Annotated in this window: 205 protein-coding genes (2 of these 205 cut by a window edge); 110 read left to right on the top strand and 95 right to left on the bottom strand. The window is 67.3% G+C overall.

The window, feature by feature from the left end; genetic code table 11:
* The 6 genes from M5E06_RS03155 to M5E06_RS03130 all read right to left on the bottom strand — a co-directional run.
* Positions 1-760, bottom strand: the 5' portion of a protein-coding gene (locus M5E06_RS03155) for an IS4 family transposase (RefSeq protein ID WP_353654323.1). Its footprint begins 392 nt before the window's first position; the window shows 760 of its 1,152 coding nt (coding positions 1-760); it begins with the start codon at positions 758-760; its stop codon lies beyond the left edge, outside the window.
* 272 nt (positions 761-1,032) lie between these two features.
* Complete coding sequence (gene recJ / locus M5E06_RS03150; RefSeq protein ID WP_252137128.1) at positions 1,033-2,829, bottom strand: single-stranded-DNA-specific exonuclease RecJ; 1,797 nt, start codon at positions 2,827-2,829, stop codon at positions 1,033-1,035.
* Between the two features lie 242 nt (positions 2,830-3,071).
* Positions 3,072-5,123 carry a molybdopterin-containing oxidoreductase family protein gene (locus M5E06_RS03145; protein ID WP_252137127.1) on the bottom strand — a complete coding sequence of 684 codons (2,052 nt, stop codon included), beginning with the start codon at positions 5,121-5,123 and terminating at the stop codon, positions 3,072-3,074.
* A gap of 187 nt (positions 5,124-5,310) precedes the next feature.
* Positions 5,311-6,609 carry a TRAP transporter large permease gene (locus M5E06_RS03140; protein WP_252137126.1) on the bottom strand — a complete coding sequence of 433 codons (1,299 nt, stop codon included), beginning with the start codon at positions 6,607-6,609 and terminating at the stop codon, positions 5,311-5,313.
* Complete coding sequence (locus M5E06_RS03135) at positions 6,606-7,175, bottom strand: TRAP transporter small permease (RefSeq protein WP_199230955.1); 570 nt, start codon at positions 7,173-7,175, stop codon at positions 6,606-6,608. Before M5E06_RS03135 ends, M5E06_RS03140 begins: the two co-directional genes overlap by 4 nt.
* 238 nt (positions 7,176-7,413) lie before the next feature.
* Positions 7,414-8,436 carry a TRAP transporter substrate-binding protein gene (locus M5E06_RS03130; protein WP_252137125.1) on the bottom strand — a complete coding sequence of 341 codons (1,023 nt, stop codon included), beginning with the start codon at positions 8,434-8,436 and terminating at the stop codon, positions 7,414-7,416.
* Between the two features lie 177 nt (positions 8,437-8,613).
* Between M5E06_RS03130 and M5E06_RS03125 the strand changes: the two genes are divergently transcribed.
* The 3 genes from M5E06_RS03125 (at position 8,614) to M5E06_RS03115 (ending at position 13,275) form a co-directional block, all read left to right on the top strand.
* Complete coding sequence (locus M5E06_RS03125; protein WP_252137124.1) at positions 8,614-10,812, top strand: two-component system sensor histidine kinase NtrB; 2,199 nt, start codon at positions 8,614-8,616, stop codon at positions 10,810-10,812.
* The gene (locus M5E06_RS03120) at positions 10,809-11,405 is read left to right on the top strand and encodes a response regulator transcription factor (protein WP_109153252.1); all 597 of its coding nucleotides are present in this window, start codon (positions 10,809-10,811) and stop codon (positions 11,403-11,405) included. The genes M5E06_RS03125 and M5E06_RS03120 overlap by 4 nt, the downstream gene beginning before the upstream one ends.
* 151 nt (positions 11,406-11,556) lie before the next feature.
* Positions 11,557-13,275 carry a sensor histidine kinase gene (locus M5E06_RS03115; protein WP_252137123.1) on the top strand — a complete coding sequence of 573 codons (1,719 nt, stop codon included), beginning with the start codon at positions 11,557-11,559 and terminating at the stop codon, positions 13,273-13,275.
* A gap of 26 nt (positions 13,276-13,301) precedes the next feature.
* Here the strand turns inward: M5E06_RS03115 and M5E06_RS03110 are convergent, their stop codons facing one another.
* A complete protein-coding gene (locus M5E06_RS03110) occupies positions 13,302-14,606 on the bottom strand; it encodes a pentapeptide repeat-containing protein (protein WP_252137122.1) in 1,305 nt (434 codons plus the stop codon).
* Between the two features lie 560 nt (positions 14,607-15,166).
* Here M5E06_RS03110 and mepK point away from each other — a divergent pair.
* Positions 15,167-15,817, top strand: coding sequence for a peptidoglycan L,D-endopeptidase MepK (gene mepK / locus M5E06_RS03105; RefSeq protein WP_252137121.1), 651 nt, complete (start codon positions 15,167-15,169; stop codon positions 15,815-15,817).
* 42 nt (positions 15,818-15,859) lie between these two features.
* Here the strand turns inward: mepK and M5E06_RS03100 are convergent, their stop codons facing one another.
* From M5E06_RS03100 to M5E06_RS03080, 5 genes are all read right to left on the bottom strand, one after another.
* Positions 15,860-18,295: a hypothetical protein gene (locus M5E06_RS03100; protein WP_252137120.1), complete on the bottom strand. Its 2,436-nt coding sequence runs from the start codon at positions 18,293-18,295 to the stop codon at positions 15,860-15,862.
* Between the two features lie 290 nt (positions 18,296-18,585).
* Entirely contained in the window at positions 18,586-19,086 is a 501-nt protein-coding gene (locus tag M5E06_RS03095) for a DUF934 domain-containing protein (RefSeq protein ID WP_109153256.1), read from the bottom strand.
* Complete coding sequence (locus M5E06_RS03090; RefSeq protein WP_252137119.1) at positions 19,073-20,764, bottom strand: nitrite/sulfite reductase; 1,692 nt, start codon at positions 20,762-20,764, stop codon at positions 19,073-19,075. The genes M5E06_RS03095 and M5E06_RS03090 overlap by 14 nt, the downstream gene beginning before the upstream one ends.
* Before the next feature lie 45 nt (positions 20,765-20,809).
* Positions 20,810-21,097: a DUF2849 domain-containing protein gene (locus M5E06_RS03085; RefSeq protein WP_252137118.1), complete on the bottom strand. Its 288-nt coding sequence runs from the start codon at positions 21,095-21,097 to the stop codon at positions 20,810-20,812.
* Between the two features lie 129 nt (positions 21,098-21,226).
* A complete protein-coding gene (locus M5E06_RS03080) occupies positions 21,227-21,784 on the bottom strand; it encodes a precorrin-2 dehydrogenase/sirohydrochlorin ferrochelatase family protein (protein ID WP_252137117.1) in 558 nt (185 codons plus the stop codon).
* Between the two features lie 272 nt (positions 21,785-22,056).
* On the opposite strand from M5E06_RS03080, the gene M5E06_RS03075 reads away from it, so the two are divergent.
* From M5E06_RS03075 to cysC, 3 genes are read left to right on the top strand one after another with little or no spacing between them, the layout of a single operon-like run.
* On the top strand, positions 22,057-22,767 hold the full coding sequence (locus tag M5E06_RS03075) for a phosphoadenylyl-sulfate reductase (RefSeq protein ID WP_502801956.1): 711 nt from the start codon (positions 22,057-22,059) through the stop codon (positions 22,765-22,767).
* Positions 22,764-23,561, top strand: a complete 798-nt coding sequence (cysD, locus tag M5E06_RS03070) for a sulfate adenylyltransferase subunit CysD (protein WP_109153259.1) — start codon at positions 22,764-22,766, stop codon at positions 23,559-23,561. The genes M5E06_RS03075 and cysD overlap by 4 nt, the downstream gene beginning before the upstream one ends.
* Position 23,562: 1 nt before the next feature.
* Positions 23,563-25,431: an adenylyl-sulfate kinase gene (cysC, locus tag M5E06_RS03065; RefSeq protein ID WP_252137116.1), complete on the top strand. Its 1,869-nt coding sequence runs from the start codon at positions 23,563-23,565 to the stop codon at positions 25,429-25,431.
* A gap of 59 nt (positions 25,432-25,490) precedes the next feature.
* Here cysC and M5E06_RS03060 read toward each other — a convergent pair whose 3' ends face one another.
* Positions 25,491-26,720: an MFS transporter gene (locus tag M5E06_RS03060; RefSeq protein WP_252137115.1), complete on the bottom strand. Its 1,230-nt coding sequence runs from the start codon at positions 26,718-26,720 to the stop codon at positions 25,491-25,493.
* A 119-nt stretch (positions 26,721-26,839) separates the two neighbouring features.
* Between M5E06_RS03060 and M5E06_RS03055 the strand changes: the two genes are divergently transcribed.
* Complete coding sequence (locus M5E06_RS03055) at positions 26,840-27,727, top strand: LysR family transcriptional regulator (RefSeq protein WP_252137114.1); 888 nt, start codon at positions 26,840-26,842, stop codon at positions 27,725-27,727.
* 103 nt (positions 27,728-27,830) lie between these two features.
* A complete protein-coding gene (locus M5E06_RS03050) occupies positions 27,831-29,453 on the top strand; it encodes an ABC-F family ATP-binding cassette domain-containing protein (protein WP_252137113.1) in 1,623 nt (540 codons plus the stop codon).
* A 76-nt stretch (positions 29,454-29,529) separates the two neighbouring features.
* Here M5E06_RS03050 and M5E06_RS03045 read toward each other — a convergent pair whose 3' ends face one another.
* A complete protein-coding gene (locus M5E06_RS03045) occupies positions 29,530-30,474 on the bottom strand; it encodes a DMT family transporter (protein ID WP_252137112.1) in 945 nt (314 codons plus the stop codon).
* A gap of 119 nt (positions 30,475-30,593) precedes the next feature.
* On the opposite strand from M5E06_RS03045, the gene gcvA reads away from it, so the two are divergent.
* Positions 30,594-31,502: a transcriptional regulator GcvA gene (gene gcvA / locus M5E06_RS03040; protein WP_252137111.1), complete on the top strand. Its 909-nt coding sequence runs from the start codon at positions 30,594-30,596 to the stop codon at positions 31,500-31,502.
* A 116-nt stretch (positions 31,503-31,618) separates the two neighbouring features.
* Positions 31,619-32,710, top strand: a complete 1,092-nt coding sequence (locus M5E06_RS03035) for an NAD(P)H-dependent flavin oxidoreductase (protein ID WP_252137110.1) — start codon at positions 31,619-31,621, stop codon at positions 32,708-32,710.
* A gap of 37 nt (positions 32,711-32,747) precedes the next feature.
* Here the strand turns inward: M5E06_RS03035 and M5E06_RS03030 are convergent, their stop codons facing one another.
* From M5E06_RS03030 to M5E06_RS02985, 10 genes are all read right to left on the bottom strand, one after another.
* Complete coding sequence (locus tag M5E06_RS03030; protein ID WP_252137109.1) at positions 32,748-33,776, bottom strand: GGDEF domain-containing protein; 1,029 nt, start codon at positions 33,774-33,776, stop codon at positions 32,748-32,750.
* 120 nt (positions 33,777-33,896) lie between these two features.
* Positions 33,897-34,433: a pentapeptide repeat-containing protein gene (locus M5E06_RS03025; RefSeq protein ID WP_109155504.1), complete on the bottom strand. Its 537-nt coding sequence runs from the start codon at positions 34,431-34,433 to the stop codon at positions 33,897-33,899.
* 46 nt (positions 34,434-34,479) lie between these two features.
* A complete protein-coding gene (locus M5E06_RS03020) occupies positions 34,480-34,977 on the bottom strand; it encodes a thioesterase family protein (protein ID WP_252137108.1) in 498 nt (165 codons plus the stop codon).
* Positions 34,974-35,378, bottom strand: a complete 405-nt coding sequence (locus M5E06_RS03015) for a HEPN domain-containing protein (RefSeq protein WP_286208607.1) — start codon at positions 35,376-35,378, stop codon at positions 34,974-34,976. Before M5E06_RS03015 ends, M5E06_RS03020 begins: the two co-directional genes overlap by 4 nt.
* Positions 35,368-35,700, bottom strand: coding sequence for a nucleotidyltransferase domain-containing protein (locus M5E06_RS03010; protein WP_252137106.1), 333 nt, complete (start codon positions 35,698-35,700; stop codon positions 35,368-35,370). The genes M5E06_RS03015 and M5E06_RS03010 overlap by 11 nt, the downstream gene beginning before the upstream one ends.
* A 66-nt stretch (positions 35,701-35,766) precedes the next feature.
* Complete coding sequence (gene metH, locus M5E06_RS03005; RefSeq protein WP_252137105.1) at positions 35,767-39,258, bottom strand: methionine synthase; 3,492 nt, start codon at positions 39,256-39,258, stop codon at positions 35,767-35,769.
* 51 nt (positions 39,259-39,309) lie between these two features.
* Complete coding sequence (locus M5E06_RS03000; RefSeq protein WP_252137104.1) at positions 39,310-39,783, bottom strand: DUF29 domain-containing protein; 474 nt, start codon at positions 39,781-39,783, stop codon at positions 39,310-39,312.
* A 4-nt stretch (positions 39,784-39,787) separates the two neighbouring features.
* Positions 39,788-40,261 (bottom strand): DUF29 domain-containing protein, encoded by a 474-nt coding sequence (locus M5E06_RS02995; protein WP_252137103.1) that lies wholly within the window; start codon positions 40,259-40,261, stop codon positions 39,788-39,790.
* Positions 40,262-40,336: 75 nt separating this feature from the next.
* Entirely contained in the window at positions 40,337-41,242 is a 906-nt protein-coding gene (gene metF, locus M5E06_RS02990; RefSeq protein WP_252137102.1) for a methylenetetrahydrofolate reductase [NAD(P)H], read from the bottom strand.
* Positions 41,239-42,234, bottom strand: coding sequence for an ArsR/SmtB family transcription factor (locus tag M5E06_RS02985; RefSeq protein ID WP_252137101.1), 996 nt, complete (start codon positions 42,232-42,234; stop codon positions 41,239-41,241). The genes metF and M5E06_RS02985 overlap by 4 nt, the downstream gene beginning before the upstream one ends.
* A 468-nt stretch (positions 42,235-42,702) precedes the next feature.
* Here M5E06_RS02985 and M5E06_RS02980 point away from each other — a divergent pair, with 468 nt between their 5' ends.
* The 6 genes from M5E06_RS02980 to M5E06_RS02950 all read left to right on the top strand — a co-directional run bounded on the left by M5E06_RS02980 (position 42,703) and on the right by M5E06_RS02950 (position 47,924).
* Positions 42,703-43,488, top strand: coding sequence for an MlaA family lipoprotein (locus M5E06_RS02980; RefSeq protein WP_109153273.1), 786 nt, complete (start codon positions 42,703-42,705; stop codon positions 43,486-43,488).
* 162 nt (positions 43,489-43,650) lie between these two features.
* Complete coding sequence (locus M5E06_RS02975; protein ID WP_247882708.1) at positions 43,651-44,325, top strand: MlaC/ttg2D family ABC transporter substrate-binding protein; 675 nt, start codon at positions 43,651-43,653, stop codon at positions 44,323-44,325.
* A 193-nt stretch (positions 44,326-44,518) separates the two neighbouring features.
* Positions 44,519-46,015: a pentapeptide repeat-containing protein gene (locus M5E06_RS02965; protein WP_286208606.1), complete on the top strand. Its 1,497-nt coding sequence runs from the start codon at positions 44,519-44,521 to the stop codon at positions 46,013-46,015.
* A 157-nt stretch (positions 46,016-46,172) separates the two neighbouring features.
* On the top strand, positions 46,173-46,313 hold the full coding sequence (locus M5E06_RS02960; protein ID WP_158282065.1) for a hypothetical protein: 141 nt from the start codon (positions 46,173-46,175) through the stop codon (positions 46,311-46,313).
* A 19-nt stretch (positions 46,314-46,332) separates the two neighbouring features.
* A complete protein-coding gene (locus M5E06_RS02955; RefSeq protein WP_109153274.1) occupies positions 46,333-46,797 on the top strand; it encodes a YsnF/AvaK domain-containing protein in 465 nt (154 codons plus the stop codon).
* A gap of 5 nt (positions 46,798-46,802) precedes the next feature.
* Complete coding sequence (locus M5E06_RS02950) at positions 46,803-47,924, top strand: YsnF/AvaK domain-containing protein (protein ID WP_252137100.1); 1,122 nt, start codon at positions 46,803-46,805, stop codon at positions 47,922-47,924.
* A 79-nt stretch (positions 47,925-48,003) separates the two neighbouring features.
* On the opposite strand, the gene ettA is transcribed toward M5E06_RS02950, so the two are convergent.
* Positions 48,004-49,680 carry an energy-dependent translational throttle protein EttA gene (gene ettA, locus M5E06_RS02945; protein WP_252137099.1) on the bottom strand — a complete coding sequence of 559 codons (1,677 nt, stop codon included), beginning with the start codon at positions 49,678-49,680 and terminating at the stop codon, positions 48,004-48,006.
* Positions 49,681-49,816: 136 nt separating this feature from the next.
* On the opposite strand from ettA, the gene M5E06_RS02940 reads away from it, so the two are divergent.
* On the top strand, positions 49,817-50,284 hold the full coding sequence (locus M5E06_RS02940; protein WP_109153277.1) for a YaiI/YqxD family protein: 468 nt from the start codon (positions 49,817-49,819) through the stop codon (positions 50,282-50,284).
* 127 nt (positions 50,285-50,411) lie between these two features.
* Here M5E06_RS02940 and M5E06_RS02935 read toward each other — a convergent pair whose 3' ends face one another.
* On the bottom strand, positions 50,412-51,815 hold the full coding sequence (locus tag M5E06_RS02935) for an FAD-binding oxidoreductase (RefSeq protein ID WP_252137098.1): 1,404 nt from the start codon (positions 51,813-51,815) through the stop codon (positions 50,412-50,414).
* 205 nt (positions 51,816-52,020) lie between these two features.
* Here M5E06_RS02935 and M5E06_RS02930 point away from each other — a divergent pair, with 205 nt between their 5' ends.
* The 11 genes from M5E06_RS02930 to bioB all read left to right on the top strand — a co-directional run bounded on the left by M5E06_RS02930 (position 52,021) and on the right by bioB (position 62,401).
* Entirely contained in the window at positions 52,021-52,323 is a 303-nt protein-coding gene (locus M5E06_RS02930; protein WP_252137097.1) for a hypothetical protein, read from the top strand.
* Positions 52,324-52,515: 192 nt separating this feature from the next.
* A complete protein-coding gene (locus M5E06_RS02925; protein ID WP_252137096.1) occupies positions 52,516-53,580 on the top strand; it encodes an ATP-NAD kinase family protein in 1,065 nt (354 codons plus the stop codon).
* 30 nt (positions 53,581-53,610) lie between these two features.
* On the top strand, positions 53,611-54,594 hold the full coding sequence (locus M5E06_RS02920) for a thiamine pyrophosphate-dependent dehydrogenase E1 component subunit alpha (protein WP_109075236.1): 984 nt from the start codon (positions 53,611-53,613) through the stop codon (positions 54,592-54,594).
* Between the two features lie 37 nt (positions 54,595-54,631).
* Positions 54,632-55,663, top strand: coding sequence for an alpha-ketoacid dehydrogenase subunit beta (locus M5E06_RS02915; protein ID WP_252137095.1), 1,032 nt, complete (start codon positions 54,632-54,634; stop codon positions 55,661-55,663).
* 161 nt (positions 55,664-55,824) lie between these two features.
* Positions 55,825-56,949 (top strand): acetoin dehydrogenase dihydrolipoyllysine-residue acetyltransferase subunit, encoded by a 1,125-nt coding sequence (locus tag M5E06_RS02910; protein WP_252137094.1) that lies wholly within the window; start codon positions 55,825-55,827, stop codon positions 56,947-56,949.
* 89 nt (positions 56,950-57,038) lie between these two features.
* Positions 57,039-57,824 (top strand): glucose 1-dehydrogenase, encoded by a 786-nt coding sequence (locus M5E06_RS02905; protein WP_252137093.1) that lies wholly within the window; start codon positions 57,039-57,041, stop codon positions 57,822-57,824.
* Positions 57,825-57,876: 52 nt separating this feature from the next.
* Positions 57,877-58,992 (top strand): 2,3-butanediol dehydrogenase, encoded by a 1,116-nt coding sequence (locus M5E06_RS02900; protein ID WP_252137092.1) that lies wholly within the window; start codon positions 57,877-57,879, stop codon positions 58,990-58,992.
* Positions 58,992-59,948: a lipoyl synthase gene (gene lipA, locus M5E06_RS02895; protein ID WP_252137091.1), complete on the top strand. Its 957-nt coding sequence runs from the start codon at positions 58,992-58,994 to the stop codon at positions 59,946-59,948. The genes M5E06_RS02900 and lipA overlap by 1 nt, the downstream gene beginning before the upstream one ends.
* A gap of 59 nt (positions 59,949-60,007) precedes the next feature.
* Entirely contained in the window at positions 60,008-60,652 is a 645-nt protein-coding gene (locus M5E06_RS35445; protein ID WP_286208605.1) for a GntR family transcriptional regulator, read from the top strand.
* A 91-nt stretch (positions 60,653-60,743) separates the two neighbouring features.
* A complete protein-coding gene (locus tag M5E06_RS02880; RefSeq protein ID WP_252137090.1) occupies positions 60,744-61,340 on the top strand; it encodes a biotin transporter BioY in 597 nt (198 codons plus the stop codon).
* Positions 61,337-62,401 carry a biotin synthase BioB gene (gene bioB / locus M5E06_RS02875; RefSeq protein ID WP_252137089.1) on the top strand — a complete coding sequence of 355 codons (1,065 nt, stop codon included), beginning with the start codon at positions 61,337-61,339 and terminating at the stop codon, positions 62,399-62,401. The genes M5E06_RS02880 and bioB overlap by 4 nt, the downstream gene beginning before the upstream one ends.
* Here bioB and zapE read toward each other — a convergent pair.
* Complete coding sequence (zapE, locus tag M5E06_RS02870) at positions 62,343-63,527, bottom strand: cell division protein ZapE (RefSeq protein WP_252137088.1); 1,185 nt, start codon at positions 63,525-63,527, stop codon at positions 62,343-62,345. The two genes, bioB and zapE, sit on opposite strands and share 59 nt — an antisense overlap.
* Before the next feature lie 265 nt (positions 63,528-63,792).
* Between zapE and M5E06_RS02865 the strand changes: the two genes are divergently transcribed.
* Positions 63,793-65,982 (top strand): ATP-binding protein, encoded by a 2,190-nt coding sequence (locus M5E06_RS02865; protein WP_252137087.1) that lies wholly within the window; start codon positions 63,793-63,795, stop codon positions 65,980-65,982.
* 7 nt (positions 65,983-65,989) lie between these two features.
* Here M5E06_RS02865 and pdxY read toward each other — a convergent pair whose 3' ends face one another.
* The gene (gene pdxY / locus M5E06_RS02860) at positions 65,990-66,850 is read right to left on the bottom strand and encodes a pyridoxal kinase PdxY (protein ID WP_252137086.1); all 861 of its coding nucleotides are present in this window, start codon (positions 66,848-66,850) and stop codon (positions 65,990-65,992) included.
* A gap of 185 nt (positions 66,851-67,035) precedes the next feature.
* Between pdxY and M5E06_RS02855 the strand changes: the two genes are divergently transcribed.
* On the top strand, positions 67,036-67,917 hold the full coding sequence (locus M5E06_RS02855) for an HpcH/HpaI aldolase/citrate lyase family protein (RefSeq protein WP_252137085.1): 882 nt from the start codon (positions 67,036-67,038) through the stop codon (positions 67,915-67,917).
* Positions 67,918-68,082: 165 nt separating this feature from the next.
* Entirely contained in the window at positions 68,083-68,373 is a 291-nt protein-coding gene (locus M5E06_RS02850; RefSeq protein ID WP_085088553.1) for a con-10 family general stress protein, read from the top strand.
* Positions 68,374-68,478: 105 nt separating this feature from the next.
* On the opposite strand, the gene leuB is transcribed toward M5E06_RS02850, so the two are convergent.
* A complete protein-coding gene (gene leuB, locus M5E06_RS02845) occupies positions 68,479-69,594 on the bottom strand; it encodes a 3-isopropylmalate dehydrogenase (RefSeq protein WP_109153287.1) in 1,116 nt (371 codons plus the stop codon).
* Positions 69,595-69,665: 71 nt separating this feature from the next.
* Entirely contained in the window at positions 69,666-70,277 is a 612-nt protein-coding gene (gene leuD, locus M5E06_RS02840) for a 3-isopropylmalate dehydratase small subunit (RefSeq protein ID WP_109075248.1), read from the bottom strand.
* 295 nt (positions 70,278-70,572) lie between these two features.
* Between leuD and M5E06_RS02835 the strand changes: the two genes are divergently transcribed.
* The 7 genes from M5E06_RS02835 (at position 70,573) to M5E06_RS02805 (ending at position 78,967) form a co-directional block, all read left to right on the top strand.
* Positions 70,573-72,243 (top strand): hypothetical protein, encoded by a 1,671-nt coding sequence (locus tag M5E06_RS02835; RefSeq protein WP_252137084.1) that lies wholly within the window; start codon positions 70,573-70,575, stop codon positions 72,241-72,243.
* Between the two features lie 70 nt (positions 72,244-72,313).
* A complete protein-coding gene (locus M5E06_RS02830; protein WP_252137083.1) occupies positions 72,314-73,372 on the top strand; it encodes a glycosyltransferase family 2 protein in 1,059 nt (352 codons plus the stop codon).
* Positions 73,372-73,800, top strand: a complete 429-nt coding sequence (locus tag M5E06_RS02825) for a GtrA family protein (protein WP_109153290.1) — start codon at positions 73,372-73,374, stop codon at positions 73,798-73,800. The genes M5E06_RS02830 and M5E06_RS02825 overlap by 1 nt, the downstream gene beginning before the upstream one ends.
* Positions 73,801-73,879: 79 nt before the next feature.
* Positions 73,880-74,716: a diaminopimelate epimerase gene (dapF, locus tag M5E06_RS02820; protein WP_252137082.1), complete on the top strand. Its 837-nt coding sequence runs from the start codon at positions 73,880-73,882 to the stop codon at positions 74,714-74,716.
* Complete coding sequence (gene mtaB, locus M5E06_RS02815; protein WP_252137081.1) at positions 74,713-75,984, top strand: tRNA (N(6)-L-threonylcarbamoyladenosine(37)-C(2))-methylthiotransferase MtaB; 1,272 nt, start codon at positions 74,713-74,715, stop codon at positions 75,982-75,984. Before dapF ends, mtaB begins: the two co-directional genes overlap by 4 nt.
* A gap of 22 nt (positions 75,985-76,006) precedes the next feature.
* On the top strand, positions 76,007-77,362 hold the full coding sequence (ftsY, locus tag M5E06_RS02810) for a signal recognition particle-docking protein FtsY (protein ID WP_252137080.1): 1,356 nt from the start codon (positions 76,007-76,009) through the stop codon (positions 77,360-77,362).
* 96 nt (positions 77,363-77,458) lie between these two features.
* The gene (locus M5E06_RS02805) at positions 77,459-78,967 is read left to right on the top strand and encodes an AMP nucleosidase (RefSeq protein ID WP_252137079.1); all 1,509 of its coding nucleotides are present in this window, start codon (positions 77,459-77,461) and stop codon (positions 78,965-78,967) included.
* Positions 78,968-79,133: 166 nt separating this feature from the next.
* Here the strand turns inward: M5E06_RS02805 and M5E06_RS02800 are convergent, their stop codons facing one another.
* From M5E06_RS02800 to M5E06_RS02785, 4 genes are all read right to left on the bottom strand, one after another.
* Positions 79,134-79,757, bottom strand: coding sequence for an FMN-dependent NADH-azoreductase (locus tag M5E06_RS02800; protein ID WP_252137078.1), 624 nt, complete (start codon positions 79,755-79,757; stop codon positions 79,134-79,136).
* Between the two features lie 159 nt (positions 79,758-79,916).
* Entirely contained in the window at positions 79,917-80,687 is a 771-nt protein-coding gene (locus tag M5E06_RS02795) for a class II glutamine amidotransferase (protein WP_252137077.1), read from the bottom strand.
* 126 nt (positions 80,688-80,813) lie between these two features.
* Positions 80,814-81,722 carry an ADP-ribosyl-[dinitrogen reductase] hydrolase gene (gene draG / locus M5E06_RS02790; protein ID WP_252137076.1) on the bottom strand — a complete coding sequence of 303 codons (909 nt, stop codon included), beginning with the start codon at positions 81,720-81,722 and terminating at the stop codon, positions 80,814-80,816.
* A 77-nt stretch (positions 81,723-81,799) separates the two neighbouring features.
* A complete protein-coding gene (locus M5E06_RS02785; protein WP_252137075.1) occupies positions 81,800-82,672 on the bottom strand; it encodes an NAD(+)--dinitrogen-reductase ADP-D-ribosyltransferase in 873 nt (290 codons plus the stop codon).
* 203 nt (positions 82,673-82,875) lie between these two features.
* Here M5E06_RS02785 and M5E06_RS02780 point away from each other — a divergent pair, with 203 nt between their 5' ends.
* From M5E06_RS02780 to M5E06_RS02760, 5 genes are all read left to right on the top strand, one after another.
* A complete protein-coding gene (locus tag M5E06_RS02780; RefSeq protein ID WP_252137074.1) occupies positions 82,876-84,186 on the top strand; it encodes a hypothetical protein in 1,311 nt (436 codons plus the stop codon).
* A 394-nt stretch (positions 84,187-84,580) separates the two neighbouring features.
* Positions 84,581-85,477, top strand: coding sequence for a nitrogenase iron protein (gene nifH / locus M5E06_RS02775; RefSeq protein WP_109154042.1), 897 nt, complete (start codon positions 84,581-84,583; stop codon positions 85,475-85,477).
* A gap of 204 nt (positions 85,478-85,681) precedes the next feature.
* Complete coding sequence (gene nifD / locus M5E06_RS02770) at positions 85,682-87,133, top strand: nitrogenase molybdenum-iron protein alpha chain (protein WP_252137073.1); 1,452 nt, start codon at positions 85,682-85,684, stop codon at positions 87,131-87,133.
* Between the two features lie 31 nt (positions 87,134-87,164).
* Positions 87,165-88,724, top strand: coding sequence for a nitrogenase molybdenum-iron protein subunit beta (gene nifK, locus M5E06_RS02765; protein ID WP_252137072.1), 1,560 nt, complete (start codon positions 87,165-87,167; stop codon positions 88,722-88,724).
* Between the two features lie 482 nt (positions 88,725-89,206).
* On the top strand, positions 89,207-90,697 hold the full coding sequence (locus M5E06_RS02760) for a methyl-accepting chemotaxis protein (RefSeq protein WP_252137071.1): 1,491 nt from the start codon (positions 89,207-89,209) through the stop codon (positions 90,695-90,697).
* A gap of 45 nt (positions 90,698-90,742) precedes the next feature.
* Here M5E06_RS02760 and M5E06_RS02755 read toward each other — a convergent pair whose 3' ends face one another.
* Positions 90,743-91,282 (bottom strand): hypothetical protein, encoded by a 540-nt coding sequence (locus M5E06_RS02755; protein WP_252137070.1) that lies wholly within the window; start codon positions 91,280-91,282, stop codon positions 90,743-90,745.
* 223 nt (positions 91,283-91,505) lie between these two features.
* Here M5E06_RS02755 and nifE point away from each other — a divergent pair, with 223 nt between their 5' ends.
* Genes nifE through fdxB form a run of 6 tightly spaced genes read left to right on the top strand, consistent with a single transcriptional unit; the run spans position 91,506 to position 95,790 of the window.
* Positions 91,506-92,912, top strand: a complete 1,407-nt coding sequence (nifE, locus tag M5E06_RS02750) for a nitrogenase iron-molybdenum cofactor biosynthesis protein NifE (protein ID WP_252137069.1) — start codon at positions 91,506-91,508, stop codon at positions 92,910-92,912.
* A gap of 5 nt (positions 92,913-92,917) precedes the next feature.
* On the top strand, positions 92,918-94,288 hold the full coding sequence (gene nifN, locus M5E06_RS02745; RefSeq protein ID WP_252137068.1) for a nitrogenase iron-molybdenum cofactor biosynthesis protein NifN: 1,371 nt from the start codon (positions 92,918-92,920) through the stop codon (positions 94,286-94,288).
* Between the two features lie 50 nt (positions 94,289-94,338).
* Entirely contained in the window at positions 94,339-94,737 is a 399-nt protein-coding gene (gene nifX / locus M5E06_RS02740; RefSeq protein ID WP_252137067.1) for a nitrogen fixation protein NifX, read from the top strand.
* Between the two features lie 2 nt (positions 94,738-94,739).
* Positions 94,740-95,207: a NifX-associated nitrogen fixation protein gene (locus tag M5E06_RS02735; RefSeq protein WP_252137066.1), complete on the top strand. Its 468-nt coding sequence runs from the start codon at positions 94,740-94,742 to the stop codon at positions 95,205-95,207.
* Positions 95,208-95,239: 32 nt separating this feature from the next.
* Positions 95,240-95,440, top strand: coding sequence for a CCE_0567 family metalloprotein (locus tag M5E06_RS02730; protein WP_252137065.1), 201 nt, complete (start codon positions 95,240-95,242; stop codon positions 95,438-95,440).
* A 56-nt stretch (positions 95,441-95,496) separates the two neighbouring features.
* Positions 95,497-95,790: a ferredoxin III, nif-specific gene (fdxB, locus tag M5E06_RS02725; RefSeq protein ID WP_252137064.1), complete on the top strand. Its 294-nt coding sequence runs from the start codon at positions 95,497-95,499 to the stop codon at positions 95,788-95,790.
* A 166-nt stretch (positions 95,791-95,956) separates the two neighbouring features.
* Here the strand turns inward: fdxB and M5E06_RS02720 are convergent, their stop codons facing one another.
* From M5E06_RS02720 to M5E06_RS02705, 4 genes are all read right to left on the bottom strand, one after another.
* The gene (locus M5E06_RS02720; protein ID WP_252137063.1) at positions 95,957-97,321 is read right to left on the bottom strand and encodes a glutamate--cysteine ligase; all 1,365 of its coding nucleotides are present in this window, start codon (positions 97,319-97,321) and stop codon (positions 95,957-95,959) included.
* 48 nt (positions 97,322-97,369) lie between these two features.
* Entirely contained in the window at positions 97,370-98,149 is a 780-nt protein-coding gene (locus M5E06_RS02715; RefSeq protein WP_252137062.1) for a 16S rRNA (uracil(1498)-N(3))-methyltransferase, read from the bottom strand.
* A 94-nt stretch (positions 98,150-98,243) separates the two neighbouring features.
* Entirely contained in the window at positions 98,244-98,627 is a 384-nt protein-coding gene (locus M5E06_RS02710) for a response regulator (RefSeq protein ID WP_247870947.1), read from the bottom strand.
* Positions 98,624-98,872: a hypothetical protein gene (locus M5E06_RS02705; protein ID WP_146203830.1), complete on the bottom strand. Its 249-nt coding sequence runs from the start codon at positions 98,870-98,872 to the stop codon at positions 98,624-98,626. Before M5E06_RS02705 ends, M5E06_RS02710 begins: the two co-directional genes overlap by 4 nt.
* On the opposite strand from M5E06_RS02705, the gene ubiA reads away from it, so the two are divergent.
* Positions 98,871-99,818, top strand: a complete 948-nt coding sequence (gene ubiA, locus M5E06_RS02700) for a 4-hydroxybenzoate octaprenyltransferase (RefSeq protein WP_252137061.1) — start codon at positions 98,871-98,873, stop codon at positions 99,816-99,818. The two genes, M5E06_RS02705 and ubiA, sit on opposite strands and share 2 nt — an antisense overlap.
* 93 nt (positions 99,819-99,911) lie before the next feature.
* On the opposite strand, the gene M5E06_RS02695 is transcribed toward ubiA, so the two are convergent.
* Positions 99,912-100,754: a CHAP domain-containing protein gene (locus tag M5E06_RS02695; RefSeq protein WP_252137060.1), complete on the bottom strand. Its 843-nt coding sequence runs from the start codon at positions 100,752-100,754 to the stop codon at positions 99,912-99,914.
* Positions 100,755-100,896: 142 nt separating this feature from the next.
* Here M5E06_RS02695 and M5E06_RS02690 point away from each other — a divergent pair, with 142 nt between their 5' ends.
* Positions 100,897-101,556 (top strand): class I SAM-dependent methyltransferase, encoded by a 660-nt coding sequence (locus M5E06_RS02690; RefSeq protein WP_252137059.1) that lies wholly within the window; start codon positions 100,897-100,899, stop codon positions 101,554-101,556.
* On the opposite strand, the gene M5E06_RS02685 is transcribed toward M5E06_RS02690, so the two are convergent.
* The gene (locus M5E06_RS02685) at positions 101,546-102,151 is read right to left on the bottom strand and encodes a uracil-DNA glycosylase (protein WP_252137058.1); all 606 of its coding nucleotides are present in this window, start codon (positions 102,149-102,151) and stop codon (positions 101,546-101,548) included. The two genes, M5E06_RS02690 and M5E06_RS02685, sit on opposite strands and share 11 nt — an antisense overlap.
* A gap of 136 nt (positions 102,152-102,287) precedes the next feature.
* Here M5E06_RS02685 and M5E06_RS02680 point away from each other — a divergent pair, with 136 nt between their 5' ends.
* Positions 102,288-102,698, top strand: a complete 411-nt coding sequence (locus tag M5E06_RS02680) for a 4a-hydroxytetrahydrobiopterin dehydratase (protein ID WP_109154059.1) — start codon at positions 102,288-102,290, stop codon at positions 102,696-102,698.
* A 157-nt stretch (positions 102,699-102,855) separates the two neighbouring features.
* Here the strand turns inward: M5E06_RS02680 and dgcA are convergent, their stop codons facing one another.
* From dgcA to minC, 8 genes are all read right to left on the bottom strand, one after another.
* Positions 102,856-103,848 carry an N-acetyl-D-Glu racemase DgcA gene (dgcA, locus tag M5E06_RS02675; RefSeq protein WP_252137057.1) on the bottom strand — a complete coding sequence of 331 codons (993 nt, stop codon included), beginning with the start codon at positions 103,846-103,848 and terminating at the stop codon, positions 102,856-102,858.
* Positions 103,849-103,927: 79 nt separating this feature from the next.
* Positions 103,928-104,974: a methyl-accepting chemotaxis protein gene (locus M5E06_RS02670; protein ID WP_252137056.1), complete on the bottom strand. Its 1,047-nt coding sequence runs from the start codon at positions 104,972-104,974 to the stop codon at positions 103,928-103,930.
* Positions 104,975-105,365: 391 nt separating this feature from the next.
* On the bottom strand, positions 105,366-106,670 hold the full coding sequence (locus M5E06_RS35440; protein WP_286208604.1) for a methyl-accepting chemotaxis protein: 1,305 nt from the start codon (positions 106,668-106,670) through the stop codon (positions 105,366-105,368).
* Positions 106,671-106,698: 28 nt separating this feature from the next.
* Positions 106,699-107,223: a PAS domain-containing protein gene (locus M5E06_RS02660; RefSeq protein WP_252137055.1), complete on the bottom strand. Its 525-nt coding sequence runs from the start codon at positions 107,221-107,223 to the stop codon at positions 106,699-106,701.
* A 242-nt stretch (positions 107,224-107,465) separates the two neighbouring features.
* The gene (locus M5E06_RS02655) at positions 107,466-108,851 is read right to left on the bottom strand and encodes a CRTAC1 family protein (RefSeq protein ID WP_252137054.1); all 1,386 of its coding nucleotides are present in this window, start codon (positions 108,849-108,851) and stop codon (positions 107,466-107,468) included.
* A 282-nt stretch (positions 108,852-109,133) separates the two neighbouring features.
* Positions 109,134-109,493 (bottom strand): cell division topological specificity factor MinE, encoded by a 360-nt coding sequence (minE, locus tag M5E06_RS02650; protein ID WP_252137053.1) that lies wholly within the window; start codon positions 109,491-109,493, stop codon positions 109,134-109,136.
* Positions 109,490-110,305, bottom strand: a complete 816-nt coding sequence (minD, locus tag M5E06_RS02645; protein ID WP_085088446.1) for a septum site-determining protein MinD — start codon at positions 110,303-110,305, stop codon at positions 109,490-109,492. The genes minE and minD overlap by 4 nt, the downstream gene beginning before the upstream one ends.
* A gap of 94 nt (positions 110,306-110,399) precedes the next feature.
* Positions 110,400-111,167, bottom strand: a complete 768-nt coding sequence (minC, locus tag M5E06_RS02640) for a septum site-determining protein MinC (RefSeq protein WP_252137052.1) — start codon at positions 111,165-111,167, stop codon at positions 110,400-110,402.
* Between the two features lie 765 nt (positions 111,168-111,932).
* Between minC and M5E06_RS02635 the strand changes: the two genes are divergently transcribed.
* The 10 genes from M5E06_RS02635 (at position 111,933) to M5E06_RS02590 (ending at position 121,884) form a co-directional block, all read left to right on the top strand.
* Positions 111,933-112,688: a PhoH family protein gene (locus M5E06_RS02635; protein WP_109154068.1), complete on the top strand. Its 756-nt coding sequence runs from the start codon at positions 111,933-111,935 to the stop codon at positions 112,686-112,688.
* Between the two features lie 228 nt (positions 112,689-112,916).
* Complete coding sequence (locus M5E06_RS02630) at positions 112,917-115,106, top strand: bacteriohemerythrin (RefSeq protein WP_252137051.1); 2,190 nt, start codon at positions 112,917-112,919, stop codon at positions 115,104-115,106.
* Between the two features lie 73 nt (positions 115,107-115,179).
* A complete protein-coding gene (locus M5E06_RS02625) occupies positions 115,180-115,794 on the top strand; it encodes an SCO family protein (protein WP_252137050.1) in 615 nt (204 codons plus the stop codon).
* Between the two features lie 263 nt (positions 115,795-116,057).
* Positions 116,058-116,426, top strand: coding sequence for an AtpZ/AtpI family protein (locus tag M5E06_RS02620; RefSeq protein ID WP_109154071.1), 369 nt, complete (start codon positions 116,058-116,060; stop codon positions 116,424-116,426).
* 12 nt (positions 116,427-116,438) lie between these two features.
* Positions 116,439-117,182 carry a F0F1 ATP synthase subunit A gene (locus M5E06_RS02615; RefSeq protein WP_109154072.1) on the top strand — a complete coding sequence of 248 codons (744 nt, stop codon included), beginning with the start codon at positions 116,439-116,441 and terminating at the stop codon, positions 117,180-117,182.
* Between the two features lie 80 nt (positions 117,183-117,262).
* Positions 117,263-117,487, top strand: a complete 225-nt coding sequence (locus tag M5E06_RS02610) for an ATP synthase subunit C family protein (RefSeq protein WP_012973363.1) — start codon at positions 117,263-117,265, stop codon at positions 117,485-117,487.
* A 94-nt stretch (positions 117,488-117,581) separates the two neighbouring features.
* Positions 117,582-118,232 (top strand): F0F1 ATP synthase subunit B family protein, encoded by a 651-nt coding sequence (locus tag M5E06_RS02605; RefSeq protein WP_252137049.1) that lies wholly within the window; start codon positions 117,582-117,584, stop codon positions 118,230-118,232.
* Positions 118,229-118,708: a F0F1 ATP synthase subunit B family protein gene (locus M5E06_RS02600; protein WP_109156035.1), complete on the top strand. Its 480-nt coding sequence runs from the start codon at positions 118,229-118,231 to the stop codon at positions 118,706-118,708. The genes M5E06_RS02605 and M5E06_RS02600 overlap by 4 nt, the downstream gene beginning before the upstream one ends.
* A 169-nt stretch (positions 118,709-118,877) precedes the next feature.
* Positions 118,878-119,681, top strand: coding sequence for a DODA-type extradiol aromatic ring-opening family dioxygenase (locus tag M5E06_RS02595; protein WP_252137048.1), 804 nt, complete (start codon positions 118,878-118,880; stop codon positions 119,679-119,681).
* Between the two features lie 199 nt (positions 119,682-119,880).
* Positions 119,881-121,884: a sensor histidine kinase gene (locus tag M5E06_RS02590; protein WP_252137047.1), complete on the top strand. Its 2,004-nt coding sequence runs from the start codon at positions 119,881-119,883 to the stop codon at positions 121,882-121,884.
* Between the two features lie 13 nt (positions 121,885-121,897).
* Here the strand turns inward: M5E06_RS02590 and M5E06_RS02585 are convergent, their stop codons facing one another.
* The 11 genes from M5E06_RS02585 to fdhD all read right to left on the bottom strand — a co-directional run bounded on the left by M5E06_RS02585 (position 121,898) and on the right by fdhD (position 131,519).
* A complete protein-coding gene (locus M5E06_RS02585) occupies positions 121,898-122,587 on the bottom strand; it encodes a class II aldolase/adducin family protein (RefSeq protein WP_252137046.1) in 690 nt (229 codons plus the stop codon).
* A gap of 93 nt (positions 122,588-122,680) precedes the next feature.
* Positions 122,681-123,721 carry a formate dehydrogenase subunit gamma gene (locus M5E06_RS02580; protein WP_252137045.1) on the bottom strand — a complete coding sequence of 347 codons (1,041 nt, stop codon included), beginning with the start codon at positions 123,719-123,721 and terminating at the stop codon, positions 122,681-122,683.
* Between the two features lie 25 nt (positions 123,722-123,746).
* Positions 123,747-123,929, bottom strand: coding sequence for a hypothetical protein (locus M5E06_RS02575; protein WP_252137044.1), 183 nt, complete (start codon positions 123,927-123,929; stop codon positions 123,747-123,749).
* 2 nt (positions 123,930-123,931) lie between these two features.
* Entirely contained in the window at positions 123,932-124,609 is a 678-nt protein-coding gene (gene fdh3B, locus M5E06_RS02570; RefSeq protein ID WP_109154080.1) for a formate dehydrogenase FDH3 subunit beta, read from the bottom strand.
* Positions 124,610-124,627: 18 nt separating this feature from the next.
* Positions 124,628-127,528, bottom strand: coding sequence for a formate dehydrogenase subunit alpha (locus tag M5E06_RS02565; protein ID WP_252137043.1), 2,901 nt, complete (start codon positions 127,526-127,528; stop codon positions 124,628-124,630).
* A 13-nt stretch (positions 127,529-127,541) separates the two neighbouring features.
* Positions 127,542-127,793 (bottom strand): formate dehydrogenase, encoded by a 252-nt coding sequence (locus M5E06_RS02560; RefSeq protein ID WP_252137042.1) that lies wholly within the window; start codon positions 127,791-127,793, stop codon positions 127,542-127,544.
* Positions 127,794-127,810: 17 nt separating this feature from the next.
* Positions 127,811-128,440: a TorD/DmsD family molecular chaperone gene (locus M5E06_RS02555; RefSeq protein WP_252137041.1), complete on the bottom strand. Its 630-nt coding sequence runs from the start codon at positions 128,438-128,440 to the stop codon at positions 127,811-127,813.
* 509 nt (positions 128,441-128,949) lie between these two features.
* Positions 128,950-129,486 carry a DUF3306 domain-containing protein gene (locus M5E06_RS02550; protein WP_252137040.1) on the bottom strand — a complete coding sequence of 179 codons (537 nt, stop codon included), beginning with the start codon at positions 129,484-129,486 and terminating at the stop codon, positions 128,950-128,952.
* Complete coding sequence (locus tag M5E06_RS02545) at positions 129,483-130,004, bottom strand: DUF3305 domain-containing protein (RefSeq protein ID WP_252137039.1); 522 nt, start codon at positions 130,002-130,004, stop codon at positions 129,483-129,485. Before M5E06_RS02545 ends, M5E06_RS02550 begins: the two co-directional genes overlap by 4 nt.
* Positions 130,001-130,648 (bottom strand): molybdenum cofactor guanylyltransferase MobA, encoded by a 648-nt coding sequence (gene mobA, locus M5E06_RS02540; protein WP_252137038.1) that lies wholly within the window; start codon positions 130,646-130,648, stop codon positions 130,001-130,003. Before mobA ends, M5E06_RS02545 begins: the two co-directional genes overlap by 4 nt.
* Entirely contained in the window at positions 130,638-131,519 is an 882-nt protein-coding gene (gene fdhD / locus M5E06_RS02535) for a formate dehydrogenase accessory sulfurtransferase FdhD (protein ID WP_252137037.1), read from the bottom strand. The genes mobA and fdhD overlap by 11 nt, the downstream gene beginning before the upstream one ends.
* An 86-nt stretch (positions 131,520-131,605) precedes the next feature.
* Between fdhD and M5E06_RS02530 the strand changes: the two genes are divergently transcribed.
* From M5E06_RS02530 to M5E06_RS02510, 5 genes are all read left to right on the top strand, one after another.
* Positions 131,606-132,307 carry an ABC transporter permease gene (locus M5E06_RS02530; RefSeq protein WP_252137036.1) on the top strand — a complete coding sequence of 234 codons (702 nt, stop codon included), beginning with the start codon at positions 131,606-131,608 and terminating at the stop codon, positions 132,305-132,307.
* A 118-nt stretch (positions 132,308-132,425) separates the two neighbouring features.
* The gene (locus M5E06_RS02525) at positions 132,426-133,277 is read left to right on the top strand and encodes an ABC transporter substrate-binding protein (RefSeq protein ID WP_252137035.1); all 852 of its coding nucleotides are present in this window, start codon (positions 132,426-132,428) and stop codon (positions 133,275-133,277) included.
* 171 nt (positions 133,278-133,448) lie between these two features.
* Positions 133,449-135,503: a 4Fe-4S dicluster domain-containing protein gene (locus tag M5E06_RS02520; RefSeq protein WP_252137034.1), complete on the top strand. Its 2,055-nt coding sequence runs from the start codon at positions 133,449-133,451 to the stop codon at positions 135,501-135,503.
* Between the two features lie 148 nt (positions 135,504-135,651).
* Positions 135,652-136,692, top strand: a complete 1,041-nt coding sequence (gene moaA / locus M5E06_RS02515) for a GTP 3',8-cyclase MoaA (protein ID WP_252137033.1) — start codon at positions 135,652-135,654, stop codon at positions 136,690-136,692.
* 194 nt (positions 136,693-136,886) lie between these two features.
* Positions 136,887-137,999 (top strand): CaiB/BaiF CoA transferase family protein, encoded by a 1,113-nt coding sequence (locus M5E06_RS02510; RefSeq protein WP_252137032.1) that lies wholly within the window; start codon positions 136,887-136,889, stop codon positions 137,997-137,999.
* A gap of 3 nt (positions 138,000-138,002) precedes the next feature.
* Here M5E06_RS02510 and M5E06_RS02505 read toward each other — a convergent pair whose 3' ends face one another.
* Both M5E06_RS02505 and M5E06_RS02500 read right to left on the bottom strand, forming a co-directional pair.
* A complete protein-coding gene (locus M5E06_RS02505) occupies positions 138,003-139,166 on the bottom strand; it encodes a GNAT family N-acetyltransferase (RefSeq protein ID WP_252137031.1) in 1,164 nt (387 codons plus the stop codon).
* 87 nt (positions 139,167-139,253) lie between these two features.
* Positions 139,254-139,721 (bottom strand): RidA family protein, encoded by a 468-nt coding sequence (locus tag M5E06_RS02500; protein ID WP_085088381.1) that lies wholly within the window; start codon positions 139,719-139,721, stop codon positions 139,254-139,256.
* Between the two features lie 366 nt (positions 139,722-140,087).
* Between M5E06_RS02500 and M5E06_RS02495 the strand changes: the two genes are divergently transcribed.
* Complete coding sequence (locus tag M5E06_RS02495; RefSeq protein ID WP_252137030.1) at positions 140,088-141,950, top strand: flagellin N-terminal helical domain-containing protein; 1,863 nt, start codon at positions 140,088-140,090, stop codon at positions 141,948-141,950.
* 105 nt (positions 141,951-142,055) lie between these two features.
* Here M5E06_RS02495 and M5E06_RS02490 read toward each other — a convergent pair whose 3' ends face one another.
* Positions 142,056-143,720, bottom strand: coding sequence for a S10 family peptidase (locus M5E06_RS02490; protein ID WP_252137029.1), 1,665 nt, complete (start codon positions 143,718-143,720; stop codon positions 142,056-142,058).
* Positions 143,721-143,966: 246 nt separating this feature from the next.
* On the opposite strand from M5E06_RS02490, the gene M5E06_RS02485 reads away from it, so the two are divergent.
* The 3 genes from M5E06_RS02485 (at position 143,967) to M5E06_RS02475 (ending at position 147,142) form a co-directional block, all read left to right on the top strand.
* Positions 143,967-145,673: a methyl-accepting chemotaxis protein gene (locus M5E06_RS02485; RefSeq protein WP_109153870.1), complete on the top strand. Its 1,707-nt coding sequence runs from the start codon at positions 143,967-143,969 to the stop codon at positions 145,671-145,673.
* A 140-nt stretch (positions 145,674-145,813) separates the two neighbouring features.
* On the top strand, positions 145,814-146,347 hold the full coding sequence (locus M5E06_RS02480) for a bacteriohemerythrin (RefSeq protein ID WP_252137028.1): 534 nt from the start codon (positions 145,814-145,816) through the stop codon (positions 146,345-146,347).
* 111 nt (positions 146,348-146,458) lie between these two features.
* Positions 146,459-147,142, top strand: a complete 684-nt coding sequence (locus M5E06_RS02475; RefSeq protein ID WP_014247028.1) for an orotate phosphoribosyltransferase — start codon at positions 146,459-146,461, stop codon at positions 147,140-147,142.
* Between the two features lie 64 nt (positions 147,143-147,206).
* On the opposite strand, the gene M5E06_RS02470 is transcribed toward M5E06_RS02475, so the two are convergent.
* The 4 genes from M5E06_RS02470 to M5E06_RS02455 are packed head-to-tail and all read right to left on the bottom strand — an operon-like array spanning position 147,207 to position 152,402.
* The gene (locus M5E06_RS02470; protein WP_252137027.1) at positions 147,207-148,019 is read right to left on the bottom strand and encodes a galactosyltransferase-related protein; all 813 of its coding nucleotides are present in this window, start codon (positions 148,017-148,019) and stop codon (positions 147,207-147,209) included.
* Between the two features lies 1 nt (position 148,020).
* Positions 148,021-150,675, bottom strand: a complete 2,655-nt coding sequence (locus tag M5E06_RS02465; protein ID WP_252137026.1) for a tetratricopeptide repeat protein — start codon at positions 150,673-150,675, stop codon at positions 148,021-148,023.
* Between the two features lie 8 nt (positions 150,676-150,683).
* Positions 150,684-151,406 carry a hypothetical protein gene (locus M5E06_RS02460; protein WP_252137025.1) on the bottom strand — a complete coding sequence of 241 codons (723 nt, stop codon included), beginning with the start codon at positions 151,404-151,406 and terminating at the stop codon, positions 150,684-150,686.
* An 18-nt stretch (positions 151,407-151,424) separates the two neighbouring features.
* The gene (locus tag M5E06_RS02455; RefSeq protein ID WP_252137024.1) at positions 151,425-152,402 is read right to left on the bottom strand and encodes a glycosyltransferase family 10 domain-containing protein; all 978 of its coding nucleotides are present in this window, start codon (positions 152,400-152,402) and stop codon (positions 151,425-151,427) included.
* A 375-nt stretch (positions 152,403-152,777) separates the two neighbouring features.
* On the opposite strand from M5E06_RS02455, the gene ileS reads away from it, so the two are divergent.
* The 5 genes from ileS to M5E06_RS02430 all read left to right on the top strand — a co-directional run bounded on the left by ileS (position 152,778) and on the right by M5E06_RS02430 (position 159,999).
* Complete coding sequence (ileS, locus tag M5E06_RS02450) at positions 152,778-155,609, top strand: isoleucine--tRNA ligase (protein WP_252137023.1); 2,832 nt, start codon at positions 152,778-152,780, stop codon at positions 155,607-155,609.
* A gap of 148 nt (positions 155,610-155,757) precedes the next feature.
* Entirely contained in the window at positions 155,758-156,261 is a 504-nt protein-coding gene (gene lspA, locus M5E06_RS02445; RefSeq protein ID WP_252137022.1) for a signal peptidase II, read from the top strand.
* A 106-nt stretch (positions 156,262-156,367) separates the two neighbouring features.
* Positions 156,368-156,958: a DUF3035 domain-containing protein gene (locus tag M5E06_RS02440; RefSeq protein ID WP_252137021.1), complete on the top strand. Its 591-nt coding sequence runs from the start codon at positions 156,368-156,370 to the stop codon at positions 156,956-156,958.
* 123 nt (positions 156,959-157,081) lie between these two features.
* Positions 157,082-158,479, top strand: coding sequence for a M16 family metallopeptidase (locus M5E06_RS02435; protein WP_252137020.1), 1,398 nt, complete (start codon positions 157,082-157,084; stop codon positions 158,477-158,479).
* 248 nt (positions 158,480-158,727) lie between these two features.
* Positions 158,728-159,999: a M16 family metallopeptidase gene (locus tag M5E06_RS02430; protein ID WP_252138502.1), complete on the top strand. Its 1,272-nt coding sequence runs from the start codon at positions 158,728-158,730 to the stop codon at positions 159,997-159,999.
* Positions 160,000-160,153: 154 nt separating this feature from the next.
* On the opposite strand, the gene M5E06_RS02425 is transcribed toward M5E06_RS02430, so the two are convergent.
* Entirely contained in the window at positions 160,154-160,321 is a 168-nt protein-coding gene (locus M5E06_RS02425; protein ID WP_252137019.1) for a hypothetical protein, read from the bottom strand.
* A 205-nt stretch (positions 160,322-160,526) separates the two neighbouring features.
* Here M5E06_RS02425 and pgi point away from each other — a divergent pair, with 205 nt between their 5' ends.
* The 3 genes from pgi (at position 160,527) to M5E06_RS02410 (ending at position 163,665) form a co-directional block, all read left to right on the top strand.
* Positions 160,527-162,191, top strand: coding sequence for a glucose-6-phosphate isomerase (gene pgi, locus M5E06_RS02420; RefSeq protein ID WP_252137018.1), 1,665 nt, complete (start codon positions 160,527-160,529; stop codon positions 162,189-162,191).
* A 151-nt stretch (positions 162,192-162,342) separates the two neighbouring features.
* Entirely contained in the window at positions 162,343-162,594 is a 252-nt protein-coding gene (locus tag M5E06_RS02415; RefSeq protein ID WP_109442745.1) for a hypothetical protein, read from the top strand.
* 252 nt (positions 162,595-162,846) lie between these two features.
* Complete coding sequence (locus M5E06_RS02410) at positions 162,847-163,665, top strand: hypothetical protein (RefSeq protein ID WP_252137017.1); 819 nt, start codon at positions 162,847-162,849, stop codon at positions 163,663-163,665.
* 60 nt (positions 163,666-163,725) lie between these two features.
* Here M5E06_RS02410 and M5E06_RS02405 read toward each other — a convergent pair whose 3' ends face one another.
* The 5 genes from M5E06_RS02405 to M5E06_RS02385 form a co-directional block, all read right to left on the bottom strand.
* Positions 163,726-164,616 carry a LysR substrate-binding domain-containing protein gene (locus M5E06_RS02405; RefSeq protein ID WP_252137016.1) on the bottom strand — a complete coding sequence of 297 codons (891 nt, stop codon included), beginning with the start codon at positions 164,614-164,616 and terminating at the stop codon, positions 163,726-163,728.
* A gap of 106 nt (positions 164,617-164,722) precedes the next feature.
* A complete protein-coding gene (locus M5E06_RS02400; RefSeq protein WP_252137015.1) occupies positions 164,723-165,907 on the bottom strand; it encodes an acetate/propionate family kinase in 1,185 nt (394 codons plus the stop codon).
* Between the two features lie 14 nt (positions 165,908-165,921).
* Complete coding sequence (locus M5E06_RS02395; protein ID WP_109153733.1) at positions 165,922-167,310, bottom strand: bifunctional enoyl-CoA hydratase/phosphate acetyltransferase; 1,389 nt, start codon at positions 167,308-167,310, stop codon at positions 165,922-165,924.
* A 588-nt stretch (positions 167,311-167,898) separates the two neighbouring features.
* On the bottom strand, positions 167,899-170,175 hold the full coding sequence (locus M5E06_RS02390) for an ATP-binding protein (protein ID WP_252137014.1): 2,277 nt from the start codon (positions 170,173-170,175) through the stop codon (positions 167,899-167,901).
* Between the two features lie 301 nt (positions 170,176-170,476).
* The gene (locus tag M5E06_RS02385) at positions 170,477-171,919 is read right to left on the bottom strand and encodes a hybrid sensor histidine kinase/response regulator (protein ID WP_252137013.1); all 1,443 of its coding nucleotides are present in this window, start codon (positions 171,917-171,919) and stop codon (positions 170,477-170,479) included.
* A 260-nt stretch (positions 171,920-172,179) separates the two neighbouring features.
* Between M5E06_RS02385 and M5E06_RS02380 the strand changes: the two genes are divergently transcribed.
* The 3 genes from M5E06_RS02380 (at position 172,180) to M5E06_RS02370 (ending at position 175,255) form a co-directional block, all read left to right on the top strand.
* Complete coding sequence (locus M5E06_RS02380; RefSeq protein WP_252137012.1) at positions 172,180-173,790, top strand: PAS domain-containing sensor histidine kinase; 1,611 nt, start codon at positions 172,180-172,182, stop codon at positions 173,788-173,790.
* A 129-nt stretch (positions 173,791-173,919) separates the two neighbouring features.
* Entirely contained in the window at positions 173,920-174,411 is a 492-nt protein-coding gene (locus tag M5E06_RS02375; protein ID WP_252137011.1) for an MmcB family DNA repair protein, read from the top strand.
* A gap of 52 nt (positions 174,412-174,463) precedes the next feature.
* Positions 174,464-175,255 carry a response regulator gene (locus M5E06_RS02370; protein ID WP_252137010.1) on the top strand — a complete coding sequence of 264 codons (792 nt, stop codon included), beginning with the start codon at positions 174,464-174,466 and terminating at the stop codon, positions 175,253-175,255.
* Between the two features lie 35 nt (positions 175,256-175,290).
* On the opposite strand, the gene M5E06_RS02365 is transcribed toward M5E06_RS02370, so the two are convergent.
* Positions 175,291-176,541 (bottom strand): D-alanyl-D-alanine carboxypeptidase family protein, encoded by a 1,251-nt coding sequence (locus tag M5E06_RS02365; protein WP_109153723.1) that lies wholly within the window; start codon positions 176,539-176,541, stop codon positions 175,291-175,293.
* 478 nt (positions 176,542-177,019) lie between these two features.
* Between M5E06_RS02365 and M5E06_RS02360 the strand changes: the two genes are divergently transcribed.
* Positions 177,020-177,742: a hypothetical protein gene (locus M5E06_RS02360; protein WP_252137009.1), complete on the top strand. Its 723-nt coding sequence runs from the start codon at positions 177,020-177,022 to the stop codon at positions 177,740-177,742.
* Positions 177,743-177,764: 22 nt separating this feature from the next.
* Here M5E06_RS02360 and M5E06_RS02355 read toward each other — a convergent pair whose 3' ends face one another.
* The gene (locus tag M5E06_RS02355) at positions 177,765-178,526 is read right to left on the bottom strand and encodes a proteasome-type protease (protein ID WP_252137008.1); all 762 of its coding nucleotides are present in this window, start codon (positions 178,524-178,526) and stop codon (positions 177,765-177,767) included.
* A gap of 493 nt (positions 178,527-179,019) precedes the next feature.
* Here M5E06_RS02355 and M5E06_RS02350 point away from each other — a divergent pair, with 493 nt between their 5' ends.
* The 5 genes from M5E06_RS02350 to M5E06_RS02330 all read left to right on the top strand — a co-directional run bounded on the left by M5E06_RS02350 (position 179,020) and on the right by M5E06_RS02330 (position 184,350).
* On the top strand, positions 179,020-179,532 hold the full coding sequence (locus M5E06_RS02350) for a phasin family protein (protein WP_252137007.1): 513 nt from the start codon (positions 179,020-179,022) through the stop codon (positions 179,530-179,532).
* A 318-nt stretch (positions 179,533-179,850) separates the two neighbouring features.
* Complete coding sequence (locus M5E06_RS02345; RefSeq protein ID WP_252137006.1) at positions 179,851-180,330, top strand: phasin family protein; 480 nt, start codon at positions 179,851-179,853, stop codon at positions 180,328-180,330.
* Between the two features lie 359 nt (positions 180,331-180,689).
* Positions 180,690-181,016 (top strand): ATP-dependent Clp protease adapter ClpS, encoded by a 327-nt coding sequence (clpS, locus tag M5E06_RS02340; protein ID WP_063633957.1) that lies wholly within the window; start codon positions 180,690-180,692, stop codon positions 181,014-181,016.
* Positions 181,017-181,024: 8 nt separating this feature from the next.
* Positions 181,025-183,340: an ATP-dependent Clp protease ATP-binding subunit ClpA gene (gene clpA / locus M5E06_RS02335; protein WP_109075459.1), complete on the top strand. Its 2,316-nt coding sequence runs from the start codon at positions 181,025-181,027 to the stop codon at positions 183,338-183,340.
* 221 nt (positions 183,341-183,561) lie between these two features.
* Complete coding sequence (locus M5E06_RS02330; protein ID WP_109153729.1) at positions 183,562-184,350, top strand: NAD kinase; 789 nt, start codon at positions 183,562-183,564, stop codon at positions 184,348-184,350.
* 7 nt (positions 184,351-184,357) lie between these two features.
* On the opposite strand, the gene M5E06_RS02325 is transcribed toward M5E06_RS02330, so the two are convergent.
* The 3 genes from M5E06_RS02325 to M5E06_RS02315 form a co-directional block, all read right to left on the bottom strand.
* Positions 184,358-185,545: a PP2C family protein-serine/threonine phosphatase gene (locus M5E06_RS02325; protein ID WP_252137005.1), complete on the bottom strand. Its 1,188-nt coding sequence runs from the start codon at positions 185,543-185,545 to the stop codon at positions 184,358-184,360.
* A 10-nt stretch (positions 185,546-185,555) separates the two neighbouring features.
* Positions 185,556-186,395 (bottom strand): ATP-binding protein, encoded by an 840-nt coding sequence (locus M5E06_RS02320; protein WP_252137004.1) that lies wholly within the window; start codon positions 186,393-186,395, stop codon positions 185,556-185,558.
* Positions 186,396-186,473: 78 nt separating this feature from the next.
* Entirely contained in the window at positions 186,474-186,779 is a 306-nt protein-coding gene (locus tag M5E06_RS02315; RefSeq protein ID WP_252137003.1) for an STAS domain-containing protein, read from the bottom strand.
* Between the two features lie 355 nt (positions 186,780-187,134).
* Here M5E06_RS02315 and M5E06_RS02310 point away from each other — a divergent pair, with 355 nt between their 5' ends.
* Genes M5E06_RS02310 through M5E06_RS02300 form a run of 3 tightly spaced genes read left to right on the top strand, consistent with a single transcriptional unit; the run spans position 187,135 to position 193,638 of the window.
* Entirely contained in the window at positions 187,135-189,537 is a 2,403-nt protein-coding gene (locus M5E06_RS02310) for a PAS domain-containing sensor histidine kinase (protein WP_252137002.1), read from the top strand.
* Complete coding sequence (locus M5E06_RS02305; protein ID WP_252137001.1) at positions 189,534-192,233, top strand: response regulator; 2,700 nt, start codon at positions 189,534-189,536, stop codon at positions 192,231-192,233. The genes M5E06_RS02310 and M5E06_RS02305 overlap by 4 nt, the downstream gene beginning before the upstream one ends.
* A 10-nt stretch (positions 192,234-192,243) precedes the next feature.
* Entirely contained in the window at positions 192,244-193,638 is a 1,395-nt protein-coding gene (locus M5E06_RS02300) for a DUF1329 domain-containing protein (RefSeq protein ID WP_252137000.1), read from the top strand.
* 16 nt (positions 193,639-193,654) lie between these two features.
* Here the strand turns inward: M5E06_RS02300 and M5E06_RS02295 are convergent, their stop codons facing one another.
* Both M5E06_RS02295 and M5E06_RS02290 read right to left on the bottom strand, forming a co-directional pair.
* The gene (locus tag M5E06_RS02295; RefSeq protein ID WP_109153712.1) at positions 193,655-194,287 is read right to left on the bottom strand and encodes a general stress protein; all 633 of its coding nucleotides are present in this window, start codon (positions 194,285-194,287) and stop codon (positions 193,655-193,657) included.
* Positions 194,288-194,359: 72 nt separating this feature from the next.
* Positions 194,360-194,506 (bottom strand): hypothetical protein, encoded by a 147-nt coding sequence (locus M5E06_RS02290; protein WP_252136999.1) that lies wholly within the window; start codon positions 194,504-194,506, stop codon positions 194,360-194,362.
* Between the two features lie 110 nt (positions 194,507-194,616).
* On the opposite strand from M5E06_RS02290, the gene M5E06_RS02285 reads away from it, so the two are divergent.
* The 3 genes from M5E06_RS02285 (at position 194,617) to M5E06_RS02275 (ending at position 197,261) form a co-directional block, all read left to right on the top strand.
* The gene (locus tag M5E06_RS02285; RefSeq protein ID WP_109153711.1) at positions 194,617-195,180 is read left to right on the top strand and encodes an ankyrin repeat domain-containing protein; all 564 of its coding nucleotides are present in this window, start codon (positions 194,617-194,619) and stop codon (positions 195,178-195,180) included.
* 28 nt (positions 195,181-195,208) lie between these two features.
* A complete protein-coding gene (locus tag M5E06_RS02280; RefSeq protein ID WP_252136998.1) occupies positions 195,209-196,192 on the top strand; it encodes a CobD/CbiB family cobalamin biosynthesis protein in 984 nt (327 codons plus the stop codon).
* A gap of 106 nt (positions 196,193-196,298) precedes the next feature.
* Positions 196,299-197,261, top strand: coding sequence for a DMT family transporter (locus tag M5E06_RS02275; RefSeq protein WP_252136997.1), 963 nt, complete (start codon positions 196,299-196,301; stop codon positions 197,259-197,261).
* Positions 197,262-197,265: 4 nt separating this feature from the next.
* Here the strand turns inward: M5E06_RS02275 and M5E06_RS02270 are convergent, their stop codons facing one another.
* The 3 genes from M5E06_RS02270 to htpX form a co-directional block, all read right to left on the bottom strand.
* Complete coding sequence (locus M5E06_RS02270; protein ID WP_252136996.1) at positions 197,266-197,985, bottom strand: hypothetical protein; 720 nt, start codon at positions 197,983-197,985, stop codon at positions 197,266-197,268.
* A gap of 40 nt (positions 197,986-198,025) precedes the next feature.
* On the bottom strand, positions 198,026-198,958 hold the full coding sequence (locus tag M5E06_RS02265; RefSeq protein WP_109075471.1) for a DHH family phosphoesterase: 933 nt from the start codon (positions 198,956-198,958) through the stop codon (positions 198,026-198,028).
* A gap of 111 nt (positions 198,959-199,069) precedes the next feature.
* Positions 199,070-200,104: a zinc metalloprotease HtpX gene (htpX, locus tag M5E06_RS02260; RefSeq protein WP_252136995.1), complete on the bottom strand. Its 1,035-nt coding sequence runs from the start codon at positions 200,102-200,104 to the stop codon at positions 199,070-199,072.
* Between the two features lie 93 nt (positions 200,105-200,197).
* Here htpX and M5E06_RS02255 point away from each other — a divergent pair, with 93 nt between their 5' ends.
* Positions 200,198-200,386, top strand: a complete 189-nt coding sequence (locus tag M5E06_RS02255) for a DUF1674 domain-containing protein (RefSeq protein WP_109075484.1) — start codon at positions 200,198-200,200, stop codon at positions 200,384-200,386.
* Between the two features lie 21 nt (positions 200,387-200,407).
* Here the strand turns inward: M5E06_RS02255 and M5E06_RS02250 are convergent, their stop codons facing one another.
* The 5 genes from M5E06_RS02250 to M5E06_RS02230 all read right to left on the bottom strand — a co-directional run bounded on the left by M5E06_RS02250 (position 200,408) and on the right by M5E06_RS02230 (position 206,528).
* Positions 200,408-201,472, bottom strand: a complete 1,065-nt coding sequence (locus M5E06_RS02250; protein WP_252136994.1) for a sn-glycerol-3-phosphate import ATP-binding protein UgpC — start codon at positions 201,470-201,472, stop codon at positions 200,408-200,410.
* A gap of 25 nt (positions 201,473-201,497) precedes the next feature.
* On the bottom strand, positions 201,498-202,346 hold the full coding sequence (ugpE, locus tag M5E06_RS02245) for a sn-glycerol-3-phosphate ABC transporter permease UgpE (protein ID WP_149197499.1): 849 nt from the start codon (positions 202,344-202,346) through the stop codon (positions 201,498-201,500).
* On the bottom strand, positions 202,343-203,227 hold the full coding sequence (gene ugpA, locus M5E06_RS02240) for a sn-glycerol-3-phosphate ABC transporter permease UgpA (RefSeq protein ID WP_109075475.1): 885 nt from the start codon (positions 203,225-203,227) through the stop codon (positions 202,343-202,345). Before ugpA ends, ugpE begins: the two co-directional genes overlap by 4 nt.
* A gap of 104 nt (positions 203,228-203,331) precedes the next feature.
* Positions 203,332-204,687 (bottom strand): sn-glycerol-3-phosphate ABC transporter substrate-binding protein UgpB, encoded by a 1,356-nt coding sequence (gene ugpB / locus M5E06_RS02235; protein ID WP_252136993.1) that lies wholly within the window; start codon positions 204,685-204,687, stop codon positions 203,332-203,334.
* Between the two features lie 284 nt (positions 204,688-204,971).
* Positions 204,972-206,528 carry a hybrid sensor histidine kinase/response regulator gene (locus tag M5E06_RS02230; protein WP_252136992.1) on the bottom strand — a complete coding sequence of 519 codons (1,557 nt, stop codon included), beginning with the start codon at positions 206,526-206,528 and terminating at the stop codon, positions 204,972-204,974.
* A gap of 291 nt (positions 206,529-206,819) precedes the next feature.
* Between M5E06_RS02230 and M5E06_RS02225 the strand changes: the two genes are divergently transcribed.
* Positions 206,820-207,578, top strand: a complete 759-nt coding sequence (locus tag M5E06_RS02225; RefSeq protein ID WP_252136991.1) for a M48 family metallopeptidase — start codon at positions 206,820-206,822, stop codon at positions 207,576-207,578.
* Positions 207,579-207,599: 21 nt separating this feature from the next.
* Here M5E06_RS02225 and M5E06_RS02220 read toward each other — a convergent pair whose 3' ends face one another.
* The gene (locus tag M5E06_RS02220) at positions 207,600-210,872 is read right to left on the bottom strand and encodes a bifunctional diguanylate cyclase/phosphodiesterase (protein WP_252136990.1); all 3,273 of its coding nucleotides are present in this window, start codon (positions 210,870-210,872) and stop codon (positions 207,600-207,602) included.
* A gap of 449 nt (positions 210,873-211,321) precedes the next feature.
* Here M5E06_RS02220 and purB point away from each other — a divergent pair, with 449 nt between their 5' ends.
* The 3 genes from purB (at position 211,322) to grxD (ending at position 213,432) form a co-directional block, all read left to right on the top strand.
* On the top strand, positions 211,322-212,617 hold the full coding sequence (purB, locus tag M5E06_RS02215; RefSeq protein ID WP_109076368.1) for an adenylosuccinate lyase: 1,296 nt from the start codon (positions 211,322-211,324) through the stop codon (positions 212,615-212,617).
* 146 nt (positions 212,618-212,763) lie between these two features.
* A complete protein-coding gene (locus M5E06_RS02210) occupies positions 212,764-213,003 on the top strand; it encodes a BolA/IbaG family iron-sulfur metabolism protein (RefSeq protein WP_109076367.1) in 240 nt (79 codons plus the stop codon).
* 87 nt (positions 213,004-213,090) lie between these two features.
* Entirely contained in the window at positions 213,091-213,432 is a 342-nt protein-coding gene (gene grxD / locus M5E06_RS02205; protein WP_109154349.1) for a Grx4 family monothiol glutaredoxin, read from the top strand.
* A gap of 66 nt (positions 213,433-213,498) precedes the next feature.
* On the opposite strand, the gene M5E06_RS02200 is transcribed toward grxD, so the two are convergent.
* Positions 213,499-213,834: an NHLP leader peptide family RiPP precursor gene (locus M5E06_RS02200; protein WP_252136989.1), complete on the bottom strand. Its 336-nt coding sequence runs from the start codon at positions 213,832-213,834 to the stop codon at positions 213,499-213,501.
* 169 nt (positions 213,835-214,003) lie between these two features.
* On the opposite strand from M5E06_RS02200, the gene M5E06_RS02195 reads away from it, so the two are divergent.
* Together M5E06_RS02195 and rarD are read left to right on the top strand one after the other, a co-directional pair.
* Complete coding sequence (locus M5E06_RS02195; protein ID WP_252136988.1) at positions 214,004-214,942, top strand: hypothetical protein; 939 nt, start codon at positions 214,004-214,006, stop codon at positions 214,940-214,942.
* 103 nt (positions 214,943-215,045) lie between these two features.
* On the top strand, positions 215,046-215,972 hold the full coding sequence (rarD, locus tag M5E06_RS02190) for an EamA family transporter RarD (RefSeq protein ID WP_252136987.1): 927 nt from the start codon (positions 215,046-215,048) through the stop codon (positions 215,970-215,972).
* Positions 215,973-215,990: 18 nt separating this feature from the next.
* Here the strand turns inward: rarD and M5E06_RS02185 are convergent, their stop codons facing one another.
* Positions 215,991-216,653, bottom strand: a complete 663-nt coding sequence (locus M5E06_RS02185) for a TetR/AcrR family transcriptional regulator (RefSeq protein WP_252136986.1) — start codon at positions 216,651-216,653, stop codon at positions 215,991-215,993.
* A gap of 146 nt (positions 216,654-216,799) precedes the next feature.
* On the opposite strand from M5E06_RS02185, the gene M5E06_RS02180 reads away from it, so the two are divergent.
* Positions 216,800-217,915, top strand: a complete 1,116-nt coding sequence (locus M5E06_RS02180; RefSeq protein ID WP_252136985.1) for an alkene reductase — start codon at positions 216,800-216,802, stop codon at positions 217,913-217,915.
* Between the two features lie 141 nt (positions 217,916-218,056).
* Here the strand turns inward: M5E06_RS02180 and M5E06_RS02175 are convergent, their stop codons facing one another.
* Complete coding sequence (locus M5E06_RS02175) at positions 218,057-218,569, bottom strand: hypothetical protein (RefSeq protein WP_252136984.1); 513 nt, start codon at positions 218,567-218,569, stop codon at positions 218,057-218,059.
* Positions 218,570-218,880: 311 nt separating this feature from the next.
* Here M5E06_RS02175 and M5E06_RS02170 point away from each other — a divergent pair, with 311 nt between their 5' ends.
* The 6 genes from M5E06_RS02170 (at position 218,881) to nifW (ending at position 223,892) form a co-directional block, all read left to right on the top strand.
* Complete coding sequence (locus M5E06_RS02170; protein WP_109154355.1) at positions 218,881-219,276, top strand: HesB/IscA family protein; 396 nt, start codon at positions 218,881-218,883, stop codon at positions 219,274-219,276.
* A gap of 56 nt (positions 219,277-219,332) precedes the next feature.
* Entirely contained in the window at positions 219,333-220,253 is a 921-nt protein-coding gene (gene nifU / locus M5E06_RS02165; protein ID WP_252136983.1) for a Fe-S cluster assembly protein NifU, read from the top strand.
* Between the two features lie 4 nt (positions 220,254-220,257).
* Entirely contained in the window at positions 220,258-221,463 is a 1,206-nt protein-coding gene (nifS, locus tag M5E06_RS02160; RefSeq protein ID WP_252136982.1) for a cysteine desulfurase NifS, read from the top strand.
* Positions 221,464-221,597: 134 nt separating this feature from the next.
* A complete protein-coding gene (gene nifV / locus M5E06_RS02155; protein ID WP_252136981.1) occupies positions 221,598-222,719 on the top strand; it encodes a homocitrate synthase in 1,122 nt (373 codons plus the stop codon).
* Positions 222,716-223,543, top strand: coding sequence for a serine O-acetyltransferase (cysE, locus tag M5E06_RS02150; protein WP_252136980.1), 828 nt, complete (start codon positions 222,716-222,718; stop codon positions 223,541-223,543). Before nifV ends, cysE begins: the two co-directional genes overlap by 4 nt.
* A 13-nt stretch (positions 223,544-223,556) precedes the next feature.
* The gene (nifW, locus tag M5E06_RS02145) at positions 223,557-223,892 is read left to right on the top strand and encodes a nitrogenase-stabilizing/protective protein NifW (protein WP_252136979.1); all 336 of its coding nucleotides are present in this window, start codon (positions 223,557-223,559) and stop codon (positions 223,890-223,892) included.
* Between the two features lie 55 nt (positions 223,893-223,947).
* Here the strand turns inward: nifW and M5E06_RS02140 are convergent, their stop codons facing one another.
* On the bottom strand, positions 223,948-224,250 hold the full coding sequence (locus M5E06_RS02140; protein WP_109154361.1) for a hypothetical protein: 303 nt from the start codon (positions 224,248-224,250) through the stop codon (positions 223,948-223,950).
* Positions 224,251-224,523: 273 nt separating this feature from the next.
* Here M5E06_RS02140 and M5E06_RS02135 point away from each other — a divergent pair, with 273 nt between their 5' ends.
* Positions 224,524-224,979, top strand: a complete 456-nt coding sequence (locus tag M5E06_RS02135) for a response regulator (protein WP_252136978.1) — start codon at positions 224,524-224,526, stop codon at positions 224,977-224,979.
* 161 nt (positions 224,980-225,140) lie between these two features.
* Here M5E06_RS02135 and M5E06_RS02130 read toward each other — a convergent pair whose 3' ends face one another.
* On the bottom strand, positions 225,141-225,434 hold the full coding sequence (locus M5E06_RS02130) for a ferredoxin family protein (RefSeq protein ID WP_109154362.1): 294 nt from the start codon (positions 225,432-225,434) through the stop codon (positions 225,141-225,143).
* Positions 225,431-226,423, bottom strand: the 3' portion of a protein-coding gene (locus tag M5E06_RS02125; protein ID WP_252136977.1) for an FAD-dependent monooxygenase. It continues 309 nt past the right edge of the window; the window shows 993 of its 1,302 coding nt (coding positions 310-1,302); the start codon falls outside the window, past its right edge; its stop codon occupies positions 225,431-225,433. Before M5E06_RS02125 ends, M5E06_RS02130 begins: the two co-directional genes overlap by 4 nt.

The following is a 226,423-nucleotide window of genomic DNA, read 5'->3' as shown; positions in this document are numbered from 1 at the left end:
CCACCACTTCACGAAGTTCGGTGTCGTAGAGCGGGTTGGTCGCGCCGCCGCGCGGCTTCCTATGGCCGATCTTCACCCGGCGGTCCGCTGCGATGGTGTCGCCAACCGCCTCGATGGTTCGCTCCACCCGGCGGCGGGCATTGCTCTTCAGCCGGGTCACGAACAACGCCCCTGCAATGGTGATCTCATGCCACCAACCGTAATCCGTGTATCCCTTGTCGAAGACGTAGGTGGCGCCGGCAACGAACGGCAGGCGCCGCGCCACCTTGATTTCGCTGAGCTTGGGCGTTTCCACGGCAAAATGGACCGGTGTCGCCGCCCGCGGATCGTAGGCCAGATGCAGCTTCAGGCCACGGCAACGAGAATCGGCTTCGGCCCAGTCGAAGCGGCGGTCCCGCAACATGATCGCAGAGCCGTCGATCAGCCGCACCAACTCCCGGCTTTCCTGACGCGCCGATCGGGCCAAGCCGCCCATGACCTGTTCGGCAATCTCCCGGAACACCGCCGCAGGCCGGGCCGCCGAGGCATCGCTGAGCGTGCTCTTGCTAACCGGCCGCAGCCCGGTGTGGTAAAGCCCTGCCGGTTGGGCCGCCAACCCCTCTGCAATCTCGCGAAGGCTCGTCAGCCCGGCGAACTGGGCGAAAAGCATCGCCTTGAGGTGCCGCTGGCACGTCCAGCCCTTGTCCCCCGTCCCAACCCCATGATTGCCCCGGTGCCGCGCCACAATCCCGTTCACCACACGACGGTCCAGAGGTTCCACAAGGCGCAAAAATCCGCTAGCTTGGAACGGCACGGCAGACCTCAAAATCTATGTTTGGCGACTGCGATTTTGGGCCAGAACTCTGGCTTTGTCTGCCGTGCAGCTTCAATCCATCCAAAAATCCCGGACAGCAGTGCGCGAAGGCGGGAATCCAGACTTCGTAAGCATTTGCGCTGGAGAGCCTGAATCCCCGCCTCCGCGGGGATGACGGGAAGTGCAGGAAATTCCAATGACTTAACCATGCGGAGAGGCGGACGGTCGCCGCCCCCGTCCTACGCCGACCGCGCAGGCGCGGCGTCGTCGATCAGCAACTGCACACCCTCCGACCCGTTCCAACGGTCGATGCGCAGCACGCCGGCAAGGTGAAAGGGGGTGCCGCGGCCGGTCAGCAGGGCTTGGCCCATGTCGCTGTCCAGCGCGCGGAAGGCGATGGCCTTCAGCCGGGCGCCGTCGTTGCCTTGCAGGATGCAGCGGACATGGTTGGCGCCCACCACGTCGGCGCGCACGACGCGGGCGTCGGCGATGGCGAAGCGCGGTTCGGAGTTGCCGGTGCCGTAGGGGCCGAGCTTGTCGAGCATGGTCACCAGACCGACGCTGGCGCCGCCGACCGACAGGGCGCCGTCCAGTTCCAGCGTCGGCACCAGCGGGGCGGCGGCGACCTGTTCGGAGATCCGGCTGTGCAGGAAGTCGCGCAGAGCGTCGATCTTGTCGCCGGCCACGGTGAAGCCGGCCGCCATGCGGTGGCCGCCGCCGGCCAGCAGCAGTCCCTCCTGCCGGGCGGCGATCACCGCGGAGCCCAGATCGACACCACGGACCGAGCGGCCGGACGCCTTGCCGATGACGGTGCCGTCGGCGGTTTCCTCCAGGGCGACGACACAGGCGGGGCGGCTGTAACGCTCCTTCAGGCGGGCGGCAACGATGCCGATGACACCGGGATGCCAGCCGGCGCCGGTGACGAAGACCAGATCGGTCTCGCGTCCCGCCTCGGCGGCGACGCGCTCCAGCGCCTCGTCCAGCACCGCTTGCTCGATGGTGCGGCGTTCGGCGTTGTGGCCTTCCAGACGCTGGGCGAGTTCCATCGCCTCGATGGGGTCGTCGGTGGAGAGCAGGCGGGCGCCGAGGTCGGACGCGCCCACCCGGCCGCCCGCATTCACGCGGGGGCCGAGGACATAGCCGGCATGGTAGGCGTCGGGCTTCTCCTTCACGCCGGCCACATCGGACAGGGCGGCGAGGCCGGGATTGGCGCGGCGGGCCATCACCTTCAGCCCCTGCGCCACCAGCGCGCGGTTGAGACCGGTCAGCGGAACCACATCGCACACCGTGCCGAGAGCGACGAGGTCGAGCCATTCCATCAGGTTGGGCTCGGCCCGGTCGCGGTAGAAGCCGGACTGGCGCAGCGCACGGTTGACGGCGACGATGGTGATGAAGGTGACGCCGGCGGCGCAGAGCGTGCGATAGGCGCCGTCCTCGTCCAGCCGGTTGGGGTTGACCAGAGCGACGGCGGGCGGCAGGCGCGGTTCGGCGGCGTGATGGTCGAGGACGACCACCTCCAGCCCGGCGTCGGCCGCCGCCTCCAGGGCGGCGAAGGCGGAGATGCCGCAATCGACGGTCACCACCAACCGCACCCCCTCCCCTTTCAGCCGCAGCAGCGCCGCGGCGTTCGGGCCGTACCCTTCGGTGATGCGGTCGGGGACATAGACGCGGATGTCGGCGCCGAGCGAGCGGAAGAAACGGCGCAGCAGCGCGGCGGAGGTGGCGCCGTCGACGTCGTAGTCACCGAAGACTGCCACCGGCTCCCCATCGCGAATGGCGCGGGCGATGCGCTCGGCCGCCGGATCCATGTCGCGGAAGCGCGAAGGGTCGGGCAGCAGCGCCTTGAGCGTCGGGTTCAGAAAGGTTTCACAGGTGTCGTCGGTGACACCACGGGCGGCCAGCACCCGGCCGACGATCTCCGGCAAACCACGGCCCTGGGTGAGCGCCTGCGCCTGCCGCTCGTCGCAGGGCCGCGCCTGCCAGCGCTTGCCGGACAGGGAGTTGGCGACGTTGAGAAAGGCGGCGGCTTCGGTCATGGCGGTGCTGCACGGTCGCTGGGATGGGTCCACAGCCATAGCAGACATAGGCGTGCGGCGCACGGGTGGGTGTGGGCAGGGGTGGGATGTCGTCGGCTTCGGAGCCCCCTCCCCATCCCTCCCCCGCTTCGCGGGAGAGGGGGCAGGACGCTTGGCGGCGTTGCTTTAATGGCGAAGCGGCGGCAGTCCCCTCTCCCGCCAAAGGCGGGGGAGGGTTAGGGAGGGGGCATCCATGGCCGAACTTACGCCGCCCGCATCCACACCGCCGTGTCGTGGAACGCAGCACCTCCGGCCGGCGGGATCGGTTCCGGTGAGGTCAGGCTGTTGATGCCGATGCCCTCGACGAAGGCGCTGTTGGGCCAGATGCCTTCGACGATCACCACGCCGCGCGGCACGCCGTCGAAGGGCTTGGCATGCACCAGCACGCTGCCCTGCGGGTTGCCCAACCGAACCGCGTCGCCGTCCGCCAGACCCAACCCGGTCGCGTCATCCGGGTGGATCAGCGCGGTGGGGCGGCCTTCGCGACGCTGGGCAGTCAGCGTCTCGGTGAAGGAGGTGTTGAGGAATTGGCGGGCCGGGGCGGTGACCAGACGGAACGGGTGCTCCGCGTCGGCATCGCGGCCGGGGGGCATGTGGTCGGGCAGTTCCGGCATGCCGCCATAGGGGCCGAGCGCCGCCCAATCGGGGGCGAAGCGGAACTTGTCATCCGGGTGGGCGAAGCCGTTGAGGAAGTGCGAGGTCTCGAAATCCGGCTGGGCGTCGATCCAGCGGTTCTCGCTCAACGTCGCGGCGTCACCAAGGTCGGAGGCCTTCAGCATGGCGTCGATGATCTCCAGCGCGGTCATGCCGAAGCCGGGATGCTCGGCACCGACGCGGCGGGCGACTTCGGAGATGACCCAGTGGTTCTCGCGCGCCTCGAATTGCGGCTCGATCACCTTGCGGCCGATCAGAATGTGCATCTGGCCGCCGCCGCGGTAGATGTCGTCATGCTCCAGAAAGGTGGTGGCGGGGATCACCAGATCGGCCAGCTTGGCCGTGTCGGTCATGAACTGCTCGTGGACCGCGACGAACAGATCCTCGCGCAGGAAGCCCTGGCGGACACGGGCCGAGTCCGGGCAGATCGTCGCCGGGTTGGTGTTCTGGATCAGCATCGCCGTCACCGGCGGGCCGCTGGTCAGGTCGCGCGGGTCGCCGGTCAGCACCGCACCGATGCGCGACTGGTCGAAGCTGCGGACGCTGGTGTCGAGGCGGTCCAGCCCCTCCGACAGGGTCTTGTCCAGCTTGTAGATGCCGGACGAGCAGTAGAGCGCGCCGCCGCCCTTGTGCTGCCAGGACCCGGTGACGACCGGCAGGCAGGACACGGCATGGACCTGGGCGGCGCCGTTGTGAGCGCGTGACAGGCCGTAGCCGATGCGCAGGTAGGACCGCTTGGTGGTGCCGTAGAGGCGGGCGAACGCCTCGATCTCCGCCACGGTCAGTCCGGTTATGGACGCCGCCCATTCGGGGGTGCGGATGGCGAGATGCGCCTCCAGCCGGTCGGTGCCGGCGGCGAGACGGTCCAGATACGCGCGGTCGGCGTAGCCGTCGCGGAACAGCACATGCATCACCGCGCAGGCCAGCGCCCCGTCGGTGCCCGGCCGCAGCATCAGGTGCAGGTCGGAAACTTCGGCGGTGCCGGTGCGGTAGGGGTCGATGGTGACCAGCTTGGCGCCGCGGCCTTTGCGGGCACGGCTGACATGGGTCATCACGTTGACCTGGGTCGCCACCGGGTTGCCGCCCCAGTTGACGATCAGGTCGCTCTCCGCCATCTCGCGCGGGTCGGCGCCACGAATGTCGCCATAGCCGGCGAGCCAGCCCATGTTGGCCGGCGTGTCGCACACCGTGCTAGTCTGGCGCGAATAGCCCTTGGCATGGCGCAGGCGCTGGATGGCGCCGCGCTGCACCAGACCCATGGTGCCGGCGTAGAAATAGGGCCAGACCGCTTCGGGGCCGTGGGTGCGCTCGGCGGTCAGGAACGAATCCGCGATGCGGTCCAGCGCCTCGTCCCAGCCGATCTCCTTCCACTGGCCGGAGCCCTTGGGGCCGCTGCGCAGCAGGGGCGTCTTCAGCCGGTCTGGGGAATGCACCCGCTCGGCGTAGCGGCTGACCTTCGCGCAGATGACGCCGGCGGTGTAGCTGTTCTCCGCCGCGCCGCGCACCTTGCCGATGCGGTCGGGGGCGAGGCGTTCCACCTCCAGCGCGCAGGTGCTGGGGCAGTCGTGCGGACAGGCGGTGGGGAGGAACTGGGCCGGCAAGGCTAACCTCTGGTCTGGCTGGCGGCGGGAGAAGACCGCAAGTTTAGGCCCGGCCGCGCGTCCGCTTCAATGCACAACAATGTATGGGTACAATAACGAAGGGCCGCGAAGCCCAATTCCGGACTTCGCGGCCCCTGCCGTTTCGACGAGAAAATCCCCTGACGACTTGTGGTCTACCCTTATCGGTTCACATGGCCCCGATCAGGCGCGGGAACCACAGCGAAATCGCGGGCACATAGGTGACGAGGCCGAGGAAGATCAGCATCGTCAGCAGCCACGGCCACACCGCCACCGTCAGTTCGGTGATGCCCATCTTGGTGATGCCCGACGCGACGTAGAGGTTCAGGCCCACCGGCGGGTGGCACATGCCGACCTCCATGTTCACGATGATCAGGATGCCGAAATGGACCGGGTCGATGCCCAGCGACATCGCCACCGGGAACAGGATCGGCGCCATGATGAGGACGATGGACGACGGCTCCATGAAGTTGCCGGCGGCCAGCAGCACGATGTTCACCACCAGCAGGAAGACCCACACACCCAGATGCTGGCTCTGGATCCAGGCGGCCATTGCCTGCGGGATCTGCTCCGACGTCATGACGAAGGAGAAGAGGACGGCGTTGGTGATGATGTAGAGCAGCATCGCCGACATGCTGGCGCTGTCCAGCAGCACCTTCGGCACCCGGCTGAGCGGCATGTCGCGGTAGACGAACACCGCCACGATGAAGGCATAGACCGCGGCCATCGCCGCCGCTTCCGTCGGGGTGAAGACGCCGGTGTAGATGCCGCCCATCACGACGACGATCAGCAGCAGGCCCCAGAAGCTCTCGCGGAAGGAGCGCCAGCGCTGGCCGGCCGACGCCTTGGGCAGGCGGGGATAGCCGTACTTGCGGGCGCGGTACCAGGTGGTGAAGCCGAGGAAGGCGGCCAGCATCAGGCCCGGCACGACGCCGGCCAGGAACATCTGGCCGATGGACGGCGCCTGCGGGTGGCCGGTGGTGGCGACGCAGTACATCACCATCACGATCGACGGCGGGATCAGGATGCCGAGCGCGCCCGAGGTTGTGACGATGCCGGCGCCGAAATTCTTCGGGAAGCCCTGGTTGACCATCGCCGGCAGGATGATGGAGCCGATGGCCACCACCGTCGCCGGGCTGGAGCCCGACACCGCCGCGAACAGGGCGCAGGCGAGAACGCCGGCCAGACCGAGGCCGCCGTGCCAATGCCCGACCATCGAGGTGGCGAAGTTGATCATGCGCCGGGCGACGCCGCCGTGGGTCAGGAAGTTGCCGGCCAGAATGAAGAACGGGATCGCCATGATCTCGAACTTCTCGATGCCGGTGAACAGCTTCAGTGCCACCGCCGCGATCGGCACGTCGGTCATGGTGAACAGGAAAGTCAGTACCGTCAGGCCGAGCGAGATGGAGATCGGCATGCCGGTGAGCATCAGCGTCAGCAGCAGCCCGAAGATGATGGCGGCGTTCATGCCGGGCCTCCTTCATTCGCGGCTTCGACCGGGTCGATGCCTTCGACCTGGGCATGATCGTGGTGGGGCAGCTCGCCGGTCCGGATGAAGGTCCAGGCGACCTGAAGGAAGCGGAAGCACATCAGGTAGGAGCCGAGCGGGATCGCCAGATAGATGATCCACATCGGCCATTCCAGATCAGCCGACACCTGCTCCGTCTCCGACATGTGGTAGACGAAGGTGGCGCCCAGCGTGCCGACGACGCCGGTGAACAGGGCGCCCGCCAGCAGGCCGAAGATGACGAAATAGCCGCGGATATCCGGCCGCAGCCGGTTGATCACCACGTCCACGCCGACATGGATGCCGGTGCGCACGCCATAGGCGGCGCCGAACTTGGCCATCCACACGAACAGGTAGATGCACAGTTCCTGGGCCCAGGCCAAATTCCAGTGGATGACGTAGTCCTGGATGTAGGGCACGCCGGAAAGATAACGGTGAAGGACGGCCGCGAAGATGACGAGCGTCGCCACCGCCATGAGCGAGGCGATCAGCGTCTCCTCAAGGCGGTCGAGCAGTTTCATGAGCATGTCGGGGGGATCTCCCGGTCGGCGGAGATGGTCTGGTACGCTGGGGAGGCGCCGCAAAACCCACGGCGCTCGGTCTGGCCGTCATCCTCGCGCAGGCGGGGATCCAGGCGACTGCCGCAGCGAAAGCACCGGAAAGGCTGGATTCCCGCCTTCGCGGGAATGACGGCCGAATAAGGTGGACGTCGCGTTGGAGCGGGCGACGCCTTCCGACGGGAAGGCGCCGTCCCCTCGCAAGTCCTTACATCTTGAAGCCGGCGGCTTCGGCTTCCTTGTAGATCGATTCGATCAGGTCCTTGCCGACGCGGGATTCGGCTTCCTTGTGGACCGGCTTCAGCGCCTTCATCCAGGCCTCGCGCTCGGCCTTGGTCTGGGTGTGGAACTCGGTCTTGCCCGATGCCTTCATCTGGGCCAGCGCGACGTCATTCTCGTTCTGGGCGATGTCGTTGGCGTAGTCGGTCGCCTCCTTCATCGCTTCTTCCAGCTGGGTGCGAACGTCGGCCGGCAGGCCTTCCCAGAACTTCTTGTTCACGATGACCGCATAGCCGAGATAGCCGTGGTCGGTCAGCGTGGCGTACTTCTGCACCTCGTGCATCTTCTGGGTGTACATGTTGGACGGCGGGTTCTCGGTGCCGTCGACGACGCCGGTCTGCAGCGCCTGATACACTTCGGAGAAGGCCATCACCTGCGGCAGGGCGCCGAGCGCGCGCATCTGGGCGTCCAGGACCTTGGACGACTGGATGCGCATCTTCAGGCCCTTGACGTCCTCCGGCATGATCAGCGGCTTATTGGCGCTCATGATCTTGAAGCCGTTGTCCCAATAGGCGAGGCCGATGATGCCCTTGGACTCCAGCTTCTTGAACAGCTTCTTGCCGATCTCGCCCTTAGTGACGCGCTGCAGGACTTCCTTGTTCGGGAAGATGTAGGGCAGGTCGAAGACCTCGAATTCCTTGGCGCCCAGCGGGCCGAACTTGGCCAGCGACGGGGCCAGCATCTGCACGGCGCCCAGCTGCAGCGCCTCAAGCTCTTCCTTGTCCTTGTAGAGCTGGCTGTTCGGATAGACCTCGACCTTGACCTTGCCGGCCGTCAGCTTCTCGGCCAGTTCCTTGAACTTCTCGGCACCCTTGCCCTTCGGCGTCTCCGGCGCGACGACGTGGCTGAACTTGATAACGATCTGGTCCTGGGCCCAGGCCGTCGAAATGGCCATCGGCGCCGCCATCATGCAGCCGACCGCAGCCGCGCACAGGAGCTTCACGAGTTTCATGGGTGCGTCCCCCTTCCGGTGTTGATTGTCGACAGTGCGGATTGTTCCGCCCCGTACTTGTCGCGCATTGTTCATGATCGGACGAATTGCGGCTATTGTGGATATCCGCAGAGTCGGCCTATCCCACTTTCGTCCGGTCCCGCCATCCCCCGCCGCCACACTTTCGTGTCCATTCCAATGTCGAACCCGCTCCGCCCCGGCTCCTCCCCTGCCCCTGCCCGCCCCTCCTTGAGCAATTTCGGGCGGGCGGTGCGGCACGCCATGCCGGTGGTGGCGATGGCCCTGGTCGTGGTGCTGCTGGGCGCCTTCCTGTGGCTGCTTCAGCGCAACGAGCGCGACGAGGAGGCGCTGGCGCTGATCAAAGACGCGCTGTGGGTCGAGCAGAACCTGCATTTCCAGCTCGCCTCCGACGAGGACAAGCTGGAGCGGCTGGCGGAGACGCTGGGGCGCACCGAAGTGGATATGCGGCAGTTCGCCGCAATGGCCCGGCTGGTGGTGAACACCAACCCGGCGATCGAACGGGTGCTGTGGCTGGACGCCCAGGGGCGCACCCAACTGGCCGAGCCGCCGCTGCCGGGGAACGGCGCGGCGGCCGGGGAAAATGCGGCCAAGGAAAATGCGGATGGGGACGACAGCCGGCTCGGCGGGCTGAGCCGGACCGACGCCGTGCGCATCGCCCGCTCCTCCGGCCTGCGCGCCCACAGCGCTCCCTATCGGGTCGATGCCGCCAATCATGGTTTCGACGCCGCCTTCCCGCTGTTCCGCGACGGCAAGTTCGTCGGCGCGCTGGTCGGCGTCTTCTCGTTCGAGGCGATGCTGACCCACCATGTCCCCTGGTGGTTCGCCCAGCGCTATCAGCTGGAGGTGATGGACGCGCGGGGGGCGGTCCTGGGGTCGAAGTCGCGGATGTCGGTGCCGGGGTCGATGGCGGGGCCGGCGCCGGACCCGGCGCGCAGCCACGTCATCCCGTTCGACCCGCCCGGCCACGGGCTGTCGCTGGTCGCCACCGCCTATCCCAGCGATTCGAACGTCATGCGCACGGTGCTGGTGGCGGCGATCTTCGCGCTGACCGGATCGGCGCTGTGGAGCCTGTGGTCGCTGCGCCGCCACATCGCCGGCCGCCTGCGCGCCGAGGAGGCGCTGCGCGAGGAGCACGCCTTCCGCAAGGCGATGGAGGACAGCCTGACCGTGGGCATGCGCGCCCGCGATCTGGAAGGGCGCATCACCTACGTCAATCCGGCCTTCTGCAAGATGGTCGGGCTGGAGGCCGAGGATCTGATCGGACGCGGCCCGCCGGCGCCCTACTGGCTGCCGGAGGAGATCGACCAGGCCGAGGCCGCCTTCCATGATGTGCTGGCCGGCCGCGCGCCGGAGAGCGGGCTGGAGATGCGGTTCCAGCGCCCCAACGGCGAACGCTTCGACGCCCTGATCTACGAGGCGCCGCTGATCGACGCCAACGGGCGCCAGACCGGGTGGATGGGCTCCGTCCTCGACATCACCGAGCGCAAGCGCGCCGAGGAGCTGGCCCGCCAGCAGCAGGAGCGGCTGCAGCAGACCTCGCGCCTGATCACCATGGGCGAGATGGCCTCCACCCTGGCGCATGAGCTGAACCAGCCGCTGTCGGCCATTGCCAGCTATTGCACCGGCTGCCTCAACCGCCTGCGTTCCGACCGCTGCGACACGCAGGAAGTGGCGGCGGCGCTGGAGAAGCTGGCGGCCCAGGCCAAGCGCGCCGGGCTGGTGGTGCGCCGCATCCATGATTTCGTGCGCAAGCGCGATCCGAAGGTCGCCCCCTGCTCACTCGCCCGCGTGCTGGAGGACTGCGTCGGGCTGGCCGGCAGTGACGCCGCGAGGCTGGGCGTGCGGGTGGAGCTGGACGCCCCGGCCGACCTGCCGCCGGTCACCGGCGACCGCATCCTGCTGCAGCAGGTGGTGCTGAACCTGATGCGCAACGGGATCGAGGCGATGGCCCGCACCCCGCGCGCCGACCGCCGGCTGACCGTCACCGTCCGCTTGGCCGGCGGCGATGACTGCGGACAGGCCGGCGACGGCGAAGGCCGCGTGCTGCTGACGGAGATCCGCGACCATGGCTGCGGCATCGCGCCGGATGTCGCCGACCGGCTCTTTTCCCCTTTCTTCACCACCAAGCGCGAAGGTATGGGCATGGGCCTGAACATCTGCCGCTCCATCGTCGAGCACCACCGCGGCCGGCTGTGGTTCGAGGCGGTGGCGGACGGGGACGGCCCGGAGGCAGTCCCTGCGGGAACGCGCTTCCTGTTCACCCTGCCCGTTCACGCTCCGGCTGCGGACCGTCTTCCCGACCGCACCGCGCCAGACAACACCTCTCAAGACAACACCGCCGAGGCCGCCGAATGACCACGCTCCACATCGTCGACGACGACGAGGCCATCCGCGACGCGCTCGGCTGGCTGTTCCAGTCGCGCAACGTTCCGGTGGCCGGCTGGCCGTCCGCCGAAGCCTTCCTGGAGGCATGGCGGCCGGACACCGCCGGCTGCCTGCTGCTGGACATCCGCATGGAGGGGATGAGCGGGCTGGAGCTGTTCGACCGGCTGCTCGCCAAGGGTTGCCGCATGCCGGTGATCTTCCTGACCGGCCATGGCGACGTGCCGATCGCCGTCGGCGCCCTGAAGAAGGGAGCCCGCGATTTCGTGGAAAAGCCCTTCAACGACAACGAACTGGTCGACCGGGTGATCGACGCGCTGGCCTTCGACGCCGAACAGCGCGAGCGCGAGGCGGGACAGGCGGGGCTGACGGCCCGGCTGGCCACCCTGACCCAGCGCGAGCGGCAGGTGATGGAACTGGTCGTCGCCGGGCGGCTGAACAAGGTCATCGCCGACGAACTGGGCATCAGCATGCGGACGGTGGAGGTCCACCGCAGCCATGTGTTCGAGAAGATGCGGGTGAAGACGGCGGTCGAGCTGACACGGCTGCTGACCGGCGCGTCCTGAACGGCCCCTCCCGAGCGGCCCCTCCCGAACGGCAGGGCCCGATTGGGGGAAACCCGCGAAGTCGGCGGACGTCGCTGGAGTCGGTGCGGATCCCGTACTACTCTGCCCTGCCACTCCGGTGGTTTTACGCAGTGGTTTGGAGCATCCGCGGTTGCGTTTTCGGTTACCCAGTTCCCTGCTCGCCATCGGTCTGGCCGTGGTCGCGCCCCTGCTGCTGTTCGGCGCCGTTCTGGTCTGGCAGCTGGACACGCGCGAACGGGCGGAGACGGAGGACGCGCTGCAATCGGTGGCGCAGTCGCTGTCGCTGTCGGTCGACCGCGAACTGGCCAGCCAGCTGCGGCCGCTGGAACTGCTGGCATCGCTGCTTCAGCCCAATGTCGACGACCTGAGGACCCTGTACCAGGAGACGACCACCGCCACCCACAGCCAACCGGGCTGGCTGGCGATGGGGCTGATCGACGCCGACACCGGGCGCTTCGTCTTCCACACCCATTACCCGCTGGGGGTCCAGCCGCTACCGCCGCCGCGGCTGGACGAGGTCACCCGACATGTCGTCGAAAGCCGCCGCGCGGTGATCGGCGGCGTGCTGCCGCCGGGTGGGCCGCCGGGCCGTCCGTCGCTGATCCTGCGCGCGCCGATCATGCAGTTCGACCCCGTGCGCCAAAGCGACCGGGTGCGGTATATCCTGTCGCTGGCCGTCGGGCTGGAGGGGCTGAGCGGCGCGCTGCGAACCCGCGACACCCCGCCGGAATGGACGGTCACGGTCATCGACCCGACCATGCTGATCGCCGCCCGCTCCCACAACGCCGCCGCCTATCTGGGCCAGAAGACCTATGCGGCGCTGGAGGCGCGGATCCGGACCGGCAGCAACCGCATGTTCCTCGGCAGGACCAAGGATGGGGTGGAGGTCCATGCCGTCATTCACCGCTCCCCGGAAACCGGCTGGTCGGTGGTGCTGGGCGTGCCCTCTGATATCGTTCAGCGAGAGTTGAACGCCACCCGGATGACGGTGGTCGGCGGCGGCGCCCTGGCCTGCGCGGCGACGCTGATGCTGGCCCTGCTGGTGACGCGCGCCTTTCGCCGCCGCCGCAGCGCCGAGGAGGAGGTGCGCCGCGCCCGCGAGGCGGTGTTGATCGAACAGCGCCGCCGGCTGGAATCGGAAAAGGAGCATGCCGAGGCGGCCAACCGGGCCAAGAGCGACTTCCTGGCCAACATGAGCCACGAGCTGCGAACGCCGCTGAACGCCATCATCGGCTTCGCCGAGGCGCTGATGTCCGGCATCTTCGGCGCCGCCCCGCCCAAACATGTCGAGTATCTGTCGGCGATCCACCAGTCCGGCCGCCACCTGCTGGACCTCGTCAACGAATTGCTGGACATGGCCAAGATCGAAGCCGGCCGGCTGGAGCTGTTCCCGGCCAACGTCGCGCTGGACGAGTTGCTGGACGACTGCCTGGGGCTGGTGGAGGCGCTGGCCCTGCGCAAGGGCGTGACGCTGACCGGCGGCGCCATCGCGAAGAACCTGCGGGTCACGGTGGACGGCGTGCGCATGCGTCAGGCGGTGCTGAACGTCCTGTCCAACGCCATCAAGTTCACCCCGCCGGGCGGCGCCGTGCGGGTGGAGGCGGCCCCCGGTCCCGACGGCACGGGCGCGGTCATCGTGATCGCCGACACCGGCGTCGGCATGACCGCGGACGAGCTGCTGATCGCGATGGAGCCGTTCCGTCAGGTCCACAATTACCTGACCAAGGCGGAGGCCGGCACCGGGCTGGGCCTGCCGCTGGCCCGCCGCTTCATCGAGGCCCATGGCGGCACCCTGAGCCTGGACAGCAGCCCCGGCGTCGGCACCGCGGTGACGATCAGGTTGCCGTAGGGGGCAGGCTGCCGTAGGGCTTTGCCTCAACCCCGGCGGGGCGGGCGTCCGGGAAGCATCGCGCGCTGCAGCTTGGCGCCGGCAAGGTCGGCGCCGTCCATGTCGGCGCTGTCGAGATTCGCGTCGGACAGGTTGGCCTGCACCAGACAGGTGCCGACCATCAGGGCGCCGCGCAGGTCGGCCCCCATCAGGTTGGCGGCCCAGGAGCGGCCGGTGGGGCGGCCCGAGGGATCCTTGATCGCCGCCGGACCCAGCCGAACCCGCGTCAGGTCGGCGCCGGTCAGCACCGCGTAGCTGAGGTTGGCGCCCGACAGGTCGGCGCCCATCAGGTTGGCGCCCTCCAGATTGGCGCCGGACAAATCGGTCATCATCAGCCGGGCGCCGGTCAGCGCCGCCGCCGACAGGTTCGCCCCGCGCAAGCTTGCGGCGCTGAGATTGACGTTGCGCAGGTCGGCGCGGCTGAGGTCGGTGCCGTCGAGGTCGGCCCTCTGGCCGCGCTGGCCGAAGCTGTCGATCCAGCGTTCATGGTCGAAGATGGCGCGCTGGATCTCCGACCCCATGCTGTCGATGGGGCGGGTCATCTGCGCGGTGGCGATCCGGGTGGAGGACAGGTCGCAGTCGGCCATCCGCGTGCCGACCATGTCGGCCTTGTCGAAGCGGGTGCCGTCCAGCGCCGCGCCCGACAGGTTGGCGCCGTTCAGCCGCGCCCCCGTCAGGTCCGCCCCGTTCAGCACCGCCCCCGACAGGTCGGCATTCTGCAGCACCGCGCCGCTGAGGTCGGCGTCCGCCAGATTGGCGCCGCGCAGCACCGCGCCGGTCAGGTCGGTGGGAATGCCGCCTTCCGCCGTCAGGCCGTTCTGCAGGCGGGCCAGGGCAGCCTTGTGGATCTGGCGGGCGCTTTCGGCGTCCTGCGCATCGGGGCCGGCGCCGCGCCGCGCGGTGCCGCCCGGTTCCAGCGTGCCGGCGCGCAGGTCGGCGCCCTTCAGGTTGGCATTGGAGAAGTCGGCCGCGCGCAGCCGCGCGCCGCGCAGATCGGTCTGCATCAGGTTGGCGCGGCTGATGTCCGCATCGCGCAGATCGACGCCGAACAGGTCGGCGCCGGCCAGATTGGTGCCGTTCAGCCGCCCGCGCGCCAGCCGCGCACCGACCAGACGTGCGCCGCGCAGATCACGCTGCGACAGGTCCGCACCCTCCAGATCGGCCATGGCGAGGTTGGCTCGGGCACCGCCCGGCTGGCCCTTGATCCAGCGGGCGTGCCGGTCCAGCACCTCGGCCAGTTGGTCGGGCCGGAAGAAGGACACGGTGGAGGCGGTCAGTGAGGTGGTTGGCACGGACAAGTTGTCGCCGTGAAAATGGTTACATCGCGACAATCATGCGATTCATTCCTTACCGAAGGCTGAATGAATCCCCCTTTTGCGCACCCTCTTTCGGAGGATGCGTTTCGGCCGCCCGCCGCTATGGCTCCCCGCCGATGCGGCGGCAGAGTCCGGCTGGAGGAATATGGAAAACAGAGGCTTGTGCATGGCTGCGGCCATAGGCCCGTCGCTGCTTCTGCCGGTGATGATACGGCAATGGTCCCGAGTCGCGCACGTTACGGTTCTGTAATCGAACCACCTGCGAACGAGTCGCGAACAGCTTCGACTCGGCTGCTGTCACGGCGGGCGGGCGAGTCGGCGGAAACCCTGGAGTCACCGAAAAACCGGCATCGGTTAAGCAATGGTTTCTTGACAGAAAAGGCCACGGGCATCCTAAAAGTGTCCCACCTTTCGGAATAACGCACCGCAGCGCGCCTTGACCTTAGCCAGGGTGTGACTTTGGCCGTAACCGGAACGATGGGCTCCAGAGGACGGATCCCGGGTGCCGGAGCGGAAAAACGGGATATGAAGGAAGAATGATGAAGGATGCGGACGCCCGGTCGATCACGACCGCACGCCCGAGCGCTGGCGAGAGCCACGCCACCGAACGCCGTCATCTTGATCGCTGCCATCTCGATCGCCGCCATCTTCTGCGCGCCGGCCTGGGGCTGGCGGCGGCGGCATCAGCCGGGGGAACCCTGTTCAGCAGCGAAGAGGCGGAGGCCGCCGCCCTGCGCGCCCCGCCGCGGGTGCTGTCCCTGGTGAACCTGCACACCGGCGAGAAGCTCAACGCCGAATACTGGTCGAGGGGCCGCTACGTGCGCGACGCGATGCGCGCGGTCAACCATCTGCTGCGCGACCACCGCAACAACTCGGTGCACGCCATCGACCCGAAGCTGCTGGATCTGGTCCATGCGCTGAGCCGCAAGCTCGGCCGCCGCGGCCCGATCGAGATCGTGTCCGGCTACCGCTCGCCCGAGACCAACGCGATGCTGCGCGAGGCCGACCACAGCGGCGTCGCCCAGAACAGCTTCCACATGCGCGGCATGGCCATCGACCTGCGGGTGCCGAACATGGCCACCCGGCATCTGCAGCGGGCGGCGCTGAGCCTGCGCGGCGGCGGTGTCGGCTATTACCCCGACAGCAACTTCGTCCATGTCGACGTCGGCCCGCTGCGCCACTGGTAAGCGGGCCTCCGTCCGGGGGTGGCGAGACGACGGGCGTTGCGCTCAGATGTCGAGCGTGTCGCCGTCGTCACGGTCGGCGTAGCGATAGGCGGTGGTGGTCTTTTCCCACGACGGGATCCAGCCCTTCTTTTTCGGCTTGCCCGTGTCGACCCCGGTCCACTGGGCGGCCTCCATGTAACCGTACTCCTTCAGCTTCTCCATGATCCGCGCCACGTCGTCGGGGTGCATCGAGGATGGAGTATCGGTGTAGGCCAGCCTCAGCTCGTCCAGCACGCTGTCCGGAGTCCGATAGGCCGGAGCGTCGTTCGAGAACAGCGCGGTGACGTGCTCCACCTTGACCGGGCATTTGTCGATCGCGTTCACCAGCAGCAGGCAGATGTTTTCGGCGATGACGTCGGTCGGCAGCGAGGCCGTGCCGCGCATGACGTCGAAGACGATCTTCTTGCTGCTTTTCAGCTCGGGGAAGTTCTTCAGCAGGCGCATGGTCAGAATGTAGGGCGACGGCTTGTCGTCCATGCAGCATTCCAGCACCCGGCGCTGCTCCTCCTGCAGAATCTGGTCGCGGTGGACCAGATCGGCAAAAGTGGAACGGCGCACCGCCCTCTCGACACTGCGCTTGAAGAGTCTGAGAGGGTTGAGGTTCAAAGAGAACCAGCTCTTTTCGTCCTTGCTTCCAGTATTCATGCCAATGACCGAAACGCCGAGCCGGAGAAAGCGCTCGAAGACGGCATCAATGAAGGTCCGGTAAGTCTCGGGCGTGACCGTCGGCCAGGCGCGGGGCTTCACTTCGATGCGCGCGGTGCCGCAGAGCGGAATGATGGGATAGCGGACCTCCTCGCCGGCCTCGTCGGTCTTCATCTCCCGGCTGATCGGCTCGCCCATCGCGTCGATGTGCGGATTGTTGTCGGGCAGGCCGAACCAGGATTGCAGGAACCGCTGGCAGTTGCGGCGGCCCAGTTCGTAATCGTGACGGCGGAACTCGATGTCGAGGAAGCCGCCGAAGCCGCCCCACAGGCCGCAGGCGATGGCCGCGGACTGCGGCTGGGTGCCGACGAAGCGCGACGGCGAGATGCGCCACAGGTCGGCCCCGGTGTTGTCCAGAGCGCGCAACAGCAGGTCGGGGCGGAAGCGGCTCTGTTCGACGAACATGCCGACCATCTTCGAGATGATCTTGGTCAGGCGGGTGTTCGCGCTCCCATCCGGGTTCAGGCCGTCGATGGTCGGCGCTTCGGGGAAGGGGCTGATCATCACGACGATCCGGTTGACCTCAGCCACGTCGCTCGGCGACGATTTCGGCGGGTTCTCCATCAGCGCGTAACGGGCGAGGTCGAAGGGGTCGTTGTTGATGGCGCCGCCGTCCACCGCCGCGAACCGGTAATTCTCCGGCGGCCGCAGGACCGTTCCGCTGCCGGAGGAGCCGTTCCCCCACGGCCACTGCGGCTTGATATCAGTGAACCGATTGGGAGGGATGTTCATCGGCCAGGCGCGCTGGTTGTAGTGCGAGAGCGGAGTCAGCAGGTCCATGGCCGAGAGCCCGATCGGAAAAGCACCGGACGCGAGCGTGTTCTTGACCAACTGCTTGCTGTTGGGCTGCGTATAATCCTTCGGCTTCTCCCCGTCATCGCTCTCGAACCACAGCGAATTCTTGTTCCGCGCCGCGACGCCGCCGGCGTTCGAATCGACGGTGTAGCTGTAGGCCGCATCCGACTGCGCCCAGGGGCTGACAAACGACGCGCATCCCAGACCCTTCAGGACGAAATGGGCGTGGTCGAGATGATTCATCATGCCGTAGGCCGACCCACCCATGCCGCCCCGCACCTCGATCTTGTAGGGGATGCCGCGGGTGTTGGTCTGGGTCAGGAGCACATGCAGATTCTCGGCGATGTAGGGGCGCGGAGGCAGACGCTTGGGATCGCTCGCAGCCACCTCCAGATCGGCCAGCGCCTTGCGGCCGATGTTCATCAGCGGCTGGGCGTTGAGAAGCGAGTACACGTCGCCCAGCTTGGTGCCGGCAGGCAGGTCCGCATTGTCCAGCAGGCCGGGAATCGTCGGCGTTGTCCCATCCTTGTCGGCATCGCTCTTCACGAAGGCCGGGCCGTCCACCCAGGCTTGATAGAGCTCGGGCAGGACATGCCAGGGAATCTTGTCGGCGGAGCCGGGCTTGTCACGCGCGACATAGGCGGGGTCGTCCGGCCGGCTGGCCTTCGGCGGCCGCGCGCCCATGCCGGCGCACAGCGAGCCGATGGAACTGGTGATCGCCCCTGCCGACGCACCGGTCATCGTCGCGATGACCACCTTGTGATGAGGCACTGTTCGGGTGCCGTCGGCGATGTCCTTCTGCTTCGCCGCCTCCCATTCCTCCAGCGCCTCCACCAGAAAGTCCAGCACGCCGGCGGAATAGGCGCCGGCCGAGATCGCCCCGGACATGGCAAGGCCGAGATAGATGGTCTTGTCCGCAGCCTCGGTTCCTGCACCCATTGGAATGTCCCCCGTCACATTGAAGCGGCGGGCAAAATCCCGCCGCGCAGGTTGTGTCGGGAGAAAAACTCCTTCCGATTGTACTGAAATGCAACGGAAGTTATATGACGATATGAGTCAGAGTGTTTTCTCTTTGTAATTGTTTTCTCGAACGACGGGGTCCCAGCCCGTCCAGATCATTCCCGCGCCAAAAAACGAAGGGGCACCGAACCTTTCAGGATGCGGTGCCCCTTCCCATCCTTGTGATCAGCCGCGTGATCAGCCGCCGGCCGGAGCTGGCGAAAGCCGCCCTACCCCACCTTCAGCTTGCGGCGCAGCAGAGACAGCGGCGCGGTGTCGTCCAGGCTGGGCTGGAAGGCGACGGTGACCTCGGTCAGCGCGTTGGCCCAGCTGTCCGGGTTGGTGCCTTCCGGCGCCTCGACCGAGGTGAAGCCGGTGCGGACCAGATAGAGATACTGGTCGGGGATGACATGGCCGACCGCGCGGATCTCACCGGTGTAGCCGTAACGCTCCCGCAACTCGCGCCCGGTCGAGAAGCCGCGGCCGTCGCGGAATTTGGGGAACTCCACCGCCACCAGCGAGAAGCGGTCGAGGTCGGCGGCGATGGCGCCCGCGAGCGTGCCGCTCTTCAGCCGCACGCCCAGCCGGGCGTTGCGGCCTTCGAAGCTGTCACGCTCCGCCTGCCAGCGCTCGAAGCTGATGATGACCGGGCGGTCGTTGGGGACCGGCTCCCCGTCGGGGATGAAGCTCCAGGCATCCTCGCCGATGCGCCCATTCTCAATCAGCGGCATAGATTCTCTCCTTGAACGGGGCATGGCCGACGCGCTTGAGCGTGTCGATGAAGCGCTCGCTCTCGTCCGACCGGTTGGCGAGATAGACGTCGACGATCGCCTCGATGGCGTCCACCGCTTCGGTCTCCGTCACCGCCGGGCCGAGGATGTCGCCGATCGCCGTGGTCAGCGTCGGGTCGCCGCCGACGGTGATCTGGTAATACTCGGTGCCCTTCTTGTCGACGCCGAGGATGCCGATGGCGCCGACATGGTGATGGCCGCAGGCGTTGATGCAGCCGCTGATCTTGATGCCGAGTTCACCGATGGTGCGCTGGCGGACCGGATCGGCGAAGCGGGCCGAGATCGCCTGCGCCAGCGGGATCGAGCGGGCATTCGCCAGCGCGCAGTAATCCAGCCCCGGGCAGGCGATGATGTCGCCGATCAGCCCGGCATTGGCGCTTCCCAGACCGGCGGCGTCGAGCTGCTTCCACAGATCGTACAACTCGTCCTTCTTCACATGGGCGAGGACGAGGTTCTGGACGTGGGTGACGCGCAGCTCGCCGAAGCTGTGACGCTCGGCCAGGTCGGCGACGAGGTCCATCTGGTCGCAGGTGGCGTCGCCGGGGATGCCGCCGGCCGGCTTCAGCGAGATGGTAGCGATGGCATAGCCCGGCGCCTTGTGCTCCGCGACATTCACCGCCAGCCAGTTGGCGAAGGCCGGGTCGGCCGCACGGGCGCGCTCCAGCGCTTCGGAGTGGTCGGACAGTTCCTCGAAAGGCGGCGGGGCGAAGTGCTTGCGGATCGACTCGACGATCTCCGGGTCCAGGCGGTATTTCGGGCCGCGCAGCCGCGCGAACTCCTCCTCCACCTCCTGGGTGAACTTCTCCAGGCCCAGCTCGTGGACCAGGATCTTGATGCGCGCCTTATAGATGTTGTCGCGGCGGCCATACTGGTTGTAGACGCGCAGGATGGCTTCCAAGTAGGCGACGAAATCCTCCTGCGCCACCCACTCTCGCACCAGCTTGCCGACGAAGGGCGAGCGGCCGAGACCGCCACCGACATAGAAGGAGAAGCCGGCCTCCCCCTTGTCGTTGCGCCGCGCCACCAGACCGACGTCGTGGATGCGCACCGCGGCGCGGTCGCTCTCAGCGCCGGAGATGGCGATCTTGAACTTGCGCGGCAGATAGGTGAACTCGGGGTGCATCGTCGTCCACTGCCGCAGGATCTCGGCATAGACGCGGCCGTCCACGACTTCATCCCTGGCGGCGCCGACGAAGGGGTCGGTGGTGACGTTGCGCACGCAGTTGCCGCTGGTCTGCAGCGCGTGCATGTCCACCTCGGCCAGTTCGTTCAGAATCGCCGGGGTGTCCTCCAGCCTGATCCAGTTGTATTGCAGGTTCTGGCGGGTGGTGAAATGGCCGTAGCCGCGGTCGTACTTGCGCCCGATGGCCGACAGCTTGCGCAGCTGGGTGGCCGACATCACGCCATAGGGCACGGCGATGCGCAGCATGTAGGCGTGAAGCTGGAGATAGAGGCCGTTCATCAGCCGGATCGGCTTGAACTCCTCCTCCGACAGCTCGCCCGACAGGCGGCGGTCGACCTGTTTGCGGAACTGCTCGACACGCTCGGCGACGAACTGCCGGTCGATTTCGTCGTAATGATAGATGCCGGCACGGGCGCCGGGCGCGATGTGGTTCATGTCGATAAGCCCTCAGGGCCGCCGGAACGGCCAGCGATCAGTGATTCAGGCGGCCTGCTTGCCGAGATCGAGGCGGACGGTCGGGCCGGCGGTGCGTATGCGCTCGCGCATCGTCGCCGGGACCGGAAGGCCGTCCTGCTCCACCACCTCGAAGGTGTAGATGTCGACGGCGAACTGCTCGCGCTCCGCCTTCTCCTTGGCGGGGGCCAGCACGGCGTCGGCCTCGGCGCGCGGGAACAGCGCGGCCTCGGCGAAGGATTCGACCCACCGGCCGCCCTCGCCCAGGAACACGACTTCCCCGTCGCGCAGGCGGTTGGCGGTGATGGCTTTCATCGACCCTTCCTTCGATCGATCCTTGGCCGACATCTGGCTCTCCTGGCTGGTCGTTCTCTAAAGCGGTGGTGTCTTACCCGAACCGACGATGGTCCGGCAGTGAATTCCGTGGGGCGGCAGGCGTGCCGTTCATGGCAGCCAACCCTCCCGGTCGATCAGTTCGCGGGTTTCGCGGGCGACCTCGGACATCGCCGCCCCCTCCGCCCGGCGGCGGTTGCGGAAGTCGGCGATGATACGCAGACGCTCCGCCCACTCCTCCGGGAACAGCGCCTCCAGCCGCTGGCGCAGCAGACTGGCGAGAGTCGGGCTACGGCCGCCGGTGGAGATGGTCATCACCAGATCGCCACGCCGCACCACGGAGGGCGAGTGGAAATCACACAAGGGAATGACATCCTCGACATTCACCAGCACCCGGCGCTGCCGCGCCAGCTCCGCCAGCGTCGTCTCGGTCTCCGTCCCCAGCCCCATCACATACAGCACGCCGATCTTGTCCAAATCGGCGGCAACGGGCAGAGCCCGCACCAGACGGTCGCCGGCCAGTGCGGCCAATTCCCCATCCGGTTCCGGTGAAAAGACCTGCGGGTCTGCCCCGCCCTCTCGCAGTTGGGTCAGGCGGCGCACCGCGAGCGGGCCGTTGCCGGCCAGCGCGATCACCACCTGCGCCGGGTCGAGCGCCAGCGGAATCATCGCCGCATCCCCAATGCCGATGCCGGGCTTGACGGAACGGAGCGGCGGATCGCGACGCCTATAAGGGTGATGCTGTGCATGGCGGTATTTAGCCCAGCCGCAGCACGACAATCAACATATTTCACACAAGCACTTGCAGCAAAGCACAAGCCTATTAAACAAGTAGAGAATGTATTTACGTTGCACGGGTTTTCCGCCGATGATAATGTGCAAACACAAACGCATTATCTACTAGGCAAGTAGATTTAATAAGCCACCGCGAAAGGCAGCCGATGATGGACGCGGAAACACGGGTGAAGCATCTGACCGACAGCTACGGCACGCTGGAAGGCGCGCCCCTGCTGGCCGCCATGCATGAGGTGTTCGGCGGGCGGATCGCGCTGCTGTCGTCCTTCGGCGCCGAATCCGCGGTGCTGCTGGCGCTCGCCGCCGAGGCGACGCCGGATTTCCCGGTTCTGTTTGTGAATACCGGCAAGTTGTTCGGCGAGACCCTGCGCTACCGCGACGAGCTGGTAAAGCGGCTGGGCCTGACCGACGTGCGGGAGATCGGGCCGACCGCCGACGACCTCGCCGCCGGTGACAAGGACGGCCTGCTGTTCAACCGCGACTATGACGCCTGCTGCCACCTGCGCAAGACGGTGCCGCTGGACCGCGCGCTGGCCACCGCCGGGCTGGAGGCTTGGGTGACCGGACGCAAGCGCTTCCAGTCGACGACCCGCGCCGCCCTGCCCCTGTTCGAGGCGGAGAGGGGGCGCGTCAAGGTCAACCCGCTGGCCAACTGGGACAAGGACCGGCTGGAGGAAGAGTTCACCCGGCGCGACCTGCCGCGCCACCCGCTGGAGGCCGACGGGTTCCTGTCGATCGGCTGTTACACCTGCACCGAGCGAGTGGCGCCCGGTGCCGACCCGCGCTCCGGCCGTTGGGCCGGCAGCGCCAAGACCGAATGCGGCATACACACCACCATGATTGGAATCGCCCGATGAGCGCCGATCTCGACCAGCTCGAAAACCAGAGCATCTATATTCTGCGCGAGGCCTACAACCGCATCGACAAGCTGGCGATGCTCTGGTCGATCGGCAAGGACAGCAACGCGCTGCTCTGGCTCTGCCGCAAGGCGTTCTTCGGCCGCATCCCCTTCCCCGTCGTGCAGCTCGACACCGCCATGGAGCTGCCGGAGGTCTACGAGTTCCGCGACCGCATCACCAAGGAATGGGACCTCGACCTGAAGGTGGAGCAGTGCCCGCCGGAAGAGGAGATGGACCAGACCCTGCCGCCGCTGACCCGTGCCGCCGCGCGCAAGACGGAAGGCCTGAAGAACCTGCTGCGCGACCATGCCTATCAGGGCGTCATGGTCGGCATCCGCCGCGACGAGCAGGCGACCCGCGCCAAGGAGCGCGTTTTCTCGCCGCGCTCGCTGGAAGGCGATTGGGACGTCAAGGACCAGCCGGCGGAGTTCTGGGACCATTACAAGACCCGCTTCCCGGAAGGCGTCCATGTCCGCATCCATCCGCTGCTGGCCTGGACCGAGCTGGACATCTGGCGCTATTCGCAGCGCGAGGGGATTCCCATCGTCCCGCTGTATTTCGCCAAGGACGGCAAGCGCTATCGCTCGCTGGGCGAGAAGAACATCACCTTCCCGGTCGACAGCACTGCCTCGACCATCGACGAGATCATCGCCGAGCTTCAGGTGACCCGCATTCCGGAGCGCGCCGGCCGCGCGATGGACAACGAATCCGAAGACAGCTTCGAGCGCCTGCGCAGCGTGGGGTACATGTAAGATGCCGCATTCTCAACTTCGCATCGTCATCGTCGGCCATGTCGACCATGGCAAGTCCACGCTGATCGGCCGCCTGCTGAACGACACCGGCAGCCTGCCTGACGGCAAGGTGGAGCAGGTCCGCGAGATGAGCCGCAAGCGCGGCATGCCGTTCGAATGGGCCTTCGTCATGGACGCGCTGCAGGCCGAGCGTGACCAGGGCATCACCATCGACACCACGCAGATCCACTTCAAGACCAAGCAGCGCCCCTACGTCATCATTGATGCGCCGGGCCACACCGAGTTTCTGAAGAACATGGTGACCGGCGCGTCCCAGGCCGACGCCGCGCTGCTGGTGATCGACGCCGACGAGGGCGCGCTGGAGCAGTCGCGCCGCCACGCCTTCCTGCTGCACCTGCTGGGCGTGCGTCAGGTCGCGGTCGTCGTCAACAAGATGGACAAGGTCGAGTTCTCCAGCCGCCGCTATGAGGTGGTGGCGCAGGAGATCAAGGACTATCTGGCCGAACTGGGCCTCCAGCCCAAGGCGGTGATCCCGGTGTCCGCCCGCAACGGCGACAACATCGTCACGCGCAGCGAGCAGTCGGACTGGTATCTCGGCCCGACGGTGATCGAGCAGCTGGACGCCTTCCGTCCGCAGCAGACCTCGCCCGACCAGCCGCTGCGGTTCCCGCTGCAGGATGTCTACAAGCCGGACGACCGCCGCATCCTGGCCGGCCGCATCGAGAGCGGGCGGCTGCGCGTCGGCGACACCCTGCACTTCTCCCCCACCGGCGCCAGCGCCAAGGTGGTCAGCATCGAGGCGTGGAACCATCCGGAGACGGTGCTGTCGGCCCAGGCCGGGCAGAGCATCGGCATCACGCTGGACAAGCGCATCTTCGCCGAGCGCGGCCACATCGCCCACCATCAGGCCGACGCCCCGACGCTGGCGCACCGGCTGAGCGTGCGGCTGTTCTGGCTGGTGTCCGACCCGCTGGTGGTCGGCAAGACCTACACGCTGAAGATCGCCACCGCCGAGCACCGGGTGACGGTGGAGCAGGTGACGGCGGTCATCAATGTGGAGGATCTGTCGAGCACGCCCGGCAAGGCGGTCCGCCGCAACGAGGTGGCGGAGGTCGTCCTGCGCTCCCGCTCGCCCATCGCGCTGGATCTGGCATCGGACCTGCCGCGCACCGGCCGCGGCGCGCTGATCGACGGCAACGACGTGGTCGGCGGCTGCCTGGTTGTGGAGATCGAGGACGCCGCGGCGGCCAACATCACTGAGGTGTCGCACACCGTCTCATTGGAGGAGCGGTCCCAGGCCAACGGCCACAAGGGCGGCATCGTCTGGCTGACCGGCCTGTCGGGCGCCGGCAAGTCGACGCTGGCGATGGCGCTGGAACGTGCGCTGTTCGACCGCGGCTGGCAGACCTTCGTGCTGGACGGCGACAATGTCCGCAACGGGCTGAACGCCGGGTTGGGCTTCTCGTCGGATGACCGGGCGGAGAACATCCGCCGGGTGGCCGAGACGGCGAAGCTGTTCGCCGACGCCGGCATGGTGGTGATCGCCTCGCTGATCTCGCCGCTGAAGTCGGACCGGGCGCGGGCGCGGGTGATCGGCGGCGAGCGCTTCCACGAGGTGTATGTGGCGGCCGACCTCGCCACCTGCGAGGAGCGCGATCCGAAGGGCCTGTACAAGAAGGCGCGGGCCGGCGAGATCGCCGAGTTCACCGGCATCACGGCTCCCTACGAGGCGCCGGACCAGCCCGAACTGGTGATCGACACCGACGCACTGAGCCGCAGCGAGGCGCTGGCGCAGCTGCTCGACTATGTCGACGAGACCTTGGGCAAGAACAGCCTGAAGTCGGAGAAAGAGCTGACCTACGTCATTTGAGGATCGGCTCTATAGGGTGAGGCGTCGGGCGCGGGGGAAAGACCGCGCCCGACGTGTTTTCAGGCCGCCTTCCGATCCGCCCGATACATCGCCGTGACGATCAGCGCCGCGGTCGCCAGCGCCAGCGGCACGAACGAGATGCGCAGGACGGTGTCCCAGCCGTAGCTGGTCAGCAGACTGCCCGAGGCGAAGGAGCCGAAGGCCATGGTGCCGAAGACGAGGGAATCGTTCACCGACTGGACCCGCGTCTTCTCCTCCGGCCGGTGGCAATCCAGCACCAGGGCGGACGCGCCGAGGAAGCCGAAGTTCCATCCCACCCCCAGCAGGATCAGGCTGATCCAGAAATGGGCCACGTCCTGCCCCGACAGCCCGACGGACGAGGCGGCGGCGATCAGCGTCAGTCCGACGGCGACCATGCGCGGGGCGCCGAAGCGGGTGATCAGGCGCCCGGTGAAGAAGCTGGGGGCGTACATGGCGATGACGTGCCATTGCAGGCCGAGGTTGGCCGACTCCTGCGGCAGGCCGCACAGCCGCATCGCCAGCGGGGCGGCGGTCATGACGAAGTTCATCAGCAGGTAGGATACCACGCCGCAGATCACCGCGGTGATGAAGCGGGGCTGGCGCAGGATGGCGCCTAGCGGACGGCCGCCGGCGACCTCCGCCGCGGTCGGCTTCGGCAGACGGACGCCCATCAGGACGAGCGCCGACAGCGCGGCAACGGCGGCCTGCGCCACATAGGTCGCGACGAACAGGTGGGGCGGCCACAGGTTCATGGTGTGGGTGACCAACTGCGGCCCGACCACGCCGGCGACCACGCCTCCGGCCATCACCGCCGACATGGCACGCGGCCGGCGCTCCAGCGAGGTGCAGTCGGCAGCGGCGAAGCGGAAGGACAGCACCACGGCGGCATAGGCTCCGCCGGGGATCATCGCCGCGCAGAACAGCCAGAACGACCCGAGCAGGATGGCCAGCGCCGACAGCAGCCCGACCAGCACCCCGCATCCGGTCCCCGCCAGGAAGGCGGCGCGCCGGCCGAAGCGGCGGGCGATAACCCCCGCCGGCAGGGTGCAGATCGCCATGCCGACCACGAAGATGGAGATCGGCAAGGTCGCCAGCGCGGGGTTGGGGCCCAGCGTGTTGCCGACGATGGCGCCGGTCGCATAGACGACGATCGCATTGGCGCCGGCGAGCGCCTGCGCGATGACCAGCCGGGCGATGTTGCCAAGCTCATGTGCCTGGGGGACTGCGGAGGCCGTTTCGGTCCGGGTGGTGGCTTCGGCTTGCGACATGGGATCCTTTGGCGATAGGGCGGCGGATGGCGGCGATGGAAGGATTGATGCAGGAGTAGCGACCCGGCAGTATGAGCGGAAATGGTTTCTCCTCATGGATCGATGAATGGGAGTCATGGATGCTTGATCGCCAGATCCTTGCGATCCTGCGCGAGGTGGACCGGTCGGGCAGCGTCACCGCCGCCGCCGGCCGGCTGAACCTGAGCCAGTCTGCGCTGAGCCACACCATCCGCAAGTTCGAAGAACGCCATGGCGTCGAAATCTGGATGAAGAAGGGCCGCAGCCTGCGCTTCACCCAGGCGGGAAACCATCTGCTGGCGCTGGCACAACGGCTGCTGCCGCAGTTCGAGCATGCGGAGCGGGTGCTGGCCGATTTCGCATCGGGCCGGCGCGGCACCCTGCGGGTGGGGATGGAATGCCACCCCTGCGAACGCTGGCTGATGCGGATGACCGGCCTCTATCTGGCGCGCTGGCCCGATGTGGATTTCGACCTGCGCACGGCGTTCCGCTATGACGGAGTCGCGGCGCTGCTGGACAACGAGATCGACCTGCTGATCACCCCCGATCCGGTCGAGCAGCCGGAAATCCTGTTCACGCCGGTCTTCGATTACCAACTCGTGCTGGTCGTGCATGAGGCGCATCCGCTGGCCGGGCGTGACGCGGTGCAGCCGCAGGACCTGCGGGACGAGGAGCTGATCACCGTGCCAGTCAGCCTGGAGCGGCTGGACATCTACACCCGCTTCCTGGTGCCCGCCCATTGCCGGCCGCGCCGTCACCGGACGGCGGAGACCACCGACCTGATGTTGCAGTTGGTCGCCGCCGGGCGCGGCGTGACCGTCCTGCCCGACTGGCTGGTGCGGGAGGACGGCGCCGGCTTGCCCGTGCGTGCCCTGCGGCTGGGCGCCGACGGCATCGGCAAGAGCATCCATCTCGGCATCCGTCGCGGCGAGGAGGAGGTGGACTATCTCGCCGGCTTCCTGGCGCTGGCGCGGGAGATGGGGCGGTAGCGGTGCTGCGGAGCCGATCAGGACTCTGTCGCAGCACGCATCCTGTGGCATAAGGGGCCGCCATCACGCCCCAAGCATCACGCCTTAAGGACCCCTGTCGCCCATGATCCGCTTCGATAACGTCAGCAAGCAGAACGGCCACCGCATCCTGTTCCTGGAGGCCTCCGCGGCGCTCAACCGGGGTGAGAAGATCGGGCTGGTCGGTCCGAATGGTGCCGGCAAGACGACCCTGTTCCGCATGATCACCGGCGAGGAACAGCCGGACGGCGGGCAGGTGGCGATCGAGAAGCAGGTCAGCATCGGCTATTTCAACCAGGATGTCGGCGAGATGTCTGGCCGTTCCGCCGTGGCGGAGGTGATGGACGGTGCCGGCCCGGTCAGCGTCGTCGCCGCCGAACTGGCGGAGCTGGAAGCCGCCATGGCCGACCCTGACCGAGCCGACGAGATGGACGCCATCATCGAGCGCTATGGCGAGGTGCAGGCCCGCTTCGACGAACTGGGCGGCTATGAGCTGGAGGGCAAGGCGCGCGAGGTGCTGGCGGGCCTGAGCTTCAGCCAGGAGATGATGGACGGCGACGTCGGCGGCCTGTCGGGCGGCTGGAAGATGCGCGTGGCGCTGGCCCGCATCCTGCTGATGCGCCCCGACGCCATGCTGCTCGACGAGCCGAGCAACCATCTGGACATCGAAAGCCTGATCTGGCTGGAAGGTTTCCTGAAGGGCTATGAGGGCGCCCTGCTGATGACCTCGCACGACCGCGAGTTCATGAACCGCATCGTCACCAAGATCATCGAGATCGATGGCGGAACCCTGACCAGCTATTCCGGCGACTACGGCTTCTACGAGAAGCAGCGGGCGCTGAAGGAGAAGCAGCAGGAGGCGCAGTTCGAGCGCCAGCAGGCGATGCTGGCGAAGGAGCTGAAATTCATCGAGCGCTTCAAGGCCCGCGCCTCGCACGCATCCCAGGTGCAGAGCCGGGTCAAGAAGCTGGACAAGATCGAACGCTTCGAGCCGCCCAAGCGCCGGCAGGTGGTGACCTTCGACTTCCCGCCGGCCCCACGCTCCGGCGACGACGTCGCGGTTCTGAAGAACGTCCACAAGGGCTATGGCAGCCGCAGCATCTATGAGGGGCTGGACCTGACCATCCGCCGCAAGGAGCGCTGGTGCGTCATGGGCGTCAACGGCGCCGGCAAATCGACCCTGTTGAAGCTGATCGCCGGCGCGGCCGAACCGGACAGCGGCACCGTCACCGTCGGCGGCAGCGTCAAGATGGGCTATTTCTCGCAGCACGCGATGGAGCTGCTGGACGGCGACCAGACCATCTTCGAAGCGCTGGAGGCGCATTTCCCGCAGGCCAGCCAGGGATCGCTGCGGGCGCTGGCCGGCTGTTTCGGCTTCTCCGGCGACGATGTGGAGAAGAAGTGCCGCGTGCTGTCGGGCGGCGAGAAGGCCCGTCTGGTGATGGCGATCATGCTGTTCAACCCGCCCAACTTCCTGGTGCTGGACGAACCGACCAACCACCTGGACCTCGACACCAAGCAGATGCTGATCCAGGCGCTGGCGGCCTATGAGGGCACGATGCTGTTCGTGTCGCACGACCGCCATTTCCTAGCGGCATTGTCCAACCGCGTGCTGGAACTGACGCCGGAGGGCATCCACCAGTATGGCGGCGGCTATACCGAGTATGTGGAGCGCACCGGGCAGGAGGCGCCGGGGCTGCGGAGCTGACCGGGGGCGGCATCACGCCCCATGCCGCTCTCCCGCTGTGGGTCGGTCATCGCACCGGCCCGCCGCTTTTGACCCATTACGAAGCATCGCCCTGCTTCGGGCTGCGCACCCGAAGCGCCATCGCAAGCCCTGCCAGGATAAGAGCAACACCCGCCAGGAACTGGGGTCCGATCTTGTCTCCGAACATGATCGCAGAGGCGGCAATACCGAACACGGGCTGGAGGTACTGCACACTAGCCGCAATGGAGGCGGGCACGTCACGCAGGATACGCAGCCACAGGAAAAGACCGGCGGCCGTCACAGCGAGGCCAAGGTATGCCGCCGCTCCCAATGCCTGGCCTGTCAATTCGAAGGACGTGTGATGGGCCTCCCAGCCCGCCCATGGCACCAGCGCCACGAATCCGAAAACCGTGCTCCAAGTCGCCACCACCACGGTGCCATATCTGTTCGTAAGCTCGACGCTCCAAACATAGTAGAAGGCGACCGCCAGCGCCGATACCAGCATCCAGATCGGTCCGAGAGCGGTTGTTCCGGCAACTCCCGCATCGCCTGCGTTTTCCGAAGCCACGACGACGATTCCTGCGAAGGCGGCCACCACGCCAACAATCTGGGAAATCGAGACCGCCTGCTTGAGCCGGATCATTGCAAACAACACGATGAACAGCGGAATCGTCGCAGACAGTATCGTGCCGATAGAGGCCGAAGTTCCGGCCACCCCGAATGTCTGTGCCACCTGCCCCACACCGATGCCAAGCACGCCAAGACTGGCGACAGCTGGGAGAGCCTTCCATGGCAGAGGCTCTTTCCCAATGAGCAGGAGCATCATGAAGGGAATCGCGACAGCAAACCGGATCGCCGTCAGGGTCAGGGGCGGCATCGTAATCAGACCCAGCTTCGTCACCGAGATCGACAAACCCCACACCAGGGCAAGGAGCAGCATCGCCCCGAAATTCCCAAGCGAGACTGGACGTGAGACGGCAACCGGCGAAAGAGATGCGGGTTCGTTGGCGATCTGGCTCATGGCGTGTCGCAGTCCGTCGGTATGCTCTTGTTTGAAGCACATCTAAGGTTCTGTCAGCCTTGCAGACAAACCATTTGTCGTCACAGTATGCGTGAGCAAATCGCACGCATAGGTCCGCCATGACGAATCAACTTCCACCGCTGCAAACGCTGCGTGCCTTCGAGGCGACCGGGCGGAGATTGAGCATGACGCTGGCGGCTGAAGAACTGCATGTTACGCACGGTGCGGTCAGCCGGCAGATCAAGGCGCTGGAGGAGCATCTCGGTGTCCAACTCTTCCGACGGATGACCCGCAGGATTGAATTCAGCGCGGAAGGTGCGGCGTTCTTTGCCGTCGTCACACGCCTTCTGTCGGAACTCTCCCGAGAGACGGAGAGCATCCGTCGCAGAAACGAGACCGCGCGGCTCGTTGTGAGTTCCGGCGTCTCGTTTGCGAGCAAGTGGCTAACCCCGCGTCTGCATCGGTTGATGGATCGTTACCCCACTTATGACGTTCAGCTTGAAGTGACCGATGTCGAGATTGATTTCGCAAAGTCGCAGACCGACGTGGCGATGCGGTATGGGAATGGGCGCTATCCCAATGCGGAGTCGGAGCGGATCATGAACGAGACCGTCAGCCCCGTCTGCTCGCCCGGGTACCGTGAGCGGATGGGCGGTCTTCGAACCGCCAAGGACATCGCGTCAGCTCGCCTCATCCATGAGAACGGGATGAAGGCCGATTGGCATCAATGGTTCGGGATGATGGGGATTCCGACCCCCGCCGCACGGGGCCCAGGCTACAGTCATGGAAGCATGTCGATCGAGGCGGCGATCCGAGGGGAAGGTGTGGCGCTCGGCCGAAGTGTTCTCGTCTCGGAGGACATTGCCGCGGGCCGCCTTGTCGCCCTTTTCCCGGAAGCCCGACTGGACGTCGAGCACGGATACGACCTCGTCTACCCAATGGGGCAGCGAGACCACCCGAAGGTCTGCGCGGTCAGAGCCTGGATCAAAGACGAAGTGGAGCAGTTCAAAATCGCTGTCGAAGCATGAAGCACCGTCGCCCTCTCCCATCACTCCCAGTGAACGCCCCCTTCAGAACAAGTCATTGGTCGTGAAGAACGCCGGGGCGTAGCATCGCCTCACTTGTCGAAGCGATGGAGGCGGACATGCCCTCTCACACGGAATCCCTTGAACGGCTGGGGCTGCGGTCGCCGGTGATCCAGGCGCCGATGGCCGGGGGTGGCGACACTGCGGCGCTGGTGGCGGCGGTCAACGAGGCCGGCGGGATGGGCTTCGTCGGCGCCGCCTACCTCACCCCGGCGCAGATCGCCGAGCGGGCGCGCGACATCCGCAACCGCACCGCGCTGCCCTTCGGCATCAACCTGTTCGCGCCGACGCCGGCGCCCGGACCGGCGCCGATGATGGCCGAGGCGATGGCCCGCATGGCAGCTTTCCATGCCGAGCTTGGGTTGCCGGAAGCGGAGGAACCCGCTTACTCCGGCGATACATTCGACCGGCAGATGGCGGCCGTGCTGGACAGCGGAGCGGCCTTCTACAGCGTCACCTTCGGGCTGCCGCCGGCCGACAGCGTCGCTGCGGCTAAGGCGAGCGGCATCAGGGTGCTGGGCACCGCGACCACGGTGGCGGAGGCGGTGGCTCTGGAGCAGGTTGGCGTCGATGCTGTGATCGCCCAGGGCGGCGAGGCCGGCGGGCATCGCGGCAGCTTCATCGGCGATGCCTGGACGGATCGGGGGGCCAATCTGGTCGGCACGATGGCGCTGGTGCCGCAGGTGGCGGATGCGGTGGGCGTGCCGGTGATCGCGTCGGGCGGCATCATGGATGGGCGCGGCATCGCCGCGGCGCTGGCGTTGGGCGCGACGGCGGTGCAGATGGGCACCGTCTTCCTGCCCACCGAAGAGGCCGGCATTCCGGAGGCGCACAAGGCCGCCATCCTGGCCGCGCGGGAGGACCAGACCCGCATCACCCGCGCCTTCTCCGGCCGGCCGGCGCGCGGCATCGTCAACCGCTTCATGGAGACGGTGGAGGACCCGGACGCGCCCGACGCGGTGCTGCCCTTCCCCTTGCAGAACACGCTAACCAGGCCGCTGCGCACCGCCGCCGGCAAAGCCGGCCGGGCGGAGTTCCTGTCGCTGTGGGCCGGCCAGGGGCTGGGGCTGGCGCGGCGGCGCGCGGCGGGGGAGTTGGTGGCGGAGTTGCTGCGCGGGACCGAGGAGGTGCGGCGGAGGCTGGCCGGCTGACCGGCTGTCGGGCGGGGCGGCTGTCGGGCGGGGCCGCTCAGCCGGCCTCGACCGACACGCGGTTGCGGCCGCCGCGCTTGGCGGAATAGAGCGCCTGATCGGCACGGCGGACCAGAGACATGGCCTGTTCGCCGGGGCGGAACTGGGCGACGCCGACCGACAGGGCGACGGTGCCGTAATTGGCGCTGCGCGCCTTGTTCACGATCTGGCGGCCGCCGACGAAGGTCCGCACCTGATCCGCCAGCTTGATGGCGTTTTCCAGGCTGGTGCGCGGCAGGATGATCGCGAACTCCTCGCCGCCATAGCGGGCGGCGGTGTCGCGGCCCTTGATGCATTCGGTCAGCATGCGGGCGACCAGCTTCAGCACATGGTCGCCGACCAGATGGCCGTGGGTGTCGTTGAAGGCCTTGAAATGGTCGATGTCCACCATCAGCAGCGACAGCGGCTGCTCGTCGCGCACCGACGCCTCCATCGCCTCCTGCAGCATCTGGTCGAAGGCCTTGCGGTTGCCGATGCCGGTCAGCCCGTCGGTCAGCGCCTCGCGCCGGGCGCTGTCCAGGCTGACCCGCATCTCCGCCAGCTGCTGGCTCGATTCCTGAAGCTGGGATTGCAGGGCGGCCTGACGGTCGACGATCTCCCTGGTTTCCGCGGCGATGGCGGCGATCATGGCGCGCAGTTCCGGCAGGCTGATCGGCTGGTCCAGCTCTTCCCGGAAACCGGACAGGGCGTTGCCGTAGCGCTCCGTCTCCGACCCGACATTGCCCAGCTGTTCCAGGATGCGACCCAGCGCGAAACGCGCCTTGTCGGAGGTCTCGCGGATCGCCTGCGCTTCGGCATCCGTGGTGAAGAAGCGCTTGTACAGCTCGTCGCACAGGGTCTGCGAAACGGCCAGCCCGTCCCGCCGCGCCAGATCGACGGCGCGGGTCAGATCGGGGTTGTTCCCGCTGAAATAGACGTACCAGAGCGTGAAGTTCTCCGGGATGGGCGCCAGCCCGTCGGACAGCATCCGCTCCATGGCCTTTGCGGCGAGGCCGCTGGAACGCTCGAAATCCTCCGCGGTTGCCACGACTGCCGTCCGTTCAAAAATCATTCGGTTTCGAACGGTACGCGGCGCAAGCCCTTACGGCAAGAAGGTTCTTGGAAGCGCGACGAGATGCTGCAAACGGTTTGGTTGCGCCTCATCCGACTAGTTGCACTGACCGACCGAGCTTTCCGCGCAGATGTGCGTGCCGTCGGTCCAGCGGGCGCCCGACAGGTCGGCATGGCGCAGGTCGGTGCCGGACAATCTGGCACCGGTCAGATCGGCCCGCGCCAGCGATGCGCCCACCATCTTGGCGTTGCGCAGGTCGGCCTCGCGGAAGCTGGCGCCGGTCAGGTCGGCGCGGGTGAAGTCCGCCTCGATCAGCCGCGCCTTGTCGAACACCGCGCCGGGGGCGGTGGCGCTGATGAACTTGGCGCGATAGCCGTCGGCATCGGTCAGCTTCGCCTCCCCCAACGTGGCGCGCTGAAAGGTCGCATCGCGCAGCATGGCGCCGCTGAGGTCGACACCGGTCAGCGTCTGCCCCTCCAGCGAGCAGCGGCGCCAATTGACCTTCGGCTGCGCCGCCTCCGTGCAATCGGCCAGCGCCGGCGCGGCGGAAAGCACGGCCAGGACGGCGGCTGCGGCGAAGAGGATGCCGGAACGGATAGGGGAGCGGATCGGCTGGACGGATGCGGTCTTCATTCTTCGATAGATGGGGGCAGCAACCGTCAACTCAACCACCCGGACGCTACCGGCCGGTCAAAGACCCATCCAGCCGGGCCACGGCTCGTCCGGCCTGCAGCGGCCGGGGGTGGGCGGCGTGGGCCGTCGCCTGTTCGATCAGTGCCGCGGCGACGGCCGGCGGGAACGGGCTGGTCTTGCGGGTGCCGAGGTCGACATGCAGCAGCATGAACTCCGCCGTCGCCGCCAGCCAGCCTTCCTCCGCATGCCGCATCTCGTGGAACAGGTGCAGGCGCTTGGCATCGGCGCCGAGCAAGAGGGACTCGAAGCGCAGCGGCGTTCCCTCCGTCACCTCGCGGGCGTAGGTCAGGTGGGCATCGACGACGAAGACCGACCGGTTCTCCGCCGCCACATAGGCCTTGCCGATCCCGAACCGGTCGAGCACGGCGTCCGTCGCATGGTCGAAGGCCAGCAGGTAATAGGCGACGTTCATGTGCCCGTTGTAGTCGATCCACTCCGGGCGGACGGTCTCGCGGTGCAGGGTCAGGGGGGTGGTGGGGGTCATGGAATTCCGAGGAAACAGATGATGTCGGCGCGCAGAGTTTCGATCTCCGACAGCCAGCCGGCAACTTCCGAAATCGGCAGGTCGGGAAGCGGATCGTCGAATATGCCCGCGCCCGGATAGCGAGAGGCGCTGATGAAGGTGGTAAGATGGGCGAGTGCGGCTATGCGTTCCGCCAGCGGATGACCGGTTGTAAGCCGCGCGACCAGCACATCGATGTCGTGTGATTTCGGCGGCATCATGCCGGCGGCCACCAACAGGGTCTTGGCCAGTTTCTCGACTGCCTGCTGGCAGTGGTAGGCCGCCATCTGAGGCTCCGGTTCAGGACCATAGAGGTTGTTGCGGATCGCCTTCAGGTCGCGATCCACCACGACCAGCCACGCTTGGACCTCTCTATGCTCCATAGACCCTGAGTCCCTGGCGTTTGACCTCGTAACTCAAGGTACCGACAACATCTTTGGACGCCTCGTAATTGGTGCGCGTACAGGGGATGATGTCGGCCGGAATGCCGGTACCGATCTTCGAGGCATAGGCATAGTGGATCGACCGCCGTTCCTTCGGCGCATCGTCCGGGACGATCACCAGCAGGTCGTAATCGCTGTCCTCATCGAAGTCGCCGCGTGCCCGGCTGCCGAACAGATAGACGGCTTCCGGCTCCAGGGCCGGGACGATCCGGTCCAGCAGGATTTGCAGCTTTTCGTCGTTCCGTGCGTCGACTGTGCCCATGGAAATCCTCCGCCGCCCATCCTAACACGGAACGGTCGGCGGAGGATCAACCTCAAACCGAGGGCATCAGACCGAGAAGTACTTGGCCCGCGGGTGGTGGAGGACGATGGCCGAGGTGCTCTGCTCCGGATGCAACTGGTCCTCGTCCGACATCTCGATGCCGATGCGGCCGGCATCCAGCAGCTTCAGCAGCTGTTCCTGGTCCTTCAGGTTCGGGCAGGCCGGGTAGCCGAAGCTGTAGCGGCTGCCGCGGTAGGACTGCTGCAGCAGCTTCTCCTTGTCGCGGCTGTCCTCGGCGCCGAAGCCCAGCTCCGCGCGGATGCGGGCGTGGACATATTCCGCCATCGCCTCCGTCATCTCCACCGACAGGCCGTGCAGGTAGAGATAATCCTGATAGCGGTTCTCGGCGAACCACTCGCGCGCCACCTCGGCGCAATGCTGGCCCATGGTGACGACCTGCAGGCCGATGACGTCACGCTCCGGATCGGTCACGTCGCGCAGGAAGTCGGCGATACACTCGCCGTCCTCCTTGGCCTGACGGGGCAAGGTGAAGCGGGCGGCCTCGGTCGTGCCGTCCTCCTCGAACAGGATGACGTCGTTGCCGTCGGCCGCCGCCTTCCAATAGCCGTAGACCGCGGTCGGGCGCAGGATTTCCTCCTTCGCCGCGATCTGGAGGATGCGGTCGAGCACCGGCCGCAGCTCCTTCTTCGACCACTCCTTGAACTCCTCGAAGGACTTGCCGTCCTTTCGGTAGCCCCATTGCAGCTGATAGAGCATGCGCTCGTTCAGGTAGGTGACCAGAGTCTTCAGCGGCACATGGTCGATCAGCTTCGGCCCCCAGAAGGGCGGGGTCGGCACCGGCACACCCTCGGCCAGCCGGTGGCGGCGGGCGCGGACGGCGTCCTTGTCCACCGGGCCGGTGGCGGCGCTGGTCGCCTGCCCCAGCACGCGGCGGCGGTTGGTCGCCTTGCCGGCGCGCTTGGCCTGCTGGATGGCGAGCTGCTGGTCGAAGCTGCCCTCCACCACCTTGTCCATCAGGGTCAGGCCGTCGAAGGCGTCGCCGGCGTATGCCACGCGGCCGGAGCCGTAGGACGCCACGCAGTCGCCCTCGACATAGGCGCGGGTCAGCGCGGCGCCGCCGAGCAGGACCGGCACGTCCAGACCCTCGCGCGTCATCTCCTCCAGGTTCTCGCGCATCACCACGGTGGACTTCACCAGCAGGCCGGACATGCCGATGGCGGTCGCCTTGTGCTGCTTGGCGGCCTGGATGATGGCGGTGACCGGCTGCTTGATGCCGAGATTGACGACCTTGTAGCCGTTGTTGGTCAGGATGATGTCGACGAGGTTCTTGCCGATGTCGTGGACGTCGCCCTTCACGGTGGCGAGCACCAGCGTACCCTTCTGCTGGCCCTCCACCTTCTCCATGTGCGGCTCCAGCCACGCGACGGCGGCCTTCATCGTCTCCGCCGACTGGAGAACGAAAGGAAGCTGCATCTTGCCGGCGCCGAACAGCTCGCCGACCACCTTCATGCCGTCGAGCAGATAGGTGTTGATGATCTCCAGCGGCGGGTGGGTCTTCATCGCCTCGGCGAGGTCGTCCTCAAGGCCGGTGCGGTCGCCGTCGACGATGCGCTCCTTCAGCCGTTCCTCGACGGTCTCGGCGCGGGCCTTCTTCTTGGCGTCCGCCGCCTTACGGCCTTCGAACAGCGCGATGAAGGCGTGCAGCGGATCATAACCCTCGGCGCGGCGGTCGAAGATCAGGTCCTCGGCGGTCTTGACCTCGTTCTCCGGGATCTGGTGCAGCGGCAGGATCTTGGAGACATGGACGATGGCGCCCGTCATGCCCTTCTTGACCGCATGGTCGAGGAAGACCGAGTTCAGCACATGGCGCGCCGCGGCGTTCAGGCCGAAGGAGACGTTGGACAGGCCCAGGATGATCTGGCAGCCGGGCATCTCGCGGGCGATCGCCTCGATGCCCTCCAGCGTCCAGATGGCGAGCTTGCGGTCGTCCTCGTTGCCGGTGGCGATGGTGAAGGTCAGCGGGTCGAACAGCAGGTCGGACGGGGCGAGGCCGTACTCGTTCACCGCCAGATCATAGAGCCGCTTGGCGATAGCGAGCTTGCGGTCGGGTGTCTTCGCCATGCCCTCTTCGTCGATGGTCAGGGCGATGACAGCGGCGCCGAACTTCTTGGCGAGCGCCAGACGCTTGCGCGCCGGCTCCTCGCCATCCTCGAAGTTGATGGAGTTGAGGATCGCCTTGCCGCCATAGAGCGCCAACGCCTGCTCCAGCACGCCGTATTCGGTCGAATCGACCACCAGCGGCGCCGTGACGGAGCCGACGAAGCGCGACATCACCGCGTTCATCTCCGCCACCTCGTCACGGCCGACGAAGGCGGTGCAGACGTCCAGCGCGTGGCTGCCTTCCTTGACCTGCTCGCGGGCCATCTCGACGCAGCCGTCCCAGTCGTTCTTCTCCTGCAGCTCGCGCCACTTCTTGGACCCGTTGGCGTTGCAGCGTTCGCCGATGGCGAAGAAGGCGTTCTCCTGGCGCAGCGTGACCTGGGAATAGAGCGAGGCCACCGCCGGCACCCAATGAACGGTGCGGCCCTTCGGCGCCGGGCGGTGCGAGCCGGCCGGGGCCAGCTTGCGCAGCATCTGGTTCGCCGCCGCGATGTGGGGGACGTTGGTGCCGCAGCAGCCGCCGACGAGGTTGACCCCGTCCTCCGACACGAAGCGCTCCAGCCAGTGGGCGAAGTCGTCGGCACGTAGCGGGTAGTGGGTCTTGCCGTCCACCAATTCCGGCAGGCCGGCATTCGGCTGGACCGAGATCAGGCCCGGCCAGTTCTGCGACAGCCAGCGCACATGCTCGCTCATCTCCAGCGGGCCGGTCGCGCAGTTCAGGCCCATCAGCGGCACATCCAGCGCCTGGATGACGGTGGCGGCGGCGGCGATGTCGGTGCCGACCAGCAGCGTGCCGGTGGTCTCAACGGTGACCTGAACGAAGACGGGGGTGTCGGACTTCGCCTCGGCCCGCGCGCGCTTGATGCCGTTGACGGCGGCCTTGATCTGCAGGGGGTCCTGGCAGGTCTCCACCAAGATGGCGTCGGCCCCGCCGGCGATCAGGCCGGCGGCCTGGACATAGAAGCTGTCCTCAGCCGGCTGATAGGCGATGTGGCCCAGGCTGGGCAGCTTGGTGCCCGGTCCGATGGAGCCGATGACGAAGCGCGGCTGGCCGTCCTTGAAGCTCTCGGCCGCCTCGCGCGCCAGTTCGACGGCGCGTTGGTTGATCTCGAAAGCCTTCTCGGAAATGCCGAACTCACCCAGCGTCACCGGCGAGGCGCCGAAGGTGTCGGTCTCCACCATGTCGGCGCCGGCTTCGAAATAGCCGCGATGGATGTCGCGGACGATGTCCGGGCGCGACAGGGGCAGGATGTCGGTGCAGTTCTCGTGCCCCCAGTAATCCTTCTCGACGTCGAGGTCGAGCGCCTGGATGCGGCTGCCGAACCCGCCGTCACAAAGCAGAACGCGGTCACGCAGGGTGTCGAGGATGTGGGCCATGGGAATGCGTCTTGTCCGTTATTTGGCGGGTTCAGAGCAGAAGCGGTGTGGTCAGGTGAGGCCGTGGCGGTTGGTGGGCCACCAGCCGGTGTCGAGAAGCTGTTCCAGTGAATAGGGGCAGTCGGCGGGCATCAGATCGGCAGGCAGCCTGTCCTGCTCCAGCCCTTCCGCCGCATAGTCGCGACCGCGCCGATAAGCCTTGGTGAGGTCGATCTTGCCGCGCAGGCTGGGGCTGTCCTCCAGGCCGTCGATTGCCTGGTCGCGCTGCTCGCGGACGGTACGGCGCCAGTTGCCACGCGGTTCGGCCGCGGGCGAGTATTCCAGTTTCAGCAGATGTTCGATCACACGGACCAGCGCGCTTTCGACCGCGCGCAATTCCGATCGGCCCATGCTCTCGATCTCCTCCGCGACATTCTCCCAATCGATGGGCGTGTTGATGCGCTCCCGCGAGGCTTCACGGAGCAAGCGGGCCTGTTCCTCGGTCCAGGCGAGGAAGTCGGTGTCGTATCCGATCCGGCTGTCCATGTCGTCAGCCCTCCAGCCCATGCCGGTTCACCGGCCACCAGTCGGGATCGCGCAGATCCTCCAGAGCGTAGGGGCACTCCTTCGGCAGCGCGTCGATGGCGATGCTGTCGTCCTGGCAGGCGTCGTCGCGACCGTCGAGCCACGCCTTCTCCAGGATTTCGGCGGGCCAGCGCTGCAGGCTTGGATGCTCCTCCAACTTGTCCTGCAGATGGCGGCGGGCCTTGGTCACGGAGATCCGCCACTTCCGGCGTGGATAGGGATCGGGCGACTGCTCCAGCTTCAGTAGATGCTCGATCACCGTGGCCAGATGGCTGCGGATCGCGTCCTTGACCTGACCGCCCATGATGTCGAGCTCCTCGGCGATGTGCTCCCAATCAATGGGCGAGTTGGAGCGTTCGGTCGCCGCTTCGCGCAGCAATCGCGCCTGTTCCTGGGTCCAGGCGTAGAAGTCCGTGTCGTACCCGATCCGGCTGTCCATGGCATCGCCCTCCCGCGCCCCGTTCAGCTGCCCAGTTCCGCCGCCCCAGCATAGCACAGGGCGGCATCCGGCACCCTACCCCGCCACCGGCGCGGCCGCAGCCGCGGCCTTCGCCTTCACGCCCAGCATGCGGCAAATGGCGATGGTCAGGTCGGAGCGGTTCAGGGTGTAGAAGTGGAAGTCGTTCACGCCCTGGGCCTGCAAGGCTTGGCACTGCTCAGCCGCCACGGTCGCGGCGACGAGCTGGCGGGTCTCCGGGTCGTCGTCCAGGCCCTCGAATGTCTCGGCCAGCTTCTTCGGCATCGAGGCGCCGCACTTGCCGGCGAACTCAACCGCGCGGGCGAAGTTGGTGATCGGCAGGATGCCGGGGACGATCGGCACATGGATGCCGGCCGCGGCGCAGCGGTCGAGGAAGCGGAAATAAGCGTCGTTGTCGAAGAAGAACTGGGTGATGGCGCGGGTGGCGCCCGCATCGACCTTGCGCTTCAGGTTGTCGAGATCGAACTGGGCGCTCGGCGCCTCCGGATGGGATTCCGGATAGGCGGCGACCGAGATCTCGAAATCGGCGATGCGCTTCATCCCGGCGACCAGATCGGCGGCATAGGCGTAGCCGCCGGGGAACGGCTCGTACTTGCCGCCGACACCGCCGGCGGTCTCCGGCGGATCGCCGCGCAGAGCCACCAGATGGCGGATGCCGGCGTCCCAATAGGTGCGGGCGATGGCGTCGATCTCGTCACGGGTGGCGCCGACGCAGGTGAAGTGCGCGGCGGCCGGGATGCCGGTCTCCGCCTGGATGCGGCAGACGGTGGCATGGGTGCGTTCGCGGGTCGAGCCGCCGGCGCCGTAGGTCACCGACACGAAGCTGGGCGACAGCGGGGCCAGCCGCCGGATCGCCTGCCACAGGCTCTGCTCCATCTTCTCCGACTTGGGCGGGAAGAACTCGAAGCTGATGGACGGCAGCGCAGGGGTGGGCGCGGTCATGACGGAACTCCGCTGAGCGAGTGGGCTGGCTTTTGGACTTGCGGGGAAGAAATTTGCGCGCCGGCCGCAAGACGGGTGGCCGGCCAGATGGAAACTGTGAGCGGATCGCCCGGCAGATGCACCACCGGGCCGCAATCCAGGCCCGACTGGCGGCACCAGCCGGCGACCTCGGCGTCAGAGAAGCCCAGGCGGCGGTGCGCATGCTCCTCGCGCAGGGCTTCCAGATGATGGGGGGCGAAATCGACGACAAGCAGCAGGCCGCCGGGGCGCAGGACCCGCGCCGCCTCGGCCAGGACGCTGGCCGGCGATTCGGTGTAATGCAGCACCTGATGGATCACCGCGGCGTCGAAGGAGCCGGACGGAAACGGCAGCTGGTACATGTCGGCCTGCCGGACATGGCAGTGGCGCAGCCCCGCCTCCTCCAGCCGGTTGCGGGCGACGGCCAACATCTCGCGCGACTGGTCTACCCCGATCGCGCGATGGACGCGCCCGGCCAGCACCTCCAGCATTCTTCCGGTGCCGGTGCCGATATCCAGCAGTTCCTCCACCCCTTCTTCCGGGAACAGGCGCAGCAGGGCGGCCTCGACCTCGCCTTCCGCAACGTGAAGGGAGCGGATTTCGTGCCAGCGCGCGGCATTCTCACGGAAATAGGCGGCGGCGGTCTCCGACCGGGCGCGCTTGATGGCGTCCAGCCGCTCCAGATCCAGGATCAGGGTTGGGTCGTCGGCGGGGATGGCGGCGACCAGCACCCGCGCCAGCTCGGCCGACTGCCCCTTCTCGGCGAGGCGGTAGAAGGCGAATGTGCCCTCGCGGAAGCGGTCGAGCAGTCCGGCGTCGCACAGAAGCTTCAGATGCCGGGAGACGCGCGGCTGGCTCTGGCCCAGGATCTGGGTCAGCTCCGTCACCGTCAGTTCGCCATGCGCGCAGAGCGCGAGCAGCCTGAGCCGGGTCGTTTCGGCCGCCGCCTTCAGCGTCGCAAGCAGATCGTCCATCGCCTCACGTCCGATTCGGGCCAGGGGGAGGGCCAGAGAGGGTGGTGGCCGGCCGGTGCACCATGCCCCGCCGCTCCGGATACAGATATAAAGATATCTTTATGCGTCGTAAACCGCTTTTCGCGAATGGCAGCGCCAATGGCCGCGAAACGGCCTCGCCCGGCCGCTTTCATTGTGCAGTTCGGCCGTCCGAGCCGACCCTGTGCAAGCTTTCCCGGGGTTCTGCGGCAAAGCCGCCACAATCGCCGCGCCGTTCCGGAGGGCAGGCCCGCGCATGCTGGTCAAAAGGCCAAGCCTGTGTTAGGTCAGGAAACGGTGGAAATTCTGCGATATCTCGCCCAATCTTCCCCCCGACCGCGTAGCCACCTTGCCAAGGTTGAGGACTTCGGGCATCGGAGTCTTCGGTTGTGGACAGGACATGCGACGCCCCGCACCTGAGTCGAGCCCACAGATAAAGAGCCGTCGCACATGAAGCTGGCCAGCCTTTCCCGCTCCCTCCTCCGTTCGGCTACCGTCCTGGCCTTTGCCCTGACGGCCACCGCCTGCGCGACCAATCCGGGCGACTCGGGTGCTTCGGATGCGGCCTACCGGGTCAGCGATCCGCTGGAAATCCCCAACCGCTTCGTCTTCGCCGCCAACGAGGCGGCCGACGTCCTGGTGATCCGCCCGGCGGCTGAGGTCTATGTGGGTGTCGTGCCCGATCCGGTGCGCGAGGCGGTCCACAACTTCATCGACAACCTGATGGCGCCGCTCTACATCGCCAACAACCTGCTGCAGGGCAATGTCGAGGGGGCGACGAACGCCACCGGCCGCTTCATGACCAACACCATCCTGGGCGTGGGCGGCCTCGCCGACGTCGCCAGCGAGGCGGGCATCCCGCACGCGCCGGAGGATTTCGGCCAGACCCTGGCGGTGTGGGGCGTCGGCGACGGCCCGTATCTGGTGCTGCCGCTGCTCGGCCCGTCGAACCTGCGCGACACCGCCGGCTATGCCGTCGACACCGTCGGCGACCCGATCCGCATCTGGGCCTACGGCACCGACCACAAGGGCATCTATATGACCCGCGGTATCGTCAGCGCCGTCGACCGCCGGTCGGAGGTGCTGAAGGAGGTCGACGACCTGCGCCGCAACTCGCTGGACTTCTACGCCACCGTGCGCAGCCTGTACCAGCAGCAGCGCCGCGCGGCGATCAACAACAACAAGGCGGGTACGACGCCGGAATTCCCGGATTTCACCACGCCGCCGAAGCCCTGACCACCTCATCGATGCCATGGCCGCGCCCGGGGCCGCGCCGGGATTGCCGCACCATGCCCATCGGGATGGGAGCGGCGATCCGGCGGCGGCCGATCCGGCGGGCGTGGGCCGCGACCCGGCCGGGACCGTCCCAAAAGCGTTCAGATGCCGTCCAAAGGCCAGATGACCGTTGACAAAGTCGCCGCAACAGCCACCTTTCGCCCCATCATGCTGACACGCCGCCAGTTTGTCGCGTCCGCTGCCCTGCTCGCGGTGAGCGGTTGGGCCGGGCACTCTCTCATCTCTCCCGCCGCAGCGCAGAGCGCGGACCAGGGGGCAGCCTCGTTCATCCAGAAACTGGGGAACGACGCCATCGCAACCTTCTCGGATAAGAGCCTGTCGCGCGATCAGGCGATCCAGCGCTTCCGCAAGCTGCTGTACGCCGGTTTCGACGTGCCGTACATCGGGCGCTGGGTGCTGGGCCGCTACTGGAACAGCGCCAACGAGGCGCAGCGGTCCGAGTACCAGAAGCTGTTCGAACAGCTGATCGTCAACACCTATGCCGAGCGTTTCGTCGAATATTCGGGCGAGACCTTCAAGATCACCGGCGTCACCCCGGCCGGTGAATCGGACAGCATGGTGACGACGCAGATCGTCCGTCCCAACGGCCCGCCGGTGAATGTCAGCTGGCGTGTCCGCAAGGTCGGCGCCGATTACAAGATCATCGATGTGGTGGTGGAGAATGTCAGCATGGGCGTGACCCAGCGGCAGGAATTCGCCTCCGTCATCGAACAGAATGGCGGTCGCGTCGACGGCCTGATCCAGGCGTTGCGCCAGAAGGTCGGCCGCACCGGCTGACAGCCGGGCGGCAAGGCAGACAACAATCCGCAAAAGGCCGCTTTCCCGACGGGAAGCGGCCTTTTTCTTGTTCGGCTTGCCGGTGCTGCCATTGGCCGACCGTTCAGAAACCGTGACGCGCCTGCCCGAACGGGCTATCGTTGCCCCGACGCTGCTGTCTTTCGTCATACGGTGGATCCGGGAACCCGACGCCATGGCCGAACGCGATCCGAAAGAGATCGACGAACTCCGGACGATCATCCAGGCGCATCAGGCGTGGCTGAAGCGTCCGTCCAGCGGCCGGCGCGCCGATCTCAGCTTCCGCGACCTGTCGCGGCTGAACCTGGAGCGGGTGTCGCTGGCCGGCGCCAAGCTGGCCGGGGCCAATCTCAGCAACACCCGCATGGTGAAGGCCGACCTGTCGCAGGCCGATCTGTTCGGCGCCGACATGGAGGCGGTCAACCTGACCGGCGCCATCCTGACCGGCGCCGATCTGCGCGGCGCCAACCTGCACCGTGCGCTGCTGACCGACGCCAACCTGCGCGGCGCCGATTTCCGCGCCGGCGAACTGGTGGACAGCGGTGGAACGGACGGCAGCCCAACGGCCCGCGGCACCGGCACCACCCGGCTGACCGAAGCGAAGATGGAGCGGTCGATCCTGGCCGGCGCCAACTTCTCCGGCTGCGACCTGACCGGCGCCGACCTGAACGATGCCGACCTGACCGGGGCGGAGCTGACCTCGGCCGTGCTGATGGGCACCGATTTCTGCGGCGCCAACCTGGACGGGGCCGTGTTCGGCAACACGGTGATGGATCACGCCACGCTGACCCGCACCTTCATCCCCTTCGCTCTGCCGCCCGACGCGATCGTCCAGCCCAGCTACACCGCGATGCCTGTCGCCGAGTTCCTGGAGCTGGTGGAGCGGCACGAGCGCTGGGTCGACAGCGGCGGTGCGGAGGGGGCGCGGCTCGACCTCGACCTCGTGTCGGTGGCCGGGGCGGACCTGCATGGGCGGACGCTGGCGGCGGCCCGGCTGCGCCGCTGCCGTCTGCCCGGCGCCCGCCTGACCAAGGCCAGCCTGGAAATGGCGGAGCTGTCCTATATCGATCTGGACGAGGCCGACCTGCGCGACACCGTGCTGCGCGGAGCCACCCTGCGCCGCGCCTATCTGGCGCACACGCTGATGAATGGTGTGGACGCCCGACCGGTTCCGCTGGCCGGCGGCCGCGACTGGCCGGCCAATTTCGAGGGCGCCGACTTCTCGGACTCCGACCTGCGCGACTCCACCATGGGGCCGGCGGTGGTGCGGGGCGCCGTGTTCAAGAACGCGCTGACCGACCGGTCCGGCATCGACATGCCCGGCGCGTCCAGCCCCTTCCCCCCTCCCCCGCCGGAAGAGCGGCGGCGGCAGAAGCGCTTCGTCCGGCCCGGCATGGTCGTCCACACCGACCATGGCAGCTTCCCGGCCCGCAACTGGTCGGTGGGCGGGCTTTGCCTGCTGGCGGTCAACCAGCCCTACCAACGCGGCCAGACCTTCCAGGCCCGCGTCGTCCTGGCCGACCGGCAGGAGGTGGCCGCCGTCGCCAACCTTGTCGTCCTGCATCGCGACGAGGAGCGCGGCCAGCTGTCCGTCCGCTTCCACCAATATGGCGACGACCTGAAGGCGCTGCTGAAGACCGCCTTTCTGGAGCACCAGAAGATGGCCGGCTAAGGCCGGCAGTCATTCCGCCTTCCGCCGAACCTTCGAAAACACAGGATCGTTGATTCTCCGAAACGAACAGGGGGAACGATCCAAAGGACCTCCTGTTTGAAGGGAGCACGCCGGATGGGGGCAAGAGCCCGCCGGTCGACACCCGAAGGAGGCTCCCATGGCAGACGAACAGAAGCCCAGGAAAGTTGGTGTGTATGACGGCTCCGACGGCGGGGCCGGCAGTTCGGGTATGAACTGGATGTGGATCATCATCGGCCTGATCGTGGTCGCGATCGTCCTCTATCTCCTGTTCCGCTGACCCGGCAGCACCCGCCGCCATGACGGCCGACAACGGACCGCCCCTCGCCCGGAGCGCCGACAAAGGCGATGGCGAAGGCGATGCGGTCATTCCCCTGCACGACGAGTCGGTGACCGTCGGCAAGCAGCGGGTGGAACGAAGCCGCGTCCGCGTCACCACGCGCGTTTCCGAACGCGAAGAGATGGTCCGCGAAGCGCTGGAGCATGAAGAGGCCACGGTCACCCGCGTGCCCATCGATCGCGAGATCGACGCCCATCCCGGCATCCGCCAGGAAGGCGACGTGACGGTGATCCCGCTGGTCGAGGAAGTGCTGGTGGTGGAGCGCCGCCTGATCCTCCGCGAAGAACTGCACATCCGCAAATCCCGGCGCACCGTCGAAGTCGAGCAGCCCGTCACCCTGCGTTCCGAAGAGGCGGTGGTGGAGCGGGTCACAGCCCCGACCGCACCCGTCCGGTCCCCCAATCAGAACATGTCTGAGGAGTAAAGCCGATGACCAAGACCATCGTCGCCCTCTACGACCACCGATCCGACGCCGAAACCGCCTCGCGAGACCTGCAGGCCGCCGGTTTCGAGTCCAGCGCCATCGAAATCCTGTCGCACGGCGACCTGATCGGCGGCGGCTGGAGCGGCGGGACGTCCGCGACCGGAACCGGTATGGGCACCACCACCGGCGACGCGTCGCTGGGTGCGGCCAGCGGCATGGCCCGCACCGACCTGTCCACCGGCTATGTCGCCTCGCCCAACACGGTGCCGGGAACCGGCATGGGGGCCGGCACGACGGCGACGGGAACCACGGGCTACACGGGCTCCACGACCGGCACCGGTTCGGGCGGCATGCTGACCCGCCTCGCCGGCTGGGGCGTGCCGAACCGGGATGCGGAGGTTTATGCCGAAGGCGTCCGTCGCGGCGGCTCGCTGCTGAAGATCCGGCTGGACGAGGACGATGTCGACCGCGCCATGGAGGTGCTGGAGCGCGGCAATGTGGTGGATGTCGAGGCACGCGGCAGCGCCTATCGCGAGTCCGGCTGGACCGGATACGACGAGACCGCCGACTATTATGACGACCGCTCGGCGGAAGAGGAGCGGCTGCGCTATTCGCCGGGCCGCACCACCACCGAAGGGACTGGCCTGACCGGCGCCGCCGCCGCCATGCGTGACGTGAACACCGAACGCACCCGCACCGGCACGTCCGAACGGGAGGAGCAGATCCCGGTCGTCGAGGAGCAGGTCAACATCGGCAAGCGCACCGTGGAGCGCGGCGGCGTCCGCGTCCGCAGCTATGTCGTCGAGACGCCGGTCGAGGAGCAGGTGCGCCTGCGTGACGAGACGGTCACCGTCGAGCGTCGCCCCGGCGGCATGGTGGAGGGCAGCACCGAGGTTCCGGCCGACGCTTTCCGCGAACGCACCATCGAGGTGACGGAGACCGACGAGGAAGCGGTGGTCAGCAAGACCGCCCATGTCCGCGAGACGGTCGTTGTCCGCAAGGACGTCGAGGAACGCGCCCAGAGCGTCCGCGACACCGTCCGCCGCACCGAGGTCGAGATCGAGGACACGCGGGACGAAAACCTGCGCGACCGCCGCACCGACCGGTCGGACGACGTCACCCGCTAACGGGTTTGACCGTTCGCGGTCATGAAAAAGGCCGCCCCTTCCAGCCGGAGGGGGCGGCCTTTTCCGTCAGCCTACAGGATCAGCTGCGGACCAGCGGCTTGTACTTGATGCGGTGCGGCTGGTCGGCATCGGCGCCGAGGCGGCGCTTCTTGTCGGCCTCGTAATCCTGGAAGTTGCCTTCGAACCACTCGACGTGGCTGTCGCCCTCGAAGGCCAGGATGTGGGTGGCGATGCGGTCGAGGAACCAGCGATCGTGGCTGATGACCACGGCGCAGCCGGCGAAGCCCTCCAGCGCGTCTTCCAGGGCGCGCAGGGTGTCGACGTCCAGGTCGTTGGTCGGTTCGTCGAGCAGCAGGACGTTGGCGCCCGACTTCAGCATCTTGGCGAGGTGGACGCGGTTGCGCTCACCGCCCGACAGCTGGCCGACCTTCTTCTGCTGGTCGGGGCCGCGGAAGTTGAAGCTGGAGACGTAGGCGCGGCTGGGCATGGTCTTCTTGCCAAGCTCCACCAGATCGAGCCCGTCGGAGATCTCCTCCCACACCGACTTCTTCGGGTTCAAGCTGTCGCGGCTCTGGTCGACATAGCCCAGCTTCACCGTGTCGCCGACGCGGAAGGTGCCGGCGTCCGGCCCCTCCTGCCCGGTGATCATGCGGAACAGCGTGGTCTTGCCGGCGCCGTTCGGGCCGATGACGCCGACGATGCCGCCGGGCGGCAGGCGGAAGGACAGGCCGTCGATCAGCAGGCGGTCACCGAAGCCCTTGGCGATGTTCTCCGCCTCGATGACGACGTTGCCCAGACGCGGCGGCACCGGGATGACGATCTTCGTCTCGCCGGCCTGCTCCTTGCCGCTCTCGGCCAGCATCGTCTCATAGGCGGTGATGCGGGCCTTGCTCTTGGCCTGACGGGCGCGCGGGCTCTGCCGGATCCATTCCAGCTCTGTGGCGAGCTGCTTCTGGCGCGACTCCTCCTGGCGGCCTTCCTGCTCCAGGCGCTTCTGCTTCTGCTCCAGCCAGGACGAATAGTTGCCCTCGTAGGGGATGCCGGCGCCGCGGTCGAGTTCGAGGATCCAGCCGGTGACGCTGTCGAGGAAGTAGCGGTCGTGGGTGACCAGGACGACGGTGCCCTTGTAGTCCTCCAGGTGCTTCTGCAGCCACGCCACCGATTCGGCGTCGAGATGGTTGGTCGGCTCGTCGAGCAGCAGCAGGTCGGGCTTTTCCAGCAGCAGCTTGCAGAGCGCAACACGGCGCTTCTCACCGCCGGACAGCTTGGTCACGTCGGCATCGCCCGGCGGGCAGCGCAGCGCGTCCATGGCAATCTCGACCGTGCGGTCGATGTCCCAGGCGTCGGCGGCGTCGATCTTCTCCTGCAACTCGCCCTGTTCGGCCAGCAGCGCGTCGAAATCGGCGTCCGGATCGGCCATCAGGTTCGACACTTCGTTGAAGCGGTCGAGCAGCGCCTTGGTCTCCGCCAGCGCCTCCAGGACATTCTCCTGGACGGTCTTGGTCGGATCGAGCTGCGGTTCCTGCGGCAGGTAGCCGACCTTGGCGCCCTCCGCCACCCAGGCCTCGCCGGAGTAGTCCTTGTCGAGGCCGGCCATGATCTTGAGCAGCGTCGACTTACCGGCGCCGTTCACGCCGAGCACGCCGATCTTCACCCCCGGCAGGAACGAGAGCCACACGTTGTCGAGGGTCTTCTTGCCGCCAGGATAGACCTTGGTCAGGCCCTTCATGACGTAGACATACTGATAGGACGCCATGCGCCGCTCCGACTTTCTCAACCGGGGAATGAAAAAGGCGCCGCCGAACGGCGCCACTTCGCTGACCCGAGGTTTTAGCGCATAAGAACGGCGGGCGAAACCATGTTGGCTGATCGGAACGAGAGGGAGAGCAGCATTGGTCGAGATTTATGTGGACGGCGATGCCTGCCCGGTGAAGGCCGAGATTTACAAGGTCGCCGGCCGCACCGGCTGCAAGGTCTGGCTGGTCGCCAACGCGCCCTTGCGCCTGCCGACGGAATGCATGGCGGAACTGGTGGTGGTCAGCGACGGCTTCGACGCCGCCGACAACTGGATCGCCGAGCAGGCCGGACCGACCGACATCGTTGTGACCGCCGACATCCAGCTTGCCGACCGCTGTGTGAAGCGGAACGCGGTGGTGATCGGCCCGACCGGACGCCCCTTCACGCCGGACAGCGTCGGCTCGGCGCTCGCCACCCGCGCGCTGATGCAGGACCTGCGTGACATGGGCGTGGTCGGCGGCGGCAACGCGCCGATGAGCCAGCGCGACAAATCGCAATTCCTGCAGACGCTTGACCAAGCGGTGCAGGCGCTGAAGGCTGGGCGGCGGCCGAAGTTCCGGTGAGGGGCTGCGGCGGGTGCCCCCACCCCTGCCCTCCCCCGCTGACGCGGGAGAGGGAGTAAGCGCCAGTACGGCGGAGTTCTCTCTCCCACCGCCGGTGGGGGAGGGTTAGGGAGGGGGCCGCGCCCCCTTACACCCGCACCACCTTGCCCGGATTCAGCAGGTTGTCCGGATCGAATGCGCGCTTCAGGTCGCCCATGACGTTGAACGCTTCGCCGGTCTCCTGCTCCAGGAACGCCATCTTGCCGTAACCGATGCCGTGTTCGCCGGTGCAGGTGCCGCCCATCTCCAGCGCGCGGGTCACCATCTTGTCGGCAAGGCGCTGGGCCTCGGCCAGCTCGGCCGGGTTCTCCGGGTCGAGGACATAGACGAGGTGGAAGTTGCCGTCGCCGACATGGCCGACCATCGGGGCCAGCATGTTGGACTCGGCCAGATCCTGCTTGGTTTCCAGGATGCAGTCGGCAAGCCGCGAGATCGGCACGCAGACGTCGGTCGGCCAGCCCTTCGACCCCGGACGCAGGGCCAGCGCGGCGTAGTAGGCGTCGTGCCGGGCCTGCCACAGCTTCGATCGGTCCTCCGGCCGGGTGGCCCAGGCGAACTCCATGCCGCCATGCTCGGCGGCGATGGCGGCGACCATCTCCGCCTGCTCCTTCACGCCGGCCTCGGTGCCGTGGAATTCGAAGAACAGGGTCGGGGCGACCGCGTAGTCGAGCTTGGAGTATTTGTTGACGGCGTCGATCTGCACCTCGTCCAGCAGCTCGATGCGGGCGACCGGAACGCCGACCTGAATGGTTTGGATCACCGTGTCGACCGCGCCCTTGATGGTCTGGAAGGCGCAGACGGCCGACGAGACGGCTTCCGGAATGCCGTAGAGCTTCAGCGTCACCTCGGTGATGATGCCGAGCGTGCCTTCGGAGCCGACGAACAGCCGGGTCAGGTCATAGCCGGCCGCCGACTTGCGAGCCCGCCCGCCGGTCTTGATGACGCGGCCGTCGGCCAGCACCACGGTCAGGCCCAGGACATTCTCGCGCATGGTGCCGTAGCGCACGGCGTTGGTGCCGCTGGCCCGCGTCGCCGTCATGCCGCCGAGCGAGGCGTTGGCGCCGGGATCGATGGGGAAGAACAGGCCGGTGTCGCGCAGATGCTCGTTCAACTGCTTGCGGGTCACGCCGGCCTGGACGGTGACGTCCAGATCCTCCGGGCTGACGCGCAGGATCTGCTGCATGCCCGACAGGTCGATGGTGATGCCGCCGGCGAGCGCGGCGATGCCGCCCTCCAGCGAGGTGCCGGTGCCGAAGGGGATGACCGGCAGCTTGTGCTTCGCGCAGATCTTCACGATCGCGCTGACTTCCTCGGTCGAGTTGGCGAAGGCGACGCCGTCCGGCGGACAGGGCGTGTGATAGGACTCGTCCTTGCCGTGATGCTCGCGCACCGGCAGGGAGGTGGTGAACCGGTCGCCCAGCAGAGCCGTCAGCTCGGCCCGAGCCTCCTCGGTCAGGGCCGCGCGCGGCTGGGTGGTGGCGATGACGGTCATGGGTGTTGTCCTCCCCGGTCGATGAGTCACTGGAATGGTTCATTGGTATGACCAAGCGAGGCTAAAGCGGCAGGCAAGCCCTTGGCAAGACAGGCGCTGCGCAGGGGTGGAATGCCGGTGTGCGGCGGGTGAATACGAATGTGGGCCGCCATTGACTCACACGCGAGTGGGATCCATCATCACTCAATCGAATGGAGAGTGGCAGATGGCCGAACCGACGCTCACCGATGTGTTGAATGCGATCGCTGACATGGGCCGGCATTTCACCGGCAAGCTGGATTCCAACAGCGAGCGGCTCGACCGTTTGGAGCGTGACCTGCGCGACTTCAAGAACGAAATGACTACCTTCAAGAGCGAGATGCAGACCTTCCAGGAGGTTCAGAAGGAGAGGCATGTCGAACTGCGCACCGAGTTAAAGGTCGTCAGCGCCCGGCTGGACGAACAGCGCCAGACCATCAATGCCATGATCCCCACCCGCATCGCCGCGGTCCCGCCGGCTGCCGAGTGATGCCACACCTGTTGCACCGGCGGCGCAACAGTCCGTGCAACACCTGTTGCAGCGCCCCACCCTGCCGCACCACTCCCGACCGTTGAAAATCAAGAAAATCCGCTGAACTGATCATCTGGCACGGCGGTTGCTCTTACCCCTTCGAACCGCGCGTCGATCAACGGCGCGCCGCAACGAGGGGGAGGCGCAATCTTGGCTCCGGTCGTCGGCATCGTCGCCAATCCGGTTTCCGCCCGCGACATCCGCCGGGTCGTCGCCAACGCCACCAGCCTGCAGATCGCCGACCGGGCGAACATCCTGCTGCGGGTGCTGGCGGCGCTGCATGCCTGCGGCGTTCGCGACGTTCTGATGATGCCGGAGAATGGCGGCATCCGCGCCCATGTAGACCGCGGCATGATGCGCGCCCGGTCGCGCGGCGAGGACATCTACCCCGCTCTCCACCCGGTTTCGATGCCGATCACCGGCACCGTCGCCGACACCCATCGCGCCACCGCCGAGATGCGGCGGGCCGGCGTCTCGGCCCTGGTGGTGCTGGGCGGCGACGGCACCCACCGGGCGGTGGCGGCGGAATGCGGGACGGTGCCGATCGCCGGCATCTCCACCGGCACCAACAACGCCTTCCCCGAACACCGCGAGCCGACGATCACCGGGCTCGCCACCGGGCTGGCGGTCACCGGCCGGGTGCCGCCGCACATCGCCTTCGCCGCCAACAAGCGCATCGACGTGTCCCTCGACCGTGGGGCGAACGGCGGGGTGGTCACCGAGATGGCGCTGGTCGACGTGGCGCTGGTGACGGAGCGCTACATCGGCGCCCGCGCCCTGTGGCGGACCGAGAATTTCCGCGAACTCTACGTCACCTTCGCCGACCCGGAGGTGATCGGCATGTCGGCCATCGCCGGCCTGCTGGAACCCGTCGGCCGTGAAGAGAGCGGCGGCCTGATGGTGCGGCTGTCACCCGACGGCAATTGCCGCAGGAGCACCACGCTCCACGCCCCCATCGCGCCGGGGATGATGGCCCAGGTCGGTGTCACCGACTGGCGCCGCATGCCGGCCGACGTGGCCTTCGTGCCGGAGGTCACCGCCGGCTCAATCGCGCTGGATGGGGAGCGCGAACTGTCCTTCACCGAACGCGACCGTCTGTCCCTGACGCTCCGGGACGACGCCTTCCGCACGGTCAACGTCGCCGCGGTGATGCGGCACGCCGGCCAGAACCGGCTGCTGACCGGCACCCCGGTGCCCGTCACGGCCGCTTTCTAAACATCAAATCAACCAGGGAGAAAACACCTCATGGCCCAGAATCCCTTCCCCCTCGGCAAGGACGAGTTGCTGAAGGCCTACCGCACCATGCGGACGATCCGCGAGTTCGAGGAGCGGCTGCACGTCGATTTCGCCAAGGGCGACATCCCCGGCTTCGTCCACCTCTATGCCGGCGAGGAGGCCTGCGCCACCGGCATCATGATGCACCTGAACGACAATGACCGCATTGCCTCCACCCACCGCGGCCACGGCCACTGCATCGCCAAGGGCGTCGATGTCCACGCGATGATGGCGGAGATCTATGGCCGCTCCACCGGCGCCTGCCGGGGCAAGGGCGGGTCGATGCACATCGCCGACCTGTCCAAGGGCATGATGGGCGCCAACGGCATCCTCGGCGCCGGAGCGCCGCTGATCTGCGGCGCAGCGCTGGCGGCCAAGGTACGCGGCGACCGCGGCGTCGGCATCACCTTCGTCGGCGACGGCGCGTCGAACCAGGGCACCTTCCTGGAGAGCCTGAACCTCGCCGCGGTGTGGAACCTGCCGGTGGTCTTCGTGGTGGAGAACAACGGCTACGCCGAATCCACCGCGATGGAGTGGGCGGTGTCCTGTGACAGCTATGTCGACCGCGCCACCGGCTTCGGCATGCCGGGCGTCACGGTGGACGGCACCGACTTCTTCGCGGTGTACGAGGCGGCGGGCGAGATCATCCGCCGCGCCCGCGACGGCGGCGGCCCGGCTCTGCTGGAATGCAACATGGTCCGCTTCTACGGCCATTTCGAAGGCGACGCCCAGACCTACCGCGCCAAGGGCGAGCTGGAGGCGATCCGCGCGTCGCGCGACTGCCTGACCATCCTGTCGGAACGGCTGATCGAGGCCGGGGTGATTGCACGGGAGGAGTTGCAGGCCGTCGACCGCGAGGTGAATGCGCTGATCGAGGACGCCGTGCGCGCCGCCAAGGCCGCCCCGCTGCCGGCGGCGGAAGACCTGCTGAGCGACGTCTACGTCACCTACTGAGCCAATTCAAGAAACGCCAAACGCGCGGAGGAAACACATGTCCCGCAAGATCAGCATGAAGCAGGCGATCAACGAGGCCCTGGACCTGGAGATGCGCCGCGACCCCACCGTCATCGTCATGGGCGAGGACATCGTCGGCGGAACCGGCGCCCAGGGCGAGGATGATGCCTGGGGCGGCGTGCTGGGCGTCACCAAAGGTCTGTACGCCAAGCATGGCAACCGGCTGATGGACACGCCGCTGTCGGAATCCGCCTATATCGGCGCGGCCATCGGTGCCGCCGCCTGCGGGCTGCGGCCGGTGGCGGAGCTGATGTTCCTGGACTTCATGGGCGTCTGCTTCGACCAGATCTTCAACCAGGCCGCCAAGTTCCGCTACATGTTCGGCGGGAAGGCGGTGACGCCGGTGGTGATCCGCGGCATGGTCGGCGCCGGTTTCCGCGCCGCCGCCCAGCATTCGCAGATGCTGACCCCGCTGTTCACCCACATTCCGGGGCTGAAGGTGGTCTGCCCCAGCAACGCCTATGACGCCAAGGGCCTGCTGATCCAGTCGATCCGCGACAACGACCCCGTCATCTTCTGCGAGCACAAGAACCTCTACGGCCTGGAATGCGAGGTTCCGGCGGAGAGCTACGCCATCCCCTTCGGCGAGGCGAACGTGCTGCGCGACGGCGACGACGTGACCATCGTCAGCTATGGCCTGACCGTCCACCGCGCGATGGAGGCGGCGACGGCCCTGGCCAAGGACGGCACCGAGGCGGAGGTGATCGACCTGCGCACCCTGTCGCCCATCGATTGGGACACCATCGTCGAAAGCGTCGAGCGCACCGGCCGTCTGGTGGTGGTGGACGAGGCGCATCCGCGCTGCAACCTCGCCACCGACATCGCCGCCTTCGTCGGGCAGAACGCCTTCGGGGCACTGAAGGCCGGCATTCAGATGGTGACGGCGCCGCATACGCCCGTGCCCTTCGCGCCGTCGCTGGAGGACCTGTACGTCCCCAGCGCCGACAGCATCGCCAGCGCGGTGCGACGTACGTTGTCGCCCAAGGGCGCGCGCAGCATCGCGGCGTGAGGTAGGCGCCGGCCTGATTGCCCCCACCCTAACCCTCCCCCGCTGACGCGGGAGAGGGAACTCCGCCGCTATGGCGCTCACTCCCTCTCCCGCGAAGCGGGGGAGGGCTGGGGTGGGGGCATCCTTAGCAAAACAAGAAATTCCCCAGGAGACCGAGTTCCATGTTGAACGAGCGCATCAAGCCCATCGTCATGCCGAAATGGGGCCTGTCCATGTCGGAGGGCAAGGTCACCGGCTGGCTGAAGCGGCCGGGGTCCACCATCTCCATCGGCGATGAGCTGCTGGAGGTCGAGACCGACAAGATCACCAACGTGGTCGAGGCGGGAGAGACCGGCGTCCTGCGCCGTGTGCTGGGCGAACCCGGCACCGTCTATCCGGTCAAGGCGCTGATCGCGGTGTTGGCCGAACCCGACGTGCCGGACGACGACATCGACGCCTTCATCAGCGCCTATGCCGTCCCGGCCAGCGAAGACGACGGCGAGGCCGAGGCCGGCCCGCAGTACCACACCGCCGAGACGCCGGCGGGCACCATCCGCTACGCCAAGCGTGGGGAGAGCGGCCCGACCGTCCTGCTGGTGCACGGCTTCGGCGGCGATCTCGACAACTGGCTGTTCACCATCGACGCGCTGGCGGAGAACGCCACCGTTTATGCGCTCGACCTGCCCGGCCATGGCCAGTCGACCAAGCAGATCGCCGATCCCAGCCTGTCCGGCCTGTCGAAGGCGGTGCTGGGCTTCCTCGACACGGTCGGGGTGGAGCGCGCCCATTTCGTCGGCCATTCCATGGGTGGGGCGGTATCGATGCGCACCGCGCTCGACGCGCCGGGCCGGGTGGCGTCGCTGTCGCTGATCGCGTCGGCCGGCCTGGGCGAGCAGATCGATCACGGCTACATCCAGGGCTTCATCGGTGCGACATCGCGCCGCGACCTGAAACCGGTCCTGGAGACGCTGTTCGCCGACCGTGGCCTTGTCAGCCGCAATCTGGTTGACGACCTCTTGAAGTACAAGCGGTTGGATGGCGTGGACGAGGCGCTGCGGGCGCTGTCGACGTCGCTGTTCGCCGATGGCCGCCAAGCCAGCGTGCTCGCCGCCGGGGTCGCGGATGCGAAGACGCCCACGCTCGTCGTGTGGGGCGAGGAGGACCGCGTCATCCCCGCCGATCACGCCCAGGCGCTGGCGAACACGGCACAGGTCGCCGTCCTCCCCGGCGCCGGCCACATGGTGCAGATGGAGGCGGCCGGCAAAGTGAACGCGCTGCTGAAGGACCACATCGCCAAGGTGAGCTGAGGCGGCCCCCTTCCCGCCCCTCTTCCGGTTCCTGAACCCCTCGCCACCGGCGTGCGGCCGACAGCCAGCGCGCCGGCAGGAGACCGCTCATGCCTGATCTCAAGGACAAGAGCATCATCGTCACCGGCGCCGGCCGCGGCATCGGCGCCACCATCGCCAAGGCGCTGGCCGCCGACGGTGCCAAGCTGACCGTCGCCGACCGCACCGAGACCGACGCCCAGCAGGTGGCCGAGGCCATCCGCGCCGCCGGCGGCACCGCCATCGCCGTCACCGTCGATGTCCGCGACCGCGCCGCCGTCCGCCGCATGATCGACGAGACGGTGAAGGCCCATGGCCGGCTCGACGTCATTTTCAACAATGCCGGCATCGCCCAGACCAAGCCCTTCCTCGACATCACCGAGGACGACTGGCACACGGTCAACGACGTCAACGCAATGGGCGTGCTGATCGGCATGCAGGAAGCGATCAAGACGTTCAAGAAGCAGGGTGGCGGCGGCAAGATCGTCAACACCGCCTCCATCGCCGGCAAGCAGGGCTACGAGCCGCTGGCCCATTACTCCGCCAGCAAGTTCGCCGTCGTGGCCCTGACCCAGGCCGCCGCCCGCGGCTTCGGCAAGGACGGCATCACCGCCAACGCCATCTGCCCCGGCGTGGTGGCAACCGAGATGTGGAAGATCATCGACCAGGGATTCCGCGACACCGGCATCACCAAGTCCGAGAACGAGGCCTTCGACATGTTCGCCGCCGGCGCCGTGCTCGGCCGGCCGTCGCGTCCCGAGGACCTGGTCGGCGTCGCCCGCTTCCTCGCCTCGTCCGACAGCGACTTCATGACCGGCCAGTCCCTGCTGGTCGATGGCGGGATGGTGTTCGCCTGACCGTCCTGAACGCCTGCCCCGCTCATAAGAATAAATCCGGAGGACACATCCCATGAGTTCGACCGACACGATGAAGGCCGCCGTCTGGCACGGCCGCAAGGACATCCGCGTCGAAGACGTGCCGCTGCCGGGCGCCCCGCCGGCCGGCTGGGTGCAGATCAAGGTGCATTGGTGCGGCATCTGCGGGTCCGACCTGCATGAATATGTCGCCGGCCCGGTCTTCATCCCGGTCGACACCCCCCACCCGCTGACCGGCCTGAAGGGCCAGTGCATCCTCGGCCACGAATTCAGCGGCGAGATCGCGACGCTGGGCGAGGGTGTGACCGGCTTTGCCGTCGGCGACCGGGTGGCGGCCGACGCCTGCCAGCATTGCGGCGAGTGCTATTACTGCAAGCACGGCATGTACAACATCTGCGAAAAGCTGGCCTTCACCGGTCTGATGAACAACGGCGCCTTCGCCAGCCTGGTCAATGTCCCGGCCGAACTGCTCTACAAACTGCCCGACGGCTTCCCGACCGAGGCCGGCGCCCTGATCGAGCCGCTGGCGGTCGGCATGCATGCGGTGAAGAAGGCCGGCAGCATCGTCGGCGAGACGGTGGTGGTGGTCGGCGCCGGCACCATCGGGCTCTGCACCATCATGTGCGCGAAGGCGGCGGGTGCGGGCCGGATCATCGTCCTGGAGATGTCCGCCGCCCGCAAGGCCAAGGCGCTGGAGGTCGGCGCCTCCATCGTGCTCGACCCCAAGGAATGCGACGCGGTGGCGGAGGTGAAGGCGCTGACCGGCGGCTATGGCGCCGACGTGTCGTTCGAGTGCATCGGCCACCGCGACACCGCCAAGCTCGCCATCGACGTGATCCGCAAGGCCGGCAAGGCGGTGCTGGTCGGCATCTTCGAGGAGCCGAGTTCCTTCAATTTCTTCGAGATCGTCGCCACCGAGAAGCAGGTCATCGGCTCGCTGGCCTACAATGGCGAGTTCGCCGACGTCATCCGCTTCATCGCCGACGGCCGCATCGACGTGCAGCCTCTGATCACCGGCCGCATCACCCTGAACGACATCGTCAGCGGTGGCTTCGAGGAGTTGGTCGCCCACAAGGACCGCAACGTGAAGATCATCGTGCAGCCGCAGGCGGTTCCTGCTGCCGCCGAACAGCCGGAGCTCGTCCACTGATGGCCCTGCCCGCGATGCACATGAAGCCCGCCCGCCCGGAGCACCGGGCCGAAAAGCCGGCCTGGCTCCGCGCCCGCGCGCCCGGCGGGGCGGCGTTCGAGGACACCCAGTCGCTCGTCCGCCGCCACGGGCTGAACACGGTCTGCGAAGAGGCCGCCTGCCCCAACATCGGCGAATGCTGGAGCAAGCGGCACGCCACGGTGATGATCCTGGGCAGTGTGTGCACGCGGGCCTGCGCCTTCTGCAACGTCGCCACCGGCCGGCCGGACGCGCTCGATCCCCACGAACCGGACCGGCTGGCCGAGGCGGTGGGTGAACTTGGCCTTGCCCATGTCGTCATCACCTCGGTCGACCGCGACGATCTGCCGGACGGCGGTGCCGGGCATTTCGCCCGCTGCATCCGCCGCCTGCGCGACACCTCCCCCACCACGACGGTGGAGGTGCTGACGCCGGATTTCCGCAACAAGCCAGGGGCGGTGGAGGCGGTGGCGGATGCCCGGCCCGACGTCTACAACCACAATCTGGAAACCGTGCCGCGGCTCTACGCCGATGTGCGGCCGGGAGCGCGCTATTACGGCTCGCTCCGTCTGCTGGAACGGGTGAAGGAGCGCGACCCGTCGATCTTCACCAAGTCCGGCATCATGGTCGGGCTGGGCGAGGAGCCGGCGGAGGTGTTGCAGGTGATGGACGACCTGCGGGCGGCGGGCGTCGATTTCCTGACCATCGGCCAGTATCTCCGCCCCACCCCCAACCACCACCCGGTTGCCCGCCACGTCACGCCCGAGGAGTTCGAGCGCTATGGCACGGTGGCGCGGGCGAAAGGCTTCCTGATGGTGTCGGCGACCCCGTTGACCCGCTCCTCCCACCACGCCGGCCGTGACTTCGAGGAGTTGCGGCGGCGGGCACGGGCGTCGGCAATGGGAGCCGCCGCACCCCAGGGAGCGGAGACAGTCTGATCGACTTTCGCCGGTCGTCATTTTATCTATTAAGAATGAACGCTCCCAAGGAAGACACGTTGGCGGTCCGCATCAGCCGGGTATTGGCGGAGCGGATCATCGCCGGCACCATCGCCCCGGGTTCCCGGCTTCGCCAGGACCACATCGCCGAGGAATTCGGGGCAAGCCATGTCCCGGTGCGGGAGGCGTTCCGCCGGCTGGAAGCGCAGGGTCTGGTGGTCAGCGAACCGCGCCGCGGCGTGCGGGTCGCCTCCTTTACCCTGGCCGAGGTGAAGGAAGTGGCGGAGATGCGGGCGGCGCTGGAGGTCCTGGCCTTGCGCCATGCGGCGCCCAACCTGACCGCCGCCATCCTGGACGAGGCGGAGGACGCGACCGGAGCGGTCGATTCCTCCCGCGACGTCCGCAGTTGGGAGGAAGCGAACCGGCGCTTCCACCGGCTGCTGCTGGCGCCCTGCAACATGCCGCGGCTGCTGGCGACCATCGACGATCTGCATGCGGCCAGCGCCCGTTTCCTGTTCGCCACATGGAGGTCGGAATGGGAGGCACGCACCGACCACGACCACCGTGCGATCCTTGGCGCGCTGCGGCGGGGGCAGGTGGATGCCGCCTGCGCCACCCTTGCCCGCCATGTCCAATGGATCGGCCACCGCCCGGTTCCGGTTTCCGGTGGCAAGCACCGGGACAGCTTCGCCATCGTCGGCTGAAGTTTTATCTATAATTCGCTTGCGCAGGAAGCGTGGCTGTGGATTCGTTATAGATAGTTCCAGTGATTATCTATAATCGGAATCCTGCAGCATGAACCATCCATCGATCCTCAGCGAGGCACCCAACCGCAAGGCTCTCAGGGGAGCCGCCTTTCCTGCGGCCGGCGCCGTCCTGCTCGGCGTCTGCCTCCTCACGCTGTCGGCAAAGATCCAGGTGCCGTTCTGGCCGACGCCGATGACGCTGCACACGCTGGCCGTCATGGCGATTGCCGTGGCCGCCGGTCCGCGGCTTGCGACCGCCACCCTTTTCGCCTATCTGGCCGCCGGCGCGGCGGGATTGCCCGTTTTCTCCGGCACGCCGGAGCGTGGGATCGGGCTCGCCTATATGGCGGGACCGACCGGCGGCTATCTGGTGGGTTATTTCGCGGCAGCTTGGATCACCGGCACGCTTGCGCAAGGCCGCGGCAGCGTCGGCCGGGTCGGGGCGATGTTGGCCGGACTGGCCGCTGTCTATGCGCTGGGCCTCGCATGGCTGGCCCTCTTCGTTCCAGCCGGCCGCCTCCTCGACCTCGGCTTCACCCCCTTCATCCTGGGCGACCTGACGAAGATCGCGATGGTCGCGGCCGGCGCGGCGCTTCTGCCGACCCGGCTGCTGCCCGGTTGCCGTCGGGAGGGGTCCAACCGATGAGCACCACGACCGACCTCCAGGCCGGACCGGAAGCGAAGACGACGCCCGATGCCGACTGCCCGGTCACTTGGACCGAGGCCGCGGCGCGCGAGCTTTACGACCTGCCTTTACCCGAGCTTCTGTTCCGGGCGCAAACCCTCCACCGCCGGCATTTCGATCCCAACGAGGTTGAAACGGCGACGCTGCTCAGCATCAAGACCGGCGGCTGTCCGGAAGACTGCGGCTATTGCTCTCAAAGCACCCATCACAAGACGGGCGTCAAGGCGACGAAGCTGATGGAGGTCGACAGCGTGTTGGCCGAAGCGCGGAAGGCACGGGAGGCCGGCGCCACGCGGTTCTGCATGGGGGCGGCGTGGCGCAGCCCGAAGGACCGCGACCTTGACAGTGTCTGCCGGATGATCGAAGGCGTCCGGGCGCTGGGCCTGGAGACCTGCGTGACGCTGGGCATGCTGGCGCCCGAGCAGGTCCGGCGGCTGGGTGATGCGGGGCTGGATTACTACAACCACAACATCGACACCTCGCGCGCTCATTATTCCAGGATCGCGACCACCCGGACGATGGACGACCGGCTGGACACGCTGAGTCTCGTCCGGAAAGGCGGAATCAAGCTGTGCAGCGGTGGAATCATCGGCATGGGCGAGACGGTGGACGACCGCATCGCCATGCTGGTCATCCTGGCCAACCTGGCCCCGCCGCCGGAAAGCGTGCCGCTCAACATGTGGAACGCCATTCCCGGCACGCCGGTGATGGACAGGGCGGAACCGGCCACACCCATCGCCTTCATCCGGCTGGTCGCCCTCGCTCGCCTGCTGATGCCGGCCAGCGTGGTGCGGCTATCGGCCGGCCGCCATGCCATGAGCGACGAGTGGCAGGCCCTGTGCTTCTTGGCCGGGGCCAATTCGATCTTCACCGGCGATACCCTTCTGACCACCGGCAACCCCCAGCGTGCGCAGGACGCCGCACTGCTGGCGACGCTGGGAATGCGGATGGCGCCGGGACCGGTCAGGTCAAATGCTGCCGTTGCAGGTAGTCCTCGCTCTGCATCTCCATCAGCCGGCTGACGGTCCGCTCGAACTCGAAAGCGTGGGTGCCTTCCGGATAAAGGCGTTCGGGCGGGCCCTCGGCGGCGATGACGACGTTCACCTTGTGCTCGTACAGCGCGTCGATCAGCGTCATGAAGCGCTTGGCCTCGTTGCGCAGCTCGTCCTTCATCGTGGGCACGTGGTTAATCAGCACCGTGTGGAAATGGGTGGCGATGGCCAGATAGTCGGCCGCCCCCAGCGGCTTGCCGCACAGGTTCCAGAAATCGACCCAGGCCACGCATTTGGCGGCACGGTCGATCTCGACGCGGCGGCCCTGCACCGTCAGGTGGCAGGGCTCGCCAGCCGCATCGCCGGTCAGGTCGGAGAAGGCCTTGGCAAGGGCGGCATCCGATGCCGCGCCCAGCGGGTGGTGGTAGATCGGCACGCCCTTCAGACGGTCCAGACGATAGTCGGTCGGGCCGTCCAGCGACAGGATGTCGAGCTTGTCCTTGAGGAGCGCGATGAAGGGCAGGAACAGCTCGCGCTGGAGCCCGTCCTTGTACAGCATGTCCGGCGGCCAGTTGGAGGTCGCCACCACCACCACGCCCAAATCGAACAGGTTGGTGAACAGCCGGCCGAGAATCATCGCATCGACGATGTTGGTGACGTGGAACTCGTCGAAGCAGAGCAGCCACGCCTCGTCCGCCAGCGCGCGGGCCAGTTCGGGCAGCGCCTCGTCCGGGCCGTCGCCCTTGCCCTTGCCCTTGCCCTTGCCGGACTGGCGGTGGTCGTGGATGCGCTGGTGGATCTCCAGCATGAATTCATGGAAATGGACGCGCCGCTTCTTGTCGACCGGAGCGGTCTCATAGAACAGGTCCATCAGCATCGACTTGCCGCGCCCGACGCTGCCGTAGATGTACAGCCCCTGCGGCGCGGTGGAGGCGATGTCCGGCGGCGGCGGGGTGGCGCGGCGGCGGCCCAGGCCGAACCGTTCCAGCCACCCTCCCCCGGCCGGCTTGTCGTCGCCGGCGGGCTGCGGCTGATAGCCCTTCAGCGCCTGATACAGGCTTTGGAACTTCTCCGCCGCCAATTCCTGGTCGGGATCGGGGCGAAGCGTGCCGCTGCCGCGGCGGGCGCGGTAGAGCGAAAGCGGTCCGTCGGTCATGGGACTATGGGCAATCCGGCTGCCAAGATGGTCCCTTACCTAGCCGATGGAGCCGCTCCCGGCAACCGCCGACGGGACGGTGACGGGGAATGGCAGGGTGGCGCAAGGCGCGATGTCGGCTCCCGGGACGGGAACGCGGCGGCGCGGCATCTGCGCGCATCGGCAATCCCCATGTTTCAGTCCAGTTACACTTTCTTTAGGGTACCGGTTCATCTAGTCAACACGGGCCGTCCGGCCGCAAGCCCCACTGGAAGCCGAAACGCCGATGCCCGCCCCCGGGTCTGCCTCCCCCCCGCTGTCCTGCCCCACCGGTCTGGCGCGGGCGTTGCGTGGCCGTTTGGGATCGGTGCGGTTCCTGATGACCGCGTCCGGCCTTGCCTTCATCCTGGTGGTGAACGCGCTGATCGGCTACGGCATCGTCCAGGGCCGGCGCGAGGCGCTGGATGCCGGCGAGCGCGCCACCCGCGATCTTGCCCGTATGCTGGAATCGCAGACGCTGCGGACGGCCTTCGCGGTGGACCAGCTTCTGCGCGACCTGTCCTTCGCACTCGATACGCTTCCCGAGGGCACGCGCCGCGGCAGCACGGCCATCCACGACCATTTGCGCCAGCGGCGCGATTCCTTTGCCGAACTGGCCGATCTGGTGGTGGTCGACAGTGACGGCTTCGCCCTGCATCATTCGGCCGACGTGCCTCTTCCGAAGCTTCCGCTGTCCGACCGCGCCTATTTCAGTGGGCCGCGCAAGGGTGCCGGAGAGGGGCTGTATGTCGGTGCCGCCATCAACAGCCGGGTGAAGCCCGGCACCCAGGTCATCCCCTTCAGCCGGCGCTGGCTGGACCGGGACGGCGGCTTCCGTGGCGTGATGGTCGCCATGGTCGATCCGACGCGCCTGGCGGCGACGCTGGAATCGCGGGACATCGACCGCAAGGGCAGCGTGTTCCTGGCGCTGGAGGACGGCACCGTCCTGCTGGACCGGCCGCCCGGCCGCAACGGACCGGACCGGCTGACCGATTGGCCGGCGGTGTGGACTGCGCTTGCCGCGCATGACGAGACCACCATCCGCGGCATGGTACCCGGCCCGGGGGCCGGAATCGACAGTCTGGTCAGCGTGCGGCGGGTGCAGGGCTATCCCTTCGTCATCGTGGCGACATTGCCGGTGGCGGTGGCGCTGGCCGAATGGCGGCGCGATACCGCGGCCTGGACCTCCATCGGCACGGCGATGACGATCGCCATCGCCCTGCTGACCGCCTTCGTCGTCCGCCAGCATGCCCGTCGCGAGGAGGATCAGGCCCGTCTGGCCCGCGCCTCGCGCCGGATTCGCGGCATCCTCGACTCCATGCTGGATGCGGTGGTGACCTTCGACACCGCCGGGCGCATCGTCACCTTCAACCGGGCGGCCGAGATGATGTTCGGCGTGCCGGAGCGCGAGATGATCGGCCAGCCGATCGAGGCACTGATCCCCGACGCCCGCGGCGGCGCCAACGACCGCGACCTGACCGCCCTGCGCCGTGACGGCCGTGCTTTTCCGGTCGGCTTCACCGTCAGCGATCTGCGGTTGGGCGGCGGCCCCTGCGCAGCGGACTCCTACCCGGCTTCCGTCGGCGCGCTGCGTCCGGACGAACCACGCATCTATGTCGGCGTCATCCGCGACATGACCCGCCGCAAGCAGCAGGAGGCGGAACTGATCGCCTCAAAGACGCAGGCGGAACTGGCGAACCGGGCGAAGAGCGAATTCCTGGCCAACATGAGCCACGAGCTGCGCACCCCGCTGAACGCCATCATCGGCTTCGCCGAGGTGCTGGACAGCGAGTTCTTCGGCGCCGTCAACGAACGGCAGAAATCCTGCATCGCCGACATCCACGATAGCGGCCGCCATCTGCTCGACATCGTCAACGCCGTGCTGGACATGTCGAAGCTGGAATCCGGCCAGTTCGAGCTGTGCGAAGAGGCGGTCGAGGCGCATGAGGCGGTCGGGCAATGCCTGATGATGGTGCGCGACCGCGCCGCCGCCGGCGGGGTCGCCATCCACAACGAGGCGACCGCCGCCGTCGCCACCCTGTGGGTCGACCGCCGGGCCTTTAAGCAGGTGATCCTGAACCTGCTGTCCAACGCCGTGAAGTTCACGCCCAACGGCGGAAGCATCACCATCACCGCCGGGCTGGACGAGGATGGCGGCTTCGCGTTGACGGTGGCCGATACCGGGATCGGCATCCCGCCCGACTTCATGGCCGACCTGTTCCAGCCCTTCCGTCAGGCGGAGAATGCCGCGAACCGCAGGTACGAGGGCACCGGGCTGGGCCTGTCGATCTCGAAGAACTTCATCGACCTGCATGGCGGAACGCTGACCTGCCGCAGCGCGCCGGGGGCCGGGACCGAGATGACGGTATGGCTGCCGGCGGAACGGGTGGTGGATCGTCCCATGAAAATGGGCAGCCACGCCGCGCCTGCGGCCTGAGACCGCCTCAGCGAATCCGCGTTGCGGTGAAACGGCGGGGCGGGTTGACGAAATCGTCCTGGGCGGCGATCAGCTGAAGCTCGCGCGTGCCGATGCGCTTGGTCGCCTCGAAGATGGCGAAGATCGCCGCCGCCGCCTTTTCCAGCGCGTCGGCCGGGTGGAAGGCGGTCAGGTAATGGGCGAGGAACAGCGCCGCCACCGCGTCGCCCGACCCGTTGGGCGGCGGGTCGAAGGTCAGGCGCGGCGTGGACACCAGCCAGGAGCCGTCGGCGCCGTCCGCCAGCATCTCGATGCTGTCGGGATCGGCATCGCTACGGGTGAGGCTGGTGACCAGCACCAGCCGCGGCCCGCGCGCGCGCAACGCCGCGCTGGCGGCCAGCGCGTCGTCCAGCGTTTCCACCTTGCGGTCGGTCAGATACTCCAGCTCGAACTGGTTCGGCGTCATCAGGTCGGCGGCCGGCACCGCATGGTCGCGGATGAATTCCGGCAGGCCGGGCCGCACGAAGAAACCGCGCCCGACATCGCCCATCACCGGATCGCAGCAGTAGATCGCATTCGGATTGGCGCCCTTCACCCGCGCCGCGGTCTCCACGATCACCTGCCCCAGTTCGACGGCGCCCATATAGCCGGACAGCACCGCGTCCTGAGCCGGCAGCACGCCGCGGGCGGCGATGCCGTCGACGATGTCGGCAATATGCTCCGCCGTGAAGACCTGTCCGGTCCAGGCGCCATAGCCGGTGTGGTTGGAGAACTGGACGGTGTTCACCGCCGTGGCGTCGATCCCCAACCGCTGCAGCGGAAACACCGCGGCCCGGTTGCCGACATAGCCATAGGCGACGTGCGATTGGATGGTGAGGACGCTTTTCATGCGGGAAAGCCTAAGCGACCATCCGCCGGGCGTAAAGCCGCCGACTCCGGGACGACGGCCGGGGCTTGCGGCATGGCTGCCATGCGCCGGCCCATGCGGGCACTGTGACGGCCTGGCCCATGGACAGGGCGGCGCCCCGCGGCTAAAGCTGCCGTCTCCAACCATCCGCATTTCGGGAAACCGTCATGGCCACGACCGTCCGCCCCCGCCGCAGCGTGCTCTACATGCCGGGTTCGAACGCCCGCGCCCTGGAGAAGGGACGCAGCCTGCCCGCCGACGGGCTGATCCTCGACCTGGAGGATGCGGTCGCCCCCGACGCCAAGGCGATGGCGCGCGACACCATCGCGACCGCGCTGTCGGCCGGCGGCTATGGCGGGCGGGAACTGATCGTCCGCGTCAACGGTCTGAACACCCCCTGGGGCTATGACGATCTGCGCATGGCCGCGGCCAGCGGCGCCGATGCCGTGCTGTTGCCGAAGGTGGAGAGCGCCGACGCGGTGCGGCAGGCCGAGGCGGTGCTGCGCGCCGCCGGAGCGCCGGCCGGCCAGACCATCTGGTGCATGATGGAGACGCCGCTGGGCATCCTGAACGCCAAGGAGATCGCAGGATCCTCCCCCACCGTCGGCGCGCTGGTGCTCGGAACCTCGGACCTTGCCAAGGACCTGCACGCCGCCCACACGGCGCAGCGCCTGCCGATGATCACCAGCCTGGGGCTGTGCCTGCTGGCGGCACGGGCCTATGGGTTGGCGGTGCTGGACGGCGTGCATCTGGACCTGAACGACGACGAGGGCTTCGCCGCCTCCTGCCGGCAGGGGCGCGAGTTGGGCTTCGACGGCAAGACGCTGATCCATCCCAAGACGATTGCCGCCTGCAACGCCGCCTTCGCCCCGGATGACGAGGAGATTGCCCAGGCCCACCGCATCATCGTCGCCCACGCGGAGGCAGCCGCCGCCGGCAAGGGCGTGGTTCTGGTCGATGGCAAGCTGGTGGAGAACCTGCATGTCGAGAACGCCCGCCGGCTGGTGACCCTGGCCGAAGCCATCGCCAAGCTGCAAGCCCCAGGATGAGCAACGGGGGTGATCAGCGGGATGAGCAACGGCCGCGGCAAGACCGTTCCCAAAACGAAATGATCGCCGCACCGACAATTCCGGTTGCATAATTTATCGGTGATTTGGAACCAACCCCCCGGCTGTCCGGTTGTCAAATCAACAAGGCACAGTCGGAGGTTGGTTATGGCCTCGAAAGAGAGCAATCGTACGTCGGGCCGCGGCTTCGCGTCGATGGACCCTGATCGGCAACGCCAAATCGCCAGCAAGGGCGGCGAAAGCGTGCCGGCCGACAAACGCAGCTTTTCAAAGAACCCGGAACTCGCGGCGGAAGCCGGGCGCAAGGGTGGGCGCAGTGTCCCCGCCTCATCGCGCAGCTTCTCCAAGAACCCCTCGCTGGCGGCGGAAGCCGGCCGCAAGGGTGGACAGGCGAGCCATGGCGGGCGGTCGGCCGACCGTCCGGCAGGCGGCGACTGACGCGGCGACCGACTGGGGCGATTGAAACGCTATGGATCGTGCAGACGAAAAAGCCCCCGTCCTTGCGGACGGGGGCTTTTTCTTAAAGCACTGCCGATTGGGTGATCAGGACGCCAGCTTGTCGAGCTCGCGCAGGATCGAATCGCCCATGACGGTGGTGGAGCAGCGCGCCATGCCCGGGGCCATGATGTCGGCCGTGCGCATGCCGCCGCCCAGCACGTTCTGAATGGCCCGCTCGATCAGCTTGGCGTCCTCGTCCAGGTTGAACGAGTAGCGCAGGCACATCGCGAAGGACAGCAGGGTGGCGCAGGGGTTGGCCAGATCGCGGCCGGCGATGTCCGGGGCGGAGCCGTGCACCGGCTCGTACAGGGCCTTGCGGTTGCCGTTGGCATCCGGGGCGCCCAGCGAGGCCGACGGCAGCATGCCGAGCGAGCCGGTCATCATCGCCGCCTCGTCCGACAGGATGTCGCCGAACAGGTTGTCGGTGACGATTACGTCGAACTGCTTCGGGTTCTTGAGCAACTGCATGGCGCCGTTGTCGGCGTACATGTGGCTCAGTTCGACGTCCTGGAACTCTTCCTGGTGCAGCTTGGTCACTTCCTGCCGCCACAGCAGGCCGGATTCCATGACGTTCGCCTTTTCCATCGAGCAGAGCTTGTTGCCGCGCTTGCGGGCCAGCTCGAACGCGACGCGGGCGACGCGGCGGATTTCCGAGGTGGTGTAGACCTGGGTGTTGACGCCGCGGCGCTCGCCGTTGCCGATGTCGGTGATGCCGCGCGGCTCACCGAAATAGACGCCGCCGGTCAGCTCGCGGACGATCAGGATGTCCAGGCCGCGGATGACGTCGGCCTTCAGGGTCGAGGCGTCGACCAGGGCGTCGAACACCACCGCCGGGCGCAGGTTGGCGAACAGACCCAGTTCCTTGCGAAGGGCCAGCAGACCGGCTTCCGGACGCTTGGTGTAGTCGGTCGGGTTGTCCCACTTCGGACCGCCGACAGCACCCAGCATCACCGCGTCCACCGCCAGCGCCTCGGCCAGCGTGGCGTCGGACAGCGGAACGCCGTAGGCCTCGATGGCCGCGCCGCCGACCAGGCCTTCGGACACGTCGAAGGTGATCTTGCGCTTGCGGTCCATCCAGTCGATGACCCGGCGAACCTGGCGCATCACCTCCGGGCCGATACCGTCACCGGGGAGGAACAGAAGCTTCTTATTGGCGGCCATGGCGGGCGCACTCCCAAATATCAGACGTCAAGAAGACAGAAGTTGAGGAGATCGGGGGAGGACGGAGGCGGTCAGCCCCACATCCACGGCTGACCGGCGCGCTGCTTGCCCTCGTACCCATCGATATGGGCAGCCTGCTGCAGCGTCAGGCCGATATCGTCCAGGCCGTTCAGCAGGCAATGCTTGCGGAAGGGGTCCAGCTCGAAGGAGATGGTGCCGCCGTCCGGGCCGGTGATGGTCTGCTTCTCAAGGTCGACCGAGATGACGGCGTTCGACCCGCGCGACGCGTCGTCGAGCAGCAGGTCCACCTGCTCCTTCGGCAACTTGATCGGCAGGATGCCGTTCTTGAAACAGTTGTTGTAGAAGATGTCGGCGAAGCTGGGGGCGATGATGCAGCGGATGCCGAAGTCGGCCAGCGCCCACGGCGCATGCTCACGCGAGGAGCCGCAGCCGAAATTGTCGCCGGAAACCAGGATGCTGGCCTTGCGGTAGGCCGGCTTGTTCAGGACGAAGTCCGGGATCTCCTGCCCGTCGGGGGTGTAACGCATCTCGTCGAACAGATGCTTGCCAAGCCCCGTCCGCTTGATGGTCTTCAGGAACTGCTTCGGGATGATCATATCGGTATCGACATTGATCATCGGCAGCGGCGCCGCAACGCCGGTGAGAACCGTGAACTTTTCCATCGCCAGAAATCCTGTCGCGCAAGAAGGCGCAAGCGTGCGCATGCAGAGCGTGGTGAATAGCAGACCGAACAAGCCATTGCCAGAGGAAGCTTGCCCTTTTCCCGGCACGCAATGAGCGAACAGGCATGCGCGAATGCACTGTCGCGCATCTTTGTTGCGCGAACGACCAGGGATCGTCCCGGTCCGGCCCGATTGCCGGCCCCGAAACGCCGCGCCGGAACCGGCATTCCCCTTGCGGAGAGCGCGACCGCCACCTAAGGACAATACCGCGCAACAGCAAGGTTGTCCCGTTCCGATGCCGATAGCCGCCTTCCGCGAAGACCGCCCGTCAGACCGCCCATCGGATGGCCCACTGGATCGCCGCGCCCGCCTGATCGGCATCGCCTTCCTGCTGCTGGCTCCGTCGGCCTATGGGCTGCTGACGCTGGCCTTCGGCATGGACGCGAACTGGGACCTGCGGAATTACCATTGGTACAACGGCTATGCGATGCTGACCGGGCGGATCGGACGCGATCTGCTCGTGGCGCAGATGCCGAGCTTCTACAGCCCCTTCCTCGATGTGCCGTTCTATTGGCTGGCGACCCATCTGCCGGCGCGGGTGGCCGGCTTCCTGTGGGGGACGCTGCAGGGGATCAACCTATCGCTGCTGTATCTGCTGGCATCATTTTGTCTACGGAACGTTCCGGATCTGAAACGGACGTTGGTTGCCGTGGCGCTGGCGGTGATGGGTGGGCTGGGCGGCGGGACACTGGGCCTGATCGGCACCACCTTTCAGGACAATGTGGTCAGCCTGGGCGTTCTGGGCGCGGCAGCGGTCGTCGCCGCCAGCCTTCCCGGCATCCTGGATGGACGGCCGCTGCCCAGCTTCGCCCGCGTTGCGGCAGCCGGACTGCTGGCCGGGGCGGCGATGGGGCTGAAGAATCCGACGGTGATCTATGCGGTCGGGCTGTGCCTGGGCTTCCTCGCCCTGCCCGCCCGGCCGTGGCGGCGGCTGTGGCTGGCCTTCTTCTTCGGCATCGGCGTGCTGGTGGGGTTGGCGCTGAGCGGCGGCGTGTGGATGGCGCATCTTTGGCACGATTACGGGAACCCGGTCTTCCCGCACATGAACCACATCTTCCGGTCGCCCTTCGCCGCCCTCTCCGACTACGTCAATGTCAGCTTCTTCCCGCTCGGACTGTGGCAGCGGCTGTTCTTCCCCTTCGTCTTCACCTTCCGCCCCCTGACTGTGGGCGAGGTGCCATGGTTCGACCTGCGGGTGCTGGCGCTGTTCGTTCTGGTGCCGGTCGGTTTCGTCTGCGCGGCTGTCGGCCGATCAATGGGGAAGCGGAACGATTGGCTGACCGTGGGACCGGCGACGCGGTTCCTGCTGACGGCGCTGAGCGTCACCTACGCGCTGTGGGTGGTGATGTTCTGCATCTACCGCTATCTGGTGCCGCTGGAGATGCTGGCGCCGCTGTGTCTGGTGATGGCGGTCGGGCTGCTGCCGTTGGCGCGCCGGCTGCGCATCGGGCTGGCGGTGGCGCTGCTGGCGCTGGTGCAGCTGACGGTCCAGCCGGCCGATTGGGGGCGGGTAGCCTGGGCGGACAAATGGGTGACGGCGGAGGTGCCTCCCATCGAGGATGCGGACGACACCATGGTGCTGATGGGCGGCTATTGGGCCATCTCGCACGTCATTCCGTCCTTCCCGCCGCGCGTCACCTTCGTGCGCATCCAATCGAACTTCCTGCAGCCGGATTCGGTCGGCAACGGCTATCTCGCCATCATGAAGGACAAGGTGGCGTCCCACCGCGGCCCCTTCCTGATGCTGAGCACCATCCCCGACACCCCCGGCACAGCGAAGGCGGCGGAACTGCTCGGCCTGCGGCTCGACCCGCAGCGCTGCCGGCCGATTCCCAACAATCTGGGTGAGACGCTGAACCTCTGCGCCGTTGACCGGAAGGGCGGAAATCGGGAGACAGTGGAATAATCGGCGGGTTTGTGCTGTTTATCGCCGCTGACAGCCGTGCCTGTCCCGTCCCCAGCCAGAAGCCAGCGCCATGACCGTATCGACCCTCGACCGTCCTGCCGACCGCCCCGCCCTCACCCCGGCCGCCGACGCTTCCGGAGCGCAGACGGCGGCTGTGCAGGCCGGCCCGGCCCCCACCGTCGCGGTGCTGATCCCCTGCTACAACGAGGAGGCGGCGATCGGCAAGGTGGTGCAGGATTTCCGCGCGGCCCTGCCCGACGCCATCGTCTATGTCTACGACAACAACTCGAAGGACCGGACGGTGGAGGTCGCGCGCGCCGCCGGCGCCGTCGTCCGGCGCGAGCCGCTGCAGGGCAAGGGCAACGTCATGCGCCGCATGTTCGCCGATATCGAGGCGGACGTGTATGTGCTAGTCGACGGCGACGACACCTATCACGCCGCCAGCGCCCCGGAACTGGTCAAGCGCTTGTGGGACGAGCAGCTGGACATGGTCAACGGCGCGCGGGTGACGGAGATCGTTGCCGCCTATCGCCCCGGCCACCGTTTCGGCAACCTCGTGCTGACCGGCATGGTCGCCAAAATCTTCGGCAGCCGCATCGGCGACATGCTGTCGGGCTACCGGGTGTTCTCCCGCCGCTTCGTGAAGTCCTTCCCGGCCCTGGCCAGCGGTTTCGAAACCGAAACGGAGCTGACCGTCCATGCGCTGGAACTGCGGATGCCGATTGCCGAGGTGAAGACCCCCTACAAGGACCGTCCGCCCGGATCGCACAGCAAGCTGAACACCATCCGCGATGGCATCCGCATCCTGCGCACCATCATCATCCTGGTGAAGGAGGAGCGGCCGCTGCCCTTCTTCTCCGCCGCCTTCGGACTGCTGGCCCTGCTGTCGATGATCCTGGGCGTGCCGGTGATCGCGACCTATTTCGAGACCGGGCTGGTCCCGCGTTTCCCCACCGCCCTGCTCGCCACCGGTCTTATGCTGCTGGCCTTCCTCAGCCTGACCTGCGGCCTGATCCTGGACACCGTCACCCATGGCCGCCGTGAGGCCAAGCGCATGAGCTACCTGTCGCTGCGCGCGCCGGGCAACCACCCGCCGCTGGCCGGCGCGCGCGGGGACGAGCGCCGGTGATGGCATCGGTCGCAAGCCTGCTGGACAGCCGGCTCGGCCGGCTGGGCGTGCAGTTCACCAAGTTCGGCGTCGTCGGCGTCATCGGGCTGGTGGTGGACACGATCGTGCTCTACGCCGGCCTGGCGCTGGGGCTGCAGTTCTTCGCCGCCCGCGTCCCGTCCTTCTTTGCGGCGGCGACCGCCACCTGGGCGCTGAACCGCGCCTTCACCTTCCGTGGCGCGGCGAGCGAGCCTCTGCATCGCCAGTGGGCCAAGTTCATCGCCGCCAACGCCATCGGCGGCGTGGTGAATTACGGCGTGTCGGTCGGACTGGAGTCGAGCGTGCAGATGGTCGCCGAACACCCGTTCCTGGCGGTGGCCGCCGGATCGATCGCCGGCATGTTCTTCAACTTCGCGGCGTCGAAGCATCTGGTGTTCAAGGGGGCGTAGACAGCCGGAGGCGCCCGCGATTCTGCCTTGCGCGGCGCCTTATGGACTTATCCCTGCGGCTCGCCATATAACGGCGGCCATGACCCGCGAATTCCTGAAGATGCACGGCCTCGGCAACGACTTCGTCGTGATCGACGCCCGTTCCGAACCCTACCGCCCCTCAGGCGCGGAGGTGCGCGCCATCGCCGACCGCAAGACCGGCGTGGGATGCGACCAGTTCATCATTCTGGAGCGCACCGAGGCGCCGGGGGCCGACGCCTTCATGCGCATCCACAACGCCGACGGCAGCGAAGCCGCGGCGTGCGGCAATGCGTCGCGCTGCGTCGGCTGGCTGCTGATGGAGGAGAGCGGGCGCGACCGCGCCAGCTTCCAGACCGCCGCGGGTCTGCTGCACGCGAGCCGTGCCGACAATGGCCGCATCACAGTCGACATGGGTCCGCCCCGGCTGGACTGGAGCGCCATCCCGCTGGCCGCCCCCACCGACACGCTGCGGGTCGAATCGGTGGAGCATGGCGGCTTCGCAGCTCCGGTCGCGGTGAACATGGGCAACCCGCACGCCGTCTTCTTCGTCGACGATGCCGAGGCGGTGCCGCTGGCCGAGGTCGGCCCGGTGTTCGAGAACCACCCGAGCTTCCCCGAGCGGTCCAACATCGAGTTCGCTCAGGTCCTATCGCCCAGCGCCATCCGGATGCGGGTGTGGGAGCGCGGCGCCGGCATCACCCAGGCCTGCGGCACCGGCGCCTGCGCCACGCTTGTGGCGGCGGCCCGCCGCGGCCTGACCGGCCGCAAGGCCGACATCCTGCTGGACGGCGGCACCCTGACCATCGAGTGGACCGAGGACGACCGCGTCCTGATGACCGGGCCGGTGGCGCTCGCCTTCAGTGGTCGCCTGTCGGCTGAACTGGTTTCGGAATGAGCGACAGCACCGACAGCACGACGCAGACCGGCCCCGAAATCGTCACGTTCGGCTGCCGCCTCAACACCTACGAGTCCGAGGTGATGCGCAACCATGCGCGCAGCGCCGGATTGGACGATGTGGTGATCATCAACACCTGCGCCGTCACCTCGGAGGCCGAGCGGCAGGCGCGGCAGACCATCCGCAAGCTGCGGCGCGAGCGGCCGGACGCACGCATCGTCGTCACCGGCTGCGCCGCGCAGATCGACCCGCAGCGCTTCGCTGCGATGCCGGAGGTCGATCAGGTCCTGGGCAACCAGGAAAAGCTGCAGCCGGAAAGCTGGGGGCTCCCCCCGGCCGATAAGGTGCTGGTCAACGACATCATGTCGGTGAAGGAGACCGCCGGTCACCTGATCGGCGGGTTCGAGGACCGCGCCCGCGCCTTCGTCCAGGTTCAGCAGGGCTGCGACCACCGCTGCACCTTCTGCATCATCCCCTATGGCAGAGGGCCCTCGCGCTCCGTACCGATCGGCGGCATCGTCGAGCAGGTCCAGGCGCTGGTGAAGGCCGGCTACAACGAGGTGGTGCTGTCCGGCGTCGACATCACCAGTTACGGCCCCGACCTGCCGGGTTCGCCGTCCCTGGGACAGATGGTGCGCCGGCTGTTGGCCCTGGTTCCGGAACTGCCGCGGCTGCGCCTGTCCTCCATCGACTGCATCGAGATGGACGACGACCTCTGGCGCCTGATCGAGAACGAGCCGCGCCTGATGCCGCACCTGCACCTGTCGCTCCAGGCCGGTGACGACATGGTGCTGAAGCGGATGAAGCGCCGCCATGGCCGCGCCGACTCCATCGCGTTCTGCGAGCGGGTGCGTTCGATCCGGCCCGACGTGGTGTTCGGCGCCGACTTCATCGCCGGTTTCCCGACGGAGACCGAGGAGATGTTCCAGAACACCATGCGGCTGGTGGAGGAGTGCGGCCTGACCTGGCTGCATGTCTTCCCCTACAGCCCGCGTCCCGGCACGCCGGCCGCCCGCATGCCGCAGGTCGACGGCGCCGTCCGCAAGGAGCGCGCCGCCCGCCTGCGCGCCGTCGGCGAAGCGGCGGAGGTCCGCACGCTGGCGAGCCTCGTCGGCCGCACCGCCACGGTGCTGGTCGAGAAGGACGACCTGGGCCGCACCGAGCATTTCGCCGCGATCCGCCTGGGCCAAACCTTCGCGCCCGGCTCGCTGGTGCCCGCCGCCATCACCGGCATCAAGGACGGCGTGCTGACCGGCACCCCGCTCTGACCTCTCTTATAGTGGACACTCCATGATTTTCCGCTGGTTCGGCCGCAAGAAGCCCGAAGAGACCGCTCCCAAGGACGAGGCGGCGAAGAACGAATCGGTGAATCTGGACACCGCCACGCCTGCGCCGGAACCGGAAGCGGAAAAGACGCCGGAAGCGCCGGCCGCTCCGCCGCCGCTGATGCCGGAGGTCGAGCCGGTGCCGGAAATGGCGCCCGCCCCGCCGAGCGCCGAGCCGCCGCCCGCGCCGATCGCGCAGCCTCCGGTCGCGCCGATCCCGGTCACGCCTCCTGCCATTGCCGCGCCGGTCGAGCCGCCGCCCGCCCCTGCCCCGCTGGCTCCGCCTCCGGCGCCGGAGCCGGAACCCGTTCCCGAATTGCCGCGGGCACCCGCCCCGACACCGGTCGCGGCTGCCCCTGCTGCTGCCCCTGCTGCTGCCGAGGAAGCGCCTCCGACCAAGAAGGGCTGGTTCGCCAAGCTGAAGGAAGGGCTGTCCAAGTCCTCGTCCAAGCTGACCGACGGCATCACCAGCATCTTCACTAAGCGCAAGCTGGACGACGAGGCGCTGGAGGAGTTGGAAGAGCTGCTGATCACCGCCGACCTCGGCCCGGCCACCGCGGCGAAGGTGACGGCGGAGCTGGCGCGGACCCGCTTCGGCAAGGAGGTTTCGCCGGAGGAGGTCAAGTCGACGCTCGCCGCCGAGGTGTCGAAGATCGTTACGCCGGTCGCCAAGCCGCTGGTGCTGGACCCGGCGCTGAAGCCGCATGTCATCCTGGTCGTCGGCGTCAACGGCACCGGCAAGACCACCACCATCGGCAAGCTCGCCCGCCAGTTCAAGGCGGAGGGCAAGAGCGTGATGCTGGCGGCGGGCGATACCTTCCGCGCCGCAGCGGTCAGCCAGCTGAAAATCTGGGGCGAGCGCACGGGTTGCCCGGTCGTCGCCCGCGACACCGGGGCGGACGCCGCCGGGCTGGCCTATGATGCGCTGGAACGCGCGCGGGCCGAGAAGGTCGACGTGCTGCTGATCGACACCGCCGGCCGGCTGCAGAACAAGACCGGCCTGATGGAGGAGCTGCGCAAGATCGTCCGCGTCATCAAGAAGCTGGACGAGACGGCGCCGCACACCACCCTGCTGACGCTGGACGCCACCACCGGCCAGAACGCGCACAGCCAGGTCGAGATCTTCCGCGACATGGTCAACGTCAACGGCCTGATCCTGACCAAGCTGGACGGCTCCGCCCGCGGCGGCGTGCTGGTCTCGCTGGCGGAGAAGTTCAAGATCCCGGTCCACGCCATCGGCGTCGGCGAGGGGGTCTACGACCTGCGCCCGTTCGATGCGGATGCCTTCGCCAAGTCGCTGATGGGGCTGAACGCGGACTGACCGGCCGGGGAACGGCCATCGCCGATTGGGTAAGCACCGGAGGTTGGCCGAAATTCGGCCTTCCCAGCCTGTCGTTCGTACCCCATCTTTGATGACATGAACGACAAAGCCCCGCTCCAGCCCGGGTCGGCCGGGCGCTTCACCGATGCCAAAGCCGCACTGGCCTGCGTGCGGGACATTTATGACCGCAACACCGCATACTTGCGCGACCGCTTCGCCGCCTACACCCAGGGCGAGGAGGAAGGCGGACGAAACCGGGCCTATTACCCCTATGTGCGGCTGACCGCCGTGTCGGGGGCCGCGGTCGACACCCGGCTGTCCTACGGCTTCGTCGAGGGGGTCGGCGTCCATTCCACCACGGTGACGCGGCCCGACCTGTTCGAACGCTATCTGCTGGAACAGTTCACGCTTCTTCTGCGCAACCACGGCGTCCCGCTGGAGGTCGGTGTCAGCGAGGAAGCCATCCCGATCCATTTCGCCTTTCCCAACGGCATGTATGTGGAAGGCGATCTGCCGCCGGACCGGCTGACCAAGCTGCCGGATTTGTTCGACCTGCCCGATCTGGCGCGGATGGACGACACCATCGTCAACGGCACCTGCGACGGCGGGCCGGATGCGGTGAAGCCGCTGGCCCTGTTCACCGCCCCCCGGGTGGATTTCTCGCTGCACCGGCTGCGCCACTACACGGCCACCGCGCCGGAGCATTTCCAGAACTTCGTCCTGTTCACCAACTACCAGTTCTATGTGGACGAGTTCATCCGGCTGTCGCGCGAGATCATGGAGCCGACCGGCGATGCCGAGCTGGCGGCCTATCGCTGCCAATATGACAGCTTCGTCGAGCCGGGCGACATCGTCACCACCAACCAGAATCTCGGCGGGACCGTGGATGCCGTTTCGGCCAAGCTGGCGCGCATGCCGCAGATGCCGGCCTATCACCTGAAACGGCCGGACGGCAACGGCATCACGCTGGTGAACATCGGCGTCGGCCCGTCCAACGCCAAGACGATCACCGATCATATCGCAGTGCTGCGCCCGCATGCGTGGCTGATGCTGGGCCACTGCGCCGGGCTGCGGCATACGCAACGGCTGGGCGACTATGTGCTGGCCCACGGCTATGTCCGCGAGGACCATGTGCTGGACGCCGACCTGCCGCTGTGGGTGCCGGTGCCGGCGCTGGCCGAGGTTCAGCGGGCGCTGGAGACGGCGGTGGAACGGGTGACCGGGCTGTCGGGGTTCGACCTGAAGGGCATCATGCGCACCGGCACGGTGGCGACCATCGACAACCGGAACTGGGAACTGCGCGACCACCGCGAGCCGTTGATGCGCTTCAGCCAGAGCCGCGCCATCGCGCTGGACATGGAAAGCGCGACGATCGCCGCCAACGGCTTCCGCTTCCGCGTGCCGTACGGGACGTTGCTGTGCGTGTCGGACAAGCCGATGCACGGGCAGTTGAAGCTGCCGGGCATGGCCGACCGCTTCTATCGCGAGCGGGTCGACCAGCATCTGAAGATCGGCGTGCTGGCGATGGAACTGCTGCGCGAGCACGGGATGGAGACACTGCACTCCCGCAAGTTGCGCAGCTTGGCGGAGGTGGCGTTTCAGTAGGGGAGTGTCGGCTTCGATTGCCCCCTCCCCATCCCTCCCCCGCCTTGCGGGAGAGGGGGTTGGACGCTTGCCGGCGTGAGGTATGTACCGGAGCGGCGGCAGTCCCCTCTCCCTCGAAGAGGGGGAGGGTTAGGGAGGGGGCAACCACGGCCGCCCCCTCAACACCTCAAGCGGCGACCAGCAGCCCTTCGATCTCCTTGGCCGCGCCGGCCAGCGCCTTCGCCTTGGCTTCCGGACCCATGCCGATGCCCTCGGCACGGATGAAGGTCACGTCGGTGATGCCGAAGAAGCCCAACACCGTGCGCAGATAAGCCTCCTGGTGGTCCAGGCCGGCCAGCGCCGGGTTGGTCGAATAGACGCCGCCACGGCCCGAGGCGACGATCACGCGCTTGCCGCCGGCCAGACCCTCGGGACCCTTCTCGGTGTAGCGGAAGGTGCGGCCGGCCTGGGCGAGGCGGTCGATCCAGGCCTTCAGCTGGGTCGGGATCGAGAAATTGTACATCGGCGCGCCGATCACGACGACGTCGGCGGCCAGGAACTCATCGACCAGGGCGTCGGTCAGGGCCAGCTCTTCACGCTGGCGCTCGCTGAGGCCATCCAGATTGCGGAATTTCACGACCTGCATCAGTTCGCCGTTCAGGTGGTCCGGCGGGTTGGCGGCGACGTCGCGGGTGACGACGGTGGCCGACGGTTCGGCCTTCACCAGAGCGTCGACGATGGAGGCGGTCAGCTGGCGGGTGACGGAGGCGGCGCCGAGCGGGCTGGAGTCGACATGCAGGATCGTGGTCATGGCGGAAGGAGCCTCTTGGTTGTTGCGGCCGTCAGGTCCGGCCGGTTTCTGACACCCAAGATGCCCCTTTGTTTTCCAGCGGTTAAGCCGGGCTGTGCGCGAAAGATCGTCTCTGGACAAGCAACAATCGGCGGCCAAGCGACCATTGGCCCGGCGGGGTCAGCGCGTCACCAGGGTCCCGCTGCGGAAGACCGCCATCTGACCCGGCTGCATCACCGTCCATGCCTCGTCCCTGGTCAGCGGGCGGGTGGCGATGACGGTGACTATGTCGTTCGGCGTCGTCTCCTTGGAGAAATCGACGCTCATGTCGGCATCGACCAGGGTGGCAGCGCCGAACGGCGCCTTGCGGGTCAGCCAGGCGAGGTTGGTGGCGCAATGGCACCACAGATAGCGCCCGTCGCTGAGCAGCATGTTGAAGACACCCAGCGTCCCAAGGTCGGCGGCCAGATGGCGGATCAGCTTCATCAGGCCGGAGGTGGTCTTCGGCGGCTCCGGATACTGCATGCGGATCTGGTCGAGCAGCCAGCAGAAGGCGTGTTCGCTGTCGGTGCTGCCGACCGGCTCGTAGAAGGTCAGGATGCGGTCCTTGATGCCCTTCAGCTGGCCGTTATGGGCGAAGGTCCACACCCGGCCCCACAGCTCGCGCGTGAAGGGGTGGGTGTTCTCCAGCGACACCCGGCCGCGGTTGGCGCGGCGGATGTGCGAGATCACCGTGCAGGACTTGATCGAATACTGGCTGACCAGCCGGGCGATCTCCGACTCCGAACTGGGGGCCGGGTCGTGGAAGGTGCGGCAGCCCTTCCCCTCGTAAAAGGCGATGCCCCAGCCGTCGCGGTGCGGGCCGGTCTGCCCGCCGCGGCGCATCAGGCCGGCGAAGCTGAAACAGATGTCCGTGGGCACGTTGGCGCTCATGCCCAGGAGTTCGCACATGATGTCCTCGTCTGCCGCTGGTCGTCGCCCTTGGGAGCGACAAGCTACGACAGGTGGTGCGCAAGGTCACGCGCTGACATTGTGGAGCGCCACGCGCACGCACAGCCGAGATTCTCGAAGAAAACGTCATGTCTTCCGGAACAGCGGCGCACGGGCTAGCAGCGCGTCCGCTTGCTGACAAATCTCGTCGTAGACCTTGCGGTCCAGCTTGCGCAGCCAGCGCGGCGGGATCGACTCGACACCGTAGGTGGCGCCGGCCAGCATGCCGGCGATGGCGCCGGTGGTGTCGGCGTCGCCTCCCTGGTTCACCGTCTCCACCACGCAGGATTCGACCGAATCGGTCTGGAAGTAATAGTGGAAGACGGTCTGCACCGTATCGACGATGAAGGCGGTGGACAGGCCGCGATAGGGTTCGAACTTGAACTGGCGGTGTTTGGCGATCAGGGCGTTCGCCTCCTCCCGCGCGGCGACAATGCCGCCGCCCAGCACCAGCCGCCGCACCATCCGGCCCAGCGTGACCACTGCGGAATCGGACAGCTGGTTGCAATGGGTGATGTGCGACTGCTCCACCGACCAGCGCTCGAACGCCGCGTCGTCGCCCAGGGTCGCCAGCGCCACCGGCAGGTTGCGCATCGCCGCGCCGTTGCCGGCGTGGTATTCCGACTCCGGTTCCTCCAGCGTGCCGTTCATGATGAAGCGGCGGATGCCGCGCCGTGTCGTGTCGCCGACATCGACCGGCACCGATTTCAGCCAGATCGCGAATTCCTCGGCGGCGCGGCGGGCCTCCCACTCCGGCCCGGACAGGATGGCGCGGCCGAGATGCAGCGACATCTCGGTGTCGTCGGTCACCTGCCCCGCCGGCAGCTTCAGCCAGCCGCCGCCCTTGATGTGCTTGTGGACGCCATATTGATGGGCGATCTCCCCCTTGGTCAGGAACTCCACCGTCGCCCCCAGCGCGTCGCCGCAGGCGAGGCCAAGATAGGCGCCAAGCGCCCTGGAACGGATTTCAGGCGTCAGACTCGTCGGATCGGTCATGCCGTCGGGCACAGGGTCCGTCCCTTCCTGGTGCGCCCCGCGAAACGGCCTGCAAGCCGACGCCGGACGTGAGGTTGTCAGAGAAGCGACACACCCACCCGATAGTCCCCGCCGATCACCAGGTATTCTCCTTCACCCTGGAACGGGTAACGCGGCAGGATGTCGCGGAAGAAGACCACCTTGGGCAGCGGCACCCAGGCATCGAGGATGTAGTCGCCGAACTGGCCGGCGATGTCGCGGTTGATGGAAAAGGAACACAGGTTGTTCAGCCGCAGCACCGCCGAGCGCTTGTCCGGCCGGGCGACGATGTGGTGTTCCTCGAAATCGTTGACGCCACGGTACAGCCGGATGTGCGAGGCCCAGTTGGGCATCGGCGCGTCGGGCCAGCTGCGACGGATCGTCCATTGGCAGAACTCGTACAGAAGGTCGAGCTGCAGATGGATGTTGTTGTTGTGGAAGCGGGTCGACTGCTTCTGCTCGCCATAGGCCGCCCAGGCGTCGGAGGCGAAGCGACGGATCGGCTCGCCATGGAAGGTCGGCAGCAGGCCGAAACGGCTCTCCACCCACCCCTTCAGCACCGCCCCTTCCGCCCGGTTGCTGTCGAACATCCAGCCCTTCAGCAGGCGCAGGTAGCTGGCTCGGAAACGGCGCTTGCCGTCCGGCCCCTCCGTCCCGGAGAAGTCGGGATTCACCCCGAACATCTCGGCCATATGGCGCTGGAAGATATCGGAGGAGGTCAGTGCGTCGGGGCTTTCGTCCAGCGCCTCGAACAAGGCGGCGTGTTCGCTGCGGGTGGCGCCGATGCGCAGGCGCCGCGGCTCATCATTATAGGCTTCGCTGCACAGCAGGGCGGCCGGCACGTTGACGAGGTTGGTGCGATGGGCACGTAGCGCCAGCGGAGAAGCGGGCGGCGAGTCGGCCTCCGGCGTCCGTCCCCTCGCATCTCGCATCAGCCCCCCATCCGTCACGCCAAGCCGCTCCGCCCGAATGTCATTATTTCTTACATGGATATTGCATAAGCCGGCGCGTGCCAAGCCTTCACCGCTGCAACCGGCGGAGGCGTGTCGCCGCATGTCGCAATATTGTCCATTTGAAGCCGAACGGTCCGTCCCCATACTCAGTACAGCGACGCTTACGATCCGGCGGCACCCGCATGGCCTTCTGGCCGACCAAGTACGACGACAGCCGGCGCCGGCGAACCTCGCCCGTGCCCACGCAGGCGCTTGTCCGGCCCTCGCCTCCCGCCGACACTGCGATTCCGACGCCCGGCGCCCCCGACAGCCGCCCGCCGCGGGGCATGGCGGAGGCGCGCACCACCCTGCGGCTCGCCCAGCTCCTGCGCGGGTCGATCACGCCGCTGCGCGGCGATGCCGTGCTGGAGCTGCTGGAGCCGCATCGGCCGCGGCTGGTGCCCAAGCCGATCAACCCGCTGCCGGCACTGGTCGGGCAGCCGCCCGGCCGCCTGATGGAAGCGCTGCTGCGGCCGATCGGGCAGATCATCACCGACGTGCTGCTGCCGGGGGTGCGCGACCATCTGATCGACCGGCTGGTGACCGGCCGCACCGACCATGAGGAAAGCCTTCCGGGCGCTGTCGATCTCGCCGAGGCGATGCGGACGCTGGTCAGCCGGATGCGCGGCGGCGGCAAGGGCCATCTCCAGGCGGTGATCGCCGCCATCGAAGCCGATGCCCGCACCACCGCCGACAGGCTGACCAAAGACAGCCGCCCCATCGACGTCGGCGGCATCGACCAGCTTGCCCGCGCTCTGCTGCGCTTCGAGGTGCGGCGGATGGCGTTGGAGGCGCTGGGCGGCGGCAGCGCCTTGCAGGACGTCGTTTATCAGTCGCGGCGGCTCGCCCGCTATTCACTGCGCCGCGCCACCGAGGCGATCGAGGGTTTCGTCGCCGACCGTGGGCTGAAGACGCTGCACGCCAGTCTCGCCACGCTGGCCCAGGCCGACGGGCTGATCGTCATCGCGCTGCGCAACCTGGACGACCAGGAGGAGACGAAGGAGGAATCCGGCCCCTTCGTCGAGCCGGCCGACCGCAAGGCGATGAACGATTGGCTGTCGGCGGCATGGCGGCTTTCCGACACATTGTTCGATCTGATCGGCAAGGCGGCGGCCGGCGGCGAGTTGGACGACCTGCTCTTCGCCGCCCTGCTGCGGCAACTGCGCAGCCTGCACCATTTCTGCGCCGACCTTAGCCATGCCGGCCGCCCCGCCGCCGTGGACACGCTGAAGCAGCGGCTGATCGACCGCTGCGACGCGCTGGCCCGCCTGACCGGCGAACGGCTGGTCGAGGCACTGCTGGCCAAGCCCGCCGATCCGGCCCTGGCCCGCCGCCTGATGGCGCGCGGCCGGCTGCTGGCGCAGCTTCTCTACGACATGGACCGCGACGAGGCGGTGGAAGAGCTGGCGCTGCGCATCGTCGTCGCGGCGGAGGCGCTGGGCGAGGGGCGGTAGGCTTCGGCTGTGGGGTGCCCCCTCCCCATCCCTCCCCCGCGTTCCGCGGGAGAGGGGGCAGGACGCTTGCAGAGGCCAAACAATGTACGGCAGCAGTCCCCTCTCCCGCGGAACGCGGGGGAGGGCTAGGGAGGGGGCATTCGTAAGCCGACGCCTCCCCCAAAAACTCTCCCCCGCAAAAGACCCGACAAAATGTCTGGCTTTGTCGTGTGTGTCGGGACCCCGACAAAGAGGCGGCGAGCGCTTCTGCGTTAAATAGCTATTCTATTTCAGCGACTTACCAGCTTCCTCCGCTCTGGCACGGGTCGTGCAATCCATGGAATCCGAAGCGGCCACGAACCGGCCGCACCGGATCGAAGCATAGTCCCACGACCCAAGCACAGGAGCGACCCACATGGCCAAAGCGCCTCTGCGTCAGATCGCCTTTTACGGCAAGGGCGGTATCGGTAAGTCCACCACCTCTCAGAACACGCTGGCCGCGCTGGTCGAGCTGGATCAGAAGATCCTGATCGTCGGCTGCGATCCGAAGGCCGACTCGACCCGCCTGATCCTGCACGCCAAGGCCCAGGACACCGTTCTCCACCTCGCCGCCGAGGCCGGCTCGGTCGAGGACCTGGAACTCGAAGACGTCGTCAAGATCGGCTACAAGGGCATCAAGTGCGTCGAGTCCGGCGGTCCGGAACCGGGCGTCGGCTGCGCTGGCCGCGGCGTCATCACCTCGATCAACTTCCTGGAAGAGAACGGCGCCTATGACGACGTGGACTATGTGTCCTACGACGTGCTGGGCGACGTGGTCTGCGGCGGCTTCGCCATGCCGATCCGCGAGAACAAGGCCCAGGAAATCTACATCGTCATGTCGGGCGAGATGATGGCGCTGTACGCCGCCAACAACATCGCCAAGGGCATCCTGAAGTACGCCCACAGCGGCGGCGTGCGCCTGGGCGGCCTGATCTGCAACGAGCGTCAGACCGACAAGGAGATCGATCTGGCCGAGGCCCTGGCCAAGCGTCTGGGCTCCAAGCTGATCCACTTCGTGCCGCGCGACAACATCGTGCAGCACGCCGAGCTGCGCCGCATGACGGTCATCGAGTATGCGCCGGAGAGCAAGCAGGCGGAAGAGTACCGCCAGCTCGCCAGCAAGGTGCACAACAACTCCGGCCAGGGTTGCATCCCGACCCCGATCACGATGGAAGAGCTGGAAGAGATGCTGATGGACTTCGGCATCATGAAGACCGAGGAGCAGCAGCTCGCCGAACTGGCTGCCAAGGAAGCGGCGAAGGCCGGCGCCTGATCCCGGGCGTAGCGACGGTTGCCTACCGGCCCCCCTGCCCCATCCGCGCAGGGGGGACCGCCTGAACACTGGCCCTTTTCCCCAGCCCCGCACGACGTCGACCCAACGACTGCCCACCGGTTCCGGCCGGGTGACGTCGGCGTGGGAGGGAGGGGCTCGGTCACGCGCTGCAGTGGCGCGGAATATTCAAGCAGGAGGCCGGCTATGAGCCTGTCCGAGAACACCCAGACCACCACCGCGGTCGACGTCAAGACCCTCGTCAACGAAGTCCTCGAAGCCTATCCCGAAAAGTCCCGCAAGCGCCGCGCCAAGCACCTGAACGTGCTGGAGGCCGAGGCCAAGGACTGCGGCGTCAAGTCGAACGTCAAGTCCATCCCCGGCGTCATGACGATCCGCGGCTGCGCCTATGCCGGCTCCAAGGGCGTGGTGTGGGGGCCGATCAAGGACATGATCCACATCTCCCACGGGCCGGTCGGCTGCGGCTATTACTCCTGGTCCGGCCGCCGCAACTACTACATCGGCGACACCGGTGTGGACAGCTGGGGCACGATGCACTTCACCTCCGACTTTCAGGAGAAGGACATCGTCTTCGGCGGCGACAAGAAGCTGCACAAGGTCATCGAGGAAATCAACGAGCTGTTCCCGCTGGTGAACGGCATCTCGATCCAGTCGGAATGCCCGATCGGCCTGATCGGCGACGACATCGAGGCTGTCGCCCGCGACAAGTCGGCGGAAATCGGCAAGCCGGTCATCCCCGTGCGCTGCGAAGGCTTCCGCGGCGTGTCCCAGTCGCTGGGCCACCACATCGCCAACGACGCCATCCGCGACTGGGTGTTCGAGAAGACGGAACCCAAGGCCGACTTCGTCTCCACCCCCTATGACGTCACCATCATCGGCGACTACAACATCGGCGGCGACGCCTGGTCGTCCCGCATCCTGCTTGAGGAGATCGGCCTGCGCGTGATCGCCCAGTGGTCGGGCGACGGCACGCTGGCCGAGCTGGAGAACACGCCGAAGGCCAAGGTCAACCTGATCCACTGCTACCGCTCGATGAACTACATCGCGCGCCACATGGAAGAGAAGTACAATATTCCTTGGATGGAATACAACTTCTTCGGCCCGAGCCAGATCGCCGAATCCTTGCGCAAGATCGCCGCTCTGTTCGACGACAAGATCAAGGAGAACGCCGAGAAGGTCATCGCCCGCTACCAGCCGATGGTCGATGCGGTCATCGCCAAGTACAAGCCGCGGCTGGACGGCAAGAAGGTCATGATCTACGTCGGTGGCCTGCGTCCCCGCCATGTCGTCGATGCCTATCACGACCTGGGCATGGAGATCATCGGCACCGGTTACGAGTTCGCCCACAATGACGACTATCAGCGCACGCCCCACTATGTGAAGGAAGGCACGCTGATCTACGACGACGTCACCGCGTTCGAACTGGAGAAGTTCGTCGAGGCGATGCGTCCCGACCTCGTCGCGTCGGGCATCAAGGAAAAGTACGTGTTCCAGAAGATGGGCCTGCCGTTCCGCCAGATGCACAGCTGGGACTACTCCGGCCCGTACCACGGCTATGACGGCTTCGCGATCTTCGCCCGCGACATGGACCTGGCCATCAACAACCCCGTCTGGGGCGTGATGAAGGCCCCGTTCTGACCATCGGCCTCTGGAACAGGAGAATTCGACAATGACCGACAAGCTTTCGCAGAGCGCCGACAAGGTCCTCGACCACTACACCCTCTTCCGGCAGCCCGAATACGCGGCGATGTTCGAGAAGAAGAAGACCGAGTTCGAGTACGGCCATTCGGACGAGGACGTCGCCCGCGTGTCCGAATGGACCAAGTCCGAGGAATACAAGGCGAAGAACTTCGCCCGTGAAGCGGTCGTCATCAACCCGACCAAGGCCTGCCAGCCGATCGGTGCGATGTTCGCCGCCCAGGGCTTCGAGGGCACCCTGCCCTTCGTCCATGGCTCGCAGGGCTGCGTCGCCTATTACCGCACCCACCTGACCCGCCACTTCAAGGAGCCGAACAGCGCGGTCTCCTCGTCGATGACGGAGGACGCTGCGGTGTTCGGCGGCCTGAACAACATGATCGACGGTCTGGCGAACGCCTATGCGCTCTACAAGCCGAAGATGATCGCGGTGATGACCACCTGCATGGCCGAGGTCATCGGCGACGACCTGCAGGGCTTCATCGCCAACGCCAAGAACAAGGAGAGCGTCCCGGCCGACTTCCCGGTGCCGTTCGCCCACACCCCGGCCTTCGTCGGCAGCCACATCGTCGGCTACGACAACATGATCAAGGGGATCCTGAGCAGCTTCTGGGGCAATTCGGAGAATTTCGACACGCCCAAGACCGAGCAGATCAACCTGATCCCGGGCTTCGACGGCTTCGCGGTCGGCAACAACCGCGAACTGAAGCGCATCGCCGGCGAGTTCGGCGTGAAGCTGCAGATCCTGTCCGACGTGTCCGACAATTTCGACACGCCGATGGATGGCGAGTACCGCATGTATGACGGCGGCACCACCATCGAGGAGACCAAGGCGGCCCTGCACGCCAAGGCCACCCTCTCCATGCAGGAGTACAACACCACCCAGACCCTGCAGTTCTGCAAGGAGAAGGGCCAAGAGGTCGCCAAGTTCAACTACCCGATGGGCGTCACCGCCACCGACGAACTGCTGCTGAAGCTGGCGGAACTGTCGGGCAAGCCGGTGCCGGCCAGCCTGAAGCTGGAGCGCGGCCGTCTGGTCGACGCCATCGCCGACAGCCACACCCACATGCACGGCAAGCGCTTCGCCGTCTACGGCGACCCGGACTTCTGCCTGGGCATGACCAGGTTCCTGCTGGAGCTGGGTGCGGAGCCGGTGCACATCCTGTCGACCTCCGGCTCCAAGAGGTGGGAGAAGCAGGTCCAGAAGGTGCTGGACGGCTCGCCCTTCGGCAAGTCCGGTGCGGCCTATGGCGGCAAGGACCTGTGGCACCTGCGCTCGCTGATCTTCACCGACAAGGTGGACTACATCATCGGCAACAGCTACGGCAAGTATCTGGAGCGCGACACCAAGGTTCCGCTGATCCGCCTGACCTACCCGATCTTCGACCGCCACCATCACCACCGCTACCCGACCTGGGGCTACCAGGGCGCGCTGAACGTGCTGGTGCGGATCCTGGACCGCATCTTCGAGGACATCGACGCCAACACCAACATCGTCGGCCAGACCGACTACTCGTTCGACCTGATCCGCTGATCGGTCCGCAGGCCGAAAGGTCGGCGGCGAGCCAGGCTGCGGTTCCAGGCATCGGTTCCAGCCTACCCGACGGGCCGGGGTCTCCATCCCCCCGGCCCGGCGGCAACCTCCCCAACCCGGAGAGCGCCGGCGACGGCATGCTCCGGGTATTTTTGTTTGAGCAAATGCCGGGGATCACATGAGCGCGATGGAAACAGTGCCGATCGGAATCGGTCACTATGTTTCTCTCGGAAGAAATTATTAAAGAAAATCGGGCCTTATCCCCCATTCTAAAAATTGCTATAATAATACCGTCGATAAAATGTTTAGACACGAATTGCAAAATGCGAATCTTGCTGTCGAAAACGCTTTAAACTGTTGTTGGGTTTTGACTAATACGCACAATCCGTCGGGATCAACACTTATTGACTACCATCTCCTCTTGCGCTCTGATAATGCATAACCAGCAAACAATCAGACATATCACCAAGCGGAGGACGGAGATGTTCGGTTTCATTCAGTCGATCTACGGAAAGGACACCGAAAGCCAATCGGTATTGGCCGCGCTGGATCGCTCCCTGGCGATGATCGAGTTTGCGCTGGACGGGACAATCCTGACCGCCAATGCGAACTTTCTGGCGGTGATGGGCTATTCATTGCCGGAAATCGTTGGACAGCATCACAGGATGTTCATCGACCCGTCCGAACATGCCAGCCCGGCCTACCGGGACTTCTGGGATCGTCTGAATCGCGGAGAATTTCAGCGCGCGCTGTACCGGCGCATCGCCAGGAACGGCCGCGAGGTCTGGATCGAGGCCACGTACAATCCCATCCTCAACTCCGCCGGCCGTCCTTGCAAGATCGTCAAGATCGCCACCGACGTCACGGAAAGACAGGCCGTCAATGCCGACATGCGCGGCAAGATCGATGCGATTTCGCGCTCGCAGGCCGTGATCGAATTCCATCCCGACGGAACCGTCATCACCGCCAACGAGAATTTCCTCAAGGTGCTCGGCTACAGTCTGGACGAGATACGCGGACGCCATCACAGCATGTTCGTCGATCCGCAAGCGCGCGAGAGTTCCGCCTATCGGGAATTCTGGTCCAGGCTGAACAAGGGGCAGTTCGAAGCCGCCCAATATCGGCGCATCGGCAAGGGCGGTCGTGTCGTCTGGATCCAGGCAACCTACAATCCGGTTTTCGACGGTGCCGGCCGCCTGTGCAAGGTCGTGAAGTTCGCGACCGACATCACCGAGCAGATCAGTTTGCTGGACCGCCTGAAATCCCTGATCGACACCAATTTCACCGAGATCGAACAGGCGATGAGCGTCGCCCACCAACAGGCCGACACCGCTGCGGCCGCATCGTCGGAGACGCGAGGGACGGTGCAGACCATAGCGGCCGGGGCGGAGGAACTGGCCGCCGCCGCCCGTGAGATCGCCGACAGCATGTCGCGGTCGCAGCAGGCGGCGGATGCCGCCGTGAGCGAGGCCGACAACGCCGACCGCGCGGCGACCCGCTTGACGGAAGTGGCGAAGGCGATGGGTGGCATCGTCGAACTGATCCGCTCCATCGCCGGACAGATCAACATGCTGGCCCTGAACGCGACCATCGAGGCGGCGCGGGCGGGTGAGGCCGGCAGAGGCTTCGCCGTGGTTGCCAACGAGGTCAAGAATCTGGCCAACCAGTCGGCCAACGCGACCGCCCAGATTTCCCACGAAATCGAGGGAATGCGATCCGTCTCCGGCGATGTCGTGTCTTCCCTGTCGGCAATTCGCACCGCGATGTCCAATCTGCGCGAATTCGTCGTCATGTCCGCCGGCGCGGTCGAGGAACAGACCAACGTCACGGCCAGCATTTCCGCCAACATGCAGGGAGCATCGACCTCGGTGGCGGTGGTGGACCGGAACATCACCGCAATCTCCGCCGCCTTCGCACAGGTCGGAACCGCCATCGCCTCGACCAAGGAGGCGGCGCAAGTGCTCGCCCGCTGACCATGTAGGAGGGCTGGTCAGCCCTCCGGCCTCAACTGCTCCGCCTCAACCATCCCGAAGGGCGAAGCCGACCACACGCTCCAGCGCAAGGTCGGCAGCCGCCCGCCAGTTCTCTCCACCCAGTTCGACCGGGACCGGCGGTAGGCCGACCGACGGGGCGGCCATGCCGTCACGGACCGGACGGGCGCGCAGAAGCAGTCGGGGATGGGCCGTGCCGCTCCAATCCTGACGACCTTCCATGACCAGCAACAGGATCGGACCGTCGACCGCCGGCGGCGTCTCCTCCGGCTCCCCGTCGTCAGCCGGCACGGCACGCAGGCCGAGACGCACAACCGCCTTGCCATGACCGGCGGTCTTACCCGCGACGAGTTCGGCGGCGGCTGCACACAGTGTCTCGGCCTCCGGTGGGACGGGGCGCTGGTCAGGGTGGAGGAAACGGCAGGCGATGCCGATCTCGTGTCCCGGCTCGGTCGCCAGCCTGATCACCGCGTCATTCTGCGCGGCCATGGTCGGCATTGCCGCCAGCGCCAGCAGCAGTCCGCTCATTACCTCTCGGCTGCCGCGCCGCCCGAACCGTACCATCATGACCTTCCATTCCCGCGAATCGTCCTGATACGGCCATCTCTCCCCCTTTCCTGCGCATGCTGTGCGACACCCGACAAGCCGCAGGTGGCCAGGGGCGATTGTCAGCTATCGGACAGCGACGGGAAAGATGACAATCCATCTTTATCAGTAACTTACCCGCTGGCATGCTCCCTGCATCACTCGCCCGCAGAGCCATTTCCAGCGCCAGGATGGGAGAGCGGGCATGCTCCAGGACAAGATCCAGGACGTCTTCAACGAACCGGGCTGTGCGGCCAACCAGGCCAAGTCGGCCAAGGAGAAGAAGAAGGGCTGCACCAAGTCGCTGAAGCCGGGGGCCGCGGCCGGCGGCTGCGCCTATGACGGGGCAATGATCGTGCTGCAGCCGATCGCCGACGTCGCCCATCTCGTCCATGGCCCCATCGCCTGCCTGGGCAACAGCTGGGACAATCGTGGCTCGCAATCCTCCGGCCCGCAGCTCTACCGCACCGGCTTCACCACCGACCTGTCGGAACTGGACGTCATCGGCGGCGGCGAGAAGAAGCTCTACCGCGCCATCAAGGAGATCGTTCAGCAATACGACCCGCCGGCCGTCTTCGTCTATCAGACCTGCGTGCCCGCCATGACCGGGGACGACATCGCCGCCGTCTGCAAATTCGCGACGCAGAAGCTGGGCAAGCCGGTGATCCCGGTGGAGGCGCCGGGCTTCGTCGGGTCGAAGAATCTCGGCAACAAGCTGGCCGGCGAGGCCCTGCTGGAGCATGTCATCGGCACGGTGGAGCCGGACTACACCACCCCCACCGACGTCTGCATCATCGGCGAATACAACCTTGCCGGCGAGCTGTGGCTGGTCAAGCCGTTGCTGGACGAGATCGGCATCCGCCTGCTGTCCTGCATCTCCGGCGACGGCCGCTACAACGAGGTCGCCCAGGCCCACCGTGCCCGCGTCACCATGATGGTGTGCAGCCAGGCGCTGGTGAATGTCGGCCGCAAGATGCAGGAGCGCTACGGCATCCCCTATTTCGAGGGCTCCTTCTACGGCGTCTCCGACATGTCGGAGACGCTGCGCACCATGGCCCGCATGCTGGTGGAGCGCGGCGCCGACAAGGGCCTGATCGACCGGGCCGAAGGCGTGATCGCGCGGGAAGAAAGCCGCGTCTGGTGCCGGCTGGAACCCTACAAGCCGCGGTTCGAGGGCAAGCGCGTCCTGCTGTTCACCGGCGGGGTCAAGAGCTGGTCGATGGTCAGCGCGCTGGAAGGCGCCGGACTGACTATCCTCGGCACCTCCACCAAGAAATCGACCAAGGAGGACAAGGAGCGCATCAGAAAGATGAAGGGCGAGGAGTTCCACCAGTGGGACGATCTGAAGCCGCGCGACATCTACAGGATGCTGGCCGACAATCAGACCGACATCATGATGTCCGGCGGCCGCTCGCAGTTCATCTCGCTGAAGGCCAAGGTTCCCTGGCTCGACATCAACCAGGAGCGCCACCACGCCTATGCCGGCTATGACGGCATCGTCAATCTCTGCGAGGAGATCGACAAGACGCTGTCGAATCCGATCTGGGGCCAGGTCCGCCAGCCGGCGCCGTGGGAATCCGGCCCGTCCTCAACGCTCCTGGCTGCGGAGTGAGGCCGATGTCGCACATCCAGCGCTTCCCCTCCGCCGCCAAGGCCGCCTCGACCAACCCGCTGAAGATGAGCCAGCCGCTGGGTGCGGCGCTCGCCTATCTCGGAATCGACCGCTGCCTGCCGCTGTTCCATGGGTCGCAGGGCTGCACCGCCTTCGGGCTGGTCCTGCTGGTCCGCCACTTCCGCGAGGCGATCCCGCTGCAGACCACGGCGATGGATCAGGTCTCCACCATCCTCGGTGGTTACGAGAATCTGGAACAGGCGATCCGCACCATCGTCGACCGCAACAAGCCCGCCATGATCGGCGTCGCCACCACCGGCGTCACCGAGACCAAGGGTGAGGACATGGGCGGGCAATACACGCTGTTCCGCCAACGCAACCCCGACATGGCCGACACCGCGCTGGTCTTCGCCAACACCCCCGACTTTGTCGGCGGCTTCGAGGACGGCTTCGCCGCCGCCGTCACCGCAATGGTGGAACGGCTGGTCGAACCGTCGCCGGTGCGCATCCCGACCCAGGTCACTGTGCTGGCCGGCAGCCACCTGTCGCCTGGCGATGTCGAGGAACTGCGCGACATCATTGAGGGCTTCGGCCTGTCGCCGATCTTCCTGCCCGACCTGTCGCTGTCGATGTCGGGGCGCCAGCCGACCGACTTCACCGCCACCTCGCTGGGCGGCGTGACGGTGGAGCAGATCCGCGCCATGGGCGCCTCGGCCGCCACCATCGTGGTCGGCGAGCATATGCGGGTAGCCGGCAATGCGCTGGAGCTGAAGACCGACGTGCCCAGCCACTTCTTCAGCCGCCTGACCGGACTGGAGGCGACCGACAAGCTGGTCCGTCTTCTGATGGAGCTATCGGGCAAGCCGGCGCCGGCCCGGCTGCGGCGCCAGCGTGAAGCCCTGGTCGACGCCATGCTGGACGGGCATTTCTTCTACAGCCGCAAGCGCATCGCCGTCGCTCTGGAACCTGACCTGCTCTATGCCGTCACCGGCTTCCTGGCCGACATGGGGGCCGAGGTGATCGCCGCGGTGTCGCCGACACAGAGCCCGGTGCTGGAGCGGCTGAAGGCCGCCACCATCATGGTCGGCGATCATTCCGACGTGGAGACGCTGGCCCGCGACGCCGACCTGATCGTCTCCAACTCGCACGGGCGGCAGGGTGCCGCGCGGATCAGCGTGGCCCTGCACCGCATGGGCCTGCCGATGTTCGACCGGTTGGGGGCGGGACTGCGCGTCCAGGTCGGTTACCGCGGCACGCGCGAACTGCTGTGCGGGATCGGCAACCTGTTCCTCGCCCGCGAGATGGACCATTCCCACCGCGAATTGGGCGAATCCCACGGCTGCGGAGGCGGATCATGCGGATGCAACGCCGTCTGAGCGTGGTGCAGGACCCACGCCCGACACACCATCCGACACGAGGAGGATCGATGAAGGTCGCTTTCTGCACCCAGGACATGCAGCACGTCGATGCGCATTTCGGCTGGGCCAAGAACATCGCCGTCTATCGGGTCGACCGCCAGGGCCATGCCTTTCTGGAGACCTTCCAGTTTGGCGGCTCGATGTTCGAGGACGGCAACGAGGACAAGCTGGTGCCCAAGCTGGAGGCGCTGGCCGAGGTCGCCATCCTCTACCTGTCGGCCATCGGTGCATCGGCCGCCGCCCGCGTGGTGGCGAAGAAAATCCATCCGGTGAAGGTCGAGGCAACCGAGACCATCCCGGCCCTGCTCGACAAGCTGGTCCAGACGCTGAACGGCAATCCGCCGCCCTGGCTGCGCAAGGCGATGGGCGAGACGCCGCAATTCCATTTCGACGAGGAGGAGGTCTGAGTATGGCTGCAGAGAGCGCTGAATTGGCAGACGTGTCCGTCGCCGACCAGTTCGTGAAGACGCTGGTCCTGCTGTTCCGTGCCGAGGACAGCTATGGCGCCTGGGAAGGCAAGCCGGACGAGGCTTTGCTCGCCCCCTTCATTCTGGACAAGGAGGCGCGTGCCGCCATCCCGATCATCAGCGATCCCGACCCGGACACGCTGTGGCGGCTGGAGCTGTTCTACAAGGCGGTCGGCGTCACGGTCGAAAAGCAGACCGGCATGATGGCCTCGCCGATGATGAAGATGAGCCACGAGGGCTTCGGTCGCATGATCCTGACCACCGGCCGGCTGGTGGTGGTGTCGAAGACTCTGCGCGACGTCCACCGCTTCGGCTTCCCCAGCCTGGAGAAGCTGGCCGCCGACGGCGCCAAGCTGGTCGAGGACGCCGTGGCGCTGATCCGGGAATACCCCGATGTCGCGAACCTCTGAGCCCCGGACTTTTGCCCCTTGGGAGCACGACCATGAACGACATCGACACCCTGAAGGACGAGATCAAGAAGCTGAACGCCCGCGCCACCCAGAAGAAGATGGATTTGCACGACCTGTCGGAAGAGCTTCCGCAGAATTGGCAGAGCATCCTGACGGTGGCGCAGGAAACCTATGACGCCTTCAAGACCCTGACGGAGAAGCGGGCGGCGCTGAAGGCGCTGGAGACGGCATAACCCCTCCATTTTTCAAGAAGAGCTTAGGCGCACCCTTTCCCGAGAGGAGCATTCCCATGGCTGAGTTCCTGACCGGCACTACCCGCGGTGGTCAGAGCTGGACCCCGAAATTCGTCCAATCCATCGACCGGACGCAGAGCATCGGCTGTGGCCGCTGCTTCAAGGTGTGCGGGCGCGGCGTGCTCGACATGATCGGCTTGACCGAGGACGGCGACATCGTCGACGCCTTCGACGACGAGGCCGAGAAGAAGATCATGACGGTCAAGGAAGCGGCCAATTGCATCGGCTGCGAAAGCTGCTCCAAGGTGTGCTCGAAGAGCTGTATCACCCATGCGCCGGTGGCGGCGTGAGTTTTCGCTGAGTGCCCCCTCCCTTCCCATGCTTCGCATGGGCCCCTTCCCTCCCCCGCCTACGGCGGTAGAGGGAGTTGATCGCAGAGCGGTTGCAGTCCCCTCTCCCGCGATAGCGGGGGAGGGTTAGGGAGGGGGCCTCACTTCTGCAAAGCCCCCACTCCCCTCAGTACGCATACTCCTTGAACACCGGATCGACGCTGCCGCCCCAGGGGCCGTTGAACTTCTCCAGAAGTTCGTCGGCCGGGCTGCGGCCGGTCTCCGCGATGACCTGCAGCGTGTCGAGGAAATGCGTCTCGTCGTCGCCCCAATTGTCGTTGCGGGCGCGGCGGGCCAGACCGTCGCGGGCGATCGCCAGCATCTCCAGCGCCACGTCACGCACCGTCCCATTGCGGAAGGTCGTGCGCAGGCCGGATCGCGGCACCTCGGCGCGCAGGTGCGCGCGTTCGGCGGTCGTCCAGTCCTTCACCAGATCCCACGCCGCATCCAGCGCGACCTGATCGTAGAGCAGCCCGACCCACAGGGCCGGCAGGGCGCACAGGCTGCGCCACGGGCCGCCATCGGCGCCGCGCATCTCCAGATACTTCTTCAGACGCGCTTCCGGGAAGGCCGTGGTGGTGTGGTCGGCCCAGTCGGTGATCAGCGGCAACTCACCCGGCAGCGCCGGCAGCTTGCCGTCGAGGAAATCGCGGAAGGACTGGCCGGCCGCGTCGATGTAGGTGCCGTCGCGGTAGACGAAGTACATCGGCGTGTCGAGCAGATAGTCGACATAGCGTTCGAAGCCGAAGCCGTCCTCGAACACGAAGGGGATGTCGCCGGTGCGGTCCGGGTCGGTGTCGGTCCAGATGTGGCTGCGGAAGCTCTGGAAGCCGTTCGGCTTGCCTTCCGTGAAGGGAGACATGGCGAACAGCGCGGTCGCGATCGGCTGGAGGGCCAGCGAGACGCGGAACTTCTTCACCATGTCGGCTTCGGACGCGAAGTCGAGGTTGACCTGCACGGTACAGGTCCGCGTCATCATGTCGAGGCCGAGCGAACCGACCTTCGGCATGTAGTCGCGCATGATCTTGTAACGGCCCTTGGGCATCCAGGGGATGTCGTCGCGCGTCCATTTCGGCTGGAAGCCCAGCCCCATCATGGCGATGCCCAGTTCGGCCCCGACCTCCTTCACCTGGCGCAGGTGGCGATGCACCTCGGCACAGGTCTGGTGCAGGGTCTCCAGCGGGGCGCCGGAAAGCTCGACCTGCCCGCCGGGCTCCAGCGTGATGTTGGCCATGTCCTGGACCAACGCGATGATGTTGCCCTTCTCCTCCACCGGCTGCCAGCCGAAGCGGGTCATGCGGGTCAGCAACTCGCGGATGCCATCCGGCCCGTCATAGGGCAGCGGCCGCAGGTCGGAGGTGCGGTAGGCGAATTTCTCGTGCTCGGTTCCGATGCGCCAGTCGGGCGCCGGCTTGCAGCCGGATTCGAGATAGGCCGCAAGCTGGCGGCGGTCGGTGATGGGTTCGCCGCGCGTGGTCGGGGGTGCGGACATGAAGTCTCTCGCGGGAAGTGGACGGAGGATCGGCCGGGTGATGGCCGGTTACGGGATCGGCGCGCGGAAAGGCGGACGCCGGTCGCTTCCCCCGGCAGTCCAGTCCCCGGCCAAGGACTGCCAGCAAGCCAGCGCCGCCACCACCGCCGTGTCGGCCCGCAGGATGCGCGGACCCAATCCCACCGGTACAACAAAGGGAAGTTTGACGAGTTCGTCAAGTTCCGACTGGTCGAAACCGCCCTCCGGCCCGATCAGCAGGGCTGCAGGTCCCGCAGGGGCGTCGCGCAGAACCTCGGCGATGGGGCGGGCGGAACCGGCCTCGGCACACAGATAGAGCCGGCGGTCGGCCGGCCAGCCGGCCAGCGCGCGGTCCAGCGGCAGAGCCTCCCCCATCTCCGGCACGCTCAGGCGCTCGCACTGTTCGGCCGCCTCGACCGCGTTGGCGCGCAGCCGGTCGATGTTGACGCGGTTGGGGTCGGTGCGGCGGGTGAAGACCGGCCAAAGCCGGGAAACCCCCATCTCGGTCGCCTTCTCGGCGACGAAATCGATGCGGCCCTTCTTCAGCGGGGCGAAGAGAAGCCAGAGGTCCGGGGTCGTATCCTGCTGCCGCCGCTGTTCCGCCACGGTCAGCGAGCACCAGCCCTTGCCGAAGCCGTCGATTACCGCCCGCCATTCGCCGTCGCGGCCGTTGAACACCGCGACGGAGTCGCCGCGGTCCAGCCGCAGGACATGACGCAGGAAATGGGCGCGCTCATGATCCAGCCCGACCGACTGGCTTTCGGCCAGCGGGCTGTCGACAAACAGGCGGGTCTTGATCGGGTCGGCCATGGTATTCGTCTCCGCGGGGCGGCGCCGACTATAGCCGGCCGCGGGCGTGCAAGTCAGCAGGTCAGAAGCCAGACATGCGGGTACGCGAGGCCGCTCAGGCTGCGGCTATCAGGGCGTCGATTTGGCGGCGCAGGTCGTTCGGCTGGACAGGCTTGTGCAGGATGCGGATCTGATCCGCCTTGGCCGCAGCCATCAGTTCGGCCCCGGTGTCGCCGGTCAGGATGATGGCGGGCACGGTGGCGCCGCAGGCCTCGCGCACCGCCCGCACGGCGGTGATGCCGGACCAGCCGTCGCGCAACCGATAATCGGACAGGATCACGTCCGGCGCCGGACAGCCGGGCAGCTTCGCCAGGACGGTTTCGACATCCTCCGCGGCAAGCACCTGATAGCCCCAGGTGTCCAGCATGATCTCCATCCCGGCCAAGATGATCGACTCGTCATCAATGACGACGGCGAAACGGTCCGGTTTCGTGCTCATGTCCATTTGAGATTGCAAGCCGCTGAGGTTTTGATAAAGAAACAGTATTGGCACGATTTTGGCGCGCGCAAGTCCTGGAACTGCAATTTTTCATAGCTTGAACCCGGCTGTTTGGTCGCATCGCTTCCGGACTTCACTCCGGTTCCAAGCGGTGCGCCGCACTTGCCGCACGGACGGCAGCCCGATACCTTCGCCATGATTGCTGTCCCGACATCTCCATAGCACAGCGGAAACACCGCCGTCATGCCCACTGCTTCCACCGGCCCGACTCTTCCCGACTCCGGTTTCACCGACATCCGTAGAGACGGCTGGGTCACCCGCCGGATTCCCGCCCGGCTGCGCCCTTATGTCACGCTGGCGCGTCTCGACCGCCCGATCGGGACATGGCTTCTGCTGTTCCCCTGCTGGTGGAGCGTGGCGCTGGCCATGCCGCAGCCCTTCCGGGACTGGCCGTCGCTGCTCTGGCTGATGGCGCTGTTCGCGATCGGCGCGGTGCTGATGCGCGGCGCCGGCTGCACCGTCAACGACATCCTGGACCGCAAGTTCGACGCGATGGTGGAGCGCACCCGCTCCCGCCCGATCCCGTCGGGGCAGGTGTCGGTGCGTCAGGCGCTGGCCTTCCTGGTGACCCAGCTTCTGGTGTCGCTGCTGATTCTGGTGCAGTTGGGAACGACCGCCATCGGTCTGGGCGTGCTGTCGCTGCTGCTGGTCTTCACCTATCCGCTGATGAAGCGGATCACATGGTGGCCGCAGGCCTTTCTTGGGCTGACCTTCAACTGGGGCGCGCTGATGGGCTGGGCGGCGGTGCAGAACGATGTCGGCTGGCCGGCGCTGGCGCTCTATGTGACGGGCATCGCCTGGACGCTGGGCTATGACACCATCTACGCCCATCAGGATAAGGAGGACGACGCCCGCATCGGCGTGAAGTCCACCGCGCTGCGCCTGGGCGACCAGAGCAAGATCTGGATCTACGGCTTCTACACTCTGACCTATGTCGGCATCGGCATCGCCGGTCGTCTGGCCGGGTTGGGCGGGCTGTTCCTGCCGGTGCTGTCGCTGGCCGCCCTGCAACTGGCCTGGCAGGTCGCGACATGGCGGCCGGACGATCAGGGCGACTGCCTGGACAAGTTCAAGTCCAACCGCTGGTTCGGCTGGCTGGTGCTGGCGGCGATCCTGGCGGGGAAGATTTAAGGGAGGGGTGGGGGCATCGAAGCCTGCACTCCCGCACAAACAAAAAGGGCGGAGCCAAGCCCCGCCCTTCCTGAAAACTCGAACAGACCCGGATCAGCGCCCATTGGTCTCGGCCAGCTGGGCGACGGAGTTGCCGGAGCCGGGCTTGCGGCCGGGGGCGACGGTGCGGCGGCTGCCGGGGGAGGATAGCTCGGCGACCGTGACCGGGGCGGCATGCGCGCTGGCCGGCTTGCGCGACGGCAGCACGGCGACGTCCATGCGCTGCGGCTTCTGCGGCGTGTGCGAGGCGACGGCCGTGGTCGGCAGGCTCTGCGGCTTGCGGCCGGGAACCGAGACGCTGAGATTCTTCTGCGGCTGCAGCGACGCTTCCAGCATGCGCGGGCCGGTGGCCTTGCTGCGGCCACGCGGGCTGCTGGCGAAGCCCTGATCCATGCCGCGGTCGCCGGCATCCAGCATCCGGCCACTGCGCGGCGCCTCTTCGCCTTCCGGCATGATGAAGCCATAGGCGGCATAGACGCGCAGGCCGAGCTGGTCGGTCGGCTCGTGCCAGACGCGGACGGACGACCAGTCGTTGTTGCGCGACACGTCAACCACCCGCATGCCGCGGCGCAGCCCGTCACCATCCAGCCAGCTGTGGTCGACCTCGATGGTGCGGCGGTCGATCACCGCGCTGACCAGCGAGACGTGGCCGCGGCGCATGTGGCCGGTGCGCTTGAAGACGAGGACGGAGCCGACGGCGGGGCGGTGTTCGCGGTCATATTGACCGGCGGCATGGTCCCACCAGGTCCAGGCGTCGCCGCGAATGGTGAAATCGGAGATGGAACGGACCGTGCGCACGCAATCGCCGTCTTGTGCGGCAGCCGTCGACACGGTAAGGGGGCTGAGCGCGATCAAAGCCGCAAACGAAAGGCCGATGGCGGTTCCCCTCTGCCGCATGACTCCCCCAATCCCTCTGTTTTCCCCTTGGCAGAACGGGTAACACGGGTTTGCAGCTGTGTCTACACCGTTTGAATTATGTAACATTCAAAAGCCATCGACCGCCCTCCCCCCAACAGCGGAGTCCCTTGGGAATCCTCGTATGAACAATGCATCCCCGCCAGATTTCGTCCGCGACAACACGGCGCTGACGACCACCCCGCTGCTGCCGGAAATCCAGCTTCATCTTGCCACCGAGGTCACGCCACTCTGGCAGGCGACCGAGGAGACCTTGGCCGCCACGAATTTGCCACCGCCATACTGGGCTTTCGCTTGGCCGGGCGGACAAGCTGTGGCACGGCTGTTGCTCGATCGGCCGGAGCTGGTGGCCGGCAAGTCCGTGCTCGATTTTGCCGCAGGGACCGGGCTGGTCGGCATCGCCGCGATGAAGGCCGGAGCGGCGCGGGTCCAGTCCTGCGACATCGACCGCTTCTCGCTCGCCGCCATCGCGCTGAACGCCGAGGCCAACGGGGTGGAGGTCAAGCCGGTCAGTGCCGATCTGGTCGGCCGCCCCCTGCCGGGCATCGACGTGGTGCTGGCCGGCGACGTCTGTTACGAGAAGCCGATGGCGGAGCGGGTGACGGCATGGCTGCGCGAGGTCGCCGCCACCGGCACGCTGGTGCTGCTGGGCGACCCCGGCCGCGCCTATGCCCCCGCCGGCGGGATCGAGAAGGTGGCGACCTACACCGTCCCGACCTCGCTGGAGCTGGAGGACCGGGAGGCGCGCGAAACGACGATCTGGCGCCTGCTTCCTAACGATTGAGGCGGGACACGGCCAGCCGCAGGTCGGCCAGGAAGGCCGGCTGTTCCACCAGCTGGCCGCGCAGCAGGTAGCTGGGGTGGAAGGTCGGCACCACCTCCACCCCGTCCAGCAGGCGGCAGGGCAGCACCTTGCCGCGCAATTGCAGGATGCCGTTCTCCCCGGTCAGCGCCCAGGTCGGAGTGCGGCCCAGCGCGACGATCACCGACGGGCGATACTCGGCCAGCGTGGCGCGCAGATGCTCGATCTCGCCGGCGAACTCGGCCAGCAGCCGGTCCGACGTGCCGAAGGCTCCCCAACTCTCGTCGATCTCCCGCCCCTCCTTGCGGGCGCGGGCGCGCGAGGAGAAGAAGTGACCGACCTTGTTGCCGGGCGGCTGGTAACGGAAAACGTTGGCGACGAGGCATTCCGCCCGCTCGATGCCGACGGCGGCCAGCGACTCGTCCAGCAGCTTGCCGCTGCGGCCGACGAAGGGGGTGCCCTGCCGCGCCTCCTCCGCCCCCGGCGCCTCGCCGACGATGGCGAGCCGCGGCCCGTCCACCGGCTTGGTCGGGTACTGGTAGTCGGCGAAGGGCATGTCGGTGCGCAGGTCAGTCATCGGATCGCTTCCCAAATTCCCGGCAATGGGTGCAGTCGAGGAGCCGGGCTTGCCGAAGCATCGACCCGACCCCAAGCTTGTAGGCGGAGAGGTTCTAGCCCAGACCGTCCAGCCTACCAACAAGGGAGAGATCGGGATGACACCGCAAGCACCGACGACGCAGGAACTGGCGGGCAAGACCTGCGAGCCCTGCCGCGGCGGGATACCGCCGATGGACCGGGCGATGGCCGCCTCCTATCTGGTGCAGGTGCCGGGCTGGGTCCTGAAGGAGGATCCCGACCGCATCGAACGCGACTTCAAATTTCCGGACTTCGCCCAGGCCCAGGCCTTCGCCGTTCAGGTCGGCAACCTCTGCGAAGCGGAAGGCCATCACGCCGAAATCCGCTACGGCTGGGGCCACTGCTCGGTCGCCTTCTGGACCCACAAGATCAGGGGGCTGCACGAGAACGACTTCGTGATGGCGGCGAAGGTCAATGGGCTGGCCGATGCGCCCTATGTGCCGGCATCGGTGGGGACTCCGCCGCCGCCTTATGTGCAGGGGGCGTGAGGGGGAAGCGTCTGTGCCCCCTCCCTTCCCACGCTTGGCAGCGTGGGCCCCTTCCCTCCCCCGCCTTCGGCGGTAGAGGGAGTGTAGCGCGGAGCGGCGGCAGTCCCCTCTCCCGCTGAAAGCGGGGGAGGGTTAGGGAGGGGGCAAAGTGCTGCCCCTACCCCCACAGTTCCGCGACCGGCGGCTGGACCACCGCGCCGTCATAGACCAGCCCCGGTTCGCGGTCGCGGGCCAGCAGCAGCGGGCCGTCCAGATCAACGTAACGCGCGCCCTGCCCCACCAGCATCGCCGGCGCCATGGCGAGCGAGGTCGCCACCATGCAGCCGACCATCACCTCGAAGCCCATGGCGTGGGCGGCGCGTGTCATCGCCAGCGCCTCGGTCAGGCCGCCGGTCTTGTCCAGCTTGACGTTCACCACCCGATAAAGCCCGCGCAGACGGTCAAGCGACTCCAGCCCATGGCAGGATTCATCGGCGCCGAGCGGCACCGGGCAATCGACTCCGCGCAACGCCTCGTCCTGGCCGGCAGGCAGCGGCTGTTCGATCATCTCCACACCCAGCCCGGCGAGAACCGGGGCGAACTGGTGGAGCTGGTCCAGCGTCCAACCCTCGTTGGCATCGACCACCAGCCGGGCGGACGGTGCGGCAGCGCGGACGGCGCGGACGCGGTCGAGGTCGCCTTCCCCCGTCAGCTTCATCTTCAGCAACGGATGGCGCGGCGCCCGGTCGCGGGCAGCGGCGGCCATCGCCTCGGGTTCGTCCACGCTCAGCGTGTAGCAGGTGACCAGCGGCCCCGGTGGTTCGGCCAGCCCGGCGAGCTTCCAGGCCGGCACGCCGCTGCGCTTGGCCTCCAGGTCCCACAGGGCGCAGTCCAGCGCGTTGCGGGCAGCCCCCGGCGGCATCTGCCGGGCCAGCGAGTCGCGGTCCAGACCGCCGGCCACCGCGTCGGCCATCGCCTCCAGCGCGGCGACGACCCCGTCGACGCTTTCGCCATAGCGGGCATAAGGCACGCATTCGCCACGGCCGCGGTGGGGGCCGTCGGTCACCTCCGCCACCACCACCGCGGCTTCGGTCTTGGCCCCGCGCGAGATGCGGAAGGCGCCGCGGATCGGGAAGGTTTCCCGACGGACGGTCAGTTGCTGGGCGGACATGATCGCGAACCCCGAAACGGAACAGGGCCGGGAGTGTATCCCGGCCCCGTCCCCGAAGGCGATACTCAAGTCGGCAGGATCACCGGTCCTGAATGATGACGCCGTACCAGCCAAGGCCCTTGTAGGTCTCGTAGCCGGGGGTCAGGGCATAGCCGACGATGCGGTTCTTGTCGTCGATGTAGTGGCCCATGGTAGAGGCACTGCGGCGCAGCGGCACCGTCTCGGTCAGCAGGCCGCGGCCGTCGGACGAGGCGATCACCCGGTGGCGGGCGTCGAGCAGCAGGCAGCGCGACTTCTCCCGCTCCCCGGCTTCCAGCCGCACGCCCTCGACCACCGCGGCGGCCTGGGGCTCCCAGTCGAAGAAGATGCCGAGCACGCCGATGGCGTCACCGTCCGCCTCGCCATCGCGGCGGATGGCGGTGGCATAGGTGGCGACGACGCGGTCGTCCAGGCTGCGGTTGCGGGCGACGTCGCCGACGGTGAACTCGCCGCCGTTGCGGGTGGCCAGCGCCTGCCGGAACCACGGCTCGTCCGACACGTTGGCGCCGCGCGCGCCGGGATAGCGGTCCGGCCGGCCGTTGGCGATGACGGTGCCGCTGCGGTCGGCGATCCACAGGTCGAGATAGACGGTGTAGGATTCCAGGATCACACCCAGCCGGCGCGAGGCATAGCGGCGCGCCTCCTCCGTCGGATCGGCGGCGCAATCGACCACCGCGCTGTCGGTGGCCCACCAGCGCACGTCGCAGGACCGCTCATACAGATTGCGGTCGATGATTTCGATCATGTTGAGCGACAGGTCGGCCAGCCGCTTGCCGTGCATCTCCTGCACCATGGCGCTGCCGGTGGTGGTCAGATGGTCGACGCGGGCGACGATCTCCGACCGCAGCTCCTTGGTGATGCTGTTGACCTGGGTCGAGATCTCCGACACCTCGTTGGCGACGACGGCGAAGCCGCGCCCGGCGTCGCCGGCCCGCGCCGCCTCGATCAGGGCGTTCATGGCCAACATCTTGGTGCGCCGGGTGATGTCCTCGATCAAGGACACCTTCTTCGAGGCAACATCCAGCACGCCCCGCGACAGCTCGAACAGATCGGTGCCCGCCATGCTCATCGTCTTGTCCCCCGTCATGACCGTCCCTGCATCCTCCAAATCAAAAGCCGTGCCAACGGTCGCCGGCGCCCCGTGACCGGCCCGCCCTGCCGGCTTCCGCGGCGCCTGGCCGAGGATGACAGGGAGCCATCCGGCATTTCGGGGGAGTTGTACGGTTAAGCTGCTGAAACAGCGGGCATACTGGCGCCGGGTTGCTCAACAGGTTGCGAACTTGCCATCTGCGCGGCATCCATGTTGCGGACACGTAACACGGATTCTCCGCAAATTCGTAATAAAAAATCTTATTTGAACGGCAACACGCCAGATCAATGCCGCATTGCAAAATCCCATGCATATGCTGTGCACATTCGCCGGGCAGTTGATGCGGAGCGCACCACTGCACCGCGGAAAATGCCCGGCGGAAAAGCGATCAGGCCACGCGGTGCATTTCGTCCAGGAAACGCTGGACCTCGCGGGTCAAGCGGTCGGCCTCGGCAGCCATGCGTTCGGACGCGGCGAACACCTCGTGCGCGGTGCCGCTGGTGCGGCCGGCGGCGTCGGTGACGTCGCGGATGTCGTCGGACACCGCACGGGTGCCGGCGGCGGCCTGTTCCATGTTGACGACGATCTCGCGCACGGCGGAGCCCTGCTGCTCGATCCCGGCGCTGATGCCGGAAGCGATCTGGTTGATCGACTGGATGGTGCGGCCGATGCCGACGATGGCGCCCACCGCCTCCTCGGTTGAAGATTGGATGCCGGCGATCTGGGCGGCGATGTCGCCGGTGGCCTTGGCGGTCTGATCGGCCAGCCGCTTCACCTCCTGCGCCACGACGGCGAACCCCTTCCCCGCCTCGCCGGCACGGGCCGCCTCGATGGTGGCGTTCAGCGCCAGAAGATTGGTCTGGCTGGCAATGTCGTTGATGAGGGTGATGACGTCGCCCACCGTCCGCGCCGCGCCGGACAGGTTGCCGACCAGCGCGTTGGAGCGCTCGGCCTCGCCCGCCGCGTTTTCCGCGACCTGGGCGACCTCGCCGATCTGGCGCGCGATCTCGGCGATGGAGGCGGACAGCTCCTCCGTCGCGGCGGCGACGCTGCCGACATTGCTGCCGGTCTGGGCGGCGGAGGCCGCGACCGACGACGCCTTGCCGGTGGCCTGTGTCGCGTCCGTCTCCATGGTGCGGGCGGAGACCTCCAGCTGGTGGGCGGTGTCGGCCACCTCGCTGCACACGCTCTGGATCTGGCCTTCGAAGCGCTGGGTCACGCCGGCGAAGCCCGCCACCTTCTGCGAGATGCTTTCCGTCGCCGCGTTGATGGTGCGGCTGGCGTGCAGGAAGCCGCCCTGCATGCCGCGCAAAACGATCCGGCGGAAATATTTATGTTCCGACACCGCGTGCATGGACGCGGTCGCCTCGCGCACGAAGGCGTCGGTGCGGTCGATGGCGTCGTTGGTGGCGTGCATCAGCTCGCCCAGCGCCCCGCCCTCGCGGATGCCGATCACCCGCGCCTCGAAATCGCCGGCAGAGACCGCACGGTTCACCCGGGTCAGCTGGTCCACCACCGCACAGGCGCGGCGCAGGAAATGCAGCGCCCCGCCGATCGCCGCCAGCCCGGCCACGGCCAGCCCCGCGCGCAGGGCGATGCCGCCGATCCCCAGAAGGTCGACCGTCAGCACCGCCGCCAGCGCCACCCCGCCCAGCATCGCCAAGCCGCCGGCCCGCGTCAGCGACGACGCCATGGGGGAGGACGCCTTGTGGGAGGACGACTTAGAGGGAGAAGACGAATTCGTCATACCCGATCCCCTTCTCCGCCAGCAGGGCGAGGACGGCGGCGAATCCCGCCTCCATCCCCTTCTTGCGGTCGGCATGGCTGTTCTCGATGTCCAGAAGCTGGCGGTAGAGCGGGATCACCTTGTCCAGCGCCGACCGTTCCGGCACCCGGCGGGAGGAGTGATAGCCGATCACCCGCCCTTCGGCGTCGAAGCTGGGCGTGACATGGGCGAAGACCCAGTAATGGTCGCCGTTGCGGGCGCGGTTCACCACATAGGCGAAGATTTCCTTCTCCGCCGCCAGCGTGTCCCACAGCAGCTTGAAGACGCAGCGCGGCATGTCGGGATGGCGGACGATGGAATGGGGGGCGCCCATCAGGTCGGCCTCCTCATAGCCGGCGACCTGCTGGAACACCCGATTCGCGTAGGTGATCCGCCCCTTCAGATCGGTCTTGGAAACGATGACTTCATCCGGGTCGAAGAAGCGTTCCACCCCCGTCAGGGGGACGTCGCGTCGTGCCATGTGCCTTCCGGTCTCCCGCTTCCCAGACCCGCCCAGACCCGTGCGGTCCCACCTGCGCTAAATCACGGCGAGAATCGGGCGGCAGGAACGGATTATTTCCGGATCGACATGCCACGCGATGCCCCGCACCGCGGGCGCCGTAACGAAAAGCATTTTAATGTGACGGAAGCTATCAGGAAAGACCCTACCCATTGCGGTGCCGAAATATTTGGGTGGCCATCATCCAGTCGGATGAAATCCGCCTACTCCGGCGGATAGGGAATGGTCAGCAGCCGGCCGGCCGGCGGATCGTCCACCGTGACCACCGTGCCGTCGGGCCAGCGCACCTCGACCTGCTCCACCTCATGCAGCGCGCCCAGCCCGAAATGCGCCACCGGCTCGCCCTGGCAGAGATAGCCGGACCCGGCGTTGACGATCCGGCGCTGCCGGCGTCCGCCCGCGATCAGGCTGACGACGGCGCCGCGCGCCGGCGCACCGTAGGGGGTCAGCGGCTGCACGCGCAGCCATCCATTGTGCGAGGCGGCCGGACGGTAGATGGACAGCGGCTGCGCCACGGCATCCGGTCCGTCATGGGCGGTGCCATGCGCCAGCACCAACTCCAGCCGGCCGTCGCCGTCGATGTCGGCCGCGACCGCGCCGGTGCCCAGCCCCTTCGGCTCCGCCGCGTCGCCCAACTCCAGCTCCTGCCACTGGTCGTTGCGCCAACCGAACAGGCGGTTGGGCTCGCCGTGGGCGTGGAAGAACAGCTCCTCATAGCCGTCATTGTCGAAATCGGCGGCGACAACGGTGAAGATGCGGCCGGGCATCGACAGATCGGCACCGGCCGATTCGATAAAGGCGCCGCCCATGCGCTGGTGGAACAGGCGCTGCGCACCGTCCCAGGTGCCGACCACCAGATCGAACAGCCCGTCGCCATCGACATCCAGCGCCGCGACCGCGCGTCCGGACGGGCGCGAATCGGCGATGCCGCGCTCCTCGGCGATCTCCTCGAAATTGCCGTCGCCCAGGTTGCGGAACAGCTGGTTTGGACCGCCGTCGTTGACCGTCACCACATCCATATGGTCGGAGACGATCGGCAGGGTGACGACGCCGCGCGCCGCCCCGATGGAGTCCAGACCGGCCTCCTCCGCCCCATCCTCCAGCCGGCCGCGCCGGGTCAGCTCATAGAGGCGCAGCGGCCCGCCGTCGGTCGCCACCAGGAAGCCGTAGCGGCCATGTCCCCAGCGATCGAGCGCCGCCACCGCGCCGGCGGCGGTGTGGTTGGCCGCCCCGGCATTCTCCGCCTGGGCGAACAGATCGAGCCAATGCTTGCCGAAACAGGCGAAGAGCCGGTCGGCCATGTCCTTGGCACCGGTGACGCGGTCGCAATTGACGACGTAAAGCTCCTCTCGCCCGTCGCCGTCGATGTCGGCGGCAGCCAGCCCCAGGGCGGGACTGGAGGGATCGGCGATCAGCGGGGTGGCGATATCGACCAGACGGCCGTCGACCCATTTCAGGACGAGGTTGGCGGTGCGGTAGCCGGCCACGACCAGCTCGAAGGCGCCGTCGCCGTCGATGTCCGTGACCGCAATCCCGTTCGACGGCCGCGGCGGGTTCTCGGCGAGCAGCGACGAGCAATCGAGGAACATATGCACCCTCTTGTCCCGTGGTCGGTCCGCCCTCGCCGCCCGCAACAGGCCTTTGGAGCCATTGGGCTTTCGAGCGGTGTATCCCTGTTGATACCCCGTCCCCGCCCGGCCGTAAACCCGGACGGAGGATCAGGGACGGCCTATGCCCGATGCCGCAGCCCGGATCCAGGCCGGGCGGCCGTTTCCCCGGAAAGCAAAATCCCCCCGGCGCGGTGACGCCGGAGGGATTTCGCCAGAAGGATTTCGCCAGAAGAATTTCGAACGGTCGAACGACGGGGTCGTTCAGATCCGCTTCTTCGCACCGGAGTTGCCGGCCGCACGCTTGCCCGCGGCATCGTCATTACCTGCCGGCTTTTCCGTCGCCTTTGCCGCCGCCGCGGCCTTGGCCTGCTCGCGCGCCGGCAGTTCGATGTTGACCTCCAGCGTCGAGCAGTCGCCGCCGCGGTCGAGCTTCACCTCGACCTTGTTCTCGTCGATGTTGACGTATTTGGCGATGACCGCCAGCAGCTCCTGCTGGAGCATCGGCAGATAGTCGGGTCCGCTGCGCCCGGCGCGCTCGTGCGCCATGACGATCTGCAGACGCTCCTTGGCCTGGACGGCCGACGCGCGCGGGGCCGCGCGGAAGAAGTTGAAAATGCTCATGCGCTCCTCCGCAGGAGCCGGCTGAACAGGCCCTTCTTCTGGGGGGTGACGAAGCGATGCTCGATGTCCTCGCCCAGGAAGCGGCCGACCGCATCCGAATAGGCCAGACCGGCGTTGGAGACCTCGTCCAGGATCACCGGCATGCCGACGTTGGAGGCACGCAGCACCGCCTGGCTTTCCGGAATGACGCCGAGCAGCGGGATCGCCAGGATCTCCAGCACGTCGTCGACCTTCAGCATCTCGCCCCGCTCGACGCGCTCCGGGTCGTAACGGGTCAGCAGCAGCTGCTGCGTCACCGGCTCCAGCCCCTGCTCCGCCCGGCGGGAACGCGAGTTCAACACGCCCAGGATGCGGTCGCTGTCGCGCACCGACGAGACTTCCGGGTTGGTGACGATGATCGCGTGGTCGGCGAAATAGAGCGACATCAGGGCGCCGCGTTCGATACCGGCCGGGCTGTCGCACAGGATGTAGTCGAATTCCTTCGACAGCTCGTTCAGCACCTTCTCCACGCCCTCGCGGGTCAGCGCGTCCTTGTCGCGCGTCTGCGAGGTCGGGAGGATGTACAGGTTCTCGATCCGCTTGTCCTTGATCAGCGCCTGGTTCAGCTTCGCTTCGCCATTGATGACGTTGATGAAGTCGAAGACCACCCGGCGCTCGCAACCCATCACCAGATCAAGGTTGCGCAGGCCAACGTCGAAATCGATGACGACCGTCTTGAAGCCGCGAAGCGCCAGCCCGGTCGCAAAGGCCGCGGACGAGGTCGTCTTGCCGACACCGCCCTTGCCGGAGGTCATGACGATGATCTTGCTCAACGGAGCCTCTCCCATAATCCCAAAGTTGCCGTCACCGATACCAAACACCGTCCGAAGATTGTCGCCTTCGGACAAGATTCCGTCGCTTCAACTCTCAGGCGGTCTTCAGCAGGTCCATGCTGAGGACGCCGTCGCGCAGGAAAACCTGCACGGCTTTCTTGTAAAAGTCACTGCCGATGTCTTCGCTGACACGATAATTGCCTGCGACCGATAGCACCTCCGCCTCCAGGCTGTGGCAGAAGATGCGGGCGTTGCTGTCGCCGGAGAAGCCGGCCAGCGCCCGGCCGCGCAGCGCGCCGTAGACATGGATGTTTCCGTCGGCCAGCAGCTCCGCCCCCGGAGAGACGGAGCTGGTGACGATCAGGTCGGTCTTCTCGGCATAGACCCGCATGCCGGAGCGCACCGGCTCGGTCACCACCACGGTCGGGCGATGAACGACCTCGATCAGCACCTGCGGCGCCGGGATCGGGGTCTGCTGATCCTGCTGCCGCGGGTCGGGGGCCTTCACCACCTCTTCCAGCTTGGCGGCGCGGCCCGACGGCATCGGCGTCAGCCCGACCGTCATCGCCGCCTCGCGGACCGGCTGCGGCCCGCCCTGGAAGCCGACCGGCAGCAGTTGCAGCGCCTGCACCTGGGCCACGAAGGCGCCGAGATCGAAGACGATGTTCTCCGGCAGGTCGTCGAAATCCAGCACGACCGGCGCATTGCGGAAGAAGTTGGGTGCCTGCCGCACCTTGACGTTCAGCTGGGTGAAGAAATCCGGCGATGTCGGGGCGAAAACCTTCAGCACCATCATGGTGAAGGAGTTGCCCCGCAACTGGAACGGCGCATCCCGTTCGGCGACCTGACTGGCGCTGCTCACCGTAGCCTTCCCGTTCGTTCCTGCCGCCCCGTGCCGTGCTTCCGGTTCACTCATGCGCCCGGAACCGCCCCGGAACCGCCGTTGCGCAGCCCCGGCATCGAGCCAGCCAATCAGCGCCTTCTAGCCGTCCACACCGGTCGGATTCAAGAGTTTCCCCGTCCGCCGGGGTGACAATCGAAAGCCGCGCCGCCGCCTGCCGCCCTTGAGCGAACGCCAGGCAAACACCCACCCTCCCCGGCCACCGCCGGATGCGGCGACCTGGGATCGCAGCCCGCCACCGCGGTGGACAGGTCAGGGTTGCAACATGACTTTCGATTTCCCCCGTGTTCGACCATAGTAATGAAAGCCCACGACAGCGGCAAAGCCTTTCGGCCGCCTCCGCCGGAAGGCTATCCCGCGGCCGGTCCGGCTCGGCGGAAAGGGTTACCAACCCCGCCCTGGCAGCTTTCCTGCGGCACCCACACCACATCTGGTATGAATATTTTGCGTCGGCCGCAATTTTGCCTGACGCCGCGCGTTATGACCGGTACAGTCAGGTTGCGTGGCTTTCAACGACGACGAGGTTCTCTTGCACCTTGTTTCGCCCATAGAGCACCTCCCCCGTCGGCCCGCACCGGCATGTCCGGACCCGGCACGGCAACCGGCCGCAGTGCCCGGCGAAGCACTCATCACCGCGCATCCATGCGACCGATCGAGCCTCCCCCCTGCGGGAGGCTTTTTTGTGTCCAAATCCGGCGCCACCCCCACCATTCGAGGAGATGCGACATGGCCAAGCGTTCGAGCAAAGGCATCGCCGCGGCGGGCGACTCCACCGTCCACCCGCTTTTCCCCGGTATGAACGCCCCCGCCGCCTTCGGCTGGGATCCGCTCGGTGGGAGCGAGGATCGCCGCGACCAGAGCTATCTCCGCAAGGTGAAGCCGCAGAACCCCAACCAGAAGCTTCTGATGGACGCCATCAAGACGCACAATCTGGTGGTGGCGCTTGGGCCGGCCGGCACCGGCAAGACCTACATCGCCATCTCGTCGGCGGTGGAGGCGCTGGAATCGGGCAGCGTCGACCGCATCGTCCTGTCCCGCCCGGCCATCGAGGCGGGCGAGAGCATCGGTTACCTGCCCGGCGACATGCATGAGAAGATGGCGCCCTTCCTGCGCCCGCTCTACGACGCGCTGACGGACCGGCTGGGGTCCAAGCGGCTGCGCACGATGATGGCCGACGGCACCATCGAGATCGCCCCGGTCGGCTTCATGCGCGGCCGCACCCTGAACAACGCCTTCGTGGTGATCGACGAGGCTCAGAACTGCACCTATGCCCAGATCAAGATGCTGCTGACCCGGCTGGGCTGGCATTCCACCATGGTGCTGACCGGCGATCCCGACCAGACCGACCTGCTGGACAATCTGTCCGGATTGGCCGACATCGCCCGCCGGCTGGAGGCGGTGGAGGGAATCGCCGTCGCCCGTCTGACGGAGAAGGACATCGTCCGGCACCCGCTGGTCGCCAGCATGCTGACGGTGCTCTGACGGCACTTCGTCGTCTCTTGGTTGTGCGGGAGGCGCGTTCGCATTGCCTCCCGCACAATACGACCGTCCCTTTCGCGAGGCACACCCAACTATGGTTGCAATTATGACATTCCGTTGAACGTAACGTAAGATACGCAAACAATTCCGCTTGACGACCCGCTCTCATCCGGCAAAAGTCCCCAAAATTTTAGGGACATCGCCGTCTCGTTGCCGGAGGGGGTTGCCGCTGTGACCGTTGCCTTGTTCGAACGCATCAGCATCAAGGGCAAGATCGCACTGATCCTGGCCGCGGCCTGCCTTGGGCTGATCCTGGTGGCCGTGGTCAGCCTGATCGGCCTGCGCGCGGAGATGATGGCCGATCGCCAGGACAAGACCCGCAACGTCGTCGAGGTCGCCCACAGCCTGATCGCCCATTTCGAGGCGCAGGAGCGCGCCGGCACCCTCCCCCGCGCCGAGGCGCAGGACAAGGCCAAGACCGCGCTGAAGGCCCTGCGCCACGATGGCGACGAGTATTTCTTCATCACCGACCTCGCCCCGCGCATGATCATGCATCCGATCAAGCCGGAGCTGGACGGCACCGACGTGTCGCGCAACGCCGATCCCAACGGCAAGCTGCTGTTCCAGGAGTTCGTCCGGGTGGTGAAGGCCGACGGCGCCGGCTTCGTCGACTATCTCTGGCCCAAGCCGGGATCGGCGCAGCCGGTGGCGAAGCTGTCCTACGTGAAGGGTTTCGCCCCCTGGGGCTGGCTGATCGGGTCCGGCATCTACATCGACGACGTCGACGTCGCCTTCCGTCAGGCCGCGCTGCGGCTGGCCGGCACCGGACTGCTGATCGCGCTGGCGGCGGTGCTGCTGGCGCTGCTGGTCAGCCGGGCCATCGTCCGGCCGCTGGACGGGCTGGGCCGCGTCATGCAGGACCTGGCCGGCGGCAACAGCGGGATCGCGGTGCCCGGCCTGAAACGCGGCGACGAGATCGGCGCCATGGCCCGCACGGTCGAAATCTTCCGCGTCCAGCAGATCGACCTCGCCGGCCATTGGGAGCGGCAGAAGATCGAGCATCGCGTGACCGAACAGCGCGCCCAGGCGTTGAAACGGCTGACCGACCGCTTCGACGCCACCATCGCCGAGACGATCCGCACCGTCGGCAGCGCCGTCGGCACGCTGGAGACCACCGCCCGCGCCCTGTCCGCCACCGCCGACCGCAACCGGCGCGAGGCGACCTCCGTCGCCAGCGCCTCGCAGCAGGCCTCCAGCAGCGTGCAGACCGTCGCTTCGGCGGCGGAGCAGCTGACCGGCTCCATCGCCGTGATCGGCGAGCAGGTGGTGACGTCCTCGGCCATCTCCACCCAGGCGGTGGAGGCGTCGCAGAAGGCGGGCGAGCGGATCGACGGGCTGGGCCAGGCCGCCCAGAAGATCGGCGAGGTGGCCGACCTGATCGCCGGCATCGCCGGGCAGACCAACCTGCTGGCGCTGAACGCCACCATCGAGGCGGCGCGCGCCGGCGAGATGGGCAAGGGCTTCGCCGTGGTCGCCGGCGAGGTGAAGACGCTGGCCAACCAGACCGCCAAGGCCACCGAGGAGATTGCCCGCCATATCGCCGACGTGCAGGAGGCGACGCGTGCCGCCGTCGCCGCCATCCGCGAGATCGGCACCATCGTCGCCCGCAGCGACGAGATCGGCACCTCGATCGCCACCGCCGTTCAGCAGCAGGGCGCCGCCACCGGCGAAATCGCCCGCAGCGCCGGCGAGGCGGCGGAGGGCACGCGGCAGGTCTCCACCAGCATCGACGCGGTGTCCGGCGCAGCCCTGGAGACCGAACGGTCGGCCGACGCCCTGCTGGAAGCCGCCGGCGGTCTGTCGCAGCAGGCACAGGGGCTGCGTGGCATGGTCGATGCCTTCCTGGTCAATGTCGGGGCGATCAACTCCGCGCCGCTCACCGCCCTGCATGATGCGCCGTCGGAAGGGTCGGAGCTGTTCATGCCCTGGACCGACAGCCTTGCGGTGGGTGAGGAGGTGATTGACACCGACCACATGATTCTGATCGCCCTGATGAACGAGGCGGCCTCTCCCGCCCAGCAGGCCAAGGCCGGGCCGAAGGGGCGGGAGGGCGGCAACCGCCGGGCATTGGGCGAGGCCGTCGGCCGGCTGCTGGCCTACACCGTCCTGCATTTCGAGCAGGAGGAGCGGCTGATGGACCAGTGCGGCTACCCCGACATCACCGCCCACAAGGCTCAGCACGAGGCCTTGCGCACCCGTGCCGGCGAATTGCGCCGCCGTCTGGACGCCGGCGACTCCGTGGCGGACGAACTGCTGGCGCTGCTGCGCGAATGGCTGTTCGAGCATATCCAGCGCGCCGACAAGCGGATCGGCGAGCATCTGGCGGCAACGGGCCGCAACATGGAGGCGAAGGCGGCCTGACCGGAGCGTCGGCTAGGCGATGGCGCCGCACCCCCTTGACCTCGGCTGCGGACGGCCCCATTCCTGACGGACCATGAAGACACGAATCCTGCGCATCGCCGCCGCCTCCGTCCTCGCCATCGCCGTATCCGCCGGGATCGCCTGGTGGCAGGTGCGCAACGCCGCCACCACGGTGGAAAGCGGAACGAAGTCCGCCGTGCCGATCGGCGGTCCCTTCACGCTGACCGATCACACCGGCAAGTCGGTCACCGACGCCGACTTTCGCGGCAAGTATATGCTGATCTATTTCGGCTATACCTATTGCCCGGATGTCTGCCCGACCGAACTTGGGGTGATGACCCAGGCGCTCGACCAACTGGGGCCGAAATCGGAGCAGGTCCAGCCGATTTTCATCACGATCGACCCGGACCGCGACACTGTGGCGCACATGAAGGACTATGTGAGCCTGTTCCACCCCCGGCTGGTCGGCCTGACCGGCACGCCGGAGCAGGTGCGGGAGGCGGCGCGCGCCTATCGCGTCTATTATGCCAAAGCACCGCAAAAGGATGGAAAAGCCGACGACTACCTGATGGATCACTCCAGCTTTATTTACCTGATGGGGCCGGACGGTAAGTTCGTCGGGGTGTATCCCGGCGGCACCACCGCCGACAAGATCGTGCAGGATCTGTCGTCCCGCATCGCGGGCTGAATCAAGCGGACCGGGGGCGGACCGGCCCCGGACCGGGTGAAAAGCGGCAAAAAAACCCTGAAAAGCGGTCATACCACCGGGTTTTTTCGCATGCTGGAGCGGGACATCGCGCCGCACCGCGGCAAAATCCGCGAGTTTTCGGCCCTTTTCCTTATCTTTCAAAGACTTACACCACAGGTTTTGCGACTTGACAGGGTAACGCCCCGCCCGTATGGTCTCGCCGCTTTCGCATGGCTGCGAGCCAAGAGTGATTGAGAGGCGGAATGAACAACAAATCGCCCCCCGATCCCTTGGATGACCTCGAAGCCCGGTTGCGTAAGGCGCGTGAGGGACAACGCGGCTGGTCGGGCGGACCCGGTAGCAAATACCACCGTCCGCCGCAGGGCGCTCTCGCCACCGCCTGGCGCATCGGGACTGAACTGGTTGCGGCCATGATCGTCGGCGTCGGCGGCGGGCTTCTGCTCGATCGCTGGCTCGGCACCGCGCCCTGGGGACTGATCGTCATGTTCTTCCTGGGGGCTGCGGCGGGAGTCCTGAACGTCTACCGGGCCGTCACCGGCTTCGGCATCGCCGCCGGCTACCGCCGGCCCACTGGGGACGACAACGAGCGCCAAGACGGCGACGCACACTGAGCGAGGACGACCTTGGATCCGCTGCACCAGTTCCAAATCAACCCGTTGTTCCAGATCGTGCTCGGCGGCTACGACGTGTCCTTCACGAACTCGGCCTTCTTCATGGTCGTGGCCGTGGCGGCGATCTACGCCCTGCTGGTCATGGGCGTGGCGAACAAGTCGATGGTTCCGGGCCGCCTGCAGTCGCTGGCCGAGATGTTCTACGAGTTCGTCGCGAACCTGGTGCGCGACAACGCCGGCCACGACGCCCGCCCCTATTTCCCGTTCGTGTTCTCGATCTTCATGTTCGTGCTGATCGGCAACATGATCGGCATGATCCCGTACACCTTCACCTTCACCAGCCACATCATCGTGACGTTTGCGCTGGCGGCGACGGTGTTCGTGTTCGTGACCATCCTGGCCCTGATGAAGCACGGCCTGCACTTCTTCTCCTTCTTCATGCCGCATGGCGCTCCGATCGCGCTCGCCCCGATCCTCATCCCGATCGAGGTGATCTCCTACGTGATGCGCCCCGTCAGCCTCTCGATCCGACTTTTCGCCAACATGATGGCGGGTCACACGATGCTGAAGGTCTTTGCCGGCTTCACGGTCATGATGATCAGCGGCATGGGCGCGCTGGGCTTCGTCACCGGCCTCGTTCCGCTGGCGATCAACGTCGCCCTGACCGGCTTCGAGTTCCTGGTGGCTTTCCTGCAAGCCTACGTCTTCTCGATCCTGACCTGCCTGTACATCCGCGACGCCCTGGAGCTGCACTAAGCCGCTCCCGGCGCTGGCCGGACCCTGAGTTCACCAAACAGTTCCAACAAGTTCACCCTTACCTAGAGGAAGAGAGTACTATGGATCCTCAAGCCGCCAAGTTCATCGGTGCCGGTCTTGCCGTTATCGCCCTCGCCGGTGTCGGCCTGGGTATCGGCAACATCTTCTCGACGCTGATCGGCTCGATCGCCCGCAACCCGGCCGTCCAGCCGAAGGTCTTCCCGATCGGCATTCTGGGCTTCGCGCTGACGGAAGCCGTCGCGCTGTTCGCCCTGCTGATCGCCTTCCTGATCCTGTTCGCCTAAGGCCAGAGCGGCTTTTTAAAAAAACAGCTCTGACGCGGCGCCGGGCTTCCTGATCGGAGTTTCGGCGCCGCTCCTTTGCCTAGGGGGACCGATCATGCCGAACCTGTTGGCCAAAGGCCGGCTGGCCCGCTGGTCGGGAGTGGCGGGCGTTTCGCTCGCTACCCTCACCACGATGGCCGGCACCGTCCTGGCGGCCGCGGCGGAGCACGCTCCGGACGCGGCGCACGGCGGCGAGCACGCTTCCGGCGGCCTGCCGCAGCTCAATCCCGCCAATTTCCCGACCCAGATCTTCTGGCTGGCTCTGACCTTCGGCGTTCTCTACTACCTCATGTCCAAGAAGGCGCTCCCGCGCGTGGCTGAGGTTCTGGAAGCGCGGCAGGAGCGCATCTCGCGCGATCTCGCCAAGGCCGCCCAGCTGAAGGAAGAGGCCGAGGCCATCCTGGCCCAGGTCGAGAAGTCCCTCGCCGGCGCCCGCAGCCAGGCCCAAGGCGTCATCGCCGAGGCCAGCGCCGAGATCGAGGCGAACAACCAGGCCCGTCAGGCCCAGCTGAACGCCGACATCTCCGAACGCCTGCGCAATGCCGAAGCCTCCATCGCCGCGGCGAAGGAACAGGCTCTGGCCAACATCCGCGCCGAGTCGACCGGCATCGTCCGCGACATCACCGGCCGTCTGGCCGGCGTCGAGGTCGATCAGGCCCAGGCGGATGCCGCCGTCGCGGCCGTGCTTGAGGAGCGCCGGGGATGAACGCACCTGAATTTTGGGTCTTCGTCGCCTTCGTCATCTTCGTGGCCCTGGTCTGGAAGAAGGCGTCGGCCGCCATTGGCACCATGCTCGATGGCCGTGCCGAGCGCATCCGCTCCGAACTGGACGAAGCCGAGCGTCTCCACAAGGACGCACAGGCCCTGCTGAACGGCTATCAGAGCCGTCTGGCCGACGCCCAGAAGGAAGCGGAGGCCGTTCTGGCCCATGCCCGCGAGGAAGCCGCCCGCCTGCGCAGCCAGGCCGGCAGCGACCTCGAAGCGTCGCTGAAGCGTCGCGAGGCCCAGGCCATGGACCGCATCGCCCAGGCGGAAGCCGCGGCGCTGGCCGAGGTCCGCAACCTGACGGTCGACATCGCCATCGGCGCCAGCAAGCGCGTCCTGTCCGGCGGCCTGCCCGCCGCCCAGGCCAACAAGCTGATCGAGCAGTCGATCGGCGAGTTGCCGAAGCATCTGCACTGATCGGTCCCCCGATCGGTCAACCGGGTTCCGCGGCAGCGATTGTTGCAGCGTGGACAACGGACTTTAGAAAAACCCCGGCCTATGCGCCGGGGTTTTTCTTTGCTCGAATGGAACGGTCGCCACTCCTCCTCTGCCCTCCCCTATCGCCCGGCCGGAGTTCCGTTCACCGATGTCCGATATCAACCCGCTTCCTGCCCCGCTCCCGTCCGTGTTCGTATCCCATGGCGCCCCCACGCTGATCCTGGAGACCAGCGCCGGACGCGACTTCCTGGCCGGGTTGGGCCGCAGGCTTGGACGCCCGAGCGCAATCCTCGCGGTTTCGGCCCATTGGACCACGCGTGTGCCGGCGGTCAGCGGAGCGACGGCGCCGGAGACCGTCCACGACTTCCATGGATTCCCAGATGCGCTCTACCGGATGCGCTACCCGGCACCGGGCGCACCGGCGCTGGCCGGGCGGGTGGCGGAGCTGACCGGAGCCGTCGTCGATCCGTCGCAGGGGCTGGATCACGGCGCCTGGGTCCCGCTGATGCTGATGTATCCTGACGCCGATATCCCGGTGGCGCAGCTGTCGGTGATGCCCGGCCGCAGCGCCGCCGACCACATCGCTCTCGGCCGGGCGCTCGCCCCGTTGCGGCGGGAGGGCGTTCTGATCCTCGCCAGCGGCGGCGCGGTGCACAACCTGCGGGAGTTCCGCTTCGGCGGCACGAGCGCCGCCCCCTGGGCGACCGGCTTCGCCGGATGGCTGGACAGGACGCTGGAGGCCGGCGATGCCGAAACGCTCGGCAATTGGCTCGACGCCAGTCCGGACGCCCGCCGCGCCCACCCGACGGACGAACATTTCCTGCCGCTGCCGGTGGCTCTCGGGGCCGCCGGGGCTCGGCCGAGGACCGAGCGGCTGCATGCCGGCTTCGAACATGGCAGCCTGGGCATGCACGCCTACGCGTTCTCCTCCAACGACACCGATGCCGCCTGATCTTTGGCGGTACTCCGTCGCACACTTGTCTGTTTGCCTGAGGGGATAGCCAAGCTACAATCCGCGCCGCGCGGCGACCGGCCGCTCATTGGTTGTGGCCGGTCGGACGCGGGAATCGTCAGGCACAGCGCGAGCGGGAGTCGGTGTGAAGCGGAACGGCATTCTGTCCCGGAGCGGCCGCCGGACCCGATTCCGCGACATGACCGTGTCGGCGCGGGTGGGCGCGGGCTTCGGCATCGCGCTTGGGCTGGTGGTCCTGCTGGCCCTGGTCGGACTCGGCTGGTTTTACGCGGTGTCACGCGACATCGGCGCCTTCTCCGGCCGTGCCGACCTGTCCCAGGTCGCGGCCGACGCAGACGTCAGCCTGCGCGACCTGGAGGTCGCGGTGCGCGACCATCTGACCTACGGCGACGACCAGAGCCTCCTCGACGCCTCCTGGCGGCACGACACGCTGCGCGAGCGGCTCGACGCGCTGGCCAAGGGCGTGGTGGAGACGGCGGACCGGCAGGGCGTCGACAAGGCCCGCGCCGCGCTGGAGGATTATTGGGCGGCGGTGCAGAAGCTGATCGCCCTGCGCGGCGACCGCAACGGCCAGATGACCGGCGTGCTGGAACCTCTGGTCGCCGAGACCCGCCAGAAGCTGAACCAGCTCAAGAATGCCGGCGGGGTCGATTCGACCGCGCTCGCCAGCGACGCCGCAATCGCCACCCTGCTGATGCAGGAGCATCTGACCCGCTATATCGACCGCCGCGATCCCCAGGATGCCGAGGCGATGCGCGCCCAACTGGCCGTCGCCCGCGACCGGCTGGCGGAGATGAACCGTTATTTGTGGGTGCCCGGCACCAAACAGGCCATCGACGAGGTGACCGCCCTGCTGGCGAAGGCCGGCGGCGTGCTGACGGCGATCGAAACCTCGGTGGTCGAGGAAGACAATCTGCGCGCCGAAGCGATGGCGGCCAACGCAGCCGGCATCGCCGCCAATCTGGGCGAGATCCGCCGCCGGGCAGAGGCCGGGACCCAGGCCTTGCGCGGCACGCTGGGCAATGGCTTGTCCGGCTACACCAACGTCGCGTTGTGGATCGGCGGCCTGATCCTGCTGGCCGGGCTGGTCGCGCTGTGGCTGGTCCAGCGCAGTGTCGCGGTTCCGGTGAGGACGATGGCGAACGCGGTGACGGCACTGGCCGCCGGCCGCACCGACGTCACCCTGCCGGCGCTGACCGGCCAGGACGAGATCGCCGCCATGGCCCGCGCGGTGGAAGCGCTGCGCGGCACCGCCGAGGATACCGACCGCGAGCGTCGCGAGGCGGAGGTCGAACACACCCGCCTGCTGCGCGAGAAGGCGATGGCCGAGGCCGCCAGCCGGGCCAAGAGCGACTTCCTGGTCAATATGGGCCACGAACTGCACGGCCCGCTGACCGAGATCGTCAATGCCAGCCAGACGCTGATGACCGACCTGCACCGGCTGGGTGTCGACGAGCTGGCCACCGATGTCGAGCATATCCAGTGGACCGGCGAGCAGCTGACGACCCTGGTCGACGCCATCCTGGATTACGCCAAGGTCGAGGCCGGGGCGATGGATGTCTGCCTGCAGGATTTCGACATCAACCGGTTGCTGACCGAGGCGCGCGAACGGTCGATGCCGGCCGCCGACCTCTACGGCAATGCGCTGGACCTGTCAGCGCCGGGCGGGCTCGGCCAGATGCATTCCGACTTCACCAAGGTGCGGCAGACCCTGCTGAACCTGCTGGACAATGCCTGCAAGTTCACCCAGGACGGCACCGTCACGTTGTCGGCGGAAAAGGTGGAGCGCGACGGCGCCCGCTGGTACCGCTTCACCGTCGCCGACACCGGCCGTGGCTTCCCCACCGCCCAGACCGGCCGGCTGTTCCAGCCCTTCGTCCAAGGCGCCGGCAACGGTGCGGTGGCGACCCGCGGCCAGGGCAAACCGCGCGGCGCCGGGCTGGGTCTGACGCTGGTCGGGCACTACACCGCCATGCTGGGCGGCGACATCGAGGTGGCGAGCGAACCCGGCCAGGGCACCCGCATCACCATCGCCCTGCCCGCCGTCTATGAACCGCCGGCGGAAGAGCGTCCGCTGCAGGTGGAAGCGGTCGGCAACGCCAAGCCGCTGCTGCGCGTCGCCAGCCTCAAGCCGGCCGGGCATCTCGCCACCAGCGCGTCGATGACGCAGATCGGGCCGTAACCGGGGGCGCGGATCAGTAGCGGGGGCGTGCGGTGTCTTCCGGCGCGTCGCGGTCGTCGATCGGCTGGCCGTATTTCATCCGCCGCATCTTCTCCGCCACCCGCGCGATCTCGTCGGCCGGCAAAGTCACAGGTTCGCCGAACTGCTGAGCAAAGAGATACTGGCGGGCCAGCGTCTCCACTTCGACCGCCAGCGACAGGGCGGACTGCACAGTGGTGCCCAGCACGATCATGCCGTGATTGGCCAGCAGGCAGGCCAGCCGACCCTCAAGCGCCGCCAGGGCGTGGTCGGACAGTTCCTGCGTGCCGAAGGTGGCGTAGGGCGCGCAGCGGATCGAATCGCCGCCGGCCAGCGCCACCATGTAATGGAAGGACGGAATGCCGCGGCCATGCACCGCCAGCGCGGTGGCGAAGGTCGGGTGGGCGTGGAGGACGACCGTCACGTCGGGCCGCGCCCGCAGGATGTCGCGGTGGATTCGCCATTCCGACGAGGGGCGGCGGTTGCCGAGATAGGTGCCGTCGAAGCCCATCTCGACGATGTCGGCCGGCATCATCGCGTCATAGGGCATGCTGGTCGGCGTGACCAGGAAGCCGCCGTCGATCCGGTGCGACAGGTTCCCCGACATGCCCTGGTTGACGCCCAGCCGGTTCATGGCGAGGCAGCCGTCGATCACGGCCTGACGTTCGGCAAGGTGGCTGGTCATGGCAGGCGCATCCGGGATGGTGGGAGCGCCAAGGGGGCCATGGAGTGCGGGAAGGGTCAAGGGGGACGACGAGCGCGTCCCCCCTGACACTCCCTATTCCGCCGGTGTCCCGTGGTGGCCGTGGCGCACCTTCTCGCCGGTGACCTCCTCGACCCACAGCGAGTGGTGCTCGCGCGCCCATTGCAGTTCGACCTGACCGTCTCCCATGGCGTCGAAGGCGCCTTCCATGCCGATGGAGCCGATGTAGATGTGCGCCAAGATGATGGCGATCATGATGACGGCAATCGCCGCATGGGCCAGCTGATAGAGCTGCAGCTCCTCCAGCGTGGCGAAGCTGAAGGGGAAGACCAGCTGAATGCCGGTGAAGCCGAGCGCCGCACCGCCGACGACGGTGGACCAGAAGATGACCTTCTGGCCGCCGTTGAACTTGTGTGCCGGCGGGTGGACGCCCTTGGAAAACAGTCCGCCCGCCTTCAGGAACCAGGTCAGGTCATGGCGCGAGGGGATGTTGTGCCCGACCCACATGACGAAGATCAGCACCACGCCCAGGATGAAGGCGAAGCCGAGGAAATTGTGCGCCAGCTTGCCGTAATGGGTCAGGGCGGCGAATGGCTCGGGCCCGATCAGCGGCAGCAGCGTGAACCGGCCGTAGAGAACATTCAGCCCGGAGATGGCGAGCACGACGAAGCTGCCGGCGGTCATCCAGTGGACGCCACGCTCGAAGGCGTTGAAGCGCTGGATGGTTCGGCCGGTCTTCTGACCGTCGATGCGGATGCGCCCGCGAACCAGGAAGAACAGCGCCAGCAGGGCCAGGATGCCGCCCAGCACCCAGGAGCCATACTGGCTGAGCGGTCCGTTGCGCACGGCACGCCACGCCTCGCCTTCCGACTGGATCAGGACGCCGGCCTGCTTGTTGGGGATCGAGACGGTGCCCTGTTCCCCCAGCCGGATGCCGTGCCACGTGTCGCCCAAGCTCTGGCCCGGGACCTGGGTCGGCACCAGCGGACCGTCACGGTCGACCTGCTGCTCCGCCACCGGCCCGCCGACGCGGACACTGGACTGGGCGGCGGCCGGCAGCGCGACGCTGCTGGCAAACCCGATCCCGAGCAGCAGAGCGGCAAGAGCCGACTTCATGCGATGACCTTCCATCGGACGCTCCCTATCGCACAGCCTGATAGGCGGTGCGCTGTTGCAGCGCCCGCACCTGCTCGGCGGTCAGCGGCGTGTCGGCCGCGCCCTGGTAGACACCCTTGTCGAGATGGACCGGGCGCGGCGCCCCGTCCTTTTGGCAACCGGCCAGCAGGATCGTAGCGCCGAACGCCAGCAGGACGAGGCGCGTCACCGTCACAGCCCCTGCTTCTGCACAGGCGGGCCGCCGGCCGGACCGCCGGTGCCCTGGAACAGCGAACCGCCGGGCTGGCCGCGCTCCTGACCTGACTTGGTCTGGTAGGCGGTGCCCCAGCCCCAGGCGCCGGAGCCGAAACCGCGGGCGGCCACGCGCTCGCGGTAGATGTCCGACACCACGTTGGCGTCACCGGCCAGCAGCGCCTTGGTCGAGCACATCTCGGCGCAGAGCGGCAGCTTGCCTTCGGCCAGACGGTTGCGGCCGTACTTCTTGAACTCCGCCTCCGAATTGTCGGCCTCCGGACCACCCGAGCAGAAGGTGCACTTGTCCATCTTGCCGCGGGTGCCGAAATTACCGGCCTGCGGATATTGCGGCGCGCCGAACGGGCAGGCGTAGAAGCAATAGCCGCAGCCGATGCACAGGTCCTTGTTGTGCAGGACCACGCCCTCGGCGGTCTGATAGAAGCAGTCGACCGGGCAGACCGCCTTGCAGGGCGCGTCGGAGCAATGCATGCAGGCGACCGAGATCGTCCGCTCCCCCGGCTTGCCGTCATTGATGGTGACGACGCGGCGGCGGTTGATGCCCCAGGGCACCTCGTTCTCGTTCTTGCAGGCGGTGACGCAGGCGTTGCACTCGATGCAGCGCTCGGCGTCGCACAGGAATTTCATCCGGGCCATGGTTCAAACTCCCGCGCGTCAGGCCGCCTGGATGCGGCAAAGGGTGGTCTTGGTTTCCTGCATCTGGGTCACCGAATCATAGCCGTAGGTGGTCGCCGTGTTGGCGGCCTCGCCCAGCACGATCGGATCGGCCCCGGCCGGATATTTGGAGCGCAGATCCTGCCCCTGGAACACGCCGCCGAAATGGAAGGGCATGAAGGCGACGCCGCGGCCGACACGTTCGGTGACCATGGCCTTGACCTTCACCTTGCCCTTTTCCGGGCCTTCCACCCACACCAGCTGGCCGTCCTTGATGCCGGCATTGTTGGCGTCGAACGGATTGATCTCGACGAACATGTCCTGCTGCAGCTCGGCCAGCCAGGGGTTGGAGCGCGTCTCGTCGCCGCCACCCTCATACTCGACCAGACGGCCGGAGGTGAGGATGATCGGATATTCCTTCGAAACGTCGCGGTCCTGGATGGACTTGTACAGAGTCGGGACGCGCCAGGACTTGGTGTCCTTGTAGGTCGGATAGCTGGCGACCAGATCGCGGCGCGGGGTGTAGAGCGGCTCGCGGTGGATCGGAACCGGGTCCGGGAAGTTCCAGGCGACGCAGCGCGCCTTGGCGTTGCCCGGCGGGTTCAGGCCGTGCTTGATCGCCACGCGCTGGATGCCGCCGGACAGGTCGGTGGTCCAGGACACGGCACCGATCTTCTCGCCGCCGATCTTCTGGATGACCGCCAGCTCCTCCGCCGTCAGGTCCTTGTCGAAGCCCAGCTTCTGGAGCATCGCCATGGTGACTTCCGGATAGCCGTCCTTGATCTCCGACCCTTCCGGATAGGAGCCCTCGGCCAGCAGCGTCACACCGTTGCGCTCGACGCCGAAGCGGGCACGGAAGGCACCGCCGCCCTCGGCCACCGGCAGCGAGGTGTCGTAGAGGTTGGCGGAACCGGGATGCTTGATCTCCGGCGTGCCCCAGCAGGGCCAGGGCAGGCCGAAGTAATCGCCGTCGCACGGGCCGCCGACGGCGCGCAGCGTCGTCTTGTCGAAGGTGCCCTGATGCTGCATGTGCAACTTCAGCCGCTCCGGCGACTGGCCGGTGTAGCCGACCGACCACATGCCTCGGTTCCACTCGCGGGTGATGTCCTCGACCAGCGGCTCGTTGCCGTTGACCTTGATGTTCTTCACCAGTTCCGCCGCGAAGCCGAACTTCTTGGCGAAGAGATACATGATCTCGTGGTCGGTCTTCGATTCGAACAGCGGCTCGACGATCTTGTCGCGCCACTGGACCGAACGGTTGGACGCGGTAGCGGAGCCGGAGGTCTCGAACTGGGTCGCGGCCGGCAGCAGGTAGAAGTCGTTCTTGCGGTCGGGCAGCACCGCCGTCATCGTCGGATAGGGATCGACGACGACCAGCAGCTCCAGCTTCTCCATCGCCTTCTTCATGTCGGGCAGACGGACCTGGCTGTTCGGCGCGTGGCCCCAGAAGACCATGCCCTTGACCGGATTCGGCTGGTCCAGGTTCTCCTTGGCTTCCAGCACGCCGTCGAACCAGCGCGACACCGGGATGCCGGTGCTCTCCATCAGCGCCTTGGAGCCGAAACGCTTCAGAACGTCGTCATAGGGGAGATCCCAGACGCGCGCCCAGTGGCGCCAGGCGCCCTCGGCCAAACCGTAATAGCCGGGCAGGCTGTCGGAGGTGACGCCGAAGTCGGTCGCACCCTGGACGTTGTCGTGACCGCGGAAGATGTTGGTGCCGCCACCCGCCACGCCGACATTGCCGAGCGCCAGCTGCAGCACGCAATAGGCGCGGGTGTTGTTGTTGCCGATGTGATGCTGGGTGCCGCCCATGCACCAGACCAGCGTGCCCGGACGGTTGGAGGCCAGGGTGCGGGCGACGCGCTGCAGCTGCGAGCCCGGAACGCCGGTGACGCGCTCCACCTCTTCCGGCGTCCATTTGGCGACCTCGGCGCGGATGTCGTCGAAGCCGTAGACGCGCTTGGCAATGTAATCCTTGTCCTCCCAGCCGTTCTGCAGAACATGCCAGAGGATGCCCCAGATCAGCGCCACGTCGGTGCCGGGACGGAAGCGGATATATTCGTTGGCGTGGGCGGCGGTGCGGGTGAAGCGCGGATCGGCAACGATCAGCGGCGCGTTGTTCTGCTCCTTCGCCTTCAGCACATGCATCATGGCGACGGGGTGCGCCTCGGCGGCGTTGGAGCCGATGAAGAACAGCGCGCGCGACTTCTGGATGTCGTTGTAGCTGTTCGTCATGGCGCCGTAGCCCCAGACGTTCGCCACGCCGGCCACCGTGGTGGAGTGGCAGATGCGCGCTTGATGGTCGACGTTGTTGGTGCCCCACAGCGCCGCGAACTTGCGGAACAGATAGGCCTGCTCGTTGCTGTGCTTGGCCGAACCGAGCCAGAACACCGAATCCGGGCCGGACTGCTCACGGATCGACAGCAGCTTGGAGCCGACCTCCTCGATCGCCTGGTCCCAGCTGATGCGGGTCCACTTGCCGTCGACCATCTTCATCGGATAGCGCAGGCGGCGCTCGCCATGGGCGTGCTCGCGCACCGACGCGCCCTTGGCGCAGTGCGAACCGAGGTTGATCGGGCTGTCGAAGCCGGGCTCCTGCCCGATCCAGACGCCGTTCTGCACCTCGGCGACCACGGTGCAGCCAACCGAGCAATGGGTGCAGACCGTCTTGATCTGCTTCACCGGCGCCCCCGCGACGGTGGCGGCCGTGGCGGCGTCGGCCTTCTTCACCATGCCGAAGGGCATGGCCGTGGCCAGGGCTGCGCCGCCGGCGGCGATGCCGGAGGTGCGCAGGAAGGCTCGGCGGTCGACAGTGACGCCGGTGGCGGAGGCCAGCGTCTGGGTCAGGCTGCGGGCGAGATGGCGGCCGCCGGAGGTGGCCGAGCTTTTCTTGATGAGCATCGGGGCTTTCCTCTTAGAAGCGGCTGACTTCGTAGACCTTCCGGACATGGTCGGTCTCACGGTAGCCCGTGGAGGTCATCTCGGCCGGGGCGGCCTCGGCCGTTCCGCTCGTGGCGGTCACGCCGGCCGCGACGGCACCCAGCGCGCCGACGCCGAGACCGGCGACGCGGAACAGGTCGCGCCGGGCGAGACCCTTTTCCGTGCCCTGAATGTCCGTGTTCTGCTTTGCTGCTTCATCAGTGGCTTTGACCGCGTTCCGCGTCATGGCTTCGCTCCTCACCTTTACGCCGCAAGGTCGAAGGCGCGCGCCTCGACCGCCAGAAAACTCCGTCCGACCGCGCCGACCGCCCGATAGAAGCGGGCCGACGGCGAGGTCTCCAAATCCGCGAAAAACCGCCCGGCCCAGGAGCCGATGTGGCGGTCGAAAAAAGCCCGCTGCGCATCGAGGTCGACGGCTCCGCCATCCTCCGGCGCGAATTCGCCGGCGATCAGGCCGGCCATCATCTCGCACAGGGCGGCGATGTGGTCCTCCGGCTCCGTCACGCCGTCGGCGCGGGCGATGCCCAGCCGCGCCATGTCGGCGCGCAGTTCCGCCAGCGGCTTCTCGTTCAGGAATCCGGTCAGGTAGAAGGACCCGTAGGGGGTGCGCTCGCTGCCGCCGACGCCGATGAAGAGGGTGGTGAACTCCTCCTCCACCGCCGCGGAATCGCTGTCGCGCGCCGCGCCGGCCAGCTGGTCGAGAGCCGCGCCGAAGTCGCCGCCCTCCCCGGCCAGCTCACCGAGCGTGGTCAGGAAGGCCGCGTCGGGCGCGCGCGCCAAAAGGCGCGCCAGCAGGGCATAGACCTGCGCACGCAGCAGTTCCTCCTCCTCCGCGACGGCGGGGGGAACGGTGTGATCGACGGCCCTGGACACGCGCCGCAAACTCCTCTCGGACACAAGACGGATGCGTCGGCGTTCACGGTCCGACCGCGCGCCGTATTTGGACCCAAGGCCCTGCACCCCTTTTGATGCACCTGCGAAAAGCCGTTGCCTTACAGTGGCTTAGCATTCGCCAGATGGATAATAGAAGGACTGAACCTGTCCATTTGTCAACTAAGGACGCGCCCGGAAGAGAGGACAAATGAAACTTTATCGTGGCGCTATGTTCGCGCTGTCAGAGCGCCCCTTTGTTTTGAAGGCGGCCAATTCAGCGCGACAATCCGTCGCAATTTGAAAGTCGTTTTGCGAGGAGGAAATGCGCTGGAGCGCACCCCCTCTCCCCCGCTCTCGCGCAAACTTCGTTTGCGCTGACGCGACAGGCGGACCCTTGGTCCGCCGAAAGCGGGGAGAAGGCCGGGGTGAGGGGGAGGCATGGCGTGGATGAATGGGGAGGTGGGGACTGTGCGCGGGTCGAAAAGGTTCCGCTGTGCGTCCCCCTCACCCTAACCCTCTCCCCGGGGGGGAGAGGGGAATGGTGGCTGGGGAGAGGGGGTGTCGCCCGTCGCCACAACGTCTACGTCGGCGGACGCGGCGGGGGAAAGTTCTTCGCCCTCAGCCACCTCGTCCAGCGTGTCTAGGAAGCCCTTGCCGACGCGGTAAAGCGTCTTCACCGAAACATCCCCGGTGAACAGGCTGGCGTAATCGTCGGCGTAGTCCTTCAACCCGTCGTCGTTGGCATACACCGGATCGGAGGTCCACAGCTTGCGCAGGGCCTGACGGTGCAGATCCTCCGGCACCTCGGCGCGCAGGAAGGGGGTGAAGTCGGACTCGCCGGTCAGTTCCTCGATCGGCGGGAGGTCTTTCAACGGGTCTTCGGGTTCCGCATCCGGCTGGGCGGAGTCGATGGGGATATCGTCGGCGACGGCGACGGGAAGCTCCGCAGTCTCTTCGACCGGCGGCACCTCGACCGGTGCCGGCTCCGGCTTGACCGCCGTGCGTTTCAGGCGCGACCAGCGCGACAGGAAGGCTTCGTCGCTCACCGCTGCCTGTCCTCTTTCTCGAAATGGCGCTTGCGCTCGCGCTTGTGGAAGGGGACGTCGACATGATGCTGCTCGACGAAATCACGAACCAGCGCGATCACCTCCGCCGGCATCGGCACCGTCTCCACCACGTCGGCACCGACCTGATAGCCCTCGCCCTCATGGGCCGACGCGGTGACGGTGAAGGGCACCAGTTCCTCGCCATCAGAGTCAGGGCCAGCACCGGGGCGCATCACCACCCACAGGCGCGGCGGATCCTGCGACAGGTTAAGGCGATAGCCCTCGGTGTCGGTGCGGAACAGCTCCAGCGTCAGGGTGGCGGCGTGGCTGTGGGTCCAGCCCTCGCCCTCCATCAGCAGCCGGCCGGGCGGATCGACCGGGCCGGCGCCGGGAATGACCGACACCGGGCGCCAGCTCCAGTCGGCCCAGGCGGTGACGCCGCGGCGGCGCTCCACCACGATGCCCAGCGGCATGGTCTCGATGCGCTCAAGAGGTTGGGGGGCGGGCTGTTCCGTCATGACACATGTCCCGATGCCAGCAGGCGTTCCGCCTCGGCCAGATCCTCCGGCCGGTTGGTGTTGAAGAAGGGGTCCACAGGATTGGCCGGATCGACGGCGAAGTCGGCGACGGCAAGCCGATAGCGGGCGGTCCAGGCATCGACCTTGCGGACGCCCTCCTCGACCATGGCGCGGCGGAGGTCCCCGGCCAGACGGATCGGCCACAGGCCGAAGACCGGATGCTCCTGCCCACCCGAGCGGGCGCAGGCGAGGTCGGCGCCCTCATTCTCCAACGCCGCCACCATGCGGGTGACGAGGTCGCGCGGGATGAAGGGCGCATCGGTGGCGAAGCTGGCGACCCAGCCGATGCCGGGGGCGGTGCCGCGCATCCACTCCATGCCCGTCAGCACGCCGGCGAGCGGGCCGGCATAGCCCTCCACCACATCGGCCGCCACCGGCAGATGGAGATGGGCGAAGCGCGCCGGATCGCCGTTGGCGTTCAGCACCAGCGGCCCGACCTGCGGCCGGACGGTGGCGACGATGCGTTCCAGGATGCTGCGGTCGCCCAGCGGGCGCAGGCACTTGTCGCCGCCGCCCATCCGGCGCGACAGCCCGCCGGCCAGCAGGACGCCGCCAATGTCGGGATGAGTGGAATTAGTCGTCATCGCGGCTTCCCTTGCGTCCATGCCGGGCGTCCTCGTCAGCGGCTCCGGCGGCATCGGTGTCGAAGACCAGCCGGTCGGTGCCGGCCAGCGCGATGAAGCGCCTGCCCTTGGCCCGGCCGACCAGCGTCAGGTTGGCCTGCCGCGCCAGCTGCACGCCCCAGGCGGTGAAGCCGGAGCGCGAGATCAGGATCGGAATGCCCATCTGCACCGTCTTGATGACCATCTCGGATGTCAGACGGCCGGTGGTGTAGAAAATCTTGTCGTCGGCGGAAATGCCGTTCAGGTGCATGTAGCCGGCGACCTTGTCCACCGCGTTGTGGCGGCCGACATCCTCCATATAGACCAGCGGCCGGTCGCCCTGGCACAGCACGCTGCCGTGGATGGCCCCGGCCTCCAGATACAGGCTCGGCTGCAGGTTGATCTGCTTGGACAGCGCGTAGATCCAAGAGGTGTGGAGCCGGACGTCGGCGGGAAGCTTGACGGACTCGAAGGTCTCCATCACGTCGCCAAAGGCGGTGCCCTGGGCGCAGCCGGAGGTCAGTGTTTTCTTCTTCAGCTTGGATTCATAATCGGTCGCGCGTTCGGTGCGGACGACGACGGTGTCCGTTTCCTCGTCCACGTCGATGCCGGTGATGCGGTCGTCGCGCCGCAGCATGTTCTGGTTCAGCAGATAGCCGACGGCCAGACAGTCCGGATAATCGCCGATCGTCATCATGGTGACGATCTCCTGCCCGTTCAGGTACAGGGTCAGCGGCCGTTCGACCGTGACCGAGGTCTCGATCTCGCGGCCGTCCTGGTCGAGGCCGCGGACGCGCTCGGTCAGCTTGGGGTTCGCCGGATCCGGCGCTATGGTGAAGGTCTTCAGGCTCATGGTCGGGCTCATGCGCGCGAGTGTGGGCGAGCGGCGTCGATCGGACAAGCCCCCGCCGGAATGATTCGAAAAGTGATTTGGACTGAATGCAGGATTTTTCCCAAGCCCTCGCCGTCGCTTTTTCCATGATCGTGTCGATGGATGACGGGCTGATGCGGATCATCGGCCTGTCGCTGCGGGTCAGCCTGTCCGCCGTCGCCATCGCCACGCTGATCGGCCTGCCGCTGGGCGCCGCCGTCGCGGCGTTGCGCTTTCCCGGCCGGCGCGCCTTCGCCATCACCTTGAACACGATGATGGGGCTGCCGCCGGTGGTGGTCGGGTTGGTGGTCTATCTGCTGCTGTCGCGCTCCGGCCCGTTCGGGGTGCTGGGGCTGCTGTTCACCCCGACGGCGATGATCGTCGCCCAGACGGTGATGATCGTGCCGATCGTCGCCTCGCTCGCCCGCCAGACGGTGGAGGATCTGCTGGTCGAGTATGACGATCTGCTGCGCGTCACCGGCGCCGGGCCGATCCGCCGGCTGGTCACCCTGCTGTCGGAAGCGCGCTGGAGCCTCGTCACCACCGTGCTGGCCGGATTCGGGCGTGCGTCGGCCGAGGTCGGGGCGGTGATGATCGTCGGCGGCAACATCGAGCATGTCACCCGCGTCATGACCACCGCCATCGCGCTGGAGACCAGCAAGGGCGACCTGCCGATGGCGCTGGGTCTGGGCATGGTGCTGATGACCCTGTCGCTGGCGGTCAATCTCGCCGCGTCGCTGCTGAAGGAGGCAGGAGACAGGCCGGCCTGATCCGGGTGCCTGATCCGGAGGCTTGACCCCGAAATGGAAAAAACTGCCCGGACCTTTGCAATGGCGTCGCGATGCGCTATGCCAGAAAAGCAATAACGCCAATGGGAGGAGTTGAGTGATGCTGCGCCGTTCATTCGTGCTGGGCTGTGCCGCCGCCGCGGCGCTGGCCGGTCTGGTCCAGGCCGCCGCCCCGTCGGCCGCGCTGGCCGCCGACCGCTTCATCACGGTGGCCTCCACCACCTCGACCGAGGATTCGGGCCTGTTCGGCTCTATCCTGCCGAAATTCACCGCCAAGACCGGGATCGAGGTGCGGGTCGTCGCCAAGGGCACCGGTCAGGCCATCGACCTTGCCAAGCGCGGCGACGCCGACGTGCTGTTCGTTCACCACAAGCCTTCGGAGGAGAAGTTCGTCGCCGAAGGCTTCTCCACCGTGCGCAAGCCGGTGATGTACAACGACTTCGTCGTCGTCGGCCCGGCCAGCGATCCGGCCGGCGTCAAGGGCAGCAAGGACGTCGCCGCCTCCCTGTCGAAGATCGCCGAGGCCAAGGCCCCCTTCGTGTCGCGCGGCGACGACAGCGGCACGAACAAGGCCGAACTCGCCCTGTGGAAGATCGCCAAGCTCGATCCCGCCAAGGCCGACGGCGGCTGGTACCGCTCCATCGGCCAGGGCATGGGGCCGACGCTGAACACCGCCGCCGCGATGAACGGCTATACCCTGACCGACCGCGGCACCTGGCTGAACTTCAAGAACCGCGGCCCGCTGACCGTGCTGGTGGAGGGTGACAAGCGCCTGTTCAACCAGTATGGCGTGATGCTGGTCAACCCGGCCAAGTTCCCCCACGTCAAGGCGGCCGACGGCCAGGCCTTCGTCGACTGGCTGGTCTCCGCCGAGGGCCAGAAGGCCATCGCCGACTACACCATCAACGGCGAACAACTGTTCTTCCCCAACGCCAACGAGCCGGGGGCGTAAGGAGCGGCGGGTTCCTGCGATCCCCTGTCCGATAGGGTCGCAGGAACTGTCCAGTCAGCGTTTATCCGGACCGGCCCCAATAAGATTCCCGTTCCCATCGCGCCGCATTCCCCCATATGAGTGTCCTCAGGCCAGGGGCGTCAGCCCCAAGCGACAGGAGTTTTGGGGACGATGAAGATCGGCGATCGGACGGTGCTCGTCTGCGATTGTGCGCACAGCATCGCGCTGGACGGGGCGGCGCTCGGCAAGGCATGCGGCGACGGGAGCGTTCCCACCGTGCATACCCAGCTGTGCCGGACGCAGCTCGACCGATTCGAGGCGGCGGTCGCCAGCGGGCAGCCGCTGCTGGTCGCCTGCACGCAGGAAGCACCGCTTTTCAGTGAGATCGCGGCGGAGGTGGCGCCCGATACGTCCCTGACCTTCACCAACATCCGCGAACGCGCCGGCTGGTCGGACGAGGGCGAACTGGCACTGCCGAAGATCGCCGCCCTGTTGGCCGAGGCGGCCCTGCCGATCCCCCCGACCGGCGCCCTGACCCTGACCTCTCAGGGCACCTGTCTGGTCTATGGCAACGACGAACGCGCCATCGAAGCCGGACGGGAACTGGCGAAGCGGCTGGACGTCACGGTCCTGCTGACCAGCGCGAAGGACATCGCGCCGCCGCCGGTGATGGACGTGGCGATCTTCCGCGGCCGCATCCGCGCCGCCCGCGGCTGGGTCGGCGCCTTCGAGATCGTGGTGGATGATTACGCTCCCGCCCTGCCCTCCTCGCGCGGGGCGCTGGGGTTCGAGCCGGCGCGGCAGGGGGCGTCGGCCCGCTGCGACCTGATCCTCGACCTGACCGGCGGCACGCCGCTGTTCCCCGACCACAAGCGCCGCGACGGCTACCTGCGCCCCGACCCCAACAGCCCGGCTCAGGTCGCCAAGGCGCTGCTGGAGATGGCCGATCTGGTCGGCGAGTTCGAGAAGCCGCGCTTCGTCGACTTCAAGGCCGATCTCTGCGCCCATTCGCGCAGCCGGAAGACCGGCTGCACCCGCTGCCTTGACGTCTGCCCGACCGGGGCGATCACGCCGAACGGCGACCATGTCGCCATCGACCCGCATGTCTGCGCCGGTTGCGGGTCCTGCGCCGCGGTCTGCCCGACCGGGGCCGCGACCTATGCCCTGCCGCCGGCCGCCACCGTCTATGAACGGCTGCGCACGCTGCTGGGCACCTACCGGAAGGCCGGCGGCGGCGCGCCCGCTTTGCTGATCCACGATCCGCGCCACGGCGATGCGCTGATCGGCATGATGGCGCGGCATGGCCGCGGCCTGCCGGCCCGCGTGCTGCCCTTCGCGCTGAACGAGGTGACGCAGGTCGGTTTCGACCTGTTCGCGCTGGCGCTGGCCTATGGCTGCACCCATGTCCGCGTCCTGACCGGGCCGGAGAACGAGGGGGAGACCGCCGGGCTCGCCTCGCAGATCGGGCTGGCGGAGGCCGCCTTCAGCGGGCTCGGCTACGGCTCCGGCCGGGTGGCGGTGATCGACGCCGCCGATCCCGACATGGTCGCGGACGAGCTGTGGGCGCTCCCCGCCGACGTGGTCGAGGCCGGGATGTTCCTGCCGATGGGGCCGAAGCGTACGGTGACCATGCTGGCGCTGCGCCACCTGCACAAGGTTGCCCCGGCCCCGGTCGAGGTCCTGCCGCTGCCGCCGGGCGCGCCGTTCGGCCGGGTGTCGGTGGATGTGGCGGGCTGCACGCTCTGCCTGTCCTGCGTCGGCGCCTGCCCGACCGGCGCGCTGCTGGACAATGCCGACAAGCCGATGCTGTCCTTCGCCCAGGATGCCTGCGTGCAGTGCGGCCTGTGCAAGACCACCTGCCCGGAGAAGGTCATCTCGCTGGTGCCGGAGATCGACTTCCGCGATCAGGCGCGTGGGGCAACGGTGGTGAAGGAGGAGGAGCCCTTCTGCTGCGTGTCCTGCGGCAAGCCCTTCGCCACGAAATCCTCGATCGAGAAGATCGTGACGACGCTGGCGGGCAAGCACTGGATGTTTGCGACGCCGGAAGCCGCCAACCGCATCCGCATGTGCGAGGATTGCCGCGTGCGCGACCAGTTCGAGCGTGGGAACGAGCCCTTCGCCATGGGTCGCCCGCCGGTGCCGCGCACCACCGACGACGACCTGCGCGAACGCGAGGAAGCCCAACGGGAAGCCCGGCTGGCGGAGGCACGACAAAAGCTGATCTGACGCCGGTCCCTCTTGATCGCCATCAAAGTCGGCATACCGTGATGTGGAATAGGCTTGCGCGATCGTTGCACATCGTGCGTGTGGCGAACATATACTGTGGCGGCCCGTAATGCGGCGGTCCATTTGGGGCCGCCCGTGGAGTACAGCGATGATCGATCCCGTGTCCGAAGCCCAGTCGCCAGCCAGCCTCGCCCCGCTCGTCGACCCGTTCGGCCGCAAGGTGGAGTACCTGCGTGTCTCGGTGACCGACCGTTGCGACCTTCGCTGCGTCTACTGCATGGCGGAGGACATGAGCTTCCTGCCGAAGGCGGAGGTGCTGACGCTGGAGGAGCTGGACCGGCTGTGCACCGCCTTCGTGAAGCTGGGCACGCGCAAGCTGCGGCTGACCGGCGGCGAACCGCTGGTGCGGCGCGACGTGATGCGGCTGATCCGCTCGCTGGGCCGCCACATCGAATCGGGCGACCTGGACGAACTGACGCTGACCACCAACGGCACCATGCTGTTCAAGCATGCCGCCGGCCTGTACGAGGCAGGCGTGCGACGGATCAACGTGTCGCTGGACACGCTCGACCCGCACAAGTTCCAGGCCATCACCCGCTGGGGCAAGCTGGACAAGATCCTGGGCGGCATCCAGGCGGCCAAAGAGGCCGGGCTGAAGATCAAGATCAACACGGTGGCGCTGAAGGGCGTCAACGACGACGAAATCCACCGCATGGTGGCGTGGTGCGGCGAGCAGGGCTTCGACCTGACCTTCATCGAGGTGATGCCGATGGGCGACATCGGCGAGGGCGCCCGGCTTGACCAGTATTGGCCGCTGACCATGCTGAAGGCCGAGCTACAGAAGCGCTGGACCCTGACCGAGAGCGACCACCGCACCGGCGGCCCGGCCCGCTATGTCCGGGTGGAGGAGACCGGCCAGCGCGTCGGCTTCATCACGCCGCTGACCCACAATTTCTGCGAGAGCTGCAACCGCGTGCGGCTGACCTGCACCGGCACGCTCTACATGTGCCTGGGCCAGGAGGACGCCGCCGACCTGCGCACGCCGCTGCGCGTGAGCGACGAGGACGGCCCGCTGATCGACGCGGTGCGCGAGGCGATCACCCGCAAGCCGAAGGGCCACGACTTCATCATCGACCGCCGCCACCAGGGTCCGGCCGTCGGGCGGCATATGAGCGTGACGGGGGGGTGAGGGTCCAGGCAGCGTGAGGCCGCCCGCTCCGATCCCCCCTCCCTAACCCTCCCCCTCTTCGAGGGAGAGGGAACTGCCGCTGCACTCCCACAAAGCTCCTACCCCCTCTCCCACCGAAGGTGGGGGAGGGATGGGGAGGGGGCATCGCGCGCCAGGACTTCAGCCCCAATACCCAACCAAGAGCGAGCACCGCCATGCCCCTGCCCTTCCTGTCCGGACTGCGCGTCATCGACCTCGGCCAGTACCTGCCCGGTCCCTATGCGGCACAGTTGCTCGGCGACTTGGGCGCCACGGTGGTGAAGGTGGAGGCGCCGGCCGGCGATCCGCTCCGCCGGCTCGGCCCCACCGACAGCGACGGCACCACCGCCGCCTACAAGCTGCTGAACGCTGGCAAGACCGTCATCCGCATCGACCTGAAATCGGCCGACGGGCTCGCCGCGATGGAAGCTCTGCTCGCAAAGGCCGACGCGCTGATCGAAAGCTACCGGCCCGGCGTGATGGACAAGCTGGGGCTGGGGCGCGAGCGTCTACGGGAGATCAATCCGCGGCTGGTCCATGCCAGCCTGTCGGGCTGGGGCTATGACGGCCCCTATGCGACGCGGGCCGGGCACGACCTGAATTACATGGCGGTCGGCGGTGGGCTGGATGCCTCCGGACTGCCGGACCGGCCGGTCATCAGCTATCTGCCGGTCGCCGACTTCGCCTCGGCCCAGCATACGGCGCTGGCGGTGGCGGGCGCGTTACTGGGGCGCGAGCGGACGGGACAGGGCTGCTTCCTCGACCTGTCGATCATGGAATCGGTGCTGGGCTGGCAGGGCATGAATTTGACCGCGGCGGCGCGCGGCACCATGCCGAAACGCAGTGAGGCGCTGCTGTCGGGCGGCGCCGCCTGCTATCGCATCTACCGCACCGCCGACGGCCGCTTCGTCACCCTGTCGGCGCTGGAGGCCAAGTTCTGGGCCAACTTCTGCGAGGCGGTCGGCCGTCCCGACTGGATCGCCCGGCAGGAGGACCCCATGCCTCAGACCGACCTGACGGGGGAACTGGACGCCCTGTTCGCCACCCGGACGCTGGCGGAGTGGAAGGCCCAGCTCGACCCCGTCGACTGCTGTTTCGAAGCGGTTCCGGAACTGACGGAGGTGCCGGCCCATCCGCACATCGCCGCGCGCGGACAGGTCCGCGTCACGCCGGGGCCGGAGCCGCTGGTGGAGACGCTGATGGGCCTGCGCGTCGACGGCGCCCCGCCGCCGGAGCGCACGCCGGTGCAGGAGAGCGACGCCGCGGCGGTGCTGGCCGGCTGGGCGTAAGGCTCAGCCCTCCCGCCGGTAGGGCGACAGTTCCTCGTCCAGCGCCGCGATCTCCGCTTCCACCGCCGGGCGTTCCTGCTGCAGGTAACGCTCCACCGCGCGGCGGAAGCTGGGGTCGGCGATCCAATGGGCGCTGTAGGTCGGCACCGGCAGATAGCCGCGCTGGATTTTGTGCTCCCCCTGCGCGCCGGCCTCGACTCGAGCCAGCCCGCGTTCGATGGCGAAGTCCAGCGCGCGGTAATAGCACGCCTCGAAATGCAGGAAGCGGTAGCGCCCGTCGGAACCCCAGTTGCGGCCGTACAGGGCGTCGTCGCCCAACAGGTTCAGCGCGCCGGCCACCCATTCCCCGCCATCCTCGCACATCACCAGAACCACCCGGTCGGCCATGGTCCGGCCCAGCAGGTCGAAGAAGCGGCGGTTGAGATAGCCGCCGCCCCATTTGCGGTCGGCGGTGTCCAGGTAGAAGCGGTGGAAGGCGTCCCAATGCTCCGGCTTCAGCTCGTCGCCGGTCAGGGTGTGCAGGCGCACGCTGCTCTCCGCGACCTCGCGCCGTTCCTTGCGGATCGCCTTGCGCTTGCGGGAGTTCAGCGCCTCCAGGAACTCGTCGAAGCTGCCGTAACCGCGGTTGTGCCAATGGTATTGCACACCCAGCCGCTTCAGCCAGCCGGCCTCGCCCAACCGGTCCCACTCCTCGCGTTCCGGAAAGGTAACGTGAGCGGAGGAGACGCCGTAACGCTCCGCCACCTGCTCCAGCGCCGAGATCAGCGCGGCGGCGACGGCATCGGCCCGTGGACCGGGCGCCACCAGCAGACGCGGCCCCGGCACCGGCGTAAAGGGAACCGCCACCTGCAGCTTCGGGTAATAGCTGCCGCCCGCCCGCTCATAGGCGTTGGCCCAGGCGTGGTCGAAGACATATTCGCCGTAGGAATGGCTTTTCAGATAGGCGGGCACCGCGCCGACCATGCGGCCGGAGCCGTCATAGGCGGCGAGGTGGCTTGGCTGCCAGCCGGACTTGCCGGTCGCCGATCCCGACTCCTCCAGCGCCGACAAGAAGGCGTGGGAGAGGAAGGGATTGCCGGGACCGGCACAGGTGTCCCAGCCCTGCTGGTCCGCCTCGCCGATCCCGGTCAGAACCTTGACGGTGATCGCCTCGTTGCCGTCGGGCATGCATGCGTCTCCTTGAACCATGGCAAGGAGGTAAGCCTCATGTCGCGTTGCGGCAAGGCGCTGCCGGCAGGGCCGTCGTGATGCGGATCAGGCCACTTCCAAAATCGCGTCGACCTCGACCGCGACGTTGCCGGGCAGCGACGGGGCGCCGACGGCGGCGCGGGCATGCTGGCCGGCCTCGCCGAAGACGTCGCGCATCAGTTCCGACGCGCCGTTGATGACCAGCGGATGGTCGTGGAAGTCGGCGCCGGAATTGACGAAGCCGCCCAGCCGCAGCACGCGGGTGACGCGGTCCAGGTCGCCGCCCAGCGCGGCCTTGGCCTGGGCCAGGATGTTCAGCGCGCACAGGCGTGCGGCTTCCTTGCCCTGCTCGACCGTGAAGTCCTGGCCGACCTTGCCGACGAACTTGCGCTCGCCGTTCCAGACCGTCACCTGGCCCGAGATGTAGAGGGTGTTGCCCGAACGGGTGTAGGGCACATAGGCGGCCACCGGGGCGGCGGCCTGCGGCAACTCGATGCCCAGCTCCGCCAGGCGTGCGTCGATCCGACCGGTCATGATGCTTCTCCCTTCCCTGCTTTGGCCCGCGTCGGGGCCATGCGTTCGATGTTTGGGACGTGGTTTGGAGCCCGACCATAGCCGTGCCTGCCGGGTGGTGGGAAGATTCTTGCCGCCCGGCATCCCGGCAGAACCGTCCGTCAGCGGCAAAAGATTCCGGGAAAGTTTTTCGGACGCCGGACCGGGGAGCGCGGGCCCAACCCTGCCCTTTTTGCCGACCTATTTTTATTCCATAGCAAAATCAGTCACTTATGTCACATCACCGCAGTTGGCACGGCGCTTGAAAGAGTGGTGTCAGGAAAACGCACGTTGCCTCGCCGGTCAAATGACCAGGGGCGGGGACAGCCTCAGAAGGAGACTAGGACCATGGCCGGTAATGTGACCCTGACCGCTTCGATGCGCACGAACCTCCTGCAGCTGCAGAGCACGCAGGCCGGTATCGACAAGAAGCAGAACATCCTGTCGACGGGCAACAAGATCAACTCGGCTCTGGATGGTCCTACCGCCTTCTTCGCCGCCAAGGGTCTGAACCAGCGCGCCGGCGACCTGTCCTCGCTGAAGGACGCGATGGGTCAGTCGATCAGCACGATCCAGGCCGCCGACAAGGGCCTGACCTCGATCGACTCGCTGGTCGACCAGGCCAAGGGCCTGACCACCGCCGCCTACGCGGCGCTGGGCAACGACGCCGCCTCCATCGCCACCCGCAAGTCGCTGGCCTCGCAGTTCAACACCCTGAAGGACCAGATCGACAAGCTGGCCTCCGACAGCGGCTATCAGGGCAAGAACCTGATCAACGGCAACGGCCTCAGCATGGACAGCACCAGCGCGTCCCGTGCCGCCGTCAACACCATCGTCGGCGTCGACAACGCCCGCGTCACCAACGTCATCTCCGCCGACACCTACGCCATCCGCATCAAGGGTGACGGTTCGGTCGAAGGCAAGACCGCCGACATCTCCACCGCGGAGAACGCGCACGGCCTGGTCGGTCTGAAGCTGTCGGGCACGATGTCCAGCACGCTGGGCAGCTTCTCCGACGTCCAGATCGAAGTGCGCGGCGCCAACGGCCGCACCCGCGACTTCATCGTCAAGGACGGCGACGAGAGCCGCACGATCTCCTACTTCGACAACACCCAGACGATCGAAGCCAAGCTGACGCAGGCGGCGACCTCGACGCAGCCCCAGATTTCGAACGTCAACATCGGCGGCACCATCGAGGAAGGCGACATCTTCACCATCACGGTGGAAGGTCAGTCCTTCAGCTACACCGCCACCAAGGGTGACGTCGCCGTCGGCCAGAACGCGGCCAAGAACGTCGCGACCAACCTGAAGAACTCGATCACCAGCGCCATCGCGGGCAGCGGCCGTCTGGCCGGCAAGGATGTCGCCTCCGCCGCCATCGGCGGCAGCGGCACCATCACCCTGACCGGCAACACCACGGCCGGCGTGGTACGGGAGATGACGGTGACGACCGGCGCCACCAACGCGCTGACCAAGAAGATCTCGGAGAGCTTCGCGTCGGGCACCATCGTGTCCTTCACGGTCGACCGCCGCCTGCTGGAAGCGGCGAACAACCAGGGCAACGGCATCTCGACCATCGAGAAGAAGGTCGACCTGCAAATCCAGGTCACCAACTCCAACGGCGCCCAGATCACCCGCGACGCCATGAGCGACCGCGGCGACGGCAAGCTGGACGGCGGCGAGCAGTCCTTCAACTTCGACAGCGGCACGGTGCGTCTGAACGTCGACGCCAAGACCATCAAGCAGGCAGCTTCGAGCAACTGCTCGGCCAACATCGTCACCAAGCAGATCTCCGACGCCAACACGTCCAACGACATCACCGTCCAGTTGAACGAGCGCAACACCAACTCGATCACGGTGAACGCGGTCAACCTGTCGACCAGCGGCCAGGGCCTGCAGATGGATGCGGCGCAGAACGGCTGGATGGACCGCTCCGACATCGACAAGGCGGTCGCCGGCCTGGATCATGCCAAGTCGACGATCCGCTCCGCCTCGCAGAACCTGTCGACCAACCTGAACATCATCACGACCCGCGAGAGCTTCACCAAGGAGTTCAGCGACGTGCTGACGGAAGGCGCCAGCAAGCTGACGCTGGCCGACCAGAACGAGGAAGGCGCCAGCCTGCTGATGCTGCAGACCCGGCAGCAGCTGGGCACCATCGCCCTCTCGCTGGCCAACCAGTCGCAGCAGTCGATCCTGCGTCTGTTCTGATCCGGAACGGCAGCCAGACACACGAAAAGGGGCGCCCCCGCCGGGGCGCCCCTTTTCGTTTCCGGGCTTTCCGAACGAGCCCTTTCAATACCATTTGGGCGCCGGTCAGCGCCGCCGCAGGGCCTCCCCGATCAGCGCCCGGGCGTCGGCGGCCAGCGCGGCCCGGCCTTCGCCCCGCGTGTACATCATGTGGCCGCCGGGATGCACCGTCACCGAAACCCGGCCGCGTTCCCCCTCCGGCAGTTCAAGCCGGGACGCGACCCAGCGCGACGCCATGTAGGGCGTGATCAGGTCGGTGCGGCCATGGGCGATCAGCACCCGCAGCGCCGGCTGCAGGGTCAATGCCGTCTGCAGCGCGTCCACGGCGCTCGGCACCGTCATGCGCGGCCAGTCCCAGTTCCGGTTCACCCGGTCGCTGAGCAGCCGGTAAGGCTCGTCCGTCCGCACCCCGAGCGTATCATGGACATAGGCGGCGAAGGCCGTGGTGTAGGTCGGGATCGTGCCCTTCAGGAAGGGGTCGAACGGCACGCGCGGCGCTCCCGGATCGGGGTCGGGCGCGGTGAAGGTGCCGTCATAGATGCTGAGGATCCGTTCCCGGTCGCGCAGAAGCTCGCGCGTGAAGACGCCCATCGGAACGCGCCCGCGCTGGCGCCGCACGGTTTCCACCGGCAGGCCGGTGATGCGCGCCACCTCGGCGAACAGGTCCTTTTCCGCGTCGAGCCGGCCGTAATCGAGCCGGGCCAGTCCGGTCAGGTAAGGGCCGAGCGCGAAGCGTTCCGCCGCTTCGGCCGCCTGTTCCGGCGTGCCGGCCGTGCGCCCCAGCGCCGCGGCGGAGGCGGCCATCGACGGCAGCTTCAGGGCCGGGCCGAGGATGCCGTCCTCGTCGATGGCGGCGAAATCGACGACCGGCGAGACCAGGATCAGGCCGTTGACCGCAAGCCCGACCCGCTCGATCAGCTCATCCGCCATCGTGGCGATGCGGAAGCCGCCATAGCTTTCTCCCGCCAGGAAGGTCGGCGACGACCAGCGGCCATTGCGGGTCAGCCACAGCCGGACGATCTCGGCCATCGACCGCGCATCGCCCTCCACCGACCAGAAGCGCTTTTCCGCCTCGTCGGGCTTCAGCGCGCGGCTGTAGCCGGTGCCAACCGGATCGATGAAGACCAGATCGGTGAAGGCCAGCCAGCTGTCGGGATTGTCGACCAGCGGCGCCGGCGGCCGCGGCAGGGTTCCGTCCGGCCCGAAGGCGACGACCTTCGGACCGGCGGCACCCAGATGCATATAGGCCGAAGCCGCCCCCGGCCCGCCGTTGAAGACGAAGGTGACCGGACGCGGATCGTCGGACGGGTCCTTCGGTTCGGCGGTGTAGGATACCGTGAAGATGCGCGCCGCCAACTCCTCCTTCACGCCGTCGCGAAGCGGCAGGAATTCGGCCGTCGCGCTATAGGCCAGCGCCCCGGCCGGCAGCGGCAGGCTGTGCTTGGTGACGCTGCGCTGGGGGTCGAAGCCCTGGAGGCTGTCGGCTTTGCGGCCTTCGGAATTGCGCTCTTCCGGCTTTGCCGGATCCGCCTTTCCCGGATCCGCCTTTCCCGCTTCGGTCCTGCCTCCTTCCGGCCGATCCGCCGCCCCGTCCCCACTCTTTTCCCGGCCGGCCTCCGCCGCGGCGGCGGAACCGGGGACCAGCGGCGGCATCAGCAGGGCCGGGAGCAGGGCCATCGCCAACAGACGTGACAGGCTGCGGGAGCGGGAAGGCGCGGACAGGAGCGGCATCTGGGAATCCAAGACAGTTTCTGCGGGGCGGTCTCCAGCCACCGCATATTGCGGTCCCGCCCGCGATCCGCAACCGGCCCGCAGTCCGGTGCCATTTTTAGGACATGTTTTTTCCGGCGACGGCACGGCGCCGGGCTTGCCGGCTGCGCTGTGCGACACATACTGACTAACCCGAAAAGGTAACATCTTCCGGGTTAGAGTTCTTCCACCGCCCACCCGGGCCAACTTTGACGGGATCCCGCCGACATGCTCCTTCCACGGCATGCCACCATACGCGCACGGCTGTTCCTCGGCTTCGGCGCGGTGCTTGTGCTTCTGATCAGCCTGACCGTCATCGGGGTCCGCGAGGTGCGGAAGATCGATGCCGATCTCACCCGGATCAACGACGTGAACAGCGTCAAACAGCGCTATGCCATCAATTTCCGCGGCAGCGTGCATGACCGCGCGATCGCGCTCCGCGACGTGGTGCTGACCAGCGATGCGACGACCCTGTCCGCCGTCCTGGCCGACATCGACCGGTTGGCCAGCTTCTATGATCAGGCGGCCAAGCCGCTCGACGCCATGTTCGCGACCATGACCGACATCGAGCCGGAAGAGCGGGCGATGCTCGCCGGCATCAAGGAGATCGAGGCGAAGACCCTGCCGGCGATCAAGGCTGTCACCGCCGCGCGCAAGGCGGGTGACATGGCCGGTGCGCAGAAGGCCCTGATGCAGGACGCCCGTCCCGCCTTCACCGAATGGCTGAAGCGCATCAACGCCTTCATCGACCTGCAGGAGCACAAGAACCAGCAGATCGCCGACCGCGCCCGCACGGTCGCCAGCGGTTTCCAGACGCTGATGCTGTCGCTGTGCGCCGCCGCCCTGTTGCTGTCCGGCGCCTTCGGCCTGTGGACGGTGGCGGCCCTGCGCCCGTTGCGCCGCCTGACCGATGCGATGTTGACGCTGGCGCGCGGCGACCTGAGCGTCACCGTGCCGCCGTCCGAGGCCAAGGACGAGATTGGGCAGATCACCGGCGCCGTCGAGGTTTTCAAGGCGAACGCCGTGGAGGCCGATGCCTTCCGCCGCCGTCAGGCCGAGACCGAACATGCCGCCGAGGAGCGCAAGCGGGCCGAGATGGCGGCGTTGGCCGACCGGTTCGAAAGCGAGGTGAAGGGCGTGGTCGACAGCGTCGCCTCCTCCTCCACCGAGGTTCGGTCCCTGGCGCAGTCGCTGGCGACGACCGCCGACCATACCGAGACGCAGGCGACCACCGTCGCCGCCGCATCCGAACAGGCGTCGGTCAATGTCCAGACCGTGGCCGCCGCCGCCGAGGAACTGGCCGCCTCCATCGCCGAGATCGGCCGGCAGATCGGCGAGAGCAGCCGCAAGGCCAAGCAGGCTGCCGATCAGGCCGACGGCACCAACCGCATCGTCGACGGCCTGTCGTCCAAGGCGAACCAGATCGGCGACGTGGTGAACCTCATCAACTCGATCGCCGGGCAGACCAACCTGCTGGCGCTGAACGCCACCATCGAGGCGGCACGCGCCGGCGAGGCGGGCAAGGGCTTCGCCGTGGTCGCCAGCGAGGTGAAGAGCCTGGCCAACCAGACCGCCAAGGCGACCGGCGACATCTCGCAGCAGATCGCCGAGATCCAGACGGCGACCGCCGACGCGGTCCAGGCGATCCAGAGCATCGCCGCCACCATCGGTGAAGTGAACGTCATCGTCGGCACCATCGCCCAGGCGGTCGACGGCCAGAACGCCGCAACGATGGAGATCGCCCGCAACGTCCAGCAGGCGGCGGCCGGCACCAACGAGGTCTCCTCCTCGATCGGCGGCGTCCTGCAGGCGGCGTCGGAGACCGGAAGCGGCGCCAGCCGCCTGCTCTCCTCGTCCGGGGAATTGTCGAAGCAGGCCGAACTGCTGCACGCGCAGGTCGACCGCTTCCTCGGCAGCGTGCGCGGCAAGGTCTGAGTCCGGAACGGGGGGTGGGGCAAAAGGTAGCAAAGCCCATGCTTGCGGGCGGCGGCCGGGAACTCTAGGAAATTCCCGGCCGCTGCATCTCGTGCGCGAGCCATCCGCCGGATGCACCCTTCGACCGTCACGGGTCCGCCATGAGCGACAGCGAAAACACCGGCCCCGTCGATTACGGCCGCCTCGTATGGAGCGACGATCTGGTTCTGGGCGTCAACTCCATCGACGAGCAGCATCGCGAATGGATCGCGCTGGTCCAGGCCTTCGAACGCGCCGTCACCGAAGGACGGCCCGCCGAGGAGATGCGCAGCACCCTGGCCGCCGCCGTCGCCTACACCGAGTCGCATTTCGCCGACGAGCAGCGGGTGATGGAGGAGGCGGGCTATCCCTTCCTCGACGACCATATCGGCCAGCACCAGCTCGCCTGGGACCGGGTGCATGCCTTCGCGTCAGTCGAAGGGGCCGGCGAGGTGGCCGACGAGGAGATGCGGCGGAGCCTGGCCGAATTCCTGCCGCAGTGGCTGATACTGCACATCAACACCGCCGACCGCCAGTTCGCCCGCTGGCTGAAGGGCACGATGGCTCCCGGCACCGGCCACGGCACCGCGTCCGGCACCTCTCCTGGGGGGCCGGCCGGACCCGACGGCCGGGTGTTCGGCGACATTCCCGTCTGAATCCCGCCCCGCTCGGGCGGGATCCGGACCGCCTGCCGTTGCGATTCGCCGGAACCGCCGCTACACAGGGGGCATCCGCGCGAGCAATCCCGTTTTCCGGAGCGTTCTTCCATGTCGACCCTGCCCGATCAGGCCACCATCGCCGCCACCGCGGCCAAGATCCTGCTGGAGATCAAGGCGCTGCACTTCAACGCCGAGACGCCCTTCATCTTCACCTCGGGCTGGGCGAGCCCGGTCTACACCGACTGCCGCCGCATCGTCTCCTTCCCGCGCGCCCGCAAGGCGCTGATGGATTTCGCGGTCGCCACCATCGAGCGCGAGATCGGCTATGAGGCCATCGACGCGGTGGCGGGCGGCGAGACCGCCGGCATCCCCTTCGCCGCCTGGATCGCCGATCGGCTGGAACTGCCGATGCAGTATGTGCGCAAGAAGCCGAAGGGCTTCGGCCGCAACGCCCAGATCGAGGGCCTGCTGACCGAGGGGCAGCGCGTCCTGCTGGTCGAGGATCTGGCGACCGACGGCAAGAGCAAGGAGAACTTCGTCACCGCGCTGCGCAACGGCGGCGCCCAGGTGACCGACACCTTCGTGATCTTTCACTACGGCATCTTCCCGCAGTCGAAGGTCAACATGGACGCCATCGGCGTCCGCCTGCACGCGCTGTGCACCTGGTGGGACGTGCTGAAGGTCGCCCGCGACAACCGCTATTTCGACGAGAACACCCTGTCGGAGGTCGAGAAGTTCCTGAACGACCCGGTTGGCTGGTCGTCGGCCCACGGCGGTAAGTCGAGCATGTGATGCAAGGCGGGGGCGGTCCGCGCCGCCCCCGTCCCGAAGCTTTGGCGGCAATCCGGTGCCGGCGTCATCCGTTGCCGGCGGTTCCGTGCGCAGTGTCGGCCGTCGCCTGCTCCGGCCTCGGACAGTGGTTGAAGCGTACGCGGACGATTTCCCACCTGCCCTGCGCCTGTGCGACGGCACCGTCGCAGGGCTGGCGGTCCAGCACGTCGAACGACAGGGATGACAGCCCGTCGCCGGCCGGGATTTTCCCGGTGGACCAAAGCTCCTGAAAGACGCGGCGATTGACCAGGGAGATCGGTGACGGCGCCGCATCCGGCGTGAAGCCGTCATTGTCGTGGTCGAGCGGCTGGAAGCGGCCCTTGCGCCGGCCGGTGGGGATGCGGCGCGCCCGGATGCGCAGCGAGAAGTCGAAATCCTCGTATCCCCAGCCCCAGAAGGCATTGGAATAGCCATCGACCTGCCGCATGACGCCGTTCGGCATCAGCAGCGCGCCACCCATCGTGCTTTCCAGATTCGTCGTGACCGTCCGGTCCGACCGTCCGGGCGCCACCGGCCGCTGCTCCGCCCCGTACCAGAGGATGGGCGTGGGGCAGTCGGCCCAGGAATAGTCGGCATCGACCGGCAGGTAATCGACGTCGTGCAGACAGGTGTAATCGCTCTGCCCTTCCCCCAGCAGGAAACCGGCGTTCTTCAGCGCCCCCCGGTTGAAGGGAAGGCCGGCCTCCTGCTCCACGATGGTGACGCGATAGTCGATCCTCGGCACGAGCCGGTCGAAATAAGCGCTCACCCACGGAACGAATTGCCGCAGATGGGCTTCCCGATCGCGGTAAGGGACGACGATGTGGAGGCGCGCGTCCGCGCTGTCGCCGGTCGTCATGTCAGTCCTTCCCTTCCTGTGCAGCGGATGACAAACCGCTGCCGTCCTCGGCCGCGATGGTGATCGCGCGCGGAAGCCCGCCCGCAAGATGAATGTCCCACATCGCCCGATAGGCCACCTCGAGATGCCGGGTGAATCGCGGGGTATCGAACAGCGGGCAGCTCTGCCGATTGCGCATCAGCCTCTCCCGCAGGCCGCGGAGCCGCTGCGGCGAGCGGGCGAGGTCCACCGCCGCCGCCTCATACGCCTCCTGCCCGTCGACGATCAGTTCCGGCAGTCCGGCGGCCCGCAGCAGGCTGGCCGCCACGCGCCCGGCAAAGGTCGTGCCGCGCCGCGTCAGCACCGGCAACCCCGCCCACAGCGCGTCGCTGGCCGTGGTATGCGCGTTGTAGGGAAGCGTATCGAGAAACAGGTCGGCCAGCCGGTGACGGGCCAGATGCTCGGCATGGGGTATCGGGCCGGCGAAGACGAGGCGGCCGGGATCGAGACCGCGGGCCTCGCCCTCGCGGCGCAGGTTGGCCGCCACCTGCGGATTTCCGGCATAAAGCCACAGGACGCTGCCCGGCACTGCCGCGAGGATGCGCGCCCAGCCGTCGAACAGGGCAGGAGTTAGCTTGTAGGCGCTGTTGAAGCAGCAGAAGACGAAGCCGTCCGACGGCAGCCCGCAATCCGCACGCGAGGGCGTGGCATCGGCGATGGCGCGGCGGCGGTCGTTGGGCTGATAGCAGTCCGGCAGCCGCACCACACGCTCGGTGAAGAACGCCTCCTCACCCTCCGCAATCACATCGGGGTCGGCGAGGATGTAGTCGACATAGTCGGCCCCCAATGTGCCCGGATAGCCCAGCCAGTTGACCTGCAGCGGAGCCGGACGGGTTGCCAGGATCGACGTGCGCGAGAAGGTGGTGAAGCCGGTCAGATCGACCAGAATGTCGATACCGTCCGCCGCGATGACCTGCGCCGCATCGGCGTCGCCATGGCGGTACAAGTCGACGAATCGTTCGAGCCCCTGCTCGAAGCGTCGGCGCAGCGGACTGCCGTCGTCGATGCCGGTCGAATAGGCGGTGACGGCGAAGCGGGACCGGTCATGCGTCTCCAGGGCATCCACCATCAGGTGGCCCATCGCATGTTCCCGGAAATCCGACGACAGATAGCCGATCCGCAGACGACCATCCCGCGGAAGCGCGGCGGGCCGGGAGACGGGCCGGTGGACAAGAACGGCGCCGCGGGCCTTCGCCGCCGCCCAGCGGGTCGCGGCCGATTGCTGGTCGGCAAGCGTCGAGGCGCAGGACAGGACGTCGAACGGGGATACGCCCTCCGCCCCCTCCCGCACCCGGCGGAGAAGCAGCGCCTCCAGACCGTCCAGGTCACGCCAATCGCAAAGCAGCCTCTGCTGGTGAACCAGTTGGCCCAGCGCCGCACTATGGCCGGGAACCAGCCGCAGCACCCGCCGGCAGGCCTCCGCCGACACCGCGCTCCAGCCGCTCATCGCGGCGGCCATCGCCAGATCGACACTGGCGTCGGTATCGTCGGGAGCCACGGCAACGGCATTGCGCAGGGCGGCGATCGCGAGATCGGGGCGGAATGCCTCCGCCAGCACGCCCGCCAGCCGCCGCCATGCCTCGGCGTTCAGCGGCTGCCGAACGAGCAGGCTTCTCAGGATCGCCAGCGCGCCGTTGGACTCGCGCAGGATCGACAGGACCTGAGCCAGATTGATCTCCGCCACCGGGAAATCGGGCTGCAGGTCCAACGCCGTGCGATATTGGGCGACGGCCTCGCGCAGGCGGCCGAGTTCCCGCAGGGCGTTGGCGAGATTGTTGTGCGCGGCCGGATCGGACGGTTCCAGCCGGACCGCGGCGGCGGCGGCGCGCCAAGCGTCCTCACGATGGCGCATATCATGTGCCGCGTTGCCCAAAGCGAGCCAGCTTCGCGCACTCGCCGGATCGAGCGCCACCGCAGGGCGGCCGGCGGCGACCGCCTCGGCCGGCCGACCGGCGGCATGGAGCAGGCAGGTCAAATCGTGCCGGATGCCGACGTCGAGCGGCGCCAACCCGATGGCCTTGCGGAAAGCCGCTTCCGCCTCCGCATTTTGGCCAAGGTGATGGAGCGCCACGCCCAGCCTGGACAGTGACGAGGCGTCGGCGGGAGAGAGCCGCACTGCCTCCCGGTGCGCGGCCACCGCCTCGGCGACGCGCCCGAGATCCTGCAGGGCGACGCCGAGATTGTTGTGGACCTCTCCCAGATGGGCATGGGTCGCCAGAACCTTGCGGTAATGAGGTTCCGCGTCCTGCGGCCGTCCCTGGCTGTGCAGGGCCAGCGCCAGACCATAATGGGCATCGACCGAATCGGGCGCGACCCGCAGCGCCGCCGCATAGACCGTCGCCGCCGCATCCCAGCGGGCCATGCCGGCCATCGCCGCGCCGAAATCGAGATAGACCTCCGGGTCCTTGGCGATGGCCAACGACTTCTGGAACAGGATCACCGCCTCGCGCGCCCGGCCCAGCCGCAACTCCACGACACCCAGTCGGTGCAGGGCCTTCGGGTTCTGCGGCTCGGCCTGCAGGGTTTCGAGGTAACGGTCCCTCGCCTCCTCCAACTTGCCGGCCCTTTCCGCCGACAGGGCGCGGGTGAAGCCGGCCGATTGGTTTTTGTCTGCCATAGCCGACCTCAGTCCCGCCAGCGCGTGTGTTCCAGAATGCGGGGAATCTCGGCCGGACGTCTGGCATCACCCCAGTTCGAGATGTCGGGAATGGTGGTCACGCCGTAGCGGCGTCCAAGCAGGCTGAGGATGCTCTGATCGTGGCGATGGTCGCGGAACTCCGGATAGTTCGGCAGGCCGCATTCGTTGGGGGCGTCGGTGATCAGCCGGGCATCCTGGGCATACCGCAGCCATCGGGACATGAAGTCCCTGCTTTCCGGCCCGCGCTCGCAGACGATGAAGCTGGCGAGGATCTGCGGCGCGTCGATGAAGGGCGGCCGGTCCAGCCCCATGAAGTGGAAACAGTCGCGCTTCGTCCACACGCGGTTGCTGTGCTGGTCCTCCAGCGTGAACAGCAGCACCGGCAGGTCGCGCCGCTGACGGCAAAGCTCGATCACCGGATCGATGCTGTGGACGAAATGGGCGCCGCTGTCGCTGTAGAACAGCATATCGCCGTCCTGCAGATGCTCACGCAGCATGAGATCGATGAAATAGGGCTTCCACAGCCAGTACCCGGCCCCGCGCGGCTGCTCCAGGATATGCCGGTTCCGTGCGGCGAACGTAGCGTCGATGTGCTGCCGCCCCATCCTGGCCACGCCGTCGAAGCCACCCACGGCAAGACCGGTTTGCGCATTGTATTTCTGCGCCGTGGTGAAGGCCCCGTCGGCATAGTTCAGCAGCACCCGCTTCATCGCACGTCCCCCCGCCGCTCAAAGGCGGCTTTCGATCCACTCGGCCAGACGGTAGGCGTCGAAGTAGAAATCCTCCGCGCCCAGGAACGGCGGCGTGCTGCGATAGCGGCGATAGGTGTCGTAGTCGTCGTCGGCGGCCAGGATGGCGTCGACGGCCTCCTCGTCGGACGCATAGCGCGACACGTCGATGAAGCTGCCGGCGGCGACATCGCGCAGGACCCCCGGATCACCCCAGTAAAGCGGCACAGCGCCGGCCTGGAAGGCGTCCAGGATCTTCTCCGTCAGATAGCCGGGATGGCTCGCATTCTCGAAGGCGAAGGCGAAGCGGTAGCGCGAGAAGACGCGGATCTTCGGCAGCCAGCCCATCTTCACCACGCTGCCGGTGTTGTTCAGCAGCCAGCCGACCGACTCCACATGCCGCCGGGCGCAGAGCATCTGGAAGAAGTCGTTGCGGCGGGCGCAGTTGGGGTTCTTGTAGAGGAAGGCACAGAATTTGCGCTTCGCGGCATCCTCCCGCGTTGGCGGCACCGGCGGCAGGACGGACTGGCAGAAATGCGGCGTCGCCCCCTCGCGCCTGTGGTCCCAGGCATGCATGACGTAGAGCGGCAGGCGGTAATGCCGGGGATCGTCGATGCGGTCGAACGACACCGACATGTCGACGCCGTCGAGCGGCGGCCGCACATTCTCACCCGTAAAGAACATCGACCGGGCGGTCCGCGCCTCGCGGTGCCGGGTGCCGAACACCGACACGATGGCGAGATCGCTGTCGTTGTCGACGACCGAGACGTCGAAGCGGGCGGACAGGATATCCACGAAGAAGTTCGCAGCCGGATCGAACTCCGGCCAGAAATCGAAGAAGGCGATCTTCAGCCGCGGCCTCAATCCGCGCCCGCCGAGGTCCGGCCCATGCAGCAGAAAGCGGTCCAGAACCGCCGGATCCTTGTGGGACGAGGCCAGAAATTCCGACAGGAAATCGCCGGTCCGCTGGTCGATCATGCCGAAGACGCTCCCGCACGCACTGATTGCCGCGAGCAGCCCTTTTGCCCGGACAAGCTCGGCGGACACACCGTAGTTCTGCCATCGCCGGGCTGCCAGCGGTATTTTTGGAGCCGTCGCGCCGGGCCTGCCCCCGCAAAGCCGGTTCGCAGTTGCACATAACGGATGTGAGCGGTCCTTGACCGTACGGCCTGCGCCGCTAATATCCGGCGCCATGGACGTCTCTGTACGGATCCCGATGATGATGCGCGCACCGGCGCATCGCGCGCGAATTACCGGCCCGGCTCTCTGAGGAGGGCCGGGATCGAGACCTTATGTGCGTCGGGTGGCAGGAACCAGCCGCCCGATGGTGACGCCTTCCCCCAGGGATCCGATATGACCCGCGATTACAAATCGACCGTCTTCCTCCCGCGCACCGACTTCCCCATGCGCGGCGGCCTGCCGACCAAGGAGCCCGAGCTGCTGAAGCGCTGGGCCGAGATGGACCTGTTCGGCAAGCTGCGCGCCAGCGCCAAGGGCCGCAAGAAGTTCGTGCTGCACGACGGCCCGCCCTATGCCAACGGCAACATCCACATCGGCCATGCCGTCAACAAGATCCTGAAGGACGTGATCGTCCGCTTCCGCCAGATGCAGGGCTTCGACGCCGACTATGTCCCCGGCTGGGACTGCCACGGCCTGCCCATCGAGTGGAAGATCGAGGAGAAGTACCGCAAGGCCGGCAAGAACAAGGATGACGTGCCGCTCATCCAGTTCCGCGCCGAATGCCGCCAGTTCGCCGAGGAATGGGTCGGCATCCAGGCCGCCGAGTTCCGCCGGCTGGGCGTGGAGGGCGACTGGAAGCACCCCTACGCCACCATGACCTTCCCTGCCGAGGCGCAGATCGTCCGCGAAATCCACAAGTTCGCGCTGAACGGCGGCCTCTACAAGGGCTCCAAGCCGGTGATGTGGTCGGTGGTCGAGAAGACCGCGCTGGCCGACGCCGAGGTCGAATACCACGACCACACCTCCACCACCGTCTTCGCCCGCTTCCCCGTCTGGGGATCGTCGACGCCGGAGGTGGACGAGGCCAGCATCGTCATCTGGACGACCACCCCCTGGACCCTGCCGGCCAACCGCGCCATCGCCTATGGCGACGAGATCGAATACGCGACCTTCAAGGTGACCGCCGTCGCCGAGGGCAGCAAGGCCGTGGTCGGCGAGCGTCTGGTGCTCGCCACCGGCGTGGCCGAGGGCGTGCTGAAGGAGGCCGGCGTCACCGAGTGGAAGCAGCTGCACCGCTTCCCCGGCTCGCGTCTCGCCGGCACCTGGTGCCGTCATCCGTTGAACGGTAAGGGCTACGACTTCAAGGTGCCGCTGCTGGCGGGCGACTTCGTCACCACCGACGCCGGTTCGGGCTTCGTCCACATCGCCCCCGGCCATGGCGAGGACGACTTCCGCCTGGGTCAGGCCAACGGCATCGAGGTGCCGCAGACGGTGGGCGAGGACGGGCGCTATTACGCCCACGTGCCGCTGTTCGCCGGTTTGGCCGTCTACACCGACCAGGGCAAGTCCGGCCCGGCCAACAAGGCTGTGCTGGAAGCCTTCGACGAAGCCGGGTCGCTGCTGGCCAGCAACCGCATCAAGCACAGCTATCCGCACAGCTGGCGGTCGAAGGCGCCGCTGATCTTCCGCACCACGCCGCAGTGGTTCATCTCGATGGAGACGAACGACCTGCGCAAGGTGGCGCTGCAGGCGATCTCCGACACCCGCTGGGTTCCGACGCAGGGCGAGAACCGCATCCGCTCGATGATCGAGAGCCGTCCAGACTGGTGCATCAGCCGCCAGCGCGCCTGGGGCGTGCCGATCGCCCTGTTCGTCCGCAAGGCGACCGGCGAGATCCTGCGCGACGAGGCGGTGTTCGCCCGCATCGCCGACATCTTCCAGCAGGAGGGCGCCGACGCCTGGTTCGCCCGCGACCCGCAGGATTTCCTCGGCAACGCCTACTCCGCCGAGGAGTTCGAGCAGGTCCGGGACATCGTCGACGTCTGGTTCGAGTCGGGCTCCTCGCACGCCTTCGTGCTGGAACAGCGGCTGGAGGAACTGGCCTGGCCGGCCGACCTCTATCTGGAAGGCTCGGACCAGCATCGCGGCTGGTTCCATTCCTCGCTGCTGGAAAGCTGCGGCACGCGCGGCCGGGCGCCCTACAACGCGGTGCTGACCCACGGCTTCGTGCTGGACGAGCAGGGCCGCAAGATGTCCAAGTCGCTGGGCAACGTCGTCGCCCCGCAGGAGGTTTGCGACCAGTATGGCGCCGACATCCTGCGCCTGTGGATCATCAACTCCGACTATTCGGAAGACCTCCGCATCGGCAAGGAGATCATCAAGACCCAGGCCGACCTGTATCGCCGCCTGCGCAACACGCTGCGTTACCTGCTGGGCGCGCTGGCCGACTACACCCCGGCCGAGCGGATCGACGCCGCCCAGATGCCGGAGCTGGAGCGCTGGGTCCTGCACCGCCTGTCGGAGCTGGATGCGCTGGTCCGCGAGAAGGTCGAGGCCTACGACTTCCACGCCCTGTTCGTGGCCCTGCACAACTTCTGTGCGGTGGAGCTGTCGGCCTTCTATTTCGACGTCCGCAAGGACAGCCTCTATTGCGATCCGGTCGATTCGGTGCGCCGCCGGTCGGTGCGGACGGTGATGGAGCATCTGTTCTCCACCCTGACCGCTTGGCTGGCCCCGATCCTCTGCTTCACCGCCGAGGAAGCTTGGCTGGCCCGTCCCGACGGTCTCGGCTGGACCGAGGAGAGCGTGCATCTGCGCGGCTTCCCGCAGGTCCCGGCGGACTGGCGCAACGACGCTCTCGCCGCCAAGTGGGAGTCGGTGCGCAACGTCCGCCGCGTCGTCACCGGCGCGCTGGAGCTGGAACGCGCCAACAAGACCATCGGCTCGTCGCTGCAGGCCGACCCGACGGTCTTCGTCGACTCGGCAACCAAGGCCCTGTTGGCCGACGTCGATTTCCAGGACGTCTGCATCACCTCGGCCATCGAGGTGACGGACGCCACGGCGCCGGAGGGGGCCTTCACCCTGCCCGACGTCCCCGGCATCGCCGTCGCCCCGGCCCTGGCCGAAGGCGAGAAGTGCGAGCGCTGCTGGAAGGTCCTGGAGGAGGTCGGCACCGTCGCCGACCACCCGACGCTGTGCGTCCGCTGCTCCGACGCGGTGGCATGAGGCCAGTCACCACAATCGCGGCTCTATTCCCTCTCCCCCCCGGGGAGAGGGTTAGGGTGAGGGGGATCCGCTTGCCGGACGCTCCTCGCCGCGCTACCCCCTCACCCCGACCCTCTCCCCGGGGGGGAGAGGGAGGATGTGTGGCCGCATGAACGCCTTCGTCGCCAACCAATCCCGCTCCTACTGGCTGTTCGGGCTGATCGTCGCCGTGGTGGTGGTCGTGCTCGACCAGGGCAGCAAATGGTGGATCCTCGAACAGGTCATGCAGCCGGTGCCGCATGTCATCGATGTGACGTCCTTCTTCAACCTCGTGCTGGTGTGGAACTACGGCGTCAGCTTCGGCACCTTCGCCGGCGGCGGGGCGCTGATGCCCTATATCCTCAGCGCCATCGCCGCGGTGATCGCCGTCTGCCTGGTCTTCTGGCTGCGGCAGGCCGAACGGCGGCTGATCGCGCTGGCGCTGGGCTTCATCATCGGCGGGGCGGTGGGCAATGTCGTCGACCGGCTGCTGCACGGCGCGGTGGTCGACTTCCTCGATTTCCATCTCGCCGGCTGGCATTTCTGGGCCTTCAACGTGGCCGACAGCGGAATCAGCGTCGGCGTGGTCCTGCTGTTGATCGACGGACTGTTCGCGGGCCGCGAAAAGTCGTAAGAGTTCCGTCGCCGGTGGCGTTATAACCGCCGGCGAGCGCTGACCATGCGGTCCCGACCTTCGGGCCGGGTCGCTACGACGTGACAGACGACGGGATCTTCCGAACGTGACCAGCATCTCCTCCGCCCTCTCCCTCCCCCGGAATCGGCTTCCGCTCATCGGGCTGGCGCTTGCGGCGTTGACGCTCGCCGGCTGCTCGGATGTGCGCCGGTCCATCGGTCTCGACCGCCAGAGCCCCGACGAATTCGCCGTCGTTTCCCGCGCTCCGCTGACCCTGCCGCCCAGCATGCAGGACCTGCCGAAGCCGCGCCCCGGCGCCGCCCGCCCGCAGGACAGCACGCCGACCCAGACGGCGGCCGGCGCCGTGTTCGGCGGCGGTGCGCGCCGCACCGGCAAGGCGGCCGGCGAATCGACCGGCGAACGCTCGCTGGTCGCCCAGGCCTCGGCCCGCGACGGCATCGACCCGAACATCCGTACCAAGGTCGATCAAGAAACCACCCAGCTGATCATAGCCGACAAGAGCTGGATCGATTCGCTGCTGTTCTGGCAGAAGCAGGAACAGCCCTACTCGCTGGTCGACCCGGCCAAGGAGCAGCAGCGCCTGCGCGAGGCCCAGGCCCAGGGCAAGTCGCTGGACGGTGCCGCCACCCCGACGATCGAGCGCAAGCGCAAGGCGCCGCTGGAAGGCCTGTTCTAAGCGACGGCCATCCGAACGGCCGTTTCAGCCTTGTCCAAGGCGCGACATCACACCAGTTTCCGGGGGCGCCCTTCCCAACGAAGGGCGCCCTTTCGATTCGGACCTCCTGATCCGGGAGCCCTCATGCCTGCCGTCCTATCCGCCCGCCGCTTCGCCGTGGCCGGTCTCCTGGCCCTGACGATGACCGTCGCGGCCCCGCTGGCCCCAACGCCGCTTGGCCCCGCGCCTGCCCATGCGGCGGAGAAGGGAGTGTTTTTCCCCGAAAGCTTCACCTTGTCCAACGGCATGCAGGTGGTGGTGATCCCCAACCACCGCGTGCCGGTCGTGACCCACATGGTCTGGTACAAGATGGGAGCCGCCGACGAGGAGCGCGGCCAGTCCGGCGTCGCGCATTTCCTGGAACATCTGATGTTCAAGGGAACGGACGTCATCCCGCCCGGCGAGTTCAGCCGCATCATCGCCAAGAATGGCGGGCGCGACAATGCCTTCACCAGCTACGACTACACCGCCTATTACCAGAACGTCGCCCGCGACCGGCTGGAGATGGTGATGCGGATGGAGGCCGACCGCATGGCCAACCTGAAGCTGACCGACGCGGTGGTCTATCCCGAACGCGACGTCATCATCGAAGAGCGGCGCCAGCGCATCGAGAACGAACCGGCCGACCGGATCGGCGAGCAGATCAACGCCACGATGTTCGTCCATCACCCCTACGGCACCCCGGTGATCGGCTGGCCGCAGGAGATGTCGACCCTGACGCGGGAAATGGCGGAGCATTTCTACAAGACGTGGTACGCGCCCAACAACGCCATCCTGGTGGTGTCCGGCGACGTCACGGCGGCGGAGTTGAAGCCGCTGGCGGAGCGCTATTACGGCGTCATCCCCGCCCGCCCGGTGCCGGAGCGCAAGCGCGTGTCCGAGCCGCCGCTCACCTCCTCCCGCCAAGTGGTGCTGCGTGACGAGGAGGTGCGGCAGCCGTCGGTCCGCCGCATCTGGACCGCGCCGTCCTATCGCCTCGACCCGGAGCATCAGGCCTATGCGCTGCAGGTGCTGGCCGAGATCATGAGCGGCGGCACCACCTCCCGCCTCTACCGCAGTCTGGTGGTGGACCAGAAGCTCGCCACCTCGGCCTGGCTCGGCTATGGGCCGACCGCCTGGGACATGGCGACGCTCAGCGTCGGCGCCAGCCCGGCCGCCGGGGTGCCGATGGACAAGCTCGAATCGGCGCTGTGGGCCGAAATCGACAAGCTGCTGAAGTCCGGCGTGACGGAGGAGGAGGTCGCCACCGCCCGCAAGCGCATGCTGGCCGCGGCGGCCTATGCCCGCGACAGCCTGACCGGGCCGGCCCAGACGCTGGGCGCGGCGCTCGCCACCGGCCAGAGCATCGACGATGTGGAAAGCTGGCCGGTGCGCATCGACGCCGTCACCGCCGATCAGGTCAACGCCGCCGCCCGCGCCGTGCTGAGCCAGACCAACCACGTCACCGGCCTGCTGCTGCCCCCGACCGGAAAGGACAGTTGAGGATGAGCGTGTTTCACGATGTTTCATCTGCCCGCGGACTTCCTCCCTCTCCCCCCCAGGGAGAGGGTCGGGGTGAGGGGGATGCACGGCGTGGCTTTTCCCAACTGGCGAAGTGCATGTCGAAGACTTTCTCCCCGCTACGGTTCCCCCTCACCCTAACCCTCTCCCCGGGGGGGAGAGGGGATTTGGGCCTAACTGCTGCTGCGTTCCTATTCACCATCGTCTCCCTGCTCTCCCCCGCCCACGCCATGGACATCAAGCGCGTGGTCAGCCCCGGCGGGATCGAGGCGTGGCTGGTCGAGGACCACAAGGTGCCGGTTCTGGCACTGGAATGGGCCTTCGAAGGCGCCGGCGGCACCGATCCCAAGGGCAAGGAGGGGCTGGCGAACCTGACCTCCACCATGCTGGACGAGGGCGCCGGGCCGTACGACTCGCAGGCATTCCAGGCGCGGCTGCAGGACAATGCCATCGCGCTTGGCTTCGATGCCGGCCGCGACGGCTTCAGCGGGTCGATGCGCACGCTGACCGAGCATCGCGACGAGGCGCTGGAACTGACCCGTCTGTCCCTGACCGACCCGCATTTCGCGCCCGAGTCCCTGGAGCGCATGCGGGCCTCGATCACCGCCAGCCTGAAGCGCGACCTCGCCGACCCCAACTATGTCGCGCGGCGCCAGTTCTACGCCACCGCCTTCCCCAACCATCCCTATGGCGACGAGATCCGCGGCACGCTGAACAGTTTGCCGACCATCACGCCTGACGACCTGCGCCGCTTCGTGAAGAACCAGTTCGGCCGCGACCGGCTGGTGGTCGCCGCCGCTGGCGACATCTCGCCGGAGGATCTCGGCAAGGCGCTGGACACGGTGTTCGGCGGCCTGCCGGCCAAGGCCGATGTGCCGGCCATTCCCGACGTGACGATGTCCGGACTGGGCCAGACCATCCTGCTGCCGCGGCCGACGGCCCAGACGGTGATGCTGATGGGCCAACCGGGGGTCAAGCGCGACGATCCCGACTGGTACGCCGCCACGGTGATGAATTACGTGCTGGGCGGCGGCGGTTTCGGCTCCCGCCTGATGGAAGAGGTGCGGGAGAAGCGCGGCCTCAGCTATGGCGTCTACAGCTATCTGATCCCAATGGACCACGCGGCGCTGGTGATGGCCAGCGGCTCCACCGTGAACGCCAAGGCGGGACAGGCGCTCGACATCATGCGGCAGGAATGGGCCCGCATGGCGAAGGACGGGCTGACCGACCAGGAGATGGCCGACGCCAAGACCTACCTGACCGGCTCCTTCCCGCTGCAACTCGGCTCGACCCAGGCCATCGCCCGCATCCTGCTGCAGGTGAAGCGCGACAATCTGGGCATCGATTACCTGAACCAGCGCGACCGCTACATCAACGCGGTGACCCAGGCCGACATCAAGCGCGTCGCCCAGCGCCTGCTCGACCCGGCCAAGCTGCTGACCGTGCTGGTCGGCAAGCCGGACGGCGTGTCGCCGACGCGGACGATCGACGGCGGGAGTTGAGGGGGCAGTTACAGCACCGGATGCCCCCTCCCCATCCCTCCCCCGCCTTCGGCGGTGGAGGGGGCAGGACGCTTGCAGGCGTGCGGCGGCAGTCCCCTCTCCCGCGTTAGTGGGGGAGGGTTAGGGAGGGGGCATCGGTTAGCGAAAATGCCCCTTACGCCAAATCCGGCTGGCTACCCGGAAAGCGCGGATCACTGGGATCGACCGGATGCCCCGGCACCTTGCCCGGAATGATCCCGACCTGATCCGGCCGCGCAGCATCGTCGCGGTCGCGTTGCTCCTCCCGCTCTTCCAAGGACGGAGTAATCGGCTTGTCCGACATGGCTTCCTCCTGTCGCAAATCCTGAAAACCACAACACCCCGCCCGCCATCCGGTTGCACGGCTCGGCCAGCGTGCATAGGCCGATAAGCAGCACCAACCGCCGCGTTTTGGCCCGTGGCCGATGCCGGCGGTCGGTGTTAGGCTCCCTGCGCCCCGCAGATGGGCCGCGTCAAAGGACCGCTGACGTCAAGGAGTCCAAAGCATCATGACCGCGCTGACCCGTTCCCCCGCACATACACCGGCTTGGGCCGCTCTCGCCCAACACCGCCAGGACATGGCCGGCACGCACATGCGTGAGCTGTTCGCCGCCGATCCCGGCCGGTTCAAAGCCTTCTCGATGGAGGCCGCGGGACTGTTCCTCGACTATTCGAAGAACCGCATCACCCAGGACACGGTCAGCCTGCTGCTCGACCTCGCCCGCCAGCAGGACGTGGAGGGCGCCCGCGCCCGCATGTTCGGCGGCGAGCCGATCAATCTGACGGAAAAGCGCGCGGTCCTGCACACCGCCCTGCGCAACCGCTCTGACCGCGCCGTGACGGTCGATGGCCGCGACGTGATGCCGGGCGTGCGCGCCGTGCTGGAGCGCATGGACGCCTTCGCCAATGCCGTGCGCGACGGCGAATGGCGCGGCTATAGCGGCCAGCCGATCACCGACGTGGTGAACATCGGCATCGGCGGCTCCGACCTCGGTCCCGTGATGGCGACGGAGGCGCTGAAGCCGTTCGCCCATGCCCATGTCGCCCTGCATTTCGTCTCCAACGTCGATGGCACCCATCTGGCCGAGCAGCTGAAGTGGCTGGATCCGGAGACGACGCTGTTCGTCATCGCGTCCAAGACCTTCACGACGCAGGAGACGCTGACCAACGCCCACTCCGCCCGCCGCTGGTTCCTGGAGACCGCGCAGGACGAGGCGCATGTCGCCAGGCATTTCGTCGCCGTCTCCACCAACGAGGCGGAGGTCCGCAAGTTCGGCATCGATCCGGCCAACATGTTCGGCTTCTGGGACTGGGTCGGCGGCCGCTATTCCCTGTGGTCGGCCATCGGCCTGCCGATCATGATCGCCATCGGGCCGGAGCGCTTCGCCGAACTGCTGGCCGGCGCCCATGCGATGGACGAGCATTTCCGCACCGCGCCGCTGGAGCGCAACATGCCGGTGCTGATGGGGCTGCTGGGCGTCTGGTATCGGAATTTCTGGGACGCCTCGTCCTACGCGGTGCTGCCCTACGACCAGTATCTGCACCGCTTCCCCGCCTATCTCCAGCAGTTGGACATGGAGAGCAACGGCAAGTCGGTGACCCGCGGCGGCGAGCCGGTGGATTACCAGACCGGCCCGGTGCTGTTCGGCGAGCCCGGCACCAACGGCCAGCACGCCTTCTACCAGCTGATCCACCAGGGCACCTCGCTGATCCCCTGCGATTTCATCGCGGCGGCGACCACCCACAACCCGATCGGGGCGGAGGCCGGCGCCCATCACCGCATCCTGCTGTCCAACGTCTTCGCCCAGACCGAGGCGCTGATGCGCGGCAAGACGGCCGACGAGGTGCGGGTGGAGATGACCAAGGCCGGCAAGCCGGCGGCCGAGGTGGAGGCGCTGGTCCCCCACCGCGTCTTCCCCGGCAACCGCCCGTCCAACACCATCCTGATCCAGAGCCTGACCCCGGCGACGCTGGGCGCCCTGATCGCGCTGTACGAGCACAAGGTCTTCGTCCAGGGCATCGTCTGGGACATCAACAGCTTCGACCAGTGGGGCGTGGAACTGGGCAAGCAACTGGCCAACACCATCCTGCCGGAGATGGAGACCGGCCCGGCCGAGGGGGCGCATGACAGCTCCACCACCGGACTGATGGCATGGTGGCGGGCGCACCGGTAAGCACAGGTCCAGCTTACGCCAAGTAATTGTATGTACACGAACGTCATCGGGCGGGACGGACTCTCCCCGATGGCGTTCGGAACATTGCGGCTGCGTTTTGGTTGAAGAGGAAAGCGGTCTTTGCACCAATCCACTTCACCGGAGCAGCCACATGTCCACCCGTTTGCGCCTCGCCATCCTGATCTACGGCATGATCCAGGGTGTGGTCTTCGGCATCGGCACCGTTCTGGTTCTGGCGGTCCCCAGCTTTTCCGAGCAGGCGATGACGCTGATGCCGACCGTGGTGATCCTCAGCATCGTGCTTGCGGCCCCCATCGCCTGGTTCGTTGCGCCGCGGCTGCGCCTGCGCTTTTGGCAGCAGCGGGAACGGCAGCAGGCCCCGCGCCGGGTCACGCTGTCCTGACCGCTCAGTCCGTGCCGTCTTCCGCGACCATGACGAACAGCCAGTCGCGGAAGAACGGCGCGGTGGCCGACGCATCGGCTCCCAAACAATTGATGAATAAGCAAATATCCGAACCTTTGAAAATATATTGGATCAAGAAGAAAGCTTAGAAGACTAACTTATCAAAGCGATATCATCATAAAGATGCGCAAAATTCTTGCTGCGCTAGCTTCTCGTGCATACCATTAGAAAGATGCATCGAGGGGCTGTGAGATGACGAAGATCATTGGGTCGCAGAATCCACTCGACGCAACCACCGGCATGGTCAAGCCCACCGGGTTACCTGCGCGCGCTTCGTCCACCGTCGCTTCTCAGGCTCCCCCGCGCCCGCCCCTTACGGATATTGTGGATCTGTCCGATGCTGCGCGCCGAACAATGGGGCGTGAACAACCGACAGCCCTATCGGCGGAGCGTGATCAGGAGATCCGACGCATCGGCACGGCAATTCCGGCAATGACGGATTGGGCCAGTGCGACAAGCGACTATATGGGAAAGGCCGCCGACGCATTTCGCACCGCCTTCGGCTTATCCGACAGCATCTCGATCACCTTCGGCGGGGCAGGGACGGCCATGATGGACGCAGTCGCCACCAGCCGGGGAATCGCCAAGCCCAAACTGCCATCCGTACTGGCGGAGGCCGGCGAGAGCGAGGCGGGAGCAACTGCAGAGGATCGCAAGGCTGGTACAGGCTTCATCGGGTTGAGCATCACCGATCAGCAGGATCCACGGTTTGGCCAAAAGCTGGATGTCGCGTTCAACCGTTCCGCCGGAATCGCACCGGAGTCCATGACGCTGGTACGGTTGGATGATCCGCGGAATGGCGGCGCGCTGGCTAAGCTGCTGTCGCCCAACGGCGGAGATGATGCCAGCATGTTCGCGGTCACCGATGGCGGCGCAGGGCCGAACGCGAGAGTCGCCGCCGCGATCCGTTCCGTCGGTATGGACGATTTCGCGACGTCAGCGCTGGCAATTGTCAAGGCGGTCGGCCGCTACTTGCCCGGCTTGGCCGAGAGCGGCACCGGTAGCCAATAAAACAGGAAGGCTGGGAGCGACGTCGGCTGTAGTCCGACGTCGCGCTTTCACCCTGCCCTCTCAAGCTGCCGCGTCTTCCGCGACCACGGCGAACAGCCAGTCGCGGAAGGCGCGCATGGTCGGCGTCTCCGGTCGCGATTTTAGCGATGTCAGCCAATAGGCCCCCTTGCAGACGGTGACGGCGAAGGGCTGCTCGATCAGGCCCAGCGCCAGCGGCCGGCGGAACATCGACACCGGGGCCAGCGCCACCCCGGCACCCTGGATCGCCACCTCCACCATCAGCGACGACGAGTCGAAGACCGGCCCCTTGACCGGCGGCATCGCCGACGGCTCGACCCCGGCGGCGGCGAACCAGCCCGGCCATTCGTCCGACCGGTAGGAGCGCAGCAGGGTCTCGCGCCCGACATCGGCCGGTTCGCGCAGCCGCCGGGCGATCTCCGGCGCGCAGAGCACGGACAGCGGTGCGTCGAACAGACGGACTGCGTCGGTTCCGTGCCACGCGCCGTCGCCGAAGCGGATGGCATAGTCCAGCCCCTCCGCCGCGATGTCGACGCGGTTGTTGTTGGTGGACAGGCGCAGGTCGACGAAGGGATGCGCCTCGCGGAAGCGAGACAGCCGCGGCAGCAGCCAGCCGACGGCGAAGGTGCCGACGGCGCCGACCGTCAGCACCTCGCGGAACCGCCCACCCTCGAACTGGTCGAGCAGGCCGCCGATGCGGTCGAACGCCTCCTCCAGCGTCGGCAGCAGCGCCCGCCCCTCGTCGGTCAGGGCAAGGCCGCGCGGCAGGCGGTGGAACAGGCTGGCGCCCAGCCGCTCCTCCAGCAGCTTGACCTGATGGCTGACGGCGGCCTGGGTCACGCACAGCTCGATGGCGGCGCGGGTGAAACTGAGATGCCGCGCCGACGCCTCGAAGGCACGCAGGGCGTTCAAAGGGAGATAGGGGCGGACCACGGGTTCCCCGGACGAATGCTTGATTCCGGGGGTGAGCTAGCACCGAATGGGGAGTGGGCTCCAGGGGGATGTGGGGGCATCGACAGCCGACACCCCCACGAAACACTCACCGCCCCGTCAGCACCTTGCGGGTGTGCAGCGCGATCATCCGTTCCTCGTCGGTCGGGATGACATAGACCGGCAAACGGCTGCCGGCGGTCGAGATCTTCGTCGCATTGGCCTCATTCGCCGCCGCGTCGATCTCGACACCCATCCAGGCCAGCTTGTCGCCGACCCGCGCCCGCACCGGGGCGGAGCGTTCGCCGATGCCGGCGGTGAACACCACGGCGTCCACCCCGCCCATCGAGGCGGCCAGCGCGCCGGTCTCCTTGGCGATGCGGAAGCAGAACAGCTCCACCGCCTCCTGCGCATGCGGGTCGCTGCTCTCCAGCAGGGCGCGCATGTCGTTGGAGATGCCCGACACGCCGAGCAGGCCGGACTTGTTGTAGAGCAGTTTCTCGATGGCCCCGGCGTCCATGCCCTTGCGCATCAGGTAGATCAGCACGCCGGGGTCGATGGTGCCGCAGCGGGTGCCCATCGGCAGGCCATCCAGGGCGGTGAAGCCCATGGTGCTGTCGACGCTGCGCCCGCCATGGATGGCGCACATGCTGGCGCCGCTGCCGAGATGGGCGACGACCACCCGCGAGTCGCCCAGCTCCGGCGCGATTTCCGGCAGCCGGCGGGAGATGTACTCGTAGGACAGGCCGTGGAAGCCGTAACGGCGCACGCCCTCCTCCGTCAGTTCCCGCGGAATGGCGAAGGTCTGCGCCTGCCAGGGCTGGTTGCGGTGGAAGGCGGTGTCGAAGCAGGCGACCTGCGGCAGCTCCGGATGCGCCTCCGCCAGCGCGCGGATGGCGGCGAGGTTGTGGGGCTGGTGCAGCGGAGCCAGCGGCACCAGGCCGTCCAGTTCATCCAGCACGGCGGAGGTCAGCAGCACCGGGGTGGCGTGGCGGATGCCGCCATGCACCACCCGGTGGCCGGCGGCGATCAGCGTCGCCCCCTCCAGCCGTTCCTCGATCCAGTCGAGCAGGTAGGACAGCAGCGCCGTACGGTCGCTGGGCTCCCCCGCCCCCCAGATTTTTTCGGCGAGCGGGCGGCGCTGGGCGTCCTTGGCCTCGAACACCGGCTGGGTGCCGATGCCCGAGATCTGGCCGTTGATGGTGACCACCGGATCCCCGCCGCCATGATCCCGGAACACCGAGAATTTCAGGCTGGAGGAGCCGGCATTGATGACGAGGATCGCGTTGGACATGGCGTCGGGCTTTCTCACTCGGCCGCGGCGGTGGCGCCACGGCGGCGGGCGGCGGCCGACAGGACGGCCACGGCGCAGGACGCCAGACGGGTGCGCACATTGTCGGCGCGGCTGGTCAGGATGATCGGCACGCGGGCGCCCAGCACGATGCCGGCGGCGTCCGCATGGGCCAGGAAGGACAGCTGCTTGGCCAGCATGTTGCCGGCCTCCAGGTCGGGGACCAGCAGGATGTCGGCCTGCCCGGCCACCTCGGACTTGATGCCTTTGGTGATGGCGGCCTCGCGGCTGATGGCGTTGTCGAAGGCCAGCGGGCCGTCGAGGATGCCGCCGGTGATCTGGCCGCGGTCGGCCATCTTGCACAGCGCGGCGGCTTCCAGCGTCGAGGCGATCTTGGTGTTGATGGTCTCGACCGCCGACAGGATGGCGACGCGCGGCACCTCGACGCCCAGCACCTTGGCGAGGTCGATGGCGTTCTGCACGATGCTGACCTTGTCCTCCAGCGTCGGGTAGATGTTGATCGCCGCATCGGTGATCAGCAGCGGACGCGGGTAGGTCGGGACGTTCATCACGAAGACGTGGCTGAGCCGGCGGCCAGTGCGCAAGCCCGTCTCCTTCCGCACCACCTCGCCCATCAGTTCGTCGGTGTGCAGGCTGCCCTTCATCACCGCCTCGCACTCGCCGGTGCGGGCCAGCCGCACGCCGGTCTCGGCAGAGGCATGGCTGTGGGCGACGTCGACGATGCGGTAGCGCGAGATGTCCAGGCCGTACGTCTCGGCGACGGAGCGGATCTTGGCTTCCGGACCGACCAGAACCGGATCGATCAGGTTGGCTTCCGCAGCCTCGACGGCGCCGCGCAGCGAGCTTTCGTCGCAGGGGTGGACGACGGCGGTCGGCACCGGCGGCAGCGACTCGCACTTCTTCAGCATCAGCTCGTGACCGTCATGGCGGATCACCTGCACCTGCGGCAGTTCCGCGGCGGCGCGGCGCACCTTCTCGGTCGGGGCGATCACCTCGGCGATGCCGGTCGCAACGGTCTTGCCGTCCTGATTGGCGGCGAGGCAGTCGAAGACGACCGTCTTGCGCACCGCATCCTTGGACTTGGCGGTGACCGTCACGGTGACGATGTCGCCCAGCAGGACCGGACGCTCGAACCGCAGATCCTGGCCGACATAAACGGTGCCGGGGCCTGGCAGCAGGGTGCCGAGAACGGCGGAGATCAGCGAGCCCGACCACATGCCATGCCCGACCACCTTGTGGTCGACGGCGTAATCCTCGTCGACATGGGACGGGTTGAGGTCGCCGGACACCGTCGCGAACAGCTCGATGTCGGACATGGTCAGGCGGCGCGACAGGCTGGCCTGCTGGCCGATGTGGATTTCCTCGAACGTGACGTTTTCGATCATGGGGCTGCCGTTCTTGCCGGTCGGAACGAGGCCGCTGCGACCCGCCGGGGCGGCGGAGAGGGCGGCGATGGCGGTGTCCATACTAGAATGCTCCTGAAAAGGATCGCGGCGCCCGACCAACGGACCCCGCCCCAAGGCGGCGGATGCCCGAATGCCGGTGACCGGACCGGATGCCCCGTTGGACCGGGGCATCCGTCGCGGCGGCAGGCCGTATCCTCCCAAGCCCGGTTCACGCTGCCATCGGCGCCCTTCAGGGGGCATGCCATGGCGACGGGCCGGACTCCGTCTTGTTGGGCTCCGTCGAAGCGGAACCTTCGCCCTCCAAGGATTATCCAAGGAGTGTGCTTGTGCGAAAGCAATAGCCCCTATGGCGAGGGGGCCCAATGACCTACATCAATAAAGTCGCCAAGCTATTGTTGCAGCTGGGTTACTGGGATCGTTTCGGTGCAGTGAGCAGCCGCAGCATAACCGAAACTTGCGCGGACGCGGACGAGAAAAGCGGACCCGCCGGCAGAACTGCCACCATTGCGCGCTGCGGTATGGAGGAACCGGGACAGGAGGCCCAGGACAGGAGGCGGGGGCGGCTGCTCACTCCGCCGCGGCGCTGCAATGGCAGCGCTGCTCGACCAGCGGCACGCTGACGGCGAAGACGGTGCCGCGCCCCACCTGCGACCGCACGGTGACGGGATGATCGAGCATCTGGGACATGCGGCGGACAATGGACAACCCCAGCCCCAGTCCCCGGCCGCTGTCGCGCTGGTCGGTGCCGCAGCGGTAGAAATCCTCGAAAATCGCCGCCATTTCCGCCTCGGCAATGCCGGGGCCGGTGTCCCACACCTCGATGGACAGGCGGAACCCGCCATCGGCGTCGGACCGGCGCCGGCAGCCCAGCAGGATCCGTCCCTCCGTGGTGTAGCGCAGGGCGTTGACCAGCAGGTTGCGGACCATCCGCTCCAGCAGGATCGGATCGCTCTGCACCCGGGCGGAACAGTCGACGGTCCGCAGCTGGAGCCCGCGGTCGATCGCCTGATCGCCGATCTCGACCGACAGCCGGGCGAGGATGTCCTGGACATCGAATTCCGCGACCCGCGGCTTGACGTTGCCGACCTCCAGCGCGGAGGTGTCGAGCAAGGTGGACAGCAGCGTGTTGCCGGCGGTCAGCGCCTCCCCCAGCTTGTTCGCCACCTCCACCTGCTGAGGATCGTCCAGCTTGCTCATCAGGATGTGGTGGAACAGGCTCATCGCCTGGAAAGGCTGGCGGAGATCGTGGCTGGCGGCGGCCAGGAAGCGGCTCTTCGCCTGATTGGCCCGCTCCGCATCGGCATGGGCGCGGGACAGCGCCTCCCGGATCTCGACCGATTCCGTCATGTCGATGGCGGCGCAGACGACGCCGGCCACCGCCCCGGTTTCGTCGCGCATCGGCTCCACCGACAGGTCGAGCACCCGCCGGCTGCCGCCATAGGTCACCTCCAGCTCGCACCGGGTGCCGATGCCGCTTTCGATCACGGACCGCTTGATGGCCGACATCCGCGCCGCCTCGTCCGCCGGGAACAGCTCGGCATCGGTCCGGCCGATCATCCGCTCCGGATGCAGGTCGGTGCGCGGGCAATAGATCCACAGATGCCTCAGGTTACAGTCCTGGCTGAACAGCGTGACCTTGGAATAGCGTAGCGCCAGCCGGAAGCGTTCCTCGCTCTCGCGCAGGGCGCGGGCCATGGCGGCACGGGCACGCGCCTCGGTCCGCAGCAGGCGCTTGGTGCGCGCTTCCCGCAGGACATAGGCCGCGACGCCCGCGGTCAGGAGAATCCCGCCGATCAGCATGGTCCAGGCCAACCGGTCGTCCGCGCTGAACAGTCGCGCCGCGTCCGGCAGCACATAGAGCCGCCACACACGCCCGGCGAAGGCGATGTCGCGGACGATGGCATGCGGCGCCGCGTCTCCCGTCAGCTGCTCGACGGTGAGGGGATCGACCGGCGGATGGGGCAGCTCTCCGGGACGGCCGATCGCCCCTTCGGCGGCCAGCATCCGTGGCACGCCCATATCCGGCCGGACCGGCGGCTCCAGAAGATAGACGTCGCCGATGGAAAGGCCGACCCGGCGCACCGCATCCCGCAGCAACTGCCCGATGTCGAAACTGGTCCACAGGAAACCGGTGAGCAGATCGCAGACGATGGGTTCGACCAGCCGGCCCGGATCGTCTTCGACTTCGCGGGTATAGACCGGCAGGTAGAGCAGCACGGAATTCTCGCCCAAATTCGCCCGTAACAGCTCGCCTTCGGCCGCGACCAGACGATTGGCGGCGCAGGACCGCACCAGCACGTCGCGCTGGCCGGGAAGACTGGCCATGTCGAGGCCGATCAGTCCGGCCGCGGATTGTGGTTCGGCCAGCACGTTGACGAACCGGTCGGCTGCCATCCCGGTGGTGTCGTATTCGGGACGGCTTCCGTATTCCGGACCGCTTCCCCCATCGGCATTGCGAACCGCGAACGAGGTGTAGCCGGCCGAGTGCATCGCCCGCTCAAGCAGCGGCACGTTCCGTTCGGAAATCCGCCGCGCCCAGGCAACCGCCCGCAGATTGGGATAAAGCGGCAGCAGCGGTTCGGCCGCCGATGCGAAGCTCGCATCCGTCACCGGGGCGGGGCCGGCCAACGGACCGCTGAGCGCACGCAGCAGCACGCTCTGATGCTCGAAGCTCGCCTTCAACTCGTCGTGGAGCTGGATCGCCTGACGGTCGGCCAGGGCATGTTCGGCTTGGCTTGTCGCGCTGCGGACCAGCAGAAAGGCCGAAAGCGACAGGAACAGCCCGGCGATGATGATCACCGGCAGCGCTGCCGTCCTTCCCCCCGCCCGATATCGCCGGTTCATCCGAACGCCCTCCACCCAACCCGTTCGAACAGTCGCTGCTCAAACCGGATCATAGCGAAAGAAAAGCATAATTGGGTATGTTAAAGTTCATCATCAAACCAAAGGAAGAGTTCACTCCACCGATTGGAGGAGAAGAATGGGCTTGCCTTGCGAATAAACGTCGCAACCTTGTTGCATTTCGCCGCATCCCCCGCCTCTGTTTCAGGAATGTCACTGCACTGCAGCAGGGGGCGAAAGATGCGACACTATATATTCGACACGCTTTTCCGGAAGGCCCAATTTCCAAACTTGATCTTTGTTATCAAAGGGGATCATGCCCGAGCAGGCGGACGACGGCGGCACGCAGGGCGAGCGGCGCGACCGGCTTGTGCAGCAGAGGGTATCCGGACAACCGCGCCTCGCGCAGGCGCTTGGGATCGGTATCGCCGGTCAGGATCATGCCGGGCACGGGACGGTCGAACAGCTTGGCGATCTGCCGGATGGCGACGATGCCGTTGGCCGCTCCCTTCAGCCGCAGATCGGAGATGACGAGGTCGAAGGGCTCCGGGACCGGACCGATCCGTTCGACGGCCATGTCGTAGGACTCGGCCCCGACGACGCTGCACCCCCATTGCCCCAGCAGCGCCTCCAGTGCGGCCAGCACCATGGGGTCGTCCTCGATCACCAGGATGCGGGTGCGGCTGATGTCGGCGGTGCTGCTGTCCGGCGCCGGGGCCGCGACGGCCTCCGCCCGGCCGGAGGCATCGGTCGCGTCGGCGCCCGTTTCGACCGACAGGGGAACCACGACGGCGATGACGGTGCCCCGCCCCTCCTCGGCGCAGACTTCCAGCCCAAGGCCGAGCTTCCGCGCAAGGCCGCGCACCAGGGTCAGGTCCAGCCCCAGCGTTCCCGCCCCTTCGCCGGCCGGCTTCGCCAGTTCCGCCCGCAGGGAGGCCAGACGTTGCGGCGACAGGCCACGGCCGCTATCCCACAACTCGATGCGCAGACGGTCGCCGCGCGTGCGGCAGCCCAGCAGCACGCGGCCCCGGATCGTCCCGCGCAGGGCATTGGCAACCAGGCCATGCAGCAGACGTTCGAGCAAAGCGGAATCGGTCCGCACCATGGCGGAACAGGGCATCACGGTGAAACGCAGCCCACGGTCGGCAAAGCGCGGCGCCACCTCCAGCGCGAGGCGCATCAGCACGCCGTTGACCGCGTGGGTGCGGATGTCCGGCTCGGTGAGGCCGCTTTCCAGACGGACAAGGTCGAAATGGCCGTCGACCATGCTGCGCATCGATTCCACCGCCTGGGCCATCGAGCGCAGCAGGTCGCGATCCTGCCGGCCATCAAGCCTGCCACCCAACCTGCCATCGAGCGTGCCGATCAGCAGGGACAGCGCCGCCAAAGGCTGGCGCAGGTCATGGCTCGCGGCGGCGAAAAGGCGCCCGGCGGGATCGCTCATCGGCGAGGCGGCAACCTTGCGGGAATTCGATGACGAAGGCGAACCGTGGAACCGCCACACCACGCCGCCGCCGGCAAGCGGCAGGACCGTGTGCTCCGGCATTACGCCCGTTGGACTCAAGCCCGTTTCCGCGCCGGAGGAGAGGTGGGCGCACAGTTCCTCGGCCGACAGACCGGCGATCAGGCGGCCGGCGAGCGCGGGCAGGTCCGCTGCCGCGGGCGTCCAATCGACCAGCAGTCCGTTGGCTCCGAACACCAGAATGGCCGGCACAGCACCGCCGGCGTCGTCTTGGCTGCCGTTCACGGTCACACCTGCATCCCATGCCTCATGCTCCGATAGGACTCAACACTATGGAAGGCGCGGCCCGTTGCAAAGCCCGCCATTCGGCAGACTTCACGCGAAGATCATAACGGTATCCTCAATCAAACCTTTCGTTGCTTTTTCGACAAATCCACAAAACTGATTCAACAGTCAGCCTCTCCTGTTACAATTCGACAAATATTCGATGACCTTCCAAGCCGGGCCTTCAGTGTTTTTTAGGAATGGCCCGCAATGATGGTGGAATGGATTGCGACGCGCAGACTTGTGCCGAAGGTGGGCACGACAGGGCCGAGGCCGGGAAATTCCCGTCGATCGATCCGCTGCTGTTCGCCATGCTGCAACTAGCGGACGCCGTCGCCCTCTTCAAAGCGCACACCGATTGCACCGGCGCGCTGACGGACCTGGAATGGCAGTCGGTCAACCCGGCGGCGGAGCGGCTGCTGGGCGTCGCTCCGCTGACCGGCAAGCGGCTGCGCGGGGGTGGCACTGATGCCGCCTGCCCCGGACTGTTCGCCGCATTGGCCGATGCCCTGCATGGCCCGGTGGAGCGCACCGTCGCCGCCCGGCGCGGGACGACGCCGGTGCGCTGGCGGGTTGCGGCCGGACCGGCCCCCGGCGGCCTGTGCGCCATCCTGACCGATCTCGGCCCCGAGAACCCGTCCGTGGCGGAGGCGCTGGCCGAAAGCCTGACCGCGGCGCTGGAACACAGCGCCGAGAGCTTCGCCCTGTTCGATCACGCGGACCGTCTGGTCCACGCCAACGGCCGACTGAAGAAGGACCTGCCTGCCCTGGCCGACCGGCTGGTTCCCGGCGTGCCGTTCGAGGAGTTGGCCCGCGGCTTCGCCCTGGCCGATCCGCGCCTGACCACCGATGAGGAGCGTGCGGTCTGGATGACGGCGCGTCTGGAGCGCCATCGCCGCCAGGAGCCGCCGGTGGTGGTGCCGCTGCCCGATGGGCGCTGGCTGCTCAGCCGCGAACATGCGGTGCCGGGCGGCGTCCTGGTCCATTACACCGACGTCACCACGCTGAAGCTGAACGAGGAACGGCTGCGCATCCGTGAGACGGAGGCACGCGCCGCCCGAGCGGAAGCGGAAAGCGCCAGCCGCGCCAAGAGCGCCTTCCTGGCCCAGATGAGCCACGAGCTACGCACGCCGCTGAATGCGGTGCTGGGCTTCTCGGAAATGCTGCTGTCGGAGCCGTTCGGGCCGCTGGGCAATCCACGTTACCGCAGCTATGCCGGCGACATCCGCGATGCAGGCACCCACCTGCTGGCGCTGATCGACGACATTCTGGAGCTGTCGCGCCTGGACAGCGGCGGGATGCCGCTGGCGGAGGACGGAGTGGATCTGGACACGCTGTCGCTGCGGGTCGTTTCCGCCCTGCAGGAGGCGGCGGCGGAAGGCGACGTCCGCATGCGCCGGGAGGTGCCGGCCGGCCTGCCCCTGCTGCGGGGCGACGCCCAGGCGCTGATCCAGATGCTGACCAACCTGCTGTCGAACGCCGTCACCCACACCCGTCCTGGCGGCGAAGTGGTGTTGACCGTGAATCTCATGCCCGACGGCGGGCTCGGGCTGATGGTGGCCGACACCGGCGTCGGCATTCCGACCGCCGACCTTCCGCACATCCTCCACCCCTTCGAACCGTCGGACTCCACCATCGCCCGCAACTCCCGCGGGACCGGGCTGGGGCTGCCGATCGTCAAGCGGCTGGTTGAGATGCATGGCGGACGGCTGGAGCTGACCAGCCAGCCGGGGGTCGGTACCGCGGCGGTGCTGGTCTTCCCCGCCGAGCGCAGCCTGCCGCGCGACCGCTGCCGTCCGGCCCCCCTGCCCCCGGTCATTCTGCCAAGCTGACTGGGGCGGCCTGATTGGGGTGGCTTGATCGCGACCAGCCATATTTTTGCCCCTTGGCGGCGACGCGCCGACCGGTCATTGTGGGGCCATGTTCCCCACCCGTTCCTATTTCGATGGTGGCACCGCGCCATGAGCGACGATTTTGCCATTCCGGTATCCGACAGCGACTCCGGTCTCCCGGCCGGGGGTGCTCCGCCGATCTTCCGTGGCGTGCGGCGGGCGCTGGCGCTGCGCGGCTATGCGACCCTGACCGAATTCCGGCTGGCGAGCGGCCGGCGGGCCGACGTGCTGGCCATCGACGAAGCCGGCAGCATTCTGATCGTCGAAGTGAAGAGCGGCGTTCCCGATTTCCGCTCCGATCAGAAATGGCAGGAGTATCGCGACTGGTGCGACGCCTTCTATTTTGCCGTCGACGACGGGTTCCCGACCGAACTGATCCCGGAGGATTGCGGGCTGATGGTTGCCGACGCCTATGGCGCGGAGGTCCTGCGCGAGGCGCCGATCGCCAAGCTGGCCGCCGCCCGCCGCAAGACCCTGCTGCTGCGCGCCGCGATGACCGGCGCCGGGCGCCTGCACCGGATCGAGGATCCGATGTTCACCCAGGCCTCGCCCACGGTGTGATCCCGCCGCTCCCCTGACCTTACCGGTGCGCCAGGGCGCGAAACCGGGTAGAGTGGGCGATCGTATCAACCAGGGAGAGCGGATCGGCATGACGGCGGACCGGACGGGCGGAGCACAGCCCTTGCAGATCCTGCTGGCGGAGGACGAAACGGTCACCCGCCTTGCCGCCCGCGTCCTGCTGGAACGTGCCGGCCATCGGGTGGTGGCGGTGGAGGATGGCCCGGCCGCCGTCGCGGCGGCTGCGCAGGGCGGCTTCGACCTGATCCTGATGGATCTGGACCTGCCCGGCCTGCCCGGCGACGAGGCGGTCCGCGCCATCCGCCGGCAGCCGAACGGCGCCGCTCCGCGCATTCTCATGCTGACCGCCAGCGCCACCGCGCAAGGACGCGCCCGCTGCACCGACAGCGGCGCCGACGGCATGCTGACCAAGCCGCTGCGGCTGGACGCCTTGTCCTCCATGCCGGGAGACGGGCCACAAGCCGCACCACCGTCGACCGGGCCGGCCTTCGACAAGGGGGCGATCAGAACAATGCGGGAGATGCTGCCCGCCGTCCGCGCCGCCGAACTGCTCGACCGGACGGCTGCGGTTCTGGACCAGCATGGGCAGGCGCTGGCCGCGGCGCTGAAGGCGGGGGACCGGGCAACGGCCGGGGCGATAGCCCACAAGATCGCCGGCGTGTCGGGCCAATATGGCTGTCTGGCCTTGCGTCGGGCGGCCCGTGCCCTGGAAGCGGGCCTGGAGCAGCCGGGCGCCGATCAGGCGCTGTTGGCCGAGGAACTGGCCGGCACGCTGGCGCCGGCCATCGGGTTCCTGAAGCGGAGCGCCGCCGCGACGCGGGACTGAGCCCGGCCGCCCGCGGCTGCCCGCGGCGGCTGCCGTCAGCCCCGCTCGCCCGGCGACACGGCGACGCAGTGGTGACCGTGCTTGGTTAGAACGGCGCAGGCCTTGCGGGCGTCCTTCTCGTCCAGTCCGGTCAGGCGGGCACGGTAGACGGTCTCCTTGCCGGTCTTCGCCTGCACGACACTGGGCTTGGCCGTCCGCAGCAGGAACGGCGCCTGCTTGACGGCTTGGCTCACCGCCTTGTTGCCGGCCGCCTTGCTGGAGAAGGCGCCGACCTGGACGCCCCAGTGCGAAGAGGCGCTGCCGCGGCTCGCCTTCTCTTCCTTCGGAGCCGCGACCGGGATCGCCGCCGTCTGCAGGGAAGCGCGAACCGGCTTGGCCTTCACCACCGGCTCTTCATCGTCATCCCCCTCGCCGTCGATGGCGTCGGAGCGCGTGGTGTCGAGGCTCGCCACCACCGGCGCGTCCTCGTTGCCCCGGCTGGGCCGGCCGAAGGCTTGATCGAGCAGGGCCGCCATCTTGTTGTCGCGCGACACGGCCGACTTGCCGCCCAGCACAACGCCGACCAGACGGCGCCCGTCCCGCACCGCCGACGCGGCGAGGTTGAAGCCGGATGCCACAGTGTAGCCGGTTTTGATTCCGTCCATCCCTTCGTAGCGGGACATCAGGTGATTGTGGTTGGCCAGGGTGCGGCCGCCATATGCGAAGTTGCGGCGGCTGAAATACGGGTAGTACTTGGCATGGTCGCGCATCAGCGCGCGGGACAGCATCGCGTAGTCGCGGGCGGTCGTCACCTGCTCCATGTTCGGCAGGCCGGAGGCGTTGCGGTAGACGGTGTGGCGCATGCCGATTTCACGGGCCTTGCGGGTCATCATCTCGGCAAAGCGCGACTCGGTGCCGCCCAGCGCCTCCGCCAGCACCACCGCGGCGTCGTTGGCCGACTTGGTGACGAGGCCGAGGATCGCCGTCTCCACCTTCAGGGTCTGGCCGGCGCGCAGGCCCAGCTTGGTCGGCGACATGCTCTCTGCCCAGGACGAGACCGGCAACTGCTGGTCGAGGGTCAGGCGACCGTCATCCAGCGCGTCGAAAGTCAGGTACAGGGTCATCATCTTGGTCAGGGACGCCGGATAGGTGATCGCATCGGCATCCTGATCGATCAGCACCTGCCCGGTCCGGGCATCGACGACGATGGCCGCGGCCTTTGCCGCCAGCGCCTCGGCGGCGGACAGGCCGGACCCGGCGGCCACCATGCCCAGCAGCGCGGCGGCCGCGAACAAATGGCGACCCACACCCGCCGAACTCCGCCCCCCGTTCGTGTCCGCCGCGCGAAAGGCGAACGGAAACAATCCGTTACGAACGGTGCTGCGCGTTACACTCATGATGGCCCCGCCAACCGCTAGATACTGGTGCTTGGTTCAATGGTAAATTCGTGCGAAATCAGTGTCTAGCATGAATTCGTTAATTTACTGCTTTGGCTTTTCGCAGTTTCTGTGGCCAAAATTGCGGGTCCTGCATGACGAGGGAAAGGAACGGCGGACACGGCACAGCGGAAGGGTTACGGCAGGGGGCAGACGGGTTACCGGCGCCATCCGACAGGCCGAAGCCCGCCATCCGGGGCTTGCCGCAGCGCCCTTTCTTCTCCACCTACCAGGGGCCGCAGACGCGAGGCAAGCGACAATGAGTCGTGGTCATCAAAGAACCGTTCCGGCCACTCTTTTCCGCCATGGCCTGGCCCGTCGTTTCGCGCGGGGGGCGATGGCGGCGGCCATGGCCGCCTCCCTGCTGGCGCTCGCCGGCTGCGGCTCGGTGGGACCGACCGACAATCCGCTGGCGCGCAAGCTGACCTGGTTCAGCTATCTCAACGGCGACGATCTGCGGTCGCGCTGCGGCAAGGACGGCGCCGACCGCTTCCGCCTGATCTTCAACGCCGACTATAATCGGCACGTGCGCACCTATGACGTCGTCGGCGATCCCGACCGCGGCGGCGCCGCGGTGGAGGCGCATGTGATCGAGGCGACCGACCTCGCCCGCATGACGCTGACCGACCCGTTCTCCGCGGCGCGCGGCCGCACGGCGACCCTGCAGCTGACCGCGGCGCAATATGACAACTTCATCGGCCGCCTGCGCGACGATGGGGCGTTCGACCCGCCTCCCCAGGGGCTGCGGCTGCCGTCCAACGGTTTTTATTGGCTGATCAACGGCTGCCGTGCCGGACAGTGGTTCTTCACCGCCTTTCCCTACCCATCCAGCCACTTCACCGACGCCCGTTTCCCCGAGCTTCTGCGCGGCCTCGACCCGACCGGCGTCGCCTTCCCCGGCCTGCCGGACCCCGACGACGCGCCACGCACCCTGCCCTCCTCCGGCCAACTGGCCGACGGCGGGGTGTTCTTCGAGATTCAGGTCGGCCGGGATGGATTGGGCAACTACGGGCTGGTTGGCCCGACCGCCCCCTTCGGGGCGCTGCTGCTGAGCGCCCTTCCGGGGAACTGATCGCCAGTCGGGCCGCCGCCCGTCAGACCGCCTCTTCGGCCGGTTGGCGCGGACGCATCTCTTCCGGGACCAGCGTCTCGACCCAGGGGCCGTCCGGCATGCGGCGGGCCAGTTCCGTCAGGTTGCGGTTCCACCACTGGCGCTGTTCGCTGAGATCATCATAGTCGTAGTTCGACTGGCGCCAGCTGCGCGACTCCGCATGGTAGGACACCATGTCGATGGGGAAGCCGACGTCGTTGGTGGAGAAGCGGGTGCTGTCGAAGGACAGATAGGCCAGCTTCAGCGCCGTCTGCATGTCGGTGCCGTAGGTCAGCGCGCGATCCAGGATCGGCTTGCCGTAGGCGGTGGCGCCGATCGACAGGTAGGGCGTGCGTTCGTCCACCTCGATCCAGTTGCCCTCCGGATAGACCAGGAACATGGAGGGTTCGCGGTCCTCGGCAAGCTGGCCGCCGATGATGGCGTGCAGGTTGAAGTGCAGCTTGGACGCCTCCAGCGACTCCCGATCCTCCGCGGCGACCTGCCGCAGGCAGGCGGTGAAGGCCGACACCGCATCCAGCATGGTGGCATAGGCCTCGCCCCGGCGCTTCTGCATGTCGCGGCGCAGATAGGCCAGCGTCTTGTCGCGGACGCTGCGCAGGCCGGAGTTCATGATGAAGAAGCGGTCGCCGCCGCTGCCCATCATCGTCACCTTGCGGGCCGACGACAGTTGCGATCCGCTGGTGATCCGGCCGTCCGACAGACCGATCAGGCCGTCGCGGGTCTTGATGCCAAGGCAATAGGTCATGGTCGAAATGGTCCCGAAGATGCGGCCTGACGAAGGGATGGCCCGACGCGCCGCGTCCAAGCGCCGCACCTGACCAATGGCCGAGGCGAATCCCCTCCACGGCCACGCTACACTTGTCCCAGCGCCGGTAAAGTCTTCGTTAAGGACAGTCTCCGTCGAAGACTTGCCGCCGCTTCCGCGACCGCCGCCTCCGTCCACAACGAAGGCGGCTATGGCGTCACAGGAATTTCACGCTTTCGGGGTAAGGTCGGCACAACGGAGTACGCCGCATACCCGCCGAACGGACTGTTGACACCGCGCAGTGCTTAGCCCATAAAACCCTTATATTGCAGTGCAGCATTTTTCGGGACTGACCCGCGGTCGCCTGGAAAACCGTGACAACGGCTGCACAACGTAAAAACGCAACGCACACCGCTGCCGGCCGGCTCCGCGCCACGCTTTGCGGCGGGCCCACTCTCCATACGCCGGCATCAGCCAGGAAGGAACGCGCGTCATGAACCAGTTTACGCCGAAGTCGCTCGAGAACGTCGCCGCCCAGGCCAAGGAGCAGTACGAAGGTTTGGTGAAGGCCGGTCAGGAGCAGACGGTCAAGCAGTTCGAGCAGACCGCGACCGCCGCCAAGGAGCAGTTCGAGAAGACTGCCGCCCAGCTGCTGAAGAGCTATGAGGACCTGCAGGCCACCGGCAAGGCCAATGTCGAGGCGCTGATCGCCAGCAGCACCATCGCCGCCAAGGGCGCCGAGGATCTGGGCCGCGAGGTCGTCGCCTATGGCCAGTCGGCGCTGGACAAGTCCATCACCACCGGCAAGGCCCTGCTAACCGCCAAGTCGCTGCAGGAAGTGGTTGAGCTGCAGAACGATTTCCTGAAGTCGAGCTTCGACGCGATGCTGGCCGAGACCAGCCGCCTGCAGGAGCTGACCACCAAGGTCACCAACGAGGCGCTGGCCCCGCTGAACGCCCGCGTCACCGCGACGGTGGAGACCTTCTCCAAGCCGATCGCCGCCTGATCGGCCCGATTGGACGAGACCTGAAGGCCGGGGTTCAGCCCTGGACCCCGGCCCCGCAGACGGCCCGGCAACCACCACACGGTTGCCGGGCCGTTTTGCGTTCCAGGTTCCGTCCGATGCACGCCGACGGCTTTTGTGCAGTGCACAATACCCATTGACTCCGCGCCCGAATTTCCCTACATTCCGCTCATGCTGCGGTGCAGCATATCTCGGGCGCCCGGTCCTTCGGGGTCCGAGGGCCTCAACCCACTCCGCGCCCGGTTGCCGCATCGTCGGGGCCGCGCGGTTGACCCCTGAGAGAGCGCGAGGAGCATAGCCATGTCCGACCAGATCGCCGCCGTCACCAAGTCCGTCGAAGACGCCATCGCCACCGCCAAGCAGAACCTGGAAGGCCTCGTGAAGGCCCAGCAGGAGCAGATGGAAAAGGCCTCCGCCCAGGTGATGAAGGGCTATGAGGAGCTGACCGCCCTCACCAAGGGGAACGTCGACGCCTTCGTGCAGTCCGGCACCGTCGTTGCCAAGGGCGCGGAAGAGGCCGGCAAGCAGGTCGCCGCCTTCACCCAATCCTCGTTGGAGAAGAGCGTGTCGAACGCCAAGTCCATGCTGGCGGTGAAGACGATCCAGGAACTGGTCGAACTGCAGAAGGCCTACACCAAGGCCAGCCTCGACGCCTTCGTGTCCGAGAGCACCAAGCTGCAGGAGCTGACCGTCAAGGTCGCCAACGAGGCGCTGGCTCCGCTGAGCGCCCGCGTCAACGCCACGGTCGAGGTCCTGTCGAAGAAGCAGGTCGCCGCCTGACCGGCGCCCACGGGCCGGGATTTGATCCTCCCGGCTTGATCGGCGGGCATCCTATGCCCACCTGACCGACCGCATCGCAGCGGCCCGGCATCCCGCACAGGGGTGCCGGGCCGTTTTGCGTCCGGAAGCCCCCTGCCCTGGCCCCATGTTCTGGCGATACCGCACAAAGACTTAGGGTTTCCCGCCGATTGCAGCCCAACCGGAAGGGGTGTCTCCTATTTTGGGGTATCGGACGGCCGACCGGACCAAAGGAGGGTCTGCCAAATGGAGGGAGACCGAAAACGGCCCCTTCCCACCGCGCCCGAAATGACCATATCATTCACAGTGACAGTGCATCGCGATGACATTCGACTGGGACCATGGCCGACTCTGACAAGCAGGGCAACGACGGCACGAACAGCGGCGTGGTCGTAAAGGCCAAGCCAAAGACCAAAAAGCCGTCGATGTATAAGGTCTTGATGTTGAACGACGATTATACTCCGATGGAGTTCGTCGTTCTCGTTCTCGAACGCTTCTTCAGCAAATCGCGGGAGGAAGCGACCCAGATCATGCTGCATGTGCACCGGCGGGGTGTGGGGTTGTGCGGCGTGTTCACCTACGAGGTGGCGGAGACGAAAGTCACGCAGGTGATGGACTTTGCGCGCCAGCACCAGCATCCGCTGCAATGCACGTTAGAAAAGGATTAGACCCACACATGCTGTCGCGTAACCTGGAACAGACGCTGCACCGAGCCCTGGCCCACGCGAACGAGCGCAGGCATGAATACGCGACGCTCGAACATCTTCTGCTCGCGTTGACCGAAGACTCCGATGCTACCGCCGTCTTGCGCGCTTGCGGGATCGACCTCGACCGTCTGCGCGCGGAACTGTCGGATTACCTCGACAACGAACTGGCGAACCTTATCACGAACAGGCCTGATGATGCCAAGCCGACGGCTGGTTTCCAACGGGTTCTGCAGCGTGCGGCCATCCACGTCCAGTCGTCGGGACGTGAGGAGGTGACGGGAGCAAATGTGCTCGTTGCCTTGTTCTCTGAACGCGAGAGCCACGCGGTCTATTTCCTGCAGGAGCAGGAGATGACCAGGTTCGACGCGGTCAACTACATCTCTCACGGAATCGCGAAGGCTCCGGGCCGCTCGGAAACAAAGCGTGTCTCGGGCGCTGACGACGAGGCGGCGGCGGAGAAGGTCGTGAAAAAAGGCAGCGAAGCGCTAGAGGCGTATTGTGTCAACCTGAACAAGAAGGCGTCCGGCGGGAAGATCGATCCGCTGATCGGCCGGGAGCAGGAGGTCGAACGGACCATCCAGATCCTGTGCCGGCGGTCGAAGAACAACCCGCTCTACGTCGGCGACCCCGGTGTGGGCAAGACCGCCATCGCCGAGGGCCTCGCCCGCCGCATCGTCCAGCAGGAAGTGCCGGAGGTGCTGCGCAACGCCACCATCTTCGCGCTCGACATGGGCTCGCTGCTGGCCGGCACCCGCTATCGCGGCGATTTCGAGGAGCGGCTGAAGGCCGTCGTGTCGGAGCTTGAGGCGACGGAGGGGGCGATCCTCTTCATCGACGAGATCCACACGGTGATCGGCGCCGGCGCCACCTCGGGCGGTGCAATGGATGCCTCGAACCTGCTGAAGCCGGCGCTGGCGTCGGGTTCGCTGCGCTGCATCGGCTCGACCACCTACAAGGAATACCGCAGCTACTTCGAGAAGGACCGGGCGCTGGTCCGCCGCTTCCAGAAGATCGACGTCAACGAGCCGTCGGTCGAGGATGCGATCAAGATCCTGCAAGGCCTGAAGCCCTACTACGAGAAGCACCACAAGGTCACCTACACCAACGACGCCATCCGCGTCGCGGTGGAGCTGTCGGCCAAGTATATCGGCGACCGCAAGCTGCCCGACAAAGCCATCGACATCATCGACGAGGTCGGTGCGGCGCAGATGCTGCTGCCGGAGAACAAGCGTCGCAAGAAGATCGGCGTGAAGGACGTGGAGGCGGTGGTCGCCAAGATCGCCCGCATCCCGCCGAAGTCGGTCAGCCGCGACGACAAGGAAACGTTGCTGAACCTTGAGCGCGACCTGAAGACCATGGTCTTCGGCCAGAACAAGGCGATCGACGCGCTGGTCTCCGCAATCAAGCTGGCCCGTGCCGGCCTGCGCGAGCCGGAGAAGCCTATCGGCAACTACCTGTTCACCGGCCCCACCGGTGTCGGCAAGACCGAGGTGGCCCGCCAGCTCGCCATGACGCTGGGCATCGAGCTGACCCGCTTCGACATGTCCGAGTATATGGAGCGGCACACGGTGTCGCGCCTGATCGGCGCCCCGCCGGGCTATGTCGGCTTCGACCAGGGCGGCATGCTGACCGACGCCATCGACCAGCACCCGCACTGCGTCCTGCTGCTGGACGAGATCGAGAAGGCCCATCCGGATCTGTTCAACATCCTGTTGCAGATCATGGACCACGGCAAGCTGACCGATCACAACGGCAAGATCGTCGATTTCCGCAACGTCATCCTGATCATGACCTCGAACGCCGGAGCCGCCGACATGGCCAAGCCCGCCATCGGCTTTGAGCGTGACCGCCGGGTCGGCGAGGACATCGAAGCGGTCGAGAAGATGTTCACGCCGGAGTTCCGCAACCGTCTCGACGCGATCATCCCGTTCGCGCCGCTGACGCAGGAGGTCATCAACCGCGTCGTCGACAAGTTCATCATGCAGATGGAAGCGCAGTTGGAAGACCGCGGCGTGTCCATCGAGCTGAACGAAGAGGCGCGCGAGTGGCTGGGCAAGAAGGGCTACGACCCGCTCTATGGCGCCCGCCCGCTTGGCCGCGTGATCCAGGAGTACATCAAGAAGCCGCTGGCGGAAGAGTTGCTGTTCGGCAAGCTCAGCAAGGGCGGTCTGGTCAAGGTCACCGTCAAGGACGACAAGCCGGCCTTCGACTATGCCGAAGGCAACCGGCCGAAGCGCACCTCCGGCGACGATGACGAGGAGATGGTGTCGGAGATGGTCGAGTAACCTCGGCCCGTCCGTTCCATATCGTAAAAAAGGGGGCCGTCCGCGGTCCCCTTTTTCGTTGTGCCGCCGACGGATGCGCTCTTTTGCATCGCCTCGTCACCGCGCGATACTTTTGCGCGACTGCCGGACTGCGCTATGGTCGCGGCATGACCGATCCCGTCGCCATGCAGTCCGCCGCTGCGCCCGCCCTTCCCCACTCCGCCGACGCGCAGGCTCCCCTGATGCCCGCGCCCGACGCGTTGCGCATCGCCTTCGCCTGCGCCGACACGGAGGAGGCGCGGGCCGCCCGCACCCGGCTGGTCCACCGCTACGGCAACGCCACCGCGGACGAGGCCGACGTGATCGTCGCGCTGGGCGGCGACGGCTTCCTGCTGGAAACCCTTCACCGCGCGCTGACGCGCAACCGCCAACGGCCGACGCCGGTCTACGGCATGAATCGCGGCTCGGTCGGCTTCCTGCTGAATGTCTACCGCGAGGAGGATCTGGCCGAGCGCATCGTCGCGTCCCAGCATGTCAACCTGCACCCGCTGCGCATGGTGGCCACACGGGTGAACGGCGAACGGGTGGAGGCGCTGGGCATCAACGAGGTGTCGCTTCTGCGCGAGACGCGGCAGGCGGCGAAGCTGCGCATCACCATCGACGGGGTGGTCCGGCTGCCGGAGCTGATCTGCGACGGCGCGTTGGTGGCGACGCCGGCCGGCAGCACCGCCTACAACCTGTCGGCCCATGGTCCGATCGTGCCGCTGAACGCCGGCGTGCTGGCCCTGACCCCGATCAGCGCCTTCCGCCCGCGGCGCTGGCGCGGCGCCCTGCTTCCCCATGCCGCCCGCATCTGCTTCGACGTGCTGGAGGAAACCAAGCGCCCGGTCAGCGCCGTCGCCGACTTCACCGAAGTGCGCGAGGTCCTGCGGGTCGAGGTACAGGAATGCCGCGACGTCGGCCTGACCCTGCTGTTCGACCCTGAGCTGAACTTCGAGGAACGCATCCTGAAGGAACAGTTCGCGCCCTGACCCACCCTTACGCCCGTCTGGCCACCCAGACGGCGGTCAGGTCGTCGCGCAGCGGCAGGTTGGTGCGGGCATAGAAGCTGTCCATCATCGGGCGCAGCGGACGCTGGCGGTCGCGGGCCAGCCCGTCGCGGACGAAGTCGGGCACCGCGTCCTGCCCCAGCGGGCCGCACTCCTCACCACCGCATTCGATTAGGGCGTCGCTGTACAGGAACAGGAAGCCGCCACGCGGCAGGCGATGGCTCTGATCGACATACTGCGCCCGGCGCGAGGCGCCCAGCACCAGCCCCGCCGAATCGAGCAGGCGGATGTCCGGTGCGTTTCCCCTTGTGGCGGACGGCGTTCCCAGAACCGGGTTGGGCGAACCCGCCGCGGCGAAGGTCAGCGTGTCGATGGCAAGGTCGAGGATGCCGAAGAAGGCGGTGGCGAACTGCCCCGTCGGCAGCACGTCCTTCAGGGCGGCGTTCAACTGCACCAGCCATTGCGACGGCGCCATGTGCTGCATCGGGAAACGGTCGATCAGCGTGTGCAGGCGGAAGGTGTTGATCGCCGCGGTGATGCCGTGCCCCGCGAAATCGACCATCAGCAGCCCCAGCCGCCGGTCGCCCAACGGGTAGAGGCCCCAGAAATCGCCGCCCAGTTCCGACGACGTCTCGAAATGCGCATCCAGCGTCAGGCCATAGCGGTCGGCCACCTCGGCCAGCCGGCGGTTCTCCGGCAGAAGCGAGGTCTGCATGGCGCGGGCATGCGACAGCTCGCGCTGGACCCGCTCGCGGAAGGCGGCAAGGTCGCCGAACAGCTTGCGCTTCTCCAACTGGTGGCGAACGCGGGCCACGCATTCGCCCGGCTTGATCGGCTTGGAGATGAAGTCGCTGCCGCCGGCCTCGAAACAGCGCACCTGCTCCTCGTCGCTGTCCAGCGCGGTCTGGAACAGCACTGGAAGCTCTTCGTGGGTGGCGTTGCGGCGCAGCGCCTCGCACATCTGCCAGCCGTTCATCACCGGCATGTCGACGTCGAGCAGGACGAGGTCGGGGCGGAAGCGGTCGACGGCCGCCAGCCCTTCCCGGCCGTTCTCGGCGAAGGCGATGTCGGTGATGCCGGCGCGGCGGATCACCAGGGCAAGGGATTTGCGGTTGAATTCGTTGTCGTCGACGATCAGGACACGGCAGTCCGACAACGACAGGGCGGGCCCGGCCATGGACGCTCCGTCAGCGCTCGAACTGCAGGACGGTGCAGCGCCCGCCATCGGTCACCGTCACCCGTGAGGCCAGCGTGCGCATGAAGACGAAGCCGCGGCCCGAACGCGCCTTGTTGCCGCTGACGGCCGGAGCCAGTTCGGTGTCGAATCCGCCGCCCTGGTCCACCACCGCGATGGCGATGCTGCGCTCGTTCCAGCGGCAGAAGATGTCCAGCCGCCGCCGCACCACGGCGGGATCGCCCAGCCGGTCGCGCATCATCTCGCTGAAGCGGCGGTAGCCGCCGGGCTCCCCCTTCACCGCACTGGAAAGGCCGAGGTTGCCGTGGACGATGGCGTTGGCGACCGCCTCGTGCAGGCAGAGTTCCACGTTGGAGCGGCGTTGCGGATCGAGCGCGCCGCGCCGCACCAGCTCGTCGCAGACCAGCACCGGGCATTGCAGGCCATAGGCGGTACCGGTGGTCAGCGACAGATAGAATCCGGGCAGGTCCGGATGGTCCGCCGCCAGCGCGCCCGACCAGTCGTCCAGCAGGGCCGCCGCCTCGTCGACACCCTCACCCAGCTCTACCGTCAGGAACGGGCCGCGGTCGAAGGCGGCGCGCAGCCGGTCGCGGTCCGCCCGGTCCATCAGCAGCGTTTCCACCACATTTTCGCTCGGCCGCTCGCCTGAGCGCTCCCCCGGCCGCGCGTCCGGCGACGCCGAACCGTCGCCCGGCTGCTGGTCCGTTCCGCAGAAGCGCGCAAGGACGCGGGCGGCCATGTCGGCAGGCACCCGGTCGCGCAGCAGGCTGAAGCCACGCAAAGCCGCTTCGGCCGGAAGCTCGGCCCTACGGTCGTGATGAGCGGCGTCCATGCGGCAAACTCCCATCGGACGGAAACCGGCAGGCGGGCGGGATCGGATCGCTCCGTCCCGCGGTTCGAATTCGGCCGCTCAGGGCTCGATGGTGATGATCTCGCTCAGCCGCGCGAGTTCGATCGACCGCCTGACGTCTCCCGCCGGGCCGCGAATGACCATCTTCATTTCACGGCTCTCGGCCTCTTCCTGGAGGATCAGCAACATGCCGAGACCGGCGGAGTCGACGAACTCCAGCACAGACAGGTCGAGGACGAAGCGCCGTGTGCTGGTCTGCCCCAAAAGGTCCACCAGTTCGTGCAGCTTGTCATGGTCGGTGAACTCCAGGCGGCCGGTCAGCCTGACTTCGGTCGCATCGCCTGTATTGGTCGTCTTGAAATCCATAAATCCCCTCAACCGGTCCGCAGCCTTGGCCGCATCCATACGAATGCGCGCGAAACCCAGGCACATTGCTTATGCACAGTAGTGCATTCCGTCGCCTTGTCTCAAGTGTCGATACTGCGGTTGCGCAGTATTTCCCGGAACTGCGACATTGCTTCGATGGCCAGCCTCGGGATTCACCCCCATGGACGGGTTGTACGCAACGGAGTAGAACATATCCGGGAAGGCACGCGCGCCGCGTGCCGAACCGGCATCGCCGGCTCAAAGATACACCAGTCGCGGACGTCCACCGCCGGGCCCCGCCCAGTCCGCACGCCCGTCCAACCGCCCTTACCAAGAACCTCCGGAACGGCAACGCATGACCAGGATCGCTGAGGCGTGGCGTCGTGTCCCGACGGTATCGGCCAAGTTCCTTCTGATCCTCGTGCCGAGTCTGGTGGTGGCCGTCTCGCTGTGCTCTGCCCTGTTCTATTACGACCGCTACAAGGATCTGCAGGCCGGGCTGCGGGAGAAGGTGGCGGCCATCGCCGACATCAACGCGGCGGCGTTGACCAACAGCCTGTGGACCTTCGACGTCCCGGCGATCCGCAACGTCATCCAGGCCATCGGCGCCAACCGCGAACTGGTCTGCGTCGAGGTCAGCGACGATCTGGCGGAGGGGCAATTCGTCTGGCCGGAATCAGACTGCCGGGCCGGCGGCGATACCCTTGTCGAGCGCCGGACGATCCGGGTGCAGAACCTCCAGGTCGGCACCCTCACGCTGCATTACAGCCAGGACGTCGTGCGCGAACAGCTGCGGCAGGAGGTGATGAACACCGCCGCACTGCTTCTGCTGATGCTGGCCGGCACCATCGCGGCGGCGCTGGCGGCGTTGCGGCTGACGGTCGGTCGGCCGCTGGGGCGGCTGATCGCCTCCATCCTGGAAGCGGAGCGCGGCGGCCACGAGCCGGTGGACTGGGGTGCCGCCGACGAGCTGGGTCGGGTGATCCAGGCCTACAACGCGATGCTCGCCCGGCTGGGACAGGAGGAGGCGGCCCTGCGCAAGAGCGAGCAGCGGCTGGCGCTGGCGATCACCGCGACCCGCTCCTCCGTCTGGGACTATGACCTGCACACCGGGCATTATTGGTGGTCGAAGGAGTTTCCCGCCCTGCTCGGCTATGGCTCCAGCGAATTGCCGATGACGGCGGAGACCTGGTCTTCGCTGCTGCACCCGGACGAGGCGGAACGGGTGATGGCCGAATCGCGGCGGCGCCTGCGCGATCACGCCATGGCCTACACCGCAGTCTACCGCATGCGGCGGCGCGACGGGCAATGGGCCTGGATCGAGGATCGCGCCACCGCCCAGCGCGACGCGAACGGCCGCGCGCTGCGCCTGACCGGAACCATGTCCGACGTCACCGAACGGGTGCGGGCGGAGCTGGATCTGGCGCATGAACGCAATGTGCTGCAGGTGACGCTGGACAACACCGACCAGGGGATCATCAAGGTCGACGGCGACGGGCGGGTGGTGACGGCCAACCGCCGCGCCGCGGAACTGCTGAACATCGCGCCGGAGGTGCTGTCGGGCAACCCGCGCTTCGCCGACATCGTGGCGATCCAGCGCCGCCAGGGCGAGTTCGGCGAGATGGGCGACGACCCCGACCTGTATCTGAGTTTCGGAACCGGCCTGGGGGGCGCCGGCATGGGGGGCGCGGGTATGGCGGCCACCGGAGCGGGGTCCGACGACGAGTTCGGGATCCCGCTGGGCGAGTCGGCAGGGATGATCGACCAGCCCTTCACCTTCAAGCGCCGCCGCCCCGACGGCCGCATCGTCGAGGTGCGCACCAACCCACTGCCGGAGGGCGGCTTCGTCCGCACCCTGACCGACGTGACGGTGGAGGCGCGCTCGGCCGAGGAGATCTTCAATGCGATGCAGGAGCTGGAACGCGCTTATGCCGACCTGAAGGAGACCCAGGCCAGTCTGGTCCAGGCGGAGAAGATGGCCTCGCTCGCCCTGCTGGTCGCTGGCGTCGCGCACGAGATCAACACCCCCATCGGCATCGCCTTCGGCTGCGCCACCCACCTGTCGGGACGGACTTCGACGCTGGCCGATGCGTTCGAAGGCGGAACGATGAAAAAGTCCGACCTCGCCGCCTATGTCGCCACCGCCGGCGAATCCTCCCGCCTGATCGAACAGAACCTGACCCGCGCGGCCGAGTTGATCCAGAGCTTCAAGCGCGTCGCCGTCGACCAGACCAGCGAGGAGCAGCGCCGCTTCGACCTGCTGGCCTATCTGGAGGAGGTGGTGACCTCGCTCGGCCCCACCCTGCGCAAGAGCCGCCACCGGGTTGCCATCGCCTGTTCGCCCGGCATCGTGATGGACAGCTTCCCCGGCGCGCTGAGCCAGGTGGTAACCAATCTGGTGATGAACGCGCTAACCCACGCCTTTCCGGCCGACAGCAAGGGGCACATGGTCATCGACGTGGACGAGACGGCGGACGGCGAGGTGGAGATCCGCTTCGCCGACGACGGCGTCGGCATCCCCACGGAGAACCTGCCGAAGGTGTTCGAGCCCTTCTTCACCACACGGCGCGGGTCGGGCGGCAGCGGGCTCGGGTTGCACATCGTCTTCAATCTGGTGACGCAGTCGCTGGGCGGGCGGATCTCGGTTGACAGCGTTCCCGGCGATGGAACTACCTTCACGCTGCGCATCCCGAAGACCGCAGCAACCGCTTCGTCCCCGACAACGACGCCCGTATCGCTGGAGAAGGAACCCGCATGAGCAGCGGCGCCTACGACAACGACGAGATTCTGTTCGCCGACGAAGAGGCGGACGGTGCCGCGGCCGGGCATGGTGCGGTGGCGGCGGCCCGTGCGGCCATCGTCGACCCGGCGGCACCGCCCTGGCCGATCCTGGTGGTCGACGACGAGTCCGACGTGCATTCCATGACCGGGCTGCTGCTGGCCGACGTCACCTTCCAGCGGCGGCGGCTGGACCTCATCAGCAGCTTCACCGCGGCGGACGCCCGCAACGTGCTGGAACACCGGCGCGACATCGCCGTGATCCTGCTGGACGTGGTGATGGAGGAGGACGATTCCGGCCTGAAGCTGGTGCGCTGGATCCGCGACGAACTGGGCAACCGCGATATCCGCATCATCCTGCGCACCGGCCAGCCGGGACAGGCGCCGCAGCGCGACGTGATCGTCGATTACGACATCAACGACTACAAGCCGAAGGCCGACCTGTCGGCCGAAAGCCTGTTCACCGCGGTGATCGCGGCCTTGCGCGCCTTCGACCAGATCCAGTCGATCGAAACCCGGGTGGCGGAGCGCACGCGCGAGCTGCGCGAGAGCCGCGAGCAGGCAGAAGAGGCGACCAGGGCCAAATCCGCCTTTCTCGCCACCATGAGCCACGAGATCCGCACGCCGATGAACGGGGTGCTGGGGATGCTGGGCCTGCTGGAACGGACCCGCCTGGACGAGCAGCAGCGCGACACCGTCGGCACCATGCGCGAATCGGCCAACGCCCTGCTGCGGATCATCGACGACATCCTGGACTTCTCGAAGATCGAAGCCGGGAAGATGGATCTGGAGCGGGTGGCAATGTCGGTGCCGGCCCTGGTCGAAGGGGTGGCGGAAACGCTGGCGCCCGCCGCCGGGGCCAAGGGGCTGACGCTGCTGACCTATGTGGACCCGGCGATTCCACAGGCGGTGCTGGGCGATCCGGTGCGGCTGCGCCAGATCCTGTTCAATCTGGCCGGCAACGCCATCAAGTTCACCGAAGCCGGCCGCGTCGTGCTGCGCACCGAACTGGAGCCGCCCGGCGCACAACACAGTGCGGCCGAGCCGATGCTGCGCATCGCCGTGTCCGATACCGGCATCGGCATCGCCGAGGCCTCGTGCCAGCGCCTGTTCCAGCCCTTCACCCAGGCCGAAAGCTCCACCACCCGGCGTTTCGGCGGCACCGGGCTGGGGCTGTCGATCAGCCGGCGGCTGGCGGCGCTGATGGGCGGCGAGATCGGGGTGGAGAGCAAGCCCGGCGAAGGCTCCACCTTCTGGCTGCGCCTGCCGATGGACCGCGCCGCCGGTCCGGCGTCGGCGGAGGACGGCCAGGACGCCATCGGGCTGGACGGGCTGACGGTTCTGCTGGGCGTGCCCGACGACATGGAGCGCGGCTTCCTCGCCCGCTATCTGGAGCAGGCCGGCGCCCGCGTGCTGCCCGCCGCCTCGCCGCCCGAACTGGCGGCCCAGGCCCGTATCGCGCGCGAGGCCGGCTGCGCCGTCGGGGTCGTCGCCATCGACGAGGCGCTGCACATCCCTGCCGCCGCCTGCGCACCGGAGGAGTTGGGCCGCCGCAGCGGCGAGGCCCGGCCGCCGGTGGTCCTGCTCTGCCACGAAACCGGTGGGAAGCCCGGTCCCGATTCCCTCCCCGGCACGCGGGGGGCGGAGCCGGGCACGATGGTGCTGAGCCGGCCGCTGCGCCGGCTGGTGCTGCTGCGCGCGGTGGCCATCGCCGCGGGTCGTCTGTGCCCTTCCCAGCCGGCGGCCCAAACCCACCTCCACCATTCCTCGACGGCACAGTCCCCGACCAAGGCCTGCCGCAGTACGGCCGGCCCTGCCAACGGCCAGGGAGCGCCCAGCGTCGAGGAGGCGATGGCCCAGGGGCGGCTGATCCTGGTCGCGGAAGACAATCCGGTGAACCGCAAGGTCCTGCAGATGCAGTTGCAGGCTCTGGGCTATGCCGCGGAGATGGCGCCGGGCGGGGCGGAGGCGCTGGCGGCGCTGGACGCCATGCGGCAGGGCCGGCGCCGCTACGCCATGCTGCTGACCGACGTGCAGATGCCGGAGATCGACGGGTTCGAACTGACCCGTCAGGTCCGCAGCGGCGAGGTGTCGGCCGGCGCGGGCAACCGCCTGCCCATCGTCGCCATCACCGCCAACGCCGCACCGGCCGACATCGAGAGCTACCGCGCCGCCGGCATGGACGATGTGCTGAGTAAGCCTCTGGAACTGTCGCAACTGGCGGTGACGCTCGCCCGCTGGATGCCGCCGGCCCCGGCCGATGCAGCCGTGGTGACGCCCTTGCCGGCACCAACGACGCCGACCACCGCCGGCAGCGACGCTTTGGTCGATCTCGGCACTCTGCGCGCGCTGTGCGGCGGCGATGCGGCGATGCTGGCGGAGCTGCTGAACGATTTCGTCACCATCGGCCGCGGCGTGCTTGCCGACCTTATGACAGCGCTCGGCAACGGCGACCGTGACTGGGTGCGGGCCTGCGCCCACAATCTGAAGGGCTCCTCCCGCAACGCCGGCGCCAAGCCGCTGGCGGAGGCGGCCCGCCTTCTGGAACAGGCCGCCACAGAAGGCGCTCCGCTCGACCGGCTGGCGGAAGCGGCCGACCGGCTGCGCGACAGCTTCGCCGCGACCTGCGGCGCCATCGAACAGGATCTCGCCGGAACGGAGCGGCTAAGGACATGAGCGATCCGGCATGAGCGATCCGACGGATTCCCGACTCGATTTCCGGCCCGGCCGGCGGGAGGCCCTCGGCCTGCTGCTGGGGGCTGCCGCCACGGCCGCCGCCCCGCCTGCCTTCGCCCAGGACGCTCCGCCCGATGTCGGCGTCCCGCGGCTGGGCGAGGAGCTGACCCCCTTCGGCGCGGTACAGGCCGGCAACCGCACGCGGGCGATCCCGCGCTGGACCGGCGGCCTGACCGAGGCGCCGCGCGGCTATGTGCCCGGCCGGCCACCGCCCGATCCCTACATCGAGGATGTCCGCTGGTTCACCGTCGGCGCCGCCGATGTCGAGCGCTACAAGGTCCGGCTGACCGCCGGACAGCAGGCGCTGCTGGCGAAATATGCGGAAAGCTTCGAACTGGCGCTGTTCCCCTGCCACCGCAGCGCCGCCGCACCACAGCGGATCTATGACGCCACGCTCGCCAACGCCGACCGCGCCGGCTTGGGGGAAAACGGTCTGGCGTTGCGCGATGCGTCGGTCGGCGTGCCCTTTCCCATCCCGGCCAACGGCGTGCAGGCGATGTGGAACCACAAGCTGCGCTGGCGCGGCGGCAGCGTGTCGCGCACCAGCCTGACCGTGGTCCAGTCCGGCGACGGCAGCCGTTCGATGACGAAGCTGCGGGAGGAGTTCGCCTCCCCCTATGCCGACGGCGACATGGCGGCACCGCCGCTGCTCTATCGCCGCACCATCCTGGAACCGAAGGAGCAGGCCGGCAGCAGCCTGATCCTGCAGGGGACCCTCGACCCCATCGCCGCGCGCACCCACGCCTGGGCGCGGGAGGGGGAGCGTGGCCGCGTGGTGAGGGCGCCCGACTTCGCCTATGACACGCCCGACCCGGTGACGGGCGGCATCTGCACCGCCGATATGCTGGACATGTTCAGCGGCGCGCTCGACCGCTTCGACTATACGCTGGTGACGCGGCGCGAGATGTACATGCCTTACAACGCCTACCGGCTGTCCAACCCCGGCCTGACGATGCGGGACATCCTGTGGCCGGGGCACCCCAACCCGCAGTTCCTGCGCTATGAGATGCATCGGGTCTGGGTGGTCGATGCCCGGCTGAAGCCGAATTTCCAGCACGCCCTGCCCGACCGCACCTATTACCTGGACGAGGACAGCTGGCAGATCCTGGCGTCGGAGCATTACGACGGCAAGGGCGACCTGCTGCGCTACGCCGAGGCGCACCCGGTGCAGCATTGGCAGGTCCCCGCCCTGGTGCCGGCGGTGGAGTTCGCCTTCGACCTGACCGCCGACCGCTACACCGCCCGCGGCCTGGACAACGGACTGCCCCCGCCGGTGTTCGGCGCGCCGCTGACGCCGCAGGATTTCACCCCCGACGCCCTGGTCCGCCGCGGACGGCGGGGGTAACGGGTCCGGAGAGCGATCACTCGGATCCGGTCTGACGAACCTCGTGGACCTCGGCCGGATGGGCGGCGTGGCGGTTCAGGACCTCCAGCGCGATGCGTTCGCGCGCGGCGTCGCCGACATTCACCCACAGCAGGATGCCGCCCTTGTCGAGCTGCTGCAGCATCGGCTCGTTGCGCTTGTCGGTGATCCATTGCGACAGGAAGGACCCCGCCGCTCCGCTGCCCACCCCGGCGGCGGCGGCAGCGGCGGCCGCGGCGAGCGCCGTACCGCCGGTGGCCAGCACCGCGCCGGTGGCGATGATCGCCCCGACATAGGCGGGGAAGCCGACCGCGGCGCCCTTGCCGCTGCCGACATCCTCCGGCGAAATGTAGGCTTGGCGTGGCGCGTTGGGATCGTGGGCGAGGCTGCCGACATCGCCGGGCACGCCGCCCAGACGCTCGCGGATCGTCTCGTCATTGGCCAGCACGCTCAGCTCGTGGCGCTGGAATCCGGCCAGCGTCAGATCGTCGATGGCGCTCTGCAGGGCATCGCGGCTGTCGAAGACCGCCACGGCCTCGCGCACCGCGGCATCAGTGCCGGTGCTTCCGGTGTCGCCCGTCCAGGCGCTGGAATCGATCGTGGTCGGGTTCTGGTCGCGGCTCTCGATCATGCCTCCACCCCTTCGCTTCGCAGGAAGTCCGAACAATCCGGATCCAACCGCAAAGCGGGGGCAAGGTTCCGCTCAGGGTCGCGATGATGTGACCGGCGGAGACACCACGCCGCGCGGTTCCGGCATGGCGCCAAGGAACCACCACAGGCCCAACCCGATCAGCACGGCCTTCACCAGAAGGAACAGCACGATGTGGCGGGCCAGCGGATTGCGGAGCATGAGCTTCAACCTGTCGATGCAGCAGGCTTGGAGATGAATGCCGATCTGGCAAAAGCACCCGTCTTTTGGCTAGTATCCGGCACCCCTGCTGTCAAGGAAGGATACCCGCCATGAAGCGGCTCCTGCTCGCCACCCTGTTCGCCGCCGGCCTGTCCGCCGGTTCCGCCGCCCCGGCCCTCGCCCAGATCAGCCTGTTCCAGGACACCGGGCTGATGCAGGCGGTCAATGACGGCGACGTCGCCAAGACGAAGGGCGCCCTGTTGCGGGGCGAGAACCCGAATCAGGCCGACATCCACGGCAAGACCGCCCTGCTGGCCGCCGTCGACCGCTCCAGCCCGGCCATCGCCAAGCTGCTGCTGGAAAGCGGCGCCAACGTCAACCGCGCCGACAAGGCCGGCAACACCCCGCTGCTGGCAGCGGCGGAGAACGGCAATCCGGAACTGATCGACCTGCTGCTGAAAAAGGGCGCCAAGGTCGACATGGAGAATCGCGAGGGCATGACCCCGCTGATGGTCGCCGCCCGCAGCGGCCGGGCCGACGTGGTGGACCGGCTGCTGAAGGCCGGGGCGCAGGTCGACCGCTCCGACTTCACCGGCCGCACCGCGCTGAACTGGGCGCAGGACAGCCGCAACGCCCGCGTCGGCACCCTGCTGCGCCAAGCCGGCGCGCGCTGACAGCCGAACTCTATTTCGCGGAGACTTCATGTTCGGTTCGGCCTTCGGCGGTCCCGGCCCGCTGCTGCTCCTGCTGCTGGCGCTGGCGATCGACGCGCTGTTCGGCGATTGGCTGGACCGCATCCTGCCCGACCCGGCGGGGCTGGCGCGGCGTTTCTGCAACGCCGCCGATGCTCGGCTGAACCGGGCGGAGCGGGGCAAGTCGGCACAGGTGATCCGCGGGGCGCTGGTGGTGCTGGCGCTGGTGCTGATCGCGGTGGCGGCCGGGCTGCTGGTCGAGTGGATCGGCTCCATCGGCCGCGGCTGGATGGTCGAACTGCTGGCCCTACTCTGCGGCCTGCGCGGCCGGGCCGCCTGGACGCGCATCCGCGCGGTGCGCCGCGCGCTGGAAAGCGGTGGGCTTGTTCCCGGCCAGGAGGCGATCCAGTCGCTGACCCGCCGCCATGTCTATGGCCTGGACGAGCACGGTATCGCCCGCGCCGCGGTGGAAGCCGCCGCCCGCGCCTTCGACCGCAAGCTGGTGGCGCCGGTCTTCGGCTATGCTCTGCTCGGCGTGCCGGGCCTGTTTGTCTGGACCGCGCTGGACGGCGCCGACGCCGCGCTGGGCAGCCCCGGCGTCCGCCATGGCCGCTTCGGCCTGACCGCAGCGACGCTGGACGACGCGCTGAACGCCCTGCCCGCCCGGCTGGCCGGGCTGCTGCTGGCGCTGGCCGCGCCCTTCATCGGCACCGCCAAGGCCGGCGCCGCGCTCCGCGCACTGGGCCGTGACGCGCGCAAGCACCCGTCGCTGAACATGGGCTGGCCCATCGCCGCGATGGCGGGCGCGCTGGGGCTGGCGCTGGGCGGTCCGCACCGCGACGGCGGCGTGGTCATCACGGAGAATTGGATCGGCGACGGCCGAGCCCGCGCCACTCCCGGCGACATCGGGCGAGCGCTCGCTCTCTCCGCTGTCGCCGCCTTGCTGCTGGTCGGGCTGGTGGCGCTGCTGCTGTGGGGCGTGGCGGGGATCTGAAGGTCCGCAGCCCTGCGCGGCAGGCACGGCAATGTCACGCCCTTGGCAGGTCACCGCATCCGCTCCGCCCATATACTAATATGGCAACCTTGGGGAAGGCGGGGCCATGGCGATGGGGGAAACGACGACGGCTGCGGGCACGCGGGCCGGCCCCGGCGATGCGGTGCAGGCGGAGCGATCCTTGCCGGAGCATTCATTGTCCGAGCGGCGAGCCGGCCGGGCCGGCATCTTCTGGATGATCCTGACCACGCTGCTGTTCGTCACCCAGGACGCCACCACCCGCATCCTGGCCAAAAGCTATCCGGTGATGGAGGTCGCCTGGGCGCGGTTTGCGGTCCATATGTTGCTGGTCGGGATCGTCGTCGCGTGGCGCAGCCCGCATCTGATGGTGTCGCACCGCCTGCCCCTGCAACTCGTCCGCTCCTGCCTGCTGCTGGCGACCACCTTGCTCGCCGTCCTGTCTTTGCGCAGCATCCCCTTTGCCGAGGTGCAGGCGATCGCCGCCGCCGCGCCGGTCCTGATCACGGCGCTGTCGGTACCCCTGCTGGGCGAGAAGGTCGGCTGGCGGCGCTGGGTCGGCGTGCTGGCGGGCATGGCGGGGGCGCTGATCATCGTCGGGCCGGTGGGTGGCACCTTCCAATGGGCGTTGGCCCTGCCGCTGGCTGCGGCATTCAGCAACGCGCTGTACCAGATCGCGACGCGCAAGCTGAGAGGCGCGGATTCGCCGACCACCACCATCTTCTACACCGGCATGGCCGGCACTGTGGTCTGCACCCTGGCCCTGCCCTTCAATTGGGTGACACCGGACCTGACCGGTGCCGCTCTGATGGTGCTGTTGGGGACGCTGGGCGGCATCAGCCATTTCTGCCTGATCCGCGCCTACAGCGCCGCGCCTGCCGCCACCGTGGCGCCCTTCGGCTATACGACGCTGGTGTGGGCGGCGGTCTATTCTCTGATGGTGTTCGGCGAGGATTTGCGCCTTTCGACGATCGCCGGCACGATCATCATCGTCGGCAGCGGCGTCTACATCTTCTATCGGGAACAGACACGATCGCGGCAGGCGTCGTGAGGAATCAGGCCGCCTGCGGCCCGACATCCTCCACCATATAGAACGGCCCCCGCCGGTCGCGCTCGACTCGCAGGATGAAGCGGCTGATCCCGCCGGCCTTGATGGTCCAGAGATCGCCGCCGTCATCCAGCGGACGAAGCTCCAGCTCGTCCGGCACCGGGGCCTCGCCCAGCCGTTTCAGGATGCGGTCGGCGCGGGTGCGGTCGATGGCGGGCAGGCTCTCGGCGGCGCGGGCGTCGAAACGGTCGCTCTTCACATAGCGGGTGCCGGCACCCTGGATCGGGCTGGACGGCCGGCCCGGCTGCAGCCGCGCCCGCGCCGCCATCAGGCGCCAGCGCGCCGTGCCGCAAGCCTGCACCGCGGCGGCATGGACGGCGGCGACCCGCTCGATCAGGTCCGGGAACAGTGGCATCAGCTCCCGCCGCTTGTAGGCGACGCGGCTCATCAGGTCGTGGATCGAACGTTCGGCGGTCGCGGCGGCGTCGGGCAACTCCACCGTCTCCGCCGTCAGCAAGGCCGGGATGGCGTCGAGCGCCGCCCCCGTCACCAGCGCGTCGATGCGGGCGAGCGCCGCCGCCCCAGCCGCGTCGGTACGGGCGATGGCATCGGCCACCACCGGACGGGCGCGGTCGAGCGCCTCCGCCCTCGGCACCTCGTCCGACAGGGCGGACAGCCAGCCGGCGTCGAACAGGGTGCCGTCGGGGAAGGGAGGAAAGGCGCTCAATCGCTCAACGCTTTGTCAGTGGGGGCTCTGCCCGTGAAGGTCAGCCGTCCGCGCGCATGCGGGCGACGATGGCCTCCAATACCTCTTCGGCCCGGTCGTTGTCGACCTGACAGGTGCCGGCCGCCTGATGGCCGCCGCCGCCATATTGCAGCATCAGCGGACCGATGTCCGTCTTCGAACTGCGGTTCAGGATCGACTTGCCGCAGGCCAGCACGGTGTTCTGCTGCTTCAGGCCCCACAGCACATGGATCGACACGTTGGTATCGGGGAACAGCGCGTAGATCATGAAGCGGTTGCCGGCATAGATCGTCTCTTCCTTGCGGAGATCGAGCACGACGACGTTGCCGCGCACGGTGGCGCAGCGCTTCAGCTGATCGACGAACAGCTCGGCATGCTGGGTGTAAAGCTCCACCCGCTCTTTCACGTCGGGCAGCTCCAGGATCTGCGCGATGGAGTGGCTGCGGCAGTAGTCGATCAGGTCCATCATCAGCTGGTAGTTCGACACCCGGAACTCGCGGAAGCGGCCCAGGCCGGTGCGCGCGTCCATGATGAAGTTCAGCAGGGTCCAGCCGGTGGGGTTCAGGATGTCGTCGCGCTGGTACTGTGCCGAGTCGGCCTGATCGACCGCCAGCATCATCTCGTCGGAGATGGTGGGGAAGCGCTCCTTCCCGCCATAGTAATCATAGACGACGCGGGCGGCCGACGGCGCCTTGGGGTCGATGATGTGGTTCGGCTTCTCGCCGACGCGCATGGTCTCCGACAGGTGATGGTCGAACACCAGATGGGCGCCTTCGACATAAGGCAGGTTGGTGGTGATGTCGCGGCCGGTGATCTCGACCTTGCCGTCCTGCATGTCCTTGGGATGGACGAACTTGATCTCGTCGAGGATGCCCAGTTCCTTCAGCAGGACGGCGCAGACGAGCCCGTCGAAATCGGAACGGGTAACGAGGCGGTATTTCGCGGCGTCGGACATGCAAGCTTCCCGTGGCGACCGTCATGGTTGAGCGCGTGCCGGAAGGGTAGTCGTCTACCCCTTCGGCGCGCAATGCTTTACCAGAGGACCGTTGCGGAGATCAGCCCCGGATCAGCCCCACGGGCCGCGGCGGTTCTGCGGCATGAAGCCGCCCTGCCCGCCCTGAGTTCCACCCTGATTGCCACCCTGCGGCGGCGCCCCCCAAGGCGAGCGGCCGTCGCGCGGCGGGGTGTGGCCGCCACCGAAGCCGCCACCCCCGAACCCACCACTGCTGAAGCTGCCGGTCTGGGCCGCCATGGCGCGCAGCCGTGCCACCCGCTCGCCCATGTCGGGGTGGGTGGAGAACAGGCTGGCCATGCTGGCGCCGCTGAGCGGGTTGGCGATGAACAGGTGGGCGGTCGCCGGATGCGCCTCCGCCTGATAATTGGGGATGTGGTTGGCGCTGTTGTGGATGTTGGTCAGCGCATCGGCCAGCCAGTTGGGACGGCCGCAGATCTCGGCGCCGATGCGGTCGGCCTCGAACTCGCGGGTGCGGCTGATCGCCATCTGCACCAGGGTGGCGGCGATGGGGGCGAGGATGGCGGCCAGGATCGCCCCGACCATGCCCAGCGGGTTGCCGCCGCGCTCGTCATTGCTGGAGCCGCCGAAGAACAGGCCGAAATTGGCCAGCATCGACACCGCGCCGGCGATGGTCGCGGTGATGGTCATGATGAGGGTGTCGCGGTTCTTCACATGGGCCAGTTCATGGGCCATCACGCCGGCGATCTCCTCCGGCGTCAACCGCTGCAGCAGGCCGGTGGTGGCGGCGACCGCCGCATGCTCCGGATCGCGGCCGGTGGCGAAGGCGTTGGGCTGGTCGTTCTGGATGATGTAGACGCGCGGCATGGGCAGGCCGGCGCGCTCCGCCAGCCGGGCTACGATGCCGTGGAACTCAGGCGCCGAGTAGGCGTCGACCTCACGGGCGCCATACATCGACAGCACCATGTCGCCCGAATTCCAATAGCTGAACAGGTTCATGCCCAGCGCGAAGACGAAGGCGATGATCAGGCCGGTCTTGCCGCCCAGCAGGAAGCCGACCGCCATGAAGATCGCCGTCAGGCCGGCAAGGAGAATGGTGGTCTTCAGATAGCTGGTCATGATCGCCATATCGGTTCAGGATGGGCCGAGGCGGGGTAACCCGCCCTGATCCGAGATATGGGCCCGATCCGCGCCCCCGTTCAAGATGTCCGCAGTATCGCGATGGATATGATGACCGAACAGACCAAGCCGCAGCAGGACGCCGCCGAGGCGGTGGCCGAAAACACCGCCACCGAGGGGACGGAAGCCAAAGGCCCCGAGCAGAAGCCCGGCGAGATCGGCGGCCCGAAGGGGCCGGAACCGACCCGCTATGGTGACTGGGAGTTCAAGGGGCGCTGTTCGGACTTCTGATCGGAGATTAACTCCCTCCGGTCACTCCATCCGACGCCCCGTCACCGCATCGAACAGGTGCAGGGCGCCGTCCTGCGGGGCGACCGTCAGCCGGTCGCGCTCGCGAACGGTGGGAATGCCGGCCATGCGGACCAGCAGCGTCTCGCCGTCCGGCAGGCGGCCATAGACCACCGTGTCGGCCCCCAGCGCTTCCACCAGTTCGATCTCGATGGAGAAGCCGTCCGCGGCGACCGCCAGATGCTCCGGCCGGATGCCCAGCTTGATCGGCCGGCCGGCATCGGTCGCGCGCGGCTGCGGCAGGGGCAGACGCTGTCCGCGCGGCAGCAGCACCGCCTCGCCACGGTCGTCGATGCGGCCGTCCAGCACATTCATCGGCGGCGAGCCGATGAAGCCGGCGACGAACAGGCTGGCCGGGCGCTGATAGACCTCCAGCGGCGTGCCGATCTGCTCGGCCACGCCATGGTTCATCACCAGGATACGGTCGGCCAGCGTCATTGCCTCCACCTGATCGTGGGTGACGTAGAGGCTGGTGATGCCGAGCCGGTCCTGCAGCCGCTTGATCTCCACCCGCATCTGGGTGCGCAGCTTGGCGTCCAGGTTCGACAGCGGCTCGTCGAACAGGAAGGCGGCGGGTTCGCGCACGATGGCGCGGCCCATGGCGACGCGCTGGCGCTGGCCGCCCGACAGCTGGCTCGGCCGGCGGTCGAGGAAGCGGCCGAGTTCGAGGATCTCCGCCGCCTTGTCGACGCGGGCGCGGATCTCCGCCTTCGGAATCCCGCGGATCTTGAGGCCATAGGCCATGTTGTCGAAGACCGACATGTGCGGATAGAGCGCGTAGTTCTGGAACACCATCGCGATGTCGCGATCCTTGGGGTCCAGCTGGTTGACCACGCGCCCGCCGATGGCGATCTCGCCGCCGGTGATGCCTTCCAGCCCGGCGACCATGCGCAGCAGGGTGGACTTGCCGCAGCCCGACGGCCCAAGCAGGACCAGGAATTCGCCGTCCTGGATCGCGATGTCGATGCCCTTGATCGCTTCGACCGGGCCGTAGGACTTGCGGACGTTGCGGATTTCAACGGTTGCCATTGTTCTTCTTTCCCTTCGCCCGCGCTTACTTTTCGCTGTCCACGAGGCCTTTGACGAACCAGCGCTGCATGAACACCACCACCGCCACCGGCGGCAGCATCGCCAGCACCGTGGTCGCCATGATGATGTGCCAGTCGTTGGCCGATTCGCCGGTGCCGATCATCTTGGTGATGCCGGTCACGATGGTTTCCATGTCGCCGCTGCTGGTGACCAGAAGCGGCCAGAGATACTGGTTCCAGCCATAGATGAAGAGGATGACGAACAGCGCCGCGATGTTGGTGCGCGAAAGCGGCAGAACCACGTCGATGAAGAAGCGCACCGGCCCGGCGCCGTCGATCTTCGCCGCCTCCAGCAGCTCGTCCGGGATGGTCAGGAAGAACTGGCGGAACAGAAGCGTGGCGGTGGCCGACGCGATCAGCGGAATCGCCAGCCCGGCATAGGTGTTGATCAGACCCAAATCGGCGACGACCTTGTAGGTCGGGATGATCCGCACCTCCACCGGCAGCATCAGCGTGATGAAGATCAGCCAGAAGAAGGCCATCCGCAGCGGAAAGCGGAAGAAGGCAACCGCATAGGCCGATAGGATGGAGATGGCGATCTTGCCCAGCGCGATGGACAGCGCCATCACCAGGCTGTTCAGCATCATGGTGCGGACGGGCGTGTACATGGCGCGCTCGCCCGCCTCGCCGACCCAGGCCTGGGCGTAGTTCGCCGCCCCCTCCCCACCCGGCCACAGCGGCAGCCCGCCGCGCCCGATGGTGCCGGCATCCCAGGTGGAGCCGATCAGCGTCACGTAGATGGGATAGGCGAAGATCAGCACGCCGGCGATCAGGACGATGTGCGGCACCAGATCGATGAAACGGGTCTGCTTCATGAGTAATGGACCTTGCGCTCGACGAAGCGGAACTGCACCGCGGTCAGCGCGATGACGATCACCATCAGGATCACCGACTGGGCCGACGACCCGCCGAGGTCGTTGTTGACCACGCCGTCCTGATAGACGCGGAAGATCAGCGTCTCCGTCGCCTTGCCCGGCCCACCCTGGGTCAGGGCGTGGATGGTGCCGAAGGTCTCGAAGAAGGCATAGACCATGTCGACCACCAGCAGGAAGAAGGTGGTCGGCGACAGCAGCGGGAAGGTGATGGTCCAGAACCGCCGCACCGGCCCGGCGCCGTCGATGCTGGCCGCCTCCATCACGGAGCGCGGGATCGCCTGCAGCCCGGCCAGGAAGAAGATGAAGTTGTAGGACACCTGCTTCCAGCTGGCGGCGAGGATCACCATCAGCAGCGCCTGCCCGCCGTTCAGCCGGTAGTCCCAATCGAAGCCGAGCGCCCGCAGCGCGCGGCCGAAGGACCCGATGTCGGGATTGAAGATGAACATCCACAGCACCGCCGCGACGGCCGGGGCCAGCGCATAGGGCCAGATCAGCAGCGTCTTGTAGGCGCTGGCGCCCTTGATCTTGGAATCGGCGAGCACCGCCAGCAGCAGCGCGACCCCCATCGCCAGCACCGTCACCGCGACGCTGAAGATCACCGTGGTCTTCAGCGTGTCGAGATAGTTCGGATCGCCCAGCACATAGGTGAAATTCTCGAACCAGACGAACTCGCTGCGGATGCCGAAGGCGTCCTGAAGATGCACCGACTGCCAAACCGCCTGGGCCGCCGGCCAGATGAAGAACACCAGCGTCACCGCCACCTGCGGCGCAAGCAGCAGATAGGGCAACAGCCGGCTGTCGAAGGTGACGCGACGCTGCAAAGGTTGGTCTTTCGTGGGTTAGGCGTTGCGTTCGGGAGCGCCGCTCCCCCGCTTCCCCCTCTCCCCGGGGGGAGAGGGGATCCGGGAAGGTTTCAGGCGGCCAATCAGCCCTTGTTGGCCCGCTCGAAGTTGCGGAGCACGGCATTGCCGCGCTTGATCGAGGCGTCGAGCGCCTGTTTGGCGTCCTGCTGGCCCTGGAAGGCCTTCTCAAGCTCTTCCTGGATGATGTTGCGGATTTCCGGCAGGTTGCCCAGTCGTAGGCCCATGCTGTTCTCGGTGGTCGGCGTCCGGGTCAGCTGGGCGGCCGGCACGTCGGCACCGGGGTTCTTCTCGTAATAGCCCTGAGCCTTGGTCAGCTCGAAGCCCTTCATCGTCACCGGGACATAGCCGGTGTCCATGTGCCACTTCGCATCGACCTCGGGCCGGGCGAGGTAGGTGAAGAACTGCGACACCGCCTTGTATTCGGCCGGCGTGCGCTTGGGCGAGGTCATCACCCAGAAGGCGGCGCCGCCGATGATGCTGTTCTTCGGGCCATCCTTGGCGAATTCCGGCCAGTAGGGCAGCGGGGCGGCACCCCAGGCGAAGGTCGCCTCCTTCAGGATACGGCTGCGCAGGCCCGATGAGGCGTGGATCATCGCGCATTCGCCCGAAGGGAACAGGGCGTCAGGCTTGTTGTCGCGGCCGCCATACTTGAACAGACCGTCCTTCTGCATGTCGATCAGCGTCTGGACATGCTTGACGTAGAGCGGCGCATTGATCTTCAGCTCGGCCTTCAGGCCGCCGAAGCCGTTGGCCTGGCTGGCGAAGGGCGTGTTGTGGATGGCGCCCAGCTGCTCGAACTGCGCCCACACCGGCCAGGAGGTGGTCAGCGGGCAGGTGGAGCCCGACGCCTTCAGCTTCTTCGCCGCTTCGATCATCTCCGGCCAGGTCGCCGGCGGCTTGTTGGGGTCGAGGCCGGCCTTCTGGAAGGCGTCCTTGTTGTAGAACATGATGGTGGTGGAGCTGTTGAACGGCAGCGCCATCATCTTGCCGTCCTTGGACGAGTAGTAGCCCTTGACCGCCGGGATGTAGGCGTCGGGGTCGAAGGACGCCCCGGTCTCTTTCATCAGCTGATAGACCGGCTTCACCGCCGGGCCGGCGGCCATCATGGTGGCGGTCCCGACTTCGAACATCTGCACGATGTGCGGCGCGTTGCCGGCACGGAAGGCGGCGATGGCCGCCTGCATCGTCTCCGGATAGCTGCCCTTGTAGGAGGCGTTGACCTGGACCGCCTGCTGGCTGTCGTTGAAGTCCTTGACGATCTGCTCCAGCTGGCCGCCGAGCGGCTGCGGCAGGCCGTGCCAGAAATCGACCACCGTCTTCTGCTGCGCCAGGGCCGAGCCCGGCAGGGCGGCGGCGAACAGCAGCGCGGTGGTGGTGGCGGCGCCCGTCAGGAGGGCAAGCTTGCGGCGGGTCAACATGCGGTGGGTCTCCCTATCCCGGTATGGTGCGCGGTTGTCATGAGGGCAACGGGTTGCCATCCCGCGACGCTTTCGTGAAGTTTTGGTGGCAAACGCATACAGCGCTGTGTGCGGTTGCGAAAAAGACCGGCGGTACGATGATCGTTTTCGAAACTGTTTGGTTGCTCTAACCGTCACACTGCGCACGCATACCAGGGTCTGTCAAGACGCCGCTTTACAGTTTTATGACGTGAAAACCACGGTGATGAAATGTTGCGGAGCGAAAATGCGCGGGCGCGAAATGTCTAACTTGGGCAGGCGGTATCAGGCCGGCGAACGGGCGGCAGGCTGCGGCTGAGCAGGCGACGCAGGGCGGTCGGGTCGCAGGGCTTGTGGACCATAGGAAAGCCGCTGCGGTCGACGCTGCGCAGCCGGTCGGGATCGGTGTCGCCGGTGACGATGACGCCCGGCACCCGCCGGCCGCAGCGGGCACGCACCGCCTGGATGGCATCGATGCCGGTCTCCGGCCCCGACAGGCGCAGGTCGGACAGCACGAGGTCGGGAGTGGCGGCGCCCCCGTCCAACCCGGCACAGGCCTCGTCGATGCCGCGGGCGGGGATGACGGCATAGCCCCAGCCCTGCAACAGCAGCCCCATCCCCTCCAGTTGCATGGCATCGTCCTCGATCACCAGCACCGTGCCGGCCGCCGTCGGAGTTGCGGACGCAGACTGGCCGACCGCCGGGTCAGGGTCGCTGTCGGCGGAGTCGTCACCCGACCGGTCGCCGTCATTGCCGGCCAGCGGCACATCCACCGCGAAGACGGAACCCTTGCCGGGCTTGGAGCGCACGGTGACCGGATGCCCCAGCACCTGGGCCAGCCGCCGCACGATGGCGAGACCGAGGCCGAGTCCCTGCTTGCGGTCGCGTCCGGGATTGCCGAGCTGGTGGAAGTCTTCGAAGATCACGGCATGGTTGGCCGGATCGATACCGACGCCGGTGTCCCACACCTCGATGCGCAGGTTCGCACCGCGCCGCCGCGCCGCCAGCAGGATGCCGCCCTTCAGGGTGTAGCGCAGGGCGTTGGCCATGATGGGCCGCAGCAGCCGCTCCATCAGCACCGGATCGCTGGTCACTTGGGCGTCGAGCGGATGGACGTTGAAGCGCAGCCCCTTGGCCTCCGCCTCCGGCCCGAACTCCTCCAGCATCTTGGCGAGCAGTTCGTCGACCGGGAAGGTCTGCGGCTTGGCGGTGACCAGCCCGGCTTCCAGCGCCGACACGTCCAGCAGGGCGCGCAGCAGGGTCTCGCCGCCGATGATCGCCTGCTCCAGCTTGTTCGCCAGCTCGATGGAGGCCGGGTCGGTCAGCCGGCCGCTCAGCAGATGGTGGAACAGGTGCATCGCCTGGAAGGGCTGGCGCAGGTCGTGGCTGGCCGCGGACAGGAACTTGCCCTTGGCGGTGCGGGCGCGTTCGGCATCGGCACGCGCCTGCGCGGTCTCCGCCCTCGCTTCGGCCAAGGCGGCTGCCGCGGCATCGGCGACCAGCGCCACCGCGCGGATCCGCCCGCCGGCATCCGCCACCGGGGTCAGCGCCAGCGCAGACGGCAGGCCGGGGAGCGGGCCGGCGGCGCTGGCCGCTATCCCGGTCTCCATCACCTGCCGCCGCAGCCCCTCGATCCCATCGGCGGTGCCGGCGGGCAGACCGGCCTCCGCCAGGGTCTTCCCCTCCACCGCGTCCGGCGGGCAGCCGAGAGCGTCGGCGAAGGCACGATTCGCCACCAGCACGCGCCCATCCTCGCCAAGCAGGGCCTGAGGCGATCCGCCGGCCGACAGCAGGGCGTCCAACCAATCCTCGCGTGTCGGCATTTGTTCTGGGATGAGAGGCATTGGCGTGTACTCGGCAAGGCTACGGGAAAGACCAACAACAGGAAAACGGGCGGCAGGACCGGCGATAAAAGGGAGGTCCACTGACCGCCGCGTTACCTCTGCTTTATCTTGTGCTCCAATCGATCGTGTCAAATGCGACCTCAGTCCACCCCATGGCCTAAGTTCGTTCGAAAGCCTTAAGACTTAGATCAGAAGCCGGGCCGCTGCGCCATTCCGACAAAGGGCGGAGGACGCTTCCGCATCCGGCGTCGGCCGCGCTATAAGACGCCCATGGTGCAACGCCGCCCCGCCCCGTCCCGTCGCCGCAAGCGATCCGCCGCCCGACCGCCCCAGCCGCCGCGGGCGCTGGAGATTTCCGGCCTGCCGATGCCACTGGAGTTGCGGGAGAGCGCGCGCGCCACCCGCATGACCCTGCGCGTCGATCCCGGTCGCGGGCTGGTCCAGGTGGTGGTGCCGGTCGGCGTGTCGGAAACCGACGCCCGCCAGTTCGTCGGCCGCCATGACGGCTGGCTGCGGGCGCGGCTGGCGGCGATGCCGCCCTCCCTGCCCTTCGCCGACGGCGCCAGCGTCCCCTATCTCGGCGTCGAGCATGTCATCCGCCACGACCCTGCCCTGCGCGGTGCGACCAGGATCGAGGACGGCGCCCTGCTGGTCGGCGGCCAGCCGGAGCACATCGCCCGCCGCATCCGCGATTTCCTGACCGCCGAGGCCAAGCGCGAACTGGCGACCCGTGCCCGGTTGAAGGCCGCGACCATCGACGCCCGCGTCGCCGCCGTCACCATCCGCGACACCAGGAGCCGCTGGGGCAGCTGTTCGTCCACCGGCCGGCTGTCCTTCTCCTGGCGCCTGATCCTGACGCCCGAACCGGTGCTGGATTATGTCGTCGGGCATGAGGTGGCGCATCTGCGCGAGATGAACCATTCCCCGCGCTTCTGGGCGCTGTGCGCCAGCCTGACCGACGGCACCGGCGTGGAATGGCCGCGGGCATGGCTGAAGGCGAACGGGACAAGGCTGCTGCGCTACGGGTGACCACAGTGCGGGTATGGGCGCCTAGTCCACCACCTCCGCCACCAGCAGCCCGGCCGCGGCGGCATCGCGGCGGACGAACTCCAGGAAATCTTCGTAGGGCATCGGACGGCCCAGCAGATAGCCCTGGCACTGGTCGCAGCCCATCCCGGCGAGGCAGTCGTACTGCTCCTCCGTCTCCACCCCTTCGGCCAGCGTCTGCATGCGCAAGGACCGGGCCATGCCGATGATCGCCTCGGCGATGGCGCCGCTGTCCGGGTCGTCGGCCTGCAGGCCGCTGACGAAGCTGCGGTCGATCTTCAGCTTGTCGACGCGGAAGCGCTTCAGATAGGCCAGCGAGGAATAGCCGGTGCCGAAATCGTCGATGGCGAGCGGCACGCCCATCTCGCGCAACTGCGAGAAGGTTTCCGAGACCACATCGGACTCGTCCATCAGGACGCTTTCCGTCACTTCCAGCTCCAGCGCCGACGGCGGGATGCCGTAGGCAGACAGCCAGCCCGCCACCCGCTCCGCCAATCCGGGGCGGCGCACCTGCACCGCCGACAGGTTGATGGCGATCAGCAGGTCGCGGTGGCGCAGCAGTTCAGACACCCGGCGGCAAGCCTCGCCCAGCACCCAGTCGCCGAGCGGCAGGATCAGGCCGGTATCCTCGGCCACCGGAATGAACTGGCCGGGCATGATCAGCGTGCCGTCGGGCTGGCGCCAGCGAACCAGCGCCTCCGCCCCGACCAGCCGGCGGTCGTCCAGCGAGAACTGCGGCTGGAAATGCAGCTCCAGCTCGTTGTTGGCCAAGGCGCGGCGCAGGTTGTTTTCCGTCCACATGCGCTCCGACGCACGGCGGTTCAGCTCCGGCGTGAAGAACCGGTAGGTCGCGCGCCCGGCCTCCTTGGCGGCATACATCGCCATGTCGGCGCTCTTCAGCAGCGCGTCGATGCCGGTGCCGTCGTCGGGATAGATCGCGATGCCGATGGACGGCGTGACCTGCAGCTCGTGCCCGTCGATCAGATAGGGTTCCGACAGGGCGTGCAGCACCTTGCGCGCGACGATGCCGGCGGCGTCGGGGCTGTCCATGTCGCTGATGAGGATGATGAACTCGTCGCCGCCCTGCCGGCTGACCGTGTCGCTGGCCCGCACGGTGCCGCTCAGCCGCACCGCCACCTCGCGCAGAAGGCCGTCGCCGACCTGATGGCCCAGGCTGTCGTTGATGGTCTTGAAGCGGTCGAGATCGACGAACAGCAGCCCCACCTTGGTGCCGTGGCGGCCGGCGGCCAGGATCGCGCGCTCCAGCCGGTCGCGCAGCAGGAAGCGGTTGGGCAGGTCTGTCAGGAAGTCGAACTGCGCCAGATGGCGGATGCGCTCCTCCTGCGCGCGGGTCTCGGTGATGTCGGTGAAGGCGGCGATGTAGTTGGCGACGGCGCCGTCCTCGTTCCTGACCAGCTTGACGCTCAGCCATTCCGGAAACACCTCGCCGTTCTTGCGGGTGCTCCAGATCTCGCCGGCCCAATGGCCCTCGGCGCGCAGCTGCGCCCAAAGCTCGTCATAGAATTCCGACGGGTTGCGGTCGGAGCGCAGGAATTCCGGGCCGCGGCCCAGCACCTCGTCCCGCCCATAGCCGGTGATGCGGGAGAAGGCATCGTTTGCGGCGACGATCTGTCGGTGTTCGTTGGCGACGAACATGCCCTCCGCCGCGTTGTCGAACACCTTGGCCGACAGCCGCAGCTGCCATTCCGCCCGCTTGCGCTCGCTGATGTCGCGGGCGATGGCGGAGTAATAGACGTCGCCCTCGTAGGTGATGCGGCTGGCGGTGACCTCAAGCTCCAGCATGCGGCCGTCGGCGGTGAGATAGGCGGTCTCGTAATGGCTGGCCGCGTCCTCGCCCTCCGCGGCGAAGCGCTTCAGCAGGTCGGCCTGCCCCATCACCAGATCGTCCAGCCTGCCGCCCAGCGCCTTGCAGCCGAATGGGTTGACGTAGGCGATGCGCAGGCCGGCATCGGCCAGCACGACGATCTCGGACACATGGTCGATGAAGAAGTTGGCGAGATAGAGCTGGCGCGCCCGTTCGCGCAGCATGCTGTCGCTGTGCCGGACCCGCAGCTGGTAGCTGCCGACGATGCGCCGGATCCAGCCGGTGACCAGCCACGACACGCCGACCGAGGCCGCCAGCGCCACGCCCAGCACGGCGACCGTGGTCCAGACCCGCTGGTTGACGCCGCGGCTGATCTCCGCCCGGCGGGCCTCCATCTCGCGGCCGACATCGTCGATGTAGGAGCCGGCGACCAGGATCCAGCCCCAGACGTTCGGCGCGGAAACATAAGCCATCTTCGGCGTCGGCCGCGCCGAGACCGGATGGATCCAGTCGTAGCGCAGTTCGCCGCCGCCCTGACGCCCGACGTCCAGCATGCGGGTGACGATGTCGCGCTCGGTCTTCCAGGGCAGGTCGCGGGCGTTCATTCCCTCCGACGCCGGGGCGGTGGGCGACAGCAGCACCTGCCCGTCCTGGCGCAGCACGCCGATGAAGCCGGTCTCGCCGAATCGGAAGGCGCGCAGGCGATCCAGCGATTCATGCTGCAGCCGCGTCTCCACGGCGCTCAGCGAATCGCTGGCTCCGATCAGCCAGTCATAGGGTTCGAACAGACGGACGAAGGCCAGCTTGTCGACGGTCTGCGTCGGATCGTCGGGCTGGTTCACGCGATAGCGGGCGAAGCCGCGCCGGTTGGGGTCATGGGCAGCCCGCATCAGCTCGTCCACGACCGAATCCTCCGCCGTGTCAGGCACGGCGGAGGGCGACGTCCCGTCCTTTGGCGTCCCCTCCCGCGACGGGTCCACCGGCATCAGGACCGAGTTGCCGTTCATGTCGTGGATGAAGTAGTAGCCGCGACCGCCGGAAAAGCGCAGCGGCCGCAGGGTCTGCTTGATCGATTCCTTCACCGCCGCTTCGGGCAGGATGTTCCGTTCCCGGTCATGGACGCTGCGGGCGATGGCATAGGCCTCGTTCACCTGGGTGCGCAGATGGTCCTTCAGCAGCGGTTCGACGCGCGAGCGCATGTAGGCCAGATAGGACTGCGCGTTCTCCACCTCCTGCATCAGGGTCTGACGTTGCTCCTGGAGATAGCGCGTCTCGCTCTGGTGCAGGTCGTGCTCCAGGTCCGCCCAATGCTGCCAGACGAAGTAGAAGCCAAGCCCGAGGACGAGTGCCGACACCAGCGCCATCGACGCCAGGAACTGCAGGCGGTAGAGCCGGGCCTCGTCGGACGAGCGCGACGGCGCACGGACCAGTTCGACGACGGGGTCGGACAAGAAGGGCTCCCTTCGGATAGGCTTTCCGGATGCGAGCTTGGGCCAGCCCCGATGCGCTGTGCAAGTGTTGCTTAATGCTCGCGCCGATTCAACTGCGAGCGAACCAAATCCACCGCGGCGCGACTCTTTGACTGTTTTCCTCTCCCCTTGATCGCCATGGGGTGGCGCCGCGGCGAACGGACAGGGAATCGGCGGAAAGTCGGTCCATTCAATCTTAGGTGCGGATTCCCTTCGGCCGGCAACGATTCGACCGCGAAGATTAATGACGCCGCAGGCCGCCGCCGGCGCCCGATCGTGGCCATGTCCGGGCCGGGTCGGGCATGGCGCATCGTGAGGCTTTAAAACGCCCCCCGGCACCGCTATGGTCGCGCGCGCGTGGCTTTGAGACCCGCAAGCCACCCCCGACCCAGCGCCCGAGACCCAGCGCCCGCATCCTCCGGAGAGTGCCGATGATCCCCCGCTATACCCGCCCCGAAATGGCCCGCATCTGGGAGCCGGAAAACCGCTTCCGCATCTGGTTCGAGATCGAGGCGCACGCCTGCGACGCGCAGGCCGAGCTGGGCGTGATCCCGAAGGACGCCGCCAAGGCGGTGTGGGAGCGCGGCAAGTGGGAAATCGACCGCATCGACGAGATCGAGCGCGAGACCCGGCACGACGTCATCGCCTTCCTGACCAACCTCGCCGAGTATGTCGGCCCCGAGGCCCGCTTCGTCCACCAGGGCATGACCTCGTCGGACGTGCTGGACACCTGTCTCGCCGTGCAGATGACCCAGGCCGCCGACCTGCTGCTGGCCGACATGGACGCCCTGCTGGCCGCGCTGAAGCGCCGGGCGTACGAACACAAGAACACCGTCACCATCGGCCGCAGCCACGGCATCCATGCCGAGCCGACGACCTTCGGCCTGAAGCTGGCCGGCCATTACGCCGCCTTCGCCCGTGGGCGCGAGCGTCTGGTCCAGGCGCGCCAGGACATCGCCACCTGCGCCATTTCCGGCGCCGTCGGCACCTTCGCCAACATCGACCCGCGGGTGGAGGAGCATGTCGCCGCCAAGCTGGGCCTGTCGGTGGAGCCGGTGTCGACCCAGGTCATCCCGCGCGACCGCCACGCCTTCTTCTTCTCCGTGCTGGGGGTGATCGCGTCGAGCATCGAGAATCTGGCGACGGAAGTCCGCCACCTGCAGCGCACCGAGGTTCGCGAGGCGGAGGAGTATTTCCACCCCGGCCAGAAGGGCTCGTCGGCGATGCCGCACAAGCGCAACCCGGTCCTGTCGGAAAACCTGACCGGTCTGGCCCGCATCGTCCGCTCCGCCGTGGTCCCGGCGCTGGAGAACGTGGCGCTCTGGCACGAGCGCGACATCTCGCACAGCTCGGTCGAGCGCATGATCGGCCCCGACGCCACCGTCACGCTGGACTTCGCCCTGGTGCGCCTGACCAGCATGATGGAAAAGCTGGTGGTCTATCCGGAGCGCATGCAGAAGAACCTGGACGATCTGGGCGGTCTGGTCTTCTCGCAGCGCGTCCTGCTGGCGCTGACCCAGGCCGGCATGAGCCGCGAGGACAGCTACAAGGCGGTGCAGCGCAACGCCATGCAGGTGTGGGAGAAGGGCGGCAACTATCTGGACCTGCTGTCGGCAGATCCCGACATCGCCAAGCATATCGGCCGCGACAAGCTGGAGCCGATGTTCGACATGTCCTACCACACCAAGCATGTCGACACCGTGTTCAAGCGCGTGTTCGGCGAGTGACCTGCTGATGGCGCGGGCCGTTACGGCGTCTTCCGCAGAACGGCAAATATTTGCCGGTGGATGACAAACGGCCCGGCCGCACCTAATCTATCTCGAGAAGCACGTGCCCGGGCGGGGCAATCCTGAACAGAACGAGGACTGTACCCATGGCGATGGAAGCCGCCACGATCGAAAAGCTCATCAAGGAAGGCATCCCCGACGCAGTCGTGGAGATTGCCGACCTGCGGGGCGATGGCGACCACTATGCCGCGCTCGTCACCTCCGCCACCTTCAAGGGCAAGAGCCGGGTGCAGCAGCACCAGATGGTCTACGCGTCCCTGCAGGGAAAGATGGGCGGCGAACTGCACGCCCTGGCGCTGACCACCGCGGTGCCGGAAGGCGCCTGAACAGCAGATGCCGGAAGGCGCCTGAGTATTCGTCACATTGGACAAGGTCCCGGCACCGCCGGGCCTAATCGGAAGGGTTATCGAGTCATGGTCGATCAGAACGTCGTCGAGCGCATCGAGCAGGACATCAAGAACAACGATGTCGTGCTGTACATGAAGGGGACCCCGGTGTTCCCGCAGTGCGGCTTCTCCGCCGCCGTCGTCCAGGTGCTGAGCCATACCGGCGTCAAGTTCAAGGGCGTCAACATCCTGGAGGATCCGGGCCTGCGCCAGGGCCTGAAGGAATACTCGAACTGGCCGACCTTCCCGCAGCTCTACGTCAAGGGCGAGCTGGTCGGCGGCTGCGACATCGTCCGCGAGATGTACGAGTCGGGCGAACTGCAGACCCTGATGGCCGACAAGGGCGTCGCCACCGGCGCCGCCGCCTGACGGCATCGCCGGTCCAGGCCGAAACAGAAAAGCCCCGCTCCGGCGGGGCTTTTTCTTTGTGTGCCGTTACTTCTTCTTCGGCTTCGGCGGCGCGTCGTTCGGGCCGTAGAGGATGAAGGCGGAGAAGCTGGTCCCGCCGGAGGCGAGGTCCAGCAGGTCGTCCGGCAGCTCGCTCTGATCGGCGGCGGGCAGGACCAGGGTCATTTCGCCCGGCTGCTCCTCCACCACCTTGATGGCGATGCCGGGGATCGGATCGGTGCCGAACAGGGTCTTCAGGGCCGCATGCGGGTCCTTGACCAGCAGGGTGCGGAACGCAGCGTCGGATTGCGCACGATCCACCAGGGCGGCTTCGGCTTGACGACGGAGTTGCAGCAGAGGATCGACACCAGCCTGCGAAGTCATAACCCACCTTTCCGCAATTGTTTAAGAACTGAAACCGTATCGATGCACCGGTCCAGCAAGCATAGACGCGGCAATAAGATCGCTATATACATGCAATCAACGAACCGGCAAGCGGAAATTGTATTGCGCTATCTGGCGTTACGCGGATGCGTCGGCGGGAACTTGGTCCATGATAACTCAATCAGAAGTTATTCGCCCCGTCTCTCCGGACGAAGCCGACGCGGTGGCACCGCTGACCTGGGCGTCCTACCGCTCCCTGCTGTCGCTCACCGACCCGGAAGAGAAACGGCTTTGCCGGCCCTGCGCCGTTGCCGCGTGGGACGGTGACCGGCCGGTCAGCCTTGCGCTGTCGGCCGTATCGCCGGGCCGCCCCTTGGAGGCGGGAGAGCAGACGCTGCTGTCGCTGACCGTCGCCCGGCCCTGGCGCCGGCGCGGACTGGCGCTGCGGCTGCTGGCGGCGCTGGAGGGCGCCCTGCCCTCACTCGGCGTCCGGCAACTGGCCGTCAGTTACTCCAGCCGGTTGCCGGCGGCGGATCCCTTCGCCGCCACCCTGCGCGCCGCCGGCTGGCCGGAACCGGAACCGTCGCGGCTGCGCATCTGCGGGGCCGTGCGCGACACCGTCAAGGTCTTCCGTGATCGCGATTCGCTGATGACGCGCATGACGGCGGAAGGCTTCCGCCTGTGGTCCTGGCGGGAGCGCGGGAGGGAGGCGGAAACGCTCGCCCAGGCGCTGATCGACCGCGGCAAGGCGCCGGTCTGGGCACGGCCCACCCATTGGCGCGGCATGCTGGACCCCGACCTGTCGCTGGTCATCGGCGCGGACGACGTCATCGTCGGCTGGGCGTTGTGCGTGCATCAGCCCGATCTGTCGCGCTGGTTCTTCCCCATCGGCTGGGTCCGCCCACCCTATGACCGCCGCGGCTGGCTGATGGGCGCCTATGCCGAGGGGGCTGAGCGGGTGGCCGCCCGCCATGGCGGCGATTCGGTGGCGGTCATCGAGACGGCCAGCGGCCAGTCCGGCATGTGGCGGTTGTTCGAGCGAAGGTTCGCGCCGCACGCCCACTGGATCGACCGGATGATGACGAGCGAGCGCCCGCTCAATTTTTAGCATATCGGTTTCTAGCATGCCGCGAAGCGATGCCCGGCGCGCAGCCCCGCCATGCCCGGCGCCCCGCTGCCGGATTGCACAAACAATGTGCTAAACGGACGGTATGGTTCAGACCCCGCCGCCCGCCAAGGCCCCGATCTCCACAACCGCAGCGTTCGTCGCGGCGCTGGCCTCTTACCTGATCTGGGGGCTGGTCAACCCGGTCTTCTTCAAATCGCTGGGCGATGTCGGGGCGGTGGAGATCGTCGCGCACCGCGTGGTGTGGACCGTGGTGCTGGTCGGCATCGGCGTGCTGGCGACCCGCGGGCCGACGGCAGTCGTCGCTGCGGTGGGCAGCTGGCGCCGGCTGGGCATTCTGGTGGTCACCACCCTGCTGGTCACCGTCAACTGGACCGTCTTCATCTGGGCGGTGGTGAACAGCCGGCTGGTCGAGGCCAGCCTGGGATACTTCATCAACCCGCTGGTCAATGTGCTGCTGGGCGTGCTGTTCCTGCATGAGCGGCTCAGCCGCGGCCGGATGCTGGCGGTCGCCATCGCCGCGGCCGGCGTCGGCAGCCTTGTCGTCAGCTATGGCACCGTGCCCTGGGTCGCCCTGTCGCTGGCGCTGTCCTTCGGCTTCTACGCCCTGGTTCGCAAGAAGGCGGCGATCGACCCGGTGATCGGGCTGCTTGTGGAAACCGCCCTGCTGCTGCCGGCTGCGCTCGGTTATCTGCTGTGGCTGGGCGGCGACGGCGCCTTCGGACATGGCTGGGGCGAGAGCACGCTGCTGGTGCTGGCCGGACCGATGACGGCGGTGCCGCTGGTGCTGTTCATGTTCGGCGCGACGCGGCTGACCATGACCACGCTCGGGCTGCTGCAATATGTCGGGCCGACCGGGCAGCTTCTGCTGGGCGTGCTGGTCTATGGCGAGGCCTTCACCCGCAACCACGCCATCACCTTCGCCTGCATTTGGGTGGCGCTGGCGGTCTTTACCGCCGACGCGGTCCACAGCCATCGCAGCACAACCCGCGCCGCCGCCGCCGCGGAATAGCGGCGGCCTACCGCCGCGTCAGCGAGGCGTCAGTCCATGGGCGATGGTGTGGGCCAGCGTGCCGACCATCGCGCAGATGCCGGCATCGTCGCGGCCGAACACCACCTGATCGAGGAAGCCCAGCCCGAAACTGAGCGTCGCGATGCCGGCCGCCACATTGGCGAGGTCGGCATCGGCGGCGATCGCGCCGCGCGCGCGGAAGCCTTCCAGCCGCCTCAGCAGGCAGGGGATGCGGCTCTCCGACAGGGTGCGCGCCATTTCGTCCGCCACCGCCTGATCGACCAGCGCGCGGGCCAGCACAACGCGGGTGAAGTCGCGGCATTTCCAGCTGTGCTTCAACTGCGCGTGCAGGAAGCGGCCAAGGTCGGTTTCCAGGTCATCGTCCGGCGGCGGCAGGTCGCAGCCGCCCGCTTCCTCGCGCCAATAGCGCTCCACCACCGCCAGCAGCAGACCGCTCTTTCCTGAGAAATAGCGCTGGATCAGCTGTTCGTTGACCCCGGCCCGCCCGGCGATCTCGCGCGTCGTCGCCGCATCGAATCCGCGCTCTGCAAACACCAGCTTGGCGGCGTCGAGCAGCGCGCCCTCGGTCGCCGCGCGGTCGCGCTTGCGCGCCCCACCCTCGCACGCGCCCTCGGTCCCGTTGCCGGGGCAACAGCCGTCATCTTCCTTGCTTGCGTCCAAAGCCCGTCCCTCTCCGGTGCGTCCCGTCAGCTTCATAATAAGTATGCAGATACATACTTGACAAGCGGCGGGCTCTGGTTCAAGTATGTACTCACATACATACAAGCTGATTTGCCCAACAGGGGCCAAGAGGGGGTAGTCCCGCCATGCCGCAAAGCACTGCAAAGCCTGACCTGTTCACCCCGCTGCGCCTCGGCGCCATCGAGCTGCTGAACCGTGTCGTCATGGCGCCGATGACCCGCAGCCGCGCCGGCGAAGGCAACTGCCCGACCGCGCTCACCGCCGAATATTATGCGCAGCGCGCCTCCGCCGGCCTGATCATCACAGAGGCGACGCAGGTCTGCGACACCGCCCAGGGCTATCCCAACACGCCGGGCATCCACACCGACGCCCAGACCCTGGCTTGGCGCGCGGTTGCGGACGCCGTGCATGACGCCGGCGGGCGGATCGTTACCCAGCTCTGGCATGTCGGCCGCATCTCCCACCCGCGCTTCCAGCCGAACGGCGCCGCCCCGGTCGCCCCGTCGGCTATCGCGGCGAAGGGCCAGCTCTACACCGGCGCCGGCATGGAGCCCTTCCCGGTGCCCCGCGCCCTGGAGACCGCCGAGATTCCCGCTCTGGTCCGTCACTTCGCCGACGCCGCCAAGCGCGCGGTGTTCGATGCCGGTCTGGACGGCGTCGAGATCCACGCGGCCAACGGCTATCTGATCGACCAGTTCCTGCGCGACAGCACCAACACCCGCACCGACCAGTATGGCGGGACGGTGGAGAACCGCTGCCGCTTCCTGCTGGAAATCCTGGAGGCCACGGCCCATGCCGTCGGCGCCGACCGCATCGGTGTCCGCCTGTCGCCGACCGGCGTGTTCAACGACATGAAGGACAGCGACCCGCTGCCGCATTTCCTGGCGATCACCAAGGCGCTGAACCCGTTCAACCTCGCCTATCTGCATGTGATCGAAGGCCGGCCCGGCCACCATATGGCTCCGCCGGAGGGTGCGCCGCATGTGGCGTCCGCCCTGCGCGCCGCCTTCAAGGGTCCGTTCATCCTGAATGGCGGCTACAGCCGCGACGACGCCGACGCCGCACTCGCCAAGGGCGAGGCCGACGCGGTCAGCTTCGGCGAGGCCTTTATCTCCAACCCGGACCTGGCCGTGCGCTTCCGTGCCGATGCGTCGCTGGCCGAGCCGGACCGCACCACCTATTACGGCGGCGACGCCAAGGGCTACACCGACTATCCGGCCCTGGAGTCCGTCGCCGCCTGACCGGTTTGCGGCCTCCCTGCCCCGGCGGGGCCGCAATAACTCTCGACGTGAGAGAGCGCGTCGTGAGTGCGTCGTGAGACGCAAATCCCCGCTGCCCCCGGCCCGGTTCCCCCCTGGGCCGGGGGGCTTTTTTTGCGGCCGTTACCCCGCCCCGCCCTCGCCATCCAGTCCGCGAGCCAGCGCGGCGATGGTGCCGTAGCCGACCTGATCGGCCGGGTCGATCTCCGCCATCTTGGCGAGGATCGCCAGCGCCCTGTCGCGGTTGTGGCGGCGCAGTTCGATGAAGGCCAGCGCCTTCATGGTGAACAGGAAGAAGCGCGCCGGCCCGGCCGCCGTCCAGTCGGTGGAGCCTGCCGTCAGCTGCGACCAGTCCGCCGGAAAGCCGCCCTGCAATGCCGCGGCATCCAGCCCGATGCGGGCCACCCGCTCCGCCTCGCCCAGCTTCTTGCGGTTGAAGTAGAATTTGTAGAGCGCGTAGAAGACCGGCAGCACCCGCGGCCCCTTGCGGTGCGCCTCCCACAGCAGCGCCTCGCAGGCGTCGGGCACGTCGCGGGCCTTCACTGCCTTCTGCAGCAACTCGTCGATCTGTTCCGGCACATCGCCGAAGGCCATGCGGCCGTTCGACATCCTGAGTTCGATCGGTTCGTCGCTCATCGCTTCCCTCGCCTGGATTTTCCGCTGCAGCAATCAACCATCCGACGCACCGACGACGTCCCATGGTAGGCGCGTAGGCACAGGGAAAGACCACATTAATTTTGTGCGGCGAAGTGTCGCGGCTGTCGCAAAACCGACACGCGCCAAACCCGACAAAATCGTTGGAAGGCGAAACATTGTCGGACTCTCGCCACGCCATCCCCAGCTTACAATCCTTGCAAATCAATACTTTGCCGGTTTGGCACAGCCCTTGCTCTAGTCTTCGCCAGATCGGCCGGCACCCCCGGCAACGCGGCTTGAGGAGGCGGGACATGGTGACTCTGACGGATGCGGCGGTTTCCACCCTGGAACGGGTACTGGCGAAGTCGGGCGGTGCCGCCGCCGGCTTGCGGATCGCGGTGACCGACGGCGGCTGCGCCGGCCTGAAATACCAAATGGGCCTGGAGGCGGCGGCCGGCGACGACGACGCGGTGCTCAGCTTCGGCCCGGTCACCATCTTCGTCGACGCCAACAGCCAGCCCTTCCTGTCGGGCGTGGTGGTCGACTTCGTCGAGGGCATCGAAGGCTCCGGCTTCAAGTTCGACAACCCGAACGCGACCAGCAGCTGCGGCTGCGGCAAGTCCTTCTCGGCCGGTGAAGGCGGTGGCGGCTCCTGCTCGACCTCCTCGTCCAGTTGCGGATCGTCGGCCCCCTATTCGACCCACTGATCCCTCCCCGGACATTCTTCCCCTAGGCGCGCACCCCACGGAAAGGCAGCAGCGACATGTGGAACTACACCGACAAGGTCAAGGAACACTTCTTCAACCCGAAGAACTCCGGTGTCCTGAACAGCGCCAACGCGGTCGGCGAGGTCGGCTCCATCACCTGCGGCGACGCGCTGCGTCTGATGCTGAAGGTCGATCCCGACACCCAGATCATTCTGGATGCGAAGTTCCAGACCTTCGGCTGCGGCTCGGCCATCGCCTCAAGCTCCGCGCTGACCGAGATGATCATCGGCAAGACGGTGGACGAGGCGCTGACCCTGACCAACCGCGACATCGCCGAGTATCTGGGCGGCCTGCCGCCGGAGAAGATGCACTGCTCCGTCATGGGTGCCGAGGCCCTGCGCGCCGCCATCGCCAACTACAAGGGCGAGGCGTGGGAAGACGATCATGAGGAAGGCGAGCTGGTCTGCAAATGCTTCGGCATCGACGCCGCGATGATCGAGCGCGCGGTGACCGTCAACAGCCTGACCTCGCTGGAGGAGGTCACCCACTACACCAAGGCCGGTGGCTCCTGCCAGACCTGCCACGAGAAGATCGAGGAGGTGCTGGAAGAGGTGTTGGCGAAGACCGGCGCCCTGAAGCCCGCCAAGAAGCATGCCCCCGGCACCGTCGGTCTCGACGCCATCAAGCCATTGGAACCCAAGGCCGAACCGGCCGCGGCGCCAAAGCTGACGAATGTCCAGCGCATGCAGGTCATCATGAGCGCCATCGAGGAGATGCGCCCCCAAATCCAGCGCGACGGCGGCGATGTGGAGCTGGTCGATATCGACGGCAAGGACATCTACGTCCGGCTCTCCGGCGCCTGCTCCGGCTGTTCGCAGTCGGCCGGGACGATGATGGGCGTGCAGATGAAGCTGGTCGAGAAGCTCGGCGAGTTCGTGCGGGTCAAGCCCGCCTCTCTGATGCCAGTGGGAGCTTAATGCCATGAGCCAGGGCATCTATCTCGACAACAACGCCACCACCCGCGTCGATCCGGAAGTGTTGCAGGAGATGCTGCCGCTCTTCACCGAGCATTTCGGCAACCCGTCGTCGATGCACGGCTTCGGCGCCGCGGTGGGCGGCAAGATCGAATGGGCGCGCAAGCAGGTTCAGGCCCTGCTCGGCGCCGCCCATGACAGCGAGATCGTCTTCACCTCCGGCGGGACGGAGAGCGACAACACCGCCATCCTGTCGGCTCTGGAGGCCTATCCGAAGAAGCGCGAGATCGTCACCAGCGTGGTCGAACACCCCGGTGTGCTGGCGCTCTGCGAGTATCTGGAGAAGAAGCGTGGCTATAAGGTCCACCGCATCCCGGTGGACGGCAAGGGCAACCTTGATATGGCGGCCTACCGCGCGGCGCTGTCCGATCAGGTCGCCATCGTCTCCATCATGTGGGCCAACAACGAGACCGGGACGATCTTCCCGGTGGAGGAACTGGCGCGCATGGCGAAGGAGGCCGGCGCCCTCTTCCACACCGACGCGGTGCAGTCGCTCGGCAAGATCCCGATGAAGCTGGCCGACAGCGCCATCGACATGCTGTCGCTGTCCGGCCACAAGCTGCACGCTCCCAAAGGCATCGGCGCGCTCTACGTCAAGCGCGGCCTGCGCTACCGCCCGATGCTGCGCGGCGGCCATCAGGAACGCTCCCGCCGCGCCGGGACCGAGAATGCGCCGGGCATCGTCGGGCTGGGTGCCGCCGCCCAGCTGGCGCTGGTCCATATGGGCGAGGAGAACACGCGGGTGAAGGCGCTGCGCGACAAGCTGGAACAGGCGATCCTGGCGGCGGTGCCGAGCTGCTTCGTCACCGGCAACCCGGACAACCGCCTGCCCAACACCTGCAACATCGCCTTCGAATATATCGAGGGCGAGGCGATCCTCCTGCTGCTGAATGAGGCGGGAATCGCCGCGTCCTCCGGTTCCGCCTGCACCTCGGGCTCGCTGGAGCCGAGCCACGTCATGCGCGCCATGGGCGTGCCCTACACCGCAGCCCATGGCGCCACCCGCTTCTCGCTGTCGCGCGACACGACGGAGGAGGAGATCGACCGGGTCATCGCCGTGGTGCCGGGCATCATCGCCAAGCTGCGTAGCCTGTCGCCCTATTGGCAGCAGGGCGCGGACCGGCCGAAGGAATTCGCACCCGTTTATTCGTAACACCGGAATCGCAGGCCGGGTCGATGGCCCGTCCCGGCACCCCGCCCGACGACACCCCGTCGGGGCGGGTCCCCAGCCCGGCCTGCGACACTTCTGAAGGGGGCGGTGCTTGCCCCCGCGCGCGAGGTGCCCCCATGCCCACCACCTTCGCCACCATCAACGACACCACGCTGCGCGACGGCGAGCAGACCGCCGGCGTCGCCTTCACGCTCGACGAGAAGATCGCCATTGCCCGCGCGCTCGATGCCGCCGGCGTGCCGGAACAGGAAATCGGCATCCCCGCCATGGGCGAGGAGGAGCGCGAGGGCATCCGCGCCGTGGCCACGCTGGGGCTGAAGGGACGGCTGATGGTGTGGTGCCGCATGCACGACACCGACCTGAAGGCGGCGCTGTCCTGCAATGTCGGCTTCGTCAACCTGTCGATGCCGGTGTCCGACATCCACATCACGAAGAAGCTGAAGCGCAGCCGGACCTGGGCGCTCGCGGAAATCGAACGCAAAGTCAAACAGGCGCGCGACCATGGGCTGGAGGTCAGCGTCGGTGGCGAGGATTCGTCGCGTGCCGACATGGATTTCCTGATCGCCGCCGTCACCGTGGCGCAGGAGGCGGGCGCGCGGCGCTTCCGCTTCGCCGACACGCTGGGCGTGCTCGACCCCTTCCAGACGCGCACCTGCATCGAACGGCTGCGCCGGGCCACCGACCTGGAGATCGAGATCCACGCCCACGACGATCTAGGCCTCGCCAACGCCAACTCGCTGGCGGCGGTTCTGGGCGGGGCCACCCACGTCAACACCACAGTGAACGGTTTGGGCGAGCGTGCCGGCAATGCGCCGCTGGAGGAGGTGGTGGTGTCGCTGAAACACCTCTACCACATCGACAGCGGCGTGGAGACGCGGTCGCTCGGCACCATCAGCGATCTGGTGGAGCGGGCCTCCAACCGGCCGGTGGCGGTCAACAAGTCGATCGTCGGGTCCGCCGTCTTCACCCACGAGGCCGGCATCCATGTCGACGGGCTGCTGCGCGACCGCGCCACCTATCAGAATTTCGACCCGGCCGAGGTCGGGCGCGAGCACCGCATCGTGCTGGGCAAGCATTCCGGAACCGCGGCGGTGAAGCTGGCCTATGAACGGCTGGGCATCGCCTGCGACGACGCCACGGCCCAGGCGGTGCTGCCGCGCGTCCGCGCGCTGGCCACCCGCGCCAAACGGCCGCCCACGCCCGAGGAGTTGCACGCTTTCCTGGAGGCGGCGACATGACCAAGCCCGGCATCGTCGCTCTGCTGCGCGAGGACGTCGCCTGCGTCTTCGACCGCGACCCGGCGGCGCGCAACGTCTTCGACGTGCTGACCTGCTATCCAGGCATCCACGCGCTGGTGATGCACCGCTTCGCCAATGCAGCCTGGCGACGAAAATTGCGCTGGCCGGCGCGCTTCCTGTCCTATGTCGCCCGCGCGGTGACCAACATCGACATCCATCCCGGCGCCCGCATCGGCCGCCGCTTCTTCATCGACCATGGCGCCGGCGTGGTGATCGGCGAGACGGCCGAGATCGGCGACGACGTGACGCTCTATCACGGCGTCACGCTGGGCGGCACCTCCTGGACCAAGGGCAAGCGGCACCCGACGCTGATGGACGGCGTGCTGGTCGGTGCCGGCGCCAAGATCCTGGGGCCGATCACCGTCGGCACCAACGCGCGGGTCGGCGCCAATTCGGTGGTGATCAAGCCGGTACCGGATGGCATGACCGTGGTCGGTATCCCCGGCCGGGTGGTGCGGCCGGAAGCGCAGCGCCATCCTTCCGGCCGTAATCTTTCCGGACATGGCATCGACCTGGAACATCATCTGATGCCGGACCCGGTCGGAAAGGCCATCGCCTGCCTGATCGAGCACATCAACCGCATCGAAGCCCGGTTGGATGCTCACACCGCAACCGTACCGTCACAGTTTCCTGATAAGAACATCCGACTGTCGGAAATGCGGCTGGGCGATGCCCGTTTGGACGGCGTTGCCTGCAGCGCCTGTGGAAACATCTGCGATCAGGAGGGCTGCGGCCCCTCCCGCTCCACCCAGCAGCATGCGTGAGGAGTCTTCGACGATGAGCGATTTCACCGATGACCTCGACGATCTGGAAACCGCGGAAGACTTCCTGCGCTTCTTCCACGTCACTTACGACCAGCGCGTGATCAATGTGAACCGCCTGCACATCCTGCAGCGCTTCCACGATTACCTGTCGGCGGACCATGGGATGGAGGGGCTGGACAACGACGGCATGTCGGCGCGCTACCGTTTTCACCTCGAACGCGCCTATCAGGACTTCGTCGTGTCCAACGCCATCGCGGAAAAGACCTTCAAGGTCCACAAGGAAGAAGCGCGCAAGATGGCCGACCGCTTCGTCCCGCTCGACAGCCTGTTGGGATCGCCGGTCGGCTGAATCGCCGGCGCAAGAGCTTTGACGGAGGGGGCGTCTTGCAGCGCCCCCTTTGCCGTCAGTGGATTTTGCTCTCGTTCCGGCCGCCGTCGCGCCGGTAGACATGGACGTGATAGGCCGCCATCGGGTTCTCGTCGATGTAGCGCAGCAGTTCCTGCTCCGTCCGCGGCGAGGCGTCGCGGATCAGCACCTGCCAGGCGGGCTCCATCGTCGCGCGCAGCGTCTCGTCATGGGGCAACATGATGAATCCGGCCCATTCCGGATTGAAATCCGCGAGATAGCTCTTGGTGTAATGCTTCATCATCGCCGCGTCGTTGACGTTGACGCTTTCCATGTTTTCGAAACAGACTCGCAGGTCCATCGCCGGTCTCCTCATGGAAAAGGGAGCGGCCCCGCCGGCCGTCCATAATGGACAGGCACGGGTCCGCAATGCTCGCTGGTGAAAACACCCCTGAGACAGAGATGGTGCGTCGTACGGGTAAAAAACAAGGGTGCGGCGACATCCTGCGACGCTTCCGCTCCGTGACCCATGCGTTCGGCGCAGGCTGCGCCATTGGTCATAATCCTGCGCTTTTTGGTTTGCCGATCACTCGGCTCCTGTAAAATCGCTGTGACAGCCCTCTATGCGATCACGATGACAGATCTTACGCCTGCCTCCGACGCTCCCCTGCGCATCCTCATCATTGAAGACGAGAGCCTCGCCGCCATGGCATTGGAGGAAATTCTCGGGATGCTGGGATTCGCCGTCGTCGGGATCGAGGACAATGCGGACGCCGCGGTCGAGGCGGCCGAACGCCTGCGTCCGGATGTCGTGATGATGGACATCCGCCTGCTGGGGCCCCGCGACGGGATCGAGGCGGCGGCGGCGATCCGCGAGCGGACGGGCATCCGCTGCATCTTCACTTCCGCCTTCGGCGACCCCGAGACCCGCCACCGTGCCGCGGAGTGCGACCCCTTCGGATTCGTCCGCAAACCCTACTTCCCGGCCGAACTGCAGCGGGCGCTGGGCCACGCGGTGGACACGTTGAGGGAAGCCCCGGCACAGGCCCCCTCCCCAACCCTCCCCCGCCCACGGCGGGAGAGGGAGTAAGTCGCGGAGCTGCGGCAGTCCCCTCTCCCTCGAAGAGGGGGAGGGTTAGGGAGGGGGCAATGACTTTCCCCGACGACACCACTCCCCAAAAACAAATCGGCCCCCGCGCAAGGCCGCGCGGAGGCCATTCAGTTCCGGGGGAAGACACCAAACGGACCCGGTCAGCCGAACTTGTAGCTGATGCCGTAACCGCCGCGCGGATAGTCCCAGGCGATGTTGCCCTTGTCCTGGCAGACGACGCGGCAGGTGCCGCATTCCAGGCAGCCGTCGGTCACCAGCGTCACGCCGCCTGTCTCGTTCTTGCTGTAGCACGCGGCCGGGCAGCAGAAGGTGCAGGCTTGGCGTTCGCAGCTCTGGCAGGCCTCGACGCTCTTGATCTGGATGTGCGGCCGGCTTTCATCGACGATGTAGCGGTTCTGATAAAGCTTCTCTTCGACCTTGACCATGATGCTCATCGCACGGCCCTCACCAGCTTGATTGCGTCACCGACCAGTCCCATCACCGAGCGGCGCTTGATGAAGGACTTCATGATCTGCTTTTCCTTCGACTTCTTGTCGATGCTGTCGACGGTGAACCAGTTGTGGGCCGCCGCGGTGATTTCGTCGGGATAGGCGCCGAAGAACTGCTTGTTGCCGTGCATGATGCCCGGCAGCTCGCGGTACTTCTTCAGGTCCTTCATGATGAAGCTGTCATCCAGCTTCTTCTTGTAGGCGGCCAGGTTCGACGCGCTGTAGCCCTTTCCGGCGGCCTTCAGCTCGATCACCGTCTCCGCCGCCATCCGGCCCGACGCCATGGCAAGGTTGGAACCCTCGCGATGGGCGGCGTTGTTGAAGTGGGCGGCGTCGCCGACCACCATCCAGCCGTCGCCATAGAGCTGCGGAACCGCCTTGTAACCGCCCTCGGGGATCATGTGGGCGGCGTATTCCTTCATCTCCGCCCCTTCGATCAGCGGCTTGATGACGGGATGCTTCTTCAGATCCTCCAGCATCCGGTAAGGCGGGCAATCGCCGTTCTTGAAGTCGGAGATCAGGCAGCCGATGCCGATCGTCAGCGATTCCTTGTTGGTGTAGAGGAAGGCGGTGCCGACCATCCCCTTGGTCACCTTGCCCATGATCTCGATGACGACGCCTTCGTCCTCCTTGATGCCGAAGCGCTGCTGGATCAGCTCCGGATCGATGAAGAGGATTTCCTTGACCGCCAGCGCCACATTCTCCGGCGCGGCTTCATCCTGAAGGCCGGCGCGCTTGGCCAGCAAGGCGTTGACGCCGTCGGCCATGATGACGACGTCGGCATGGATTTCCCCGCCCTCGCGGTCGGTGCGCACGCCGATGACCTTGCCGGACGCATCGCGGATCAGCTCCGTCACCGTCGTCTCGCAGATCTGGAGACCGCCGACCTTGCGGATTTGCTCGCCCCACCATTTGTCGATGTTGGCGCGGATGAT

It is taken from the genome of Azospirillum sp. A1-3 (assembly GCF_023806445.1).
GTDB lineage: Bacteria > Pseudomonadota > Alphaproteobacteria > Azospirillales > Azospirillaceae > Azospirillum.
This window is presented reverse-complemented; position numbering and strand designations above follow the sequence as displayed.

Bases quoted from the DNA above. Each gene is read 5' to 3' on its own strand.
- recJ (WP_252137128.1), bottom strand. From the start codon at position 2,829: ATGACCGAAGCCGCCGCCTTTCTCAACGTCGCCAACTCCCTGTCCGGC.
- M5E06_RS03140 (WP_252137126.1), bottom strand. From the start codon at position 6,609: ATGAACGCCGCCATCATCTTCGGGCTGCTGCTGACGCTGATGCTCACC.
- M5E06_RS03135 (WP_199230955.1), bottom strand. From the start codon at position 7,175: ATGCTCATGAAACTGCTCGACCGCCTTGAGGAGACGCTGATCGCCTCG.
- M5E06_RS03130 (WP_252137125.1), bottom strand. From the start codon at position 8,436: ATGAAACTCGTGAAGCTCCTGTGCGCGGCTGCGGTCGGCTGCATGATG.
- M5E06_RS03125 (WP_252137124.1), top strand. From the start codon at position 8,614: ATGTCGAACCCGCTCCGCCCCGGCTCCTCCCCTGCCCCTGCCCGCCCC.
- M5E06_RS03120 (WP_109153252.1), top strand. From the start codon at position 10,809: ATGACCACGCTCCACATCGTCGACGACGACGAGGCCATCCGCGACGCG.
- mepK (WP_252137121.1), top strand. From the start codon at position 15,167: ATGATGAAGGATGCGGACGCCCGGTCGATCACGACCGCACGCCCGAGC.
- M5E06_RS03100 (WP_252137120.1), bottom strand. From the start codon at position 18,295: ATGGGTGCAGGAACCGAGGCTGCGGACAAGACCATCTATCTCGGCCTT.
- M5E06_RS03095 (WP_109153256.1), bottom strand. From the start codon at position 19,086: ATGCCGCTGATTGAGAATGGGCGCATCGGCGAGGATGCCTGGAGCTTC.
- M5E06_RS03090 (WP_252137119.1), bottom strand. From the start codon at position 20,764: ATGAACCACATCGCGCCCGGCGCCCGTGCCGGCATCTATCATTACGAC.
- M5E06_RS03085 (WP_252137118.1), bottom strand. From the start codon at position 21,097: ATGAAAGCCATCACCGCCAACCGCCTGCGCGACGGGGAAGTCGTGTTC.
- M5E06_RS03080 (WP_252137117.1), bottom strand. From the start codon at position 21,784: ATGATTCCGCTGGCGCTCGACCCGGCGCAGGTGGTGATCGCGCTGGCC.
- M5E06_RS03075 (WP_502801956.1), top strand. From the start codon at position 22,057: ATGATGGACGCGGAAACACGGGTGAAGCATCTGACCGACAGCTACGGC.
- cysD (WP_109153259.1), top strand. From the start codon at position 22,764: ATGAGCGCCGATCTCGACCAGCTCGAAAACCAGAGCATCTATATTCTG.
- cysC (WP_252137116.1), top strand. From the start codon at position 23,563: ATGCCGCATTCTCAACTTCGCATCGTCATCGTCGGCCATGTCGACCAT.
- M5E06_RS03060 (WP_252137115.1), bottom strand. From the start codon at position 26,720: ATGTCGCAAGCCGAAGCCACCACCCGGACCGAAACGGCCTCCGCAGTC.
- M5E06_RS03055 (WP_252137114.1), top strand. From the start codon at position 26,840: ATGCTTGATCGCCAGATCCTTGCGATCCTGCGCGAGGTGGACCGGTCG.
- M5E06_RS03050 (WP_252137113.1), top strand. From the start codon at position 27,831: ATGATCCGCTTCGATAACGTCAGCAAGCAGAACGGCCACCGCATCCTG.
- M5E06_RS03045 (WP_252137112.1), bottom strand. From the start codon at position 30,474: ATGAGCCAGATCGCCAACGAACCCGCATCTCTTTCGCCGGTTGCCGTC.
- gcvA (WP_252137111.1), top strand. From the start codon at position 30,594: ATGACGAATCAACTTCCACCGCTGCAAACGCTGCGTGCCTTCGAGGCG.
- M5E06_RS03035 (WP_252137110.1), top strand. From the start codon at position 31,619: ATGCCCTCTCACACGGAATCCCTTGAACGGCTGGGGCTGCGGTCGCCG.
- M5E06_RS03025 (WP_109155504.1), bottom strand. From the start codon at position 34,433: ATGAAGACCGCATCCGTCCAGCCGATCCGCTCCCCTATCCGTTCCGGC.
- M5E06_RS03020 (WP_252137108.1), bottom strand. From the start codon at position 34,977: ATGACCCCCACCACCCCCCTGACCCTGCACCGCGAGACCGTCCGCCCG.
- M5E06_RS03015 (WP_286208607.1), bottom strand. From the start codon at position 35,378: ATGGAGCATAGAGAGGTCCAAGCGTGGCTGGTCGTGGTGGATCGCGAC.
- M5E06_RS03010 (WP_252137106.1), bottom strand. From the start codon at position 35,700: ATGGGCACAGTCGACGCACGGAACGACGAAAAGCTGCAAATCCTGCTG.
- metH (WP_252137105.1), bottom strand. From the start codon at position 39,258: ATGGCCCACATCCTCGACACCCTGCGTGACCGCGTTCTGCTTTGTGAC.
- M5E06_RS03000 (WP_252137104.1), bottom strand. From the start codon at position 39,783: ATGGACAGCCGGATCGGATACGACACCGACTTCCTCGCCTGGACCGAG.
- M5E06_RS02995 (WP_252137103.1), bottom strand. From the start codon at position 40,261: ATGGACAGCCGGATCGGGTACGACACGGACTTCTACGCCTGGACCCAG.
- metF (WP_252137102.1), bottom strand. From the start codon at position 41,242: ATGACCGCGCCCACCCCTGCGCTGCCGTCCATCAGCTTCGAGTTCTTC.
- M5E06_RS02985 (WP_252137101.1), bottom strand. From the start codon at position 42,234: ATGGACGATCTGCTTGCGACGCTGAAGGCGGCGGCCGAAACGACCCGG.
- M5E06_RS02980 (WP_109153273.1), top strand. From the start codon at position 42,703: ATGAAGCTGGCCAGCCTTTCCCGCTCCCTCCTCCGTTCGGCTACCGTC.
- M5E06_RS02975 (WP_247882708.1), top strand. From the start codon at position 43,651: ATGACCGTTGACAAAGTCGCCGCAACAGCCACCTTTCGCCCCATCATG.
- M5E06_RS02965 (WP_286208606.1), top strand. From the start codon at position 44,519: ATGGCCGAACGCGATCCGAAAGAGATCGACGAACTCCGGACGATCATC.
- M5E06_RS02960 (WP_158282065.1), top strand. From the start codon at position 46,173: ATGGCAGACGAACAGAAGCCCAGGAAAGTTGGTGTGTATGACGGCTCC.
- M5E06_RS02955 (WP_109153274.1), top strand. From the start codon at position 46,333: ATGACGGCCGACAACGGACCGCCCCTCGCCCGGAGCGCCGACAAAGGC.
- M5E06_RS02950 (WP_252137100.1), top strand. From the start codon at position 46,803: ATGACCAAGACCATCGTCGCCCTCTACGACCACCGATCCGACGCCGAA.
- ettA (WP_252137099.1), bottom strand. From the start codon at position 49,680: ATGGCGTCCTATCAGTATGTCTACGTCATGAAGGGCCTGACCAAGGTC.
- M5E06_RS02935 (WP_252137098.1), bottom strand. From the start codon at position 51,815: ATGACCGTCATCGCCACCACCCAGCCGCGCGCGGCCCTGACCGAGGAG.
- M5E06_RS02930 (WP_252137097.1), top strand. From the start codon at position 52,021: ATGGCCGAACCGACGCTCACCGATGTGTTGAATGCGATCGCTGACATG.
- M5E06_RS02920 (WP_109075236.1), top strand. From the start codon at position 53,611: ATGGCCCAGAATCCCTTCCCCCTCGGCAAGGACGAGTTGCTGAAGGCC.
- M5E06_RS02915 (WP_252137095.1), top strand. From the start codon at position 54,632: ATGTCCCGCAAGATCAGCATGAAGCAGGCGATCAACGAGGCCCTGGAC.
- M5E06_RS02910 (WP_252137094.1), top strand. From the start codon at position 55,825: ATGTTGAACGAGCGCATCAAGCCCATCGTCATGCCGAAATGGGGCCTG.
- M5E06_RS02905 (WP_252137093.1), top strand. From the start codon at position 57,039: ATGCCTGATCTCAAGGACAAGAGCATCATCGTCACCGGCGCCGGCCGC.
- M5E06_RS02900 (WP_252137092.1), top strand. From the start codon at position 57,877: ATGAGTTCGACCGACACGATGAAGGCCGCCGTCTGGCACGGCCGCAAG.
- lipA (WP_252137091.1), top strand. From the start codon at position 58,992: ATGGCCCTGCCCGCGATGCACATGAAGCCCGCCCGCCCGGAGCACCGG.
- M5E06_RS02880 (WP_252137090.1), top strand. From the start codon at position 60,744: ATGAACCATCCATCGATCCTCAGCGAGGCACCCAACCGCAAGGCTCTC.
- bioB (WP_252137089.1), top strand. From the start codon at position 61,337: ATGAGCACCACGACCGACCTCCAGGCCGGACCGGAAGCGAAGACGACG.
- zapE (WP_252137088.1), bottom strand. From the start codon at position 63,527: ATGACCGACGGACCGCTTTCGCTCTACCGCGCCCGCCGCGGCAGCGGC.
- M5E06_RS02865 (WP_252137087.1), top strand. From the start codon at position 63,793: ATGCCCGCCCCCGGGTCTGCCTCCCCCCCGCTGTCCTGCCCCACCGGT.
- pdxY (WP_252137086.1), bottom strand. From the start codon at position 66,850: ATGAAAAGCGTCCTCACCATCCAATCGCACGTCGCCTATGGCTATGTC.
- M5E06_RS02855 (WP_252137085.1), top strand. From the start codon at position 67,036: ATGGCCACGACCGTCCGCCCCCGCCGCAGCGTGCTCTACATGCCGGGT.
- M5E06_RS02850 (WP_085088553.1), top strand. From the start codon at position 68,083: ATGGCCTCGAAAGAGAGCAATCGTACGTCGGGCCGCGGCTTCGCGTCG.
- leuB (WP_109153287.1), bottom strand. From the start codon at position 69,594: ATGGCCGCCAATAAGAAGCTTCTGTTCCTCCCCGGTGACGGTATCGGC.
- leuD (WP_109075248.1), bottom strand. From the start codon at position 70,277: ATGGAAAAGTTCACGGTTCTCACCGGCGTTGCGGCGCCGCTGCCGATG.
- M5E06_RS02835 (WP_252137084.1), top strand. From the start codon at position 70,573: ATGCCGATAGCCGCCTTCCGCGAAGACCGCCCGTCAGACCGCCCATCG.
- M5E06_RS02830 (WP_252137083.1), top strand. From the start codon at position 72,314: ATGACCGTATCGACCCTCGACCGTCCTGCCGACCGCCCCGCCCTCACC.
- M5E06_RS02825 (WP_109153290.1), top strand. From the start codon at position 73,372: ATGGCATCGGTCGCAAGCCTGCTGGACAGCCGGCTCGGCCGGCTGGGC.
- dapF (WP_252137082.1), top strand. From the start codon at position 73,880: ATGACCCGCGAATTCCTGAAGATGCACGGCCTCGGCAACGACTTCGTC.
- mtaB (WP_252137081.1), top strand. From the start codon at position 74,713: ATGAGCGACAGCACCGACAGCACGACGCAGACCGGCCCCGAAATCGTC.
- ftsY (WP_252137080.1), top strand. From the start codon at position 76,007: ATGATTTTCCGCTGGTTCGGCCGCAAGAAGCCCGAAGAGACCGCTCCC.
- M5E06_RS02805 (WP_252137079.1), top strand. From the start codon at position 77,459: ATGAACGACAAAGCCCCGCTCCAGCCCGGGTCGGCCGGGCGCTTCACC.
- M5E06_RS02800 (WP_252137078.1), bottom strand. From the start codon at position 79,757: ATGACCACGATCCTGCATGTCGACTCCAGCCCGCTCGGCGCCGCCTCC.
- M5E06_RS02795 (WP_252137077.1), bottom strand. From the start codon at position 80,687: ATGTGCGAACTCCTGGGCATGAGCGCCAACGTGCCCACGGACATCTGT.
- draG (WP_252137076.1), bottom strand. From the start codon at position 81,722: ATGACCGATCCGACGAGTCTGACGCCTGAAATCCGTTCCAGGGCGCTT.
- M5E06_RS02785 (WP_252137075.1), bottom strand. From the start codon at position 82,672: ATGCGAGATGCGAGGGGACGGACGCCGGAGGCCGACTCGCCGCCCGCT.
- M5E06_RS02780 (WP_252137074.1), top strand. From the start codon at position 82,876: ATGGCCTTCTGGCCGACCAAGTACGACGACAGCCGGCGCCGGCGAACC.
- nifH (WP_109154042.1), top strand. From the start codon at position 84,581: ATGGCCAAAGCGCCTCTGCGTCAGATCGCCTTTTACGGCAAGGGCGGT.
- nifD (WP_252137073.1), top strand. From the start codon at position 85,682: ATGAGCCTGTCCGAGAACACCCAGACCACCACCGCGGTCGACGTCAAG.
- nifK (WP_252137072.1), top strand. From the start codon at position 87,165: ATGACCGACAAGCTTTCGCAGAGCGCCGACAAGGTCCTCGACCACTAC.
- M5E06_RS02760 (WP_252137071.1), top strand. From the start codon at position 89,207: ATGTTCGGTTTCATTCAGTCGATCTACGGAAAGGACACCGAAAGCCAA.
- M5E06_RS02755 (WP_252137070.1), bottom strand. From the start codon at position 91,282: ATGATGGTACGGTTCGGGCGGCGCGGCAGCCGAGAGGTAATGAGCGGA.
- nifE (WP_252137069.1), top strand. From the start codon at position 91,506: ATGCTCCAGGACAAGATCCAGGACGTCTTCAACGAACCGGGCTGTGCG.
- nifN (WP_252137068.1), top strand. From the start codon at position 92,918: ATGTCGCACATCCAGCGCTTCCCCTCCGCCGCCAAGGCCGCCTCGACC.
- nifX (WP_252137067.1), top strand. From the start codon at position 94,339: ATGAAGGTCGCTTTCTGCACCCAGGACATGCAGCACGTCGATGCGCAT.
- M5E06_RS02735 (WP_252137066.1), top strand. From the start codon at position 94,740: ATGGCTGCAGAGAGCGCTGAATTGGCAGACGTGTCCGTCGCCGACCAG.
- M5E06_RS02730 (WP_252137065.1), top strand. From the start codon at position 95,240: ATGAACGACATCGACACCCTGAAGGACGAGATCAAGAAGCTGAACGCC.
- fdxB (WP_252137064.1), top strand. From the start codon at position 95,497: ATGGCTGAGTTCCTGACCGGCACTACCCGCGGTGGTCAGAGCTGGACC.
- M5E06_RS02720 (WP_252137063.1), bottom strand. From the start codon at position 97,321: ATGTCCGCACCCCCGACCACGCGCGGCGAACCCATCACCGACCGCCGC.
- M5E06_RS02715 (WP_252137062.1), bottom strand. From the start codon at position 98,149: ATGGCCGACCCGATCAAGACCCGCCTGTTTGTCGACAGCCCGCTGGCC.
- M5E06_RS02710 (WP_247870947.1), bottom strand. From the start codon at position 98,627: ATGAGCACGAAACCGGACCGTTTCGCCGTCGTCATTGATGACGAGTCG.
- ubiA (WP_252137061.1), top strand. From the start codon at position 98,871: ATGCCCACTGCTTCCACCGGCCCGACTCTTCCCGACTCCGGTTTCACC.
- M5E06_RS02705 (WP_146203830.1), bottom strand. From the start codon at position 98,872: ATGACGGCGGTGTTTCCGCTGTGCTATGGAGATGTCGGGACAGCAATC.
- M5E06_RS02695 (WP_252137060.1), bottom strand. From the start codon at position 100,754: ATGCGGCAGAGGGGAACCGCCATCGGCCTTTCGTTTGCGGCTTTGATC.
- M5E06_RS02690 (WP_252137059.1), top strand. From the start codon at position 100,897: ATGAACAATGCATCCCCGCCAGATTTCGTCCGCGACAACACGGCGCTG.
- M5E06_RS02685 (WP_252137058.1), bottom strand. From the start codon at position 102,151: ATGACTGACCTGCGCACCGACATGCCCTTCGCCGACTACCAGTACCCG.
- M5E06_RS02680 (WP_109154059.1), top strand. From the start codon at position 102,288: ATGACACCGCAAGCACCGACGACGCAGGAACTGGCGGGCAAGACCTGC.
- dgcA (WP_252137057.1), bottom strand. From the start codon at position 103,848: ATGTCCGCCCAGCAACTGACCGTCCGTCGGGAAACCTTCCCGATCCGC.
- M5E06_RS02670 (WP_252137056.1), bottom strand. From the start codon at position 104,974: ATGACGGGGGACAAGACGATGAGCATGGCGGGCACCGATCTGTTCGAG.
- M5E06_RS35440 (WP_286208604.1), bottom strand. From the start codon at position 106,670: ATGGCGTCGTCGCTGACGCGGGCCGGCGGCTTGGCGATGCTGGGCGGG.
- M5E06_RS02660 (WP_252137055.1), bottom strand. From the start codon at position 107,223: ATGGCACGACGCGACGTCCCCCTGACGGGGGTGGAACGCTTCTTCGAC.
- M5E06_RS02655 (WP_252137054.1), bottom strand. From the start codon at position 108,851: ATGTTCCTCGATTGCTCGTCGCTGCTCGCCGAGAACCCGCCGCGGCCG.
- minE (WP_252137053.1), bottom strand. From the start codon at position 109,493: ATGAGCATTTTCAACTTCTTCCGCGCGGCCCCGCGCGCGTCGGCCGTC.
- M5E06_RS02635 (WP_109154068.1), top strand. From the start codon at position 111,933: ATGGCCAAGCGTTCGAGCAAAGGCATCGCCGCGGCGGGCGACTCCACC.
- M5E06_RS02625 (WP_252137050.1), top strand. From the start codon at position 115,180: ATGAAGACACGAATCCTGCGCATCGCCGCCGCCTCCGTCCTCGCCATC.
- M5E06_RS02620 (WP_109154071.1), top strand. From the start codon at position 116,058: ATGAACAACAAATCGCCCCCCGATCCCTTGGATGACCTCGAAGCCCGG.
- M5E06_RS02610 (WP_012973363.1), top strand. From the start codon at position 117,263: ATGGATCCTCAAGCCGCCAAGTTCATCGGTGCCGGTCTTGCCGTTATC.
- M5E06_RS02605 (WP_252137049.1), top strand. From the start codon at position 117,582: ATGCCGAACCTGTTGGCCAAAGGCCGGCTGGCCCGCTGGTCGGGAGTG.
- M5E06_RS02600 (WP_109156035.1), top strand. From the start codon at position 118,229: ATGAACGCACCTGAATTTTGGGTCTTCGTCGCCTTCGTCATCTTCGTG.
- M5E06_RS02595 (WP_252137048.1), top strand. From the start codon at position 118,878: ATGTCCGATATCAACCCGCTTCCTGCCCCGCTCCCGTCCGTGTTCGTA.
- M5E06_RS02590 (WP_252137047.1), top strand. From the start codon at position 119,881: ATGACCGTGTCGGCGCGGGTGGGCGCGGGCTTCGGCATCGCGCTTGGG.
- M5E06_RS02585 (WP_252137046.1), bottom strand. From the start codon at position 122,587: ATGACCAGCCACCTTGCCGAACGTCAGGCCGTGATCGACGGCTGCCTC.
- M5E06_RS02580 (WP_252137045.1), bottom strand. From the start codon at position 123,721: ATGAAGTCGGCTCTTGCCGCTCTGCTGCTCGGGATCGGGTTTGCCAGC.
- fdh3B (WP_109154080.1), bottom strand. From the start codon at position 124,609: ATGGCCCGGATGAAATTCCTGTGCGACGCCGAGCGCTGCATCGAGTGC.
- M5E06_RS02565 (WP_252137043.1), bottom strand. From the start codon at position 127,528: ATGCTCATCAAGAAAAGCTCGGCCACCTCCGGCGGCCGCCATCTCGCC.
- M5E06_RS02560 (WP_252137042.1), bottom strand. From the start codon at position 127,793: ATGACGCGGAACGCGGTCAAAGCCACTGATGAAGCAGCAAAGCAGAAC.
- M5E06_RS02545 (WP_252137039.1), bottom strand. From the start codon at position 130,004: ATGACGGAACAGCCCGCCCCCCAACCTCTTGAGCGCATCGAGACCATG.
- mobA (WP_252137038.1), bottom strand. From the start codon at position 130,648: ATGACGACTAATTCCACTCATCCCGACATTGGCGGCGTCCTGCTGGCC.
- fdhD (WP_252137037.1), bottom strand. From the start codon at position 131,519: ATGAGCCTGAAGACCTTCACCATAGCGCCGGATCCGGCGAACCCCAAG.
- M5E06_RS02530 (WP_252137036.1), top strand. From the start codon at position 131,606: ATGCAGGATTTTTCCCAAGCCCTCGCCGTCGCTTTTTCCATGATCGTG.
- M5E06_RS02525 (WP_252137035.1), top strand. From the start codon at position 132,426: ATGCTGCGCCGTTCATTCGTGCTGGGCTGTGCCGCCGCCGCGGCGCTG.
- M5E06_RS02520 (WP_252137034.1), top strand. From the start codon at position 133,449: ATGAAGATCGGCGATCGGACGGTGCTCGTCTGCGATTGTGCGCACAGC.
- moaA (WP_252137033.1), top strand. From the start codon at position 135,652: ATGATCGATCCCGTGTCCGAAGCCCAGTCGCCAGCCAGCCTCGCCCCG.
- M5E06_RS02510 (WP_252137032.1), top strand. From the start codon at position 136,887: ATGCCCCTGCCCTTCCTGTCCGGACTGCGCGTCATCGACCTCGGCCAG.
- M5E06_RS02505 (WP_252137031.1), bottom strand. From the start codon at position 139,166: ATGCCCGACGGCAACGAGGCGATCACCGTCAAGGTTCTGACCGGGATC.
- M5E06_RS02500 (WP_085088381.1), bottom strand. From the start codon at position 139,721: ATGACCGGTCGGATCGACGCACGCCTGGCGGAGCTGGGCATCGAGTTG.
- M5E06_RS02495 (WP_252137030.1), top strand. From the start codon at position 140,088: ATGGCCGGTAATGTGACCCTGACCGCTTCGATGCGCACGAACCTCCTG.
- M5E06_RS02490 (WP_252137029.1), bottom strand. From the start codon at position 143,720: ATGCCGCTCCTGTCCGCGCCTTCCCGCTCCCGCAGCCTGTCACGTCTG.
- M5E06_RS02485 (WP_109153870.1), top strand. From the start codon at position 143,967: ATGCTCCTTCCACGGCATGCCACCATACGCGCACGGCTGTTCCTCGGC.
- M5E06_RS02480 (WP_252137028.1), top strand. From the start codon at position 145,814: ATGAGCGACAGCGAAAACACCGGCCCCGTCGATTACGGCCGCCTCGTA.
- M5E06_RS02475 (WP_014247028.1), top strand. From the start codon at position 146,459: ATGTCGACCCTGCCCGATCAGGCCACCATCGCCGCCACCGCGGCCAAG.
- M5E06_RS02470 (WP_252137027.1), bottom strand. From the start codon at position 148,019: ATGACGACCGGCGACAGCGCGGACGCGCGCCTCCACATCGTCGTCCCT.
- M5E06_RS02465 (WP_252137026.1), bottom strand. From the start codon at position 150,675: ATGGCAGACAAAAACCAATCGGCCGGCTTCACCCGCGCCCTGTCGGCG.
- M5E06_RS02460 (WP_252137025.1), bottom strand. From the start codon at position 151,406: ATGAAGCGGGTGCTGCTGAACTATGCCGACGGGGCCTTCACCACGGCG.
- M5E06_RS02455 (WP_252137024.1), bottom strand. From the start codon at position 152,402: ATGATCGACCAGCGGACCGGCGATTTCCTGTCGGAATTTCTGGCCTCG.
- ileS (WP_252137023.1), top strand. From the start codon at position 152,778: ATGACCCGCGATTACAAATCGACCGTCTTCCTCCCGCGCACCGACTTC.
- lspA (WP_252137022.1), top strand. From the start codon at position 155,758: ATGAACGCCTTCGTCGCCAACCAATCCCGCTCCTACTGGCTGTTCGGG.
- M5E06_RS02435 (WP_252137020.1), top strand. From the start codon at position 157,082: ATGCCTGCCGTCCTATCCGCCCGCCGCTTCGCCGTGGCCGGTCTCCTG.
- M5E06_RS02430 (WP_252138502.1), top strand. From the start codon at position 158,728: ATGGACATCAAGCGCGTGGTCAGCCCCGGCGGGATCGAGGCGTGGCTG.
- M5E06_RS02425 (WP_252137019.1), bottom strand. From the start codon at position 160,321: ATGTCGGACAAGCCGATTACTCCGTCCTTGGAAGAGCGGGAGGAGCAA.
- pgi (WP_252137018.1), top strand. From the start codon at position 160,527: ATGACCGCGCTGACCCGTTCCCCCGCACATACACCGGCTTGGGCCGCT.
- M5E06_RS02415 (WP_109442745.1), top strand. From the start codon at position 162,343: ATGTCCACCCGTTTGCGCCTCGCCATCCTGATCTACGGCATGATCCAG.
- M5E06_RS02410 (WP_252137017.1), top strand. From the start codon at position 162,847: ATGACGAAGATCATTGGGTCGCAGAATCCACTCGACGCAACCACCGGC.
- M5E06_RS02400 (WP_252137015.1), bottom strand. From the start codon at position 165,907: ATGTCCAACGCGATCCTCGTCATCAATGCCGGCTCCTCCAGCCTGAAA.
- M5E06_RS02395 (WP_109153733.1), bottom strand. From the start codon at position 167,310: ATGATCGAAAACGTCACGTTCGAGGAAATCCACATCGGCCAGCAGGCC.
- M5E06_RS02390 (WP_252137014.1), bottom strand. From the start codon at position 170,175: ATGAACCGGCGATATCGGGCGGGGGGAAGGACGGCAGCGCTGCCGGTG.
- M5E06_RS02380 (WP_252137012.1), top strand. From the start codon at position 172,180: ATGGATTGCGACGCGCAGACTTGTGCCGAAGGTGGGCACGACAGGGCC.
- M5E06_RS02375 (WP_252137011.1), top strand. From the start codon at position 173,920: ATGAGCGACGATTTTGCCATTCCGGTATCCGACAGCGACTCCGGTCTC.
- M5E06_RS02360 (WP_252137009.1), top strand. From the start codon at position 177,020: ATGGCCGCCTCCCTGCTGGCGCTCGCCGGCTGCGGCTCGGTGGGACCG.
- M5E06_RS02355 (WP_252137008.1), bottom strand. From the start codon at position 178,526: ATGACCTATTGCCTTGGCATCAAGACCCGCGACGGCCTGATCGGTCTG.
- M5E06_RS02350 (WP_252137007.1), top strand. From the start codon at position 179,020: ATGAACCAGTTTACGCCGAAGTCGCTCGAGAACGTCGCCGCCCAGGCC.
- M5E06_RS02345 (WP_252137006.1), top strand. From the start codon at position 179,851: ATGTCCGACCAGATCGCCGCCGTCACCAAGTCCGTCGAAGACGCCATC.
- clpS (WP_063633957.1), top strand. From the start codon at position 180,690: ATGGCCGACTCTGACAAGCAGGGCAACGACGGCACGAACAGCGGCGTG.
- clpA (WP_109075459.1), top strand. From the start codon at position 181,025: ATGCTGTCGCGTAACCTGGAACAGACGCTGCACCGAGCCCTGGCCCAC.
- M5E06_RS02330 (WP_109153729.1), top strand. From the start codon at position 183,562: ATGCCCGCGCCCGACGCGTTGCGCATCGCCTTCGCCTGCGCCGACACG.
- M5E06_RS02325 (WP_252137005.1), bottom strand. From the start codon at position 185,545: ATGGCCGGGCCCGCCCTGTCGTTGTCGGACTGCCGTGTCCTGATCGTC.
- M5E06_RS02320 (WP_252137004.1), bottom strand. From the start codon at position 186,395: ATGGACGCCGCTCATCACGACCGTAGGGCCGAGCTTCCGGCCGAAGCG.
- M5E06_RS02315 (WP_252137003.1), bottom strand. From the start codon at position 186,779: ATGGATTTCAAGACGACCAATACAGGCGATGCGACCGAAGTCAGGCTG.
- M5E06_RS02310 (WP_252137002.1), top strand. From the start codon at position 187,135: ATGACCAGGATCGCTGAGGCGTGGCGTCGTGTCCCGACGGTATCGGCC.
- M5E06_RS02305 (WP_252137001.1), top strand. From the start codon at position 189,534: ATGAGCAGCGGCGCCTACGACAACGACGAGATTCTGTTCGCCGACGAA.
- M5E06_RS02300 (WP_252137000.1), top strand. From the start codon at position 192,244: ATGAGCGATCCGACGGATTCCCGACTCGATTTCCGGCCCGGCCGGCGG.
- M5E06_RS02295 (WP_109153712.1), bottom strand. From the start codon at position 194,287: ATGATCGAGAGCCGCGACCAGAACCCGACCACGATCGATTCCAGCGCC.
- M5E06_RS02290 (WP_252136999.1), bottom strand. From the start codon at position 194,506: ATGCTCCGCAATCCGCTGGCCCGCCACATCGTGCTGTTCCTTCTGGTG.
- M5E06_RS02285 (WP_109153711.1), top strand. From the start codon at position 194,617: ATGAAGCGGCTCCTGCTCGCCACCCTGTTCGCCGCCGGCCTGTCCGCC.
- M5E06_RS02280 (WP_252136998.1), top strand. From the start codon at position 195,209: ATGTTCGGTTCGGCCTTCGGCGGTCCCGGCCCGCTGCTGCTCCTGCTG.
- M5E06_RS02275 (WP_252136997.1), top strand. From the start codon at position 196,299: ATGGCGATGGGGGAAACGACGACGGCTGCGGGCACGCGGGCCGGCCCC.
- M5E06_RS02265 (WP_109075471.1), bottom strand. From the start codon at position 198,958: ATGTCCGACGCCGCGAAATACCGCCTCGTTACCCGTTCCGATTTCGAC.
- htpX (WP_252136995.1), bottom strand. From the start codon at position 200,104: ATGGCGATCATGACCAGCTATCTGAAGACCACCATTCTCCTTGCCGGC.
- M5E06_RS02255 (WP_109075484.1), top strand. From the start codon at position 200,198: ATGGATATGATGACCGAACAGACCAAGCCGCAGCAGGACGCCGCCGAG.
- M5E06_RS02250 (WP_252136994.1), bottom strand. From the start codon at position 201,472: ATGGCAACCGTTGAAATCCGCAACGTCCGCAAGTCCTACGGCCCGGTC.
- ugpE (WP_149197499.1), bottom strand. From the start codon at position 202,346: ATGAAGCAGACCCGTTTCATCGATCTGGTGCCGCACATCGTCCTGATC.
- ugpB (WP_252136993.1), bottom strand. From the start codon at position 204,687: ATGTTGACCCGCCGCAAGCTTGCCCTCCTGACGGGCGCCGCCACCACC.
- M5E06_RS02230 (WP_252136992.1), bottom strand. From the start codon at position 206,528: ATGCCGACACGCGAGGATTGGTTGGACGCCCTGCTGTCGGCCGGCGGA.
- M5E06_RS02225 (WP_252136991.1), top strand. From the start codon at position 206,820: ATGGTGCAACGCCGCCCCGCCCCGTCCCGTCGCCGCAAGCGATCCGCC.
- purB (WP_109076368.1), top strand. From the start codon at position 211,322: ATGATCCCCCGCTATACCCGCCCCGAAATGGCCCGCATCTGGGAGCCG.
- M5E06_RS02210 (WP_109076367.1), top strand. From the start codon at position 212,764: ATGGCGATGGAAGCCGCCACGATCGAAAAGCTCATCAAGGAAGGCATC.
- grxD (WP_109154349.1), top strand. From the start codon at position 213,091: ATGGTCGATCAGAACGTCGTCGAGCGCATCGAGCAGGACATCAAGAAC.
- M5E06_RS02200 (WP_252136989.1), bottom strand. From the start codon at position 213,834: ATGACTTCGCAGGCTGGTGTCGATCCTCTGCTGCAACTCCGTCGTCAA.
- M5E06_RS02195 (WP_252136988.1), top strand. From the start codon at position 214,004: ATGATAACTCAATCAGAAGTTATTCGCCCCGTCTCTCCGGACGAAGCC.
- rarD (WP_252136987.1), top strand. From the start codon at position 215,046: ATGGTTCAGACCCCGCCGCCCGCCAAGGCCCCGATCTCCACAACCGCA.
- M5E06_RS02180 (WP_252136985.1), top strand. From the start codon at position 216,800: ATGCCGCAAAGCACTGCAAAGCCTGACCTGTTCACCCCGCTGCGCCTC.
- M5E06_RS02175 (WP_252136984.1), bottom strand. From the start codon at position 218,569: ATGAGCGACGAACCGATCGAACTCAGGATGTCGAACGGCCGCATGGCC.
- M5E06_RS02170 (WP_109154355.1), top strand. From the start codon at position 218,881: ATGGTGACTCTGACGGATGCGGCGGTTTCCACCCTGGAACGGGTACTG.
- nifU (WP_252136983.1), top strand. From the start codon at position 219,333: ATGTGGAACTACACCGACAAGGTCAAGGAACACTTCTTCAACCCGAAG.
- nifS (WP_252136982.1), top strand. From the start codon at position 220,258: ATGAGCCAGGGCATCTATCTCGACAACAACGCCACCACCCGCGTCGAT.
- nifV (WP_252136981.1), top strand. From the start codon at position 221,598: ATGCCCACCACCTTCGCCACCATCAACGACACCACGCTGCGCGACGGC.
- cysE (WP_252136980.1), top strand. From the start codon at position 222,716: ATGACCAAGCCCGGCATCGTCGCTCTGCTGCGCGAGGACGTCGCCTGC.
- nifW (WP_252136979.1), top strand. From the start codon at position 223,557: ATGAGCGATTTCACCGATGACCTCGACGATCTGGAAACCGCGGAAGAC.
- M5E06_RS02140 (WP_109154361.1), bottom strand. From the start codon at position 224,250: ATGGACCTGCGAGTCTGTTTCGAAAACATGGAAAGCGTCAACGTCAAC.
- M5E06_RS02135 (WP_252136978.1), top strand. From the start codon at position 224,524: ATGACAGATCTTACGCCTGCCTCCGACGCTCCCCTGCGCATCCTCATC.
- M5E06_RS02130 (WP_109154362.1), bottom strand. From the start codon at position 225,434: ATGAGCATCATGGTCAAGGTCGAAGAGAAGCTTTATCAGAACCGCTAC.